The following is a 226,461-nucleotide window of genomic DNA, read 5'->3' as shown; positions in this document are numbered from 1 at the left end:
GAGCAGCCCCTCCTCGAGGACGTCCTTCTCGCGCAGGATCAGGATCGGCAGGCCGAGCTGGTACGCCATCGCTGGCTCGATGTGCGACCAGGGACTTGTCATCCAGGTGTCGTCCAGCCGGTAGCTCTTCAGGCCGGCGAGATTGGTCCGGAAGTTGCCGCTACCCGTCTCGATGTACGTCCGTCTCAGGGCGATGGTGATGAGGCCGTTCGACTCCAACATCAGCCGCCTGATCGCCTTCAGCGGGGCGTCCATGTCGTAGTCGGTGACGCCGAGCGTGCGCGGGGCGAACCCTCGGGAGTCGAGGTAAGCGCACATCCGGTCGATGAACACCGCCTGCTCCCGCATGCACGGCTTGGGATAGCTCAAGAACACGGAGATCTTGAAGCGACCTCGGCTGCCCTTCGTCTCGGCTGCCATCACCCTCCCTGCGGCGGTCGCCCGTGATCAGGGCGGAGATCGACGGAATTGGCCCGGCCGGGGGAATGCGATTCTAGGACTTCGAGCGGAGTAGCGCGGCCCGTGGCCGGGCTTCCGGTGGACGGAGATGTGGGCCGTGCTGTCCGGCCCGGTGCACCTGACTACTTCAGGAGGGAGTTGAAGGTCGACCAGAACGTGTCCGGGTTGTAGCCGCGCTTGCTCAGCGGGCCGTCGAGGAACGATCGCGAATCGGCGACGAAGACCGGCTGGGCGACCAGGTCCTCGTAGAGCTGCACCGTCTTGGCGCGGCCACCGAGCCGCTCGGCCGCGACGAAGAACATGCCGCTGACCTGGTAGTTGAACGACCTCTGGTCGCTGTTGGCGGCGTAGAAGTTGTCGTTGGCCGGCAGCAGCCCGGCGGGCTTGAACTTCGCCCAGTTGCGGCCGACGAAGGCGCTGCGCTCCTTGAGGTTCTTGTTGGAGATGATTTCGACCCACTCCGCGAAGCCCTCGGCCACCCAGGTGGGTGAGTTGAGAATGCCCTGCGGCGACGTCTCGAGGAAGGCGACCCGGGGCATCAGGTGGGGCGCGATGGCATGGGCCATCTCGTGCGCTAGGACCCGTTCGGCCGCCTCGGGCGTCTTCAGCCGGTCCATGTCCAGGATGATCCGCGAGCCAGCCATCGACCGTTCCGGTGGGCCGTCCAGTTTCGGGGGGATGACGACAGGGCTGCCCTTCTCGTCGACGATCTCCGGGTTGTAGACGTAGCCGCTGGCGGTCTGAAGATCGCTGGAGGCGCCGAACCACTGGAGCTTCTGTTCGGTGGTGGCCAGCAGGACCATGAAACCCTTGGGCGCCTTGTGCTGGCCCCAGATGCCGCGGACGAGCGTGTTCGCCCGGGCGGCGATGGCGGTGAAGTTCGCGGGGTCCCACTTGCTGTCCTCGGGCGCGAGGATGGTGACCGACCCGGCGTACGCCGCGCGTAGCGGAAGGTTGTCCCACGGCGCGTTCTTGACCGGATTGCCGTAGGTCGCTGCGGCTGCGTCGACCGGTTTCACCGACGCGATCGAGATCTTTCTGCCGGACTGCAGGAAGACGTAGTCGTAGTCCTGCAGGCTGAACTCAAGATCTGCCTCGTAGCGCACCGCCGCGTGGATTCGGGCCTTGTGCAGGGTGGCGCCCTTGGAGAAGCCGGCCCCGGCGGGTTCGCCCATCTCGCTCACGGAGTTGACGGTCAGCGCGAACTGCTGCGGTCGCATCGCCCGGAGGTTGCGAAATCTCATCCGCTCGGCCGTGACCGACTCGGTCTGCGACGGATCGACCAGCGACAGCCACGCCTGCTCGTCGCCGGCCATCAGCGCTTTGGACCGATCTGCCGCGATTTGCTGTGACTGCTCCTGCCACTCGGCGTACGACAATTCGCTATTGGACGACCGACTGCCGCCGGGTGGCGAATCCTTTGACACACATGCGGTGCAAGCAAGCGCCGCCAGCACCACGATGACCGATTTGCGAACCCACATGTGCGTCTCCCCTGACGTGCGAATCTTCGGCATCCTACGGAAGCGAACGGTTCACAAGGGACCCCGGACGACGGGGAGCATTCTGCGGATTGGAGACCGACTCGGGTTCCTTGAGGTCGGAGTGTCAGGGGCACCCCCGTAACGAGGAACCGGAGCCGGTCAACCACCGCTGCCAGTCGGCGTGCCGCTCGGTGAGCCGGGCCCGCGGCAGGCCGGGTCGGTCAGGAGATGTGGTGCAGGATCACGTTGTGCACGTGGTGGCTCTTCTGCGCGCCACGGAACTCCACCTCGTAGGTGTGCGTGCCGACGTGGATGGCGATGGCGCCGGTGGAGAAGAACGTGCCGCCCCAGGACTTGTTGCTGACCACGCTCACGCTGGTGATCTTCGAGTACGGGATGCTGGTGATCGCATGCCGCTTCCCGACGAACGAGCGGTCCTGGATGATCACGCGTCGGTCGGTCAGCCCGATGAACCCGGTGCCGGTGCCGACGGCGTCGTAGACGGCGATGATCTGCTCACCGTCGAGGAGGCCACTCTCGATCTGCTGGACCTGCTCTTTGCGGTCGTACGCGATGTTCGCCATGCGTTCCAGGCTAGGAAACCGGTGCCAGCCTCAGCTCACCCGGATTCGGTGTGCGCGAGGACGACGAACTCGCCGTGGCCGACGGGCTCGCGGTGCCAGCCGCCGTGGATGTGGTCCACGGTGAAGCCCGCTGCAGTCAGAGAGTCACGCAGCTCGGCCTCGGTGCGGAAACGCAGCGTCGCCGAGCTGAGCAGTTCCTCGCCGTCGGCGAACCGGTAGTGGTGGATGAAGTCGACGACTCCGTCGCGTACCCCGGTGACCCTGGTCCACGCGCGGACCTCGCCGCCGTCCGGCAGGGTGATACGCCGCTGCGAATCCACCGGGTTCCACCGCTCCCAGCGGCGGTCCGCCGGGTCGCGGGCGTCGAACGCCAGCCGGCCGCCGGGTACGAGCGCCCGGCGCAGGTCGACGAGGGTACGCGTCCACTCCGCGTCGTCGACGAAGAACTGCGCCACGTGGCTGGTCAGGACCGCCACGTCGAACGCCCGGCCCGGCAGCAGGGCAGAGGTGCCCTCGATCCAGGTCACGCGCTCGGCGCCCGGCTTGGCGCGGGCGGCGGCGATGGACGCGCCAGCGGGGTCCACGCCGGTGACGGTGTGGCCGTCGGCGGCGAGGGCGATGGTGAGACGGCCGGTGCCGCAGCCCAGGTCGAGGACCCGGGCTGCCGGTGTCTCGTCGACGACCGCGCGGAAGAAGTCGTCGTCCGGCCCCCACGGGCACTCCGCGTCGTAGACCTGGACCAGGCGGCGGTGGCGGAACTCGCCGTGCCTCATCGAGCGTTCGCGTCGGTCGCGGCGCGAACGAACTCGCGTACCCGGGTGGTGGTGTTGCTGGGTAGCCAGACCGGCCCGCGTTCGATCGGTGGCGCGTCGTGGATCGGCACGTACGCGACGTCCGGCCGCGGGTAGTAGCGCCGAGTGTGCTCGCCCACCGGAAGCACGCCCCGGCCCAGCGCCACCAGGGACAGCGTCTCGGAGAAGGTGTTCCCGGCGGGCCCTCTCGGCACCGGTCGGCCGGACGGGGTGCGCTCCGGGGTCCGGTCCCGCTTGAACTCGGCCGAGGTGACCGTCGGGTACTGCACCACCGGGTGATCGGCGAGCACCTCCAGCGACACCGATCCTTCCCGGGTGAGCGGGTGACCCGCGGCCACCGCCAGCGCCCGGCCCTCGGAGAGCAGCGCCCGGCCGGTGGCCATCCCGTCGAAGGGGTACGAGGCGATCAGGACGTCCGTGGAGCCGTCGAGCAGCCCGGACCGGGTGGTGGACAGCTGCGCCTCGTGCACCTCGACCTGGCAGTCGGGGTGCCGCTCGGTGAACAGGGCCACCGCGCGGAGCAGCACCGGCGCGGTCCACTCACCGAGGAACGCTACCCGTAGCGTCCCGGTGACGCCCCGGCCGGCGTCGACCGCGCGGCGGACCGCCTCGTCCATCCCGGCGACCAGTGGGGCCAGGTCGTCGGCGAGGTTCCGGCCGATCGGAGTGAGCTGGACGACCCGGCTGGTCCGGGCGAACAGCGGCGCACCGATCTGGCGCTCCAGCTTCTTGATCACGTGGCTGACCCGGCCGGTGCTGACACCCAACCGCTCGGCGGTCCGGCCGAAGTGCAGCTCCGTGGCGAGGGTCAGGAACGTCTCGACCTCGTACCGCTCCAGCACATGACCCCCACCGTTGACCTGTGGGCAACGATCGTAGCGGCATCAGGTCTTGGTCGGCGTCCTCCGCCCGAGGATCGTGAACGCGGTAGGGAAACACGGACCGAAAGGCTGCGAGATGAGCATCGACGAAAACCGGACCGGCGTGAGCGCGGTGCGGGTGACTGGCTTCGACCACCTGGTGCTGACCGTCGCGGATGTGGAGCGAGCCCTCGACTTCTACTGCGGTCGGCTCGGTCTGGCGCCGGTACGTGTCGACGAGTGGCGCGCGGGCGCTGTCCCGTTCCCGTCGGTGCGGATCAGCCCCGACAGCATCATCGACCTCGTCCTAGGCGAGCGGCAGGGCGCGAACGTCGACCACATCTGTCTGGTGGTGGCACCGCTGGACTGGGCCCCGGTGGTCGACTCCGGCGCCTTCACGGTGCTGACCGGGCCGGTCAGCCGGTTCGGCGCCCGCGGGTCGGCGACCTCGATCTACGTGCAGGACCCGGACGGCAACTCCGTGGAGCTGCGCTGGTACCCACAGGACGTCCCTTCCTGAGGCGTCCACCCAGCTCAGGACTCCGTGACCGCCCGGTACGCGTCCTCGATGCGGGCGGCCAACAGGACCTCGCCCTCGGTCAGTGGCTCGCCGTTGCCGTGCCCGACCCGGATCTGGGTGCTGTCGGACCCGCGACTGATCTCGGGGCGCAGGTGCAGCGCGTCGGCGACGACCTTGACCCGTTCAGTTAGTGCCGCGTGTTGGGTATCGTCGATCACGAGCGTGCGTCGGATCTCCTCCCCTTCCCGCGTCCAACCAGATAGCAAGGTCAAGGCGTCGGATAGGTAGTCGTGCTTGGCCCTGCTGTTGAACAGCACGCGCATCACCGCACCCCCCAAGCGCCGTTGCCGGCTTGTGGCCAAATCGTCGCCATCCCGTGTCTTGTCGGTGCCCTCTAGTCTCTCGCCGCTCGGAAGGGGTGTCCACGCCCACACTTCCGAGTTCTATTGGCCTAGCGGACGGCTACGGTACCCAAACCGCTGATTGATCTGGCACCCTGGACGCCCGTGCGGACCGAACGGGCTAATGGTGGCGGGCAGGCCGAACGACGGGACCTGAAGGTGATCGTCGGCGCGGCGATCATCCGGGACGGGCGGGTGCTCGCCTGTGCGCGTGCCGCCCCGCCCGAGGTGGCGGGGATGTGGGAGTTTCCCGGTGGGAAGGTCGAGCCGGGGGAGGCCGAGACCGACGCGCTCATCCGGGAGTGCGCGGAGGAACTGGCCGTACGCGTCGAGATCGGCGACCGGGTCGGCCGCAACGTGCGGATGGCGCACGGCCGGTCGGTGCTCAAGGTTTACGCCGCCCGCCTGCTCGGCGGTGATCAGCCACAGGCCCTGGAGCACGAGGCGCTCCGCTGGCTCGCCGCGGACGAACTGGACTCGGTCACCTGGCTCCCCGCCGACGCCCCCATCGTGGCGGCCCTCCGCCCCCTGCTAACCACCCCCTAACCCCACCCAGCCCACCCACCCCTGCCCTCGGTGATCATGAAGTTATTGCCACGACACGCCGAGCGGCATGGCAATAACTTCATGATCACCGGGGCCGGGCCGGGCCGGGGCCGGCCGGGGGAAAGGGGACGGGGGCCTACGGCTGTTGCCGCGGCCCCCGTTGTCGTTCAGGTGATCAGTGCTTGTTGTCCTGCTCGGGGTGCGCGAAGTTGAGGTGCTCCGGAGGCAGCGGGAAGGTCACGTCATCGCCGAACGGCGACGGCGCGGCGGCCCGGTCGAAGGTGAGTTCGGTCAGCGGCAGCTTGCCCCGGTCGTCGACCGCCGGAGCGGTCGGGTGGGGCACCTCCCGGTCCCAGTTGACACCGCTCTGCGCCTGCGCCTCGGCCCGCGGGTCGTGGGAGCCACCCGCGTGCGAGTGCAACCCACCCCTGGTCGCGCCCGACGACGTCGCCGAGCCCTGACGGGCGGTGGTCACGCTGGTCTGGGGCGTCTCGCCCCGACGGAAGATCTTGCTACCAAGCCACACAAGGGGATCGTACCTGCGGTCGACGACCCGCTCCTTCATGGGGATGATCCCGTTGTCAGTGATCTTGATGTGCTCCGGGCAGACCTCGGTACAGCACTTGGTGATATTGCAGAAGCCGAGGCCCTGTTCGGCCTGCGCGTACTCCTTGCGGTCGGTCCGGGAGTCCAACGGGTGCATGTCCAGCTCGGCCGCCCGGATGAAGTACCGGGGGCCGGAGAACGCCATCTTGTTCTCCTCGTGATCACGGATCACGTGGCAGACGGTCTGGCACAGGAAGCACTCGATGCACTTGCGGAACTCCTGCGAGCGCTCGACGTCGACCTGCTGCATCCGGTAGTCGCCCGGGGCCACGTCCGCCGGCGGCGCGAACGCCGGGGTCTCCCGGGCCTTCTCGTAGTTGAACGAGACATCGGTGACCAGGTCCCGGATGACCGGGAAGGTACGCAGCGGGGTGACCGTGACGGTCTCGTCGTCGCCGAAGGTCGACATCCGGGTCATGCAGCCCAGCCGCGGCTTGCCGTTGATCTCCATGGAGCAGGAGCCGCACTTGCCGGCCTTGCAGTTCCACCGGCAGGCCAGGTCCGGCGCGTCGGTCGCCTGCAAGCGGTGGATGACGTCGAGGACGACCTCGCCCTCGTTCACCTCGACCATGTAGTCCTGCAGGTCACCGCCGGTCTCGTCACCCCGCCAGATCCGGAACTGACGCTTCGCGCTCATCGGTTGTCCGCCTCTCCAGCGTCGGCGACGAGGGCGTCGTAGTCAGCCAGCTCCTCGTCGGTGAGGTACTTGGCCAGCTCCGCCCGGTCGAAGAGGCCGATCAGCTCCGGCCGCATCTTCGGCAGCGGCTTACGGGTCAGCCGCACGGTGTCGCCGTCCAGCGAGCAGACCAGGTTCACCTGCCGCCACTTCGGTTCCATCGTCGGGTAGTCCTCCCGGGTGTGCCCGCCGCGCGACTCCTGCCGCTCCAGCGCCGCCTTCGCGGTGCACTCCGAGACCACCAGCATGTTGCGCAGGTCCAGAGCCAGGTGCCAGCCCGGGTTGTAGCGCCGGCCGCCGGCCGCGCTCACCTTTGCCACCCGCTCCCGCAGCTCGGCCAGCTTGCCCAGCGCGTCGGCCAACTCGCCCTCCCGGCGGATGATGCCGACCAGATCTCCCATGACCGCCTGGAGGTCCTGCTGCAGGGTGTACGGGCTCTCGCCGGTGCCCCGCTGCAACGGAGCCAGCGCGGTCTCCACCGCGGCCTCGACGGCGTCCACGGCCACCTTCGGCCGGGCACCCAACCCGTCGGCGTAGCTGGCCGCGTGCCCACCCGCCCGCTTGCCGAAGACCAGCAGGTCGGACAGGGAGTTGCCGCCCAGCCGGTTGGAGCCGTGCATGCCCCCGGAGACCTCACCGGCGGCGAACAGCCCGCGTACGTGGCCGAAGGCGGCGCCCGAGTCCGGGTCCACCTCCACGCCACCCATCACGTAGTGGCAGGTCGGCCCGACCTCCATCGGCTCGGCCGTGATGTCGACGTCGGCCAGCTCCTTGAACTGGTGGTACATCGACGGCAGTCGCCGCCGGATCTCGTCGGCCGAGCGCCGGCTCGCGATGTCCAGGAAGACACCACCGGCGGGGGAGCCCCGACCGGCCTTGACCTCACTGTTGATCGCACGGGCCACCTCGTCGCGGGGCAGCAACTCCGGTGGGCGCCGGTTGTTGTCCGGGTCGGTGTACCAGCGGTCCGCCTCCTCCTCGGTCTCCGCGTACTGCTTGCGGAAGACGTCGGGGACGTAGTCGAACATGAACCGCTTGCCCTCGGAGTTCTTCAGGACACCGCCGTCACCACGAACCGATTCGGTGACCAGGATGCCCTTCACTGAGGGCGGCCACACCATGCCGGTCGGGTGGAACTGGAGGAACTCCATGTTGATCAGAGTCGCCCCGGCGCGCAGCGCCAACGCGTGCCCGTCCCCGGTGTACTCCCAGGAGTTCGAGGTGACCTTGTAGGAGCGTCCGACACCACCGGTGGCCAGCACGACGGCCGGCGCCTCGAAGAGAATGAACTCCCCGGACTCGCGGTAGTAACCGAACGCGCCGGCGACCCGGTCACCGTCGAGCAGCAGCTCGGTGATGGTGGTCTCGGAGAACACCTTGATCCGGGCGTCGTACGAGCCGAACTCCCGGTGATCCTCCTGTTGCAGCGAGACGATCTTCTGCTGGAGGGTGCGGATCAGCTCCAGGCCGGTCCGGTCGCCCACGTGGGCCAGGCGCGGGTACTCGTGGCCGCCGAAGTTGCGCTGCGAGATCTTGCCGTCCTTGGTGCGGTCGAAGAGCGCACCGTACGTCTCCAGCTCCCAGATCCGCTGCGGCGACTCCTTCGCGTGCAGCTCGGCCATCCGGAAGTTGTTGAGGAACTTGCCACCGCGCATGGTGTCGCGGAAGTGCACCTGCCAGTTGTCCCGGCTGTTCACGTTGCCCATCGCGGCGGCGGCGCCGCCCTCGGCCATCACCGTGTGCGCCTTGCCGAAGAGCGACTTGGAGATGATCGCGGTCTTCTTGCCGGCGAGTCGGGCCTCGATCGCCGCGCGCAGACCGGCGCCGCCGGCCCCGATGACGACGACGTCGTAGTGGTGTCGTTCGATGCGAGTGGTAGTGGTCATGTCAGGGGCCCTTTAGTTGATGAACCGCAGGTCGGAGAACCAGCCGGCCGCGAGCGCCATGATGTAGAAGTCGGCCAGCGCCAGGGTGCCGAGGGTGATCCAGGCGAGCTGCATGTGCCGGACGTTCAACGCCGAGACGAACGTCCAGGCCCGGTAGCGCACCGGGTGCTTGGAGAAGTGCTTGAGCCGGCCACCGATGATGTGCCGGCAGGAGTGGCAGGAGATGGTGTACGCCCAGAGCATCACCACGTTGAGCAGCAGAATGATGTTGCCGAGCCCGAAGCCGAAACCCTCCGGCGAGTGGAAGGCGAGGATGGCGTCCCACGTGTTGATCAGCGAGATGATCGCGGCGGCGTAGAAGAAGTAGCGGTGCAGGTTCTGACCGAGCAGCGGGAAGCGGGTCTCACCGCCGTACTCCTTGTGACCGTCCGGCACGGCGCAGGCCGGCGGCGACAGCCAGAACGACCGGTAGTAGGCCTTGCGGTAGTAGTAGCAGGTCAACCGGAACAGCAGCAGGAACGGCAGGGTCAGCGCGGCGTCCGGGATGATCCACCAGCCGGGCAGGAACCGGCCGAAGTGCGAGGCTGCCTCGACGCACCGGTCGGTCACACACGGGGAGTAGAACGGGGTCAGGTAGTGGTACTCGTCGACCCAGTAGTTGTCGTGCATGAACACCCGGACCGTCGCGTACGCGACCCAGGCGCTGAGCCCGATCACAGTGATCAGCGGGGCGAACCACCATCGGTCGGTACGCAACGTCTTCGCCGCGATGGCGGCGCGCGCCCGCGCTCCCCGCGGCTTCGTTGCCGATGAAGTCATTCGAGTCGTCTCCTCGACGGGCCCGTACGGGCGGGCTGTTCTTTCTCCGGTCGGCACGCGGACCGGCGAACCCGCACCCGCTGCCACGTCAAGCGCACACCAACGACCACGCCGGATCGCCCGACGCAGCTAAGTGACACACGTTACGCCGATCTTTGCGGGCCGTCCGCGCAAGGGAGTGTCCCGTGTGTCTGGCCTGCGGAAAAGCCCTGGCACGCCGATCGATGGCGCGTTGTTAAGAAGGTCACTGCCCGCCCAATCGGCTCAGCCGGACGCGCCCCCGGTGAAGTGCCAGGACGCCAGCCGCAGCGAGGGCGCCGCCCACCATGCACCGTCCACGCGATCCGGTTGGCGCATCGCCCGCGCGCCCAACCCGAGCACGGCCCCGGGCCCGAGCGCCCGCGGGTACGACTCGGTGAACCGCAGGTCGCGTACCGCCCGCACCACCGTGCCGTCCTCGATCAGCCAGACGCCGTTGCGGGTCAACCCGGTGACGACCAGGCTCTTCGGGTCGAGTACCCGGGTGTACCAGAGGTCGGTGACCAGCAGCCCTCGGCGTACGTCGGCGACCAGCGCGGCGGTGTCCGTGTCGACCACCGCGCCGGCGGCCCCGCCGCTGGTGCTGCGCCCCACCGCGCTGGCCGGGCCGGCCGTCGCGCCGGACAACCGCAGGTTGCGCGCCATCGGGCCCCAGGTGGCACCGCCCGCGATGGCGTGCCCGGTGGACTCCGCACCGGCCTCGGCGGCGGTACGCCGGTCGTGCGCCACCGCCCGGGTGGTGCCCGCCTCGACCAGGGTCAGCGCCCGTCGGCCGGTGCCCTCCGCGTCGAACGGCAGACCCGACGCGCCCAGCGGATCGTCCACCAGGGTCACCGCCCGGTCGAACTGGGCCGCCCCGGGCTCGGCGAACGACTGCCGCTCGGCGTACCGCTTGCCGTTGAAGCCGTACCAGGAGAGGTTCTGCAGCAGGTCCGCCACGGCGGCCGGCTCGAACACCACCTCGTAACGCCCCGGCGGCAGCTCGACCGGGTCGGCCGCCGCCTGCGCCTTCGCGGCGGCGTGTGAGCCCAGCTCGGCACCGTCGAGGTCGGAGAGTCGGTCGGCGCAGCGCCGGGCCACCCCGTCGGCGCCGTCGCGGCGGGCGATGCCGTCCATCGCCGCCTCCGTGGAGCGGCCGTACGCCGTGTGCCCGGCCGAGTTGGCGAACGCCGACGAGCGGTGCGCGGTGCGGCAGTAACCGGCGGTGCTGAGGCCCCCGGCGGCGGCCACGAACGCCCCCACCCGGTCGGCCCGCTGATCCGGCTCGGCGTGCGCGGTGGCCTCGTCGACGGGCGGCGCGACCGGCATGGGCGTGGGCGGCGTGAGCCCTGGCCAGCCCGGGTCGGGCGGGCACAGCCGCGCCGCGGCCAGGGTGCGCTCGACCAGCGCGCGCAGCCCGTCGGCGGTGACCACGCTGCCGCTGCCGGCGGTGGTCCGACCATCGATGTGCAGCCGCAGCCGGACCCCGACGGTCGACTCCGCGACGTTCTGGTGGATGGCAGAGTTGGCGAACCGGGTCAGCGCCAGATCCGACCGCGTCACCACAGCCTCGGCCTCCGCGCCCGGGCCGCCGAGCCGCCGGACCAGCTCGACGACCTGCCCGGCCAGCTCCAACTCGCCAGCCCCGCTCACGCTGATCCACCTTTCGTTCGCGACTGCGGGGCTCGCAAACCCGGCTCACTCCTCGCGCTCACGCTGAGACCCCGACCCGGACGTTGCGGAACCGGGCCGGCGCTGCCGGGTGGCCGGTGTGCCCGGTCTGGCCGGGCTGACCCTTGCCACAGTTGGGCGTGCCCCAGGAGACCGTCTCGCTGGAGAGCATGTCCATCGAGCGCCAGAAGAGCGGGCCGATGCCGGTGTAGGTGGGATTGCGCAGCATCCGCCCCCGCCGACCCTTCTTGATCTCCCAGCCGACCTCGCAGCCGAACTGGAAGTTGAGCCGCTTGTCGTCGATCGACCAGGACCGGTTGAGGTCCATCAGCACGCCGTCGTCGGTGGCCGCGATGATCTCCTCCAGGGTGTGCGGGCCGGGTTCCAGACCGACGTTGGTCATCCGCACCATCGGCAGACGGGCCCACCCGTCGGCCCGTACGCTGCCGCCGTAGTCGAGACTGGCCATGGCGGCGGAGTCCCGACCGGCGAGCACGCCCACCCAGCGCCCGTCGCGGACCGCGTCCCGCTTGACCGCGGGGGAGCCCTCATCGTCGAAGCCGAAGCTGCCCAGCGCGCCCGGGATGGTCGGGTCGATGGTGATGTTCATCAGCTCCGAGCCGTAGCGCAGCGAGCCGAGCTGGGCCAGGTCCAGCCAGGACGTACCGGCGAACGCGGCCTCCCAACCGAGGATCCGGTCCAGCTCGATGGCGTGCCCGACCGACTCGTGGATCTGCAGGGCCAACTGCTCGCCGCCGAGGATCAGATCCGTCTCACCGGCCGGGCAGGGCGGCGCGGTGAGCAGCGCCCGCGACTCCTCGGCGATCTGCGCGGCGTGCGCGGCGAGATCCAGCGACTCGACCAGCTCCCATCCCGTGGTGCCGTACTGGCCTCGGTAGCTGGGCCAGGAGCGGCGCTGCGTCTCGCCGTCACCGATCGAGGTGGCCGAGATGCCGCCACCGCACTCGCGGATCCGCTGGTCGATCCGGTGGCCCTCGCTGGAGACGAACCACTTCGCGGTGTCCCAGATCTGGTACAGGCCCTCGGCCAGGTCCGCGCCGTGCTCGACCATGGTGCGGGTCGCGCCGACCAGCAGGTCGCCCTTGTCCGACAGGGGCACCCCGAGCGGGTCGGTCTGGCAACCGGAGGCCCAGCTCGCGGTGACCGCCTGGACCGGCACCAGGTCGACCGGGGGGCCGGGCACCCGCGCGCTCGCCATGGCGGTCCGCGTCGCGCGCCGGCCGGCGTCGCGGGCGGCGGCGTCCGACAGATCGGGTACGGCGTGGAAGCCCCAGCTCGCCCCGACCAGCGCCCGGACCCCGAGCCCGATGCTCTCGTCCTGGGTCAGCTCCTCCACGTCGCCGTTGCGCGCCGTCATCGACTCGTAGCGGCGGTGCATCACCCGGGCGTCGGCGTACCGGGCGCCCGCGTCGAGGGCTGCCTGGACGGCGGCGGTGGCCGCGTCGAACTCGGTCATGGAAAGACCCTAGGCCAGCCGACCGACACCCGTCAGGCGAGCAGATCCTCCGGCCACATTCGGCAACTGCTCCACTCTGGGCGTCGCGTCGATCTTGCAGTTTCGGCCGTCGGGATGCACGTAATGCTCTTTATGTCGAGACAGTAAGTGCAAGATCGCGTAGGTGAGGGGTGGAACGGGGGCACGTGCGAGCACGGCCATGAATGGCCCTGTGTGGCGAGGTGACGGGGATGCGGGGCCGATGCCGACTCGTTACGCTCGGGCCCGCTGACACGTGCCGACTTTGTAGCTTATTTTCACCCTCGGGACTTTCCTGTAAGTTCTCTTCGTCACTGAGGGAGGTGGCCGTGGACAGCTCGGAACCGTTGCCGTCCGGCGAACCGGACGACCGCCCCGCCGTGCCGGCACAGCGCTCCGACCAGGACGCCTACCTGAGGGTGCGTGACCTGCGGGTCCGGTTCGACACCGAGGACGGCGTGGTGCGCGCGGTCGACGGGGTGTCGTTCGCCGTCGAGCGGGGCCGCACCCTCGGCATCGTGGGTGAGTCCGGCTCCGGCAAGAGCGTCACCTCGCTGGCCATCCTCGGCCTGCACGACCCCAGGCGGACCACCATCACCGGGGAGATCTCCGTCGGCGGCCGGCAGGTGGTCGGCCTCGGAGACGAGGAGGTACGCCGGCTGCGCGGCCGGGACATGGCGATGATCTTCCAGGACCCGCTGTCGGCGCTGCACCCCTACTACACGGTGGGCCGGCAGATCGCCGAGGCGTACCGGGTGCACCACCCGAAGGTCAACCGGCGGGAGGCCCGCCAGCGGGCGGTGGACATGCTGGACCGGGTGGGCATCCCGCAGCCGGCGCGCCGCTTCGACCAGTACCCGCACGAGTTCTCCGGCGGTATGCGGCAACGGGCGATGATCGCGATGGCCCTGGTCAACGACCCGGCACTGCTGATCGCCGACGAGCCGACCACCGCGCTGGACGTCACCGTGCAGGCGCAGATCCTGGACCTGCTCGCCGACCTCCAGGCCGAGTTCCACTCCGCGATCATCCTGATCACCCACGACCTCGGCGTGGTCGGCCAGGTCGCCGACGACGTGCTGGTCATGTACGGCGGGCGTGCCGTCGAGCGGGGCAGCGTCGAGCAGGTGCTCCGCTCGCCGCAGCATCCGTACACCTGGGGGTTGCTCTCCAGCGTGCCGTCGCTGCAGGGCGACGCGGACGCGGACCTGGTGCCCATCCCCGGCAACCCGCCCAGCCTGATCAACCTGCCGTCCGGCTGCGCGTTCCACCCACGCTGCCGCTACGCGGACCGCGCCGGCAGCCGGTCCCGCAGCGAGGTACCCGAGCTACGTGCAGCCGGGGACGACGGCCACCTGGTCGCCTGCCACCTCAGCGCCGAGGAGCGCGCCACGTTCTACGCCGAGGACATCGCATCCGTGGGGGTGGCCCGATGACCGACGAACCATTGCTGCGGGTGCGCGGTCTGACCAAGCACTTCCCGGTACGCCAGGGGCTGCGCGGCACCGGTCTGGTGCGCGCGGTCGAGGGGCTCGACTTCGACGTGCGCCCGGGCGAGACGCTCGGCCTGGTGGGGGAGTCCGGCTGCGGCAAGACCACCACCGGCCGGATGCTGGTGCGGTTGCTGGAGCCGACCAGCGGCAGCATCGAGTTCGCCGGGCGGGACATCACGCACGCCGGCCGCCGGGAGTTGCGTCCGCTGCGCCAGGAACTCCAGATCATCTTCCAGGACCCGTACGCGTCACTGAACCCCCGGCACACGGTCGGACGGATCGTGGCGATGCCGTTGCAGGTCAACGGGATCAAGCCACCGGGTGGGATCAAGGCCCGGGTGCAGGAGCTGCTGGAACTGGTCGGGCTGAACCCTGAGCACTACAACCGGTATCCGCACGAGTTCTCCGGTGGGCAGCGCCAGCGCATCGGCATCGCCCGCGCGCTGGCCCTGCGGCCCAGGCTGATCGTCGCCGACGAGCCGGTCTCCGCGCTGGACGTCTCGATCCAGGCGCAGGTGGTCAACCTGCTGCGCGACCTGCAACGGGAACTCGGCCTGGCGTTCGTGTTCATCGCGCACGACCTGGCCGTGGTCCGGCACTTCTGTCAGCGGGTCGCCGTGATGTACCTGGGCCGGATCGTGGAGATCGGCGACCGGGCGGACATCTACGAGCGCCCGCAGCACCCGTACACCCGGGCGTTGCTCTCGGCGATCCCGGATGTCACCCAGCTCGGCCCGGCCGGCCGGATCCGGTTGACCGGTGACGTGCCGACCCCGCTCGACCCGCCGTCCGGCTGCCGGTTCCGTACCCGCTGCTGGAAGGCGCAGGACATCTGCGCGACCGAGGAGCCCGCGCTGATCCCGCGCGACGGCGGCCGGCAGGCCACCGCGTGTCACTTCCCCGAGGGGGAAGCGGCCAGCACGAGCCCCGAGTCGGCGGAGTCGGCTGCCCAGGTCGTCGAGGAGGTGCAGTCATGAGCCTGTCCCCGGTGGAGGGTGTGGCGCTGGCCGAGATCGAGTCCGGCCCGGACGCGGGCGGGCCCGCGACGAAGGGCGTCGTCGGCCGATCGCCCGGTCAGCTCGCCTGGCTGCGGCTGAGCCGGGACCGGACGGCCGTGGTCAGTGGCGGGCTGCTGATCTTCTTCATGCTGCTGGGGCTGGCGGCCCCGCTGATCGAGATGGCCTACGGCGTCGGTCCGCGGGAGCAGTTCCAGCATCTGCTCGACGGCTCCGGCATGCCACTGGGCTACGCCGGTGGGGTCACCGGGGAGCACTGGTTCGGGCTGGAGCCGGGGCTGGGCCGGGACATCTTCATCCGGCTGATCTACGGGTTGCGCACGTCGCTGTTCATCGCTCTCGCCGCCGCGCTGATCACCGCGACGATCGGTGTTGTGCTCGGCACGCTCGCCGGCTACCTCGGCGGCTGGCTCGACGCGGTGATCAACTGGGTCACGGACCTGACCCTGGCCATGCCCTTCCTGATCATCGCGCTGGCGCTCACCCCCGCCATCACGCTGCGCTTCTACGGCGAGCGGGGGCAGGTGTCGTCCGCCTTCGGGGTGGGCGTGCTGATCGCCGTCTTCGCCCTCTTCGGCTGGACCAGCACGGCCCGACTGGTGCGGGGGCAGGTGATCGCGCTGCGCGAGCGGGAGTTCGTGGAGGCGGCCAGGGCCAGCGGCGCCGGGCTGGGGCACATGCTCTTCCGGCAACTGCTGCCGAACATCTGGGCGCCGATCCTGGTGTCGTTCTCGCTGGCGGTGCCGCAGTTCATCACCAGCGAGGCCGCGCTCTCGTTCATCGGCGTCGGGCTCAGTGACGAGACGCCGAGCTTCGGCCGAATGATCTACGACAGTCTGGACTACCTCCAGACCGACCCGGCCTACGTGTGCTTCCCGGGCATCACGATCTTCGCGCTGGTGTTCGCCTTCAACCTCTTCGGCGACGCGTTGCGGGACGCGCTCGACCCGAAGTCGTCCCGGTAGGGGTGGTCTCCATGGTGAGTGCGAGGAGTGCAGCGAAGCGGAGCCCCGCAGTCGCGAACGAAAGGTGGCACTGGTGTCGCGGTTTCTGATCAAGCGGCTCTTCTCCGCCACGCTGACCCTTTTCGCGGTGAGCGTGCTGACGTTCCTGATGTTCTTCGCCCTGCCACGCGACCCGGTGAGCAGCATCTGCTCGAAGAACTGCAACCCGGAGCGGCTGGAGCGGGTCCGTGACGATCTGGGTCTGAACGACCCGCTGATCAGCCAGTACGCCGGTTACATGAAGGGCATCGTCACCGGTCGGGACCTGGGCAGCGCCCAGGGTGGCCGGTGTGACGCGCCCTGCCTGGGCTGGTCGTACGTCACCAACGAGGCCGTCTCGGACACCATCGCCCGGGTGCTGCCGGTGACGTTGAGCATCGTGATCCCGGCGGCCATCCTCTGGTTGCTGCTCGGCGTGGGGCTCGGCATGGTCTCCGCGTTGCGGCGGGGCACCTGGCTGGACCGCCTGGCGATCGGCTTCTCGCTGACCGGTGCCTCGTTGCAGCTGTACTTCGTGGGCGCGGTGCTGCTGCTGGTGTTCGTCTACAACCTGCGGTGGCTGCCGGTGCCGAGCTACACCTCCCTCTTCGACAATCCGGTGAAGTGGGCCAGTGGGCTGGTGCTGGCCTGGGTGGCGCTGGCCTTCCTCTTCTCGGCCATCTACGCCCGGCTGTCCCGGGCGCAGATGCTGGAGACGCTGTCCGAGGACTTCGTCCGGACCGCGCGGGCCAAGGGCCTGGCCAAACCCAAGGTGTACGGGCGGCACGCGCTGCGCGCGGCGATCACCCCGGTGGTGACCATCGCCGGCCTGGACGTCGGCGGGGCGCTGGGCGGCACGGTGATCACCGAGACGACGTTCGGCATCCAGGGGTTGGGGCGTACGGCGGTGGACGCGGTGCGCTCGGGCGACCTGCCCACGATCATGGCCACCGTGTTGATCGCGGCCGTCTTCGTGGTGCTGGCGAACGTGCTGGTGGACCTGCTCTACGCGGCCATCGACCCCCGGGTCCGGCTGCGCTGACCGGCCGGTGTCCGCCACGCCGACCGATGGCGAAATTTATCGACAACTGTTACACAACTCGTAGGTTTTCTTCCTTACGATCCTCGGGACGTCGGCGGTTCTCGCCCCGACGAAACCGCACGGCACATGGGTGAAGGAGGTACTTCATGCGACCACGCGTGGCGGTTGCCGCAGGCGGCGCGATCGCTCTGGTTGTGGCATTGGGTGCGTGCTCGGAGAACACGGGCGAGGGCACCACGGTGGACAGCAGCCGGCAGCAGACCGGGGTCATCGCGACCGACCCCAAGGACTCGCAGGGCCCGGCGGCCGAGGTGAGTGGCGCCCAGAAGGGCGGCACCTTCACCATCATCCGGGAGTCGCCGATCTCCCACCTGGACCCGCAGCGGACGTACTCGTTCGCGGGCCTGATGACCAACCCGCTCTTCGCCCGCTACCTGACCACCTGGAAGGACGACGGCAAGGGTGGCCTGGTCCTGGTGGGCGACCTGGCCGAGACGCCGGGCACGAACGTCAACAACGACTGCAAGGTCTGGGAATTCAAGATCAAGGACGGGGTGAAGTTCGAGGACGGCCGACCGATCACCTCCAAGGAGATCGCGTACGGCATCGCCCGCTCCTTCGACCCGGACCTCTCCGGCGGCCCGACCTACATCCAGGAGTGGCTGGCCGACACCCCGCAGTTCGACACCAAGTGGGACTTCAAGAAGAACAAGACGTCGCTGCCGCCCGGCCTCTCCACGCCGGACGCCAAGACGCTGCGCTTCGAGTTCGCCAAGCCGCGCTGTGACCTCCCGTTCGCGGTCTCGCTGCCGACCACCGCCCCGCTCCCCGCGGACAAGGACACCGGCGTCGACCTGGACAAGCAGCCGTTCTCGTCCGGCCCGTACAAGGTCGCCAAGAACCAGGTCGGCGTGCAGCTCACCCTGGACCGCAACCCCAACTGGGACCCGAACACCGACCCGGTCCGGCACCAGTACCCGGACCAGTTCGTGTGGAGCTTCGGCCCGACCGCGGACGCCGCCAACAACCGGGTGATCGCCGACAACGGCGCCGACCAGAGCGCGCTCGCCTTCAACGCCGTACCCGCCTCGCTGGTCGCCCGGGTGGCCGGGGACGCGTCGCTCAAGTCGCGCAGCATCCTCTCCCCGACGCCGAGCGCCAACCAGCTCGTGATCAACAACCAGCGGGTCAAGGACCTGAAGATCCGTCAGGCGCTCAACTACGCCATCGACCGGGAGGGGATGGTCAAGGCGCTCGGCGGTCAGACCGTCGCCGCGCCGCTGACCACGCTGATGCCGCCGGCCACCATCGGTTACAAGGCGTACGAGGCGTACCCGGCAGGCCCGAACGGCAACGTCGACAAGGCCAAGGAACTGCTCGGTGGGCAGACGCCCGAGCTGGTCCTCGGTGTCGCCGACAACTCGACGGAGCAGCAGCAGGGCGCCCAGCTCAAGGCCAACCTGGAGCGGGCCGGCTTCAAGATCACGCTGCGGAACATCTCCGACGACGCCAAGCTCGACGAGATCAAGAAGAAGGACAACCCCTGGGACCTGTACCTCGGTAACTGGGCGGCGGACTGGCCGAGCGGCGCCTCGATCCTGCCGGTGCTCTACGACGGCCGCACCATCAAGGCCGAGGGCAACAGCAACCAGTCCTACTTCAACGACCCGACGATCAACGCCGAGATGGACCGCATCCTGGCCCTGGCCCCGGCCGAGCAGGGCCCGGAGTGGGCCAAGCTCGACGAGCGAATCATGAAGGAGCACGCCCCGGTGGTGCCGCTCTTCGTCGACGTGGCCTACAACGTGCACGGGTCCAAGGCCGGCGGGATCTTCATCTCCAGCGTCTTCGGCTATCCGTCGTTCGTGAACGCGTACGTCAAGCCGTAAGTCACACCGCAGACCAGAAGGGTCCCTTCTCGACAACGCCGTCGGGAGGGGACCCTTCTGCTCCTGCTGGGCAGGTCACTGCGCGATCCCGGCAGCAGCCGATCGCGCAATCTGGCGGAGAGCGGCGCGCATTGCTGCAGATCCGGATGGGCGGTGTCGTCAGTTGGGACCGCTGGTGGGCGCGTGGACGCCGGCGCGGGCGGCTGCCGCTGCCGCTTCGGCGGCCCGGTCTGCCGTGGCCTCGTCGATGGGGTCTCCGCTGACGAGCAGGCGGTAGTAGAGCGGCGCCGAGACGGCACGGATGACCTCGGCCGCGTCCGTGCCCGAGGGCAGTTCCCCCCGCCGCACAGCCTGCTCCACGCAGGGGACCCACTCGGCGATCCGGACGGCGTAGAAGCGATGGAGAGCCTCGGCGGCGCGGGAGTCGCAGGTCGCGGCGACGATGACCGCCCGGAACAGTGCACCCTGACGCGAGTCGACCAGGGTGCGCTGCACGAGCCGGGCATTGGCGCGCAGGTCGCCGATCAGCGATCCAGTGTCGGATCGCGGCAGCGACTGCTCTGCCATGTCCGTCAGTAAGTCGGCGACCAGGCCGGCGGCCGTACCCCAGCGGCGGTAGACCGTTGTCTTGCCCACCTCGGCGCGGCGCGCCACGTCCGCGAGGTCGAGACGGTCGAAACCGTGCTCGACGAGTGCGTCACCGGCAGCTCGTAGCACGGCGGCGCGGACCCGGGCGGTCCGCCCTCCGGGTCGGATCACACCGACGGCCATAACGGGTCTCCAGTTCCCTTAAGTGCGGATGGCTGCTATCGTAGCCGACACATTAACGGAACTGTAGTTCCCTTAACGGAAGGTTGTCATCGTGGAGTACCGACGACTTGGGGCATCCGGACTCACCGTGCCCGCCCTCAGCTTCGGCGCCGGCACCTTCGGCGGCTCCGGACCGCTCTTCGGCGCCTGGGGCAACACGGACGCCCGCGAGGCAAGACGCCTCGTGGACATCTGTCTGGACGCCGGGATAAGCATGTTCGACACAGCGGACGTGTACTCCGACGGCGCGTCCGAGGAGGTGCTGGGACAAGCGATCAAAGGCCGACGCGACGCCGTCATGATCTCGACCAAGAGTGGCCTGCCGACCGGCGACGGACCCAACGACGCGGGAACCTCACGCGCGCGGCTCATCCGATCGGTCGAGGCGGCCCTGCGCCGACTCGGCACCGACTACATCGACCTGTTTCAGTTACATGCCTTCGACGCCGCAACACCCGTCGAAGAGGTCGTAGCGACGCTCGACGACCTGGTACGGGACGGGAAGATCCGCTATCTCGGCGTCTCCAACTTCGCCGGCTGGCAACTCATGAAGTCCCTCGCCGCAGCCGACCGGGACCACCGCAGCCGGTACGTGGCGCACCAGGTCTACTACTCCCTCGTCGGCCGGGACTACGAGTGGGAACTGCTGCCCCTGGGCCTCGACCAGGGCGTCGGAGCCGTGGTGTGGAGCCCACTCGGCTGGGGACGACTCACCGGCAAATTCAGCCGCGACACAGCGCCACCCTCCACCAGCCGGCTGCACGCCACCGCCGCATACGGCCCGCCGGTCGACGACGAGCACCTGTTCCGCGTCGTGGACGTCCTCGAAGACCTGTCCCGCGAAACCGGCCGAGCAGTGCCACAGATCGCGGTCAACTGGCTACTACGACGACCCACGGTAGCCACCGTCATCATCGGCGCCCGCAACGAAGCACAACTGCGGCAGAACATCGGCGCTGTCGGCTGGTCACTCACACCCGAACAGACAGCCCGGCTCGACACTGCCAGCACCCGCACCGCGCCGTACCCGTACTTTCCCTACCAACGGCAGGAAGGCTTTGCCAGGCTCAACCCTTCGCCGCTCGCGAACACCGCCTGAACAACGATCACCACGTCCGCCATCGGCATGAGCGTGCACGTCGGCGTGCCGGCGGGCGCTGCCGGCGGGGTGGCAGGCTGGTCGGTGGAGCGGCCTCTGTCGGCGCGAAGCATCCGCGCAGCCGCCCATCGACGAGTTACGAGGCGTACCCGGCGGGCCCCAACGGCTCATTGGGTTCCGGACGACCTGGTCGTGGACTCGTTCCCGCGCCTGCTGCTCGTGGCTGTGGCGATCCAGCGGAGAGCATTAGCCACTCGGCCATCGTGGGTTCTGCACAGCTCATTGCTGCTCGCCCCGGTACTGACCGTGGGCTGGACGGCGGTCGGAGCAGACGAGCCACGAGCATTCAGCAGGCCGACACGGTCGCCACTGTGGACGCTCCCGGTAGGGGTGGCCGCATGGTCAAGGTGGGGGCCAGCGTCAGTGCGTTCCAACGCTGAACAGGAAAAGCTCGAGGTAGTCGCATTCCTGTTGGAGGAACTCATGTCAGGTTCAAGAGGCATCGTCAGTCGACGCGCTGTGCTTCGTGGCGCTGTCGTCGGTGTGGCGGGAGCCGGGCTGGCGTCGGCCCAGGCGGCGTACGCCGGCAACGGGTCGGCTGTTGGCCTGCTGAACGAGGATGCGGTGGACGCCGTGGCCTCCGGGCTGGACCGTGACCTGATCGAGTTGCGTCGTGACATCCACCGGCACCCGGAGATCCCGGGCCAGGAGCAGCGGACCGCAGAGGTGGTGGCCCAGCGACTTCGCGCGGCCGGCCTCGACGTCACTACGGGTGTGGGCGGCCATGGGGTCGTGGGAATCCTCAGTGGTGCCCGTCATGGCCGGACGGTCGCTTACCGGTCGGACATGGACGCGGTACCGCCGAGCGATCAGGTGGGAGGTGGCACCCACGCGGCTCACCTGTGTGGGCACGACATACACACGGCTGTGGGCGTGGGTGTCGCGGAGGTGCTGGCGCGCCTGCGCAACCGGCTCGCGGGCACGGTGGTGTTCGTCTTCCAACCCGCCGAGGAGACGCTCACCGGTGCCGCCGCGATGCTCGACGATGGCGTGTTCGCCCGAGCCCGTCCATCGGAGATCCATGCCATGCACTGCGGTCCTTTCCCGGTCGGCCAGTTCGTTGTCACGCCCGGGTTCGGACTTCCTGGCCAGGACCGCGGCGTCATCACGCTCGTGGGGCATGATGCGACGGCGCGGGCGCGACGGCTCGCCGCCGAGATCGGCGCGCTCAGCACCGTGTCCCGCCCTGCGACCTCCGAGGACCTCGAACGGCTCGTGGCCGACATCCAGGCACCTGACGGGCCGTTGGCCGAGTTCGTCTTCATGCAGGCCCAGGTCTCCGAAGCCGAAGGCCGGGCCGAGGTGCGGTTGTCGTACCGTTGCTGGCCGGAGGACCGGCACATTGCCATCCGCGCGGACATCCGTCGACTCGCAAGCTCCGACGGCCAGGCGTCGGTGGCCTTCCCGAACGACCCGTTTCCCGCCATGGTCTGTTCCGAGCGGGAAGGCCAGGCCGTGAAGCGGTACCTGCAACAGGCAGCAGGGCGCGACCGGGTGCGGACGTTGCAAGCCGCGATCCCGTTCAGCGGTGAGGACTTCGCGCTGTTCCTGGACCGGCTTCCTGGCACGTACACCTTCCTCGGCGTCCGTGCGCCCGGCGCCGCCATCGAAACGAGTTATCCGCATTTCGGTGCCTTCGACCCGGACGAGCGGGCCATCGGCCACGGCGTCCGCGCGATGGCGGGTTGGCTCGCCCGGCGCACCCGCTAGCTAGCCGGCGCACGGCAGCGCGGCCGGCTGCGGGCCATGGGCCGCTTCTACCGCCAGTGCGGTGAGCCCGCCCGCCCCGCCGGGCGGGCTCACCGCACCCCGATCACTGGGCCTCGATCGTGCCCGTCGCCAGCAGCGCGATTAGTAGCAGGCCCAGCGCCACCCGGTAAGCGATGAAGATGCTGTACGAGTGCCGGGCGATGAACCGCAGCAGCCAGGACACCGAGAAGTACGCCACCACGAAGCTGACCGCCGTCGCCAGCAGCGTGTTCGTCCAGCCCACCCCGTCGGCGATATTGCCCGCCTCCTCCACGCCCTGCAGCAGCGACGCGCCCAGCAGCGCCGGAATCGACAGGAAGAACGACAACTTCGTCACCGTCACCCGGTCCAGGCCACGCAGCAGGCCCGCCGACATCGTCGCCCCCGACCGCGACACCCCCGGGATCAGCGCCAGACACTGCACCGTCCCGATGATCAGCGAGTCCTTCCAGGTCACGTCATTCTCGTGCCGCCGCTGCGTGGCTGCGTGATCGGCGAACGCCATCGCCCCGCTCCACACGATCAGCGCCCCGGCCACGACCCACAGGCTCCGCAACGTCGTCTCGATCGTGTCCTTGAACAGCAGCGCCACGATCACGATCGGCAGTGACCCCAGGATCACCGCCCAACCGAACCGGTAGCCCGGATCAGCCCGCGCTGCCGCCGAGAACAGCCCTCGGAACCAGGCCGGCACGATCCGCGCGATGTCCTTACGCAGGAACAGAATCGTAGCCAGAACCGCACCCGACTGGATGATCACCGTGAACGCCGTGATGTCAGGATCGTCCAGCTCGTACCCGAGCAGCTTCTCCAGAATGGTCAGGTGGCCCGTGCTCGATACAGGCAGGAACTCGGTGAAACCCTCCACCGCGCCGAGTAGCACCGCTTCGAAGATGTTCAAACCTGACCGCCTTTGATCCCGCTCTGATCGGGCTTGAGCATAAAAGCAATGATCATGACCTGCCGCGCCGGGTCGGACCGGCGCCACCGAGAGTTGGGCCCGGATGGATACGACGACCCGGGCGCACATGCGCACGCCGGGTCACGGTCCGAACTGTCAGACTCCCACGCCTGCCGAAGCCGCCAATCGAAGCCACCAACGATGCCAGTGCAGCCAGACGTTTGCTCATCGGCTGCCATGAGCGTCCGCATCGGCGTCGCAGCAGGCGCTGCCGGCGTGTAGCAGGTTGGTCGGTGGAGCGGCCTCGGATGACGCGAAGCATCCGCGCATCCGCCGCCGGACGAGTTGGCGAAGCGTCCTATTCGGGCGACGTGTTGTAGTGGTCGAGCGTCGCCTTGGACGTGGAAGCATCCCGGAAGGTCAGCTCCCAGGGGCCGGTGTTGACGTCCATGTCCTTGCCGAACCCGACCCATTTGCCGGCCATCCGTCGGCCGGTCGGCTCCACCAGTAGTTGAATTGCGCCGTGGTACCGGGCTCCCCGGTAGTAGCCGGCGTGATCGGTCTGCTCCACCCAGGTGCCGGTGACCACGGCACCGTCCACAGTCAGATCCAGCGACAGCGACGATGCCGCCGAACCGGGCAGGCTGTGCACGGTCAGTCGGTCGCCGTGCTGGAGCACGACCACGAAGTGCTGGCCGGCGAATGATTCTCCCCGGCCGCTGGAATGGAATTGGTAGCGGCTGAGCCGGACGCCCTCGTACGACCCGTGGACCGCGAGTGGCTTGGCCGTTGGCGTGGCCGCGTAGACGGGCCGCGGGGCGGCGATCGCGCCAGACTCCGAGCGCTGGACCAGTCTCTTGTTGGCGTCGTTGGGCTCGCCGACGCGGCGGCCGGCGGCTTGGAGCGCGCAGGCGAAGTTGTCCTGGCTCATGCGCGTCCCCGTGCGGACCGCGCGGGCGGTGTTCGGGGCGTTCATGCCCGCCACCATAGCGACGTGTGACTCTAATGTCACCGTGAGTATGATCGAGATGTCGCACCTGTGCTGTCGCGCCAGGCGACATTTCGGCGTCATGGTGGACAGCACGCAACGGCTGAGCTTGCCGACGCGTTCCCGCCAACGGCGGTAATGGCGAGGAGCCATGACGACTGCCCTTGCGACGGCGGCAGCGAGAGTATCCAATCAGCATGGCACCGTGTTTGTTCGATGTACTGTCCGTAGCAATGGTCCGTCCGGTCTGGTCTGTGCTGGCCGCTACCTGGGAGCGTCGTCGTGTCGCATGTCGATCCGCGCTTCGGTGCCCAACTGCGTGCGCTTCGGGTCGAATGGGGGCTGTCGCTGCGGGCGCTCGGTCAGCTCGCACATCGGGGCAAGAGCCACCTGCACGATCTGGAGACCGGGGCGAAGGCCCCCACCCCTGAAACGGCTAGGCACCTCGACGAAGTGCTGCGAGCCGGCGGGACACTGGTCCGTCTGGTGGACGAGCCCGTCGACCACGACACCGAGGCCGGGGAGTTGCTGGCTCGGGTGCGGGTCAGCGATGTCAGCGCCGAGACGCTCGCTCGGATCGAGGCGGGTGTGGACGACCTGGCGAGCGCATACGCGCTCGTGCGGCCGGTTGATCTGTTGCCGCTGGTGCGGCGCCAGTTGGCCTTCGTGGGGCGGCTGCTCGACGGTCGTGGGACGTTGACGCAGCGGCGGCGGCTCGTCGTTGCTGGTGGTTGGCTGACGGTGCTGCGGGCGACGGTGCACATTGATCTGCTGCAACAGCCCGCGGCAGGCGCTCATCTGCGCACGGCCATGGCTCTTGCCGAGCATGCTGAGCATTCGGAGATCCAGGCGTGGTGTCTGGAGACGCAGGCGTGGGACTGGCTTACTCAGGGCGATTGCCGGCGGGCGATGGATCTCTCGCGGCAGGCGCAGCGGGTGGCACCCCGGGGTAGTTCGGCGTACATCCAGGCGACCGCCCAGGAGGCGCGGGTGTGGGCGCGGTTGGCTGACGTGCGGCGAACGCGTGATGCGCTGGATCGTCTGGAGCGGTTGACAGCGAACTTGCCGGTGCCGGAGCGGGCCGAGCACCACTATCGGTACGACCCGACGAAGGCGTTGGCGTACACGGCGACCACGCTGTCGTGGGCGGGTGACCCGGCCGCAGAGCAGATGGCCCGGACTGCCTTGGCGGAATTGGACCCGCGCGGCGACGGTGGGGAGCGGCCACGGCGCTCTGCTTCCGCCCGTCTGGATCTCGCCATGGCACTGTTGGCCGCCGACCAGCCCGACGAAGCCAGCGTCGTCGCCGCCGACGCGGTCCGGTCGGGGCGAGTGGTGTCCTCGAACTGGTGGCGGGCGCGGGAAGTGCTCCGCAAGGTAGAGCACACCGGGACGGCGGAAGTGGCAGCATTCCGCGAGGTGTATGAGGCGTACCGGCCCGTGACTCGATAGCGGACGGCACGCGCGACCAGCGGACACCCACTAGCTTTCTGTCACCGCCGGTTCACCGGATGCTGTGAGTGAGGGCGGGATCAGTACGAACAGGTCGCCAAGGCGAGACCACACCTGCCCGTAGCTGGGTGCGGCGGCAATGGCCGTCGCGCCACTGCCAGCGGAGGTAGGAATGAGCGGCATGGACGACACCGGTACCCCCAACATGGGCGAGCAGATCGACGCCAACGAACGGGAAGAAGCCAAACGCCGGTTGCTCGCGCAGGCCGAGTCGGAGCGGATACCCGTGCAGGAGACGACTCGGGCGGTGCCGGATCGGCGGTGGCGTGATGAGCGGTGATCCGGTTCCGATCGGTCGGCGGGTGGCGTACCTGCGGGTGCGGCGGAGGTTGTCGCAGCAGTCATTCGCGGATCGGTTGGGGAAGTCGAAGAGCTGGGTGGACAAGGTCGAACGCGGGGTCCGCTCCCTGGAGCGGGTGTCGACCATCCGGGAGATCGCGGCGGTGCTGAGAGTCGATCCCGCAACCCTGCTCGGTCGTGATGTCCAGCCCGCCGGGGTGGCCGAGCGTCGCGAGGGTGTCGCGCGAATTCGGGCGGCGCTGTCGACGTACGACATGGCTTTTGGTCGCCCGACGGGCCGGGAGGTGATGTCGCCGGATCGGTTGGCTCGGGAGGTGCGGCATGCGTGGATGACCTTCCAGCACGCCCGGTATCCGCGTCTGGTCGAGTTGCTGCCCACGTTGGTGACCGAGGTTCACCGCGCACACGCGCAGGACCCGCAGGTTGGGCGGGCAGCGGTGGTGGAGGCGTATCGGGTGACGGCGGCGCTCCTGGTGAAGCTGGACGAGGGGAGCCTCGCCTGGTTGGCCGCTGACCGGGCGATGTCCGCCGCCGCCGGTGACCGGGTGTTGCTGGGCTGCGCGGCGGTGCAGCTTGGTCAGGTGCTGCGGGCATCGGCGCGGGCAGGGCCGGTGATGCTCATCGCCGCCGCTTCCCAGATCGCCCCTGGCGCGCCGGAAGAGATGTCGCTGCGGGGATCGCTGCTCGTGCAGGCCGCCCTGATCGCGGCCAGGGCGGGTGATGACCGGGTGGTCGGTAACCTGCTGGACGAGGCCGCGGGGCTGGCCGCTCGGGTGGGCGACGGACACGACCATTACCGGACGGCGTTCGGGCCGACGGCGTCGAGCTGGCGCGGGTGGCCGCAGCCGTGGAGCTGGGCGACGGACGGCAGGCGGTCGCCCAGCACAAGGAGGCGATCGGGCAGGACGGATGGCGGTGGCTGCCGGTCGAGCACCGCGCCGCGCACCTGATCGACGCGGCGCGCGCCTACCTCCAGACGAACGACCACGCCGACGCGGCTCGGGTCCTGTTGCGGGCCGAACGCATCGCACCCGCCGAGATCCGCCACCGGCCAGCCGCACGGGACGTGGTCGCCCAGGTCGCCCGCGACCCGGACGCCCCACCGACGATCACCCAACTCGCCATCGGCCTCGGGGTGCTCTGACCTAGGGGCCGTGACCGCACGAAGCAGGCTCAGCGACGGCACATCGGCGCCGAAGCCATCGAGCGGGCACACTGGTGGGGTGCGAGGGCGTCAAGGGGGCTTCGATGCGCTGTGACAAGTGGAACGGTGCCGCCCTGGGCACGGTGGCGGTCCTGGCCGCGATGCTGTTCACCGGCTGCGACGCGGGCGAGCCGGAGCGGGTCGACAGGTCGACGAAAACCGACAGCTCGATGAAAGAGGTGCTCAAGGAGTACCAGCCCCGCTTTGACCAACGGCGCGCGGCGCTCGCCGCCGCGGTGGCAAAGGTGCCGGAGAAGGGCGCCGGCAAGGCATCGTGCGCCCGGACGCTGGACCCGCGGCCGGAGTTCATCTGGTTCGACCACACCAGCCGAGCCTCAGACAGCTACAACAGCCCGGGCAAGGGCGGAAACGTCGACATCGCGGCGACAACCGAGGCCGGAACGCCGGAGCGGATAGTGGACGATCCCGGGTCGACCCTCAACACGTTCGCCGTGCCGCCGGGCTGGCTCGTCCGCGGCCTGTGGATCACCGGCCCGCAGGGACCACTCGGCACCAACGAATTCACGGTGACCAGCCAGTACGGCTACGAGCCATACCTCGGGGCCGAGAAGGACCCGGTCCAGAGGCTCCGGAAGATCCTCGACCTCGGGCTGCACAAGCGCTACATGCTGCTGTACCGCGTGACGACCTTCGCCTTCCCGGACGCCGAGGGCCAGGACAATGTGCGGGCCGACGTGTTCCTCGCCGACCTGGAAAAGGGCGACCTGCCCTGCCAGTTGGTCGCGGATGGCCACAGCTACGACGTGAGGGGTGGACTGGTGGAATCTGTCTCACTCACCCCGTACGAAGACATGCAGACCACTTTCCAGATCGACATCAGCGACAAGTTGAGGTCCCTGACCCGCCCTTGACTCCCGATCATTCGGACAAGGCCCCGCGACGGCAATCACCGTAGGTGGGTGCGGAGGAAGTCCAGTTCCAGGGGGAGCAGGCGTTCGGAGGTGCCGTTCGCGGCCATGTGCGTGGCACCCGTCAGCGGCAGCACCGCGTGCGGCCGACCGGTGCTCAGCAGGGCCGCCGAGAGCCGGAGCGTGTGCGCGGCCACCACGTTGTCGTCGGCCATGCCGTGCACCAGCAGCAACGGGCGGGCCTGGTCCGGTCCGGTGACCGGCTCGGCGGCCAACTCGACCAGCGAGTGGTGCGCGTAGAGGTCCATGCCGTCCTCCGGCAACCCGAGATAACGCTCGGTGTACGCGGTGTCGTACAGCGCCCAGTCGGTCACCGGGGCGCCCGCGATCCCGCACCGGAACAGCTCCGGGTGGCGCAGCACCGCCAACCCGGCCAGCCACCCCCCGAACGACCAGCCGCGCACACCCACCCGACCCAGATCCAGGTCGGGGTGCTTGCCGGCGAGCGCGGTCAGCGCGTCGATCTGGTCGGTCAGGATCACGTCGGCCACCCGTCGGTGGATCGCCTTCTCGAACGACGGGGCCACTCCCGGCGTACCCCGGTTGTCGATGGTGACCACCGCGAACCCGGCGTCGGCCCACCACTGTCGCTCCAACCACGCGGCCCGGGCCGCCACGACCTCCTGGTGCCCCGGCCCGCCGTAGATGTCCAGCAGCACCGGCAGCCGCCGGCCCGTCACGTGGTTGTCCGGATAGAGCACCGCCGCCGGCAGCCGCCGGTCGGTCACCCGTTCCAGCAGCGGCAACGGAGAATACGGCGGGTTGGCCGCGAACGACCGCAGCTCGGCGAGCTCCTGATCGCCGCGACGCACCGTCCAGCGCACCCCGGCGTGGTCCAGTGACGCGACACCGACCGCCAGCACGTCCCCGCCCACGGCCGCCGTGTACCAGCCGGAGTCGGTGGTGAGTCGGCGTGCGTCCACCCCACCGCCGATGGTGGTACGCACCCGGAACAGGTGCCGCTCGCTCGGCTCGCCATCGCTCGCCTCCACGAGCAGGTCGGCCGGGCCGGTGGCGGCCGGCACCCGACCCACCACCCGCCGTACGTACAGCGACGGCGGGGTGAGCAGGGTGCCGTCGGCGAACAGGCACCGCGCGTCGTACCCGTCGTGTGCCAACTCCCCGCCGACCAGCACCCGGCCGTCCGGCAGGTGCGCCGGGGTGCCGGCGATCGGCTCGACCCAGCGCGGATCGGCCAGCTCGGCGTGCACCTGCGTCTCACCCGTACGGGGATCCACCGCCAGCACCAGCCCGTGCTGCTGGGAGCGGCGCAGCACGGTGATCAGTGGGCTGCCCTCGCCCCAGCTGACCGCGGTCAGGTACGGGTAGGTTTCCCGGTCCCAGTGCACGTCGACCCAGCCGTCGTCCAGGTCCAGCAGGTGCAGGCTGACCTCCGCGTTCGGCCCACCAGCCCGGGGGTACGCGACGGCCGTCGGCAGGCTGGCCGGCTCGGCCGGGTCGTGCAGGTGCCAGCGGTCCAGGCGGGACTCGTCGACCCGGGCGGCGAGCACCGAACGGCCGTCCGGCGCCCACCAGTAGCCCCGGAACCGGCCGAACTCCTCCGCCGCGATGTGCTCGGCCAACCCCCAGCTCACCCCGGCGTCCTCGCCGGCCAGCAGGCTGTCGGTGCCGTCGGCGTCGACCACCCGCAGCTCGCCCCGGCGCACACCCTCGGCCGCGTCGGTCACGTACGCCAGCCGCTGCCCGGTCGGGTCCGGCCGCGGGTCCAGCACCGGGCCGACGGCGACCACCTCCACCACGTCGCCGTGCACCAGGTCGGCCCGGAACAACCGCCCGGCCAGCGCGAACACCGCCACGCGGCCGGCGGCGTCCAGCGCGTACGAGCCGATGCCGTTGGCACTGAGTCGCAGTCGCTCGCGCAGCGCGCGCTCGCCGGGGGACAGGGACCGCGGGTCACCGCCCTCGCCCAGCAGAGTTGCCGGATCGGCGACCAGCCGCTCCTCGGCGGTGGCCACGTCCAGCAGCCAGAGCGCGTCCGCCGGGTCCTCCGGGCCGGCGGAGCGCAGGAAGATCACCCGGGAGCCGTCCTCAGCCACGGAGACCGCGCGTGGCGCGCCGTGGCTGAACCGGCGGGTGCGGGCGGCCAGCTCCGGAAAGTCCACACGCCAAATCGTAGAGCGGTACCGGGGGTGATGTGGCCGACCTGGGCGGACGCGTCAGCCTCGGCTGAGCGCAACCGCCAGTTAGAGTGACCGTCGTGACGATGCTGCCCGACCGCCGCCTACTGCTGGTCCACGCGCACCCCGACGACGAGTCGATCGGCACCGGCTCGACGATGGCCCACTACGCCGCCGAAGGCGCGCACGTCACGCTGGTGACCTGCACCCTCGGCGAGGAGGGCGAGATCCACGTGCCCGCGCTGGCGCAGCTCGCCGCCGCCGAGGCCGACCAGCTCGGTGGGTACCGGATCGCCGAGCTGGCCGCCGCGTGCGCCGCGCTCGGCGTCACCGACCACCGCTTCCTCGGCGGCGCCGGTCGCTACCGCGACTCGGGGATGATGGGGCTCGCGACCAACGCGCACCCCCGCGCCTTCTGGCAGGCCGACCTCGACGAGGCCGCCGGGCACCTGGTGGAGATCATGCGGGAGGTACGCCCGCAGGTGCTTGTCACGTACGACCCGAACGGCTTCTACGGCCACCCCGATCACATCCAGGCACACCGGGTGGCGATGCGCGCCGTCGAGCTGGCCGCCGCCGAGGGCTGCGCCCCGCTCAAGGTCTACTGGACGGCCATGCCGTCCAGCGTGCTGGAGGCCGGCATGAGCCATTTCGCGGAGTCCGCCGACAACCCGTTCGGCGGCATCGAGGACATTGCCGACCTGCCCTTCGGCACCCCGGACGCCCAGATCGCCGCCCGGATCGACGGCACGGACCAGCACACGGCCAAGGAGGCCGCGATGCGGGCGCACGCCACCCAGATCCCGGCCAACTCCTGGCTCTACTCGATCGCCGGCAACTTCGGGGGCGAGTTCATGGGCGTGGAGTTCTTCACCCTGGCGGTCGGCGAGAAGGGCCCGGGCGCCGGCCCGTACGGCTGGGAGGACGACCTCTTCGCCGGGCTGCCCGAGGAGACCGCCCCGGACCGGTCCCCGGTCGCGGCGGCCGGTCTCCGGTGACCCTGCCCGCCGCACCGATGACGGTCGTGGACGTCCAGGACGCGCCGCCCCCGGCGGGGCCACCGCCGCGACTGCTGGACCTGGGCGTGCGGCTGGCCGGCGGGATCGTCGTGGTGGTCGCCGGGGTGCTGACCGGGGTGCTGGAGCTGCTGCTCGCCACCGTCCGCGTCGGCGGGCAGCTGATCGGCGTGTCGGCGCTGCTCGCCATCGGCGCCAACATCGCGCTGAGCTGGTTCGCCCACGAGGTGGTCGGCCGCCGGTGGGCGGTGGCGCTGCCGGCGGTGCCGTGGTTCGCGCTGATGGCGGTGGCCGCCATTCGAACCAACGAGGGCGACCTGTTGCTGGCCGGCGACAACTGGGTCGGCCTGGCCATGATCGTGGCCGGCGCGATGACCTTCGCGGTGATGGGCTTCCGGCAGATCCTTTCCCCGCCGCCCACGCTCGGTGGCTGATGACGTCACCCAGGTAAGGGTGGTAGATATTCCTGCCAGGGATGCGGCCCCGGAACGGGGCGTACGGCAGGAGGTCCGGTAATGGACAAGCGGTGGCGTGACGTCGCTGTGCTCGTGGCAGCACTGTTCGCGGTCAACGTGGTCGCCAGGCTGGTCATCCGGTTCGGCTTCGACGGTGACGACACCGCCGCCGACCGGGTGTCGCTGGCGATGTTCGCGGTGATCGGGCTGATTCTGGCCGTGGTCGCCTTCCGCTGGGGTGGTCGCCGGCCGCTGGCCGACTGGGCGGCCGACATGGCCCTCGTGGTGGCGGTGGCGATGGCGCTGACCGTGTTGGTCGGGCCGCTGCTGATCGGTCACAACCCGTTCGCTGGCGGTGCGGCGACCTTCTTCGCCCAGATCTGGCTCTACCTGCTGGCCACCGGCGCCGGGGTGCTGATCGGTTACCTGGTGCTCACCGCGCTCGGGCGTGACTACCGCTCTCTGCAGCTCAAGCGGTACGCCGAGGTCAAGGCCGCCAAGCCCCGCCGCGTCGTCCGTCGCTGACCCCGCGGCGTACCGCGTCCGGCGCCGGCGGTGATCGACTCGACTTTCAGGAAGGCGGGGTGTCCGGCCGAGGCGGACGGCCCGACTTCCTGAAACCCGAGTTGACCACGGCGCGGGCGCCAGCTCAGTGCGGAGCGACCCGGGTCAGGTAGGTGTGATGGGTCGTGAAGCCGAGCCGCCGGTAGAGCGCGACCGCAGCGGTGTTGCGCTGCTCCACCTGGAGGAAGGCGTGCGTCGCGCCGGCTGAGACGCCCCAGCCGGCCAGCGCCGCGATCACCGCCCGCGCCAGCCCCTGACGGCGCGCCTCCGGCAGCACCTCGATCAGGCTCAGCCCGAGCCAGCGGCCCTGCCCGGTCACCGTGCCCCGGCCGATCGCCACCAGCGTGCCGTCCGCGTACACGTGGGCGAAGCGGACCTGGTCCACGGCGGTGAGCACGTGCCGGGCGGCGTCTGGAAGGCCACCCTTGCGCCCGGCGGCAATCGCCAGCCACGCCGCGGACGGTGCGGCCACCAGCTCGACGCTCGCTCCGGGGGCGGCCGCGCCTACCTCCGCGACCGGCTCGACGGTGGCCTCGGTGGCCACCGATCCAGCTCCGGGCACCGCCGCGCCGGCCCCGGGATCAACCAGCGGGAGCGGTGCGGTCTGCACCAGCACCGGCGGCCGGCTGCCCCAGCCCCGCGCGTCCAGCTCGGCGCCGACCGGCGCGGCGAGCGGCAACGGTGTATTGATCATTGCTGGCTGGCCCTGCTCGGCGTACCAGCGCTCGACCGCGTCCACCGCGGCGAGCAGCGGTCGGTCCGGGTCGCCGATCGGCAGCGCCGAGTTGGCACGCCCGGTCCAGCCGTCGGCGGCCCGCAGCAGCCAGTCACCGAGCCGGCCCCGCGTCGGTGCGGGCCAGGCCTCGTCGGCGGCCCGCTCCAGCGTCACCACGGCAGCCGCGGTCGGCCGACGGGTCGGCGGCACCCGCTTGGCGCGGTGGACCTGCGCCACGGGGACCCGCAGCTGGCCCTGCGCGGTGGCCAGCGTGAGATGAGTCTCGCTCAGCTCGACCAACTCGCCGAGGGCGTCGGTGAAGAGCGGGCGGCCTTCGCGAATCCCCACAATACGGCGGACCACGATTCGGTGTCCCACATCCTGCTGTCGGAGCACGATCGACCCCCTCCCCGGCGAGATACTAGGCTCTTACCGTCGCGGGAGATCGCGGCGTGTCTTGCGGAGGAGAAGACCGGTGACCTACATCATCGCCGAGCCGTGCGTGGATGTGCTCGACAAGGCATGCATCGAGGAGTGCCCGGTCGACTGCATTTACGAGGGCAACCGGATGCTCTACATCCACCCCGACGAGTGCGTCGACTGTGGTGCCTGTGAGCCAGTCTGCCCCGTGGAGGCGATCTTCTACGAGGACGACGTCCCGGAGCAGTGGAAGGACTACACCGGCGCCAACTACGAGTTCTTCGAGGACCTGGGCTCGCCCGGTGGTGCCTCGAAGATCGGCAAGGTGGAGAAGGACGCCACCTTCGTCGCCGCGCAGCCGCCGCGCGGCGAGGGCCACTGAACCGGCCCGCGCCGGTCTCGTCACGGCTGCCCGAGTTCACCTGGGACACCCTGGACGCCGCGGCCACCCTGGCCGCGGCGCATCCGGAGGGCCTGATCAACCTCTCCATGGGCACGCCGGTCGACCCGGTGCCCGAGGTGATCCGCCGGGCGTTGGCTGACGCGTCCGACGCTCCCGGTTACCCGTTGACCGCCGGCACCCCGGCGTTGCGGGCCGCGATCGCGGCGTGGGTGTCCCGGGCCTGTGGCGCAGGGGTCGACGGTCTCGGCGTGTTGCCGACGGTCGGTTCGAAGGAGCTGGTCGCCTGGCTGCCCACCCTGCTCGGCATCGGCCCGGGGGACGTGGTGGTGGTGCCGTCGATCGCGTACCCCACCTACGAGGACGGGGCCCGGCTGGCCGGCGCCACCGTCGTCCGTACCGACTCGCTCACCTCGGTCGGGCCGACCTCGCGGGTCCGGTTGGTCTGGGTCAACTCGCCCAGCAACCCGACCGGCCGGGTGCTGCCCGCGGCGCACCTCCGAAAGGTGGTCGACTGGGCCCGGGAACGCGGCGCCGTGGTCGCCAGCGACGAGTGCTATCTGACGCTCGGCTGGTCGGCCGAGCCGGTCTCGGTGCTGTCCCCGCAGGTCAGCGGCGGCAGCTATGCCGGGCTGCTCGCTGTGCACTCGCTGTCCAAGCGGTCCAACCTCGCCGGCTACCGGGCCGGCTTCGTCGCCGGTGACCCGGCGCTCGTCGCCGAGCTGCTGAAGGTCCGCAAACACGCGGGCATGATCGTGCCCGCGCCGGTGCAGGCGGCGATGGTGGCCGCACTGCACGACGAGCGACACGCCGAGGAGCAGCGGGAGCGCTACCGCGCCCGGCGGGAGGTGCTGACCGCCGCCTTCACCGGTGCCGGGTTCACGGTCGAGCACTCCGAGGCGGGTCTCTACCTCTGGCTCACCCGAGGCGAGGACTGCTGGCAGACGGTCGACTGGTTGGCTCGGCGGGGCATCCTGGTCGCCGCCGGCGTCTTCTACGGCCCCTCCGCCGGGCAGCACGTCCGGGTTGCGCTGACCGAGTCCGACGAGCACGTCGCGGCGGTCGCCGGCCGGCTGCGGGCCTGACCCCGGGCGGCCCGGCGATGACCGACGGTGTGACCGGGCGGTACGCCGGGCTGCGGGCGGCCGTGATCGGCACCGGCCTGATCGGCGGGTCGGTGCTGCTGCGCCTGGCCGAAGCCGGCCTGGACGTGGCCGGATGGGATCCGGACCCGGCGACCCGCGAGCGGGCCCGGGGCCGGGGAGTGGTTGCCCCGGCCACGATGGAGCAGGTCGTGGCCGGCCGGGACGTGGTGTTCCTCTGCGGCCCGTTGCCCACTCTCCCGCACACCCTGGCCCGGGTGGCCGAGCTGACCGCGCCCGGCTGCGTGCTCACCGATGTCGGCAGCACCAAGGTCGAGGTGGCCGAGGCGGCCGATCGACTCGGGCTCGCCGACCGGTTCGTCCCCGGGCACCCGATGGCGGGCGCGGAGTCCGCTGGCCTGACCGCCGCCTCGTCGACACTGCTGGCCGGTGCCGCCTGGGTGCTCTGCCCGGCACCGGGCGCCGCGACGGACGCCTTCCGCTGGCTGACCGGGCTGCTGGTGGAGCTGTTCGGTGCCCGGGTGGTGCCGATGTCGGCGCCGGCACACGACTCGGTGGCCGCGCTCGCCTCGCACGTGCCGCATCTGCTGGCCGGTGCGCTTGCCGGTGCGGCGCAGCGGGCGCCGCTGCGCGACGCGGTCCTGGCGTTGGCGGCGGGCAGCTTCTCCGACGGCACCCGGGTCGCCGGCACCCCGGCGGAGCGGACCGCGAACATGCTGCTCGGCAACCGCGACCGGGTGCTGCACGAGTTGGGTGAGGTCCGCGCGTTTCTGGACGGGTTGGCCGCCGCGCTGCGGGCCGACGACGCACCGGCGCTCATCGCCCGGTACGCGGAGGCCAGGGCGGCCCGCTCGGCGCTGCTGGAGCGGCGGTTCGTCGGTCAGGCCCGGGAGTTCCCAGCGGGCGGCGACCATGACGCGGAGGTGTCCTGGCTGCGCGGGCTGGGCGACGCCGGTGGGCACCTGACGGGGTGTCAGGTCGGCCCGGAGGCGGTCTCCTACACCGCGAGGCTCCCGCTGGCTGACTAGGCTGGGAGGCATGGCGGTGGACAGTCCGGTGGTGCAGGTGCGCGGCGAGGCGTACCGGGAGGTGCCGCCCGAGCTGGCCCGGTTCGCGGTCACCGCGACAGCGCGTGATCGGGACCGGGAGGTCACCCTGACCCGGCTGGCCGAGCGTGCCGCCGCCGTCCGGGTGCTGCTGGACGGCTCCGGGCCGGCGGTGGCGCGTCGGGAGACCGGCGACCTGCGGGTGCGACCGGAGACCCGGCGCTCGGGCGAGCGGGTGGTCGCCTGGCACGGCAGCGTGACCACCACGGTCACGGTCACCGACTTCACCGCCCTCGGCGAGTTGATGCTCCGACTGGCCGACCAGGATCAGGTCGAGGTGGCCGGGCCCTGGTGGGAGCTTCGCCCGGACAGCCCCGCGCACCGCGAGGCGCGACACGCCGCGATCAGCGACGCGCTGCTGCGGGCCCGGGAGTACGCCGAGGCGCTCGGTGCCCAGGTCACCGCTCTGATCGAGTTGGCCGACGCCGGCCCGGCCGACCGGCCGATGTTCGCCCGTGCGGCGTTCGCCGGGGGCGGTGGCGCGGGTGACGGCCCGGCAGAGCTGGAACTGGACCCGCAGCCGCAGGCCGTCCAAGCGGCCGTGCGGGCGCGGTTCACGATCAGCGCTCCGGTCCTCGGCTGATGCCACCGGCCCGGGTGCTGTCCGTCGACGAGCTGGTGCGGCGGGCCCTGGCGCTGGCCGAGGCCGGTCCGCGACAACTGTTGGGCATCGCCGGCGCGCCGGGTGCCGGGAAGTCCACCCTGGCCGAACAGATCGTGGCCGCCGTCGGGCCGACCGCCCGGCTGGTGCCGATGGACGGCTTCCACCTGGCGCAGTCGCAGTTGGTCCGGTTGGGTCGTGCCGAGCGTAAGGGCGCGGTGGACACGTTCGACGCCAACGGCTATGTCTCGCTGCTGCGTCGGGTGCGCCGGCTGGAGCCGACCTCGGTCTATGCGCCGGAGTTCCGGCGGGCCCTGGAGGAGGCGGTGGCCGGGGCGATCGAGGTGCCGCCGTCGGTCCGGCTGGTGGTGACCGAGGGCAACTACCTGTTGTTGCCGGATTTCCCGTGGCAGGAGATTCGGTCGCTGCTGCACGAGGCGTGGTTCCTCGACCTGGACGCCGAGCTGCGTCAACGCCGGCTGACCGCCCGGCACGAGGCCTTCGGGCGGTCGCCGGAGCAGGCACGCGAGTGGGCGCTGGGCAGTGACGAGGCGAACGCGGCCCTCATCACCCCCACCGCCGACCGTGCCGACCTGGTGGTCCGTCTACCCGAGCCGCCGGCGGTCTGAGCGAGACCGCCGGGGCAGCCGGGAACGCGTCACTCCGTGACGCCGCGGTCCTCGCGGGTCATGTCCCCGGTGGTCGGCGTCCCGGCAGCGAGGCCGTACCGTAGGAGCACGGCGCCTTTGCCCGTCGTGACGGGCGGCTCGAGGAGGGTCAGGTTGGCCGGTACCGCGCCGCCGTCGAACACCTTCTTGCCGACACCGAGCACGATGGGGAAGATCCAGAGGTTGAGCCGGTCGAAGAGGCGCTCCCGCAGGAGGGTCTGCACCAGGTTCAGGCTGCCGATCACGTGGACTTTCTCGTGCTTGTCCCGCAGCTCACGCACGGAGCGCACCAGGTCGGGCCCCAGGTGCGTCGAGCCCGCCCAGTCCAGGTCCGGGTTGCCGCGCGAAGCCACGTACTTCGGAATGTTGTTGAACAGGGTGGCGATCCCGCCGTCGACACCGTCGGCCTGCTTCGGCCAGTACGCGGCGAAGATGTCGTAGGTCCGGCGGCCCAGGAGCAGGGCGTCCATGCCCCGCATGCCGTCCATGACCTGTCGACCGCCCGTCTCGTCGAACAGGGGCGCCTGCCATCCCCCGTACGGGAAACCCTCGGGGTCCTCCTCTGGTCCGCCTGGTGCCTGACCGACCAGATCGAGCGTGGCGAACAGGTCGATGTGGATCGTGCCCATGTTGTCCTCCATGTGCGACGGTGCGAACAGGTTCCTCCGGACGCAGGCTAGTCGAGTTCACGGACCGGCCGGGCCGGGTTGCCGACCGCGACGATGTTGGGGGGCAGGTCCCGGGTCACCACCGCGCCCGCGCCGACGACGGTGTTCGCGCCGATCGTCACGCCCGCCAGCACGATCGCGCCACCGCCGAGCCAGGCGTTGTCGCCAATGGTGATCGGCTTGGCCGCCTCCCACTTGTCGCGGCGTGGGTCGGGTTGCACCGGATGCGTCGGGGTGAGCAGTTGGACGTTCGGTCCGATCTGGACGTCCGCGCCGAGGGTGATCGGTGCGACGTCGAGGAAGACCGCGTTGTAGTTGACGAAACTGCGCGGGCCGATCCGGATCTGCCAGCCGTAGTCACAGTAGAACGGCGGTCGGATCCAGGTGTCCTCGCCGAGTTCGCCGAGGAGGTCGCGGAGTGCCGCGAGGCGTGCCTGCGGGTCGGCTGCGGGGCTGGTGTTGAAGCGTTCCATCAGTCGGGCGGCCCGGTCCAGGTCGGCGATGATCTCGGGATCGTCAGCGAGGTACGGCTCGCCGGCGAGCATCCGGTCCTTCATGGAGGTCACCAGGTCGATGATGCCTGCCAATCCGGTGTGGGGTTGGCAGGTCCGTCATATTTTCGACGCCTTCTCTGCATACCCGGTATGCAATACTGACGGCGGTCAATGCACCTCTCACAGGTGTCAACGCTCCACCGAGGAGGATCCGTTGCATAGACGCCGCAGAATGGTCACCGCCGTCACCGCCGCAGCAGCCCTCGTACTGGGCGCTCCGGCAATCGCCGTGGCCAGCCCACCCACCAGCACCGCCCCCGACGTCGCCCCGCGTACCGCGACCGGCGCCGTCACCACGAAGACGGTCACCCTGCTCACCGGTGACCGGGTCACCGTCACCGCGTCCGGGGCCGCCGCCGTCCGTCCCGGCCCCGGCCGCACCCATCTGCGCTTCCTCACCACCCGCGACCGCGGCCAGCTCACCGTGCTGCCGCAGGACGCCCTGCCGCTGGTCCGGTCCGGCCGGGTCGACCGGCGACTGTTCGACGTGACCGGGCTGATCGCCGCCGGTTACGACGACGCCCGACGGGGCCACCTGCCGGTGCTCGTCACCGGCGACGTGGGCGCTCGGCACCGCGCCGCCGTGCCCGGTGGGCTGACCGTCACCGCGCAGTTGCCGGCGATCCGCGGGGTGGCCGCCACGGCCGACAAGCGGCGGGCCACGGCGGTCTGGGCGGCGCTCACCGGCGCCGGAGCCCGGGTCGGCGCGGCGGGGGATGCCGACCGGATCTGGCTCGACGGCCGCAGGCAGCTCACCCTGGACCACAGCGTGCCGCAGATCGGCGCGCCAGCCGCGCACCAGGCGGGTTTCACCGGCCAGGGCGTCCGCGTCGCGGTGCTGGACACCGGCATCGACGTCAACCATCCCGACCTGACCGGCCGGGTCGCCGAGTCGCACAACTTCACCGAAGCCTCCGGGGCCGGTGACACGGTGGGCCACGGCACCCACGTCGCCTCGATCATCGCCGGCAGCGGCGCGGCCTCCGGCGGTAGGTACCGGGGCGTCGCGCCGGACGCCACCCTGCTCAACGGCAAGGTCTGCGAGGAGGGGGGCTGCCCGGAGTCGGCGATCCTGGCCGGTATGCAGTGGGCCGCCGTCGATCAGCACGCCGACGTGATCAATATGAGCCTGGGCGGCGGGGACACGTCCGACGTCGACCCGTTGGAGGCTGCCGTCGAGTCGCTGACCGCGCAGACCGGCGCGCTCTTCGTGATCTCCGCCGGCAACGACGGCACGGACGGCTCGGTCGGCTCACCGGGCAGCGCCGACGCCGCCCTGACCGTGGGCGCCGTGGGCCGCGACGACGCCCTGGCCGACTTCTCCAGCCGTGGCCCCCGCGTGGGCGACGGTGGGCTGAAGCCGGACCTGACCGCGCCCGGGGTGGAGATCGTCGCCGCCCGCGCCGACGGCACGGCGATCGGTACGCCGGTGGGGGAGGGATACGTCGCGCTCTCCGGCACCTCGATGGCCGCACCGCACGTCACCGGCGCGGTGGCGCTGCTCGCCCAGCAGCACACCGGCTGGGCCGCGGCCCAGCTCAAGGCCACCCTGATGGCCTCGGCGAAACCGCACCCGGCGCAGACCGCCTTCCAGCAGGGCGCCGGCCGCGTCGACATGGCCCGGGCGATCACCCAGCAGGTGGTCAGCGACCCGGTCAGCGTCGCCCTCGGGCAGCCGGCCTGGCCGCACGACGACGACACCCCGATCAGCCGGGAGGTCGGTTGGCGCAATGACGGCCCGGCTCCGCTCACCCTGGATCTGACCCTCGAGGTGACCGGCCCGGACGGCCAGCCGGCGCCGGCCGGCATGTTCGCCCTCGGCGCGAGCCAGGTGACCGTGCCCGCAGGGGGCACCGCCGGGACCACCGTCACCGCCGACACCCGGCTCGGAACGGACGGCTACTGGACCGGACGGATCGTGGCCCGTTCCGGGTCGGCGGTGGCGGTCACCCCGGTGGCGGTGAACCGGGAGGTGGAGAGCTACCAGCTCACGGTGCGGCACCTGGATGCCACCGGTGCGGCGGCCGCCGACCACCTCACCGTGCTGATCGACCTGGACACCTTCGCCACCCACGACCTGTACGACCCGGACGGCACCGTCGACACCCGGCTGCCCAAGGCCCGCTACGGACTCGTCAGCCTCCTCTTCGCGGAGGACGGGATCGCCCAACTGGCCCAGCCGGAGCTGGTCCTCGACGGTGACACCACGGTCACCGTCGACGGCCGGAAGGCGCGGCCGGTGCGTACCGCCGTCCCCGAGCCATCGGCCGTGCCGGCGCTGGTGGACATCGGGGCCAACTGGGTTACCGACGAGGGCAACGCCTACGGGTTCGGCGTGCTCGCCCTCGACCTCACCGGGCTGGCCACCGGGCAGATCGGCCGGGCGGTCTCCGGTGAACGGTTCTTCGCCACGATCAGCAGCCAGTGGGCGCAGCCTGAGGTCGCCAACAGCCCCTACCTGTACGCGCTTTCCGAAAAGTTCCCCGGCAGCATGCCGGCGGGCTTCGACAAGACCTACCGCAGCCGAGACCTGGCCAGCGTCACGCACCGGTTCCGGGGCGGCTATCCGGGCCTGGTCGCGGATCGGGTGGTTTTCCCGCACCTCGACCCCGACCTGGGCGGCTGGGCGGTGAATCTGCCCACGGCGGTGCCCGGGCAGCGGGTCGAGCACTACAACACCCGGGGGGTGCGCTGGTCCTCGGAGCTGCTGTTCGGGGTGCCCACCGAGGAAGGGTGGCTCGACGGAAAGGCGGTGCTGATCGCCGAACCGCGGGCGTACCGGGCCGGCCGGCACATCCGGGAGAACTGGAACAGCGCGCCGTACGGGCCGTCGTTCCCGGCGCCGCGCTGGCCCGGCCAGGGGGTCACCCGACTCGGTGACGAGATCCAGGTGGACGTTCCCCTGCACAGCGACGCCGAGGGGCACGCCGGTGGGTCGGTTCCCGATGCCGCCCGGACCGCCCTCTACCGCAACGGCAAGCTGGTCGACGAGTTGCCGGACCCGGGTTACGGGCAGTTCACGGTGCCGCCCGGCAATGCCACCTACCGGCTGGAGGTGTCCTCGACGCGGAGCTTCACCGACCTCAGTACCGAGGTCAGCACGGCATGGACCTTCCGCTCCCGGCACGTCGCCGGGGACGACTACCGCCCGCTGCCGGTGTCGGCCATCCGGTTCGCACCGCCGCTGAGCGCGGACAACGCGGCTGCCGCCGGCCGGAGTCTGGTCATCCCCGTTCAGGTGCAGCGGCAGCCCGGCGCCGCCGGGTCGCGGCTGACGAAGCTGAGCGTGGACATCTCCTACGACGGCGGGCGTAGCTGGCAACCCGCCCGGGTCCGGCACGGCGGGCACGGCTGGACGGCCACCGTCCAGCATCCCGCCGGGCCCGGTTACGCGTCCCTGCGGGCCACCGCCCGGGACGCCGCCGGCAACACGGTGACCGAGCGGATCATCCAGGCGTACCGGTTGCGCTGAGGCGTACCCCGCCGGGTCCGCGGCCGAGCGCCGCGGACCCGGTGGGGCCGTCAGTCGTTGGCGTGCAGGGCGGCGTTCAGCTCGATGCCCCGGCCGGTGCGCGGCCGAGCCTCCAGCGCGCCGGTCACCGAGTTGCGCCAGAACAGCAGCCCGTCGACGCCGGAGAGCTCCCGGGCCTTGACCACCCGGCCGTCCGGCAGGGTGATCTTCGAGGCGGCCGTGATGTAGCAGCCGGCCTCGACCACGCAGTCGTCGCCGAGGGAGATGCCGACACCGGCGTTCGCGCCGATCAGGCTCCGCTCGCCGATGCTCACCTTCTCGGTGCCGCCACCGGAGAGCGTGCCCATGATCGAGGCGCCACCACCGACGTCGGAGCCGTCGCCGACCAGCACGCCCTGCACGATCCGGCCCTCCACCATCGAGGTGCCCACGGTGCCGGCGTTGAAGTTGACGAAGCCCTCGTGCATCACGGTGGTGCCGGCGGCGAGGTGAGCGCCGAGGCGGACCCGATCGGCGTCGGCGATCCGCACACCGGAGGGGACCACGTAGTCGGTCATGCGGGGGAACTTGTCCACCCCGTACACCGCCAGGTGCCGGCCGGCGGCCCGCTCGATCACCCGCAGCTCGTCGACCCGCTCCGGGGGGCACGGCCCGGCGGACGTCCAGGCCACGTTGGCCAGCTTGCCGAAGATGCCGTCGAGGTTGAGCTGGTTGGGCCGGACCAGGCGGTGCGAGAGCAGGTGCAACCGGAGGTACGCGTCGGAGGCGTCCTTGATCGGGTCGTCCAGCGAGCCGATCACGGTGACCACCTGGACGGTACGCAGACCGGGCAGCGACCGGTCACCGAGCGCGGCCGGCGGCAGGTCGAGCACGTCCGCCTTGTCCTCACCGGCGACCAGCGGCAGCTCGCCCAGGCCCAGCTTGCCGGTCGGGTACCAGGTGTCGAGCACCTGCTCGTCTGCGGTGACGGTGGCCAGGCCGATACCCCAGGCGGAATCTGCGGACGTCACTGTTGCACCTCTCGGTCGCGGCCGGGCCGGCCTCGGCTCGCTCCTCACGCTGACAGACCTGAAGGTACCGTGCGAACCATGGAGAACCCGCTGACCCCCGAGGTCCTCGCCGATCCGGTGCAGCTGACCCGCGCTCTGGTCGACATAGAGTCCGTGTCCCTGAACGAGAAGGCGATCGCCGACTGCGTCGAAGAGGTCCTGCGGGGCGTACCGCACCTGACCACCCACCGGCACGGCAACACGGTGATGGCGCGCACCGACCTCGGTCGGTCGCAGCGCGTCGTGTTGGCCGGGCACCTGGACACGGTGCCGCTGAACAACAACTTCCCGTCGACCATGCGCGGCGACCTGATGTACGGCTGTGGCACCTCCGACATGAAGTCCGGTGTCGCGTACGCGCTGCACCTGGCGGTCACGCTGCCCGACCCGCGTTACGACGTGACGTACTTCTTCTACGAGGCCGAGGAGATCGAGTCGCGGTACAACGGGCTCAACCTGGTCGCCCAGGCGTTCCCGGAGTGGCTGGAGGCGGACTTCGCGGTGCTGCTGGAGCCGACGTACGGCATCGTCGAGGCGGGTTGCCAGGGCACCATGCGGGCCATCGTGACGACGACGGGGGAGCGGGCGCACGCCGCACGCTCCTGGCACGGGGTGAACGCGATCCACGCGGCCGGTGAGGTGCTGCGGCGCCTCCAGACGTACGAGGCCCGCCGGGTCACCATCGAGGGGTGCGACTACCGCGAGGGCATGAACGCGGTGCGGATCAACGGTGGCGTCGCCGGCAACGTGATCCCCGATCAGTGCGAGATCGAGGTCAACTACCGGTACGCGCCGGATCGTGACCCGGCGGCGGCGGAGCAGCATCTGCGAGAGGTCTTCGCCGGCTTCGAGGTGGCCGTGACCGACGCGGCTGCCGGTGCACCCCCGGGGCTGGAGGCGGCTCCGGCGAAGGAGTTCGTGGCGGCGGTGGGCGCGGCGCCGATCGGCAAGCTGGGCTGGACGGACGTGGCCCGGTTCGCGGCCATGGGAATCCCGGCGCTGAACTTCGGCCCGGGCGACCCCAACCTCGCCCACCACAGGGACGAGCACGTCGAGATCAGCAAGATCCGCGATGGCGCGGCAACCCTGCACCGCTGGCTGGCCCCAGCCTGACCCACCCACCCACCCACCCACCCAGGCCCGGCCAGGCCCGGGCCTGCTCCCGGTGATCAAGAGGTTTGCGTCAGCCGGGCCCGTTATCGGCGACGCAAACCTCTTGATCAGCTCCGGGTGCGGCGGGGGAGGCGGGTGCGACGGGGGCCAGGGGAACTGGGTCCTGCTGGCGGGTGCGGCGGCGTTCGGCCACCACGTCTCGGATGCGTCGCTGCATCTGGCGACGGATCCGCATCATCTCGTTGTTGCTGATCACGCTGTCTCCTCCCCCGAAGGCGCGCGCCGGGGCATACCCGGTATGTGAATAGTAAGACGTACGGGGGAGCCGGATAGTTGCCCATGATCCCGAACTATTTCTCGGCGTCCGCGCCCCGCCCCAGCAACTGCCGCGTGGAGCACTACGGTTGGCCCATGAGCCAGAGCAACGGGCGGGAGGCCGGTCGCGGTCCGGGACAGGAGCGCCACCGGGGCGCGGTCACGCTGCGCAGAGGGGCGATCCCGAGCAGCACGGCCGACCAGCGCTTGCTGGATTCGCGTGGGCGGGGCGACTGGAAGACGAAGGACGCCTGGCGCGCGTTGCGCATCCTCTCCGAGTTCGTCGAAGGCTTCGACACCCTCGCCGACCTGCCGCCGGCGGTCAGCGTCTTCGGGTCCGCACGCAGCGGGCCGGACAGCGCCGAGTGCCGGCTGGCCGAGCAGGTGGGCGGCGCGCTGGCCCGGGCCGGTTACGCGGTGATCACCGGGGGTGGGCCGGGGGTGATGGAGGCCGCCAACCGCGGCGCCAGCGAGGCCGGCGGGCTCTCCGTCGGGCTCGGCATCGAGCTTCCGTTCGAACAGGGCATCAACGAGTGGGTCGACCTGGCCATCGACTTCCGCTACTTCTTCGCCCGCAAGACCATGTTCGTCAAGTACGCCCAGGCGTTCGTCGTGCTGCCCGGTGGGTTCGGCACCATGGACGAGCTGTTCGAGGCGCTCACTCTGGTGCAGACCGGCAAGGTCACCCGGTTCCCGGTGGTGCTCATGGGTGTCGCCTACTGGCAGGGCCTGCTCGACTGGCTGCGCGACACGATGGCCGCCGACGGCAAGATCGGTCCGGTCGACCTGGAGCTGATCTGTCTCACCGACGACGTCAACGCCGCGGTTCGGCACATCGTCGAGGCGGAGGCCGCACTCTCCGCGGAGCAGGAAGCGGTCCGCGACGAGGCCGTGGCCCGCACCGCGGCCGACCAGCAGTCCGCCGCCGCGCAGGCCGCTGACCAGCCGCGGGAGGATTGATGGCGGCGATCTGCGTCTTCTGCGCCTCCTCCCGTACCCTCGATCAGCGCTGGTTGGAGCTGGCCGCCGAGACCGGTGCGGAGCTGGCCCGGCGCGGGCACACGCTGGTCAGCGGTGGTGGCTGCGTCGGCATGATGGGCGCGCTGGCGGACGGCGCCCGGTCCGCCGGTGGGCGCACCCTGGGGGTGATTCCGCAGGCGTTGGTCGATCTGGAGGTCGCCGACCTGGCCTCGGACGAGCTGCTGGTGACCGACTCGATGGCCAGCCGCAAGACCCTGATGATCGAGAAGTCGGACGCGTTCCTCACCCTGCCCGGCGGGCTGGGCACCCTGGACGAGCTGTTCGAGGTCTGGACCACGGCCACCCTCGCCCTGCACTCCAAGCCGATGGTGCTGATCGACACCGACGGTTTCTACCGTCCTCTGCTGGCTTGGCTCGACGGGCTGGCCGACCAGAACTTCCTCAAGACCGCCGGTCGCGACCTCCTGACGGTGGCCACCTCCGTCCCCGCAGCCCTGGACGCCCTGGAGTCCCACCTAACCTGATCCCCGACCCTCCACCCCATTCGCTCTGTTGATCATGAAGTTGGCGGCGCCACTGTCGGCGTGTCGCGCCGCTAACGTCATGATCGACGCGGGTGAATGGGGTGGATCGGGATGCGGGACTGGTGTCATATGGGCGTGATGGGATGAGCTGATGCAGGCGTACCGGTTGGTGCGGCGGTCCGGGGGGACGGCGCCGGGGGGCGGGGGCACGCCGGCCGGCGGCACCGTGCCCTCCGGCGGCACCGTGCCCTCCGGCGGCACCGTGCCCTCCGGCGGCACCGTGCCCTCCGGCGGCACCGTGCCCTCCGGCGGCACCGTGCCCTCCGGCGGCACCGTGTCCGCCGGCGGCGGGGCGTCCGTGGGTGCTGCCAGACCCGGCGAGGGGACGGGCCCGCGGGTCGATCCGGTGCAGGCCGAGGTGGTCGGGCACACCGACGGGCCGATGCTCGTGCTCGGCGGCCCGGGCACCGGCAAGACCAGCACGCTGGTCGAGGCGGTCGCCGCCCGCGTGGCGGAGGGGGTCGACCCCGAACAGATCCTGGTGCTGACCTTTGGTCGTCGAGGTGCCACCGCGCTGCGCCAGCGCATCGAGGCCCGGGTCGCGCAGGACGGCCACCGGGTGCTGCGCGAGCCGCTGGTACGAACCTTCCCGGCGTACGCGTTCGGGCTGCTCCGCCGTGCCGCCGCCGAACGGGGCGAGCCGTCGCCCCGGCTGCTCACCGGCCCCGAGCAGGATCTGATCATCCGCGAGCTGCTGGACGTGGTGGGCGAGGAGCCCGAGGACGACCCGGTCGGCTGGCCGACGGACCTGCGCCCCGCCCTGCGGACCCGGGCCTTCGCCGGCCAGTTGCGTGACCTGCTCATGCGTGCCGCCGAGCGCGGTGTGGGCCCGGCCGACCTGGCCCGGCTGGGCGAGAAGCTCGGCCGCGCCGACTGGCCGGCCGCCGCTCGTTTCCTGCGGGAGTACGTCGCCGTGCTCGCGCTGCGCGACGTCAGCAACCGGGGCTCCATCGCGTACGACCCGGCCGAGCTGGTCCGGGCCGCCACCGGGCTGCTGCGCGACGACGAGGAGTTGCTCTCCGCCGAGCGCCGCCGGATCGCCCACGTGTACGTCGACGAGCTGGCCGACACCGACCCCGCCCAGTTGGAACTGCTCTCGGTGATCGCTGGCGGAGGGAAGTCGCTTGTCGCGTTCGCCGACCCGGATTCCTCCACGTACGCCTTCCGGGGCGCCGACCCGGCCGGGGTGACCACCTTCCCGCACCGCTTCCGGACCGCCTCCGGAGCGCCGGCCGCACAGGTGCTGCTCACCACGTCGTACCGGGCCGGGCCGGTCGTGCTCGGCGCGATCGCCCGGCTGGGCCGTCGGCTGCGTGGCCCGGCGCTGCACCGCCGGCTGCACCCGCTGCCGGACGCGCCCCCCGGGGTGGTCGAGGTGCACACGTTCCGCTCGGCGACCAGCGAGGCCGCCTGGCTGGCCCACGCGCTGCGCTCGGCGCACCTGCTCGACGGTGTGCCCTGGTCGCGGATGGCGGTGCTGGTGCGGTCCACCGCGTTGCAGTTGCCCACCCTGCGGCGGGCGCTGCACGCGGCCGGCGTACCGACCGTGGTGCACGGCGAGGACCTGCCGCTGCACCTGCAACCGGCGGTCGCGCCGCTGCTGCTCCTGCTGCGCTGCGCACTGGAGCCGGAGCGACTCGACGAGGAGGCGGCCGTCGCGCTGCTGCACTCGCCGCTGGGCGGGGCCGACCCACTGGCCGAGCGGCGGCTACGGCAGGGCCTGCGTGCGATCGCGCTGGCCGGCGGTGACCGACGCCCTTCCGGGGAGCTGATCGTCGAGGCGTTGCGCGATCCGGCGGAGCTGGCCGGCATCGACCGGCGCTGGGCGGAGCCGGCGCAGGCGGTGGCCGGTCTGCTGGCCACCGCACGGGATGCCGCCGCACGGCCGGGTTCGACCGCCGAGGACGTGCTCTGGGCCGTGTGGCACGCCAGCGGCCTGGCCGAGCGCTGGGCGGGCGCGATCAACGAGGGGCGGCCGGCGGCCGGCGAGGGGGACCTGGCCCGGCGGCGGCGGGCCGAGGCGGCCGACCGCGACCTGGACGCCGTGTTGGTGCTCTTCGACGCGGCGGCCCGGTTCACCGACCGGCTGCCCGGTGCCCGCACCGAGGTCTTCCTCGATCACGTGCTCGCCCAGGACCTGCCGGCCGACACCATCGCCCCGACCGCCGACCGGGGCGCGGCCGTGCGCCTGCTCACCGCGCACGCGGCGAAAGGCCTGGAGTGGGACCTGGTCGCGGTGGCCGGCGTGCAGGAGGGCATCTGGCCGGACCTGCGACTGCGCGGCAGCCTGCTCGGCTCGGAGCGACTCGTCGACGTGTTGGCGGGTCGGTCCGTCGGCGGCGCGACAGCGGCGAACGTGGTGGGTCAGACCTCGGCGTTGCTGGACGAGGAACGCCGGCTCTTCCATGTCGCCATCAGCCGGTCCCGGCACCGGCTGCTGGTCAGCGCCGTGGCATCGGCCGCCGTCGGCGGTGACGACCACGAGGAGCAGCCCAGCCGGTTCCTGCACGAGCTGGGCCCGAGCACCCCACCACCGAGCACGCCACTCACCCCGCCCACCCCACCGACACTGCCCGGGCCGCCGCCCGGTCCACGCACCGAACCGTCCTCCGACGGCGGCACCGGGGGCGCTGCCGGGGGCGAGACCGGCGACGAGGAGCCGGACCGTCCCGGGGCGCTGCCGGTGACCCGCCCACCCCGGGCGCTGACCCTGCCGGCGTTGGTCGCGGAACTGCGTACCGCCATCACCGACCCGGCCGCCCCGGCGGCCCGGCGGCGCGCCGCGGCGGCCGAACTGGCCCGGCTCGCCGCCGCCGGGGTGCCCGGTGCGCACCCCGACGACTGGTGGGGGCTGCGCGCGCTCTCCGACGACCGTCCACTGGTCGACGACGGTGAGCCGGTGCGGGTCACCCCGTCGGCGATGGAGAGCGCCCTGCGGTGCAGCCTGCGGTGGCTGCTGGAACGGCACGGCGGCAGCGGCCCGACGAGCACGGCGCAGGGGGTCGGCAACCTGGTGCACGCGGCGGCGATGCTCGCCGAGGACGCCAGCGCCGACCGGGGTGCTCTGCTCGACTACGTGGCCGCCCGGTTCGACGCGATCGAGCTGGCGGCCCGGTGGATGGCCGGGCCGGAGCGGGAGCGCGCCGAGGCGATGGTCGACAAGCTGCTGCGCTGGCTGGCCACCAACCCCCGTCGGCTACTCGCCATCGAGCACGAGTTCGCGGTCCGCCTGGACGACCCGCAGCGGCCAATCGAGCTGGCGGGTCGGGTCGACCGGCTGGAGGTCGACGAGGCCGGGCGGCTCGTGGTGATCGACCTGAAGACCGGCAAGTCCACCGCGGTCACCGGCACCGAGCTGGCCGAGCACCCGCAGCTCGGCGCCTATCAGGCCGCGGTCGAGGCGGGGGCGTTCGCCGAGTTCGGTGACGAGTCCGGAGGTGCCGCGCTGGTGCAGCTCGGCACCTCCGCCAAGGACGCCCGGGAGCAGAATCAGCCGGCGGCCAGCGAGGGTCCGGCGGCCGGTTGGGCGACCGCGCTGGTCCGGCGGACCGCCGATACGATGGCAGCCGCCACGTTCGCCGCGGTGGCCAACTCGAAGTGCCGGGTCTGCCCGGTGCGCACCAGCTGTCCGGTCTCCGGGCAGGGGCGCCAGGTCGTCGAACCGCCGACTGTCCGACGCACCCGTGAGGGCGAGGAGTGAGCTTGCGAGCCCCACAGTCGCGACCTGAGACGACACCGTGAGTCAGCCCACCCTCTTCGGCTCGGGCGGCCCCGCACCGGCGCCCCGGCTGGCCGACTCCGGCCCCCGGTACACGCCGATGGAGCTGGCCAAGCTGCTGCGGTTGCCGGCGCCCACCCGGGAGCAGGCCGCGATCATCGCCGCCCCGGTGGAGCCGCTGCTGGTGGTCGCGGGAGCCGGGTCGGGCAAGACCGAGACGATGGCCGCGCGGGTGGTCTGGCTGGTGGCCAACTCGTACGTGCGCCCCGAGCAGATCCTCGGGCTGACCTTCACCCGTAAGGCGGCCGGCGAGCTGGCCCACCGCGTACGGACCCGGCTCGACCAACTCATCCGCCGCCTCGGCCGGCAGGGACGCGACCCGCTGGACGATCCGCTCGCCGGTGAGCCCACCGTCTCCACCTACCACTCGTACGCGGGGCGGATCGTCACCGAGCACGGGCTGCGGGCCGGCTACGAACCGTCCACCCGGCTGCTCACCGAGGCGTCCCGCTGGCAGTTGGTCGACCTGCTGGTGCGCAACTACGACGGCGACATGTCCGAGGTGGACCGGATGCCCAGCACCATCACCGACGCGGTGCTGGCGCTCGCCGGGGAGCTGGACGAGCACCTCGTCGCACCGGACCAGCTCGCGGCCTGGACGGGGCGGTTCTTCGCCGAGGTGCAGTCCCGGCCGGGTCGGGTGTACGCCGACGTGCGCAAGGCGCTCACCCTGCAGCAGACCCGGCTGCGTCTGCTGCCGCTGGTGCGGGCGTACGCCCGGCGCAAGGAGGACTTCGAGGCGATGGACTTCGCCGACCAGCTCGCCCGGGCGGCCCGGGTGGCCCGGGATCACCCGGGGGTCGGCGAGATCGAGCGGGACCGCTTCCGGGCGGTGCTGCTCGACGAATACCAGGACACCAGCCACGCGCAGGTGGTGCTGCTCAACGCGCTGTTCGGGGGCGGGCACCCGGTGACCGCGGTGGGTGACCCGTGCCAGTCGATCTACGGCTGGCGGGGGGCCAGCGCCGGCACTCTGGACCGGTTCCCCAGCGAGTTCGCCCGCCGCGCCGGCCAGCCGGCCCAGATGCTGGGGCTCACCACGAGCTGGCGCAACCGCCCGGAGATCCTCCGGGTGGCGAACGCCCTGTCGACTCCGCTGCGCGCCGCGGGTGCCCAGGTGCCGGAGTTGCGCTCCGCGCTGACCGTCCGGGACCCGATCCCGCACCGCAGTCCCGGTGGGACGGCCGGCGGCACGGTGCACTGCGCGTTGCTGCCCACGTACGCCGACGAGGCGGACTGGATCGCTGACAGTGTGCTCGCCGCCTGGCGCGGCGCGGCCCGGATGCCCGGCGCTGCCCCCGAACACATCCCGGTGGCGCAGCGCCCGACCACGGCCGTGCTGGTCCGGGTGCGCAGCCAGATTCCGGCGATCGAGTCGGCGCTGCGCGAGCGCGGCCTCCCGGTGGAGGTGGTCGGGCTTGGTGGCCTGCTGGACACCCCCGAGGTACGCGACGTGGTCTGCACGCTGCGGGTGTTGGCCGACCCGACCGACGGTGCGGCGCTGCTGCGGCTGCTCACCGGCGCCCGCTGGCGGATCGGCCCGCGTGACCTGGTGGCGTTGCACCGGCGGGCCCGGGCCATTGCCAACGCCCGGCGACAGGTGGCCGCCGACGACACGTCGGAGATCACGCCCGACCTGCTCGACGAGGCGACCCTGGTGGAGGCGCTGGCCGATCTCGGGCCGGCGCAGGCGTACTCGGCGGAGGGCTTCGCGCGGCTGCGCGCGTACGGCCGGGAGTTGGCGCTGCTGCGCTACCGGCTGGACCAGGCTCTGCCGGACCTGATCGCGGACATCGAGCGGACCATCGGCCTGGACGTGGAGGTCGCGGTGCGGGCCGGCCGGGACGGCGCCGGTGACGCCGGCCTGGCCCGGGGTCACCTGGACGCCCTGGGTGACGTGGCGGCCCGGTTCAGCGGGGAGACCCCCGGCGCGACGCTCTCCGGTTTCCTGTCCTACCTGGCCGCGGCCGAGGACGAGGAGCGCGGTCTGGCACCTGGCGAGGTCGAGGTGGTGGAGGGCGCCGTGCAGGTGGTCACCGCGCACGCAGCCAAGGGCCTGGAGTGGGACGTGGTGGCGGTGGCCGGGCTGAGTCGTGGGCTGTGGCCGGGGCCGGTACGCAACTCCGATCACTGGTTGGGCGGGCTGGGTGTGCTGCCGTTCCCATTGCGCGGCGACGCCGACGGGTTGCCCGAGTTGGCGCTCGACGAGGCGGCGGATCAGCGGGCGGTGGCTCGGGCGGTGACCGACTTCACCGACGCGTGGCGCGCCCACGACGAGCGGGAGGAACGCCGGCTGACGTACGTGGCGGTCACCCGGCCGCGCCGGCTGCTGCTCTGCTCCGGCTACTGGTGGGGGGAGGGCACGAAGCGACCGCGAGGTCCGTCGGTCTTCCTGCGCGAGGTGTACGACGCCTGCCTCGACGGCGGGCCGGGGCATCTGATCGACGCGTGGGCGCCGGAGCCGACCCCGGATGCGACGAACCCGACGGCCGAGGTGGTGCTCCGCGCGGAGTGGCCGGCCGACCCGCTGGGTGGCCGCCGGCCGGCGCTGGCTGAGGCGGCCGGGCTGGTGCGCCGCCTGATGGCGGACGGCCCGGTGGAGGTGGCCATCGCCGGTGGGCCGGAGGTGGACCCGGAGGTGGCGCGCTGGCAGCGCGAGGCGGACCTGCTGCTGGCCGAGCGGGCCGAGCTGACCCGGCTCTCCGGTGCGGTGGAGGTGGCCCTGCCCGGGCAGCTGAGCGTCACCCAGCTGGTCGCGTTGCGGCGCGACCCGGCGGCGTTGGCCCGTGCGCTGCGCCGCCCGGTGCCGACCGAGCCCAACCCGTACGCCCGCCGAGGCACCGCCTTCCACGCCTGGTTGGAGCAGCGCTTCGGAGCTGACCGTCTGCTGGATCTGGACGAGTTGCCCGGTGCGGCCGACGCGGATGCCGCGCCGGACGAGGCGCTGGTCGAGCTGCAGGAGCGTTTCCTGGCCAGCGAGTGGGCCGACCGGTCGCCGGTCGAGGTGGAGGTGCCGTTCGCCACGGTGATCGCCGGAGTCGTGGTGCGGGGGCGGATGGACGCGGTCTTCGCCCGGCCCGGCGGGCGGTTCGACGTGGTCGACTGGAAGACCGGCGCGCAGCCCGGCGGGCCGGCGGCGGAGGTGGCTGCCGTGCAGTTGGCGGTGTACCGGTTGGCCTGGGCGGAGCTGGCCGGCGTGCCGGTCGACCGGGTGGGTGCGGCATTCCACTACGTGCGGCACGGGGTGACGGTCCGGCCCGCCGACCTGCTGGATGTGACGGGGCTCACGGCCATGATCGGTCAGTTGCCCGAGGATTCCGCCCAACATTGACCGCTGCGGGAAAATCCGTGGTAGGTTGACCGGGTTGCAGTTTTGGTTACCAGAGACTCTGTGTGCGCCTGGCGGGATTGTGGCCCCAGGCGCTCTTTGTTGTGTCCGGAGTTCTCCGGGCGGGGCGACCAGAAGCGACAGGCGATTCGCGCATGCCCGCGCGGAGCGCTCCTCTTCGGGCACGCAACAAGTGCGGGTCCGACGTTCCGTCAAGGAGACGAAACACATGGCTATTGGCACCGTGAAGTGGTTCAACGCTGACAAGGGCTTCGGCTTCATCACCCCGGACGGCGGCGGCGCTGACGTCTTCGCCCACTTCTCGGCGATCCAGTCCTCCGGCTACCGGAGCCTGGACGAGAACCAGCGGGTCGAGTTCGAGGTGACCCAGGGCCAGAAGGGCCCGCAGGCGGAGAACATCCGCCCGCTCTGATCTTCGGATCGGTCAGCATTACCTGTCTCACCCTCCGGGTGTGACGGTGACGGGACCGGCCCGCCCCGCCGCCGCCTGCAGTACGCGGGCGGCGGCCCGGCGGCGGGCCGGCCTGTACTCCCTTCGGTTCGTGCTTGTGAGTCCTGGCGGTCTTTTCCGCCGGTGACAGCGCCGACTTCGGCGCCCTCCCTCGACACGTGCCGCGTCGAGGAAGGCTTCCGCATGACCACAGTTATTCCTTCTTTCGCTCATTCCGGTCTGGCGCCGGCGCTGCTCACCGCGCTGACCGCGCAGGGCATCACCGAGCCGTTCCCGATCCAGTCGGCGACGCTGCCCGACTCGCTCGCCGGCCGGGACGTGCTGGGCCGGGGTCGTACCGGCTCCGGCAAGACCCTCGCCTTCGGGCTTCCGCTGCTGTCCCGCACCGCCGGCCGCAAGGCCCGGCCGGGTCGCCCGCTGGCCCTGGTGCTGGTGCCGACCCGCGAGCTGGCCCAGCAGGTCACCACCGCGCTGGCCCCGTACGCCCGCGCCGTCGGGCTGCGCTGCACCACCGTCGTCGGCGGGTTGTCGTTGCAGCGGCAGGCGGACGCCCTGCGCGCGGGCGCCGAGGTTGTCGTCGCCACCCCCGGCCGGCTGCACGACCTGATCAACCGCGGCGACGCCCGGCTCGACCAGGTTGAGATCACCGTGCTGGACGAGGCCGACCAGATGGCCGACATGGGCTTCCTGCCGCAGGTCACCAAGCTGCTGGAGCAGGTCGCGCCGCAGGGGCAGCGGATGCTCTTCTCCGCCACCCTGGACGGCGGCGTGGACCGGCTGGTCCGCCGCTTCCTGAGCAACCCGGTCACCCACTCGGTGGACCCGGGCACCGCCACGGTCACCGCGATGACCCACCACGTGCTGCACGTCGAAGCGGCGGACAAGCCCGACGCGCTGACCCGGATCGCGGCCCGCGAGGGCCGCACCATCCTGTTCATGGGCACCAAGCACCGCGCCGACCGGCTCGCCCGCCAGTTGCTCTCCAAGGGGGTACGCGCGGCCGCGCTGCACGGCGGCAAGTCCCAGCCGCAGCGCACCCGCATCCTGGAGCAGTTCCGCAACGGCCAGGTGACCGCGCTGGTCGCCACCGACGTGGCGGCCCGGGGCATCCACGTGGACGGCCTGGACATGGTGGTCAACGTGGACCCGCCGACCGAGGCGAAGGACTACCTGCACCGGGGTGGTCGGACCGCCCGGGCCGGCGAGTCCGGCAGCGTGGTCACCCTGGTCCTGCCGGAGCAGCGCCGGGACGTCTCCCGACTGATGGCGACTGCCGGCATCCGGCCGGAGTCGGTCCAGGTGCGCTCCGACGGCGAGGCGCTGGCCCGGGTGACCGGTGCCCGCGAGCCGTCCGGTGTGCCGGTGACCATCGTCGCGCCGCCGGCCCCCGCTTCTCGGGGTCGTGCAGCAGGCGGCGCGACCACTGACGGTGGCGCCCGGCCGGCGCACCGCGCGTCGGGTCGGTCCCGCCGCCCGCGTCGCCCCCGTACCGTCTGATCTTCTGCGCCTCGACCGACCCGTTCCGCTTCGGCGGGGCGGGTCGGTTTCGTTTGCGGAAATGGCGCGGTGGGGGCAGTTGACCTCTCGTGACTGCAGGCGGGGTGCCGGTTCCGGCCCTGGCCCCGGTCCGTCGCCACGAGCCACGGCTCGGGCGTGCGGAGACGATGCTGTGGCCGGTCGGTCGCGCTGCCCGACTACTTGTCTGAGTCGGTAATCAGCCTCGCCTTGGTCGGCTGGCCGACTGTGTCCCGGCCGGCCGTGGTCGAGGCTGACCGACGGGGGGAAAGTCGGGCGGGGGCCCGGCACGGGAGGGGTGACCATGGCGGGCGAAGCCGGCTCGGGTGCGCTGCGCGAACTGGTCCTGGTGCTCGCGGTCGCGCTCGCCGGGTTGTTGCTCGCCATGGTCGCGGCCTTCGCACCCTGGCACGCCACCCCGGTGGGCAACGCTCCCGCCGGCCTGGTGGAGCTGCACAGCCCTGGCGACCCGGGCTCCGGCCCGGCGGTCGCACACGTGGGCTGAGCAGCGACCGGCCGACCGGCGCCGGCGGAGGGGCAGGCCCGGTCAGGACCGGTACGCGATGTGGTCGGGTCGGCGGGGCACCGACCCGACCACATCGCCTGCGCCGCTCATGAGGTGGGGGCGTGGTCGCTCGATTCGCGGGTGAGCAGGTTGGCCAGGGTGGTGCTGTCGACCACCGTGGCGATCGCCCCGTGCACCGCCAGCCAGACGTCGGTCAACCCCGCGGCCACGCCGTGATAGCCGGCGCGCTCGGCCGGCAGGCCGCGCACCGTGGTGAGCGAGCCGCCGACCGCGCGCAGCACGTCCCCGACGGTGATCTCGTCGGGTTGCCGGGCCAGCGCGTACCCGCCGTCAGCGCCCCGATGGCTGTGCAGCAGACCAGCTCGGCGCAGATCGAGCAGGATGCCCTGGAGGAAGCTGAGCGGGATGTCCTGCACCTCGGCCAGGCTGGCCGCCTTCACCAACTCGCCGCCACCGTCCCCGCCGCCACCGGCGGAGGCGGCGACGGCGAGCATCGCCCGGAGCGCGTAGTCGCTGCGCGCGGAGACGTACACGTCACTGACCAGCCTGGTCCAGCACGCCCCAGCGGCGCCGGATCGCCTTGTCGGCCGCGCCGAAGGCGGCGTCCACGCCGAGGCCGAGCACCAGGATGACGATCATGGTGGAGAGCAGCCAGGGTGCGTCGGACAGCTCGCGGGAGTAGGTCAGCTGGGCGCCGAGCGAGGTCTGCGAGATGCCGACCACGATCAGCTCGCCGGCCATCAGGCTGCGCCAGGAGAACGCCCAGCCCTGCTTGAGCCCGGCCACGATGGCCGGCAGGGCGGCCGGTGCGATGACGTACCGGTAGAGGTTGAGCCCCCGGGCACCCAGGTTGCGACCGGCGCGCAGCAGCAGTGGCGGCACGTAGTCCACACCGGAGATCACCCCGTTGGCGATGGACGGCGCCGCGCCGAGCACCACCACGAAGAAGATCGCCTTCTCGCTCAGCTCGAACAGCAGGATGGCCAGCGGGAACCAGGCGATCGACGGCATGGTCTGCAACGCCGTGATCATCGAGCCGATGGCGGCCCGGAGCACCTTGGACCGGGCCACCGCCAGGCCCAGCAGCAGGCCGACGGCGACCGAGAAGACGTACCCGACGGCGGCCCGCCGCAACGTGGTGGCCAGCCCCTCCCAGAGCTGCGGGCCCTCGGCCTGGGCGATCAGCTCGCGGCCGACCTCCAGCGGCCCGGGCAGCGAGTACGGCGGCTTCCAGCCCGACCAGACCACCAACTGCCAGGCCGCGATGGCGATGGCCAGCGCCGCCAGTTTGGGCCAGGTGGCCGCCCAGATCCGGGTGCCCCGGGAGACCTCCTTGTCCCGGCCGGCGATTTCCAGCGCGTCCAGGCCGGAGATCTCCGCGTCGGTACGCGCCGAGCTGGTGAGGGTGTCACTGGCCATGACGGCCCACCTCCGTACGGAGCCGCTCGGTGACGTCGGCGGCGATGGCGGCGACCTCGGGGGAGTCGATCCGTCGAGGGCGCGGGATGTTCACCTCGGTGGAGTAGATGATCCGGCCGGGTCGGCTGGAGAGCAGGATGATCCGGTCGGCCAGCCGGGCGGCCTCGCGGACGTTGTGCGTCACGAAGAGCACCGAGAGCTGGCGCTCGGACCAGATCCGTTCCAGTTCGTCGTGCAGGATGTCCCGGGTCATCGCGTCCAGCGCGCCGAACGGCTCGTCCATCAGCAGCACCGGGGTGTCCAGGGCCAGCGTGCGGGCCAGCGCGACCCGCTGCCGCATTCCGCCGGAGAGCTCGTGCGGGCGCTTGCGGCCGAAGTCGGCCAGGTGCACCGTGCGCAGCAGCTCGGCCACCCGCTCGCGGCGCTCGGCCCGGGGCAGCCGGCGCAGCTTCAGCGGCACCTCGACGTTGCCCTCGACGGTCAGCCAGGGAAACAGCGCCGGCTCCTGGAACATCAGGCCAGGGTTGGCGTCGCCGGCCAGCCCGATCTGCCCGCCGCTGGGCCGGTCCAGGCCGGCGACCAGGTTGAGCAGGGTGCTCTTGCCGCAGCCGGACGCGCCGACCAGGCAGACGAACTCGCCGGGCGCGACGTCCAGCGACACACCGTCCAGGGCCAGGACGGCGTTCGCCCCGCGTCCGTACACCTTGGTCACGCCGGAGAGCGCGACCGCGGTGGTCGCGCTCAGCGGCGCCGTCGTGGTCGACGTCATGGCTGGACGACCTCGGGCTTGCCCTGCGCCTTGAGCGCGTTGTTGAGGTACGTCAGGTCGTACAGGCCCTTGAGGTCGACCGGTTCGGTCAGCTTCACGTCGACGGCGTGGTCGAGCCCGGCCTTGAGGGAGGAGGAGATCGGGTCGTTGGTGAACTCCAGCGTCGGCCACGCCTGCTTGATCAGCTTCAGGTCCAGTGGCTTGCCGGTGATCTTGCCGATCGCGTCGGAGATGGCCTGCTGGGCCTCGTCGGGCTTGCTGTTGACGAACTCGTTGGCGGCCACCTGGCCGTCGACCAGCTTCTGCACCACGTCCGGGTGTGCCTTGAGAAACTTCGTGCTGATCAGCAGGTTGGTGATGACGAACTTCTTGTCCGGCCACAGGTCGCGCTCGTCGACCAGCACCTTGCCGCCCGCGTTGATCAGGCGGGAGACGAACGGCTCGGGCACCCAGGCGCCGTCGATCGCGCCGCTGTTGAACGTCTCGACCGTCTGGGCGTTCTCCTGCGGCACGATCTTGACGTCGCCACCACCCTCCTTGGTGGTGGTCAGGCCCTGCTGCTTGAGCCAGTAACGGATCGCCACGTCCTGGGTGTTGCCCAGCTGCGGGGTGGCGATCTTCTTGCCCTTCAGGTCCTGTGCGCCCGTGATGCCGGGCTTGACCACCAGCGCCACGCCGCCGGAGGCCGCGCCGGAGACGACCCGGACCGCCTCGCCCTTGGACTTGGAGAAGGCGTTCACGGTGGGGTTCGGACCGATGTAGGTGGCGTCCAGTGCGCCGGAGAAGATCGCCTCGATGGCCGCCGGGCCGGCGTTGAAGGTCTTCGGGTCCAGTTTGACGTCGGCACCGAGCTTCTCGGCGAAGATGCCCTTCTCCACGCCGACGACCGCCGGCGCGTGGGTGATGTTGGGGAAGTAGCCGAGTCGCAGCGTCACCGGGCCCGAGCTGCCGCCCGCGCCCTCGCTGTCGTCGCCGCACGCGGCGGTGCTGCCCAGGGTCGCCGCGCCGACCACGGCGAGGGTGGCCAGGGTGACCAACCGGCGCAGGGGGAGCCGTCTCATCGTCCATCCAATCCGCAGTATTCCTACTTAGTTGGTAGGAAGAGTGGGCCAGGCCGAGGCCAGCGTCAAGACCCATCCACATGGCGGGATGCCGCGTCTCAGATATGTCGGTATTTCCTACCGTCTTGGTAGGGCACCGCGCTGGTCGGCAGCGCCGAGGTGCTGCCCGTGGTCACCGCCCCGGTCGCGGCGGCTCCGGGGAGGTCGCGGGTAGCGGGGGTGCCAACGCGCTAGGGTCTTTTCCGTGGCGGCGCGGAGATCCAGAATTCCAGCGACGAAGTATCCGGTCGAGCGGTTCACCCTCGACAACGGCCTGCGGGTGGTGCTCACCCCCGATCGCAGCGCCCCGGTGATCGGGGTGGCGGTGGTCTACGACGTCGGCATCCGCTCCGAGCCGGAGGGGCGTACCGGCTTCGCGCACCTCTTCGAGCACCTGATGTTCCAGGGCTCGGAAAACCTGGAGAAGCTGGCCCACTTCCGGCACGTGCAGGGCGCCGGTGGCACGTTCAACGGCTCCACCCACCTGGACTACACCGACTACTTCGAGACGCTGCCGAGCAACGCGCTGGAACGTGCGCTGTTCCTGGAGGCGGACCGGATGCGCGGCCCCCGGCTGACCGAGGAGAACCTGCGTAACCAGGTCGACGTGGTCAAGGAGGAGATCCGGGTCAACGTCCTCAACCGGCCGTACGGCGGCTTTCCCTGGCTGACCCTGCCGCCGGTCATGTTCGACACCTTCCCGAACGCCCACGACGGCTACGGCTCCTTCGACGATCTGGAGTCGGCGACCGTCGCCGACGCCGCGGACTTCTTCCGCCGCTACTACGCCAGCGGCAACGCGGTACTGGCGGTCAGCGGCGACATCGACGTGGCCGAGGCGACCGAGCTGGTCACCCGGCACTTCGGCGACGTGCCGGCCCGGCCGGCACCGAAACGGCCCGACTTCACCGAGCCCGACCTGAGCGCCGAGCGGCGCACCTCGTACACCGACAAGCTGGCGCCGCTGCCGGCGGTGGCGGGCGCGTGGCGTGTGCCCGACCCGGTCACCGACTTCGCCGGCTACCTGCCGTACGTGGTACTGGCCGAGGTTCTGACCGACGGCGACGCGTCGCGGCTGGTCGAGCGGCTGGTGCAGCGTGACCGTACGGTGACCAGCCTCGGCGGATACCTCGGTTTCATGGGCGACCCGTTCGACGTACGCGACCCCACCGCACTGCTGTTGCAGGCGCACCTGCCGCCCGGAGGCGACGTGGACAAGGTGCTGCGCACCGTCGACGAGGAACTGGACCGGCTGGCCACCGACGGGCTGACCGACGGTGAGCTGGCCCGCACCCAGGCCCGGATGGCGACCCACCTGTTGCGGGACACCGACGCGGTGCTCGGCAGGGCGCTGCGAATGGCCGTGCTGGAGCAGCAACGCGGCGAACCGGGCCTGCTCAACGAGCTGCCCCGGCTGGTCGGCGAGGTCACCGAGGAGCAGGTCCAGGCTGCCGCGGCCACCCTGCGCCCGGAGCGGCGCGCCGCGATCGAGGTCATCGCAGGAGGTGCCCGATGACCGGTACCACCACCACCGCTCCCGCCGGGCCGCGTACGCTGCCGCCGCTCGGCCCCACCCGCAAGCTCAAGGTGCCCAAGCAGGCTGAGCGCACGCTGCGCAACGGCCTCACCGTGATCGCCGTTCGCCGGCCCGCCGTACCCCTGGTCGAGCTGCGGCTCTGGATCCCGTTCGGTCGGGTTCACCTGGCCCGTGGCGCGATGCTCTCGCAGACCATGCTCTCCGGCACCGAGTCGATGACCAGCGTGCAGATCGCCGCCGAGTTGCAGAAGGTCGGCGGCGGGCTCTCCGCGGGTGTCGACCCGGACCGGCTGATGCTCTCCGGCGCCGGCCTGGTCACGGGTCTGGACCGGATGTTGGAGTTGCTGGCCGAGGTGCTGACCAGCGCCAGCTACCCCAGCGACGAGGTGGCCACCGAACGGGACCGACTGGTCGACCGGATCCAGGTGGCGCAGAGCCAGCCGGCGCACCTGGCCCGGGAGGCGCTGCTGAAGCGGATCTACGGCCGGCACCCGTACGCCACGCAGACCCCGGAGCCCGGTCAGATCCGTGCCGTCCGACCGGCGGCGCTGCGCACCCTGCACGGGGAGCGGGTTCATCCGGCCGGCGCGCAGTTGGTGCTGGTCGGCGACGTGCAGCCGGAGCGGGCCCTGGACGCGGCCGAGCGGGCGCTCGGCGGCTGGGCCGGCGCCGGGCGCACCGCCGATCTGCCGGCCACCCCGCCGCTGGAACCGGGGCCGCTGCTGCTGGTCGACCGGCCCGGCTCGGTGCAGTCCTCGCTGCGGATCGCGCTGCCGGCCGTGTCCCGCACCGATCCCGACCACGCCCCGCTGCAACTGGCCAACCTGATCTTCGGGGGTTACTTCTCGTCACGTTGGGTGGAGAACATCCGCGAGGACAAGGGCTACACGTACGGCCCGCACTCGGGGATCGAGCACTCCGTCGCCGGGTCGGTGCTGGTCGCGGCCGCCGAGGTGGCCACCGAGGTGACCGGTCCGGCGCTGCTCGAGACGACGTACGAGCTGGGTCGGTTGGCGTCGCTGCCACCGAAGCCCGAGGAGTTGGAGCAGGCCCGCCAGTACGCCCTGGGCACCCTCCAGCTCGGTATGTCCACCCAGGCCGGGTTGGCGGCGCTGACCAGCGCGTACGCGGGCAACGGGCTGCGCCTGGACTTCCTTGCCGAGTATGCGGCGAGGCTGGCGAAGGCGAGCGTCGACGATGTCGCGCAGGCGGCGGCCCGGTACCTGGCGCCGGCCCGTGCGGCGGTCGTGGTGCTCGGCGACGCGGAGCGGATCACCCCCGGGCTGGCGGCGCTGACCACGGTCCGCACCGAGCCTGTGCAGTGAGCGGGCGAGCCATGAGGCACAGCAGCGTGGTGTCCCGTACCGGCGCGGAGCATTGCGGAGCGCGGGCGTGAGCGGGGAGGCTGCTCCGCCGTTGGCCCGGTCCACGCTGGACCGGGCGGCACACCGACGGGGTGACGCGCAGTGGCTCACCGAGGCGTGGCTGCGGGCCCGGGTGCTGCTGCTCGACTCGACCGACGAGGGGCGGACGCTGACCCGTACCGGCACGTCGCCTCCGGCGTTGGTGTTGTTCGGTGCGGCCGACGTGCCCGCCGGGTCCGAGTCGACGGCGATGTTCCTCGGTGTCGAGCCGGACGGGGTGCCGGTCTTCGCGGTCGACGCGCCGCTGCCGGTGCTGCCGGGGACCCGGGCGGTCAACCTGCGCGAGGTGGGCCACCTGCTCGCCGACCGGGAGGCTGGCATCTTCACCACCGCGCTGGCGCTGCTCAACTGGCACACGCGACACGGCTACTCGACGAGCACCGGGGCGCCGACCGCGATGGACGAGGCCGGTTGGTCCCGGGTGGACCGCAACGGTGGGCGGATCTGGCCGCGTACCGACCCGGCGATGATCGTGCTGGTGCACGACGGCGTGGACGGCCCGGACGGACGCTGCCTGCTCGGCAACAACGCTGGCTGGCCGGGCACCCCGGGCGGCCGGCGCTACTCCTGCCTGGCCGGCTACGTCGAGCCGGGCGAGTCGGCCGAGGCCGCGGTGCTGCGCGAGGTCCGCGAGGAGGTGGGCGTCGGGGTCGAGCGCATCACGTACGTGGGCAGCCAGGCGTGGCCGTTCCCCGGCTCCCTGATGCTGGGCTTCCTGGCCTTCGCGAATCCGACCGATCCGGTGCGGGTCGACCCGTCCGAGATCGCGTATGCCCGGTGGTTCTCCCGCCGGGAGATCGGGGCGGCGCTGGCCGGGCAGTCGGTGGACGTGGGCGATGGAGCCCAACTGATCCTGCCGCCACCGTCGTCGATCGCGCTGTTCCTCATTCACCGTTGGCTGGACGGCTGGATGCACGCCGACCGCTGAGCACGGTCCCGGCCCGTGGCCGCCGTTGCCGCGGCGGTCACAGGCCGGGAACACGGGCCGTCGTGGTCGGTGGGTGCGAGAAACGCGGCGGGGGAGCCGGTCCGACCACGACGGACGTCTGGTGGTTCAGGTGCCGGTGTGGCCCGGTCTGTGTCGGAAGGCGGGCCGGGGCTCGTTCAGCGGCAGGACCTTGACCCGTTGCTTGCCGGCGCGGACCGCGCCGACGGTGGCCAGGGCCCGGGCCAGCAGCAGCGCGGCGTCCCGGTCCTCGGCGTGCACGATCTGCCGCCGCGGCTCGGGCGTGGTCGTCTCGTCACGGAGTCGGTGGCCGTCCGCCCAGGCGGCGGCGATGTCTCCGTCGGCGACGGCGCGGATGTCGGTGCGAACGATCAGGAACCGCATGAGGGTCTCCGGATGAACCGCGACTGATGAGCCAGTGTGGAAGTTCCACGTATCCGAGGGCCATGTTACGCCCGGTGCTCGTCCCAGCAACTGAAACGCGCCTATCGGTTCCGAGCCTCGTCCGATCGGCGGATGCCTGCTCAACGGGGTCGGCGGCGCCTGACGCGACGGGGCCGCCGGCAGTTCGCCGACGGCCCCGTACCAGTCACCGGATCAGTTCAGATCGAACTGGCCCTTCTTGGTCCCGGTGATGAAACCGAGCCACCCCGCGCGGTTGAACAGCAGCACCGGGCCGCCACGGTCCTTGCTGTCGCGCAGTGCGACCGCTGACGGGCCGGTGCCGAGGGGGGCGACCTCGACGCAGTTGGAGGTCTGGCTGCGCGTGCTGGTACGCCACGGGGCATCCGCCAACGAGTGGGCGGAGACGGACGGCGTGTTGCGGATGTCATTCATGGTTCTGCTCCTGGTGTGAACCGATCCGATGGGACGAGTGGTGCCGCACGCCCCGACGGAGGGTCCCCCGTGGATCACCGTTCCGTCAGCCGCCCCGAGTCCCGGCGGCGTTGGGTCGGCGCCGTTGACGGCCCGAACGCCACTGTGGAAGGGGGCGCCGCCTCGGTCAGCCGTCCCGTCGCCTCGATCAGCCAGGAGAGGGTGTCCGAGGCGTTAAGTGCCGCCGTGCATAGCCACTCGAACACCACTTTATAGCGATTTAGCGTGATTGCCTCGGTCGACATGACGTCGGTGAAGCCACCTTCGATGGCCAACGTCTCCGGGTCGAGGGGATCCGCGAACCGGTAAACGGAGAACGCGGTCGGCGGAAGGTACCAATTGCCGATCTGGGTATCCCGGAGCAGCACGTGCAGCGTCACGTTGGGCAGCAGGGCCAGCTCACAAAGCTGGAGTAACTGCTCGTGCAGCACCTCGGGCGGCCCGGCCCGGCGGCCGAGGGCCGCCTCCTCCAGCACAGCGGTGTAGCGGGGCGCGTCCGGCTCCCGGGTCAGCAGCGACTGGCGGGCCAGCCGCGCCTGCACCTCGGTCTCCGGCTCGTCGCCGGGCTCCGGCTCGCCCGCGCCCTCGCCCACCTGGCGGGCCGAGACGATCCGGACCTGGGCGTACCCGGGGGTCTGCAACAGACCAGGCACCAGCACCGGGTTGTACTCGGAGATCTCCGCACAGCCCGCCTCCAACTCGGCCCAGCCGCGCTGCTGCTGCGTCATCACCGGGAAGTTCTTCAACCAGCCGCGCATGTCGCCGGCCTCGCTGGTGATGCCGAGCAACTCGTCGTGCAGTGCCTTGTCGGCACCATAGAGGTCGAGCAGATCGCCGACGTCCTGCGGGTCCGGTCGGCTGCGGCCATTCTCCAAGCGGGACAGTTTGGACGCGGAGGCCCAACCGATACGCTCGATGACCTGGTCGCCCGTGAGGCCAGCGGCCTCACGAAGACGGCGCAGCTCGATGCCCAACCGGCGACGACGCAGGATCGGGCTGGGTGCGGCAGGAGGCACGGTGTCCTCTTTCCCGTCGACCGCCGCAGACGCGACGGTAACTGTATGAAATTCGCCCCCCACGGTCAGTATGGACGGCGCGACCGGTGTCGGTGGTTCCGGCGGGGGCGTGTCTTACGAAAAATGGACCACGGGTGCGCCGGACGATGACGGACCCACGGTCGCGGCCCCGTCGATCACGCCCACCCGGGCACGCCATCCCGCCGGAGGGACCCCATGCGCACCGTCCTGCGCCGACCCGACTTCCGCCTGCTCTTCGGCGGCCTGCTGGCCAGCATGATCGCCGAGTCGATCCTGCTGCTCGCGCTCGCCATCTGGGTCAAGGATCTGACCGGCTCGGACGGGTTGGCGGGTGCCACGATCTTCGCCGTCGTCGCGCCGATGACGCTCGCCCCGCTGGTCGGCTGGTTCGTCGACCGGTACCCGCGCCGGCCGTTCTTCGTGGCCGCGAACGCGGTCACCGCGGCCCTGCTCGCCCCGTTGTTCGCCGTCCGGGAGGCGGGCGACGTCTGGATCGTGTACCTGGTGGCCGCCCTGTACGGACTCTCGTCCATCACGCTCGGTGCGGCACTCAGTGGGCTCATCCGGGAGTTGGTGCCGGTCGAGCTGCTGGCCGAGGCGAACGGCGTGCTGCAGACCGTACGCCAGGGGATGCGACTGATCGGCCCGCTGGCCGGCGCTGCGCTCTACGCGGCGCTCGGCGGATGGGCGCTGGCCGGGATCGGCATGGTCGGATTTCTGACTGCGGCGGCGGTGGTGACCGCGCTGCCCACCCCGCACCAGGTGCCGCCGACCGTACGCCTGCGCTTTCCGGCCGAGCTGGGCGCCGGTCTGCGGCACCTGGCCGGTGAGCCGGCCCTGCGTCGGGCCCTGCTCGGCTACGGGCTCGGGTCGCTGGTGATGGGCTTCAGCGAGTCGCTCATCTTCGCGTACGTCGACCAGGGGCTGAACCGCGACGCCGCGTTCGTGGGTGTGCTGGTCACCGTGCAGGGCGTGGGCGGACTGCTCGGCGGGCTCTGCTCACCGGCGTTGGTCCGCCGGCTCGGGGAGGTCGGCACGCTGGCCGCCGGGGTCGCCTTCTTCGGGCCGGCCGCGCTCGCGCTCGCGTACCCCGATCTCCGGCTCGGGTTCGCGGCGGTGCTGCTGGCCGGTGTCTCGCTACCGCTGACGATGGTGGGGCTGCACACGCTGATCCAGCGCCGGACCCCGCCCGCGCTGGTCGGTCGGGTCGCCGCCGCCACCCAGGCGGTGGTCAGCGGGCCGCAGGCGTTGTCCATCGGGGCGGGCGCCCTGCTGGTCGGGTTCCTGGACTACCGGGTGCTGTTCGCGCTGGTCGGGGTGGCCACTCTGGCCGCCGGCAGCTACCTGTGGCGGGGCCGGCACCTGAGCGCGCCGTCCGCCACCCGCCCGCCCACCCCGCCGACCCGCCCGACGCTTCCGGCGCCCCGGCGACCGGCCGAGGACGCCGACCGACCCGTGGCCACCGGCGTCCAGCGGCCACCGCCACGGTGACCGGCAGCGGACACGACGAGCGGCCGCCCCGACCGGGGCGGCCGCTCGTCGACGGTGACTCGGCCGGTCAGGCGGTGAGGGTCTCCAGGTGCTGCTTGACCTGGGTGATCGAGGGATTCGTCAGGGCGCTGCCGTCGGCGAAGCGCAGCGTCGGCACCGTCTGGTTGCCGCCGTTGACGCTCATCACGAACTCCGCGGCCTTCGGGTCCTGCTCGATGTCGACCACCTCGTACCCGATGCCCTCCCGGTCGAGCTGCGACTTCAGCCTGTGGCAGTAGCCGCACCAGGGGGTGGAATACATCGTCAACATGGTCGGATCCTCCAACTCCTCCGGCCGCCGGCTTGCGGATCAAGCCGAGGCTGTTTGCTGCAACGCTGCGAGGAGCTGAGATGATTCCTGGTTGTGGTGGTTCACTCAGCGTCGGAACAGGTGCTCGCCGGGCTGGACCCGGAGCAGCGTTCCGCCGTGACCGCACCTGCCGGCCCGGTCTGCATCCTGGCCGGCGCCGGCACCGGCAAGACCCGGGCGATCACGTCCCGGATCGCCCACCGGGCGCTCTCCGGTGAGATCTCCCCCCGGCACGTGCTCGCGGTCACCTTCACCGCTCGTGCCGCCGCCGAGATGCGACACCGAATCGCCCTGCTCGGGGTGAAGGGCGTTCAGGCGCGCACGTTCCACGCGGCGGCGTTGCGTCAGGTGCGCTACTTCGCGCCCCGGCTGCTGGCCGGCCGGGCCATGCCCGAGCTGCTGGACAGCAAGGTGCGGCTCGTCACCCTCGCCGCCGCCCGGGTCGGCCTGCGCACCGACCGGGCCGCCGCCCGCGACCTGGCCGGCGAGATCGAGTGGGCCAAGTCGTCGCTGGTCGAGCCGACCGACTACGTGGTGTCCGCGGCCCGGGCGCTGCGCGAGACACCGCACGAGCCGGCGAAGGTGGCCGAGGTGTTCACCGCGTACGAGCAGCTCAAGCGCTCGAACGGCGTGATCGACTTCGAGGACATGCTGCGTGCCGCGGTGTGGGGCATCGAGGAGCACCCGGACGTCGCCGAACAGGTCCGCGGCCAGTACCGGCACTTCGTGGTCGACGAGTACCAGGACGTCAACCCGCTCCAGCAGCGGCTGCTGGACGCCTGGCTCGGTGGCCGCAACGACCTCACCGTGGTCGGCGACGCCAGCCAGACGATCTACTCGTTCACCGGGGCGACCTCGGCGTACCTGGTCGACTTCCCCCGACGGCACCGGGGCGCCACCGTGGTCCGGCTGGTCCGCGACTACCGCTCCACCCCGCAGGTGGTCGGGCTGGCCAACGCGGTGATCTCCCAGGCCCGGGGCACCGAGGCGCGGCTGCGGCTGGAGTTGAGCGGGCAGCGCCCAGCCGGCCCCGAACCGGACCTGCGGATCTTCACCGACGAGCCGGCCGAGGCGAACGCGGTCGCGGCTCGCTGCCGCTCGCTGATCGACGCGGGCACGCCGGCGAAGGAGATCGCCGTGCTGTTCCGGATCAACGCCCAGTCCGAGGCGTACGAGAAGGCGCTCACCGAGGCCGAGGTGCCGTACGTCGTGCAGGGCGCGGAGCGGTTCTTCGAGCGGGCCGAGGTGCGCCAGGCGATGGTCGCGTTGCGCGCCGCCACCCGATCGATCCCCGGGGAGACTCCGCTGCCGACCGCCGTCGTCGAGGCGCTCACCGCGGTCGGCTGGGCCCCGGACGCGCCCCCGGCCGGTGGCGCCGCCCGCGAGCGCTGGGAGGCGCTGTCCGCGTTGGTCCAGCTCGCCGAGGAGTACGCGGCCACCCCCGAGGTGGTGCCGATCGGCGAGGCGGCGTCGGTGGAGCGCCCGGTCACCCTCTCCGACTTCACCGAGGAGTTGGCCCGCCGGGCCGCCCAGCAGCACGTACCGACGGTGGACGGGGTGACCCTCGCCTCGCTGCACTCGGCCAAGGGGTTGGAGTGGGACGCGGTCTTCCTGGTCGGCCTGGCCGAGGGCACCCTGCCCACCACGTACGCCAAGACCGTCGAGCAGGTCGAGGAGGAGCGCCGGCTGCTCTACGTCGGGATCACTCGCGCGCGGCAGTGGCTCTGGTTGTCGTACGCCGCAGCGCGCTCGCCGGGCGGACGAGCCCGGCGTCCCTCGCGGTTCCTGCCCCAGCTGGACCGCTCCGGCGGCACCGAGCGCGCGTCCGGCGGCGCCGGTCCGGCCCGCCGCCCCGAGCGGCGTCGAACCCAGATCGTCTCCTGCCGGATCTGTGGCGCCACGCTGCTCGCCGGCCCGGACCGCAAGCTGGGCCGCTGCCCCACCTGTCCGTCGGACATCGATGATGAGCTGCACGAACGGCTGCGCGAGTGGCGGCAGCGGGTGGCCGGGGCGCAGAAGGTCCCCGCGTACGTGGTCTTCACCGACGCGACGCTGATCGCGCTGGCCGAGCGGCGACCCGGCCGGTCGGAGGAGTTGATTGCCATTGCCGGTATCGGCCCCCGCAAGTTGGGCCTCTACGGGGAGTCGGTGCTGGCGCTGGTGGGGGGCGCGGGGGTGGACGACGTCTGCCCGGAGAAAACTTTCGAAATCTCGTCGTAAATTCGTTTGCCCTCGCCCCGGCGCGAGGAATAGCCTCAGGACACACCACGCGAGCGGCGCCATTCCGGCTGCTCACGGGGTTGGTCCAGTCGATTCGAGGAACGTGAGGGAGGTGGCACCCGTGAAGATCTTCACCTATGAGCGTCTGGCGGCGATGCCGTCTGTCCACGCTCCGCTGTCGACTGTCCGGGTGGCCCTTGCGGCCGCACGACCGTCGGTTCCGCAGGTGCACCAGGTTCAGGCCGAGCTGATCCTGACCGTCGCGCCAGCCGGAGTCGAGGGGACCAGTGGCTTCACGGGCAATGGCATTCAGGTCGCCAAGAAGCGCATGGATGTCCGCGGCGTTCCACCTCGAGGTAGACCGGTCTGACCCTCAGACACCGGCTCACCTCGAGGCCGCGGAACCCGCTTACCGGGATCCGCGGCCTCAGTTTTTTGCCCCGCCGTAAGTACGTCGGAATGCGATCCACGAGATCGAAGTGAGAGAGAGGTGACCGGGAGATGAGTCTGGCGTTGGCCCCAATCGACGTGAGCGTCGAGATGGAGGCGAACCTGCCCTGCCGGAAGTTCGACCCCGACCTGTGGTTCTCCGACTCGCCTGCCGAGCTCGAGCTGGCCAAGTCGCTCTGCGGGGACTGCCCGCTGCGCGTCGAATGCCTGGCCGGGGCGGTGGAGCGAGCGGAGCCGTGGGGCGTCTGGGGCGGCGAGATCTTCGAGCGTGGCGCGGTTGTCCCGCGTAAGCGGCCCCGTGGCCGTCCGCGCAAGGAGGACGTCGCTCGTGACGCCGAGCTTCGGGTCGAGGCCGAGGCGCGCCTGGCAGCCAGTGGGCTGTCCGAGGTGCGTGGCGCGGTCCGGCTGGCAGCCTGACATGTTCCCGACCCGTACCAACGACGCCGGTGCCACACCGGCAGTTAGTGAGACGACCATGCTGAACGTTCCGAGTGGAGCCTTCGAGATGCAACTACTCCACGAAGCGTTGTCCCGGGCTCGAATGCGCCGGCCTCAGGCCGGTCGTACCACCACGAGCACTGAGGCAGCCCGATCCGCCCGTACCGTCGCCATGAACAGCCGCAACCAGGCGGCCCGCGACCTGGGCGTTCTCTAGTATCACCCCGCGAAGAAGGGCGGGTGCCGGTCGGCACCCGCCCTTCGTGACGTCTTCAGGCGACCGGGGCGAAGCCGGGCAGCCAGCGCTCCAGGATGCTGCGGTACGGGGCCTTCGCCTCCAACTGGCAGAGCACCCCGATCGAGCCGAGCGTCACCCGATGGATCAGCAGGTACGACGGCGGCAGGTTGAGCTGCCTGCTCAACTGGTACGTGGGGGAGCGGGGGCTGGCCAGTCGGCCCGCCTCGCCCCGCAGCCAGGCCCGGGTGAAGCGGAACCCGTCGGCCGCGATGGGCTCCAGCATCGGACGGATGAAGTCGAGCACCCCCTCGGCGTCGATCTCCTCGGTGGAGCCGATGAAGCCCTCTGACCGCAGCCCCGCCACCACCTCGTCGGCGTCGCCGCTCAGGGCCAGCGCGGCGATGCGACCGATCGGCTCCGGCGTGCCCTCCGGCATCCTGGCCACCGCGCCGAAGTCGATGACCCCGAGCCGGCCGTCGGGCAGCAGCCGGAAGTTTCCCGGGTGCGGGTCGGCGTGCAGCAGCCCAGCCCGCTGCGGAGCGGAAAGGTGCAGGGTGGCCATCAACCGGCCCGCCTCGTCCCGCTCCTCCTCGGTGCCCTCGCGGATGATGTCGGCCAGCGGGGTGCCCGTCACCCATTCGGTGACCAGGACCCGGGGCGCCGCGTTGACCACCGCCGGGATGTAGATCTCCGGGTCGTCCGCGTACGCGGCCGCGAAGGTGCGCTGCGACTCGGCCTCCAGCTCGTAGTCCAGCTCCTCGGTGATCCGTTCACGCAGCTCGACCAGGAGCGGCTTGACGTCCAGACCGGGCTGGATGGCCCGGAACATCCCACCCAGGCGGGAGAGCTGCTTGAGATCGGCGAGCAGCGCGTCGCCGGCGCCCGGATACTGGATCTTGACAGCCACGTCGCGGCTGTTCGGCGCGCCCGTTGCGTCGAACCCGGGCTCCCGCCACCGTGCCCGGTGCACCTGGCCGATGCTGGCGGCGGCGGCCGGGGTGTCGTTGAACTCGACGAACCGATCCCGCCAGTCAGGGCCGAGCTGCTCGGCCAGCACCTTGTGCACGCTGGCGACCGGTAGCGGGGGTGCCGCCTCCTGGAGCTTCGTGAGCGCCTGGCGGTAGGGCGCGGCGATCTCCTCCGGCAACGCCGCCTCGAAGACCGACAGCGCCTGGCCGAACTTCATCGCCCCGCCCTTGAGCTGGCCCAGCACGCTGAACAGTTGCTCGGCGGTGCGCTGCTGGATCTCTGCGGAGATCACGTCGGAGGCGAGCCCGGTGACGCGCTTTCCCATGCCGAGAACGGTTCGGCCGGCGAAGCCGAGCGGTAGGGCGGCGAGCTTGGCGGTGCGGGACACGGCGCGGCGCGGGATGTCGGTCACCCGGTCATTGTTACCGACCGGAGGGCCCCGCTGCTGCTGTGCGGCTGGGCTGGTGCAGACACTCGGCCCCGCGAGCACCCGCAGGCCGGGTGTGGCGGCCATCCCCGGCGCCGGAAACGACCGGCACTGGTGATCTCCACGGCCCCGCCCAGCGTCTCCGGCTGACCGCCGTCGAGCTGCGTCAGCGCCTCGGTCAGCGCGTACCCGACGGCTGCGAGCAACGTGCCGGTCGCACCGACGGCCGCCGTCTCGGCGGCGGCGAGCTGGGCGGCGAGTCGCGGCCAGTCCGGGTCGCGGTCGGTCCGGTGCAGCTCGACGCAGTGCAGGCAGGGCCCGGCGGGTGGGCGGACCAGCGGCCCGACGACCGGTGCGCCCGCGCGCAGGGTGACCAGCAGGTGCGGTTGCCGGCGCTGGGCGAAACCAGCGGCGAGCAGCGCGGGCGGTCGGTCCGTGCCGAGCTGGATCACCAGGTCCACCCGGCCGGCCCGGCTCGGACGGGTGCCGGTGCCCGGCGCGACGCGGTCGACCGCGGCCCGCACCGCCGGTGCCAGCGGGTGGCCCAACTCGGTGGCGGGGATGCCCGACCCGACCAGGTCGACCGGGCGTACCGGGCCGGTGAACTGTGGGACCACCTGCCCGACGCCGGACTGGGCCAACGCCACCGTCAGCGGCCCACCGAGCCCTCCGCCGCCGGTGAGCAGGACTCGGGCGGCACGACGCCGACGCAGGACCTGTGCGGGGGTGCCCGGCAGGCGAGCCGCGGCGAGGGCCAGCGCGCCGGCCTCCGCTGCGAGCCGGGCCCGGACCGGGTCGGCCAGCTCCCGGGGGAGCAGGCTGTGCGCGGGCACCAGCAGGCCGGCCGTACGCAGGGCGTCGAGCAGCGTCCGCGCGTCGTCGGTGGTGACCCGGGCGGTGGCCGCCTGGGTCAGCACGGTGCGTTCGCTGCGGGTGCCGTCGAGCAGGTCGAGTAGGTGAGCGGCGCGAGGGTTGGCCAGCTCCAGCAGCACGGCGGGCCCGGGGTCGACGCCCAACTGGAGGGTGTGCCGGTCCCGCCAGAGCCGGTGGAGGCCGGGCAGCAGGGTGGGGCGGGGCAGTACGGTGTGGCTCATGGTCACGAATCGTGACCGCACCTTTGCTTTCGGTCGATCGTTATCCACAGGTGGCCAGGCCCCTGTCCAGCGCTGTCCACAGGATTTCGCGGGTTTTCCACAGGCTGTCGACAGGGGTGTCGGTCACCCGACAGACCGTCAATGCCCGTGACGTCGATGGCCCGTGGCGGGGCGGTCTCCCGGAGCGGCGACGGGGCGGGCTGGCCACCGGCCAACCCGCCCCCGCCACCCGTACGGGTCAGACCTTGGCCTTGCCCAGGATGCGGTTCACTGTTGTTCCGCACACCGGACACTTGCCCTTGGCCATGTTCATCCCGGTCTTCGAGACCTCGATGTGCCCCTCGAAGTCCCGCTTCTCCTTGCACTTCACGCAGTAACCGTTGTAGGTCGTCTGGGCCTGGTCGGCCACGGTGCCCTCCTCGTCTCGTCCGCCGGTCAATGCCGTCCCGGCGGGGTGCCCGGCGGCGGGCCACACGGGGCGCCGGCGCTGGGTCTCACTCCATGGCCACCTTCGTGACCGCTGGTCCGCGGACCCTACCCAGGTCTGGGCAGTTCCATGTCAGCTGTGCATCGACACTGTGAGCAAGTCGACGTCGAGAGTGTGCATGGCGAAATAGGTCGGATAAGTCAGTTTGGCGGGGACACGCCGACCAAACCCTCACAGCCACCCGTGCGAGTGCCCCCGCGGGAGCATTCGGAACGGTGATCACCTACGGTGGAGAGGTGCCGCGTACCGGCGCCATCGGTGTTCACGAAGGGTGACGAGATGGCGCGATGGCATCCCGGCCAAGAAATTTTCGGGACGCCTGGCGACCAATCACCATTTTCTGGGCGCGTGTCGCGCGGTTGACTCTTGCGGACCCCTGGTCAGTACGCATTAGCTTTCCTTCGTGACACGTAGCCGAGGCTGCGCGGGCCAGTGATGGCGGGGACGCGTAAGCCGGTCGTCGAGGTGCGGCGCAGCCAGCGTCGGCGACGCACGGTGTCTGCGTACCGTGACGGTGAGCGGGTCGTCGTCCTCATCCCGGACCAGTTCTCCCGTGCCGAGGAGAGCGAGTGGGTCGACCGGATGCTCGCCCGGCTCGCCGCCCGGGAAGGACGCCTGGCTCGCTCCGACGCCGAACTGCTGGCCCGCGCCACCCGGCTGATCGACCTCTATCTCGGCGGGCACGGCACGAAGGCGGTGCCTGCCAGCGTCCGATGGGTCACCAACCAGAACGGCCGATGGGGCTCCTGCACACCTGCCGACCGCAGCATCCGGATCTCGCACCGGGTCCAGGAGATGCCCGAGTGGGTGATCGACTACGTCCTGCTGCACGAGCTGGCCCACCTCATCGTGCCCAGCCACAACGCCCGGTTCTGGGCGTTGGTCGGCCGCTACCCCAAGGCGGAACGCGCCCGCGGCTACCTTGAAGGTGTCGCCGCCGCCTCCTGCGCCCCCCTTTCCACCTGACCTGACCTCGCCCGCAGCCCGTGTAGCCCAACGTCCGCGCTGAGATCCTCGTGGCCGCCCTCCTGGCCCGAGGTGGCCTGGCCCGAGGTGGCCTGGCCCGCCTGGTCGCGCCGCCCGCCTGGTCGCGCCGCCCGCCTGGTCGCGCCGCCCGCCTGGTCGCGCCGCCCAGGCGGTTTTGCGCCGAAGCCTCCTTGATCAACTCCGTTTCATTGAAGTCGGGGTGTCCGCAGCGCTCGGATGCCCCGACTTCAGGGAACGCGAGTGGATCACGCCTTGGCCGCAGGTGAGGCAGGCCAAGCCCGGCCAGCTAGGGTCCGGCGAGCCTGGTCAAAAGGGGCGAAACGGATCAGGTCAGCTGGACCGGGGAAAGGTCTGGCAGTCGGCGACGGGTCGGGCCGGACCGTGACGGGTCAGGCCGGGCGGAATCACGGTCGGGTCAGGCCGGGCGAATCACGGGTCGGGTCGGTCGGGCCACGCAGGGCGGGGTCACGGTCGGGTTGGGTTGGGTCGGTCAGGCGGGGCGGGGTGACGGTCGGGTTGGGTCGGTCAGGCGGGGCGGGGTCACGGTCGGGTTGGGTTGGGTCGGTCAGGCGGGGCGGGGTGACGGTCGGGTTGGGTCGGTCAGGCGGGGCGGGGTCACGGTCGGGTTGGGTTGGGTCGGTCAGGCGGGGCGGGGTGACGGTCGGGTTGGGTCGGTCAGGCGGGGCGGGGTCACGGTCGGGTTGGGTTGGGTCGGTCAGGCGGGGCGGGGTCACAGTCGGGTTGGGCTGGGCCGGTTCGCCGGGGCGGCGTCACGGACCGGACCGAAGTGGGTCGGGTCGAAACGCGGGTCGCCGGGGCCGAGGGCGGGCCGGGCGGGGTCAGGGCGACGGTAGGCGGGGCGCTAGGGTCGGGGTGTGGCACGACGGGTGGTGGTGGCGTTGCTCGGGCCGGTCCACTGGTCGCCGCCGGGGATCGACCGGGCGGAGTGGCGAGCGGCGCTCGCGGAAGACGTCATCGACCTGCTCGCCACGCTCAACGAGGTGGAGGTCGCGGTCGCGGTGACCCCGGCCGATCGGGCCCTGGCCGACTCGTTGGTGTGGCCCGGCACGGCCGTGTACGAGGTGGCCGCTCCGACGCCGAATGCCGTGTTCGCCGCGCTGGAGGGCTACGACCAGGCGGCGGTGCTCGCCGGCGACGTGCCCGACCTGCCGGCACTGACCGTCGGCAAACTGCTGCGCCCGCTCACCACCCGGCCGGTCGCGGTGGCTCCGGTCGAAGGCGGTGGCCCGGGTCTGCTCGGGGTGGCTGTGCGACTGCCCGTGCCGGGCTGGCTACCCCCGCTGGACCTGGACACGGCGACGCCGGGTGACGCCCGTTCCGGTGCCCCTCGACCGGGGGACGTGGCGGTCACCGCCGGCTGGCGACGGCTGCGCGGCCCGGCTGACCTGGCCACGCTGGACCCGGCCTTCGAGGGCTGGGAAACGACCCGCGCCCTTCTCTCGGCCTCCGGCCGCCCCGCCTGACCAGCCAGACAGCCCGCCAACCAGGGTCACGTCCGGTCCCGGTGCCAGCAAGGCCCCGAAGCAGGACCGGAGCAACCTGCTGCCCAGGCCAGGTCGAAACCACGACGGACCCAGGGCACACGACGGACCCAGGGCACACGACGGACCCAGGGCACACGACGGACCCAGGGCAGAAGGCACCTGTACGCCGGGTGCCCGCCGTCGATCAGTGCGGGCACCCGCGCTCAGGCGTCAGGGCTTGGCGTCGCCCTCGCCGTCGGTCTCGTCGGGCTGGCCGGGGGCCTTCTCCTCCGCCCCACCGGGAGCGCTGAAGTCGAAGTTGTCCAGCTCGCTGAGGTCCATGTCGTTCATCGCGAAGGCGACCGGGTCAGCGAAGTCGTCGTCCGACGGGAGCAGGTCCGGGTGACCCCAGACGGCGTCGCGGCCCTCGATCCCCCGGTGCTGGGTGAGCGCCGCCCAGAGCGCCGCGGCCTCACGCAGTCGGCGCGGGCGTAGCTCGAGGCCGACCAGCGCGGCGAAGGTCTGCTCGGCGGGACCGCCAGCGGCCCGGCGACGGCGGAATGCCTCGCCCAGCCGGACGACGTTAGGCAGCCGGTCGCTGGCGGCGTTGTCCACGACGTGGCACACCCACCCCTCGACCAGGGCGAGTGCGGTCTCCAGTCGGGCCAGTGAGGCCTTCTGCGCCGGGCTGTCCTCGGGGGTGAAAATGCCCTCCAGGGCGATCGCCTGCATCGACTCCGGGTCGGTCGGGTCGACCCGGCCCATCGCCTCCTCGATCGCCTCCCGGTTGACCCGGATGCCCGAGGCGTACATCTCGACGGCGCTGAGCACATGCCCGCGCAGCCACGGGACGTGCTGGAACAGCCGCTGGTGGGCTGCCTCGCGCAGCGCCACGTAGAGGCGGACCTCGTCCTCCGGCAGCTCCAGGCCCTCGCCGTACGCCCGGATGTTGGCCGGGATCAGCGCGGCCGTGCCGGCCGGGCCGAGCGGAAGCCCGATGTCGCCGGCGGAGAGCACCTCCGCGGCGAGCGAGCCGAGGGCCTGGCCCAGTTGGCCGCCGAAGAGCGCGCCACCGAGGGAGGCCACCATCGACTGCATCGGGCCGAGCTGGGCGCGCGCCTCCGGCGGCACCAGGTCGCCCATCGCGCCGACCATCCGGCTGGCGACCGGGTCGCAGAGCTTGCGCCACACGTCCAGCGTCTTGAAGATCCACTCATTGCGGTTCCAGGCCACCGGGGACTGGATGCCCGACGGCCACGCCGAGGCCGGCTCCAGCCACAGGTCTGCCAGGCGCAACGCCTCCTCGACCGCGTTGCGCTCGTACGGTGACACCGCCGGGTCGCCGGCGGCTGCGAGCTGGCTGGCCGCTACCTGCCGGGCCAGGTCCCAGTTGACCGGCCCGCTGCCCGGCGCGGAGAGCAGGTGCTGCAACTGCGACATGAACTGCTGCATCTGCGCGGGATCGTTGGGGTCTGGTGGCTGCCCACCCGGGAGCGCGAAACCGAACGGAATATCAGGCACGACGTCTACGGTACGCGGGCCGCGCCCCAGGTCGCCGCCGCTGGCGTTGCGCTGAGGGCGAAGTTGCGCGGCGCATCCGGCAGGAGGCCCCCGGCCGGTCGGTACGCTCTCCGGCATGAGACGTCGTGGCCTGACGGTCCTGCTCGGTGCCCTGTTCACCGCCCTGCTGAGCATCGGGGTGCTCCGGGTGCCGATCCCGTACGTGGTGCTCGGTCCGGGCCCGACGGTCAACACCCTCGGTACGGCTGATGGTAAGGAGGTCATCCAGGTCACCGGCCGGGAGACCTCGACCTCGGCCGGCCAGTTGCGGCTGACCACGGTGGGGGTGCAGCCCACGGTGCGGCTGCGTGGGGCGATCGCGGGTTGGTTCTCCGACGACGAGGCCGTGGTGCCCCGCGAGCTCGTCTACCCGCCGGGGGAGTCGACGGAGCAGGTCGAGCAGCGCAACGCCGAGGACTTCAAGGCGTCGCAGACCAGCGCGGAGACCGCCGCACTGCGGGAGCTGGGCTTTCCGGTGCAGGTGGTGATCAAGACGGTGGCCGCGGACGGCCCGGCCGCCGGGGCGCTGAAGGCCGGCGACGTTGTCACCTCGGTCGACGGTCAGCCGGTGCCGCTGGCCTCGAAGGTCACCGAGCTGATCCGGGCCAAGCCGGTCGGCACGGCGTTGACCATCGGCTACACCCGTGACGGTGTGCCAGCCACCGCGACGGTGAAAAGTCGGGAGCAGGACGGCCGGCCGCGGATCGGCGTCGAGATCGACCAGCAGCAGCCGCACCCGTTCACGCTTGGCATCGACCTGGGAGACATCGGCGGGCCGAGCGCCGGTCTGATGTTCGCCCTGGGCATCGTGGACAAGCTGACCCCGGCCGACCTCACCGGCGGCCAGATCATCGCCGGCACCGGCACCATCGACGACGAGGGCACCGTCGGCCCGATCGGTGGGATCGCGCAGAAGCTGGTCGGTGCGAAGCGCGCCGGGGCCAAGGTCTTCCTGGTGCCGGCGGACAACTGCGCCGAGGCGGTCCGCAATCCGCAGCCCGATCTGCCGCTGTTGCGGGTGGGTTCGTTGGACGAGGCGATGACCGCTCTGGAGACGTTGCGCGCGGGTGGTCAGCCGACGCGTTGCTGACCGATGTGACCGTGCCCCGACACGCTCAGGAACACCCCGTACTCTGGGTGCCTGGTCGGAGCCGATCACATCGAGCGTGCGGAGCCAACAGTGGTCATGCGTAGCAGCAGCCCCCTTCCGAGGATGAGCCGGCGCGGACGCGTCACCATCGCTGTCCTGGTCGGGGTGTTCGTGCTCTTTACCCTGCTCGGCTGGGGTGTCCAGGCGTGGACCGACTGGCTCTGGTTCGACGAGGTCCGCTACACCGAGGTCTTCACCGGTGTCCTGCTCACCCGGCTGGTGCTCTTCCTCGCCGTCGGCCTCGGCATGGCGGTGATCGTCGGTGGCAACCTGTGGCTGGCCCACCGGTTGCGCCCGCAGTTGCGTCCGCACTCGGTGGAGCAGGCGACCCTGGAGCGCTACCGGATGGCGCTCAGCCCGCGACTCGGCACCTGGATCGCGCTGACCGCCGCGGTGGTCGGGCTCTTCGCCGGCCTCTCCGCCCAGAACCGGTGGAGTCAGTGGCTTCTCTTCCGCAACGGCGGTGACTTCGGGATCAAGGACCCGGAGTTCGGGGTCGACGTCGGCTTCTACGTCTTCCAACTGCCGTTCTGGCGTTACCTGCTCGGGGTCGCCTTCACCGCGGTGGTGCTGGCGGTGATCGGCGCGCTGGCGGTGCACTACCTCTTCGGCGGGGTCCGTCTGCAGGGCATCGGGGACCGGATGAGCAACGCGGCCCGCGCGCACCTGAGCAGCCTGGTCGCGGTCTTCGTGCTGCTCAAGGCCATCGCGTACGTGCTGGACCGGCGGGCGATGCTGCTGGAGTACAACGAGGGCGCCAAGTTGTACGGCGCCGGCTACGCCGACGTCAACGCGCTGCTGCCGGCGAAGGAGATCCTGGCCTACATCTCGATCGTGGTGGCGATCGCGATCATCGTGTTCTCCAACGCCTGGATGCGGAACCTGGTCTGGCCGGGGATCTCGCTGGCTCTGCTCGGCGTGTCCGCAGTGGCCATCGGCGGCATCTACCCCTGGGCGGTGCAGACCTTCGAGGTCAAGCCGAGCGCCAAGGACAAGGAGGCGCCGTACATCCAGCGCAGCATCGACGCGACGCGGGCGGCGTTCGGGTTGGGGACCACCGAGACGACCCCGTACGCGGCGAGCAACCTCACCCCACCAGCGAACCTGGCCACCGACACCTCGGTCGTGTCGAACGTGCGGCTGCTCGACCCGCAGCTGGTCAGCGAGACGTACACCCAGCTCCAGCAGGTCCGTGGCTTCTACGACTTCGGCCCGAAGCTGGACATCGACCGCTACGGGGTGAACGGGAAGGTCTCCGACTACGTGGTCGGCGTCCGGGAGATCAACTACGGCGAGCTGACCGACCAGCAGAACACCTGGATCAACCGGCACACCGTCTACACCCACGGGTACGGGCTGGTGGCCGCTCCGGCCAACCAGGTGGTCTGCGGCGGGCAGCCGTTCTTCGTCTCCGGCTTCCTCGGCGAGAAGACCCAGGAGGCCTGCTCCTCGCAGACCGAGCAGATCCCGGCCAAGCAGCCGCGCATCTACTACGGCGAGCGGATGGCGGCCGACGACTACGCGATCGTCGGGCAGTCCGACCCGAACAAGAAGGCCGAGTTCGACCGGCCGGTCGGTGAGGGTGGCGGCGAGTCCTACACCTACACCGGTGAGGGCGGCGTGGAGATCGGCTCCTTCACCCGGCGGCTGCTGTACGCCATCAAGGAGCAGGAGTCGAACTTCCTGCTCTCCGAGGCGGTCAACGAGGACTCCAAGCTGCTCTACGTGCGTAACCCGCGGGACCGGGTGGAGAAGGTCGCGCCGTTCCTCACGCTGGACGGCGACCCGTACCCGGCAGTGGTCGACGGTCGGGTGCAGTGGATCGTCGACGGCTACACCACGGCGGCCACCTACCCGTACGCGGAGCGGGTCAACCTGCAGACCGAGACCACCGACGAGTTGACCAACCGGGGCACCTTCCAGCTGGCCCGGGAGAACGTCAACTACATGCGTAACTCGGTGAAGGCCACCGTCGACGCGTACGACGGCACGGTGAGGCTCTACGAGTACGACGACACCGACCCGGTGCTCAAGGCGTGGAACAAGGCGTTCGGCGGTGATCTGGTGCTGCCGAAGGCGGACATCCCGGTCGAGCTGACCGAGCACCTGCGCTACCCGGCGGACATGTTCAAGGTGCAGCGCAACCTGCTCACCAAGTTCCACGTGACCAACCCGGGTGACTTCTACTCCGCACAGGACTTCTGGCAGGTGCCCAACGTGCCGGACGCTCCGGACAGCGGCCAGAAGCAGCCCCCGTACTACCTGTTCACCCAGTTCCCGGGACAGGAGAGCCCTCGGTTCCAGCTCACCTCCGCGGTCACCCCGAACGGTCGGCAGAACCTCGCCGCGCTGATCTCCGGGTCGTACGTCGAGGGGAAGCCCCGGCTGGAGGTGCTGGAGTTGCCGGACCAGACCCGGATCTCCGGCCCGGTGCAGGTGCACCAGCAGATGACCAACAACGCCAACATCCGCCAGCAGCTGAACCTGCTCTCCAGCAACCAGGCGCAGGTGCAGTACGGCAACCTGCTCTCGTTGCCCTTCGCCGACGGGATGCTCTACGTCGAGCCGGTCTATGTGAAGAGCAACCAGCAGGACGCGTACCCGCTGCTGCAGAAGGTGCTGCTCTCCTACGGCGACGGCGGCTCCTTCGTGGCGCTGGCCGACAACATCAACGACGGCATCAAGCAGCTGGTCGACCAGGGTAAGCGGGCCGGGCAGGGCGCTCCGCCGCCGCCGACCACCGGGGGCAACCCGACCACCCCGACGCCGACCGGGACGCCGACGGCGACGCCGACGCCGAGCGGCACGGGCACCCCGCCGCCGAGCGTCGACCTGGCCACCGCCGCCGACCGGGTGCAGACCGCGATCACGGAGGTCCGGGCCGCGCAGACGTCCGGCGACTTCGAGCGGTACGGTCGCGCGCTCAAGGCGCTGGATGAGGCGCTCACCGCCTTCCAGCAGGCGCAGCAGGCCGGCAATCCGGCCGGTGCGCCCAGCGGCGGCCCGTCGCCGAGTGTCAGCCCGAGTGCCGGCGGCTGACCCGGTACCGCCGAAGTTCCTCTCGGAGCCCTCGTCGTCGGACCACACCGGTCCTGACGGCGGGGGCTCCGTCGTGTCCGGGCGCGTGCCCGCGTGTCACCTCTCAGACAAGTTCGGCCGGCCCGCAACCTGCGACACTCGTCCGCCGTCCTCATTGCAACGGGGTGGGAACGAGGGGGAACAGTCGTGAGGGACGCGCAAAGCTTCGATGACTTCTACCGCGGCACCGCGCGGCGGATGGCGCGGTACGGCTATGCCGTCACCGGCGATCACAGCGAGGCGCAGGACCTGGTGCAGGAGGCGTACGCCCGGGCCTGGCGACAGTGGGGGCGGCTGGCGGCGCATCCGGCGCCGGAGGCGTGGCTGCGGCTGGTCGTGTCCCGGTTGGCGACCGATCGCTGGCGGCGGCTGGGCGGCTTGCGCGGCGCGCTGCGGTTGGCCGGGCCCCCACCGGCGGTCCCTCCGCCCAACGAGGACAGCGTGCTGCTGGTCCATGCCCTGCGCCAGGTGCCAGCGACCCACCGGCAGGCGTTGGCGCTGCACTACCTGTTCGACATGTCGGTAGAGGAGATCGGCCGTGAGCTCGGCGTGCCCGTCGGCACCGTGAAGTCCTGGCTCTCCCGGGGCCGGGCCCGACTCGCCGCGTTGCTGCCCGATCTCGCCATGGTGGAACTGGAGGCCAACGATGTCGCGTGAACTGTCCGAGATGTATCGGTCGCTCGCCGCCGACGCCGACGCTCGCGACCTGGGCGTCCCCGACGTCGTGCGACGCTGGGCGGACCGTAGGGCCCGGCTCCGCACGGCCGGGAGCACCCTCGCTGTGGCGCTGGTGGTGGGCGGTGTGGTGATCGGCACCCAGGTGGTCGCCACGCCGCGGCCGACCGTACCCGCGCCGGCCGGCACACCGACGCTCCCGCCGCCGCCCGCGTCGCCGACGCCGAGCGTGACCGCCGGTTCCGCGCCGCCGTCCACCGCGCCGACCACGCCTGGCCAACCCCCGGGTACGACCGCCAAGCCCCCGCGCACCGGCGCGCCGCCGCCCCGGACCCCTACCAGCATCCCGGATCGGGCATTCTTCGCTCTCGCCTCGGCCAACCAGATCGGCATCCCGCCGGAATTCCGGGACCTGGAGGTGCTGCCGGGCCTGTGCGGTGCTCGCTACCCGAGCGAGGCGGCGGTCGTGCAGCGTCGGACCCGCAACGTGGTCTACAAGCTGCCGCAGAACCCCGGTGAGGGGTACGTCCCGGACGGCAGCTACACGCACGCCATCACCATCTATCGGGCCGGGCGCGCCGACGACGCGCTGGATGAGCTGCGGCAGGCGGTGCGCGGCTGCCCGGAGCAGGAACGGCCGGGCAACGCCGCACCGGTGCTGAGCAGGCAGCGGCTACTTGCCGACACCGGGTACGGCGACGAGTCGGTGCTGTTCGAGATGCGGAGCCCCGGTCAGGACGTCAACGGTGACCCGAGCGGTCCGGAGGTCGTCCGGCTGGTTCGGGCGATCCGGGTCGGTGACGTGGTGACCGTGCTCTGGGAACAGGGCTGGGAGGGCACCTCCAGCCAGCGGGGACAGGTCGACGGGGACAGTCGGCGCGCGGTCGCCGCCATCAGGACGTGGCTCGGCTGACCGCAACGAGCCGGAACGCGATCCGGCGGATTCCAATGTCGTTTTGCGGGGCCCGGGGGTGGTGCGCTACGGTTAGCGAGCCGACGCGGGGTGGAGCAGCTCGGTAGCTCGCTGGGCTCATAACCCAGAGGTCGCAGGTTCAAATCCTGTCCCCGCTACAAAGAAAGAAGCCCGCCTCCTGTTTCGGGAGGCGGGCTTCTTTGTCATCTGGTGGGCAACGAGTGGCCATACGAAGCGTCACGATGCGGCATTTCGTGGGAGCGCCACCCGTCGCGATGGCGAACGGACGGCAGGCGGCCCGAACATTGCCGGGGGCCGCGCGATCGCGGCCCGCTTCCAGGGCACCCGATGTAACTCCGAGATGTCCCGACCAGACTTGACCTTGCCCCTGCGTCAAGGCTCGAGCATTCGTGGCAGGAACGCGCGGGAACATGGCGCGAGCCGGTGCGGGGACACCGCGACGAGCTCGGCGCCGGGCGCGAAGAGGGGCGGAAAGGGAACACGAATGGCACACGACACGCTCTCCGATTTCGTCGCGGCGACCGCCACGAAGTTCGGCATTCCGGGCGTTGCTGTCGGGGTATGGGTGGAGGGCCGGGAGGTCTACGCGTGTCACGGCGTGACGAGCGTCGAGAACCCGGTCCCGGTCGACCGGGACACGCTGTTCGCGCTGGCCTCGGTCACCAAGACCTACACGGCGAGCGTTCTGATGTGCCTCGTCGCGCAGGGGAGGGTCGACCTGCACGCGCCGGTGCGGCGGTACGTCCCCGAGCTGGCGCTCGCCGACGAGCGGGTGGCGGCGGAGATCACCGTGTTGCAGCTGCTCAACCACACGTCGGGACTGGACTGGTCGGTCATCGTCGAGACCGGTGAGGGGGACGACGCGCTGGCCGGCTACGTGGCGCGGCTGGCCGATCTGAAGCTGATCACTCCGCCCGGCACCCGCGCCTCGTACAGCCAGGCCGGCTACAACCTGGCCGGGCGGATCGTGGAGAAGGTTACGGGCCTGACGTACGAGCGGGCCGTCGCCTCGCTGCTCGCCGAGCCGTTGGGGCTGTCGCACAGCCTCTTCGCGCCCCTCGACGTGATGACCAGGCGGTTCGCCGTGGGGCACAACCGCGGCGAGGACGGCGCGCTCTCCGTCGCGCGGCCATGGCGGCCGGGTGGACGCGGCAACAACCCCGGCGCCGGGCTGGCGTCCTCGGTGCGTGACCAGCTGCGCTGGGCCCGGTTCCACCTGGGTGACGGACGCGCCGAAGGCGGCGAGCGGGTCATCCCCGTGGAACTGTTGCGGAGCATGACTGAGCCGACGGTCGAGCTGCGGGGCAGCAGCGCCGGCGACGCGCTCGGCATCGCTTGGTTCCTGCGCGGAGTGGATGGCGTCCGTACCGTCGGGCATGCCGGGTCGTCGGACGGCCAGTTCGCCGAACTGCTCACCGTACCGGGGCGTGACTTCGCGGTCGTCTCGCTCGCGAACCTCGGCCCGGATGGCATTCCGTTCAACCAGGCCGTGCTGCGTTGGGCACTCGAGCACTATCTGGGGGTGGTCGACCGGGACCCGGAGCCGGCCCCGTACGACGAGGCGCGCGCCGCCGAGGTCGCGGGAAGCTACGAGAACGACGCGATGACGCTGCTCGTCGCCACCGACGGGGCGGGGATGACGCTGGAGGTCGGGATCAAGCCGGAGATCCGCGCGGCGCTGGAGACCGAAGCACCCCCGGACTACCCGCCGGCTGCGATGGGCCTGCTCCCGGGCGACGGCGACGAGTACATCATCACCGAGGGTGGGCTGACCGGGCAGCGCGGCTTCTTCACCCGCGACGCAACCGGCGGGGTCGTCGGGGTGGACCTCGCCGGCCGTCTCTTCACTCGGGTCCGGGCAGCATAGATGATCACCATCGGTCAACTCGCCGGGTACGCGGGCGTGACGATCAAGGCGGTCCGCCACTACCACCATCGCGGTCTGCTCGAGGAACCACCGCGCGACTCGTCGGGCTACCGGAGCTACGGCGCCGAGCACGCCATCGACCTGGTCAAGATCAAGACGCTGGCCGAGGCTGGGGTGCCGCTCGCCCGGGTCCGCGAGCTGCTCGCGGCCGACCCGGACCGGTTCGCCGCGGCGATCGCCGAGATCGACCGCGACCTACGGGAACGGGCCGAGGAGTTGATCCGTACCCGTGAACGGATTGCCCGGCTCGGCGGCGGTGACCGGCTGTTCGTCTCGCCCGAGGTGGCCGACTTTCTCGACCGGCTGCGGGCATTCGGCGTGGGCGAGCGACTGGTACGGATGGAGCGGGACATCTGGATCCTGTTGTACTCGGTCTCGCCGAAGGAGGCGGCTTTGCTCTTCGCCGGCAAGCACGACTCGATCGACGATCCGGAGTTCGTCGGCATCTACCTGGAGTACGACGCGGCGTTCGACTGGGCCCCCGAGGATCCGCGCCTGCCCGTGCTGGCCGAACGAATGTGGCGCTGGATGGTCAACCGTGACGGCGGCACCAAGGACGAACAGCTCCCGGACGCGACCGCCGCCCGACTGGTCGGGACCTCGGCCAGCACGACGTCGCCAGCCTGGGACCGGCTCGCCGAACTCGTGCGGGAGAGCGGCGCGCCCGGCTGACCCCCGCTCGGTCTCAGCGCGACGTCGGGCGCTGTCGGGTTCAGGCTTCCGACGCGACGTGGGGTGGAGCGTTTGCCGACGTCGACGCCCGGGTGCAGTCCCTGTAGGTGATCGCCGCGGGCTCCCTGACCCGGTAGTGACCCCGCTGATCATCGCCGGAACGGATGGGTTAAGGTTAACCAGTCGACGCGGGGTGGAGCAGCTCGGTAGCTCGCTGGGCTCATAACCCAGAGGTCGCAGGTTCAAATCCTGTCCCCGCTACAACTGGAAGTGACAAGCCCGGCCCCCACGATGTGGGGGCCGGGCTTGTGTGATGCCCCGGCCAGGCGAGAGACCACGAAGGGGCCGGTGCCGGGCAGGCACCGGCCCCTCGCGGGTCTTACCTGAGGCCGAAGGCCCGGGTGACGGTCTGGGTGACGCCGCCGCCGTTGCGCTGCTTGGCGGTGACCCGGATGGACACGAAGTCGGCCCGGTTCGGCGCGTTGAGCGACGCCTGCCAGGTGCCCTTCTTCTCCTTCAGGTCCTGCCGCTGCCAGGTCGCCCCGTCGTCGTACGAGACTTCGAGCGTGAGCGAGGACACCCCGTCCCGAGCGGCGCTGCTACCCACCACCACGGGCGTGATGGAGAGGTCGGTCCTGCGCTTCGCCTGACCTGCGGCGTCCACGTCCGTCCCGTAGTCCAGCTGGACCAGCGGGATGGCCTGCACCTCCGTGGCGCCACCGGAGATGAAGCTCCACTCGGTGTGCGTGGCGGTCGAGTACGGGCTGAAGTCGGGATTGCCCTTGGTCTCGACGACCAGCCGGTACGGCAGCTTCTCCGGTGCCAGCTCACCGGCGCCGACCTCCGGCCAGCCGTCGAACTGCGTCAGTTGCTTGTCACCCTGGTAGAACGTGACGATCTGCGACATGCTGGCCCCGCCGCTGTGCGCGGCTCCCGCATCGCCGAAGCCCTGGATGTAGGCGCTCATCGAGGTCTCACCGCGGAACGGGATCTCGGTGCTGAGCAGGCGTGGCCGGGTGATGGGCCCGAACCAGCGGTCCTTCTGGACGCTGCCCGGCCGGTAGGCGATCGCCTCCGTGTGGGATTGCGCCCAGTTGGCGACGTCGGCGTACTGCATCCACTTGATGCCGTCGCCTGCGGAGACCCAGTCGGTACGCGGCCCGGGTGCCACCGGCTCCAACGGGAACGCGCGTGCTGCCGCGTACTCGTACGGCGGAAAGTCCAGCCGCGTTTCGGTGGACTGCTTCCCCGGCGGCGGGGAGAAGGTGAGATCGATCCGGGCGAGGTTACGGGGGTCCGTCTTGGCGGACGGGTCGCTGGGTACCCCTCCCCGGTGGTAGTCGACCAGGTCGTACAGGTACGTCGGCGCGGGGTGGGCCACCACGGCCAGCCGCACCGGGTTGCGACCCGCAGCGGTGATCTTCTGGATCAACGCCTCGCCCTCGTCCATGGTCACCGAGGCGACCGGGATCGGCCCGGTCGTCACGGCGTCGGGGTTGCCGTACCAGTCGCTCTTGCGACCGTCACGATCGTTGACCACGAGGAGCATCGCCGCACCGGCGGTGTGCGCCGCCGCTGCCTGATCTGTGGGGTTCACCGAGTCGTTGCTGCGGACGACCACGGTCCTGCCCCGGGCGGACAGGCCGGCGTAGTCGGCCGTCGCGCCGTTGCCGGCGAAGACGGCGTCCAGGCGCGAGGTGCCGTCGGGCAGCGGCCGTGAACCGGGCTGCACGAGGGGGTCGCTGAGGCGGCGGCCGCTGTAGGTGATCTCCAGCGGCGTCTGCTCGGCGCGAATCCTGGTGGTGAAGACGAAACTGCCCTTCTTCACCGTGTCCTTGGTGGGGAGGGCCCACAGGCTGTCGTAGGCCAGGCCGGGCCAGACGGTCTCTTTCAGGGCACTCCAGTCGGTGGGCGTCGGCTCGCTGGAGGTGAAGGACCGGTAGACGTCGATCCTGCTGTTGACGACGGCGGTCGGCTGGGGTGTCGCCACCTTCACCTGGCGTGCTCGTGAGGCATCGAGCTCCACGACCCGGTTGGTCGTCAGGTCGACCTCGGGAGCGGTCAGCATCGCGAGCCCGAGCGAGCGGGGCCCGTTCAGACCTTCCACGTCAGCGGCGGTGACGATGGTGTAGGAGCCGGGAGCCCAGCGGCTGGTGAGCTTTCCGTCCGGGACCCACATGAAGGTGGAGCCCGCGTCGGCGCTGACGATCTCGACCTCGCCGCTCATGGGCCGGCCGGAGCGGTCCTTCAGCTGGATGGTGAGGTCGTACTTCTTGGATTCGACGGCGACCCCGACGGCGGTGTGCACCGCACCGGTCGCAAAGTGGGCCGTGACCTGGGCGGAGTACCGGCCCGCCGGGAGGCCCTTCGGGTCCACCACGACGTCGACCGTCGAGGTTCCGCGCGCCGGCACCGTGACGCGGTCGGCGGTTGCCGCGAACGTCTGCGCGGGGGCGGTGCCAGAGTCCACGGAGAGGTCCAACGTGATCGGGTCGGCCGTGGTGTTGGTGTAGGTGATCGTCCGCTTGATCGGCTGCTGTTGGCCGCCGGACGACGACCCGACGAGCCCGGCGTCCACCGACCCGGTCGCGATGACCTGGTCCTGATGGTAGGCGGCGGCCACGTTCAGCCGACCGCTGCCGGCCTGGTAGGCGTTGTAGTCGGGGGTGGGCACGCTGGTGCTCATCAGCGCGTCCTTGATCTGCTGTCCACTCCACGTCGGGTGCTTCTGTGCCAGCAGGGCGGCGGCCCCGGCGACGTGGGGGGCCGCCATGGAGGTGCCACTGTCCACGTAGTAGTAACCCTCGCCCCAGGGGATGTGCTGCGAACGTGCCGCCAGCACGTCCACACCGGGGGCGGTCATGTCGGGCTTGAGCCCTTCGTCGATCATGCGCGGCCCGACGCTGGAGAAGTCGGCCAGGTGGTCGGAGCTGTCCACCGCGCCGATGGTGAGCGCGGCGTCCGCGGTGCCCGGCGCGCCGAGCGTGTACGGACCGGGTCCGTCGTTGCCGGAGGCGACGACGAAGAGTGCGCCGGTTTCGGCGGTCAGCTGGTTGACGGCCTGGCTCAGCGGGTCGTCCTGGGTGTGCCACACACTGACACCCAGGCTCATGTTGATCACCTTGGCGCGCTCGGTCCGCGCCGCCCACTCCATGCCCGCGATGATCCCCGAGATCGACCCGCTTCCCTTCTGGTCGAGGACCTTGCCCACCACCAGGTCGGCCTCGGGAGCGACGCCTCGTTCCTTACCGCCGGACGCGGCGCCTGTCCCGGCGACGGTGGAGGCGGTGTGGGTGCCGTGCCCGTTCCGGTCGATGACGTCATCGCCGGGAATGAAACTCCGGGACGCCACCACCCGGTCGACGAGGTCCGGGTGGGTGGTGTCCACCCCGCTGTCCAGGACGGCGACCCGGACACCGCTGCCGGTGCCCCCCGCGGCCCAGGCCGCAGGAGCGCCGACCTGCGCAGTGGTGTCGGCGAGGGCCGCCTTCGCCTTGCCGTCGAGCCACACCTTGTCGACGCCGGACGTGAAGGCGGGCGTCGACGTGGCACCACTCCGACCCGTGGACGACTGACCGGCGCGCTGCCCGCCACCGGTGAGGGCCGACCAGAAGTCGGCGGCGTGCGACCGGCGGGCTCGGATTGCCTCACCCCGGACGGAGGGAAGGTCCATCGTTGTCTGCGCGCCCGGAAGCGTGGTGCCGGTCCTGAGCTTCGCCGAGCCCGTCGTACGGGTGACGATCAGCGGGAGTTCCGAGGCCCGCACGTCGTCGTAGCCCTGCGCGATCAGCTGGGTGACGTCGAAGAGCTGCTTGTCGAGTCGACCGGTCGCGAGGTAGGGCATCGCCTCGTCGGGGTACACATAGGTGTCTCCGTCCTCGGTGGCGATGCGCACGGAGCCCGTGGCGCCGGGCGCGCGCTTGACGTCCACAGAGGGGGTCGCACCGTTGACGCCCTGGGTCACCGTCACCTTGTCGCCGGTGATCAGTGTGACCGTGACCGGTGGGCGGTGCGCGTTGTCGGTCGTGGCCGGTGTGGCCGGAGGCGGTGGGGCGCCGTGAGCCGCCGTGGGGGTGATGAGGGCGGCCACGAGGGTGACGCCGACCGCCGCTGCCGCAGATCTTCGGGTGCGAGAAAGCGGCACCATGCCTTGAAAGTTGACCATGGGCCGAATCCGATCACCTTTGAAGATTCATGTAAAGATCATCATCTTTGCGCGGGTGTTGCGAGAAGGTTGCGCGTCGTCCCGCGTACTCGGTGACGATCTCGATCCCATGATTCGGCGTGGACCGACGTGCCCAGGTTGCACCCTTCGGCGAGGATGGGTGCATGTCTTCATTCGGTAGGTGGTGGGGCCGTCTGAGCGCGGTCCTCGGTGCGGTCGTGCTGGCGGTCTTCGTGCCTGTCGCGGCTTGGGCGTCCACGGGTACCGGCGAGTTGGTGGTGGAGGCCGCCCGGCGGCGAGGCCGCAGCGGCTTCGGAGTCCTCCCGCTGCTCTGCTGTCTGGTGGTGGTCGCGATCGTCGTGTTCCTGGTGCTGCGTCTGATGCGCAACCGCCGGGGCGGCCCGCCGCGCTGACCGGGCCGAAGGCGACGACAGTCGCCGGCGGCCGGCCCGGGGCCGGCCGCCGGGGTGCTCACACCGCGAGGGCCGCGATGGCTTGTGACATGAAGCGTGCGGTCGCCTCTCGGGTGCCGTCACGCTTGACGCGGATGCGCTCGGCGGCGGTGACCAACAGGGTGCGCACCTTGGCGTGTCCCGCGGGCGGTGGCGCCGGTGCCGGCCCGAGCAGGTCGGCGATGCTGGCACCGAACGCGGCGGCACGTTTCTGGGCCGGGTCGGTGATGCTGCCCTCGGCGTAGCGGCGGACGGCGAGACTGGCGCTCAGCCCCCGCTCGTGGCCGAGGAGGGTGCCGGCCTCACCGTTGGTGGTCAAGAAGTTGATCACGTCGGCGACGGTGTCCGGATGGCGGGTGCCCCGGAACGCCGCCCAGTACATCGACGCCCGCGCCCACTGAGCACCCGGCGGGCCGGGGAAGCCGACGATGCCCAACTCGGATTTGGTGAGTCGTTGCAGCTCCGGCAACTGGTGGGACCAGGCGAAGGACGCGGCGGTCAACCCGGTGACGACCAGTTGCCGGGCCGGCTCCCCGTTGTCGGCCTGCTCGACCAGCGCCGCGCCCGGTGTGGCCCGCCCACTGCGGGCCCGCTGCCACAGCTCGAACCACGCGATCAGCTCGTCCGCGCCGAAACCGAGCTGGTTGCCCCGGTAGAACTCGCCGCCCTGCGACCGCAGCCAGAGCCAGAGTGCCCGGTAGTCACCGGACGCGTCCATGGTGCCGGCCACCTGGCCGTCACTGGCCTCGGTGACCTGTTCCGCCCAGGAGATGTACTCGGCCCAGGTCATTCCACCGCGTGGCTCCGGCACCCGCAGCTCCCGCAGCAGGTCCCGGTTGAAGACCACGCCCGCGTGGGTCTGCCCGCTGGCCACCGCCATCGTCCGCCCCTCCACCGTGCCGTAGCGGATCAGGCCCTCCGGCAGGCCCCGCAGATCCAGGCGGTGGTCGGCGACCCGGTCGGAGAGGTCGAGGATGATCTGGCGTTGGGAGTACTCGGTCAGCATGGCGTCGTCGATCTGGACCAGGTCCGGTACGTTCCCACCCGCCGCCTGGGTGGCCAGCCGGTCGTAGTAGCCGTCGGCACCCTGCCAGGTGACCCGGAAGGTCACCCGGGGGTTGCGCTCCGAGTAGAGCCGCAGTGCCTTCTCGGTGAGCTCGGCCCGCTTGGTGTTGCCCCACCAGAAGACCGACAGCTCCACCGGCCCGTCCTGGGTCGACGTGGCGGCACCGTCGCTGCATCCGGCCAGCCCACCGGACGCGAGCAGGGGTGCACCGAGCAGCGCGGTGAGCAGTCGGCGTCGGCCCGGGTCGGCGCCGAGGCGGTCGATCGGGGGTCGAACAACGGGCACGGGGGTCTCCTGGACCTGCGGGGGCGGCGGTCGGACCATTCACGCAGGCAGCGCGGGAAGGTGTCAACGTCCGTCCGGTCACCCCGGCCTGGGTGGTCGAATCAGGCCATCCGATGCCGCGTGGTGTACTAGGGCGCGTGGAACTTCTGCACTCGGGCAAGGCTCGGGATATCTACGCCGACGGCGAGGACCTGATCCTGGTCGCCTCGGACCGCATCTCGATCTATGACGTTGCGCTGCCGACGCCGATCCCGGACAAGGGTCGCCTGCTCACCGCACTCTCGCTGTGGTGGTTCGAGCAGCTCGCCGACCTGGTGCCAAACCACGTCATCTCCGCCACCGACGTGCCCGCCGAGTTCGCCGGGCGGGCCATCCGGTGCCAGCGGCTGGACATGCTCCCGGTCGAGTGCGTCGCTCGCGGCTACCTCACCGGCGGCGGCCTGCGGGAGTACGAGCGGACCGGCGCCGTCTCCGGCGTACCACTGCCGCGAGGGCTGGGCGAGGCGTCGATCCTGCCCGAGCCGATCTTCACACCGTCGACCAAGGCGCCGATGGGCGAGCACGACGAACCCATCACGTACGACGACGTGGTGGACAAGGTGGGCCAGGCGACCGCCGAGCGACTGCGGCAGATCACCATCGACGTCTACCGGCGCGGCGCGGAGCTGGCCGCCGACCGGGGCATCCTGGTCGCCGACACCAAGATCGAGCTGGGCTGGGCGCCGGACGGCACGCTGGTCCTCGCCGACGAACTACTCACGTCCGACTCGTCGCGGTTCTGGCCAGCGGAGTCGTACCAGCCGGGCCGTGTGCAGTTCTCCTACGACAAGCAGTACGTGCGGGACTGGGCCACCGGCAGCGGTTGGGACAAGCAGGGCCCGGCCCCGGACCTGCCGGCCGAGGTCGTCGAGGCGACCCGCGCCCGCTACGTCGAGGTGTACGAGAAGCTGACCGGCAACCGCTGGAGCTGAGCCGGGCGAGGCGCCCCACCACCGGTCTCGCTGGGCCGCCCAGCCAGGGATTGGTCACCGGCACGGCTCACTCCACCCAGTCGAGGGTGCGCCGCACGGCCTTGCGCCACTGGCCCAGCTCCCGGTCGCGCAGCTCCGGGTCCATCGCCGGCTCCCACTGTGCGTCGGAGCGCCACTGCGCCCGCAGGGTGGCCAGGTCCGGCCAGAAGCCGACCGCCAGACCGGCCGCGTACGCGGCACCCAGGCAGGTGGTCTCGGTGATCCGGGAGCGGACCACCGGCACGTCGAGCACGTCGGCGAGGAACTGCATGAGCAGCCCGTTGGCGGTCATCCCGCCGTCCACCCGGAGTCGGCGCAGCGCCACGTCGGAGTCGGCGTTCATCGCGTCGACCACCTCGCGGGTCTGCCACGCCGACGCCTCCAGCACCGCCCGCGCCAGGTGCCCCTTGGTGATGTAGCCGGTCAGGCCGGCGATCACACCGCGCGCGTCGCTGCGCCAGTGCGGGGCGAAGAGCCCGGAGAAGGCCGGCACCACGTAGCAGCCGCCGTTGTCGTCCACCGTGCGGGCCAGCTCCTCCACCTCGGAGGCGGTGGAGATCAACCCGAGGTTGTCCCGCAGCCACTGCACCAGCGAGCCGGTGACCGCGATCGCGCCCTCCAGGGCGTACGCCGGCGGCTGGCCCTTGATCCGGTAGGCGACCGTGGTGAGCAGGCCGTGCGTCGACGGGACCGGGCTGGCGCCCGTGTTGAGCAGCAGGAAGCTGCCGGTGCCGTAGGTGCACTTCGCCTCGCCCGGTTGGAAGCAGGTCTGCCCGAACAGGGCGGCCTGCTGGTCGCCGAGCGCGCTGGCCACCGGCACCCTGGCGAGGACGCCGGTGGTGGCCCTTCCGTACACCTCGGCGGAGCAGCGGATCTCCGGCAGCATCGCCGCCGGGACGCCCATCGCGTCCAGTAGGTCCGGGGCCCAGTCCAGGGTGGTGAGGTCCATCAGCATCGTCCGGCTGGCGTTGGTCACGTCGGTGACGTGCTCGCCGGTCAGCTTCCAGATCAGCCAGCTGTCCATGGTGCCGAAGAGCACCTCACCACGTTCGGCGCGCTCGCGCAGGCCGTCGACCTCGTCCAGCAGCCAGCGCAGCTTCGGCCCGGCGAAGTAGGTGGCCAGCGGTAGGCCGGTGCGGGTACGGAACCGCTCCTCGCCGTACGTCGAAGCCAGCTCGCGCAGCAGCGGCCCGGTCCGGGTGTCCTGCCAGACGATGGCGTTGGCCACCGGGCGGCCGGTGGCCCGGTCCCAGACGACGGTGGTCTCCCGCTGGTTGGTGATGCCGACGGCGGCCAGTCCGGCCGCGTCGGTGCCGGCGGTCCGCAGCGCCTCCTCGACCACCTGCTGGACGTTGTCCCAGATCTCCTCGGCGTCGTGCTCCACCCAGCCTGGGCGGGGGAAGATCTGCCGGTGCTCGCGCTGGGCCACGGCGACGATCTCCCCGGCCCGATCGAAGACGATGCACCGCGAGGAGGTGGTGCCCTGGTCGATGGCGGCGACGTACTGGGGGGTCACCGCAGCACCGTACCCGGACCGGCGGTACGGTGCGACCTCCGTCACGGCCGGATGCGGCCCGCCGCCGTCCGTCGCCGGCCGCTTCGCCTACGATGTGCGAACGTGCGCGACATCGCCGTTTTCAGTGGAACTGCCCATCCCGACCTGGCCGCCGAGATCTGCGCCCACCTGGGGGTGCCGCTGCATCCGGTGCGGGTGTCCCGGTTCGCCAACGACTGCCTGGAAGTGCAGTTGCAGGCCAACTGCCGCGAGCGGGACGTCTTCCTGATCCAGCCGCTGGTGCCGCCGGTGCAGGAGCACCTGGTCGAGCTGCTGCTGATGATCGACGCCGCCCGGGGTGCGTCCGCCGGTCGGATCACGGTGGTCCTTCCGCACTACGCGTACGCCCGATCGGACAAGAAGGACGCGCCGCGGATCTCGATCGGCGCCCGGCTCGTCGCGGATCTGCTCACCTCGGCCGGGGCGGACCGGGTGCTCGCGATGACCCTGCACTCGCCGCAGGTGCACGGCTTCTTCAGCGTCCCCGTGGATCACCTGCACGCGCTGCGCGAGCTGGCCAGCCACTTTCGGCGCTACGACCTCAGCAACGCCGTGGTGGTCTCGCCGGACCTGGGCAATGCCAAGGAGGCGGCGGCCTTCGCCCGGCTGCTCGGGACGCCGGTCGCGGCCGGAGCGAAGCAGCGGTTCAGCGACGACCTGGTCAAGATCAGCGCGGTGATCGGTGACGTGACCGACAAGGACGTCATCGTGCTGGACGACGAGATCGCCAAGGGCAGCACGGTGGTCGAGCTGATGGAGCATCTGCGCGGCCTGAAGGTCCGCTCGATCCGGCTCGCCTGCACGCACGGCCTCTTCTCCGGTGACGCGTTGCGGCGGCTCAGCGACCAGGACGGCGTGCTGGAGATCGTCTGCACCAACACGGTGCCCATTCCGGCCGCCAAGCGGGTTCCCGCATTGCAGGTCCTGTCGGTGGCCCCCGCCCTGGCCGAAGCCATGCGCCGGATCCACAACGGGGAGTCCGTCTCGGCGCTGTTCGCCTGACCCGACCCCCGCACCCTCTCCCCGCGATCTTGCAGTTTCTGTTCCCGTAATGACCGGTTCTGGGCAGTTCGTCGGGACAGTTAGTGCAAGATCGCCGGGGCGGGGAAGGGCAGGGCACCGACGCGGGGATCAGTGCGGGGTGTGGTCGTGGCTGCCGAGGCGGGTGGTGACGCGGACGGTGGTGCCGGCGGTTCCGGTGACGACCTCCATGGCGTCGGTCAGTTCGCGGGCCAGCCAGAGGCCCCAGCCGCCAGCGGTGTCCGGGGCTGGCCGAGTGCGGTCGCCCAGTCGCTGCGGGCTGATCCCGTGCCCGTGGTCGGCGACCTCGCAGACCAGCAGGCCCCGCTCGTGCCAGAGCCGCAACCAACCGTGCCCGCCGCCGTGCCGCACCGCGTTGGTGATCAGCTCGTTGATGGCGAGCACGAAGTCGTCCAGCCGTTGGCCGGTGAGCCCGGAGGCGTGCGCGCAGGAGGTGACCGAGTGTCGAATGTCGGTCACCTGGGCCTGGTCGAAGGCCTCGGCGATCAGGAGGGCAGGTTCGATGGGCACAACCGTACGCGGTGCGTGCGGATCTGCGTTGGTCATGGGCCCGTCCCGGCGGCGGATCTCGGAGTATTTCGCGGCTTTTCCACCGTACGTCAGGGTTTCCTGAACCGCACTCGCAGCTCGCCGTGCGGCTGGCCCGGCTGTGGCATCCTGACCGCCATGCCGTCGCCGTCGGGTGGTTTCGAGGTGCCGCTGTGGCGTGCGCTCGCGGTCTTTCGGCTGGCGTCCCTGGCGTACGTCTGCGTACTCGCGGTGCGCGACGCCGACCGGTACGCGCACCCGTACGCGGTCGGTGCCCTGATCCTGGTGATGATCGTCTGGACCGGGGCGACCGCGATCGGGTACGCCCGGCCGGCCTGGCGGCGCTGGCCGCTGCTGCTGGCCGACCTCGGGGTGGTGCTGGCCGTCGTGCTGGCCACCCCGTGGGTGGTCGGCCGGGCAGCGCTCGCCACCGGCGTACCCACCATGGGGGTGGCCTGGATGGCCGGCCCGGTGCTGGCCTGGGCCGTCTCCGGCGGCCGGCGGCGGGGCACCGTCGCCGCGCTGCTGATCGCCGGCGCGGACCTGGCCACCCGGGAGCGGGTCAGCCAGTCCTCGTTCACCGGGGTGATCCTGATGCTGCTCGCCGGATTGGTGGTCGGGCACGTGGCCCGGCTCGCGGCGACCGCCGAGGAACGGCTGCAACGCGCGGTGGAGTTGGAAGCCGCCACCCGGGAGCGGGAGCGGCTGGCCCGGGGCATTCACGACTCCGTGCTCCAGGTGCTGGCGCTGGTGCAGCGGCGCGGCGCGGACCTGCCCGGCGAGGCCGGCGAGCTGGCCCGGCTGGCCGGCGAACAGGAGGCCGCGTTGCGGGCGCTGATCGCCGGCGCAGGCCCGGCCGCCGCCGTGGCCCCGGACGGCCCCGACGTCGCCGTGGTGGACCTGCGGACCCTGCTCGGCCGGTACGCCTCGTCGGCGGTGTCCCTCTCCGCCCCGGCCACCCCGGTGCCGCTGCCCCGCCGGGTGGCCGGAGAGTTGGCCGCCGCGACCGGCGCGGCCCTGGACAACGTGGGGCGGCACGCTGGCGGGCGGGCCTGGGTGCTGATCGAGGACGAGGGGGCGACGGTGACCGTGTCGATCCGTGACGAGGGGCCGGGCATCCCGGACGGCCGGTTGGCCGAGGCGGCCGTGCAGGGCCGCCTCGGCATCACCCAGTCGATCCGTGGCCGGGTGACCGACCTGGGCGGAACGGTTCGGATCGTGTCGGCCCCCGAGGCGGGCACCGAGATCGAGCTGACCGTGCCGAGGGGAGAGCGGTGAACCCGACACGGGTGATGGTGGTCGACGACCATCCGATGTGGCGGGAGGGCGTCGCCCGCGACCTGACCGAGGCCGGCTTCCTGGTGGTGGCGACCAGCGGCGAGGGGCGGCAGGCCATCCGGGTGGCCGCCGCCGCCCGGCCCGACGTGGTCGTCCTCGACCTGCAACTGCCGGACATCTCCGGCGTCGACGTGATCCTGGGGCTGCGCGCGGCGCTGCCCGACGTGCGGGTGTTGATGCTCAGCGCGAGCGGCGAGCAGCAGAGCGTCCTGGACGCGGTCAAGGCGGGGGCCACCGGTTACCTGGTGAAGTCGACCGCGCCCGCCGAGTTCCTCGACGCGGTCCGCCGTACCGCGGCCGGCGACGCGGTCTTCACCCCCGGCCTGGCCGGGCTCGTCCTCGGTGAGTACCGCCGGCTGGCCGCCGGGCCCGGGCAGGGGACCGACCCGGAGGGCAGCGCGGAGCCCGGGACGCCTCGGCTCACCGACCGGGAGACGGAGGTGCTGCGGCTGGTGGCGAAGGGGCTGTCGTACAAGCAGATCGCGCAGCGGCTCGGGCTGTCGCACCGCACGGTGCAGAACCACGTGCAGAACACCCTGGGCAAGCTGCAACTGCACAACCGGGTCGAGCTGACCCGGTACGCCATCGAACGCGGTCTGGACGACTGACTCCGGTCAGACCGAGCGCGGCGGCTCCGTCTCGTGGATGGCCAGCTCCTCGGCGGTCGCACCGCCGCCGGCTGACCCGGCGTCGTACGCCACCGAGTCGGTCTCCTGGTCGGTGTGCGACCCCTCGTCCGGCTCCACCAGCCGGCCCACCGTCGCGTCGGCCACCGTGCCGAGCTGACCGTGGTCGTACAGGGAGACCGGCGAGTTCGGGTCCGAGGTTGGCCCGGGATCCATCACGTCGGCGTCCAGCTGGGCCTCCGCGGCGGCCTCCAGGTTGTCCGCCTCGAAGGCGATCTTCGGGTCGATCGTGCCGGCCAGCGGGTCGTCCGCCGGGCGCTCGTAGACCTCGCGTTCGAGCTTGTAGTCCAACGACTCACCGTCGAGTTGCTCCTCGGCGGTCGTCCCGAACCGGTCCACCGCCACCGGCGTCCGGTCGCCGGGCAGTTGGGCCGGGTCCGGGCCGTCCGCCTCGCGCCCGGTGAGCACGTCGTCGTTGGCGGTCGAGTCGTCATCGGCGGTGTCGGGCAGCCCTTGCGCCTCGGTGTCGGACAAGGGGGTCGGGTACTCGTTGTCGCGCATGTCTGAGCACTACCCGCTGCCCTCCCGCCGTAACCGGTGCACCGCCGGCCATGCGGTGGCGAAACCGGCACCGGGGCGAAAACCCTCGTCAGCCGGAGGGTGCGGCCTCGTCGTCCGGGTGCAGTACGCACCAGACGACCTTGCCGTCCGGTACGGCACTGCTGCCCCAGCGACGGGCCATCGTGTCGATCAGCAGCAGGCCCCGGCCGCCGGCCCGGGTCGGCGGGGACAACCCGGCGAAGGTCGGCCGACGGGGGGAGTGGTCGCGAACCGCCAGGTGCAGGGTGCTGTCCTGAGGAGCCAGCCGGACCGTCATCGGGGTCCGGGCGTGCGCCACCGCGTTGTTGACCATCTCGGTGATCGCGATGGACGCCGAGTCGGCGAGCGTCGGCATGCCCCAGCGTAGGCAACCGGTGTTGGTCATCTGACGGGCGTGCCGCGCGGCTCCCACGGTCGGGGCCAGTTCGGCGGTGAGTACCGCTGCCAGCGGCGCCGCCGCGACGGCGGCCAGCGCACCGTCCAGGGTCGGCCAGGCGGGCACGCCGGCCAACCCGGCGTCCACCTGGGCGGACCCGCCGGCCGCCGGGTCACACAGCAGCAGATCCGCCGCGGGCCAGTCGGCCACCTCCCGGCGAACCGCGGCGAAGACATCCCAACCAGCCGGGTCAGTGACCTGGAGCCCGCTCACGTCGACCACCACCGGGCCGGGTCGGTCGCAGAGTCGGGCGAGCAGCGCGGCGCGTACCGCTGCGGCCCCGTCGGCGTTCAGGACCCCGGTGAGCCGGACCACCGCGGACGATTCGTCTATCTCCACGAGACAGCTCGACATGATCGCCCCATTGTGCGCGTTGGTGGCAGGTCGTGCATTCGGGCGCTCGATGCCGGTCATCCGCGGTCCGAGCGGGACCTGCGGTTGATCGCCGCCATCGTGCCGACCGCGGTGCCGGCGGCGGCGAGGCCGAACGCGGCGGTCATCCGCACCAACTGGCGCCGTCGGCCGTGCCAGCCGCCCTCCCGGCGGGCCTGGGCGTCGGCGTGGAACACGTTGCCACTGCTGTCCACCCGGGCGCCCGGACCGAACTGGGTGCGGTGGGCGTACCAGCCGAGGGTGCGCTCCACCAGCGCGGGTGCCAGCCGCCACTGCAGGCCCAGCAGCCGGGCGGCGCCGCCGGCGTACGCCTCGCGGCGGGGCCGGCGCAGCAGCCGGACGATGGTCTCGGCGACCACCTCCGGCGGGTAGATCGGCGGCGGTGGCACCAGTTCCCGACCGCTGTAGTTGGCCGCGTGCCGAAAGAACGGGGTGTCGATGGTGGCCGGCAGCACGGTGCAGACGGAGATCTGACCCCGACCGGTGACCCGCAGCTCCTGGCGGACCGTGTCGGCCAGCCCGCGGATGCCGTGCTTGGCGGCGTTGTACGCCGACTGGTACGGCATCGCCACCTCGGCCAGCACCGAGGCGTTGTTGACCAGCACGCCGCCACCGGCCGCGCCCAGGTACGGCAGTGCTGCCTTGATGCCGTGCACCGCCCCGAGCAGGTTGACCTCCAGCACCCGGCGGAACTCGGCGACCGGGATCTCGTCGAACAGACCCACGGCGCCCACCGCGGCGTTGTTCACCCAGCCGTCGATCCGGTCGAACTCGGCAGCCGCCCGATCGGCCAGCCGCTGCACCGACTCCAGATCGGTGACATCGGTGGGCACGACCAGCGCTCGGCCGCCCAACTCGCGGCAGCGCTGCGCGACCTGCCGTAGGGCCTGCTCGCTGCGGGCGGCCAGCACGACGGCCGCACCCCGGCGGGCCAGCGCGTACGCGGTCGCCGTGCCGATCCCGCTGGACGCGCCGGTGATCACCACGGTCGAATCGTCGAGGCTGCGGGTCAGCGGCATTCCTGAGCGGTACCCCCGCCCAGGCATGGTCATACCAGCGGGGACCTGTCGATCATCGCAATATCGTCGCGAGGTGTGGCCACGACCGTGCTTTGTGGTTGCCGTGGCGCAAGTGTCGGCGGCACCTGCGGGGACTCTTCCCGATCTGCCAGGTTTCGACTCCGGGTCCCGAGGTTAATGGGACGCTCTGACCGGGAGGACCACCGCCGAGGAAAGATCGCAGGGAGGTGACCCATGCGCGTCGGCCTCGTCTGCGCGCACGCCAGTTCCTACCGCCACGCCGACGGCCCACCTGTCGGCACCCGACAGCACATCGCACGGGTCGCCGCCGAACTGGCCGAACGAGGCCACGACGTCCGGCTCTACGACCGCCGGGACGACCCCGGGTTGCCGGCGACGGTCGACGTCGACGGCTACCAGGTGCACCGGGTGCCCGCCGGCCCACCCAACCCACTACCCACCGCCGAGCTGATCCCGTACGTGACGGAGTTCGGCCGCTGGTTGGCCGACGAGTGGGCCGGTGCCTGGCGGCCCGAGGTGGTGCACGGGCACTACTGGGTCGGTGGCCTGGCCGCCGCGCACGCCGTTCGGGAGACCGACATCCCGGTGGTGCAGACGTTCCACTCGCTCGGCGTCGAGCAGCTGCGGCACCTGGGCGGCCGCTACGACGGGCCCGGGGAGCGGATCACGCTGGAACGCGCGCTGACCCGGGCGGTGGACATCGCCGTGGCCCAGTCGAACGACGAGGTCGACGAGCTGACCCGGATGGGTCTGCAACGCAGCTCGGTCGCCCTGGTGCCGGCCGGGGTGGACATCGAGCAGTTCCACCCCGACGGCGAGGCGGCACCGCGCGAGCAGCGCCCCCGCATCCTCTCCGTGGGCTCGCTCTCCGCCGGCCACGGCCAGGAGGACCTGATCCGGGCGATGCGGCTGGTCGGTGACGCCGAGCTGGTGATCGCCGGTGGGCCGCCGGCCGAACAACTGGCCAACCACGCGGAGGCGCGACGGCTGCGCGAGCTGGCCGAGCAGGCCGGCGTCGTCGACCAGGTGCGGCTCGTCGGGGCGGTGCCGCATGACCAGATGGCCACCTGGTACCGGTCGGCGGACGTCGTCGCCTGCACGCCGCACTACTCCTCGGCGGGGCGGGTCTCGCTGGAGGCGATGGCCTGCGGAGTGCCGGTGATCGGCTACGCGATGGGCGGCCTGGCGGACGCCGTCGTCGACGAGGTCACCGGTCGGCTGGTACCCCCCGGCGACGTGCGGGCACTCGGCGTCTCGCTGCGCCGACTGCTCGCCGACAACGCCGGCCGGTTCGCGTACGGGCACGCCGCGGTGGACCGGGTTCGCAGCAGCTACACGTGGGAGCGCACCGCCGGCGCCTTGGAGCGCCTCTACGAGCGGGTGGTGAGCCGCCGCAAGCCGGTCGAGGCCTGAGCGGGTTGTGACGCGGCCGCGGACTGTGCGGTGCCGGAGGGCCGGCCGGCCCCGATCATGGCCGGGTCCCGGCGGCGCGCCACCGAGCGGTGCTGCTGCGGCTCGGCGTACCGGGTCAGCCCGATCACCGCGGCCAGGGTGACCAGGAAGCCGGCCGCGGCCAGCCACTCCCGGCCCGGCCAGATCTTGTCGTTGAGCAGCAGCAGGCCGACGATCGCGGCCGGCACCGCACCGGCGGCGTCCATCGCGGCGACCGCGGCGGTCGTCGAACCGCGCTGCATGGCCAGGCCGAGCAGGAGCTGACCGACGACCGAATGGGCGATCAGCAGGTAGAACAGCGGGTCGGCGAGGAACGCCTCGGCGGACGGGGCGGACGCCAGCGGCCGGGCGGCGACCGCGGCCGAGCTGAATGCCAGCCCGGCCAGTGAGCCGAGAGCCACCGAACCAGGTGCCCCGTGCAGGCGGACGGCGAAGACACCGAGCACCGCGATGACGCCGAGCGCCACCAGCAGGGCGATCGAGCCAGCGGTGCCGAGCTGCCGCGACGGCGCCGGCCGGGCCGACAGCACCAGCGCGGTGATCCCGGCGAAGAGCAGGGCCAGCAGGACCACCTCCGCCGCCGGTAGCCGCCACTTCAGCACCAGCACGCCGAGGATGGCGGTCACCCCGAGCCCGGCGGCCACGCTGGCCTGCACGAGGAACAGCGGCAGGTCCCGCCGGGCCAGGAACGCGAGCACGAAGCCACCGATCTGGCATCCCAGGCCGACCAGGTACGTCCGGTGCCCGGCGAGGCGCAGCAGCAGGCCCGGATCGAAGGTGTGGTGGACCGTGGTGCGGGCCGCCGCCACCGACTGGAGAAGGTTGGCGAAGCCGTACGCGACGATCATCGCCGCGAGGAAGCACCAGCCGGAGGAGACCACCTGGCGAGGATAGAGGTTGCCGGGGGTCAGCGCTCGGTTGGTCGATGGAGCCGGGCGAGGATGTCGGCGTGCAGCACACCGTTGGTGGCCACCACGCTGCTGTCGGTGCCCGGGGTGCCGTCCGGGGCCGGTCGACCGGACAGATCCGTGACCGTGCCACCCGCCTCCGTGATGATCGGCACGAGCGCCGCCACGTCCCACAGGGACAACTCCGGCTCGGCCATCACGTCCAGTGCCCCCTCGGCCAACAGCATGTATCCGTAGAAGTCGCCGTACGCGCGGCTGCGCCAACTGGCGCGCATCACGTCGAGCATCGCGTCGAGCCGCGCGGCGCGCTCCCACCCGTTGAGGGACGAGTAGCAGAAGCTCGCGTCCTCGATCCGGCGCACCGCGGACACGCCGATGCGCTCGCCGTCGGCGGGGCCCGTCCCGGCGTACGCGCCCGCGCCCGCGCTCGCCCACCAGCGCCGCCCCAGCGCCGGCGCGGACACCACGCCGACCGCCGGCCGGTCGCCGTCGTAGAGCGCGATCAGGGTGGCCCAGACCGGCACGCCGCGGACGAAGTTCTTGGTGCCGTCGATCGGGTCGATGATCCACCGGCGGCCGTCCGGGTCGGTGGACGGCTCCGCGCCGTACTCCTCACCGAGCAGCCCGTCGGCCGGACGGTGTTCGGCCAGCAGGGCGCGGATCTCCCGCTCCACCGCGGTGTCCGCGTCGGAGACCGGGGTCAGGTCGGGCTTCGCCTCGACCCGCAGATCGAGGGCGCGGAACCGGGCTGTGGCGATGGCGTCGGCCCGGTCGGCGAGCAGGTGGGCGAGGGCGAGGTCGTCGGCGTACCCGGTCATGCCCGCAACCTAGCCGACGCCCGTCGGCTCACTCGTCGGGCCCGCGCCGGTCACCTTCGCCGGGCCCGCGCTGATCGCTCTCACCGCGCGAGTCACCCTCACCGGCCCGGGAGGCGAGCAACCGGCGGTACGAGGCCAGCCGGCGTGGGTCGGCCTTGCCGGCGGCCACCCAGGCGTCCAGCCCGCAGTCGGCCTCGTCGGCCGTGTGCTGGCAGTTGGGTGGGCAGTCGACGGTGCCCTCGACCAGGTCCGGAAAGCCGTGCAGGAGGCTGTCGGCCGAGACGTGCGCCAGCCCGAAACTGCGGATCCCGGGAGTGTCGATGATCCAGCCGGGGTCGGTGTCGACGCCGGGCACCGGCGGCAACCGCAGCGCCACCGCGCTGGTTGAGGTGTGCCGGCCACGGCCGATCGCGCTGACCACGCCGACCGCGCGGGCGGCGTCCGGGACGAGGCGGTTGACCAGCGTCGACTTACCCACCCCGGAGTGCCCGACCAGCACCGAGACCCGGCCGCTGAGCAGCGCGCGCAGCGCGGCCAGGTCGGAGTCGGGGCGGTTGAGCACGTACGGCAGCTCCAGCTCGGTGTAGTACCCCAGCACCTCCTCCGGCCCGGCCAGGTCGGCCTTGGTGAGGCAGAGCAGCGGCTCGACGTCGGCGTCGTACGCGGCCACCAGGCAGCGGTCGATGAACCCGGTACGCGGCGGCGGGTCGGCCAGCGCGCTGACGATCACCAACTGGTCGGCGTTGGCGACCACCACCCGTTCCAGCCGGCCCTCGGCGGTGGTCTCGTCGTCGTCGGCGGTGCGGCGCAGCACCGAGCGGCGCTCGGCGATCCGGACGATCCGGGCGAGGGCGCCCTCCGCGCCGGACGTGTCCCCGACCAGGCTGACCCGGTCACCGACCACCACCGACTTGCGGCCGAGCTCGCGGGCCCGCATCGCGGTGACCGTGGGCAGCTCGGCCCCGACCACGCCGCGCTCGGCACCGGACAGCACGCAGGTGTAGCGCCCCCGGTCGACGGCGATGACGAAGCCGTCCACGGCGTCGGCGTGCTGCGGCCGGGTGCGCGTACGCGGGCGCGACGACTTCCCGGGCCGAACCCGTACGTCGTCCTCGTCGTACTCCCGCCGTCTGGTCGCCAGGACCTGTCCTCTTCTCGCGTCAGCTCTTGCCGGTCACCATCGCTGACCATAGTGCCGGGAATTCCGGCATGGTCTTGGAGGTACACCCCACGTCGTCCACCTCGATGCCCGGAACGGCGAGCCCGGCCACCGCGGCGGCGTGCGCCATCCGGTGGTCGTGGTAGGTGCGGAACACACCTCCGCGCAGCGGCCGGGGTCGGATCTCCAGCCCGTCCGGCGCCTCGGTGATGTCCGCGCCGAGCGCGGCGAACTCCCGCGCGAGCGCGGTCAGCCGGTCGGTCTCGTGGCCACGGATGTGCCCGATGCCGGTGAAGACCGACGGCGAGTCGGCCAGCATGGCGAGCGCGGTCAGCGCCGGGGTCAGCTCGCTGACGTCGGAGAGGTCGGCGGTCAGGCCGTGCACCACGCCGGTGCCCCGGACGGTCAGCCCGCTGGTGGAGAGGGTGACCTCGCCGCCCATCCGGTGCAGCAGCGAGCGGAGTTGCTCGACCGGTTGCGCGCTGCTGTGTGGCCAGCCCTGGAGGGTCACCTCACCACCGGTGACCAGGGCGGCGGCGAAGAACGGCACCGCACCGGAAAGGTCCGGTTCGATCTCCCAGCCGCGCCCGGTGAGCGGGCCTGGCTCGACGGTCCACACGTCGGGGGTGGTGTCGTCGACGGCAGCGCCGGCGGCCCGCAGCATCTGCACCGTCATCCGAAGGTGCGGCGCGGACGGCACCGGCGGGCCGACGTGCCGCACCACGACGCCCCGGTCGAAGCGCGGGGCCGCCAGCAGCAACCCGGAGACGAGCTGGCTGGACGCGGAGGCGTCGATCACCACCTCGCCCCCGCTGACCCGCCCGGTGCCGAGCACGGTCAGCGGCAGGCTGCCCGCGCCGGTGACGTCGATCCGGACGCCCAGCGAGCGCAGCGCACCGATCAGCGGCCCGAGCGGCCGGATGCGGGCCTGGGGGTCGCCGTCGAAGGTGACCTGCCCGTCGGCCAGCCCGGCCACCGGCGGCACGAACCGCATCACGGTGCCGGCCAGTCCCACGTCCACGTGCGCGGGGCCGACCAGCGGGTGCGGCCGGACCAGCCAGCGCTCGTCGTCGCTGATCGACACGTGCGCGCCCATCGCCCGAAGGCCGGCGGCCATCAACTCGGTGTCGCGTGCGCGCAGCGGCCCGGCCAGCGTCGACGGGCCGGCGGCCAGCGCGCTGAGCACCAGGGCGCGGGCGGTCATCGATTTGGAGCCGGGCAGGCGCAGCGTCGCCGCCACCGGGTCGGACGCGGTTGGTGCGGTCCACGGCTGCGGCGGCCGGGTCGCTGTCAGGTTCCCCACGGTTACATTCTGCCGTGTCGGCCGGTGGGCGGCGGGAACCGGCGCTCCTACTCCCGGTTGGCGGGACAGCCGACCGGGCCTCCCACGCGTTAGCGTGTGCCCCATGTGCGGCAGGTACGCGACGACCCGGAGCTCCGGCGAGCTGAGCGTGCTGTTCGAGTCGTCCGACGACACCGACGGCGTGCTCCGACCGGATCACAACGTCGCGCCGACCGACACGGTGCCGCTGGTCCGGGTCAGTTCGGAGGGGCACCGCAGCCTCTGCGCCGGTCGCTGGGGTCTGCTGCCGCACTGGTCACGGTCCGCCGCCGGAGCGGCCCGCATGATCAACGCGCGGGCGGAGACGGTGGCCACCAGCCGGGCGTACGCCCCGTCGTTCTCCCGGCGCCGCTGCCTGGTCCCGGCCGACGGCTGGTACGAGTGGGTCCGCCTGCCCGACGGCGGGCGGCAGGCGTATTACATGACCCCGAGCGACGGTTCGGTGCTCGCCCTGGCCGGCATCTGGTCGGTCTGGGAGTCCGGGGCCGACACCCGGCTCACCTTCAGCGTGCTGACCACCGCGGCGCTCGGCGACCTGGCCGAGGTGCACGACCGGATGCCGGTGCTGCTGCCGCCCGAGCGTTGGTCGGCGTGGCTGGCACCGACCGACGAGCCGGAGCGGCTGCTCATTCCGGCGTCTCCGGAGCGGCTGGCCGGGTTGGAGATCCGCCCGGTGGGGGCGGCGGTGGGCGACGTGCGCAACGACGGGCCGCAGTTGACCGTTCGGGTGTCGGTGGCGCCGGCGACGACGCCGCAGGAGTTGACCCTGTTCTGAGGCCGATGTGCATCGTCGAGCGCCGATTTGCCAGGGTTGCGCGCGATTCGTCTCCTGGCTGTTCAGTCATGTTCCCGGCAGACCCTTGTCCCGGTGTCGCTAAGTGCGATAGAACACAGCGCCGGTAGTGGGTGTCGATTCGCACGGGGCGGACGACATCTACCGATCTTGCCGGTCCCACGGGGGAGGTGGGTGGATGACACGGGCGCGTATGCCCCGCCCGCACGAGGTGGCTGCGGCGCGGCGAGATCCGCGACTGCTGCGGGCCGTGCGGGAACGGCGACAGGACGATGCGTGGCGCACCAGAGGCACATGTCAGAGCGTCGATCCGGAGACATTCTTTCCGGCACCGAACGAACCGGCGGACGCCGCCGTCGCGCTGTGCCGCAGTTGTGACGTGCAGGGGTCCTGCCTGGCCTGGGCTCTCGACGTCGGTGACTGCCACGGGGTGTGGGGCGCCACCACACCCCGCGAGCGGCGGGCGATGCTTGTCGCGTGGCGGGGCGAGGTCGAACCCGACCCGGACGCCATCGACGACGCCGGCCCGCCGGTGCGGGATCGCCTGCTCACCCTGGTCCCGCTGAGCTGATCAGCGGCCCGGTCCGCACCCGTCGCCCGCCAGGCGGCGCAGAATGGGTCGGTGCTGCCCAGCGACGAGATCGACACCCCGCGCGGTTCGGCGCGGATCGACACCGACCTGCCGGCCCGCCCGGCCACCGCTCTGCTCGTGCTCGGGCACGGTGCGGGCGGCAGCGTCGACGCCCCCGACCTGCTCGCGGTACGGGACGCGTCGGTCGCGGCCGGTCTGGCGGTGGTCCGGGTGACCCAGCCCTACCGGGTCGCCGGCCGGCGTGCGCCGGCGCCGGCCGGTCACCTCGACGAGGCCTGGACGGCGGTGCTCGCCGTGCTGCGGGACCGGCACGCCGACGTGCCGACGGTGCTGGTCGGTGGTCGTTCCAGCGGTGCTCGGGTGGCCTGCCGGACGGCCCGCGCCGTGGGCGCCGTCGGCGTGGTCGCGCTGGCCTTTCCGCTGCACCCGCCCGGGCGGCCGGAACGCTCCCGGGCCGCCGAACTGGACACCGGCCTCCCGACGCTCGTCGTCAACGGTGACCGGGACCCGTTCGGGACGCCGGAGCCGGGGCCGGCCGTGCGGGTGGTGACCCGTCCGGGGGAGACGCACGATCTGCGGCGGGACCCGGCCGGCACCGCGGCCGCGGTCCGGGACTGGCTGCGCGCTCAGGGCTGGGCGGCCGACTGACCCGGCTCGCCCGGCCGACCGTTTCCGGTGCCGGCCGCGGGTCGTTGCATCCGATGGTGCCGCCGACCCGATTCGGACAGGCGATACCAGTCCTCCCAGGCCCTTCCTGGTCCCAGCGCCGGCCGCCGTCGGGGCCGGGACCAGGAACGGGAGGGTCGGCCGGAATGCCCCAGTGGTCATCTTGCGTTACTACCGCCGGACGACTTTTCTGCGAGGGGGGTGACCGGTGCCGACCGAGACACGGAGCCTGGAACGGGATGAGCGGGACGCCCGGCAGCTGAAGCGGCTGCTGGATGGCCCGGAGTGGCCGGCGACGGCGGGACCGGGTGGGGTGGGTGCGGTGAGCGCGGGCACACCAGCCCGAAGTGAATCTGCGGGCAGTTCCGTGCGCGTATCCTCGGCGGGAAAGCATCCGACGCGAGGGGATGTGCGGTTGACCACCGAGAAGACGGACGAGCGCAGGGCCCGATTCGAGCGGGACGCGATGCCATTCGTCGATCAGCTCTACGCTGCTGGGCTGCGGATGACGCGCAACCCGGCGGATGCCGAGGACCTGGTCCAGGAGACCTACCTGAAGGCGTACGCGGCCTTCCACCAGTTCGAGCAGGGCACGAACCTGAAGGCCTGGCTCTACCGGATCCTGACCAACACCTACATCAACTCCTACCGCAAGCGGCAGCGCCAGCCGATCCAGGCGCCCACCGAGGAGATCACCGACTGGCAGCTCGCCGAGGCCGAGTCGCACACCTCCAGTGGGCTGCGTTCCGCTGAGACCGAGGCACTGGACCGGCTGCCGGACAGCGACGTCAAGGAGGCCCTCCAGCAGTTGCCGGAGGAGTTCCGCCTGGCCGTCTACCTCACCGATGTCGAGGGCTTCTCGTACAAGGAGGTCGCGGACATCATGGGCACGCCGATCGGCACCGTGATGTCGCGCCTGCACCGGGGCCGTCGTAATCTGCGCAAGCTGCTCGAGCGCTACGCCGGGGAGCGGGGCTTCAGTGCGGCCCGCTCATCGAAGGGCTCGACTGCCGCCGCTGCCGGTCGGGAGGTGTGACGTGAGCTGTGGGGAGCCGCACGAGACGGATTGCCGCGAGGTGCTCGCGGAGGTCTACCTCTACCTGGATCTGGAGTGCGCCGACGAGCGGCGCTCGCTGATCCGGCACCACCTGGACGAGTGCGGGCCCTGCCTGCGCGAGTACGGGCTCGAGCAGGAGGTGCGGGCGCTGGTGGCTCGTTGCTGCGGCAACGAGACCGCGCCGGACGAGCTGCGCGAGCGGCTGCGGGTCAAGCTCACCGAGCTGGTGGTCTTCGAGACCAGCGATTCCCGCGAGCTGGCCGACTGAACGTCGGCGCATCTGACGGACCAACACCGGTGGCCCGGGTCGACATCGACCCGGGCCACCGGTTTGTCCGGCGTCGGCCGGGTCGAGCTGATCGGTGACGGGCCGCCGGCCCGTCGACCCGTTCAGGAGTTGGGACGCTTGCCGTGGTTGGCGGCGCTCTTCTTGCGGGCCTTCTTCTTCCGGGACTTCTTCGCCATGCTGACCTCCTCGTGATGGGTCGGATCCGTCCTGCGCACGACCTCGGCGCCGGTGCACCCACCGGCCGCCCGGCGTCGGGTCCGACCCGCTGATGGTAGTGCGGTCGACACCCGCCGCCTTCCCCAGGGCGGGCCCGCCATCCCAGCCGCGCCGCTGCGCGCCCACGGCCGGCCGCCGCATGATTGGATACGTCGGCAGGCACATCGCGAAAAGGGAGGGCCTGACCATGGCCGAGGAGATCCGCGCCGAGATGGTGGCGAACGTCTGGAAGGTCGTCGCCACGGCAGGTGACACCGTGTCCGAGGGTGACACCCTGGTGATCCTCGAGTCGATGAAGATGGAGATCCCGGTCATCGCCGAGTCCGATGGTGTGATCAAGCAGCTCGCCGTCCACGAGGGCGACGTCGTGCAGGACGGCGACCTGATCGCGGTGATCGATTGAGCGGGGTGCTGGTCCGTCGTGCCGAGCCGGCGGACTTCCCGGCGGTGGCCCGACTGACCGTGGCCGCGTACGAGGCGGACGGCCAGCTCAAGGGCGAACACGGGTACGGCGCGGTGCTGGCCGACGTGTCGACCCGGGCCGCCAGCGGCGAGGTGCTGGTCGCGGTGGACGAGGTGACCGACGCGGTCCTCGGCTCGGTGACCTTCGTGTTGCCGGGCACCCCGTTCGCCGAACTGTCCGGGCCGGGCGAGGCGGAGTTCCGGATGCTCGCGGTGGACCCGGGCGCTCAGGGGCGGGGCGTCGGTGCCGCGCTGGCCGGGGCGTGCGTCGCCCGCGCCGACGAGTTGGGCTGCGCGGCGGTGGTGATCTGCGTCCGGGCCGGGATGGCCGATTCGGCGCACCGGCTCTATCAGCGGCTCGGGTTCGTCCGATCGCCGGAGAAGGACTGGTCGCCGGTGGCGGGGGTCGACCTGCTCGGTCTGCGGCTGGAGCTGACGCGCGGCTGACCCGCCGACCGGTCAGCCCACCTCGGCCGTGGCCACGCCCCTGTCGGGCTCCGTGCCGATGGAGGCCAGCAACTCGTCGGCCACCTCCAAGGCGATCTTGCGGCGTTCGTCGTCGGTGATGTGCGGGGCGCGGACCGCGAACCAGCTGCTGTGCACCGCGAACAGGGACAGCGCGGCGCGCAGCTGGGCGGCGGGGGAGTCATCGCCCCGGCAGAGCGCGTTGGCCAGCTCCATCATCCGGCCGCGCATCTGTTGGCCGGCGGCGAGGCTCTTGAGCGCGGTCTGGTTCTGCTCGAAGAAGCGCATCACCGACGGCTGTGCGCCGGCGAACATCGTGTCGGCGTACCGGGAGATCAGCTCGCGCCGGGTGGCCAGGGTCGCCGGCTGGGTCTCGGCCCAGGCGGTCAGCGCGTCCATCCGCTCCAGTCGGTCCTCGACGAAGCTGGCGACGATGTCGTCCTTGCTCTTGAAGTGGTAGTAGAGCGCGGCCTTGGTGACGTTGAGGCGCTCGGCGATCTCCCGGAGCGAGGTCTTCTCGTACCCCTGCTCGGTGAAGAGCTCGAGCGCGACGGCCTTGATCCGCTCCCGCGTGCCGCCTGTGCCCTCCCTCACTCACGCCCCCCATTTCGCTTGACCGTTGCTCGTTACCCAACTTACCGTGCGGCTAGTAAGGTGACTAGCCGGGCGGCAAGTAAGTATGGCAATCCTCGGGGGGAGCTTACCCATGACTCAGGCAACCCAGGCCGGCGTGCGACCCAACAACATACGGGTCGTGCTCTTCGGTCTGATGATCGCGATGATGCTCGCGATGCTCGACAACATGATCGTCAGCACCGCGCTACCGCGGATCGTCGGCGAGTTCGGCGGCCTCAACCACTTCACCTGGGTGGTCACCGCGTACGTCCTCGGCACCACCGTCTCCACCCCGATCTGGGGCAAGCTCGGTGACCTCTACGGCCGCAAGTCCGTCTTCCTGACCTCGGTCGTCATCTTCCTCGTCGGCTCCGCCCTCTGCGGCATGGCCGGCTCGGGGATGCTCGGCGGCGCGCAGGACGGCATGGTCCAGCTCATCGCCTTCCGTGCCGTGCAGGGCCTCGGCGCCGGCGGCCTCATGGTCGGCGTGATGGCGATCATCGGTGACCTGGTTCCGCCCCGCGAGCGCGGGCGCTACCAGGGCATGATCGCCGGCATCATGGCCATCGCCATGGTCGCCGGCCCGCTGGTCGGTGGCTTCATCACCGATCACCTCTCCTGGCGCTGGGCGTTCTACGTGAACCTGCCGTTGGGCGGAGTCGCGCTGCTCGTACTGATCACCACCATGCACCTGCCGAAGTACCGCACCGAGCACCGGATCGACTGGCTCGGCGCCGGGCTGCTCTCGGTCGGCATCACCGCGATCGTGCTCATCACCACCTGGGGTGGCAACGAGTACGACTGGGCGTCGGCGCAGATCCTCGGCCTCGCCGTGCTGGCCGTGCTCGCGTTGGTGGCGTTCGGCCTGGTGGAGCGTCGGGTCCAGGAGCCGATCCTTCCGCTGGCGCTCTTCGCCAACCGAAACTTCGCGCTGATCTCGGTGGTCGGCTTCCTGCTCGGCTTCGCGATGTTCGGCGCGATGAACTTCCTGCCGCTCTACCAGCAGACCGTGCAGGGTGCGTCGGCGACCAACAGCGGTCTGCTGCTGCTGCCTCTGATGTTCGGGATGCTGGTCGTCTCGCTGGTCATCGGCCGGGCGATCACCAAGAACGGCAGGTACCGGGCCTACCCGATCATCGGCGGCGTGGTGATGACCGTCGGCATGGTGCTGCTGTCCCTGCTCGACACCGAGACCAGCAAGCTGATGTCCTCGCTGTACATGATCGTGCTCGGCGTCGGCATGGGCTTCCTCATGCAGACGTCGATGCTGATCGCGCAGAACAGCGTGGAGCAGAAGGACCTCGGTGCGGCCAGCGGCGCGGCGACCTTCTTCCGGTCGATCGGCGGCTCGTTCGGTATCTCGCTGTTCGGCGCGATCTTCGCCAACCGGCTGGCCAACTCCGCGGGCGGCGCTGCCTTCGGCGGCGAGGCCGGCGCCGGGATGGACCTGGAGAAGCTCAAGGAAATGCCGGCCCAGGCGCGCGAACTGGTGCTCAATGGTCTCTCCGACGCGATCTCGCACGTGTTCCTCTGGGCGGTGCTGTTCACCGTCGTGATCCCGGTGCTCGCCTGGTTCATCAAGGAGATCCCACTGCGTACCGCGAACGAGGCGCCGCCGCAGGCCACCCCCGAGGAAGAAGCCGAGGTCGCTCTCGGCAAAGCCCCGGTCGCCTGAGCCACAACCCTCCCCCCGCGATCTTGCAATCGCTGTCCCGGCATAAGCCCTGTTCCCGACAAACCGGCGACAGCAAGTGCAAGATCGCGAGGGTGGGGGTGGGGTGGGGGTTAGGGGCGGCGGGTCAGGCGTTGCCAGAGGCGGCGTAGCGGGTTTCGGGGCCGGGGGAGTTCGGGGGCGCGGGTGCCGAGTAGTTCGGTGGCCAGGGCCGCGGTGGCCGGGTCCAGCTCCGGGGCGGCCAGCGCCAGGTGGGCCAGCGAGGCGGCGATCGGAACCGGTCGGGCCCGCGCCACGGCGGCCGCGTCCGCGAGCCGCTCCGCCACCACCCGGGCCACGTCCGGCCGGACCGAGGGATCCACCCAGGCGGCGGTGACCAGGGCGAACAGCGCTGCCTCGGTGACCCAGTCCTCGACGCCCCAGATCAGGTCGAGCAGCACGCCGCGCCGGGTCGAACCCTCCCACGGCTCGTCGGTGCGATGGTGCAGCAGCCCCAGGCAGGCCCACACCTGCACGCCACGGACCCAGACCGACGGATCGTGGGCGGCCAGCAGTCGACCCACCGCGTTGGCCGGCGCAGCCGGCGGGTGCACCAGCAGGCCGAGCAGGTCGGCCACGTCGAGGCCGGCCAGGCCCACCGCCGCGTCGTACGCCGCCGGCGGGTGCGGCCACGCCGGGTGTGCGACCTGCCCGATCCGTTCGACCGCTGTCGCCGAGGGTGCCGGCAGTGCCGGCGTGGGGATGGTGTCCGCGTAGTGCCACAAGCGCTGGGCGGACGCGCGCCGGGGCTCGCGCGGGTCCGGCTCCGGCGTGCCGGCGACGTCGATCCGCAGCCCGGGGGCGGTGGATGTCGCCGTCCGGACGGCGCTCGGCGGGGCGGCGGCAGGGAGCCGTACGGCGCTGCCGAGACCGTTGTCGTCCTTGGCCACCGCCTCGCGCATCGCGTCGACCAGTGGGCCGCCGGCCGGGGTCAGTTGGCCGAGCCAGGGCCGGCCTCGGCAGCACTGGGCCAGGTCACCGTGCTCGTGGCTGTCGTCGGGGTGGTCACGGACGAAGTCGGCGAGCGCGACCAGGTGGGCCAGATCGCCGTCGCGCAGGTGCCGCAGGCGGTGGGCGGTGTGCACCGCGCAATCGAACGACGGGTCACGGGCCAACGCCCGCTCGGTCCATTCCAGCGCCTCGTCCAGCCGGCCGATCTCGGCCAGGGTGCCGGCGATGTCCGCGTAGATCGCCAGGTCGTCGGGGTCCAGCTCGACGGCCCGACCGAGGGCCGCGAGGCCCTCCCGGGTCCGGCCCGCGCTGCGGTACGCGTACCCGAGCCAGACCTCGCCCATCTTCGAGCGTTGTGCGCGTACCCCTCGGGTGGCCCAGCGGATCGCCAGCGCGACCTCGCCGAGACGCCGGGCCAGCGCGGACGACGCGCCGAGCAGCAGACCGTGCTCGGGGTGGACGGTGACCGCGTTGCGGGCCAGGGTGAGGTACGGCGTCAGCGCGCCCCGGCCGATCCGCGGCACGGGGTCGGGCAGCGCGGCGCAGACCTGCATGAGGACGCGGGCGATGCGATCCGGGTCCAGCCGTTCGGCCAACTCGGGGGCGGTGACCCACGGAACGCCGGCCCACTGGGTGCCGGGCGCGTACGCGGTCGCCGCGGCCAGCAGCTCCAGCCCTTCGGCGGGGCGGCCGGCGGTGGCGAGCAGGTGGGCGCGGGCGACGACCGCGCCCACGAAGGTGTGGTGGTTGATCGGGAAGAGGTCGAGGCCACCGCCGCTCACCGCGGCCAGTCGGGCCAGCGTCTCGTGCACCTCGGGGAGGGTGGGTGCCCGCGCCAACGCGCCGGCGAGGTGGCCGGCGGCGTGGTGCAGGTCACCCTCGTCCAGTGCCAGCCGGGCCAGCGCCAGCTCCTCCGTTGCGGAGAGCGTGGGGTCGTCCGTTCCCTCGGGCACGTCGTCCTCTCGTCACGGGCTAGGCCGGGTGTAGCAGGCCCAAGCGTAGTTGATATTGAGATCATTCGGTGATCATCTGCGCACTCCTGCTCGTTCGATTGCTCGGATACGTTGAATAGTGCAAGACTGAGCAGGAATCGCGCGGTAACCGCGCAAGGGGAGGGGTGTCCGTGACACGTGCAGGGGTCGGGATGGCCGCCGACATCGACGAGCAGCCGGCCGGCTACGCGCGCCTGCTGTCGGCCGCCAACGCCGCTGAGATCGCCCGGGTGGCGGCGGTCATCGCCGAACGCCGCCCACGGCACGTGGTCTTCACCGCCCGGGGCACCTCCGACCACGCGGCCCTCTACGGGGCGTACCTGACCGAGATCCGGCTCGGCCTGCCCGCCGGGCTCGCCTCACCCAGCGCGGTCACCCTGTTCGGCGCCCGCCCCGACCTGTCCGACGCGCTCGTCGTCGGGGTCAGCCAGAGCGGCGGCTCGCCCGACCTGGCCGAGGTGCTGCGCGCCGCCCGAGCCTCCGGGGCGCTGACCCTCGCGGTGACCAACGCGCCAGGGTCGCCGCTGGTCGAGGTGGCCGAGCTGAGCGTCGACATCGCCGCCGGGCACGAGCGGGCGGTGGCCGCCACCAAGACGTACACCGCCGAGCTGCTCGCCCTGCTGATGCTGGTGGAGGGGATCCGGGCCGGCGACGGCGTGCTCCCGGCCGCCGAGCGGGAGGCGCTCGCCGAGCTGCCCGAGCTGGCCGCCCGCACCCTGGCCGACGGCACCCCCGCCCAGCTCGCACCGCGCTACCGGTTCGCCCGCCAACTGGTCACGACCGGCCGTGGGTACGCCTACCCCACCGCCCGGGAGGCCGCGCTGAAGCTGATGGAGACCTCGTACCTGCCGGCGCTCGCCTTCTCCGGCGCCGACCTGCTGCACGGCCCGCTCGCGATGACCGACCCGGAGGTCCCGGTGCTCGCGGTGGTCGGGTCCGGCCCCGGGGGACGGTCGATGGGCGAGGTGCTGCCCCGCCTCGGCGAACGCCGCGCCGACGTCGTGGTGGTCGGCTCCGCCGACGTGCCGGGGGCCACCCGGCTCGCCGTCCCCGAGGTCGACGAGCGGTACGCCCCGCTGCTGGACATCCTGCCGTTGCAGCGGTTGGCGCTGGCCCTGGCGCTCACCCGAGGTGAGGACCCGGACGCGCCGCGCGGGCTGAAGAAGGTCACCGCGACGATGTGAGGCGCGGCGTGGCACCCTGGTCACCGTGTCCACGCTGCGCGACCTCGCCGAGGAGCACACCCATCTCCGTCCGGCCGACATCGACCACCTGCACCGGATCGCGGGCGACTGGCAACTGCTCTCCGATCTGTCCTTCGCCGACCTGCTGCTCTGGGTGCCGGTCGACGCCGACGGCACCTTCCTCTGCGTCGCCCAGGTCCGCCCGACCACCGCGCCCACCGCGTACCAGGACGACCAGGTGGGGCGGATCGTCGGCGGGCCGGAGGTGGCTCACCTGGGGGTGGCGTACTCCCAGGGCCGGATCTGGCGGGAGGGCGACCCGGTCTGGTACGGCGACGTGCCCGCCCGGCACGAGGCGATCCCGGTCCGTCTGCGTACCGCCGAGGGGGAGGCCGGTGAGGTGATCGCGGTGGTGGGACGGGACACCAATCTCTCCACCGCGCGGACGCCCAGCCAGTTGGAGCTCAACTACCTGACCACGGCGGACGACCTGGCCCAGATGATCGCGGACGGCACCTTCCCGCCGCCGCGGCACCCGGGCGAGACCACCTCCGCTCCTCGGGTCGGCGACGGCCTGGTCCGGCTCGACGCCGGAGGCAAGGTCACCTACGCCAGCCCGAACGCGCAGTCCGCGTACCGCCGACTGGGCTACGCCTCCCACCTCGTGGGCGAGGACCTGGCCGCGCTGCACCGCCGGCTGGCCGGCGACCCGCTGGACGGCACCGAGGCGGCGAACGGCATCCTGGCCGCGCTGCGCGGCGAGGCGCCACCCCGGCGGGAGATCGACGCGCGCGGTGCCACGATGCTCACCCGGGCACTGCCGCTGATGCCCGCCGGCGTGCCGATCGGCGCGCTGGTGCTGGTCCGGGACATCACCGAGGTACGTCGCCGGGACCGAGCGCTGATCACGAAGGACGCCACCATCCGGGAGATCCACCACCGGGTGAAGAACAACCTCCAGACGGTCGCCGCGCTGCTGCGGTTGCAGGCCCGGCGGGTGGCCATGCCGGAGGCGCGGGTCGCTCTGGAGGAATCGGTCCGCCGGGTCGCCTCGATCGCTCTGGTGCACGAGACGCTCTCCATGTCCAGTGACGAGGCGGTCGAGTTCGACGGCATCGTCGACCGGGTGGCCAGCGCGGCGACCGAGGTCGCCGCGACCGAGGTGAGCGTCGGCATGCGCCGGCGGGGCAGCTTCGGTGTGCTGCCGGCGGAGATCGCCACCTCACTGGTGATGGTCCTCAACGAGTTGCTGCTCAACGCCGTCGAGCACGGTTTCCCGCCGGCCGACGAGCCGGACCTCGACGCCGTGCCCGCCGTGCCCGCGATCGTTCCGGAGGCCGGCCCGTCGGGACGGCCGGAGGTGGTGGTCTCGGCGCACCGGTTCCGCAAGATGCTGCACGTCTCGGTGACGGACAACGGGCGTGGGCTGCCGCCGGACTTCGACGCCGAACGCGGCAGCCGGCTCGGCCTCCAGATCGTCCGAGCCCTGGTCACCGGGGAGCTGCGGGGCACCATCGAGCTGCGTGCCGGCGCCAACGGCGGCACCGAGGCGATGCTGGTCGTCCCGCTGGCTCGCAGTGCCCCGGACGGCCGCTCCCAAGCCTGACGGCTCGCCCGTGCGGGGTGGGCGGTCAGGCCGCGCGGCTGGTCAGCAGGGCGACGGTCAGTCCGGGGCGCTGCCACACCTGGGCGACGGTGAAGTCCGCGCGTAGCGCGTCACCCTTGGCACCGGTCACGCCGGTCAGCGGCTCGCCGTGCCGGCCGGCGACGACAAGCCACACCCGGGACGTGCCGACCAGGCACTGCGCCGGTTGGGGGCACTCGGCGGCCCACAGGTCGCCGAGGCGGACCTCGTCCTCGGTGCGCAGCACGTCCCGTGGCGGGTCGGCGAGGTGGTACTCGATGCCGAGATCGAGGAATAGCCAGCTGTGCCGGGGCGAGTAGACCACCGCGTCGCCCGGCCGCTGACCGTCGGCGATCACCCGCGCCGCGCCCGCGTAGTCCACCGGCGCACTGCGCGGCCACTCGTGGGTCCGCCGCAGCGCGGCCTGGTCGGGCAGGCCGAGCAGCCCGGCCAGGACCACCACGACGAGCGCGGCCGGCGCGGCTACCGAGGCCAGCGCCGCGCCCGCCAGCAGGCACGCGAAGGGCACCACGAAGACCAGGTACCGGGGCACCCACAGCGGTACGACCGTGCCGGCGGCGAAGAGCAGCAGCACGGGCAGCAGCACCGCGCTCACCGGCAGCAGGGCGCGCCGCCCGAGCCGGGCCGCGCCCAGCGCGGCGACCCCGAGCAGCAGGCCGCCCACCACGCTGCTCTGTGCCACCCCGCCCGGCAGGGCGGTCAGGTCGTCCAGCCCAGCCAGGTGGACCCAGTTCAACTGCCGGGACCGTTGTGTGCGGGCCTTGAGCAGCAGCGGGCCGGCCAGCAGCACGACCGGCACCACGGCGACCACCCACCGCCACACCCGCCGGTCCCGGTCAGCGGTGCGGTGTGACCCGGTGGCGACGCCGGCCGCGGCCGGGCCTCGCCACCAGGCGAGCAGGACGACCAGCGCGTGCGCGGCGAGCAGGGTGAGTGCGATCAGGTGGATGAGTCCGAGAGCGGCGACGGCGACGGCGTAACCGGCCCAACGGGCCCAGGTCGGTCGGCGCAACGCGGTCACCAGCAGCAGGGTGGCGAGCACGGCGAGCATGGTGGCCACGGCGTACGGGCGGGCCTCCTGCCCGTAGCGGGAGGTGCCGGGCAGCACCGCGAACAGCAGCCCGGCGAAGAGGCCGCAGCGCCGGTCGACGAGCCGCGCGCCGAGCACGGCGAGCAACCCGGCGGCCACGGTCATCGCCAGTACGGCCGGTGCGCGCAGGGCGATCGTGGAGTCGCCGACGACCGCGAGCCAGCCGTGCATCAGCAGGTAGTACGGGCCGGTGGCGGCGTCGATCGTGCCGGCCAACCGGGCCAGGTCGCCGGGCGACCGGGTGGCCGCGCTCCAGGTCGCCAGCTCGTCGCGCCAGAGCTGGGCGGAGCCCAGGCCGGTCAGGGTCACCGCCAGGGTCAGCAGCGCCGGAGCGAGCCAGACCGGCACGCGGCGCAGGTGGTCCCACGCCGCGCCGATCGGCTTCTCGGACGCTATGCCCACGGTCCGAGCCTGCCACGGCCATCCCGGTCGTGGGCCTCAGCCGGCGGGAGGCGGTGGACGCCAGGCGGGCATCACGTCGTTCGGTCGGGCGGTCTTCGCCGGATCACGCTCAACGAGTTCGCCGAGCGTGGCGTCGATCCGTGCCATCAGCTCGTCGTCCAGCCGTACCGTGGTGGCCCCGGCCGTCTCGGCGAGCTGCTCCGGTCGCGACGCGCCGACGATCGCGCTGGCCACCGTCGGTCGGTGCAACACCCAGGCGACCGCCAACTGGGCCATCGTGCAGCCGGTGGCCTCGGCGATCGACCGGAGCTGGCTGACCCGGGAGAGCAGCAGATCGGAGGAGTAGCGGGCGATGAACGACCCGCCGAAGCCGTCGGTGGCCCGGGAGCCGGCGGGTGGACGGTGGCCGGGCTGGTACTTGCCGGTCAGCACTCCCATCGCAAGCGGCGACCAGGCGAGCTGACCCAGGCCGAGTTCCGCGCTGGCGGGCACCACCTCGGCCTCCACCACCCGCCACAGCATCGAGTACTGCGGCTGGTTGGCGATGAACGGAACGTGCAGTTCGGCGGCGAGTCGCAGGCCCGCGCGCAACTGCGGGGCGGTCCACTCGGAGGCGCCGACGTAGAGCACCTTGCCCTGGCGTACCAGATCGGCGAAGGCGGTCATCGTCTCCTCCAGCGGCACGCTGTCGTCGTACCGGTGCGCCTGGTAGAGATCGATGTAGTCGGTGCCCAGCCGGCCCAGTGAGGCGTGGCAGCCCTCGATGATGTGCTTGCGGGACAGCCCGGCGTCGTTGGCTCCCGGCCCGACCGGCAGGCACACCTTGGTGCACAGCTCGATCGAGCTGCGCCGTACGCCGCTCAGCGCCTTGCCCAGCGCCTCCTCGGCCCGCCCCTGGGCGTACCGGTCGGCGGTGTCGAAGGTGGTGATACCCGCGTCCAGGGCGGCGGCGACGCACGTGGCCGCCACGTCGTCGTCGAGCTGGTTGCCGTGGGTCACCCAGTTGCCGTACGCGACCGCGCTCACGCGCAGGCCCGACCGGCCCAGTTGCCTGTACTCCATGTGAGGATCCTCAATCGGTCGGGCGCTGTCGCCGAACCGTTCGACCGTGGTCGAATCCGTCTGTGATCGAGGTTCAGTTCACTCCTGACGACCTGAGCCGGGTCCGTTTCGTGCATTCGCCGCTGGCGGAGCTGGTGGCCAGTACCTGGGCGCTGCGCAAGCCGGAGAAGTACTGGGTGCACCGTCCGTGGCGGGAGCGTGCCGAGCGGCTGCTGCCGGGCGCCGGCCTGGAGCCGCTGTTGGCGGTGCTCAGGTCGTCCAACGGCTACGTGCCGGACTTCCTCACCCCGATCGGGGTGGCACCGAACCTGGCGGCCGAGTTGCGGGCGGTCGCCGGCACCGACCCGTCCCGGGTGCGGCGGCAACTGGAGCGGGCCGGCGCGCCCCGGCTGGCCCCGGACGAGCTGGTCGCGCAGCTCCACCGGTACTTCACCCTGCTGATCGCACCGGACTGGCCCCGGCTGCGGGCGCTCGCGCTGGCCGACATCCGGCGCCGGACACTGCTCGCTGCCGAGCAGGGCGGACGCACCCTGCTCCGCGAGCTGCACCCGTTGATCCGGTGGGACGGCGCGGCGCTGCGGGTCGCCGTCGGCACGACCCGGCCGGCCGGCCTGGACGGGCGCCCGTGGACGCTGCTGCCCACCTCGTTCTCCGGACCGACGGTGCACGCGATCATGGAGGGCGATGCCGGGCCCGCCCTGTGCTATCCGCCCACCGGGCTGGGCGGGCTGTGGGATTCGCCGCCGCCCAGCGCGGCGCTGGGCGCCCTGCTCGGCGGTACCCGGGCGGCGGCGCTCTCCCTGCTCGACTCGCCGCTGAGCACCGGCGAGTTGGCCGCGATGCTGGGTCTCGCGCCGGCGACCGCGTCGCACCACCTCACCACGCTGCGGGACAACGGCCTGGTCGTCGGCGTACGGCAGGGGCGAGTGGTGCGTTATGCCCGAACTGTCCTTGGTGACCAGCTGGTCGGCTGACCCTCGGCCCGTGATGTGGGATCCAGCACGCGGACATTGGCCGGCCCCCATGGGATGTGGCAGCATAGGCCGCATGACCGCCGCTGTCGTCCGCCGCTTCGTGGCTCGTCGCCACGTCGATTACGGCCGCGTGCGCAGCGCGATCTGTCCGGCCAACTGACGACGCCCGACCAATCTGTCTCGGGCGCGCTCCGCGCCGGCTGTCTCAGACACCGTTGTCCCGCCCGCTCTCGCCGGGCCGGCCGTCGCGCCCCCTGCCCGAGGCACAGCAGACAACGGAGGACGCCGCGATGGCGGTCAGCAGCATCCCGGCCCGTTCCGAGGACCCGACGGCCCGCCCGGCCCGGGCGCCGCGCCGGCCACGGGGTGAGGGCCAGTGGGCGCTCGGCCACCGCGAGCCGCTCAACCCCAACGAGCGGATCAAGAAGGACGACGACCCGCTCAACGTCCGGGCTCGCATCGAGAACATCTACGCGCACCGTGGCTTCGCCTCCATCGACCCGCAGGACCTGCGCGGCCGGTTCCGCTGGTGGGGTCTCTACACCCAGCGCAAGGCGGGCATCGACGGCGGACGCACCGCCGTGCTGGAACCGCACGAGCTGGAGGACGAGTTCTTCATGCTCCGGGTCCGCATCGACGGCGGCCAGCTCAGCCTGGCCCAGCTGCGGGTGATCGCGGACATCTCCCGGGAGTTCGCGCGGGACACCGCCGACATCACCGACCGGCAGAACATCCAGTACCACTGGATCCGGGTCGAGGACATGCCGGAGATCTGGCGTCGGTTGGAGTCGGTCGGCCTGCAGACCACCGAGGCGTGCGGCGACTGCCCGCGGATCGTGCTGGGCAGCCCGGTCGCCGGGGTGGCCCGCGACGAGATGCTCGACCCGACGCCGGCGATCGACGAGATCGTCGCCCGGTACGTCGGTGACAAGCAGTTCTCCAACCTGCCCCGCAAGTTCAAGACGTCGATCTCCTGGCTGGTGGACACCCCGTACGAGTCGAACGACATCGCCTTCCTCGGTGTCGACCACCCCGAGCACGGCCCGGGCTTCGACGTCTGGGTCGGCGGCGGTCTCTCCACCAACCCGATGCTCGCCCAGCGGCTCGGCGTCTGGGTGCCGCTGGCCGAGGTGCCGGACGTGTGGGCCGGGGTCGTGGGGATCTTCCGCGACTACGGTTACCGCCGGCTGCGTAACCGCGCCCGGCTGAAGTTCCTGGTGGCCGACTGGGGCGTGGAGCGCTTCCGCGAGGTCCTGGAGAAGGACTACCTCGGCCGCACGTTGCTCGACGGCCCCGCGCCGGTGCTGCCGTCGAAGCCGGTGGACCACGTGGGCGTGCACGAGCAGGCCGACGGGCGGCACTACGTGGGCGCCGCCCCGGTGGTCGGGCGGGTGTCCGGCGCGCAGCTCAGCCAACTGGCCGACGTGGTCGAGGCGCACGGCAGTGACCGGGTGCGGCTCACCCCGTACCAGAAGCTGCTGGTGCTCGACGTGCCGTCGGAGCGGACGGAGTCGCTGGTCGACGCGCTGCGCGGGATCGGCCTGGAGGCCCGGCCGTCGGCCTGGCGGCGCGGCACCATGGCGTGCACCGGCATCGAGTACTGCAAGCTCGCCATCGTCGAGACGAAGGCTCGTGGCGAGGAGCTGGTGGCCCGGCTGGAGCAGCGGCTGCGCGACTTCGACGCGGACATCTCGATCCACATCAACGGCTGCCCGAACGCGTGCGCGCGCACCCAGGTGGCCGACATCGGGCTCAAGGGCCAGCTGGTCCTCGGCCCCGACGGCCGGCAGGTGGAGGGCTTCCAGGTGCACCTCGGCGGCGGGCTGGGCATGGCGCAGGGGCAGACCGCCGGGTTCGGCCGCAAGCTGCGTGGCCTGAAGACCACCGCCGAGGAGCTCCCGGAGTACGTGGAACGGCTGGCCCGTCGCTACCTGGCCGGTCGCAGCGAGGGCGAGACGTTCGCCAACTGGGTGATCAGAGTCGACGAGGAGGAACTGCGATGAGCAGCGAGAACCGAGCGGCACCTCTGTACTGCCCGTACTGCGGCGAGGAGGACCTGCGGCCGCACGAGGCGGGGCACGGCGCCTGGGAGTGCCACGCCTGCACCCGGGTCTTCTCGGTGAAGTTCACCGGGTTGCTCTCGCGGGCGGTTACCCGATGAGCCTCGTCTCCGCCGCCGGCCTGGGCCTGGTCGGCCCGGGTGGTCCCGCCCCGGCCGATCCGGCCCGACGTCCGCCGGACGAGCTGCGGGCTCTGGCCGAGCAGGCGGCTCGGGACCTGGAGGGCGCCCCCGCACTGGAGATCGCCCGCTGGGCGGCGCAGACCTTCGGCGACCGGTTCTGCGTCACCAGCTCGATGGCCGACGCCGTGCTGGCCCACCTGGTGTCCCGGGTGGCCCCCGGGGTGGACGTGGTCTTCCTCGACACCGGCCTGCATTTTCCCGAGACGCTACGGGTGCGCGACGAGGTCGCCCGGACGCTCCCGGTGAACGTCCGGTCGATCCGCCCCCGGCTCACCGTCGGTCAGCAGGACGGCCAGTACGGCCCCCGGCTGTTCAACAAGTCGCCGGACGACTGCTGCCAGCTGCGCAAGGTGGAGCCGTTGGAGCGGGCGCTGGCCGGGTACGACGCCTGGGCCGCGGGCCTGCGCCGGGACGAGTCGCCGACGCGGGCGAACACGCCGGTGGTGACCTTCGACGCGCGGCGCGGCAAGGTCAAGATCAACCCGATCGCGGCGTGGTCCCAGGGGGACGTGGACGCCTACATCGCCCGGTTCAACGTGCCGGTCAACGAGCTGTTCAAGCAGGGGTACGGCTCGATCGGCTGCTGGCCGTGCACCCGCCGGACCAGGGCCGGCGAGGACGCGCGGGCCGGCCGGTGGGCCATGTTCGAGAAGACCGAGTGCGGGCTGCACGTCTGACCTCCCCGGCGACGACCCCGACCAGCCCTGGTGCGGCCGGCGGGGCGGTTCCGGTGGTGCTGGTCGCGCACGGCAGCCGTGATCCACGGGCGGCCGATGCCACCAGAGCGCTGGCCCGGGCGGTGTCGGCGGCCCGGTCGGGCACGCCGGTTCGGGCGAGTTGGCTGGACCACACCGAGCCGGGGCCGACCGAGGTGCTCCGCGATCTGGCCGTGGCCGGCCACCGTCGGGCGGTACTGGTGCCGCTGCTGCTGACCGCCGCGTACCACCATCGGGTGGACATCCCGGCGGCGGTCGCCGCGGCGGCGCAGGCCGGGCCACCGCTGGCGGTACGGGTGACCGATGTGCTCGGCCCGGCGGACGGGGCGGTCGACCCAGGGCTGCTGGCCGGGCTGTGCCGTCGGCTCGGTGAGGCGCATCCGGGTCGCTTCGACGCGCTGGTGCTGGCCGCGGCGGGCACCCGGGACGCGCGGGCGCGCCGGTCGGTGGGCCGGGTGGCGGACGCGCTCGGTGTGGAGTTCGGGGTGCCCTGCCGGGTGGCGTACGCCTCGGCGGCTCCACCGGCTGCCGGCGTGGCGGTGTCCCGGCTGCGGGCAGCCGGCGCACGCCGGGTCGCGGTGTCCGCGTACTTCCTGGCGCCGGGTCTGTTTCACGACGCGGTGGCCGAGGCGGCCCGGGCGGCCGGCGCGACGGCGGTCGCCGCCCCGTTGACCGATGCGCCGGAGTTGGTCGAGTTGGTGCTGCGCCGCGTCGACGACCGGTCCGGCCGGCCCGTGGTGACGGCGGCGCGGTAATCCCGCGCCGAAAACAGCGGAACGCCCCGGCGGGCGAACCCACCGGGGCGTACAGCTGTGTCGTTGGGGATCAGGCGGAGTGAGCGCGCAGCACCCGGAGACCGCCGCGCCGCTTGACAGCGCGCCGCTCCTCCTCGCTCATTCCGCCCCAGACGCCGGCGTCCTGACCAGACTCGAGTGCCCACTGCAGGCACTGGTCGGTCACGGAGCAGCGCCTGCAGACGGCCTTGGCCTGCTCGACCTGCAGGAGAGCCGGTCCGGACGTCCCGATGGGGAAGAACAGCTCCGGGTCCTCGTCGCGGCAGACAGCATGGTGACGCCAGTCCATGGCGGCAACACTCCTCATTCTGGATGGGTGGCAATTATTGCTTGTCGTGCTTTTCCTATTGCATCAGCAGTGCCGATGGTGACAGTTAGCGTCCGTCCATTCGGCAGTGCGTGAGCAGGCAGTTAGTGCCGGGGACCTGCTGGAACAGCTCAACCTGACGAGCATATCCAGGCAATGTCCCGGTAACTCAAGTTCGCTTGTGAATACTTTCACGAACGCTCGTGATGTCAAGGGTGACGCTCGGAAAAACTCCGGGCGGTGAGCAAGCCCACAACCCATTTGCCCGAGTTCCAGTGCTTTCCTGGTTACCCGCCGTGCCACAGCCGAGGATCAATATAGTACAGTCCGCGTGACATTGCTGACATTTCCGGCACCTGCCCCTCGGTGTGGCGGCGACCGGCCGAAGCGGTTGCGGCCACCGTGTCGACCTAGGGCAGTACCCGAGACCTAGCAGATTACTCTCAGTGCGGCGGGAACGGAGGTGAATCTGACTTTCTCCCGCTCGCCGAGATAGTCGCCGTCCAGCTGGAACGCCTGCGGGCGGCTGGAGAGCAGCGTGAACTCCGCCGTGTCATGGAGTCGTAACACCTGCCGACCACGCGGATCCGGTTGCCGGGAGAAGAACTGCGTCACTGTCCGTGTTGTGCTAGCCACCCGGAGCTGACGCAACGCCAGCACATCCAGCCCGAGATCGAACGACGCGGCGGGGTTCGGGTTGATCTCCCGATCGCCCAGGTACGTCCATGGCGCCGTGTTCTGGATGATGACGGTGGCAAGCTCGGCCTCCGCCGGCTCGCCCGGACGCTCCAGGCTGATCGCCGGGTGCCGCCGGTCCGAGGCGAGGAAGTACTGGTTCATGATCGAGCGCAGGTAGAGCGCCGGCGTGGAGACCCGGCCCTTACGCCTGGCCTGCTCCACCCGGTGGATCACTGCGGCGTCCAGGCCGAACCCGGCGCAGAAGGTGAAGTAGCGGTCGTCCGCGCGGCCCAGCCCGACCGTCCTGCTCCGGCCCAGCCGCAGCCCTTCGAGGATCATGCTGGTCGCCTCCGGCCACTCCCGTGGCAGGCCCAGCGCGCGGGCGAACACGTTGGTCGAGCCACCCGGGACCGTCGCCAGCGCGGGCAGCCGCTCGGCCAGCGGGGCGTCGTCGGCGCGAGTCGGCGGTTCGGCCGTCATCAGGCCGTTCACCACCTCGTTCACGGTGCCGTCACCACCCAGGGTGACGACCAGGTCGACCCCCTCCGCGGCGGCCTCCCGGGCCAACGCCACGGCGTGCCCGCGCCGCCGGGTGTAGCGCACACTGAGATCGACTTCGCTGCGCAGCGCCCGGACAAGCACGTCCCGGCTGCGTTCGCTGGTGGTGGTGGCCTTTGGATTGACCACCAGGACGGCCCGCATGGGCGGCACTGTACCTCTCGGTAGCCCGGGTATCGTGGCGCGCGTGACCATCGACTCGGCCCCGTTTCCCGTCACGCTCCGCTGGGCGGTCCGGCTGCTGTGGGCGGAGGCGGCTGTCGTCGGGCTGATCGCCGTCTGGCTGGTCTGGGCAGACCTCACGGCCACCACCACCGATCTTCTGTCGGCGTTGCTGGTGACCGTCTTCGCCATCGGGGCGGCGGTCGTGCTCTGGGCGCTGGGCCGTGCGCTGCTGCGCCGTCAGGCGGGCGCACGCGCCCCCGCGATCGTGCTCCAGCTGATGCTGCTGCCGATCGGGTGGTTCATGATCCAGGCCGGGCTCGCCTGGTTGGGCGTGCCGCTGATGGCACTCGGCCTGGGTGTGGGTTGGCTGCTGGTCAGCCCTCCGACGACCCGGGCCCTCGGCTTCGAGTGACCGTGCCGGCGGTCAGTAGCCGCCGGAGCGGCGGGTGAGCAGCGCGATGGTGGCCCGACCCTCAGTGGCCGTGGCGGACGCCGAGGTGGTCAGCGCGGTGAGCACCTTCCAGGCGAAGGACGACTCGGCGGGCAGCGTGGCACCGCGCACGGTCGGCACGGTCACCTCGACGGTCAGCGCGTCCTCGGTGACCGCGAAGCGGCACTCCAGCTCGGCGTCACGGGTGGCGATGGCGAGCAACATGGCGCACGCCTCGTCGACCGCGATCCGCAGATCCTCGATCTCGTCGAGCGCGAACTGCAACCGGGCCGCGAGACCGGCGGTGGCGGTACGGAGCACGCCGAGGTAACCGCCGTCGGCAGGCACCGTGAGGTGCACCACGTCGTCGTCGGTCGTTGTCTGGCCGGTCAGTTGAGTCACGCCTCATCCCCCCGGTCGGGGACTCTACCCGGTCAGTCGTCCGTACGCGTGCCGGCGGCCGTCGCCTGAGTTGCCAGGTCACGCAGCGCGTCGCCACTGAGCCGGTACGGGACCCACTCGCTCATCTGCTCCGCGCCGATCGAGGCGTAGAACCCGGCGGCCGGGTTCCAGTCGATCATCCACCACTCCAGCCGCCGGTAACCGCGTCGTACGCAGATGTCGGCCAGGGTGGCGAGCAGCAGTCGGCCGGCCCCGGTGCCCCGGGCGGCCGGCCGGACGTAGAGATCCTCCAGGTAGATGCCGTGCACACCGGCCCAGGTGGAGAAGTTGAGGAACCACAGCGCGAAGCCGACCGGCTCGTCGCGCTCGTCCACCGCGACGTGACCGAAGAGCGCCGGAGCAGCCGTGCTCGGCGCGTCTGACGCCACGCCGCGACCTGGAGCGGTCGGGAACAGGGCCGACGTCAGCTGCTCGGTGGTGAGGTGGCACTGGTCGGGGGCACGTTCGTACTCCGCCAGCTCGTGCACCATGGCGACGACGGCCGGCACGTCCTCGGGACGTGCCGGCCGGATCGTCGGGATGACCGGTGGGGTCACGCCTTCTTGGTCTCCCAGAAGATCTTCGAGATCTCGTCGATCTTCGCGAGCAGCTTGTCGGCGGTGGCCGGGTCGAGGCTGCCCTTGACGCCACCGGCGCCGGCGAGCTTGGTGGCCTCGTTGAACAGGGTGTGCAGGTTCGGGTACTTCTCGAAGTGGGGCGCCTTGAAGTAGTCGGTCCAGAGCACCCACAGGTGGTGCTTGACCAGCTCGGCGCGCTGCTCCTTGATGATGACGGCGCGGGTGCGGAACTCCGGGTCGGTGTTCGCCTGGTACTTCTCGCAGATCATTTTGACCGACTCGGCCTCGATCCGGGCCTGGGCCGGGTCGTAGACGCCGCACGGCAGGTCGCAGTGAGCGCTCGCGGTGACGCGGGGCGCAAGGATGCGTGGAAGTCGCATCGGGATCCTCCATGGGAAGTTTGCGATGATCAAAGGCGACATTACTCCTGGGGATGCTCCCCGAACCGGGTGGAGGTGAAACCAGTGTCCACCGATCACCCGGCTGAGGCGCCCCGGTTGCGGGGTCTGTTGACCGCGGTTCTGGTGACCGGTCCGTCGATGGCCCCGGCGCTGCGGCACGGCGACGCGGTTCTGGTCCGCCCCGGCGGCCGCCCGATCCGACCGGGTGACGTGGTGGTCGCGGTCTTCCGGACCCGACCCGAGCTGCTGGTGGTGAAGCGGGCGGTCCGACCGCAGGACGGCGGCTGGTGGCTGCGCGGGGACAACGAGTTGATCACCGATGACTCTCGGGCGTACGGGGTGGCCGACGTGCGGGGGAGGGTGGTGGCCCGTTACTGGCCGCGCCCCGGTCGGGTTCCTCGCCCCCGGTTATGACCCCGCTCACATCCGGGCGGCAGTGCCGACACTATGCTCGGAAAGTGCCCGGGTGACCCCCCGCACCGCGTGCCACCGCTCGCCGCCCACCTCGCGGCCGGGCCGGCCGCCCCGTCTGCTCGACAGATCCTGGAGTCACCACCATGTCTTCGTCCACCGTGGACCCCGCTGATCCCGTCTTCCTGCTGCACCGCGGCGGAAAGATGGCCGTCGCCTCGACCGTGCCGCTCACCAGCCGGGAAGACCTCTCCCTGGCGTACACCCCGGGGGTGGCCCGGGTGTGTGAGGCGATCGCCGCCGATCCCGGCCTGGTGGACGAGTACACCTGGGTGTCGCACACGGTCGCGGTGGTCACCGACGGCTCGGCGGTGCTCGGGCTCGGCAACATCGGCCCACGCGCCGCGCTGCCGGTGATGGAGGGCAAGGCGGTGCTGTTCAAGCAGTTCGCCGGGGTGGACGCGGTGCCGGTCTGTCTGGACACGCAGGACGTGGACGAGATCGTCGCCGTGGTGCGGGCGCTGGCCCCCTCGTTCGGCGGGATCAACCTGGAGGACATCAGCGCGCCGCGCTGCTTCGAGGTGGAGCGGCGGCTCGACGAGGCGCTGGACATCCCGGTCTTCCACGACGACCAGCACGGCACCGCGATCGTGGTGCTCGCCGCGCTGCGCAACGCCGCGTCCCTGCTCAACCGCAAGCTGGGTGACCTGCGGGTGGCGGTGAGCGGTGCGGGCGCGGCCGGGGTGGCCGTGACGAAGATGCTGGTCGCCGGGGGCGTCAACCCCGACCAGGTGGTGGTCTGCGACTCCAAGGGGATCATCGGCCGGCACCGCACCGAGCTGACCGGCACCAAGGCCGAGTTGGCGGCGAGTACCAACGCGGACGGCCGCCAGGGCGACATCACCGAGGCGCTGCGCGGCGCGGACGTGCTGATCGGGGTCTCCGGCGGGCAGATCCCGGAGGCCGCGGTGGCCGGTATGGCACCCGGCGGGATCGTGTTCGCGCTGGCCAACCCGACCCCGGAGGTGCACCCCGAGGTGGCCGCCCGGCACGTCGCGGTGGTCGCCACCGGGCGCAGTGACTACCCCAACCAGATCAACAACGTGCTGGCGTTCCCGGGGGTGTTCCGTGGTGCGCTGGATGCCGGCGCCACCCGGATCACCGAGGGGATGAAGGTCGCCGCGGCGGACGCCATCGCCGGTGTGGTGGCCGAGTCGCTGACCGCCGACGCCATCGTCCCGTCTCCGCTCGACCCGCGCGTCGCGCCGGCCGTCGCCGAGGCGGTCGCCGAAGCCGCCCGCCGCGACGGCGTCGCCCGTCGGTAGGACGCATGGGCCGGGGGCGCTCCGGCGCGGCATGCGCCGCCGGCCTGTGCGCGGGGCACCTTCTTAACGGGCGCTCAGCTTGTTACCGTGCTGATCATGCGTGCAGCCTTCGCCTCCCGCTTCGACGACGCCGATCCGCTGGCCGCGCTCACCGTCGGTGAGCGACCCGAGCCGACCCACCCGGCCGACGACTGGGTGACCGTGCAGTTGCGGGCCACCTCGCTCAACCACCACGACCTGTGGTCATTGCGCGGGGTGGGGCTCACGGAGGCCCAGCTGCCGATGGTCCTCGGCTGCGACGCGGTCGGCCTGGACCCGGAGGGGCATCCCGTGGTCGTGTACCCGGTGGTGGTCACCCGGGGTGACCCCCGCGGGGTCTCCATCCTGTCCGAGTTCTTCCCCGGGACCCTCGCCGAGCGGGTCGCCGTACCCCGATCGAACCTGATCCCGCTGCCCGACGGCATGGCGGCGACCGACGCGGCGTGCCTGCCCACGGCCTGGCTGACCGCGTGGCGGATGCTGACCACCAAGGGCCGTGTCGCGGACGCGGACAGCGTGTTGGTGCAGGGCGCGGGCGGCGGCGTCGCCACCGCCGCCGTCGCGCTCGCCGTCGCGATGGGCAAGCGGGTGTACGCGACCAGCCGCGACGCCGCCAAGCGGGAGCGGATCTCCGCCCTCGGCGCCACCGCCGTGGAACCCGGTGCCCGGCTGCCGGAACGGGTCGACGTGGTGATCGAGACGGTCGGCGCGGCCACCTTCGACCACTCGCTGAAGTCGGCCGCGCCGATGGCCCGGATCGTGGTCTCCGGTGCGACCGCCGGGCACGAGCCGTCGGTCAACCTGCGCCGGGTCTTCGCGATGCAGCTGGAGATCCTCGGCACCTCGATGGGCACCCCCGGCGAGCTGTACGAGCTGCTGGCGTTCTGTTCCGACAACGAGGTGCGCCCGGTGGTGGACAGCGTCATTCCGTTCAGCCGGGTCGAGGACGCCTTCGCCCGTCTGCACTCCGGCGACGCCTTCGGCAAGATCGTCATCGACCACACCGCCTGACCAGGCGTTGCCTTCATGATCCGCGCAACATCAGGGAAACTGCCGCCTCCGGAGCGCTGAGGCAGCGGCATTCCTGATGTTGCGGGGCCATTGAGACGCCTCGGTGGTCAGAGGTGATCGTCGAAGGTGGCGATGTCGCCGCGGGTCGCGTCGGTGGGGATTCGCTTCCTGGCCGCCGCGTCGCCGTACAGCGACCAGCGGAGGAACTCGACGGACGTGTCCGAGACCACCCGCAGCGTGGCGCCGTCACTGAGCAGCGCCCGCCCGTGGTCGCCCTTCGGCAGGCTCAGCATCGCCTTCGGCCAGGGCACCTTGTCGTACACGGCCTTGCCCGCCGCGTACTCGACCACCTCGTCCAGCTCCCCGTGTACGAACAGCTGCGGCGCGGCCGCACCGGCGAACGCGGTGCCCACGCCGAGCGCCGTGCCGGCGAACACCACACCCGCGTCCAGCCGCTCGTCCCGGCTGGCGGTGAAGAGACCGATGGTGGTCACCCCGCCCGCCGAGTGCCCGGCCGCGGCCACCCGGTCGGCGTCCAGCCGGCCACGCAACGAGTCGCCGGCCTTGCCGTCCAACGCCAGCACCTGGTCCAGCGCGTACGACACGTCCGCCGGTTGGTTGAGCACGTCGAGGACGTTGCCGTCGGCACCCCGGGAGGTGTGCGGGAAGGTCGGCGCGGCCACCACGAAACCTGCCGCCGCCCACCGGGTCAGCAGGGTGGCGTAGTCGTCCGGCCGCCCGCCCAGGCCGTGGCTGAACATCACCACCGGAAACCGTCCGCTCGCCGCCGGTGCCGACCGCTTGGCCGCACCGCCGGTCTCCCCGGCCGCCGGGTACCAGAGCGTCACCGGCAGCGCACGGCCGTCCCGGTCCAGCCTGAGTTGGCGTACGCCGACCGCGAAGGCGTGCTGCGGGGCGGTCCCGGCTGGGACCCGCGGCGTTGGCGTGGTGGCGGGCCTCGGCTCGGCCGGCGCCTGCGGGCTCCCGCTCGGCCGGGTGTCCGCTGAGCAGCCGACCAGACCGGCCATGAGCACGGCGCTGGCCATCAGTGCGGGGGTGACGCGACGCGACATGGATCCGATTGTGCCTCGTCCCGCCGACTTGCCAGGTGGGCTTTGGCGCGCTGTGCCCACCCGCTCACCCGACGCGGCGCAGCCAGCAGCAGGCTCACTCAGGCCGCAGCACGGTCGGCGAGGGGGCGCCGCCGTCGTCCCGTGTCGGTCAGTGAGCGGGGCGGGAAGGCGGCGTTGGGGTTGTACCGGTTCGTCCCGGGCGGCACGATCTCGTCGATCCGGTCGAGGGTCGCATCGTCCAGGGTGAGCGTGGCGCCCTTGAGGAGATCCTCCAGTTGCTGCATGGTGCGCGGTCCGATGATCGCCGAGGTGACGGCCGGATGGGCCACGGTGAACGCGATGGCGAGCTGCGGAAGCGTGCAGCCGATGCTTGCCGCGAGGTCGACGAGCTGCTCGACGATGTCGAGCTTGGCGGCGTTCTCGGCGATCGCGGGATCGAACTGTGCCGGCCGGAGTACGGCGCGCCCCGTCGACAGGTCGATGGGCTGGTCCCTGCGGTACCTGCCGCTGAGGAACCCGAAGGCGAGCGGGCTCCAGACCAGCACTCCCATGCCGTAGCGCTGGCAGACCGGGAGGGTCGAGGCCTCGACCCCGCGGGCCAGGATCGAGTACGGCGGCTGCTCGGTGCGCAGGCGCCCGAGGCCGCGGCGCTCGGACACCTGGTGCGCCTCGACGATCTCCTCCGCCGGGAACGTCGAGCAGCCGAAGGTGCGGATCTTCCCCTCGCGTACGAGGTCGGTGAGCACCGAGAGCGTCTCCTCGATGTCGGTGGAGGGGTCGGGACGGTGGATCTGGTAGAGGTCGATCCAGTCGGTGTTCAACCGCCGGAGGCTCCCCTCGACCGCCTTGAGGATCCAACGCCGCGAGTTGCCACCCTGGTTGGGGCCCTCGCCCATCGGAAAGTGCACCTTCGTGGCCAGCACGACGTCGTCTCGGCGCCCCCGCAGCGCCTTCCCCACGATCTCTTCGGACTCACCCCGGCCGTACATGTCGGCGGTGTCGATGACGTTGATGCCCTGGTCGAGAGCGGTGTGGATGATGCGGGCACAGTCGTCGTGGTCGGGGTTGCCGACGGCACCGAACATCATGGTCCCGAGGCAGTGGGTGCTCACCTCGATGCCGGTGCCGCCGAGGGTGCGATAGCGCACGTCGATGCTCCCTTACTGGTCAGCGGTGATCGCAGCGAGCGATCACCTGGCACCCTAGGAGCTAGAGTCGGCTCTAGGTCAACCCCGCTACCCTGCTCGGCATGGCTGAGGTCACCGCGAATCTGAGCATCGGACAGGTCGCCGAACGCACCGGCTTGAGCGTGCACGCGCTCCGCTTCTACGAGCAGGAGGGCGTCTTCGTCAGCCCCGTGCGCCGCGGGCCCGGCGGGCGTCGTATCTACAGCCAGGACGACGTGGACTGGCTGACCGTCTGCATCATCCTTCGCGCCTCGGGCATGCCGCTGCCCGCACTCCGCCGGTACGCCGACCTCGTCCGCGAGGGCGCTGGCAACGAGGAGGAACGTCTCGCGCTTCTCCGCGAGCACCACGGGCACGTCACCACCCAGATCGGCAGACTCACCGAGTGCCTGGACCTGATCACGTTCAAGGTCGGCGTGTACGAGGATCTGCTCGACCAGGACCGGCACCCGCCGTCGGTCGACCGGCACCACCCCGACCCAGGTACGCGGAACTGACCCCCACCGTCGGCGGCGAACAGGTCGAGCCGCAGTGTCGGCCGGCAGCCGGGTCAGCGGGCCGGGCGGGACTCGTAGGTGGTCAGGTCGGCGGCGCGGGCGTCGGCGGGGAGACGCGCACCGGCCGCCTGGTCGCCGTAGAGGGTCCAGCGGAGAAAGTCGGTGGTCGCGGCGAGGACCGGGGCGAAACCCGGGTGACCTGGCGTGAGGTACGCGCCATGGTCCTGCCCGAGCAGACTGAGGAACACGGCCGGGCCGGGGGTACGCCCGTACGCGGCCCGGCCGACCGTCACCGGCACCACCGGGTCGGCCGTGCCGTGCACGAAGAGCACCGGCGCGGCCGGCCCGGCGAAGCTGCCCGGCAGGCCACCGCCAGCGATCACGATCCCGGAGCGCAACCGGGCCGGATGCCCCTCGCTGAACATGCCGGAGGTGGTGAAGCCGCCCGCCGAGTGCCCGGCGGCGGCGATCGCCGTCAGGTCCAGGTGGCCGGCGAGCGGATCCGCAGGGTCCCGGTCGAGACGGCCCAGGTGCCGGATCAGCCGCCAGCAGTCGGCCGGCTGGTTACGGACGTCCGCCCGGGTGAAGTGGGCCGCGCCCTGTCGGGTGTGCGGGAACGCGGGGGCGGCCACCACGAAACCCGCCGCCGCCCAGCGGGTGGTCAGACCGGCGTGCAGGGCGGGACGGCTGCCCAGCCCGTGGCTGTAGATCACCACCGGGAACCGCCCGGCCGCCACCCCGTCGGTCGCCGCCGGATACCAGATTGTCACCGGCAGGGGGCGCGTCGAGCGCGGATCGAGGGTGAGCGTACGCACGCCGACGGCGTACGACCCCTCGGGCGCCCGACGCGCCGACGGCGGGCCGCTGGACCCGCCCGCCACGGCCGTGGCGGGCGCACAGCCGGCCAGCAGCGCCGTCACCAGTACGGCGATCAGCCGTCCCGCCCCCATCGTTCCACGGTAGGCGCCCGGATGTGGGTAGCGACCCCGCCGTCCGGTCTGGCTGCATTCGCCACCCGGTCGGGCCAGCTCCGCCGGCCGGGTCGGTCCTGGGACGGCGTGGGCCGGGGGCGGTGCCCGAACTCCTGCTTCGCTAGGGTCACCGACATGCCTGAGAACTACACCGACCCCAGCGGCAACACCGAGGCGTTCCGTGCGTTCACCGAGACGCCGGAGGCCGTGGCACCGACGGAGGCCCCCTCCCGCATCCCTCTGATCGTGGGTGTGGTAGCGGTCGTCGTCGTGCTGGTGGCCCTCGTCGTCTGGCTCACCTAAACCCCGCCGCGCTGAGCGTGCCGGGCCGGGTTGACGTGCCGACCAACCCACCAGAGGGGGACGACACCGCTGCCATCCCCCCACCGTCCATCCTCGCCCGCCTGCGACGCGCCCGTCGATCTCCGGTTCTGCTCGGCGTCGCGGTGCTGCTCGCCGGCCTGACGTACGCGACCAGCATCGCCAGCTACAAGTGGCACCTGCACACGAAGGCCGAACGGCTGCGGGCCGAGGGTGTGCAGGTCCAGGCCGACGTGAGCGCTCGCCGCGACAACAGCGGCCGTGGTGGGGGCACCGACACCATCCGAGTCGGGTACGACTACGAGGGCGTTCGGTATTCCGAGCGGATTCTCTGTGGTTCCGCCGGCGGCTGCACGGAGGAGCCGCCAACGGTGATGCGGGTGTGGGTCGACCCGGAGCACCCGGAGGAGTTCCTCGCCGAGAACGGCAACACCGACGACTCGGTCTTCGTCCTCAACGCCTGGGGCGGCATCCCGTTCGGCCTGGTCTTCGCCGTGGTCGGCGGCGGCCTGGTGTGGGTGGCCACCCTGCCGGACCGGACGCCGACGCGTGCGCCCGTCCAACGCGGGCCTGGCCGGGACCGGGTCCGGCGTACCGTCAGTGCCCGGCGTCGCCGTCGCCGTAACCCCCGTAGTTGAGCCGGCCGGCCGTCAGTTGCCCTCGACCACGTCCCGGGTCTGCCGGGCGATCTCCCGTTCCTCATCGGTGCGGATGACGCAGACGCTCACCTCGGCGCCGTCGGGCGAGATCACCCGGTCGCCGTCGCCGTCGTTGCGGGCGGAGTCCACGGCGATGCCGAGCCGCTCCAGGCCGGCCAGCGCGGCGGCCCGGACGGGCGCGGCGTGCTCGCCCACCCCGGCGGTGAAGGCGATGGCGTCGACCCGGCCGAGCAGCGCGTAGTACGCCCCGACGTACCCGGTGATCCGCCGGCAGTACACGTCGAAGGCCAGTTCCGCCGCCCGGTCGCCGGTCGACCGGCGCTGGAGCACCTCGCGCATGTCGTTGACACCGGTCAGCCCGAGCAGGCCACTGCGGTGGTTGAGCAGATCGTCGATGTCGTCCACCGACATCCCACCCTCCCGGCGCAGGTGGAAGACGACGGTGGGGTCCAGGTCGCCGCTGCGGGTGCCCATCACCAACCCTTCCAACGGGGACATACCCATCGAGGTGGCGACGCTGCGACCGTCCGCCACCGCGCAGGCGCTGGCCCCGTTGCCCAGGTGCAGGGTGATCGTGTTGAGCTGCTCGTACGGGCGGCCCAGCAGCTCGGCGGTGCGGCGGGACACGTACGCGTGCGAGGTGCCGTGGAAGCCGTACCGGCGGATGCCGTACCGCTCGGCGGTGTCCCGGTCGATCGCGTACGTCGCGGCGGCCTCCGGCAGGGTGTGGTGGAACGCGGTGTCGAAGACGGCGACCTGCGGGACTTCCGGCAGCGCCGCGCGGGCCACCTCGATGCCGGCCAGGTTGGCCGGATTGTGCAGCGGGGCGAGCGGGACCAGATCCTTGATCGCGGCCAGCACCGCGTCGTCGAGCAGCACCGGTGCGGTGAACCTGCGGCCGCCGTGCACCACCCGGTGCCCCACCGCCGCCAGCCCGGTCAGGTCCAGCCCGTCCAGGATCTGCCGGACCGCGCTGGCGTGGTCCGCCGGGCCGCCGCCGGGCTCACCAACCCGCTCGACGGTGCCGTGGTCGAGCACGCGGTCGCCGTCGTAGCGGCGCCACTTCACCGACGACGACCCGCAGTTGAGCACCAGCACCCGACTCATGAGGCCTCCTCGGCGGCCGCCTGGATGGCGGTGATCGCCACCGTGTTGACGATGTCCGGCACGGTGGCGCCGCGGGACAGGTCGTTCACCGGTCGGCGCAGGCCCTGCATGACCGGGCCGACGGCGACCGCCCCGGCGGAGCGCTGCACCGCCTTGTACGTGTTGTTGCCGGTGTTCAGGTCCGGAAAGATGAAGACCGTGGCCCGACCGGCGACCGGGCTGCCTGGCAGCTTCGTCGCCGCCACCGCCGGGTCGATCGCCGCGTCGTACTGGATCGGCCCCTCGACCAGCAGGTCGGGCCGGCGTTCCCGGACCAGCGCGGTTGCCGCGGCGACCTTCTCCACGTCCGCGCCGGCGCCGGAACTGCCGGTGGAGTACGACAGCATGGCCACCCGGGGCTCGATCCCGAACCGGGCGGCGGTGTCGGCCGACGAGATCGCGATGTCGGCGAGCTGGGCGGCGTCCGGGTCGCGGTTGACCGCGCAGTCGCCGTAGACCAGCACCCGGTCGGCGAGCAGCATGAAGAAGACGCTGGAGGCCACCGAGACGTCCGGCACGGTACGGATGATCTCGAAAGCCGGTCGGATGGTCGCGGCGGTGGTGTGCGTGGCGCCGGAGACCATGCCGTCGGCTCGTCCGGTGGCCACCATCAGGGTGCCGAAGTAGTTGGGCTGGGCCACGATGTCGTGCGCCAACTCGGCGGTGACGCCCCGGTGGGCGCGCAGCCTGGCGTACTCGACCGCGAAGTCGTCCCGCCATTCACTCGTGACCGGGTCGACCACGTGTGCGCCGCTGACGTCGATGCCCAGTTCGCGGGCCCGCCGGGCGATGTCGTCCGGCCGGCCGAGCAGGGTCAGCTCGGCCACTCCACGACGGAGCAGCACCTCGGCCGCGCGCAGGATCCGCTCCTCGGTGCCCTCCGGCAGCACCAGGTGCCGGGGCTGCGAGCGGGCCCGGTCGATCAGCTCGTTCTCGAACATCAGCGGGGTGACCCGCGCCGACCGGCTCACCCGCAGCCGGCGGGCCAGGTCGTCGGTGTCCACACAACGCTCGAACGCGCCGAGCGCGGCCTCCACCTTGCGGGGGTTGGCCGCGCTGGGCCGCCCCTCGATGCGACTGGACGCGGCCACCGTGTCGTAGCTGTCGCTGCGCACGGAGAGCACCGCCAGCCCCGTGTTCAACCCCTCCACCAGCCGCATGACTCTGGGGTCGGGCTGCTCGCCGAGGGTGAGCACCAGCCCGGCCACCGACACCTGCCCGGCCACGTGAGCGGCACTCGCGGCGACGAGCAGGTCGGCCCGGTCCCCGGGGGTGATCACCAGGGCGCCCTCGGTGAGGTGGCCCAGCAGGGTGGGCACGTGCGCCGCACCGACCACGAAGTCCAGCACGTCCCGGCCGAGCGCGGCGTCGTCCCCGGCCAGCAGGGTGGCGCCGAGCGCCGCCGCCACCTCGGCCACCGTCGGCGCCGACACGGTCGGGACCTCCGGGATGGCGTACGCGGGGACCGGCAGGTCGGGCAGCGTCATCGGCCCGAGCACCCGGTTGGCGATCACCGCGAGCACGGTCGCGCCCAGGTCGGCCAGATCGTGGTACGCCCCCCGCACGGCAGCCGCGACAGCCGCCGGCTCCTGCCCGAAACCGTCCACCACCGGCACCACCACGCTGCCGAACTCGGTGGCCAGCCGGGCGTTGAAGGCCAGCTCCCGGGGATGGGCGGGGTCGCCAGGGTCGTCGAAGTCGCTGCCCACCACGACCACCGCCGGGCACTGCCGCTCGACCGCCCGGTAGCGCTCCACGACGGCGGAGATCAGCTCCTCGCGCCGGCCGTCGGCGACCAGCGCGGCCGCCTCGGCGTAGCTCGCCCCGGCCAGCTCAGCCAGCGGCAACTCGACCCGGTAGCGCTCGCTCAGTAGGGCGAGGATCGGGTCGGGACCGTTGTCGGCCACCAGCGGCCGGAACACGCCGATCCGCCCGACCTGGCGGGACAGCAACTCCGCCAGCCCGAGTGCGATGGTCGACTTGCCCCCGCCCGAACCCACGCTCGTCAGATACACACTCCGGGCCACGTCCCCACCCTAGAAGATCGCGCACCCGCCGGCCCGGGCCCTCCGACCCCACCCCGGGCTCTTGCCGTCGATCATGAAGTTGTTGCCGCGACCCGCCGACGACACGCGCAACAACTTCATGATCGACGGGGGAGGGGAGAGGGGGGTGAGGGGGTGGGGGTTAGGCGTCGTCGTCGGGGTCGTCTAGGCGGGCCAGGTAGGTGGCCAGGCGTTCGATGGGGGTTTCGAAGTCGGGGTTGAGGTCGACGAAGTCGCGCAGACGTTCGCCGATCCACTCCAGGGTCACCTGCTCGTCGCCCCGGCGCTCGACCAACTCCTCGATGCCACGGTCGGTGAAGTACATGGGTACGTCCTCTTGCTGGGGCCGGCGCGGGCCGGGCGGGTGGGCGGGTGGACCGACGGAGCCGGGGCAGGACCGTGGTGAACGGCCCTGCCCCGGCTCTCGTGTGCGGTCAGGTCACGGGCGGGGGAGAGCCGCCTCGATCAGCGCGGTCTGCTCGACCTCGTGGGTCTTGGCAGAGCCGACCGCCGGGGCGGCCGCGGCCGGGCGGGAGATCCGCCGCAGCCGGACGTCCGTGAGGTGCTCCAGCAGGTTGAGCGCGACGAACGACCAGGCACCCTGGTTGGCCGGCTCCTCCTGCACCCAGGCGAAGTCCTCCGCGTTCGGGTACTGGGCAAGGGCGGCCCGGATCTCCTCCACCGGCAGCGGGTACAGCTGCTCGATCCGGAGGATCGCGGTGTCGGTGACGCCGCGCTCCTGACGGGCCTGGAACAGGTCGTAGTAGACCTTGCCGGAGCACAGCAGCACCCGCTTCACCGCCTCCGGTGCCGGGGCGGCCGTGTCGCGCAGCACCGGCTGGAAGGTGCCGGTGGTGAAGTCCTCCACCGACGAGACGCAGAGCTTGTGCCGCAGCAGCGACTTCGGCGTGAACACCACCAGCGGCTTGCGCTTGGGCGACAGGGCCTGGCGGCGCAGCAGGTGGAAGTAGTTCGCCGGGGTGGTCGGGATGGACACCCGCATGTTGTCCTCGGCGCACATCTGCAGGAACCGCTCCGGCCGGCCGGAGGTGTGGTCCGGGCCCTGGCCCTCGTGGCCGTGCGGCAGCAGCAGGGTGACGGCCGAGCGCTGGCCCCACTTCACCTCGCCGGACGAGATGAACTCGTCGATCACCGACTGGGCGCCGTTGACGAAGTCGCCGAACTGGGCCTCCCAGGCCACCAGCGCGTTGATGTTCTCCACCGAGTAGCCGTACTCGAAGCCCATCGCCGCGTACTCGCTGAGCAGCGAGTCGTGCACGAAGAACCGGGAGCGCTCGCCGTCGCCGGTGAGCGACTTCAGCGGCAGGTAGTCGTCCCCGGTGCGGGAGTCGACCACCGAGGCGTGCCGCTGAACGAAGGTGCCACGGCGGGAGTCCTGTCCGGCCAGCCGGACGGTGACCCCGTCGTGCAGCAGCGCCCCGAGCGCGATGATCTCGCCGAAGCCCCAGTCGATGTTGCCCTCGACGGACATCTTGGCCCGCCGGTCGAGCAGCTGCTGGATCCGCTTGTGCGGGGTGAAGCCCTCCGGCAGGTTGATGTGCGCCTCGCCGATCGCCTTCACCACGGCCGCGTCGGTGGCGGTGTCGACCTGCGGCTCCGGCTCCTCCTCGCGGCGCGGCCGGTTGAGCTGGCGTGGTGCCGATGCGGCGTCGCGGGTGGCCTTGAAGACCTTCTCCAGCTGCGCCTGGTAGTCGCGCAGCAGCTCCTCCGCGTCCTCCACGGTGATGTCGCCGCGACCGATCAGCTCCTCGGTGTAGAGCTTGCGGACCGAGCGCTTCGAGTCAATGATCTTGTACATCTGAGGGTTGGACATCGACGGGTCGTCGCCCTCGTTGTGCCCCCGCCGGCGGTAGCAGACCATGTCGATCACGACGTCCTTGTTGAACGTCTGCCGGTACTCGAAGGCCAGCCGGGCCACCCGGACCACGGCCTCCGGGTCGTCGCCGTTGACGTGGAAGATCGGCGCCTGGATCATCCGGGCCACATCGGTGCTGTAGAGGCTGGACCGGCTGTACTCCGGGGCGGTGGTGAAGCCGACCTGGTTGTTGACGACCACGTGGACGGTGCCGCCGGTGCGGTAGCCGCGCAGCTGCGACAGGTTGAGCGTCTCGGCGACGACACCCTGCCCGGCGAACGCGGCGTCACCGTGCACCGCGAGCGGCAGCACGGTGTAGCCCTCCAGCTTGAGGTCGATCCGGTCCTGCTTGGCCCGGACGATGCCCTCCAGCACGGGGTCGACGGCCTCCAGGTGCGACGGGTTGGCCACCACCGACACCTTGACGGCGTGCTCGCCGTCGGGGGTGGTGAACTTGCCGTTCTGGCCCAGGTGGTACTTCACGTCGCCGGAGCCCTGCGTCGAGCGCGGGTCCAGGTGGCCCTCGAACTCCGAGAAGATCTTCTCGTACGGCTTGCCGACGATGTTGGCCAGCACGTTGAGGCGACCCCGGTGGGCCATGCCGATGACGACCTCGTCCAGCCCGCCCTCGGCGGACGACTCCAGCACCTCACCGAGCAGGGGGATCAGCGACTCGCCGCCCTCCAGCGAGAAGCGCTTCTGGCCGACGTACTTGGTCTGCAGGAAGGTCTCGAACGCCTCGGCGGCGTTGAGCCGGTTGAGGACGTGCTTCTGCTCGTCGGCGGACGGCTTCTCGTACTTGCGCTCGATCCGCTCCTGGATCCAGCGCCGCTCCTCCGGATCCTGGATGTGCATGTACTCGATGCCGACCCGGCGGCAGTACGAGTCGCGCAGCACGCCGAGGATCTCGCGCAGCTTCATCCGCTGCCGGCCGGCGAAGCCGTTGACCGGGAACTCGCGGTCCAGGTCCCACAGGGTCAGCCCGTGCTGGAGGACGTCCAGGTCGGGGTGCTTGCGGATCTTGAATTCCAGTGGGTCGGTGTCGGCCATCAGGTGACCGCGCACCCGGTACGCGTGGATCAGCTCGTGCACCCGGGCGGTCTTGTTGATCTGACCCTCGGAGTTGACCGCCACGTCGCGCATCCACCGCACCGGCTCGTACGGGATGCGCAGCGAGGTGAAGATCTCGTCGTAGAAGCTGTGCTCACCCAGGATCAGCTCGTGCATCACCTTGAGGAACTCGCCGGACTGCGCGCCCTGGATGATCCGGTGATCGTAGGTGCTGGTCAGCGTGATGATCTTGCTGACGGCCAGCTCGGCCAGGGTGGCCTCGGACATGCCCTGGTAGGGGGCCGGGTACTCCATCGCGCCGACGCCGATGATCGCGCTCTGCCCCTGCATCAGCCGCGGCATCGAGTGCACGGTGCCGATGCCACCCGGGTTGGTCAGCGAGATGGTGGTGCCGGAGTAGTCCTCCATGGTCAGCTCATTGCGCCGCGCCCGCCGGACCACGTCCTCGTACGCCTGCCAGAACTGCCGGAAGTCCATCTGCTCGCAGCCCTTGATGGAGGGGACCACCAGGTTGCGGGTGCCGTCCGGCTTGGCCAGGTCGATCGCGATGCCGAGGTTGACGTGCGGCGGGCGGACCACCGCGGGCTTGCCGTTGGCCTCGGCGAAGGAGTTGTTCATCTCGGGGTGCTGGACCAGCGCCCGGACCATCGCGTAGCCGACCAGGTGGGTGAAGCTGACCTTGCCACCCCGCCCACGGGCGAGGTGGTTGTTGATCACGATGCGGTTGTCGACCAGCAGCTTGGCCGGGACCGCGCGCACGCTGGTCGCGGTGGGCACGCTCAGCGAGGCGTCCATGTTCTGGACGATCTTCGCCGCGACACCCCGCAAGGGCGTGGTCTGCGGGCCGTCGGCGGTCGGCGCGGCGGGCTTCGCAGCCGGCTTGGCCGGGGCGGCCTTCTCCGGGGCGGCCTTGGCCGGTGCCGGCGCGGCAGCGGTGGGCTTGGTCGGTGCCGGCTGGGCGGCGGACGGCTTGCTCGCGGTCGCCGGCTGGGGCGTGGCGCTCGGCTGGCTGACCGTGGCGGCCGCCTCGGGCTGGCCGTCCGGCTCCGGGGCGGCGGTCGGCTTTTCCGACGGCTCGGTCCCGCGCGGTGTGCCCGCGCCCGGCGCCGGCCGGTAGTCGGCGAAGAAGTCGTGCCAGGCCGAATCGACGCTCGTTGGGTCGGCGAGGTACCGCTGGTACATCTCCTCGACGATCCACTCATTCGGGCCGAAACCCGCCAGTGGGTTCTCCTGCGAAGTCTGCTGGGTCGACACGGCCGGTAATCGCCTCTTTCACGCGGGTTTGTATGGCACGCGGTTTGTCCCTCGCGCTCGATGAAAAGCGCGGACTGGACGGCTCCCAGGCTACGCCGTACCGATCCCGCAGGCATTTCCGCCTCGGTCCCGTGGCCGGTTTCACAGAAGATGCCAGAAGTTCAGCAAGTCCTGCGGGTCTTTCCGATGACTGGTAGGGCCGGCGCCGCAAGGTCGCGGGGCCCGACGGCCGAAGCGGCCCGGGGCGCCGGCCGTGCCGCCGCCACCCCGGGCCGCCCGGTCAGGAAATGTCGCGTCGGCGCATCAGCAGGGTGCCGACCAGGCCGGTCACCACCGCGTACCCGATCAGCACGACGGCGCCCGCCCAGCGCGGCGGGTTGCCGGGGATGTCCGCCCCGGTGACCATCAGCGACGAGGCGAGCGACGGCACCAGCAGTTGCAGGTTGTTGATCCAGTCACCCCAGCGGGCGGCCAGAATGCTGATCACCACGATGGCGCCGATCGAACCACCCAGGTAGAGCAGGATGCCGGTCACGGTGGCACCGATCTGACTGCGGATCAGCACGCCGATGCCGACGCCGAAAACGGCCCAGAGCAGGTACGCGAGCAGGTTCAACCCGATCGCCCGCCAGGCCGCGTCGTTGCCCAGTTGCGAGCCCACACCGACCGCGTTCAGCACCGCCGCGCCGGCGACCAGGTTGAGCGCGGTGGTGACCAGCCAGAACAGCAGCGCCAGCACGCTCGCGGCGGCCAGTTTGGCGCTCATCACCGCGGTGCGGTGCGGCGTGGTGAGGAACGTGGTGGTCACCGTCTGGTGGAAGAACTCGCTCGTCACCACGATGATGCCGAGCAGCATCACGATCAGCAGGCCGAAGAACTGCCCGGTGGTGAACAGGTTCGCCGAGAGCGCGTCCGGGTGGGCCGCCGCCTCGAACTGGGCGGCCTGCTCGCTCGACAGCTCACCCATGTTGTTGCTGGTGAGAGCGTCGGACTGCAACCAGTTGATGAGCAGGGTGAGCGCCCAGAGCGGCAGGCTGATGAGCGCGAAGATCCACCACGTGTTGGTGGTACGGATCTTGAGCAGTTCGGCTCGGACGAGGTTCATCGGATGCCCGCCTTTCCGGCCGTCAGCTCCAGGAAGACCCGTTCCAGGTCGGGCCGTTCGGTGGTCAGTTCGTGCAGCTCCACGCCGGCCGCGAGGGCGGCCCGGCCGATCGTCGGGGCGTCCACCCCGCTGACCAGCAGGACGCCCTGCTCGCCGGTGTCGACGGTGGCCGACTGCGCCTTCAGCGCGGTGGTCAGCGCCTCGGCCTGCGGGGTGCGGACCCGGACCTGGGCGCCCTGCGCCATCGACCCGAGAACCTGGTCGACCGGCCCCTGCCGGATCAACTGCCCGGCCGCGATGATCACCACGTCGTCGGCGAGCAGTTGCATCTCCGACAGCAGGTGGCTGGAGACCAGCACGGTACGGCCCTCGTGGGCGAGGTTCTTGAGGAACCCACGCATCCACCGGATGCCCTCCGGGTCGAGCCCGTTGGCCGGCTCGTCCAGGATCAGCACCCGGGGGTCGCCGAGCATCGCGGCGGCGATGCCGAGCCGCTGCTTCATGCCCAGCGAGTAGCCCTTGAACTTGCGCTTCGCCGCCGGGGTCAGACCGACCAGGGCCAGCGCCTCGTCGGCCCGCTGCTTGGGCAGCCCGGCCGCCGCGCAGATCACCCGCAGGTGGTTGATGCCGGTACGGCCCTTGTGCGCGCTGGACGCCTCCAGGATCGCGCCGACGTGCCGCAGCGGATCGGTGAGGTCGGCGTACCGGTGGCCGCTGATGGTGGCCGTGCCGGCGGTGGGCGTGACCAGGTTCAGCAGCATGCGCAGCGTGGTGGTCTTGCCGGCGCCGTTCGGGCCGAGGAAGCCGGTCACCCGCCCCGGCGCCACGGTGAAGGACAGGTTGTTCACCGCCCGGACGTTCTTGTACTGCTTCGTCAGACCGGACACCACGATCTGACCGTCGCTGGTGGGGCTTCGCTGCCCGTCAGTCATCGTTCTCCTCCCGCGTATGGCGTCGAGGTACGCCGTGGCACAGCGTGGCGGCCCGTGGCAACAAGGTCAATCAGGCGCGGTCCGTATGTTCTGGTCCGTCTCAGGGCGGAGGCGGCTCCTCCCTGTGGACGACGGCCGACGGTCAGCGCGCGATCCAGGTTGCTCGGGCCGAGCCGAGCAGCGCCCCGTCCGGGCCGTACAGGCTGGTGTGCACGAGCGCCTTGCGCCCGTCGACGCGGAGCAGCGCCCCGGTCACCACGCACTCGTCGCCCGGCCTGGGCAGCGCCGCGACCACGGCGGCGATCCGGCCCAGCAGGTACGGGCGGCCCGGCGCGAGCACCGTCCAACCGCCGGGGCAGTCCAGTGCCGCCCAGACCGTGGCTGCGCTGACCTGCTCGGGCGCCCGGAACGGCGCGGCGGTCCGCCCGTCCGGCAGCCGGCCGGGGAAGATCCGCAGCCCGTCCGCCCGCTGCGGTCCACAGACGTAACAGCCGGGGAACGGATGCTCGACCAGGCCGGGGTAGTGGGCCGCCGCAGCCACCGCGGTGTCCAGGTCGACCGGGGGTACGACGGCATCCACCACCTCGGCCGGGCGTACCTCGGCCACCAGCTCGCCGGCCGGGTCACGGACCTCGCCGTCGGCCAGACTCAGCTCGGTCTCCAACGGTGGTGGCCGGCGTAACGTCACCTCGACCGGGCCGGTGCCGCCCGCCGCGGCGGCGAACACCCCCGCGCTCCAGCCGCCGTTGCCGGAGCCGGCGGGCCCGTTGTAGCGGGACTCGATGCGCATCGTCGACCTCCGGTGGGGCGTGCCGGCGCCTTCGCCGGCCCGCCCCGGGCAGCCTCGCACGGTCACCGGCCGGTGTCGCTAGCGGTCTCGCCTGCCGGCGTTCATCCGGTTGACACCGGTGGTCCCCGTGAATGGCAACCCGGGCACCTACACAGATCCCATGGCCGTTCTGCATGCCGCTGGCGCACCCCTGACGACCAGCGGATACACCCTGCTGATCGCCGACGACCCCACCCAGGTCGCGGCCGCGCAACGCCTGCGCCACGAGGTGTTCGCCACTGAACTCGGCGCCACCCTCCTCCCCGGCGAGGCCGGGTTGGACGTGGACCCCTTCGACGCGTACTGCGACCACCTGATCGTCCGCGAGGACAGCACTGGCGAGGTGGTCGGCACGTACCGGCTGCTGCCGCCCGGCCGCACCAGGCGGCGGTACGCCGAGGACGAGTTCGACCTCGGCGCGCTCGACCCGCTCCGCGACGACCTGGTCGAGACGGGCCGGTCCTGTGTGCACCCGGACCACCGCTCCGGCGCGGTGATCAACCTGATGTGGGCTGGGCTCACCCGCTACCTGCACCTGCGCGGCTCCCGCTGGCTCGGCGGCTGCGCCTCCGTGCCGGTGGCCGACGGTGGGCGGACGGTCGCCGAGGTGTGGGCCCAGGCCCAGGCCCGGCACCTGTCGCCCCCGCCGTTGCGGGTCCGCCCGCTGCGGCCCTGGTTCGCCGAGCCGGCTGCCACTATCGCCCCGGCAGCTGCCCTGGTCGCCCCCGCCGAACCGGCCGGGCGGGTCGCGGTGCCGCCGCTGCTGCGTGGCTACCTCCGGCTCGGCGCGTGGATCTGCGGCGAGCCGTCGTACGACCCTGACTTCGGGTGCGCGGACTTCTACGTGCTCTTCTCGCTGGACCGGATGAACCCGCGTTACCTGCGCCACTTCCTGGGCGGAGAGCAGCGGTGACCGCCGCCCCGCACGACCTGTGGCGGCCCTCTTCGGGCTGCGACGAGGAGTGCCTGCCGGTGGCCGGAGAGGTGCCGACCGTGCCGATGGCCCGCCGGGTGCTCCGGCTGGTCGCCGCGCTCGGCATGCTGCTGGCCGGGATCGGAGTGGTGGTGCTGCTGCCCGTGCTCCCCACCCGGGAACGGCAGGCGCTGGTCAGCGGCTGGGCCCGCGCCACCGCGCGCGCCTTCGGCCTCCGCCTCGTGGTCCGGGGTCGGCTGCCCCGGCGGCGTGCGCTGCTGGTCGCCAACCATGTCTCCTGGCTGGACATCCTCGCGGTGCTGGCCGTCGCGCCGACCCGGATGGTGGCGAAGCGGGAGATCCGCTCCTGGCCGGTGCTCGGTCTGCTGGCCGCGGCGGCCGGCACGGTCTTTGTGGACCGTTCCCGGCCGCGGGCGCTGCCGGCCACGGTCGGCCGGGTCGCCGCCACGCTGCGCGCCGGCCGGTCGGTGGCGGTCTTTCCGGAGGGTACGACCTGGTGCGCTGGTGAGGGCGCAGCCGACTGTCGCCCTGGCGGCGGTTTCCGGCCGGCGACGTTCCAGGCGGCCATCGACACGGGCAGCCCGGTGGTGCCGCTGCGGCTCGCCTACCGCTGCGAGGCCACCGGGACGACCACCACGGCAGCCGCCTTCCTCGGTGCGGACACCCTGCTGCGGTCGGTGGCCCGAGTGGTCGCGGCGCGGGAGCTGGTGGTCTCGGTGACGATCGCCGCCGCGCTGCACCCGGCCCGTGATGCCGACCGGCGGTTGCTGGCCCGGGCCGCCGAGTCGGCCGTACACCTGCTGCCCAGGGCGGGTGTCGTAGCGCCGGCCCGGCTGCGACCGGTGCCGACGGTGACCCCGGACGTTTCCGTGCCGACGACGGTCACCGGTCGTGAGCTGGGCCTGGCGGCCTGACGGGGGACAGCGCCAGGCACGATGACGACCAACTCGCGACCTATCTTGTGCTGTCGCGATGTATCGCGTTACTGTGCTCCCTGTCAGGCGCGTGTCCGCGCGTCGTCGAGAGGGGGACGCCATGGCCGGATGGACGGTCGAGAGCCCGCAGCGGCTCACTCTGGACGATCGGGTCACCCGGCTGGACGTCCGCCTGGTGAGCGGACGACTCAACGTCGTCGCCACCGACGGCCCGAGTCGCATCGACATCACCCAGGTCGGCCGTCGGCCGGTCCTGATCGATCACACGGACGGCCTGCTCCGCATCCGCCAGGAGCGCGGCCGAGGCTGGGCGGGCGCCCTGCGGTGGTTCCGGTCGATCCACCGCTATCCGCGGGTGGACGTCTCCGTCGCCGTGCCCGCCGACGTCCTCGCCGACCTGGGCCTGGTCGCCGGCTCGCTGGTCGTCTCCGGCCTGCGCCGGCAGACAACGGTCCACGTCACCGCCGGCCAGATCACCCTGATGGGCCTGCGTGGCAGCACCTCCGCGAAGATCACCTCTGGGCCGGTGGAGGCGCTCGGCGTCCGCGGCGACCTCACCCTGGAGACCGTCTCCGGGGAGGTGATCCTCGCCGACAGCGCCGCCGACCGGGTACGCGCGCAGACCGTCTCCGGCGCCATCACCTGCGATCTGGACAATCCGCGGCACAGTGAGATCCGGCTGACCAGCATCTCGGGCAGCATCACCGTCCGGGTCCGCGAGGACAGCGACCTCGCCGTCCGGCTGCACACCGCCTCGGGCCGGATCACCAGCGGCTTCCCGCAGGTGCGCACCTCGACGTTCCCACTGCCCAGCAGTGAGGGAGTGCTCGGTGACGGCGACGGTAAGCTCTGGGCTTCCGCGACCTCGGGGAGCATCTCCCTGCTCGCCCGAGCGGTCGACCACGATGGGGAGGAGCTGCCGTGACCGCCGTGTTCAGCCACGGGCGGCTCCGGCTCTACCTGCTCAAGCTCCTCGACGACGGCCCGAAGCACGGGTACGAGCTGATCCGCCTGCTGGAGGACCGGTTCCTCGGGCTCTACGCGCCCAGCGCCGGCACCATCTACCCCCGCCTGCAACGGCTGGAGGCCGAGGGCCTCGTCAGCCACACCGCCGCCGGTGGCCGGAAGACGTACGACATCACCGACGCCGGCCGTGCCGAGCTGCGCCAGCGGACCGACGAGCTGACCGCGCTGGAGGCCGACATCGCGGCCTCGGTAGCGGACCTCTCCACCCTGGCCGGCGAGATCCGCAGCGAGGTGCGCGGCTCCGTGCGCGACCTCAAACGGGAGCTGAGCGAGGCCACCCGGCAGACCCGCCGTTCCCGGTGGGAGGCGCCCGCGTCGGCGCCGCCGTCCCCGCCGGCACCGGCCGCGGGGCCGCACGCCGCGCTGCTCGACGAGTTCGACCAGCGGCTGACCGCGTTCACGGCCGAGGTGGGCCGGCTGGTACGCGCCCGGCAGTTCAGTGACACTCAGCTGCGCACCGCGATCCGGCTGATCGATGGTGCCCTGGACGGGCTGCGCCGCCTGCTGCGCTGACCGACGTCGTCGGAAGAGGGCGGCCGGTACTCACAGGTTTTTTGCAGGAAGCGTCCAGCGCCGACGCAGTGACGTCACCGATGATGGGCGCATGCCCGCTACCCAGACCGAGGCGCGACTGCTCGTCGTCGAGGACGACCCCAACATCCTCGAACTGCTCTCCGCGAGCCTGCGGTTCGCGGGCTTCGACGTGGCCACCGCGACCAGTGGGAGCGCCGCGCTGAACGCCGCCAAGGACCACCGGCCCGACCTGGTGGTGCTCGACGTGATGCTGCCGGACCTGGACGGCTTCGAGGTCATCCGGATGCTCCGCGAGGGCGGCACGCGTACGCCGGTGGTCTTCCTGACCGCTCGGGACGCCACCGACGACAAGATCCGTGGGCTGACCCTGGGCGGCGACGACTACGTCACCAAGCCGTTCAGCCTGGAGGAGCTGACCGCCCGGATCCGCGCCGTGCTGCGCCGCACCACGACCGGCGAGCAGGCCCCGTCCCGGCTCACCTTCGCCGACCTGGAGCTGGACGAGGAGACCCACGAGGTGCACCGGGCCGGCCAGCGCGTGCAGCTCTCGCCGACCGAGTTCAAGCTGCTGCGCTACCTGATGCTCAACGCCAACCGGGTGCTGTCCAAGGCGCAGATCCTCGACCACGTCTGGAACTACGACTTCCGTGGTGACGACAACATCGTCGAGTCCTACATCTCGTACCTGCGGCGCAAGGTCGATACCACCCAACCCCGGCTGATCCACACTCTCCGCGGCGTCGGGTACGTGCTGCGCAAGCCGGCGGCGTGAACGCGGTCGAGCAGGCGAAGGGACGGCTGCGGGGCGTACCACTGCGGATCAAGCTGGTCGCCGCGGTGCTGGCGCTGGTCTCCGGCGCCCTCGTGGTGATCAGCGTTTCGACCGCGTACTTCCTGCACAGCTACCTGGTCGACCAGATCGACCTCGAGCTGCACGAGTCGGCTGACCGGATCCAGTCCATCATGCCGTCGTCGAACCGTGTCTCGCTGCCCAGCGACTACGTGGTCGTGCTGACCAGCCCGACCACTGGGAAGGTCCAGGACTTCGCGTACGACAAGTCCCGCTTCACGGAGAGCGATCTGCCGCCGTGGCCCAGCGACGCGGCCGGGTTCGAAGCGCAGGAGAAGGCCCAGGAGGGCAGCCCGTTCACCGTCCGCGCCCGGGACGGCTCGGTGCGCTGGCGGATGCTCTACACCGAGCTGCCCAGCGGGCAGATGGCGGCGATCGGCGAGCACCTGACCGATGTCGATCTTGCCGTCAAGCGACTGGCCTGGATCGACCTGCTGGTCGGCGGGGCGGTGCTGATCCTGCTCGCCTCGGTCGGCGCGGCGATCGTCCGGACCAGTCTCAAACCGTTGGTGGAGATCGAACGCACCGCCGCCGCGATCGCCGGCGGTGACCTGACTCGGCGCGTGCCCGACCCGGAGCAGGGGCAGGAGCATCCCACCTCTGAGCTGGGCCGGCTCTCCCGTGCGCTGAACGCGATGCTCACCCAGATCGAGGCGGCGTTCACCGCCCGAGCCGCCTCGGAGACCTCGGCGCGCTGGGCGGAGAGCGCCGCCCGGGATGCGGCGGCCGCCGCTCAGGCGTCCGAGGCGCGGGCCATCCGCTCCGAGGAGCGGATGCGGCAGTTCGTCGCCGACGCCTCCCACGAGCTGCGGACTCCGCTGACCACCATTCGTGGCTTCGCCGAGCTGTACCGGCAGGGTGCGGCCCGTGCGCCGGAGCAGACCGCCGGTCTGCTGCGCCGGATCGAGGACGAGGCGGCCCGGATGGGGCTGCTGGTGGAGGACCTGCTGCTGCTCGCCCGGTTGGACCGGGAACGGCCGCTCTCGCTGACCCCGGTGGAACTGCCGGTGCTCGCCTCCGACGCGGTGCAGGCGGCGCGGGCGATAGCCCCGGACCGGCGGATCGAGCTGGACATCGAGCCCGGGTCGGGCCCGCTCGTCGTCTCCGCCGACGACGCGCGACTGCGTCAGGTGATCGGCAACCTGGTCACCAACGCGCTCACCCACACCCCACCAGAGGCCGAGATCCGGGTACGGCTGCGTGCCGAACCGGGTGGCTTCGCCGTCGTGGAGGTGGCCGACACCGGCCCCGGCCTCTCGGCGGAGCAGGCCGAACGGGTCTTCGAGCGGTTCTACCGGGCCGACGCGGCGCGTACCCGGCGGGCCGACGGCAACACCGGCACCGGTCTCGGTCTGGCCATCGTGGCGGCGCTGGTCGCTGCCCACCACGGCTCGGTCGAGGTGGCCGAGACACCCGGCGGTGGGGCCACCTTCCGGGTCCGGCTGCCGCTGCTGCCACAGGTCGACGGAGCGGGCGAGTGACTTTCAGCCAACTTCCAGGACGGTTCCAGGTTGATTGCAGTGCCGGGGGAGAAGGTAGTGCCATGACCGAGTTCGAGTCCGACCCGCAGCGCCAGCCGGCCCCCACCGACGCCGAGCCGTCGCACCCCACCGCCGAGCTGCCGCGCGACGAGCGCGTGCAGTCCGACTCCCCGACCACCCCCGTCCCGGTCGTTTCGACCACGGACGACACGCAGACCACTCAGCTCACGGCAGCCGCGCAGGCCGGCCCGCCGGCCAGCGCGCCGCCCGCCGCCCAGCCGACCGGGTACGAGCCGCCGACCGCCACTCCTTCCGCGCCGCCGTACCCGGTCTCCGGCTACCCGGCGCCCGGCCAGGGCGGCTACCCGCAGCCGAACGCCGGCCAGTACCCCGGCACCTCCTGGTACGCGGGCCAGCAGTCCGGCTGGGCCGGCGGGGGCCAGCCGGGCGTGGCGTACCCACCGCACCAGCAGCACGCCCAGCACCCGGGGCAGCACGCCCAGCACCCGGGGCAGCCGGTCCCTCCGTGGGGCCCGCAGGTCGCGCCACCCGGCAGCGGCCCTCGGCCGGGCCGGATCGCCAAGTTCGCCGGTGCCGGTGTCGCCGTGTTCGCCCTGATGCTCGGATCCGGCGTGGCCGGCGGCGCGCTGGCGCTCGCCCTCGACGGGGACGGTGGCGGCATCACCCGCACCTACTCGGCGGCCCCGGTGCTCAACAGCGCCGACCTGCCGAAGATCGCCGCGTCCGTGCAGGACAGCGTCGTCTCGATCACCACCGACAGCGGCGAGGGCTCCGGGGTGGTGCTCAGCGCCGACGGGTACGTGCTGACCAACAACCATGTGGTCGCCTCCGCCGCTGGTGACACCGTGCGGGTGGTCTTCGCTGATGGCAAGACCGCCGACGCGAAGATCATCGGTACCGATCCGAAGACCGACCTGGCCGTGGTCAAGGCCAGCGGGGTGAGCAACCTCAAGCCGGCCACCTTCGGCGACAGCGACGCCATGCAGGTCGGCGACCAGGTGCTCGCCCTGGGCAGCCCGCTCGGCCTGCAGGGTTCGGTGACCTCCGGCATCCTCAGCGCCCGGGACCGCACCATCCGGGCCGGCGAGGGCCAGCCGCAGGACCCGAGCCAGCAGAGCCAGGCCGTCAGCTCGATCTCCGGGCTGCTCCAGACCGACGCCCCGATCAACCCCGGCAACTCCGGTGGAGCGTTGGTCAACACCCGGGGCGAGGTGATCGGTGTCAACACCGCCATCGCGACCTCCGGGCAGAGCACCGGCAACATCGGCGTGGGCTTCGCCATCCCCAGCAACAAGGCCAAGGACGTCGCGGGCAAGCTCCAGCGCGGCGAGAAGGTCAGCCACCCGTCGCTCGGGGTGGGCGTCAACCAGGCCGAGGGTGGCGGTGCGCTCGTCGCGTCGGTCACCCCGGGCAGCCCGGCCGAGAAGGCCGGCCTCCAGCGCGGCGACGTCGTCACCCGGTTCGGCGACAAGCCGGTCAACGACTCGGACGACCTGGTCGGCGCGGTGCAGGCCGGCAAGGTCGGCGACCGGGTCGAGGTGCAGTTCAAGCGGAACGGCGTCGAGAAGTCGGTGACCGTGACGCTCGCCGAGACGTCCTGACAGACATCTGAACCTGCTTCCTCCCTCCGGCGGCGGGTGGCGGGGCCAAGGGGGTTGGCTCCGTCACCCGCCGCTCTTTTCCGCCCGACGGCGGTTCACCCAGATCGGGTGAACCGCCGTCACCCGTATCGCCGGCAGATTCATCGGGCGAGTCTCGGCAACCGAAACCGGGGGTGGGTGCCATGACCGAGGTGGTGGATGTCCGTGACGACCAGCGGATCCAACGCGACGTCCTGGCGGAGTTGGCCTGGGACGCCCGGCTGCAACCGAACGAGATCGGCGTGACCGTCGACGAGGGAGTGGTCACCCTGACCGGATTCGTGGACGGCGCCGCACGCAGCTGGGCCGCGACCCGTTGCGTCCAGCGGGTTCGTGGCGTACGGGCGGTGACCGACGAGATCGAGGTGCGGCTGCCGGGAACGCCGGGGCGTACCGACTCCGAGGTAGCCATCGCCGCCTCCCGCGCACTGGAGTGGGACAGCTTCGTACCCGCCGAGCGGCTGGACGTGACCGTGGCCAAGGGCTGGGTGATGCTCCGCGGCGAGGTCGAGTTCGGGTGGCAGCGGCGCGCCGCGGAGGGGGAACTGCGCCGGCTCGACGGCGTACGCGGGATCACCAACCTGATCGAGGTGCGACCTCCGGCGCCGCCGGCCACTGATCGGCTGCGCCGGGACGTGCAGCGGGCGCTGCTGCGCACGCTCGGGGCCGAGCGGGTGACCGTCGAGGTGGACGGCGACACGTTGGTCCTCGCCGGGGTGGTCCGTTCGTGGTGGGAACGCGACCAGGTCGAGCGGGTGGCCTGGTCCGCGCCGGGGGTGCGGGTGGTCCACGACCAACTCCTGGTGGGCGGGTGAGCGTCCGCGTTGTCCGGTTTACCCCGGCCGTCACAGGGAAACCGCCCCCGACCATGCCGACCGGCGGTGACGCCGCATCGGGGACCAACGGGGAGGACTCGTGGCCGTGAACCACTCGCCTGCGGGCCGCCCGACAGAGCGGTCATTGCGCATCGCGATGGTGGTTCCACCCTGGTTGTCCGTTCCACCGCCCGGTTACGGCGGTCTCGAGCAGGTCGTCGCGGCCCTGGTGGACGCGCTGACGATGCAGGGGCACGCGCTGACCCTGTTCGGTGCCGGTGGCCACCACGGCACCGCCGCCGACGGCTTCGTCTCCACTGTCCCCGAGGTCCAGTACGAACGACTCGGCGAGTCGCTGCCCGAACTGGCCCACCTGGCCCGAGTGAACCGGCTGATCACGGCGGCCGACTTCGACGTGATCCACGACCACACCACGATCGGCCCGCTGGTTGCCGGCCGCCGGGCCGTGCCCACGGTCGCGACCGTCCACGGCAACCCGGTGGGGGAGTACGGGGACGTGCTCGGGGACATCGACGCCGGAGTTGCCCTGGTGGCGATCTCGCACGCCCAGCGCCGGCTGAATCCCGGCCTGCCCTGGGCCGGCACGGTGCACAACGCGCTGGACATCCGCGGCTTTCCGCGCAAGACCGAGCCCGGCCCGGGGCCGGTGCTGTGGCTGGCCCGGTTCAGCCCGGACAAGGGCCCGGACATCGCCATCCGGGCGTGCCGGGCCGCCGGGTTGCCGCTGCTGCTCGCCGGCAAGTGCAACGAGCCGGCCGAGCGTCGCTACTACGAGCAGGTCGTCGCGCCACTGATCGACGACGACGTGACCGTCGTGCTCAACGCCGACCGCGCGGAGACACTGCGGATGCTGGTCGACGCCCGCTGCCTGATCATGCCGATCCAGTGGGATGAGCCGTTCGGCATGGTGATGCTGGAGGCGATGGCGACCGGCACGCCGGTGGTGGCGCTCAACCGGGGGGCGGTGCCGGAGCTGGTCCGTCCCGGGGTGACCGGGTTGGTCTGTGAGCGGTCGGAGGAGCTACCCGGAGCGTTGCTGGCGGCAGCACAGCTCGACCCGGAGGACTGCGTGGCGCACGTCGCGGAGAACTTCTCAGTCGAGCGGATGGCGTACGGCTACGCGGAGGTCTACCGGCGCTTCGCGGCCGGCCGGCACGACATCCGCGAATCGGCCCGGGTGTCGGCCCGCTGACCTGGCCCGCGCTGGTTCACACGCGGTCAGACCCGGGCCGCACCCAACTCGGCGATGGCGGCGTCCAGGCGCTGTGCGTACGCCGGGCTGATACCACCCTCGCCGAGGCGGACCGCGACCTTCTCGCGCAGCCGGGCCACCGGCGCCGCCAGCTCGTCGCGGCCGGCGCTGACCGCGACGGTCAGGTTGCGCAGCTCGTTGCGCAGGTCGAGGCCGATGTCGGCACGGATCTCCCCGGCGCTCAACCCGGCGTCGATCAGCGCGTCGACCCGGTTGGCGGCCTCGACCAGGGTGCCCGGATCGGAGGTCGGTGAGCCGGTGCTCGGCTTCGCCGACGGTGACGCGGTCGGCCCGGACGGTGTGGAGGCCGGCGGGTCGCTCGGTGGGCTCGTCACCGGGCCGGCCGAGGGCTGCATCCGGTGGGCCGGCTGCTGATCGGGCAGGAGGGCCACGCCGGTCAGCATCGCCCCGACCGTCAGGACCGCCGTGACCAGCAGCAGCGCCAGCCTCTGTCGCGGCCGGGTCGCCTCGGCCGCGGTCTCGCCCGGCACGGCCGCCGTCTCTCCGTCTGCCGTCGGGACGCTGACCGGCCGCGGCGGCAGGTGCCGGTCGGGCGCCGGAACGGTCACAGCCGGCGCATCCGCCGGCAGCAACTGGTCGCGTAGCGCGGTGGCGACCTGCCGGGCGGTCGGTCGATCAGCCGGGTTCCGGGCGAGGCTGCGCAGGCAGATCCGGGCCACCGGTGGGGGCAGTTCCGGCAGCTCGGCCAACGTCGGCGGCGGGCCGCTGGCCAGGGCGGCACTGAGCTGCTCCCAGGTGTCCGCCGGGTACGGGACCCGGCCGGTGAGCGCCTCGTGCAGCAGGACGCCGAGTGAGTACACGTCGGTGGACGGCTGGGCCGGAGCGCCGTCGAGTCGTTCCGGGGCGACGTACGCCGGGGTGCCGAAGGTCTCGCCGTCCTCGTCCTCGTCGGGTGCGCCGATCCGGGTGGCGATGCCGAAGTCGAGCACCTTGACACCCGTCCCGGTCAGCATCACGTTGGCCGGGGTGATGTCCCGATGCACGATGCCGAGCCGGTGCGCGGCGGCCAGCGCGTCCGCGACCTGCGCGCCCACCTGTACCGCCTCGGCCCACGGCAACGGCCCCTCGGTGAGGCGCAGCTTCAACTCCTCGCCGCTGAGCAGCTCCATCACCACGAACGAGGTGATCGAACCGTCCTCGGCGACCGTCTCGCCGTAGTCGTGCACCGAGGTCACGTGTGGGTGCACCAACTGGGCGGCGGCCCGCGCCTCCTCGCGCACCATGCCCCGGAACCGCGCGTCGGCGGCCAGCGACGGGGCGAGCACCTTGAGCGCGACGACCCGGTCCAGCACCTCGTCCCTGGCACGCCAGATCACCGACATGCCGCCGGCGCCGATCTGGTCGAGAAGTCGGTATCTGCGAGCCAGCAGGCGGCCCGCGTGCAGTGCTGCCGTCACGGATCGCACCTGCCTCGGGGGTGGGAGCGGTATCAGGTTGCGCGAATGTCTCCTGCCTGTCAACGCCGCCGCCGTCCCCGTCGACGGGTGGCGCCTGGCGTGCGCCGACCGCCCGGCGACGGTGGCCGGCCGGTCTGCTGCGGGCGCGTGCCAGGATGAGGGGCATGGCGGGGGGACCGGTGGCGTTCGTGCTCGGCGGCGGGGGAGTGCTCGGCGCGGTCGAGGTGGGCATGCTGCGAGCGCTGTTCCGCGCCGGCATCCAACCCGACATGGTGCTCGGCACGTCGATCGGCGCGGTGAACGGAGCACTGGTCGCCGCCGACCCGTCGGAGGCGGTGACCGACCGGCTCGTCCGGCTCTGGGCCTCGCCGGAGGCGAGCGAGGTGTACGGCGACTCGGTCGCCCGGCAGTTGCGCCGCTTCGCCGCCCGCACCCACCTGCACTCACCCCGGCCGCTGCGCCGCCTGCTCGAGACCGAGCTGGGGGTGGACACCACCTTCGCCGAGCTGCGGGTGCCGTTCCGCTGCTGCGCCGCGCACATCGAACGGGCCGCCGAGCACTGGTTCGACAGCGGCCCGGTGGTGCCGGCGGTGCTGGCGTCGGCCTCGGTGCCGGGCCTGCTCCCACCCATGGAGATCGACGGCGCGCACTACATCGACGGCGGCATCGTCAACTCCATCCCGATCGGCGAGGCGGTGGCCGTCGGCGCTCGCCAGGTCTTCGTTCTCCAGGTGGGCCGGATCGAACGCGAGTTGACGCCGCCCCGACGGCCCTGGGAGATCGCGCAGGTCGCGTTCGAGATCTCCCGCCGGCACCGCTTCTTCCGGGAGATGGCGGCGCTGCCCGAGGGGGTGGAGGTGCACGTCCTGCCGACCGGAGGGCTGAACCCCCGCGACGACACCCCGTGGGCGTACCGGGACATGGCGGCGGTGGGACGGCGGATCAGCCGGGCGTACACCGCCTCGCGGCGCTACCTCGCCACCCACGTGGAGCGGTGATGCCGCTGCCTCCCAGGTGGCTGCGTCGCGTGCTGATCGCCCCCGCCGTGGTGGTGCTGGCGTTCGTCGTGGTCACCACGTTGCCGGTCTGGGCGCTGCTCGCCGCGGCCGCCTCCCCGCTGGTCCCGGGCCGGTTGCGCCCGCTGCGGCTGCTCTGGATCGGCTGCGTCTACCTGGTCTGGGATGCCGCCGCGCTCCTCGCGCTCTTCCTGCTCTGGGTCGCCTCCGGCTTCGGCTGGCGGACCCGGTCCCCGTCCTTCCAGCGCGCGCACTACGTGCTGGCCGGCTGGTTCCTGCGGGTGCTGTTCTGGCAGGCCCACTGGACACTGCGGTTGCGCATCGACGTGGTGGGCACCGACCCGGACACCGCGCTGCCCGGGCGGCCTGAGCTGGTGCTCTGTCGGCACGCCGGGCCCGGTGACTCGTTCATCCTGATCCATGGGCTGGTCAACTGGTTCAACCGGGAGCCACGGATCGTCCTCAAGGACAGCCTCCAGTGGGACCCGGCGATCGACGTGCTGCTCAACCGGCTGCCCAACCGGTTCATCGCACCGACGCCGGAGCGCGGCGAGGAGACGGTACGCCAGGTCGGGCACCTGGCCAGCGGCCTGGACGACAACGACGCGTTCGTGATCTTCCCCGAGGGCGGCAACTTCACCCCCAAACGGCGGCTGCGCGCCATCGCCCGGCTGCGTTCCCTCGGCCTGGAACGGATGGCCCTGCGCGCCGAACGGATGCGCCACGTGCTCGCCCCACAGCCCGGCGGGATGCTCGCCGCGCTGGACGCCGCCCCGGACGCCGGGGTCATCTTCGTCGCCCACACCGGGCTCGACCGGATGCTCACCGTCGCCGACGTGTGGCGGGAGCTGCCGATGGACAAGCGGATCGTGATGCGGTTCTGGTCGGTTCCTCCGGAGGACGTACCGGTCGGACGCCAGCAACGCATCGACTGGCTCTTCGACTGGTGGGCGCAGATCGACGCCTGGATCGCGGCCAATCGGGATGGCGCCGCGTAGGGTGCGGTCGTGGACCAGATCTGCGTGGTGACGACGGTGGTGGACGCGCGTTCGGTCGCCGACGTGCTGGCGGCGGCGGCCGTCGCTGGCCGGCTCGCCGCCTGTGCCCAGGTGGGTGGTCAGGTGGACAGCACCTACTGGTGGCGGTCCGGAGTGGAGACCAGCACCGAGTGGTCGGTGCAGTTCAAGACCTCGCCGGACCGGCTCTCCGCGCTGGTGGACCAGATCCGGGTCAGCCACCCGTACGAGGTGCCGGAGATTCTGGTGTCCAGGGTGGAGAGCGGCGATCCCGCCTACGCCACCTGGGTGCACGAGCACACCAGACCCTGAGTACGCGCACTCTGGGCCACGCCCTGGTCGGCTCCCGATGATGACCGGGTGGATGACACCCGCTATCCCTGCCCCGCCTGCGGCGCTCCGGCCGACCTGAGCACCGGCTGCACCGGCTGTCTCCGGGCGCCCGACCCGATCGCCGCTGAGGTGGTCCGGCTGGGCCGGGAGATCGCCCAGCTCGAGCCGGAGGTGGAGCGGGCTCGCCGCACGTACGCCGAGCTGGCCGGACGCCTGTCGGTCACCTCGCGGCGGCGGGCCGAGCTGGCGGCGGCGGTGCGCGCCGGGTTGGCTGCTTCCGTCGTGGCGCGCCCAGCACCTCTCGTCGGGCCGGTGCCGCCCGTCGGCCCGCTTCCGGCTGCCACGGCGGATTCGGCGCCGGGTGCGGCGGAGACCTCGACCCGGACCGTCCAGGGTCTGCTCTTCGTCCTCGGTGGACTCCTGCTGGGCACGGCGGCGGTGGTGTTCACCGCGGTGGCCTGGGCGGCGGTGGGGGTCGGCGGGCGGGCGTTGATCCTGGCCGTGTTCACCGCGCTCGCTCTGGCCGTACCGCTGCTCGCGGTCCGCCGAGGGCTGCGCGGCACGGCGGAGACGTTCGCCGCGGTCGGGTTGCTGCTGGTGGTGTTGGACGGTTACGCGGCCTGGTCGGTGGACCTGGCCGGCGTGGCCGGCTGGCCGGGCAGCCAGTACGCCGCGCTGGTCGGGGGGGCCAGCGCGGCGGTCGCCCTGGCGTATGGCCGGTGGAGCGGGTTGACCGGGCCCTGGTTCGCCGCCCTGCTGGCCGTCCAGCCGGTGGTTCCGCTGCTCGCCGCCGAGGCGGAACCGGGCGCGGCCGGTTGGGCGCTGGTCCTGCTCGGGGTGGCGCTGCTGAACCTGGCTGTACTGGCCGGGCTGCGCGGCCGGGACGGGGCTGCTCAGCTCGTCGGCCGGGTGCTGGCCGGGATCGGTCATGTCGGCGCTCTCGTCGCTGCCGCTGGTTGCGCCCTGGTGCCGCTGCTCGGCGGGCGGGCGGCGGGCTCGCCACTGCTGGCCGGGCTGCCGCTGTTGCTGGCCGCGCTGACCGGGCTCGGTGCGGCCTGGCTGGTCGGGGGGCGGGCGCTGCGGGCGGTGGCCGCCGGGCTGCTGGTGCCGGTGCTCGCCGCCGCCGTGCTGCGGCCGGTGGCCGAGCTGCGGCCGTCGCTGTTGCTGCTCGCGGCGGCGACGGTGGCCCTCGGGCTGGCCGTCGCGGTGCGGCTGCTGGCGGGCACGATCCGAGCGGAGGTGCCCGGTGCCGGTGGTTGGCGGAGCGGTCCGCGCGTTGGCGCTCTGCTGGTCGCGGCGGGCACCGCACAGGTGGCCGTGTTGGTCGCCGCCGCGCTCGCGGTTGCCGCCGTCGGCCGGTCGATGCCGCCGTGGGGCGGGGCCGGGACAGGGCCGGATCTGGACTGGGGCTGGCAGCTGGCTCCCGCGGTGGCGCTGGCGATCGGCGCGACGATGCTCCTGCTGCCCTCTGGTGCGCGGGCGGTGCTCGCCACAGCCGGCGCGGTGGCGGTGCTGCTCGCGCTGCCCGCCGGCTGGACCGCTGCCTGGCCGGCGGTGCTGGCCGTCGACCTGGCCGGCGGGGTCACACTGCTGCTCGTCGTACTGGCCCGCCCGGCGACCCGCGCGGCCCTCCTGCTCACCCGCGCGCTCGGCGGTGCCGTCCTGCTCGGGCACGGGCTGCTGATCGCCCTGGCCACCCCGGCCGGTGTCCTGGTGGCGCTCGGCGTCATCGCCGTGGTCGGGCTGGCACTGGCCGTGCGACGGGGCGTGGGGCCGTACCGGCGGGTCGCCGGTGCGGGTCTGCTGGTCGCGCAGCTCGCGCTGCCCGGGATCGCGCTGGCGGCGTTGTTCGCCGCGGGCGCGCCACCCTGGTGGCAGGCCCGGCTCGCGTTGGCCGCCGCCGGGCTGCCGCTGCTCGTGGTGCTCGCGGCACGTCGTCACCGGGTGGAGCTGACCGGGTACGCGGTGACCGGTGCCGTGGTCGCGGTGACCGTGCCCGGACTCGCGCCGCTGGTCGGGGCGGGGAACGAATCACTCGCGCTGTACGCCGCGCTGGCGGCGCTGGGGGTCGCGCTCGTCGTCCGGTGGGACCGACCGGAGGCCGTGGCCCACCAGCCGGCCCGGTCGGGGCTGGTGGTGGCGTCGGGCGTCGCGCTGGCGTCGGTCGCTGTCCTGGCGGCCCTGCCGACGGTGCTGACCGCGCTCGTGTCGCCGTACGGCAGCCGGGGGTCGGTCTGGTCGGGGGTGCCCGGGGTCGTTTCCGACCCGGCGGCGCTCCCCGTCGGGACGGCGCTGGCCGTGTTGGCGGTTGCCGCCGTCCTGGCCGGTCGGTGGGTCCGCCCATCGGCGCTGTCCGCGTTGCCGTTCGTCGGGGCCGCGTTGCCGGTGCTGCTCGTCGCGTTCGGCGCACCGTGGCCGGTGCTGCCCGCTGCCGTCCTGCTCTCCGGGGTGGCCGCACTGCTGTTTACCGCACTGTCCGCGCCCCGCCCGGCGCTCGCACCGATCGCCGTACCGGTCGGGGTGGTGCTGGTGGCGTCCGGCGTGGTGGGCCTGCTGGCCACGCGGGCCGGCACGCTCGCTGCCGAGGGGGTGCTGTTGGTGGCGGCGGTGGTCGTCGCCGTCGGGGCGCGCGCGGTCGAGGTGCGTCTCGCCGGTTGCCTCGCCGGTGTGGGTGCGGCGTCCGCGCTGGCGGTGACCGCCCCGCTCGCCGGCGGGCTGCCGTTGCGGGCGGCGGCGTACCCGCTGCTGGCGGTGGCCGCGCTGGTGCTGGCTGTCGCCGCCGTGACAAGCCCGGTGCGCGCGGCTGCCACGGCCCTGCCGCCCGCCCGGGTCGGGCGGGTGCTGGACGCTGCCGCGCAGGCGGTGGCGCTGGTGGCGGCGGTGCTCACCGTCGAGGTGGCACGGCATCTCGCCACCGTCTGTGTGCTCTGGGGTGCCGCCGTCGCGCTGCGGCTGCTGCGCCGAGGTGAGCCGGCCAGCCGGCGGTGGGCGTTCGCCGGCATCGCCGCCGGCAGCGAGTTGCTCGGGGCGTGGGTGCTGCTGGCAGCCGGCGGGGTGACAGTGCTGGAGGCGTACACCCTGCCGGCCGCGGCGCTCGCCCTCGGCGCGGGTCTGCTGGCGCTGCGTACCCGGCCCGGGTTGACGAGCTGGCCGGCCCTCGGCCCGGGGCTGGTCGCGGCGCTGCTGCCGAGCCTGGTGTCGGTGCTGGCCGGTGCGGACCCGCAGCCGTGGCGGCGACTGTTGCTCGGCGCGGCGGCGCTGGGCGTCGTGCTGGCCGGCGCGACCCGTCGTTGGCAGGCACCGGTGCTGCTTGGTGGCGGGGTGCTGGCGCTGTTGGCGCTGCACGAGCTGGCCCGAGGCTGGGATCTGCTGCCCCGGTGGATCTATTTGGGCGTCGGCGGGCTGGCGCTGGTCGGGCTGGCCGCCACCTACGAGCGGCGGCGGCGTGACCTGGCACGGTTGCGCGCCGTGGTGGGCCGGTTGGGCTGAGCCGAACGGCCGGGGGTAGGGCTCGCCCTACCCCCCATTCGGGGGCTGTCAGGGTTACTCACCGCTACTGCTCTCGGCAGACTTGACAATAGCCCCGAACCACACCGGTACGGGCGCAAGCGGAACGGGAGCAGCGATGGCGCTCGGAGCGGTGGCGGAACCGCCGGTACAACGGCGAGGTAGTGACTACGCACAGTTGTCCCGACGGATCAGCCAGGCGGGCCTGCTGGAGCGACGCCCCGGCTCGTACGTCACCCGTATCGTGCTCACCCTCGGGGCCTTCGTGGCCGGCTGGGTGGCGGTGTTCCTGCTCGGCGACTCCTGGTGGCAGCTGCCGCTCGCGGCCCTGATGGCGGTGGCCACCACCCAGGTCGCGTTCCTCGGCCACGACGCCGGGCACCGCCAGATGTTCCGTCGGCGCGGCCCCAGCGAGTTGGTGGGGCTGGTGGCCGGCAACATGGCGGTGGGGATCAGCTACGGCTGGTGGGTCGACAAGCACAACCGGCACCACGCCAACCCGAACCACGAGGACGAGGACCCGGACGTCGGCGCGGGCGCGCTGGTGTGGACGCCCGAGCAGGCGCTGGAGACCCGTGGGTTTGGCCGTTGGATGGCTCAGCGGCAGGCGTACTTCTTCTTCCCCATGCTGCTGCTGGAGGGGCTGAGCCTGCACGTGGCGAGCATCCGGGCGATCATCGGCCGGGAACCGGACGGCCGGTACACCACTCCGATGCGGCACCGGGCGGTCGAGGCGGTGCTGCTCGTCGCGCACACCGCCGGCTATGTGGCGCTGCTGCTGGCGGTCATGTCGCCGGTCAAGGCGTTGCTCTTCGCCGTCGTGCACCAGGCGCTGTGGGGCCTGTACATGGGCTGCGCGTTCGCGCCGAACCACAAGGGCATGCCGATGCCGACCGCCGAGGACGAGCTGGACTTCCTCCGTAAGCAGGTGCTCACCTCCCGCAACGTCCGCGGCAGCCGGCTGGTGGACACCGCGTTGGGCGGGCTCAACTACCAGATCGAGCACCACCTGTTCCCGAACATGCCCCGCGCCAACCTGCGCCGGGCCCAGCCGATCGTCCGCGCCTACTGCGTCGAGCAGGGCATCCCGTACGCCGAGACCGGGCTGGTCGAGTCGTACCGGCAGGCGCTCGGTCACCTGCACGAGGTGGGTCGGCCGCTGCGCGGCTGAACGAAACGGCCGCTGCGCGGCTGAACACGCACGGAGGGTGGGGGCGGTGCCGGGGTGGCACCGCCCCCACTTCGGCGTGTGGTGCCCGCATCGAACACCCTGCTACCGCTGGTCGATGCCGTCCGCGGCCCCCGGTAGGGTCGGCGCATGGCAGACCTGCTCACCGCGGGAGCGGTGCGAGACGAGCTGGGCGGGCTGATGGGCTGGTCCCCGACCCGGCGGATCGACGAGATCATCTGGAGCGCCCGATGAGATTCGAGATCAGCAAGGTGCTGGACGCCATCGAGGGCCGGGTCTGCACCGACCCGTCGCTGGCCCGCGCGGTGCTCGACCTGGCCGAGGTCATCCGCTACCAGGACATCGACGGTGGCCGGCCGGCCAGCCTGCTGCGGCTCGGCATGGTCATCGACGCGCTCTCCCGCGAGCTGGAGGAGGACAGCGTCCAGGTCTACGCGGTGGTGCACCGGGCGCTGCTCTCCGACGCCGACCTCACCTCCAACGAGCGGATGGTGGTCCGGCGCTGGGCCGACGACGGGCTCGTCGAGGTGCTCGACAACCCGGGCGACCGGATGTTGGAGGTCGCCGACCTGCTCGGGCTGCCGGTGCTCAGCCGGGTCCGCTTCGATGGGCTGCGTGGTCGGTTCCCGTGGCTGGTCGAGCAGCCCGGTCGGGTGCTCGCCCCGGTGCCGGGCGCCGGCGGGCCGGTGTTCATCGCGCACGTCGGTGGCGGCCACGCCCCGGTGGCGGGAAAGCGTTCGTCGACCGGGGCCAAGTTGCTGGCCCGCCAGTGGCGCTGCCCGGAGTCGGGCTGCGCGCTGTTCGGCAGCGGTGGTGGGGGCGGCGCTTTCGCCGATCTGGCCCGGGTGGTCGAACGCAGCTCCGCCGGGCAGCCGCCGCCCGCGCTGCGCAATGGCGTAGCGACCTGCCCCCGGCACGGCGTACGGCTCGGTGACGCCGGCCCTCGGCCGCGTACGGAGGTGCTCGCGGTGCGCGTCGGCGGCCTGGTCCGGCGGCGGTTCGTGCTGAGCGAGGAGCAGCCCGTGGTGGCCGGCCGCGCCCCCGAGCAGGACGGCGGGATCATGCTGGGGCAGTGGCTCAACGATGAGGCCCGGCGGTGGATCAGCCGTGGCCACGTCCGCTTCGAGCTGCGGGTCGGCGAGGTCATCGTGACCGACGTCAGCACCAACGGCTCCGGCATCCGCCCGGCCGGCTCGATGTCCGAGTCGGACCGGGTCCCCCTGGCTCCGCAGCAGTCCCGGGTGTTGGGCGAGGGCGACATGGTGGAGCTCTACCCCGGGGTGCAGATCGGTCGGGCCGAGGAACTGCCGGCCGGCGCTTCGTTCAGCCCCACCTCGGTGATGGCCGAGGCCCCGACGATGGCCATGCGCCTACCCCGTCCCTGACGCGAGAGGCGGGCGTCGGTTCCGACGCCCGCCTCTCGACACGTCCCGGGTTCAGCCGGCCAGCACCTCGGCGAGCTGGGCCACCGCCAGGTCGATCTCCTCCTCGGTGATCACCAGCGGCGGGGCGAGCCGGATGGTGGAGCCGTGTGTGTCCTTGGCGAGCACACCCCGCTCGGCGAGCCGCTCACACGCCTCTCGCCCGCTCATCAGCGCGGGGTCGATGTCCAGACCGGCCCACAGACCGCGGACGCGCACCGCCACCAGGCCCTTGCCGACCAGCCCCTCCAGGCCGGCCCGCAGCCGCTCACCCAGCTCGGCCGAGCGGCGCTGGAACTCGCCGGTGGCCAGCAGCCGGACCACCTCGATCGCGACCGCGCACGCCAGTGGGTTGCCGCCGAAGGTGGAGCCGTGCTGGCCGGGCTTGAGCACGCCGAGCACGTCAGCGTTCGCGGCGACCGCGGAGACCGGCACGATGCCGCCGCCGAGCGCCTTACCGAGCAGGTACATGTCCGGCACGACACCCTCGTGGTCGCAGGCGAAGGTCGCGCCGGTCCGCCCCAGACCGGACTGGATCTCGTCGGCGATGAACAGGACGTTGCGCTCGGTGCAGACCTGGCGTACGCCCGGCAGGTAGCCCTCCGGTGGCACCACCACGCCCTGCTCGCCCTGGATCGGTTCGAGCAGTACGGCCACGGTGTTCTCGTCGATCGCGGCGGTCAGCGCGTCCAGGTCGCCGTACGGGACCACGGTGAAGCCCGGGGTGTACGGCCCGAAGTCGGCGCGGGCGTCCTCGTCGGTGGAGAAGCTCACGATGGTGGTGGTCCGCCCGTGGAAGTTGCCCTCGGCGACCACGATGTTGGCCTGACCCGCGGGTACGCCCTTGACCTGGTAGCCCCACTTGCGGGCCACCTTGATCCCGGTTTCCACCGCCTCGGCGCCGGTGTTCATCGGCAGCACCAGGTCCTTGCCGCACAGCTCGGCCAACTCCCGACAGAAGTCGGCGAACTGGTCGTGGATGAACGCCCGGCTGGTCAGCGTCAGCCGGTCCAGTTGGGCGTGCGCGGCGGCGATCAGCTGCGGGTGCCGGTGGCCGAAGTTCAGCGCCGAGTAGCCGGCGAGGCAGTCCAGGTAACGGCGACCGTCCACGTCGGTGAGCCAGGCACCCTCCGCGGACGAGATCACCACCGGTAGCGGGTGGTAGTTGTGCGCCGTCCAGCGCTCGGCGTCCCGGACCGCTCCCGGCGTCCGCAGGATGTCATCCACGATCACTTGCTTGCCTTTCCCTGACGGAGTCGTAGCGTGCAGCACTTCGGTCCGCCGCCGGCCTTTCGCAGCTCGGACAGGTCGACACCGATGGTCTCGTAGCCCCGGTCGCGCAGCTTGGCGGCCAGGTCGGTGGCCTGCGCGGGCAGCACCACGTGCCGTCCGTCGCTGACCGCGTTCAGCCCCAGCACCTCGGCGTCGGCCATGGTGGCGTGCACCGCGTCGGGGAAGAGCCGGCGCAGCACGGCCTGACTGCCGGGGGAGAACGCCTCGGGCAGGTACGCCACGGTCCGCTCGTCGAGCACGGTCAGCGCGGTGTCCAGGTGGTAGAAGCGTGGGTCGACCAGCTGCATGGTGATCACCGGGTAGCCGAAGACCTCCTGCAACTGGGCGTGCGAGGCGTGCGCGGTGCGGAAGCCGGTGCCAGCCAGCAGGTGGTCACCGGCCAGCAGGACGTCGCCCTCGCCCTCGTTGACGTGCTTCGGGTCGTACATCTCGAAGCCGGCGGCCTCGAACCAGGCCCGGTAGGCCGGCGCCTCGTCGGCGCGCTGCGGGTCGCGGAACTGCACGGCCATCGCCTTGCCGTCGATCACCGTGCCGCCGTTGGCGGCGAAGACCATGTCGGGCAGGCCGGGCACCGGAGTGATCTCCTCGACGGTGTGGCCCAGGTCGCGGTACGTCTGGCGCAGTTGCTCCCACTGCCGGACGGCCAGCGCGGTGTCGACCGGCGCGCTCGGGTCCATCCAGGGGTTGATCGCGTAGTCGACGGCGAAGTACGTCGGCCGGCACATCAAGAGGCGCTGGCTGGTGGCGTCCATCGTCATTGTCCTGCTCCCAGGGGTCGGGCGCGCCCGGCCACCGTGGCCCACGGGCTGGCGCCGTTGCTCAACGTTATGCGGCGTCAGCGGCAGGATCCACCACCAAGAGTTGCGCAGGCCGAACATTCGTTGCGTCTAGGTGGCAGGCGGAGGCGATTCGTTGCGTGGACACCCGGGCGATGTGTCGGGGCCCGGCGAACCGAGCCCGGAAACACTTCAGGGGCGGCGAACCGCCGCCCCTGAAAGGGTGTCGCCCGGCCGGTGAACCACCGGGTGTTCCGGGCTGCCGGCGAACCGCCGGCTTTCGCCGGTGCATCACCGGCGAGCGGATCAGTGCCCGCTAGAAACGATCGACAAACTGTGAGTCAAGCCACTCCCGGAAGCGCTGAACCCAGTCGCCGTCGGTGGTCGGCCAGTCGAACTGCCCGGTCATCGCCAGCACCCCGAGCACCACCGCGGCCAACCCGATCAGCACGCCGAACAGCGCGTCGGTCTTGCCGGCGACGTGCCGGCGGCGGGTGGCGATCAGGCCGAGCACCGAGAGCACCGCGCCAAGGGCGCCGAGCCCGATGCCGTACCCGGCCAGGGTGCCGGTCAGCACGAAGAGCGCAGCGGCGACGGAGACGATCAGGCCCAGGGTGGCGAGCAGGCTGGCCCGCGGCTTCGGGTCGCGCGTCACCGGCGGCTCGGGCGCGGTCGGGTGGGCCGGGCGGTCGGTCGCGCTCCGGTCCGTGGTGTCGGGTCGCCGGGTGGTGCTGTCCAGGTCGCCGTCCCGGTCGGCGGTGCGCGCCTCGGTCGGCGCGGTGGCGGGCCGAGGCTCGGTGTCCACCGGCCGGGCGGTCCGGGCCTCGTTCTCCACCGGCCGGGAGGCGCGGGACTCGGTGTCCACCGGACGCGCGGTGGCGGCTCGGGCCACCGCCGCCCGCTCGTTGGCCCGCCGCTCGGCCTCGCTGACCTGGCCGCCGGTCCCGCCGGCGCTGCGGTACGTCGTCTGGTCGGCGTCCCGATCGGTGACCACCGGGCGGCCGAGGCTGTCTTCCGACCGGCCCGTCTCGGTGACCGCCGAGCTCTCCCGGTCGCTGACCGGGGTGTCGCGGCCGTCTACGCGGCCGTCGAGGTTCTCGTCCCGCGTCGGTGCCGGCTCGGACCGGCGGGACAGCGAAGGAATCCTGACCACTACACACCTCCTGATGAATGCGTGGTGGCCGACGAAAAGGGTGGCGCCCACGCGGTACCGCCCTCGAATACCCACCTGGGCGTTTCCTGACACCAATCCTGGGTACGACCGCCGAGTCTGGCCTTGACCGACTCGGTTTCCTGGAAGTCGCGGTGTCCCGATCGGCCGGACAGCCCAGCTTCCTTGAACCCGAGTCGATCAGCGAGCACTGCTGACTATCCTTGGCACCCGTGCCAGAGGGACACACGATCCATCGCCTTGCGGCCCGGCACGCCGAGCTGTTCGCCGGGGACAAGCTGCACGCCGCGAGCCCGCAGGGCCGCTTCGCCGAGGGTGCCGCCCGGCTCTCCGGCACCCTGCTGGAGGGCACCGAGGCGTACGGCAAGCACCTGCTGCACCACTACGCCGACGAGCTGACGCTGCACGTGCACCTCGGGCTGTACGGGAAGTTCACCGACGGGTCGGGGGAGCCGCCGGAGCCGGTCGGCCAGGTGCGGCTGCGGCTGACCAGCGACCGGCACTGGCTCGACCTGCGTGGGCCGACCGCCTGCGAGGTGCTCACCCCGCCCGAGGCGGCCGTGCTGCGGGCCCGCCTCGGGCCGGATCCGCTGCGCCCCGACGCCGACCCGGAGCGGGCGTACGCCCGGATCTCGCGCAGCCCGACGCCGCTGGCCGCGCTGCTGCTGGACCAGTCGGTGGTGGCCGGCACCGGGCTGATCTTCGTGACCGAGGCGCTGTTCCGGGCTGGGCTGCCGCCGACGATGCCCGGTCGAGGGCTGACCCGTGCCGGCTGGGACGCGCTCTGGGCCGACCTGGTCGGGTTGATGCGGCTCGCGGTCGAACACGGCCGGATCGACACCGTGCGCGACGCGCACCTGCCGGAGGCGATGGGCCGGCCGGCCCGGGTGGACCGGCACGGTGGTGAGGTGTATGTCTACCGCCGCCCCGGCGCTCCCTGCCACGTCTGCGGCACCGAGGTCAGCCGCGGCGAGCTGGCTGGACGCAACCTCTACTGGTGTCGTACCTGCCAGGTCGGCTGACCCCGGGTGCGGGACGTCAGCCCCCGTCGAGCAGCCAGCGGACCAGCTCGATCTGGTGCGGAAAGACGACGTCGTCGGCGACACTCCAGGCCAGCGTGTGCCCGATCGTCCAACCCCGGACCCGCTCCCGGTCCAGCCCGAGTTCGGTGCTGAGCCGGTCCAGCCGGTGCCGGACGGCGGCCGGCGAGTGGCCGAGTTCCCGTCCGCGCACCATCGGCACGACCGAGAACTCGCGCTCGCCGGTCAGCGGTTTCGGGTCGATGGCCAGCCACGGTTCCCGATCGGCGGCGAGCACGTTGCCGGCGTGCAGGTCCTGGTTGACCAGCACCTGCTCGCCCTGGCTCGATGCCAGACCGGTGAGCAGGGCGAGCGCCGCGTCCAGCAGCCGGCGCTCGTGTGGTCGGCCGGCCCGTTCCCACTTGCGGGGCATCCGGTCGATCCAGCCCGCGGCCTCCTCGGCCAACGGGGTGAACGGCGCGCCGGCCGGCCGCCAGAGTCGGGGCATCAGCCTGGTCACCGCGTCCAGCGCCCGGTCCGTGGGCAGCTCGTGCAGCGGAGTGCCGGGTCGGCAGCGTTCCACCAGCAGGGCGCGGCGTTCCGGGTCGTGTGCCAGCAGCCGGACCGCCCCGTCGCCGCCCCAGTGGGCCAACGCGTCGGCCTCGTGCCGGCTGTCCTCGTCGGGATACTGGAGCTTCAGCACCGCCGCCGTGCCGTCGGGCAGGTCCGCCGGGAGCGCCAGGGAGGCGTAGGCGTACCGGAAGGGCGGCCCGAGTCGCAGCGACCACCGCTCGGCGCACTCGGCCAGCCACGTCGGGAGTGTGGCGAGCCAGGCCCGGCCCGCCGCTGACGCACGTACCCAGTCAATTCCCTCGGGTAGATCCATCCAGCCATCCTGAGGCGTCCACCGCGCTGGGTCTGCACGGCAGCGACCAGCGAAGGCGGGGATCATGGTGTTCACACGGCGGGTCACGCTGGCTAGCCTGGGATCCGTGCACATTGGAGTGAACGTACCGAACTTCGCCCCGGGCACCGATCCGGAGATGCTGCGACAGTGGGCGCAGACGGTCGAGGGCCTCGGTTACGACCTGCTGATGGTCTCCGACCACATCGTGGTGACCCCGGACGTGGCCGAGCAGTATCCGGCGCCGTTCTACGAGCCGTTCACCACGCTGTCCTGGCTGGCCGGGGTGACCCGCCGGGTCCGGCTGGGCACCACCGTGCTCATCGTCCCCTACCGGCATCCGCTGCTCACCGCCCGGATGGCGGCGAACCTCAACCGGCTCAGCGGCGGGCGGCTCGTCCTCGGCGTCGGCGTCGGCTGGGCCCGGCAGGAGTTCGAGGCGCTCGGCGTGCCGTACCACCGGCGTGGCGCGCTGACCGACGACTACCTGCGCACCATGCGCGACGCCTGGCAGAATGCCGACGACTACGACACGGGTGCGATCCCGATCTGGGTCGGCGGCAACAGCGACGCCGGCATGCGTCGTGCCGTTCGACTCGGAGACGCGTGGCACCCGCTGCGTCTCACGCCCGGCAAACTCACGGAAGCGGCCGGACGGCTCACCACGATCGCCGACGAACTGGGCCTCCCCGAGCCCGCGCTGATGCCGCGCATCGCACTCCAGGAAACCCGCGAACCGGTCACCGCTCCGGACCGGCTCGCCGGTGTCGGCACCATCGAGCAGATCATCGCCGACCTCGACCAGATCCGTCTGCTCGGTGCGGAGACGGTGGTGCTCGACCCGTTCAACGGCGACCTGACCGAGATCCGCCAACCCGAACGCGCCTGGCAGACCCTCGCGGCCGTGGCCGCGTACGCCAAGACCCAGGAGGACCGATGACCCCCGACGACGAGAGCTTCCTCCGCCGTGCCGTGGACATTGCCAGCGAGGCCGGAGCATCCGGCGAACGGCCGTTCGGCTCGTTGCTCGTCGCCGCGGACGGCACCGTCCTGATCGAGGACCACAACACCGTGATCTCCAACTCGGACATCACCGCCCATCCGGAACTGAAGCTGGCCCGCTGGGCCGCTCGGGAACTCGCCCCCGACGTGGCCGCCGGCACCACCATGTTCACCAGTTGCCAACCCTGCCCGATGTGCGCGACCGCGATCGACCGCTCCGGCCTCGGACGGGTGGTGTACGCCCTGTCCAGCGAGCAGTTCGAGGAGGTCAAGCCGGCCACCCCGCCGCTGCCCCCGGTCCGGTACGAGGGGCCGGCGCTGTTCGACGAGGCGCGCCAGCCGATCGACAACTATTACTGACCAGAGCCTCAACGGGTTGGGGGACCGTGGCTTGACAGCGGGTGCGCCGCTGCTGGTCAGGGTGTCTTGCCGACGCGTGCGCGCCACAGGTCGTCCTGGGTGCCTGTCTTGTGCCAGAGGTGAGCGACGCCGTCCGGGCCGAGGTCGTCGAGTGGTACGAGGAAGTGCGTGGACAGCGTTCTGGCGAATTCGCCGACGTCGGCGACCGTTCGGGAGGTGCTGGCCTCGGCGCCCAGCCGGCGAGGAGCCGGACGCGTGGCGTGCGCTGTCACGCTTCGTCCGCCGGGCGTCCGCCGAGTTGCGGCTGGCCACCTGGCTGTCGATCTGGTTCACCAGTACCTGGGAACAGCTGCACGCCGAGCCCGAGGAGCAGCGGCTGCGTCAAACCCTGCTGAAGATCCTCGACCGGCTCGTCCGCCGAGCCCAAGCCGACGGCGACCTGCGTCACGACGTGGACGCCGGAGACCTGACCCTCATGATGGCGCTGCTGCTGCGGCCATTGCCCGGCCTGCGCGCCGAACTCACCCAACGCAGCGTGGACCGCTACCTGATCCTCATGCTGGAGGGCCTGCGTGCTGGCCCGGACATCCAAGGCCTTCCCCCCGCCGAGATCGGCCTGGCCGACCTCGGGGGCGCCTGATGAACGTTGGGAAACCAGCGCCAACCCAGACAGTCGAACTGGTGACCGGGCCTACTCCTGCGACGCGGCCAATCGGAATAGCGCAGACCAGGGCGTCCACCAAACGAGGTTCAGCGCGCCGGGTGCCGGAACCGCGACGGCGGGGCGGTTGCCCCGGTGCGGTGTGACGCAACCGGAATTGACAGTCGACCGGCTGCCGGAGCAGGGTTGACAAGTGACAACGATGTCAACGGGCAAAGGGGAGGAACCGTACGCATGATCTTCTTTGCGCCGCACCCGGCGAGGCCAGCCGGTTTACGGTGTTCCGTTGACGTTTTCCCGGCGCGGACCCGGTCCGCCCGCCGATCCTGGCCGTATGTCCCTTACCTACCCGACGGTGACCAGCTGAGATGACCGACGTGCCCCGACCCGACGCCGAAACGACCCCCGCTCCGGCAGGGTCACCCGACCTGCCTGACCTGGACGACTTCCTCGCCGACCAGACCCACACGCTGCTCGACACGGCCCGCCGCGCCCTTCGGCCCGAGGGCGGCTTCTGGTGGCTGACCGACGACCGCACCCCGGACCGGGGCGAGCCGGTGCACACCTGGATCACCTGCCGGATGACCCATGTGGCCGCCCTCGCCCACCGCAACGGCGACCCGGACGCCGCCGCTCTGGTCGACCATGGGGTCGCCGCGCTCAGCACACTGCTGCGCGACGACCGGTACGGCGGCTGGTTCAGCGCGGTGGACCAGCAGGGAACGCCCGTCAACGATCGCAAGGCCGGCTACGACCACGCGTTCGTACTGCTCGCCGCGTCCGGCGCGGCGCGCGCCGGTCGACCCGGCGCGGACCGGCTGCTCGCCGACGTGCAGGCCGTGGTGCGGGACCGGTTCTGGGACGCCGAAGTCGGCGCGGTCCGCGAGTCGTGGAACCGGGACTGGACGGTCACCGAGGACTACCGCGGCGCGAACAGCAGCATGCACATGGTCGAGGCGTTCCTCGCCGCTGCCGCGGCGACCGGCGACGCGAGCTGGACCGACCGGGCCCTGCAGATCGGCACACACCTGGTGCACGGGGAAGCCGCCCGGCACGACTGGCGGCTGCCCGAGCACTTCACCGCCAACTGGACGCCACTGCTCGACTACAACCGGGACCGCCCCGCCGACCCCTTCCGGCCGTACGGCTCCACGATGGGCCACTGGCTGGAGTGGGCCCGGCTGCTGCTGGAGCTGGAGGCAGTCCTGCCGCAGCCACCCCGCTGGCTGCTCGCCGACGCTCGTACCCTGTTCGCCGCCGCCGTGCGGCGCGGCTGGGCGGTCGACGGCGCCGACGGCTTCGTCTACACGATCGACTGGGACGACCGGCCGGTGGTGCGCTCCCGGATGCACTGGGTGCTCGCCGAGGCCATCGGTGCGGCGGTCACCCTGCACCGCCGCACCGGGGACGCCGTCTACGCCGACTGGTACCGGGTCTTCTGGGCGTACGCCCGCCGTTACCTGATCGACGGCACCGGATGGCGGCACGAGCTGGACGCGCAGAATTTGCCCGCCGACACGGTCTGGCACGGCCGGCCGGACGTCTACCACGCGTACCAGGCGGTGCTGCTGTCCCGTTCGGCCGACGGGCTGGGTGGCCCCGGCCCGCTCGCACCGGGTGAGGTGACCGCGTGATCGTGGTCGCGGGTGAGGCGCTGATCGACCTGGTGGTCACTCCCGAGGGGCAGCGGGCCGTGCCCGGTGGCTCACCGGCGAACGTGGCGGTCACCCTCGCCCGGCTCGATGAGCCGGTACGGCTGCTGGCCCGGCTCGGCACCGACGAGTACGGTCGGCAGGTCGCCGAGCACCTGAGCGCCAACCGGGTGGACCTGGGATGGGCGGTCCGGGCCGAGGAGCCCACCTCGGTGGCGGTGGCCACGCTGAACGCCGCCGGGCAGGCAAGCTACGAGTTCCGGCTGGCCGGCGCGGCGGACTGGCAGTGGACGCCGCAGGAGCTGCCCGAGCTGGTCGGGTCACCGGCGACCGCGCTGCACACCGGGTCGCTCGCGCTCGCGCTGGCACCCGGCGCCCAGGTGCTGGAGGATCTGCTGGCCCGCGAACGCGACCGGGACGGGCTCACCATCTCGATCGATCTCAACCTGCGGCCGAGCATCGTCACGGACCGGGCCGCGGAGCAGGAGAGGGTACGCCGGCAGGTGCGCCTCGCGCACCTGGTCAAGGCCAGCGACGAGGATCTGGCCTGGCTCTACCCGGACCGGTCGGTGGGCGACGTGATGGCCGAATGGCGCGAGGCCGGGGTGTCCTGCGCGGTGGTGACCCGGGGCGGGGACGGCGCCTGGTTGCTCGCGCCGAACGGGTCGCTGCACGAGGAACCAGCGGTGCGCACGGTCGTGGTCGACACCGTCGGTGCCGGCGACTCGTTCACCGGCGGCCTGCTGGCCGCGCTGGCCGACCTCGACGCGCTCGGCGACCGGCCGGCCGACCGGCTCGCCGCGGTGACCGAGCCGCAGTGGGGTGCGGTGCTCCGGCAGGCCGCGACGGTGGCCGCGCTGACCTGTGGCCGCCGGGGTGCGGACCCGCCCCGCCGGGCCGAGGTGGAGGCACTGCTCACCACCGCAACCTGACCCCCACCCGACCCACCCCACCCCACCCCACCCCACCCCACCCCACCCACCCCCGCGATCTTGCACTTCCTGCCCCGACAAAAGGGGCTATCTGCCACTAACTGGCAACCGAAACTGCAAGATCGCGGGGGTGAGGGTGAGGGTGAGGGGTGAGGGGTGAGGGGTGGGGTGTGGGGTTAGGGGAGGCCTCGGGGTAGGAGGCGGGTGGGGAGCACTGTTGTCGCGGGCGGAGAGTCGTCGCCGGCGATTCGCTGGAACAGCCGCTCGGTGGCGACCCGGGCCAGCTCCCGGGTGTCGTACCCGACGACGGTCAGCGGCCGGGGCATCAGGTGGGCCAGTTCGAAGTCGTCGAAGCCGACCAGCGCCGCGGCACTGCCCCTCCGGTGCAGCTCCTGGAGGGCGCCGACGGTGAGCCGGTTGTTGGCGCAGAAGAAGGCGGTGGGCGGGTCCGGCAGGTCGAGCAGCGCGGCGACAGCCCGCCCGGCCTCCTCGGGAGCGATGAGCCTCTCGCGGACCAGCGACTCGTCCGGCTCGACCCCGGCCGCGGTCAGTGCCGCCCGCGCCCCGGCCAGCCGCTCGCGCATGGTGGGCACACTCGGCGCGCCGAGCAGGAGCCCCACTCGTCGGTGCCCCTCGTCGAGCAACGCGCCGACCCCGGAGTGGCTGCCGCCCCGGTTGTCCAACAGCACGGCGTCGGCCTGCAGCCCCTGCGGCGGCCGGTCCAGGAACACCACCGGCATCCCCAGCTCGACCTCGCGACGCAGGAACGAGTGGTCGGGGCCCGCCGGCACCACCAGCAGCCCGTCGACCCGGCGCTGGGTGAAATCCTGCAGCAGGGCGCGTTCCCGCTCCGGGTCCTCCTCGGAGGAGGCGGTGATCAGCATGGTGCCGTGAGCGGCGGCGATCTCGGCGGCGACACTGGCGATCGTCGCGTAGAACGGGTTGGCGATCTCCTCGATGAGCAGCCCGACCGTGGCGTTGAGCTGCCGGGAGCGCAGGTTACGGGCGATGTCGTTGCGCCGGAAGCCCAGCTCGGCGATGGCGGCCAGCACCCGGCTGACCAGTTCCTGCCCCACCGGCTCGTCGTTGACCACCCGCGAGACCGTCTTCAGGCTGACCCCGGCGTGTCGGGCCACGTCGACCATCGTCGGGCGCCGACGCGCGGTCGGTCGGGTCGGGGTCTGCGTCACGGGGTGGTCCTCCACGGCGGGCGCGGGTCAGCGGTCGAGCGCGGCGAGGGCGTCGACCGCTTTTCGGGCGGCGATGAGCACCGGATCCCACACCGGCGCGTACGGCGGAGCGTAGCCCAGGTCCAGCGCCGTCATATCGTCCACCGTCATGCCGTTCCAGAGCGCCACGGCCAGCGTGTCGATCCGTTTGGCCGCCTCGGACCAACCGACGATCTGCGCGCCGAGCAACCGGCCGCTGGGTCGCTCGGCGATCAGCTTCACGGTCATCGGCCGCGCACCCGGGTAGTAGCCGGCCCGGTTGGTCGACTCGGCGATCACCGAGATGAACTCGAAGCCGGCCGCCGTGGCCTCCCGCTCGCGCAGGCCGGTCCGGCCCACCTCCAGGTCACAGACCTTGGTCACCGCCGTGCCGATCACGCCGGTGAACGTGGCGTACCCGCCGCCGATGTTGATCCCCGCCACCCGTCCCTGCTTGTTGGCGTGCGTGCCCAGGGGCATGTGCACCGGCAACCCGCTGACCCGGTGCAGCGTCTCCACGCAGTCACCGGCCGCCCAGACGCCGGACATGCCGGCCACCCGCATCCGACGGTCCACCCGGATTCCGCCGGTCGGTCCGATCGGCAGCCCGGCAGCCTCGGCGAGCGCCGCGTTCGGGCGTACGCCGAGGCCCAGGACCACGACGTCGGTCGGAATCGGGCCCTCGGCCGTGACCACCGCGGACACCCGGCCGTCCCGCTGCTCCAGGCCGGTCACCGGCAGGCCGGTGCGGATCGTGATGCCGAGGCCGCGCATCGCCTCGGCGACCAGCTCGCCCATGTCGCCGTCCACCGTCGACATGGGCTGGTCGCCCGCCTCGACCAGGGTGACGGAGAGGCCACGTTGGATCAGGGCCTCGGCGATCTCGACGCCGATGTACCCGCCGCCGACCACCACCGCCCGGCGTGGCCTCGGCTCGGCGTCCAGCCAGTCGCGCAGCGCCGCCCCGTCGTCGAGGGTCTGCATGCCGAACACACCGCCCGCGTCGGTGACCGCCCACGGCGGCTGCACCGGCACCGCGCCCGTGGCGTACATCAGGTCGTCGAAGCGCTCGCGGACCTCGCCGCCACCGGTCAGGTCCCGGGCGACCACCTCGCGGCGTTCCAGGTCGATGGCCGTGACCTCGTGGCGCATCCGTACGTCCATGGCGTACGTCGTGCGGAACACCTCCGGACCTCGGGCGATCAACGCCTCCGGGTCGGGCACCAGCCCGCTGATCCAGTACGGGATGCCACACGCCGAGTAGGAGGTGAAGTGGCCCCGCTCGAAGACCACGATCTCCAGGTCGCCACGGGCGCGTCGGCGTCGGGCCTGGGACGCCGCCGACATTCCGGCGGCGTCCCCGCCGATGACGATCAGCCGTTGCGCCACGGGTTCATCCTGTCACGCGCTGATCAGCCGCGGGTCTGCCGCGCGACGTCCCGCACCACGTCGGTGAGTCGCCCGGTGCGCGCGTACACCGCGCGCTGCCGTGCCGCGCCGCTGCCGTGCCGGCGCAACCCACCCAGCAGATCGGTCACCTCGGCCCAGTCGCCGTGCTGCTCCAGCGCCGGCCGCATCCGCTCCACGAACCGGTCCAACAGCTCCCAGGCCGGACGCAGCTCGCCGGTGGTGACGTCGACCGCGTCGCCTTCCAGGCCATCGTGAGCGGCTCGCCAGTGCGCGCCGACCAACAGGTGGTGGTCGGTCCGCAACGCCGGCCGGTCGGCCTCGACATCCGCCCGGGCGGTGGCCACCAGTGCCCGGACCAGCGCGGCGACCAGCACCGCGTCGTCCACCGACGGGCAGACGTCGCCGATCCGCAGTTCCACGGTCGGGTACTTCGCCGACAGGCGGGCGTACCAGTAGAGCATCCCCTCGTCGAGCATCAACCCGCTGGCGATCAACTGGCGGATCAGCCGTTGGTAGTGCTCGTGCGACTCCAGCCACGGCGTCGGCGCCACCGACGGCCAGCGTTCCCACTCGACCGAGCGCCAGCTGGCGTAGCCCGTGTCCTCGCCACGGGCGAACGGGGAGTTGGTGGTCACCGCGTGCAGCATCGGCAGCCACGGCCGCACGTGGTTGAGCACCTGCACGCCGGTCTCCGGGTCGGGCACGCCCACGTGCACGTGCATGCCGTTGTTGCCGGGGCCGGGGACGAGCAGCTGGAACCGTTCGATCATCCGGTCGAAGCGGGGCTTGTCCACGACCGGCGGCACCGGGCCGTCCACCGGGCCGGTGCCGATGGCGAGCAGCCGTACGCCGGCCCGCTCGGCGGCGTCGGCGAGTTCCCGGCGCAGGACGCCGAGGGAGTGCCGGATCGACGAGAGCTCCAGGCCGGGCGGGCTGCCGATCTCGATCTGACTGGTTTGGAACTCCCGCTCCACCTGCCCGCGCAGTTCCGCCGGCACCTGCTCCATGACCAGGTCGACGGCGGGGACCGCGGCCCCGGTGTGTGGGTCGACGAGCAGGAACTCCTCTTCGACACCCACGGTGAGCAATCCGGTCGCCGTAGCCGTCTCGCTCGGCGCCTCCGCCACCTGGCCGGTCATCGCCACCACCGTCCGTTCCTGCCGGTCGCGGTCCGTCCGCGTCGGATGGCGGTGTGGTTACCCAACGTGGCGATGGCGGGAAACGTGGCGTCGGCGCGTCGTGGCCGGCGTGCCGAGCAGGTGGGGTCGCGATTCGGTCGGGTGGCGTGACACCGGGTCCTATGCTGAGCCCGTGCCGGTGCCGTTGGGGTTCCTCGGGGTCGCGTGGATGTACGCGTTCGCCCAGCTCACCCTGTTCGCGGGTCGCCCGACCGGCCTGCTCGCGGGTGCCGCGCTGACCGCCCTGGTGCTGCTCGCCGTGGTGCTGGCGGCTCGGGTGCTCGGCCGCTCGGGTGCGCCCGGCGCCGGGCCGCGTTGGGTCGGGCTGCGGGCCCGCTCCCGTGGTCGCCGAGTGCCCCGGCAGATCGACCCGGACGCCGCCGGTCGCCCCCGTCCCCGCGCACCCGGGCTCCCCTCGGCCGCGTAGCGCCACGCCGCCGCGCGGCCGATTCCATCGCCACCGGTCCCCCCTGCTGAGCGGACGCCGCCCGGGGAGGGCCCCACCGGAATCGGACCGAGGGGTTTCCCATGCTTGCCTTCGCACCACTGCACGGCGCTGTCGGCGCTGCCGGCACCGCACTGTCCTGGCTCACCGACCTGCTCGAACCATTGGCCGGCGGCATGGCGACCGCGGTCGCCATCGTGCTCCTCACCATCGCCGTCCGACTGTTGATCTCGCCGCTCACCGTCGCGCAGGTCCGCGGCGAGCGACGCCGCGCGGCGCTCGCCCCACAGGTGCGTGACCTTCAGCGGCGGTACGCCGACGACCCGGCGAAGCTTCAGCGCGAGGTATTCGCGCTGTACCGGGAGGCCGGGGCCAACCCGGTCGCCGGCTGCCTGCCGTTGCTGCTCCAGGCGCCGTTCCTGCTGGTCCTGTACCGGCTGTTCACCACGAGCGAGGGCGGCACCGGGCTGCTGGACGAGCGGCTTGCCGGGGTCCCGCTGGGCCACCATGTCAGCGACGGGCTTGCCGGGGCGGCCGGCCCACTCTTCGCCGTGCTGTTGGCCGTGCTGGTGGCGGTGGCCTGGTGGTCGTCCCGACGCGCCCGCCGGGCATCGGCGGCGGTCGGCACGGTGGCCGGTACGCCCACCGAAGGCCCGGGCGCGGCCGTGCTCGGGCGGCTGTTGCCCCTGGTGCCGTTCACGACGGTGCTGGTGGCGCTGGTGCTGCCGCTCGCCGCGGTGATCTACCTGGTGACCACGAGCGCGTGGTCGGCGCTCGAACAGGCGGTGCTCCGGCGACCGCAGGCGGTTCCGTCGCGATCTCTGGACAGAAACAGTTGATTGTCTTCCCCGCTGGCGTCCGGAGCGCCAGCGGATGACCGGTAGCGCGGATCAGCGACCGGCGGTCACCGACCGCCGGTCGTCGCGTTCCCGGCGTCGACGGATCTTACGGATCACCCAGGTGGCCGCCATGACGACGAAGACCGCGACGATCGCGTAGTTGAACCAGTCGCTGTAGCGTTCGACCTCCTGCCAACGGCTTCCCAGCGCGTAGCCGGCCCCGACGATGAGGCCGTTCCACACCCCGCTGCCGATGGTGGTGAACAGGATGAACTCGCCCAGCGGCATCCGGTTGGCCCCCGCCGGGACGGAGACCAGGCTGCGGACCACCGGCACCACCCGACCGACCAGCACCGCCCATCGGCCGTGCCGCTCGAACCAGCGGTCGGCCTTCTCCAGGTCGTCGCGGTCCACCAACGGGATGCGGTCCAGCCAGCGCTTGAGCCGCTCCTCGCCGAGCGCCGCGCCGAGCCAGTAGAGCACCAACGCGCCGACCAGCGAGCCGGCCGTCGCGGCCAGCACCACGACCACGACGTTGAACTGACCCTCATGGGCCAGGTACCCGGCGAGCGCCAGCACGATCTCGCTGGGGATCGGCGGGACGATGCTCTCCAACGCCACCAGCAGCGCCACCCCGACCGGACCCATCACCTCGATCACGGAGGCCACCCAACCGGTCAACCCGGTGAACTCGGACGGGTCGCCGGTCTGGGCGTACGCCATGGTCGTCCTTCCGCGTCGGCTGTCGGGGATCGGAGGGTCATACCCAGTGATCCCTCGTCCACACCTGCGCTCAGTGCTCCGGGTGCAGCGCGGTGTCCGCCGGCCCCTGCCGCCAGCCGGTGAACACGACGCTCAGGCCGGCGCGGACCGGCGCGCAACAGAACGGCCCGGCCAGGGCCTCGGCCGCCGGGTCCAGCGGGGCGAGCCGGACCAGCCGCCACGGTTCGTCGTCCACCCGAGCCCGGACGGTCAGCGCGTCGCCGGTCCGGCTGACCCGCACGGTCACCTCCCGGCCCGCCCACTCCGGCACCGGCGCGACCGACCAGTCGGAGAACTCCCGGGTCACCACCGCGCCGAGCTGTAGCTCGCCGTCGCTCACCTCGACGCCGGCCTTGACCCAGTTGCGCTCGTCCACCCGGACCAGTGCACCGGCCTGGTCGAACTGCCCGGTGAGGTCGAGCCGGAACCTCACCTCCATGGCGCTGCCGGCCGGCAGCGGGGCCAGCAGAGCTGGGCCGTTGTCGTGCACGAACCCGTAACTGGTCCGCCGCCAGAAGTCGCTCTCCGCCGCCGGTTCGACGAGCAGCTCACCGGCCGGGCCCTCCTCGACGCGTACCGGCGGGTGCAGCCACCTGCCCTGGGACCAGTCCAACGGTTCGCTCGGCGGTACGAGGTCGATCTCCATGATCGGCACAGTAACCCACCTCGGTCCGTGGCCCGCCGAGCTGGTTTGCCGCGGTGATCAACTGGAGAGGTTCCTCCGACATGGGTGACCGTTGGTATTCCGAAGCCGTCGTCTACTGCCTCGACATCGACACGTACGCCGACTCCGACTCCGACGGGGTCGGTGACATCCGTGGCCTGATCGGCCGGCTGGACTACCTGGCCCGGCTGGGGGTGACCTGTCTGTGGCTGCACCCGATCCACCCGTCGCCCAACCGCGACGACGGCTACGACGCCACCGACTTCTACAACGTGGACCCGCGCTTCGGCACCCTCGGCGACTTCGCGGAGCTGCTGCACCAAGCGCAGAACCGGGGCATCCGCGTGATCATCGATCTGGTGGTCAACCACACCTCCGACGAGCACCCCTGGTTCCAGTCCGCCCGCTCCTCGCCGGACTCGCCGTACCGCGACTGGTTCGTCTGGTCCGACACCGAGCCGGACGACCGATACCAGGGCATGGTCTTCCCGGGCGAGCAGAACGAGACCTGGAGCTACGACCGCACCGCCAAGGCGTGGTTCTACCACCGGTTCTACCCGTTCCAGCCGGACCTCAACTTCGCCAACCCGCAGGTCCGGGCGGAGATCAAGAAGATCATGTCGTTCTGGCTCCAGCTCGGCGTCTCCGGGTTCCGGATGGACGCGGTGCCGTTCATCATCGAGTTGACCGAGCCGGGCAACCCGAACTCACCGAAGGACTTCGAGTTCCTCACCGAGCTGCGCCAGCACGTGCAGTGGCGGCGCGGCGACGCCGTCCTGCTGGCCGAGGCGAACGTCGAGCCGGACCAGCTGCCCACGTTCTTCGGCGACGCCGGCGGCTCGGGCAACCGCATCCACATGCTATTCGACTTCATGCTCAACGGGCGACTTATGCTGGCCCTGGCACGGCAGGACCCGGAGTCGTTGATCGAGGCGCTGCGTGACACCCCGACGCTGCCCGTCGGCGGCCAGTGGGCCACCTTCCTGCGCAACCACGACGAGATCGACCTGTCCCGGCTCACCACCGAACAGCGCAACCAGGTGTACGCGCAGTTCGGCCCGGACGAGAACATGCGCATCTACGACCGGGGCATCCGTCGCCGGCTCGCCCCGATGCTCGGCAACGACCGGCGTCGCATCGAGCTGGCGTACGCCCTCCAGTTCTCGTTGCGCGGCACGCCGGTGCTGCGCTACGGCGAGGAGATCGGGATGGGCGAGGACCTGTCGCTGCCCGGTCGGGAGGCGATCCGTACCCCGATGCAGTGGTCGTACCAGCCGAACGCCGGCTTCTCCACGGCGGACCCGGAGAAACTGGTCCGCCCGGTCATCGACAAGGGTGAGTTCGGCTACCAGAAGGTCAACGTGACGGCCCAGCGCGGTGACTCCAAGTCGCTGCTCGCCTGGTTCGAACGCATGATCCGGACGCTGCGGGAGGCGCCGGAGGTCGGCTCCGGCTCGACCACCCACATCGACGTGGCGGCGCCGGCCGGCGTGCTGGCGCACCGGGCGGACGGGCCGACGGGGACCATGGTGTTCCTGCACAACCTGGGCACCGACGACGTCGAAGTGGACCTGAGCAGCCTGGAGGCCGAGGCCGACCTGCCGAACGACGTGCTCGCCGACCGTGGCTACGGCGAGCTGGGCAAGCTCGGCGCGGTCAAGCTCGCCGGCTACGGCTACCGGTGGATCCGGCTCTGTCGGGGCTCGGCCCGCTGACGTCACGCGCCGGGGCCGCCATCCCCGGTCATGCGTGACGCCCGGCCGGTCAGCGCCGGCCGGGCGTCACACAGGGCGAACGGTCAGCGCACGCCGAAGGCGCGGACGACCGTCTGGCTCACCGAGTTGCCCGAGGTGTCCGTGGCGCCGGCGCGCAGCGACACGTACCCCGCGCCCTTCGGCGCCCGCAGCTTCGCCGTCCAGGAGCCGTCCTTCGAGCGGTCCAGCGACTGCTTCTGCCAGTGCGCGCCGTCGTCGTACGAGATCTCCAGGGTGACGGGCCGGATGCTGCCGCAACCGGTGACGCCGGGCAGGTGCGCGGCGGACACGGTCAGGTCGGTCCGGCTCGCCGCGGTACCGGCGGCGTCGGTGTCGACGGAGTAGTCGAGCTGAAGCAGCGGCAGCACGCTCGACTCCACCCCGGCCGCGGGTGCCTTCGACCGGAACGTCCACTGGGTCTCGGTGCTGGTCGAGTACCGGCCGGCGCTCGGATCCTGGTTGGTTCGTACCACGAGCCGGTACGGCAGGTCACCCGCGCCCGGCGCGGTGCCACTGACCCACGTGCTGCTGCTCTGGCCCAACAGCGTCGCGCCCTGGTAGAGCTGGTTGGTCTGCTCGGCGGCGCTCATCGCCATGCCGACGTGGTCGGCCCCGCCCCAACCGGGCACGTCCAGGTTGAGAGCGTCCCCGGAGCGGGTGGGCAACTTGAAGTTGTTGTTCAGATGCGGCCGTTCGATCGGCTCGAAGAACTGCTCCTCGCCGCTGCTACCGGCCCGGTAGCTCGTCCGCGTGTCGATCTGGTACGTGTCGGAGTCGACGTACGCCTCCTGACCCCACTGGTACAGGCTGCCCGTGGAGACCCAGTCGGTGCGGACCGGGGCGAGCGGCCGGTTGTTGGTCAGGCCGATGCCCCAGTCCGAGTACGACGGCCAGTCGAACCGGAACTCGCCGCCCCGCGCCTGCGGGGTCGGGAAGGTGAAACCGACGTCGATCCGAGCCAGCGTCTTCTTCGTCTCGGTCCGGGTCAGCTCGCGCGGGATCCGGTTGTGGTACGCCTGGACCAGGTCGTACACGTAGTCCGCGACGGGCTGCGAGACGACCTCGACCTTCGTCGACCCGCGCTGGATCTGTTGGATCAGCGCCTCGCCCTCGTCGGTGCTGAGCAGCGCCACCTCGATCGGTGTGGGGGTGAACCAGTCGGCCGAGTAGTCGCGCACCTCGCGCCACGGTTGGTCGTTGACCACCAGCATCAGCTTCGCCCCGGCGGCGGTCGCGGCGGCGGCCTGGTCGGCGTCGCTCACGTCCCAGTTGTGCCGGACCACGACCGCCTTGCCCCGGGCGTCCAGCTTGGCGTAGTCGGACGCCGCTCCGTTGCCGGCGAAGACCACCGGCAGTGTCCACCGGCCCTTCGGTAGCTGGGTGGTGCCCTGCTGGCGGACCACGTCGTCGAAGTCGACAGTCCCGGTGCCGACGCTGAGCACCGGTTGCTCCTTACGCCAGCGGGCGCCGAGGTAGAAGTCGCCGTGCCGCACGTCCTGGCTGGTCGGCTGTGCCCAGAAGCTGTCGTAGAAGACGCCGCCGGCGATGAACGAACGCCACCGGCCCGGCCCCTCGGACCGGTAGTAGTCCAGCCGGGTGAAGGTGTCGGCCGTCTGCTGCGGTATCGAGGACTCGACCCGGCGGGCGGCCTTGCCGTCCAGCCGGATGGTGGTGTCCTCGCGCAGGTCGATGTCGGGGTTGCCGAGCAGCGCCAGGCCCAGCGAGTTCGGCCCGTGGCTGCCGGTCACGTTCAGGAAGCTCATCGCCGAGTAGACGCCCTCGGGCAGGTAGAACTGGGCCGTACCGTCCGGGTCGGTCTGGACGAAGGCCGGCTCGTAGCCGCCCACCTGGCCCAGCTCGATCATGCCGCTGGCCGGCTTTCCGGCCCGGTCGGTCAGCTCCAGACGGAGCTGGTGGTACGGGGTGAAGGTGCCGACGGCGATCGCGGTGCGGGTCAGCGCCGCCCGGTCCGGCCCGGAGGCGACGATCTGACCGGTGTACCGGCTGCCGGCGCTGGCCCGGGAGGTGTCCGTGGTCAGGACGACCGTGGCGGTGGCGTGCGCAGGAACGGTCAGCTGCGTCGCGGAGAGGCTGAACAGGCCGGCCGGCGCGGTCGCGGCGTCCACCGCCAGGCCCAGCGTGATCGGCTGGCCGGTGGTGTTGGCGTACGTCACCGGGTGCGTGCTGCCGCCCGCCTTCACGGTGTCGTGCCGAACGCTGGTGGAGATGGTGCCGGTGGCGACGACCGGGGCGCGGACCGCTGCGGCGACGTCGAGCCGCCCGGTGCCGGCCTGGAAGGCGTCGTACTGTGACGTGGCCCGGGTCGTGCTGACCAGGGCGTCCTTGAGCTGCTGGCCGGTCCAGTCCGGGTGCTTCGCGGCGAGCAGTGCGGCGGCGCCCGCCACGTGTGGAGCGGCCATCGAGGTGCCGTCCATGGTCTGGTAAGCCCCCTCGCCGGGCGCGTACTGCGACCGGGCCGCGAGCACCGCGACACCGGGAGCGGTCAGCTCCGGCTTGATGGCCTCGTCGCTGATCCGGGGTCCCTGACTGGAGAAGTAGGCGAGCTGGTCGTCGGCGTCGACCGCACCCACCGTCAGCGCGGCGTCCGCCGCGCCGGGCGCGGCCACGGTGCCCGGGGCGCCGGCGTTGCCGGCGGAGACCACGAACAGGGCACCGGTCTCGGCGCTGAGTCTGTTGACCGCCTGGCTGATCGGGTCGGTCCCGTCGCTGGGCTGGTTGGAGCCCAGGCTCATGTTGATGACGCTGGCGTCGGCCTCCCGGGCCGCCCACTCCATGCCGGCGAGGATCCAGGAGTCCTGCCCGAAGCCGCTGTCGCTGAGCACCTTGCCGATGGCCAGCCGGGCGTCGGGTGCGACACCCTTCTCCCGGCCGCCGGAGGCGGCGCCGGTGCCGGCGATGGTGGAGGCGACGTGGGTACCGTGCCCGATCCGGTCGGTGATCTCCTCACCGGGCACGAACACGGCGGACTCGCTGATCCGGTCGCTCAGGTCGGGGTGGGTCGCGTCGACGCCGGTGTCCAGCACGGCGACCCGCACGCCCGTGCCGGTGTCGCCGGCGGCCCACACCTCGGGAGCACCGATCTGCGCGGTGGTGTCGGCGAGGTCGGCGCGTACCCGACCGTCCAGCCAGATCTTGGCGATCCCACCGGCGAAGTGTCCCTTGCCGTCGGCGGTGGGTGTCGACCTGAGGGTGGGGGCGCCGCCCGTGACCGAGGCCCAGAACTCGTCGGCCTGGTCGCGGTTCTCGCTCAGCGCGGCACCCGAGATGCTGCTCAGGGTGCGGGTGCGGGTCGCCCCGGCGGGCGCGGCACCGGCGCGCAGGCCGGCGGCGTCGGTGTACGACACGATCAGCGGTAGGTGGTCCACCGTCGCGTCGTCGTACCCGTCGGCGATCAGCTGCGTGACGTTGAACAGCCGTTTGTCCAACGTGTCCGCTGCCATGTAGGGCAGCACGGACTGCGGGTAGACGTACAGGTCGTCCCCGGCCTCCACCACCCGTACCGGTGCCGGGGTGCCGTCTGGACGCCGTACGTCGAGGGTGCCGCCGTTGGCGCTCCGGCGGGTGGTGACCGTGTCGCCGGTGATCAGGGTGACCGAGTGGGTGCCGGGCGGGGTGGGCAGGTCGGTCGCGGGTGCGGGGGTCGAGCCGGGATCGGCCGGCACGCCGGGAGGCGCGGCCACGGCGGGTGAGCCGCCGGTCGCCGCGAGGGCCGCGGAGACCACGGCGGCGAGCCATGCCCCACGGGTACGCGAGAACTTCACGTGATGTCGTTCCTTGTCTCGTCGTCTGTTCTGGTTTCTGGCCGGGGTGACAGCGAACAGGACGGTACGCCGGAAAGATCCACTCGTATAGGCAGCTGCTGGTGAGCGATGGTCATCGCCGATGGCTGCCGGTGTGGGAGTTAAGCTCCTTCGATCGACCCCAAGTTACCGGGAGGTAATCATGTCGGAGGAGCCCCGCGTCGCCATCGTCACCGGAGCCGCGCGCGGTATCGGGGCGGCCACCGCCCGCCGGCTGGCCGCCGACGGCATGGCCGTCGCCGTCGTCGACATCGAGGAGGCGGCCACCAAGGAGACGGTGGACGCCATCACCGGCGCGGGCGGCCGGGTGCTCGGCGTGGGCGCCGACGTGTCCGACCGGGACCAGGTCGAGGCCGCCGTGGAGCGGATCGCCGCCGAGTTGGGCGCGCCCACCGTGCTGGTCAACAACGCCGGTGTGCTCCGCGACAACCTGCTGTTCAAGATGACCAACGCCGACTGGGACACGGTCATGGGGGTGCACCTGCGGGGGGCGTTCCTGTTCAGCCAGGCCGCCCAGAAGCACATGGTGGACCGCAAGTGGGGGCGGATCGTCAACCTCTCCAGCACCTCGGCTCTGGGCAACCGGGGCCAGGCGAACTACTCAGCCGCCAAGGCGGGCCTTCAGGGCTTCACCAAGACGCTCGCCATCGAGCTGGGGCCGTTCGGGGTGACCGTCAACGCGGTCGCGCCCGGCTTCATCGTCACCGACATGACCGCCGCCACCGCCGCCCGGATGAAGGTCGACTTCGAGGACTTCCAGAAGCACGCCGCCGCCGAGATCCCGGTGCGTCGCCCGGGCCGGCCGGAGGACGTCGCGCACACCATTTCGTTCCTGACCAGCGAGGGGGCGGGTTTCGTCTCCGGCCAGGTCATCTACGTGGCCGGCGGCCCGCGAGCCTGACCCGTGCTTCCGGCGAGGGCGCTCCGTGCGACTGGGCGCCCTCTCCGGGTGTGCGGGGGTCGGTCAGGCGGGATCGGGTCAGGCGGGGTCGCGGCGGGTGCGCCAGAGCCAGAACAGGCCGAGCACCGGCAGGATCAGCGGGATGTAGCCGTACCCGCTGCCAAACTGCGACCAGACGGTCTCGTCCGGGAAGAGCTCCTCGTCGGCCAGGCTCAGGATGCCGACGGCGAGCACCCCGACCAGCTCCACCGAGCAGCAGGCCAACGCGACCCGTCGGCCGGTGTGCCCGGCGCGGGCCAACCCCACCGCTGCCACGATGTAGATGAGCGCGGCCACCCCGGAGAGCAGGTACGCCACCGGTGCCTCGTCGAACTTGGTGGCGATCTGCAGGCCGGCCCGGCTGGTCGCCGCGATGGCGAAGAGCAGGTAGACCGCGATCAGCAGCCGGCCGGGACCGGCGTTCGTGGCGCGCCGGACCGGTCGGTTCTCAACCACCGAGGACCTCCCAGGTCTGCTGCAACCGGACCACCACCACCGGGGCCACCAGGCAGACCGCGCAGACGATCGCCGAACCCCAACGGGTCGGTTCCATCCGGGCCAGCACCCAGGCCAGTGGGGGCAGGCACACCAGCGTGACCAGGTAGCCGAAGAAGGCACCGGGCTCGCCGGGCCGGTCCCCGCCGCCGATCGCGGCCAGGGCCAGCACGCTCAACGCGAGCAGCGCCAGTTCGAGGACGCCCAGGCCGATGAACTGCACCCGGTCTGGTGGTCGGTGGCGCACCGTGCCCACCAGCGCCCACGCCGCGACGAGCAGCGAGAGCACGATCGATGCCGTCGCCAGGATCCCGTCCACCGGCGAGTTCGCCGCCGCCGCGCTGGTCATCGGTCCCACCCGGTCGTTGCCTCAGTCACCGGCACAGCCTACTAACCGTCGTAGTAATCGGGTTACCTGCCTCACCGCCGTCCGGCGCGACACCCGTCGAGGTGTCCACAGGTGCTGTCGAGCTGCCCCACGAATGGGGCAATGCGCGCCGGCGGGGACGCTGGGGCCGGGGCTGGGGCCGGGGCCGGGGCCGGGGCGAGCGGCGAGGTGCCGGTGCCGGGTGGTGCCGTGCCGGGTCGCCGTGCCAGGCGTTGCCCCATTTCTGGGGCAGCTCGACAGGCTCTGATCGGTCCTACCTCGGCCGCCTCCATCCTGCCCCCACTCGGGCGGGCACGCCGACCGGGCGGCCCCCGAAACGAAGGCCGAGCGGCTCCGGTTGGCGACCCGCCGCCGGTACGGCCGGTGGGGCGACTAGCGTGGATCACGTCCGTGGCGTTGCCACGGCGGGGGGAAAAGCGGAGGTACACGTGCTGCGGTTCGGCTTGTTCGGCACCGGTCACTGGGCGATTGAGACGCACGGGAAGGCGCTGCACGCACATCCGGACGCGGAGTTGGTTGGGGTGTGGGGCCGCAACCCGGAGCGGGCCGCCGCGTTGGCCGAGGTGTACGAGGTGCCCGCCTTCGCCGACATCGACAGACTGATCGAGGAGTGCGACGCGATCGCCGTCGCGTTGCCGCCGAACATTCAGGCCGACATCGCGGTCCGGGCTGCCGCCGCCGGCCGGCACCTGTTGCTGGACAAGCCGCTGGCGCTCAGCGTGGCCGACGCGGACCGGGTCGTGGCCGCCGCCGAGGAGTCCGGGGTCGCCTCGGTCGTCTTCTTCACCCAGCGGTTCCAGCCGAACGTGACCGCGTTCCTCGCCGCGACCGCTGCCGCCGGAGGTTGGCAGCATGGCCGGACCACCGCGTTCGCCTCGATCTTCCAGGAGGGCAGCCCGTACGGCGGTTCGCTGTGGCGCCGGGAGCACGGCGCGCTCTGGGACATCGCCCCGCACGCGCTCTCCATTCTCCTGCCGGTGCTGGGCCGAGTGACCCAGGTGGCGGCGATGGACGGGCCGAGCGGGATGGTGCACCTGCTGCTCACCCACGAGGGCGGTGCCACCAGCAGCGCCTCGCTCTCCCTCGACGCCCCGACCGAGTCGATGACGCGGGAGTTCGTGTTCTACGGCGAGAACGGCATCGAGACTGTCCCGTTCGGCGAGAACGACGCCGCAACGGCGTTCGGCGTCGCGATCGACCAACTCGTCGAGCAGGTGCGGGCCGGTACCCGGGACCACCGCTGCGACGTCCGTTTCGGCCGTGAGGTCGTCAGCATCATCGCCGCCGCCGAAACCGCCCGCACCGAATCCCGCACCGTCATCGTCCCTGCCTGACGGCACCAGGAGGGGCCCCTTTGACGAAGGGCCCCTCCTGGCACTCAGACGAGGTCGACGCCGCGTACCCGGCCGTTCTGGTCGGCGGCCACCAGTTGACCGCCGGCCAGCACCGGCGTGGAGAAGCTGTAGCCGGTGCCGAGCTTCACCAGCCGGTCCAGTCGGCCGGTGTTCAGGTCCAGTGCGCCGACCTGGCTGTTGACACCGAGTACCCACGCGGTGTCGCCGTCGACGACCGCACCGGAGTTGAAGACCGGGAAGCCCAGCTGGGTCTGCCAGCGGGTCGCCCCGCTCATCGGGTCAACGAGCAGCGTCGCGCCGCGCTCCTGGATCAGCAGCAGCGTGGTCGACCCGCCGACCGTCGCCAGTCGCGGGCCGGCGTACATCGACGAGCCGGCGACCGACCAGAGTGCGGTACCGGTCGCCCGGTCCAGACCCCACGTCGCGGAGACCGAGGAGACCACCACGGGACCGTTCGGCACCAGTACGGTCCGGTCGTCCCACGGGCCGTAGAGCAGGGCCGCGTTCGGGTCTGTCGTCGCGCGGGTGGTGAAGGTCCAGAGCGGGGTACCGGTCCGGGCGTCGAACGCGTGGGCGCGGGCGTCACCCGCACCGACGTACACCCGCTCTCCGTCGCAGGCGGGGCGGCCGGCGGCGAACCCGCCGAGCGCGGCGCGCCAGTGCTCGCGGCCAGTGGTCGGATCGAGCGCGAGCAGCGTCGTACCGGCCGCCGCCAGGAGGACACCGATGCCGTCAATCCGGGCCAGCGACGGTGTGGAGAGGACCGGCTCGGCGGTACGCACCTGCCAACGGCGCCGGCCCGTCCCGGCGTCCAACGCGGTCACCGTGTGGTCGGCACCGGGGACGAAGACCGTCGAGTCGGCGAGCACCGGCTCCCGGTAGACCGGGCCGGTCCGGACCGTCCACCGCTGCTTCGCCCGGCCGTGTCGCATCGACCAGGCGGTGACGACGCCCCCGGTCGAGCCCGCCACCACCAGGTCGCCTGCCGTACCGAGCGCGCCCTGCACCGCGCCGTCCAGGGCGGTCTCCCAGACCACCCGGGGGCCGGCGCCGGCCAGCCGTACCGTGCGGACGGAGTCCCACCAGCTCCCATCGGCGGCGACCGCGCGGAGCCGTACCTGGTGAGTACCCGGCGGCAGGACCGTAGCGTCCAGCGCGGTCTGCCAGTGCGCCCCGGTGCGGGTCAGCTCGGTGAAGGGCGTGTTGATGGTGCCGCTGAAGCCGGTCTCGGGCAACACCTGGGCGCGTACGGCCACCGGGGCGGTCCGACCGAAGGTGGCCCGGACGGCGAATGCCGCCCCGGCGTCGGAGACCTCGAAGGCGGCCGGCTCGACGTCGGCGCCCGGCCCCGCGCCGGTCAGCGGGACAGTCGCCACCGTCGTGGTGGTGGTGCCGCCGGTGGCGAGTAGGTCGACCCGGGTCACCACCAGCTGCGGCTTTCCGCGTCCGTCGAGTGTGCGCTCGGTCCAGTAGTAGTGCGGGCTGTCCTTCACCGCCTTGAGGGTGATCTCGACCAGGCCATTCATCGGCCGTACCGCCTCGGCGTGCACATGCCCGGCGAAGACCACCCGTACGTCGTACCGCTCGACCAGTTCCAGGAAGCGGTCCTGGTCGTCGGCGTAGTACCAGGCGTCCCCAACCGGGTGGTGCTGGAAGATCACGATGTGGGTGTTCTTTCGGACCCGGCGGAGGTCCTTCTCCAGCCAGTCCAGCAGGGCCCCGCCGAAGTGGCCCGGCTCCTGCAGGAGCATCGTCGGGTCGAGCGCGACCACGTGCACGCCACAGACGTCGAACGACTGCTGGCTGGCGCCGAAGGCCCGGTGGTACTCCTCCTTGGCCGAAACGTCCCACCGCACTTCGTGGTTGCCGGGGGTGTAGTGGATGCGGTCGGCGAGTTCCGACGGAACAGTCGACTGGTAGAGGGCGATTTGTGCGGGCGACCCGGAATCGGTGATGTCTCCGCAGTGCAGCACCGCAGCCGGGTCGCGTTCGGCGATGGCCTGGAACACAGCCCGCATGGTGTCGGTACGGGCCGGCGCAGTGGGGTTGAGGTGGGTGTCGGAGACCAGGGCGAACCCCTGCGGGGTCTCAGGGTGGGGCTTGCCCGAGGTCGCGGCGGTCGCGGTGGTCGCGAGTAGGCCGGGCGCGGCCAGGGTGCCGAGCGTGGCGCCGGCCGCGCCGAGAAGTAGGCGCCGGCTGACAGCCTGATCGTTGCTGTGCGGAGTGGGCATTGTGTTCCTTACCTGGGTCACCGACATCCCTTCGGAGGATGGGGATGTTGATCATGAAAATTAGCGACCCAGGGCGAACTCGCGTTGACCTGCACGCGACCGCGCCGTGTAAACCCGTCAGATGTTCAGCAACGAGCCGTTTTCCGAACTGCCTGGCCGTGGAGGAATTCAGTGGTGGACCGAACGGCCGCGGATTAGCGTGCGGTCATGTTCACGCATGCCCTGATCGAGGTGGCTGGCACGCCGGCCGCCCGGGGCCCCCTGCTGGTGTCCCGTCCGCGGTTCCGGCGTCTGGCCCTGGCCGGTCGGCACGCGACCCGCGACTGATCGCGGGCGCACTCCCGCGCCACAACCAGGGCCGTCCGAGTCCCGATCCACTCGGACAGGCCCGGAATCCGGCTGCCTGTCCAGCCCGTCGCCGAACGGCGACAGACAGGACGACGACCCATGGCGCCCCGCAACTCTCGATCAACCGAACGCGACCGGTCCCGTCGCGTACTCAGTCAGAACTTCCTCGTCGACCGGGCGGCCGTGGCACGGCTGGTCCGCGCCGCTGCCCCGGATCCGGCCGGGCTTCTGCTGGAGGTCGGCGCCGGCCGCGGCCAGCTGACCCGACCACTGGCCGCCCGTTGTGCGCGACTGACGGCGTACGAGGTGGATCCGGTCGCCGGCCGGGAACTGGCCGCCGTCTGCGCGGCCCTGCCCACCGTCGAGCACCGGCAGGCCGACTTCCTGGCAGCCGAGCCACCACCGGAGCCGTTCGCGGTGGTCGGCAACATCCCGTGGTCGCTGACGTCCGCCGTGGTGCGCTGGTGCCTGGCCGCGCCACGGTTGCGCTCGGCGACCCTGCTCACCCAACTGGAGTACGCCCGTCGGCGCAGCGGCGACTATGGCCGGTGGACGCGGCTCACCGTCGAGACCTGGCCGGAGGTCGGCTGGCGGCTGGCGGGGCGGGTGCCGCGTACCGCGTTCCGGCCGGTTCCGGCGGTGGACGCCGGGATCCTGCGGATCGAGCGGCGGGCGGAACCACTGCTGCCGCCAGCGGCGCTGCCGGCGTACCGACGGCTGGTGGCGGTGGGTTTCGAGGGCGTCGGCGGCTCGCTCGCCGCGACCCTGCGCCGGCACCACCCGCCGGCCCGGGTGGCGGCGGCGCTGCGAGCCACGCGGCTCGCGGCGGACACCCCGGTCGGGTACGTATGGCCCGAGCAGTGGTTGGTGCTGTTCCGGCTTCTGCACGCCCACTGACCGGACCGCTCAGGAGGCCGGACAGCTCAGGAGAGGGTGGTCAGCGCGCCGTTCAACTCGTCCGGTGAATCGAACTGCTCCGCCGGCAACGCCCGCAACATCTGCAACATCTCCGTGCTGGCCCCGTTCTCCTGTCCCCAGCGGATCAGATCCTCCCGGGAGACCGGATAGTCGAGCCCGGCCAGGTACTCCTGGAACTGAACCCCGGTGACGGTCATGCCGGCCGGCTACCCGCTCGCGGTGCGCGTACACCGTCCTGGGCGGCACGTACGGCGGCCCGGCTGCCGGCGTGTCGGTCGGCGGCGCGCCCACGGTTTGCCGCAGCGGCGGCCGGGTAGCCGCTGGCATGCTGGTTCAGCGGCTCGGCGCGCCGAGCGATTTCGACCCGTTGCTGGAGCGCGTTCGGGACGCCCGGGTGGTGATGATCGGCGAGTCCACCCACGGCAGTCACGACTACTACCGGCTACGTGAGCAGCTCACCCGCCGGTTGATCGCGGAGTGCGGCTTCTCCTTCGTGGCCGTGGAGGGTGACTGGCCGGACTGTGACCGGGTGCACCGTTCGGTGACCGGCGCGCCGGGTGGGGCACTCGAACCGCAGCGCGCGCTGGAACGGTTCGAGCGGTGGCCGACCTGGATGTGGGCCAACGCCGAGGTCGCCCGGTTCGCCAACTGGCTGCGGGCCTGGAACCTGGAGCGGCCGGAGAGTCAGCGCGCCGGGTTCCACGGGCTCGACGTGTACAGCCTCTGGGAGTCGATGCAGGCGATCTTCGACTACCTGGGCGAGGAGGATCCGACGTCGCTGGAGGCGGCGCAGGACGCGTACCGGTGCTTCGAGCCGTACGGCAAGAGGGTCGAGGAGTACGGCGCGGCCAGCCGGTTCGTCTCCGCCCGTTGCGAGGAGGAGGTGGTCCGGCTGCTGGCCCGGACGCGCGAGCAGGCTCTCTCCGACGGCCCGGACGGCTTCTCGGCCTGGCAGAACGCGGAGGTGGTGGCCGGCGCGGAGCGCTACTACCGGGCGATGGTGGCCGGCGGGCCGGACTCGTGGAACATCCGCGACACCCACATGCAGGACACTCTGGACCGGCTGCTGGAGCGGTACGGCCCGGATGCGCGGGGGATCGTGTGGGCGCACAACACGCACGTCGGGGATGCCCGGGCGACCGACATGGCCGCGGACGGGATGATCAACATTGGTCAGTTGGCTCGGGAGCGGCTCGGCGACGACGCGGTGGCCCTGATCGGCTTCGGCAGCTACCGGGGCACGGTGATCGCCGCTCCCCGGTGGGGGTCGCCGTCCGAGCCGATGGTGGTGCCTCCGGCTCGGGAGGGGTCGGTCGAGCGACGGCTGCACGAGCTGATGCCGGAGCGGGCGGTGCTGATCTTCGGTGGCGACGACCAGCCGGGCTGGGTCACCGGCACCGCCGACCACCGGGCGATCGGGGTCGTCTACGACCCGTCCTTCGAGTCCTGGGGCAACTACGTGCCCACCCGCCTGGCGGAACGCTACGACGCCTTCATCTGGTGCGACGAAACCACTGCCCTGCACCCGCTACCGGTCCCGGCCCTTCCCGGCGAGATGGAAACCTACCCGGCCGGCGTCTAGCCGGGGATGGTCGCGCCGATCATGGAGTTGTGGTGCCGGACGAAGGCCGCCGAACACGGCACAGCGGGCACCACAACTCCATGATCGACCGGGTCGGGCTGGGTCAGACGTGGGTTGGGGTGCGGTCTTCCAGGTGGGTGCGGAGGCCTTCGCCTTCGATGTCGACGTTGGGGAGAGCGCGGTTGAGCCAGCTCGGCAGCCACCAGGCGCGGTCGCCGAGCAGGGACATCACCGCGGGGACGATGGTCATCCGGACCACGAACGCGTCGATGGCGACGCCGATGGCGAGCGCGAAGCCCATCGACTTGATCACCGGATCCTCGAGGAAGACGAAGCCCCCGAAGACCGAGATCATGATCAGCGCGGCGGCGGTGACCACCCGAGCGCCGTGCCCCATGCCGCTGATCGTGGCCTGCCGCGCGGACTCACCGTGGACGAAGTCCTCCCGCATCCGGGACACCAGGAACACCTCGTAGTCCATGGCGAGCCCGAACAGGATGCCGATGAGCAGGATCGGCAGGAAGCTGATCAGCGGGGCCGGCGTGTCCAGACCGACCAGGTCGGCGAGGTGCCCCTGCTGGAAGACCGCCACGGTGATGCCGAACGTGGCGGCGACGGTCAGCAGGAAGCCCAGCGCGGCCTTGACCGGCACCAGCAGCGAGCGGAACACCAGCATCAGCAGCAGCACCGAGAGCCCGACCACCAGCAGCAGGTAGACCGGCAGCGCGTCGGAGAGCTTCTCCGAAACGTCGATGCCGATCGCCGTGACACCGGTGAGCAGTACGTCGGCGTCGCGGATCCCGCTCACCGAGCCGCGGATGTCGTGTACCAGGGTCTCGGTGGCCTCGTCGGTCGGGCCGGTCTTCGGCACCACACCGAGCAGCGCGGTCCGGCCGTCCGGGCTGAGCTGGGCCGGCGCCACCGCGAGGACGTTCTCGGTGCGCTGCAGCAGCGCGGTCACCTGCGGAACGGCGGCCGAGGTGGCCTGTGGGGTGTCACCGGCGACCACCACCGCGAGCCGGCCGGTGAAGCCCGCCCCGAAGCCCTCGGTGATCAGGTCGTTCGACACCCGGGCGGGGGAGCCGACGGCCGCCGTGGAGGCGTCCGGCAGGGCCAGCCGCATGTCGGGCGCGGGCACCGCGAGCAGGCCCAGGCCGAGCAGGCCGACCAGGATCACCGGTACGCGGAACCGGGTGACCAGCCGCGCCCAACGGAAGCCGAACCGGGACCGGTCATCGATCGTGGCGGTGGCGGCAACCGGCCGGTCGGCGACGTCCGCATCCGTGGCCGGCGTGCCGTCGGTGGCGACCGAGCGCAGCCGGCGGGGGAGTACCCGACGGCCGGCGAAGCCGAGCAGTGCCGGTTGGAGGGTGATCGCGACGAGGACCGCGACGGTGACCGTGCCGGCCGCGGCGAGACCCATCACGGTGAGGAACGGGATGTCCACCACGGCGAGCCCGGCCAGCGCGATGACCACGGTGGCGCCGGCGAAGACCACCGCGGAGCCGGCGGTGCCCACGGCCCGGCCGACCGCCTCCTCCGGGGACAGGCCGTCGAGCAGGTTCTGCCGGTGCCGGGACGTGATGAACAGCGAGTAGTCGATGCCGACCGCCAGCCCGAGCATCAGCGCCAGAATCGGTGCGGTGCTGGTGAGCTGGACGGCGCCGCTCAGCGCGAACAGCCCGGCCATCCCGGCGCCCACACCGATCAGTGCGTTCAGCATGGTCATTCCGGCGGCCACCAGTGAACCGAACGTGATGATCAGGACGATCGCGGCGACCAGGACGCCGAGCGCCTCGGTGGATCCGATCTCCGGCTCGCCGCCCAGCACCTCACCACCCGGGGCGATCTGCCAACCCGGTGCCTCGGCCGTTGCGCCAACCTGCTCGTACGCGGTGCGCTGCGCGTCGGTCACCTCGTCCCCGCCGGTCGCGAACTGGACCTGGACCAGCGCGTACCGGCCGTTGGGCGTGACGGCACCGACCTGGAACGGGTCGACGGCGCCGACCACGCCGGGCAGTGTCGACGCCTGCTGGACGAGTTCCCGTACCACGGCCTGGCCCTGCGGGGTGGTCAGTTGGCCGTCGGCCGGCGCCTTGACCGCGATGGTGCCGGTGGCGCCGCTGGCCGCGGGGAACTGCTCGGCCAGCAGGTCGAGGGCCCGCTGGCTCTCGGTGCCGGGCATGGTGAAGTTGCTCGCCGTCGGGCCGCGCAGCGTCGCCGCTGCCAGGCCGGCGACGACGAGTACGACGAGCCAGAGGGCGACGACGAGCCGGCGCCGGCGCAACGCGCCCCGGCCGAGCCGGTAGAGCAGGGTGGCCATCAGGAGTCCTTGTCCTCGGTCGTGGGTGGTTGGGGCAGGGGCGCGTCGACGGGTTCGACGGCCCGCCGGACGAGGGTGAGCAGGGCGGGGCGGAGTTCGTCGTCGGGGATGTCGACGAACTCGGCGCATGCCTCGGAGATGCCGGCGAGCAGCACCAGCGCGGCGATCCGGGCGCCCGGCCGGTCGGAGTGCCCGGCCAACGCGTCGCGCAGCCGCTCGGAGATCTGCTGGATGTGTGCGAAGGCCGGCTGGCACAGCAGCTCCGGGAATTCGCCGCGCAGTACCGCGATCTCCCGCCGGAACCGGACCGCGAGGTCGACGAAGCCGCTGGCGGCGACCTCCTGGGCGGCCGCTCCGGTCAGGCCGGTGAGCTGGTCGTCGAGGTCCCGCAGCACCGCGATCGCCGGGGCCATCAGCTCGGCGAGCAGGGCTTCCTTGTTGGCGAAGTGGTAGAGCACGGTGGCCTTGGAGCAGCCGACCTCGCGGGCGATGTCCTGCAGGGAGGTGCCCCGGTAACCGGTCGCCGCGAACCGTCGCGCCGCCGCGGCGAGAATGTCGCCGTGCGTCTCGGACACCGCTCTGACCATGGCCGGTCCACCTCCTGCGGACCAGCATGCCTGACCGATCGGTCAGACCCTGACCGATCGGTCAGAGAAGCCTGGTGGCGTTCACCACACCCCGGGTCGGTTCAGCGGGCGTGCTCGGCGTCGTACCTGGTCCGGGCCTCGGCGATGGCCCGGCGGTGCCGCTCGGCCCAGCTGGTCAGTGCCACCAGCGACTCGTAGAGCTCCAGCGCCATCGGGGTGGCGGTGTACTCCACCTTGGGTGGGACGGTCGGATAGACGGTGCGGTGCAACAGGCCGTCGCGCTCCAGGTTGCGCAGGGTCAGCGTGAGCATCCGGCGGCTGATGCCCTCGATGTGCCGCTCCAGCTCGGTGAAGCGCACCGGGCCGTTCGAGGCGGCCACCAGGATGCCGATGCTCCATTTCCCGCCGACCCGGTCGAGCACCTGGCGGACGGTGCACGCCCGGGCCTGCCCGGGGGTGAACGGCACGTTCTCGGCCGTGCAGGTCAGCTCGGCCTCTACCAGGGCGGACACATCGCTGTTCCTCTGGGACATCACAGTGCCTCCTTCCGCTGCGGTTCATGGTCACAGACGATGACCTCGGTAACAAACCATGCACCAAGGAGGCGTTCGATGGATCGTGTCGTCCCGTCCCGCTGGCCGGCGCTGCTGGTGCTCTGCGCCGGCAGCCTGATGATCATTCTGGATGGCAGTGTCGTGTCGGTGGCGCTGCCGGCCGTCCAGCACGACCTGGGTTTCACCGCCGCCGGCCTCGCCTGGGTGGTCAACGCCTACCTGATCGCGTTCGGCGGGCTGCTGCTGCTCGCCGGCCGCCTCGGTGACCTGCTCGGCCGGCGGCGCGTCTTCCTGGCCGGCGTCGCGCTGTTCACCCTGGCCTCGCTGGCCTGCGCGGTGGCCACCGGACCCGCCCTGCTGGTCGGCGCGCGTTTCGGTCAGGGCGTCGGCGGTGCGCTGGCCATGGCCGTCAGTCTCGGCATGATCGTTCGGCTCTATCCCGAGCCGGCCGAGCGCGCCCGCGCGATCGCCGTGTTCAGCTTCACCGGTGCCGCTGGCGCATCGGTCGGCACGGTCGCCGGTGGCGTACTCACCGACCTGACCGGCTGGCGGTCGATCTTCCTGGTCAACCTGCCGATCGGGGCGGCCATCCTGCTCGCCGCCGTTCGCGTGCTCCCCGAGGAGCGGGGGATCGGGCTGCGCGCCGGCCTGGACCTGCCCGGCGCGCTGTTCGCCACCATGGGTCTGATGGCCGCCGTGCTGGGCATCGTGGGAACCGGTGAGCACGGCTGGACCAGCCCGCGAACCCTCGGTGCGGCGGCTGTCGCGGCGCTGCTGCTCGGCGGGTTCGCCGCGCGCCAACGGGTGGCGGCCACCCCGCTGCTGCCGACCCGGGTGCTGCGCGTCCCTGGCCTGGTGGCCGCGAACGCCGCGCAGTTCCTCATGGTCGCCGCGTTCTTCGGCTTCCAGTTCCTGCTCGCCGTGGAGCTGCAACTGGTGCTCGGGCTGGGCGCGGCGGCGACCGGCTGGGCCTTCCTGCCCACCCCGGTGGTGATCGCGGTGGTGTCGCTCGGCCTGGCCGGTCGACTGATCGCCCGGTGGGGTGCCCGGAACGTACTGCTGGGAGGGCTCGGCCTGGCGACCGTCGGCTTCCTGCTGCTCGCTCGGCTGCCCGCCGACGGCGGCTACCTCGCCGACGTACTCCCCGCGATGTTGATCTTCGGGGTGGCCGGCGGTCTGACCCTGCCGGCGGTCACCACGCTGGCCATGGCCGGCGCGACCGACGCGGACGCCGGGCTCGCGTCCGGTCTGGCCAACACCACCCAGCAGGTCGGCGGTGCCATCGGGTTGGCCGTGCTGGCCACCCTGGCCGCCGCGCGCAGCGACGGCCTGCGGGCCGCCGGCTGGGCCGAGACGGCCGCTCTGGCCGGCGGCTACCGGACCGCGTTCGCCGTGGCCGCCGCCCTGGTGGTCGCCGCACTGCTGGTGGCGCTGACCGCGCTGCCCGGCACCCGGCGCGCCGAACCCGATCGGCACGTCCAGTTGACCGACGGCACCGGTGCCGGGAGGGTGAGCGGGTGAGTGAGGCTGAGGAGACCCGGGACGGCGTGGCCCTGACCAACCTGGACCAGCCGCTGTCCGACCGCGACGACGCGACCAAACGTGACCTGGTCGACTACCTCGACGCGGTCGGGGACCAGATCCTCCGGCAGTTACGGGGCCGGCCGCTGTCGGTGATCCGGGTCCGCCCCGGCCAGCCGCCGTTCATGCAGAAGAACCTGCCCCGCTACACGCCGGACTGGGTCCGCCGGGTGCCGGTCTGGGCGGAGGCGTCGCACCGGGAGATCTCGTACGCCCTCTGCGACGACCGCCGCACCCTGCTCTGGTTCGCCAACCAACGAGCGGTGGAGTACCACCCGACCCTGGCCACCGTCGAGGATCCGCACCGCCCGACCCACCTGGTGCTCGACCTCGACCCGCCGGAGGGCGACGGGTTCCGCGCCGCGGTCTCCGCCGCCCTGCTGGTCCGCCAGGCGCTCGCCGAGGCCGGCCTGTCCGGTGCGGTCAAGACCAGCGGCGCCAAGGGCGTGCACGTGTTCGTCCCGGTGGCCGACGAACCCACGGCGGAGGAGTTGGCCGCCGCCACCCGGGCGCTCGCCGTCCGCGCCGAGCGGCTCGACCCCGCGCTGGCCACCACGGCGTACATCAGGGAGGACCGGGGTGGTCGGGTCTTCGTGGACGCCACCCGCTCCGGCGGGGCGACCGTGGCAGCCGCGTACAGCCCTCGGCTGCGCCCCGGGATGCCGGTCTCCTTCCCGGTCGACTGGGCCGACCTGACCGAGGTGACTCCCGCCGATTTCACCATCCGGAGCGCGCCGTCGCTGGTCGCCGACGGTGACCCGTGGGCCGCGCTGATGCCGGCCCCCCAGCGACTCCCCGCCGACCTGGTGGCCGAGGGTCGGGCCATCCCGGTGGCCCGGGTGCAGGCCATGCACGAGGGAAAGCGCCGGGCCCGCGCTCGGCGGCAGGCCGAATGACGGGGGGTGTGGCACGATTTGCCAGGTGACCAGCAAACCCGACGCGTCCCAGCGACTGGGTGACCTCGCGCGGCTGCGCCGGGTCCGCGACCGGATCGACCGGGAGTACGCGCAGCCGCTCGACGTCGAGGCGTTCGCCCGTGGCGCGCACATGTCGGCCGGGCATCTCAGCCGAGAGTTCCGGCTCGCCTATGGCGAGTCGCCGTACAGCTACCTCATGACGAGGCGTATCGAGCGGGCGATGGCGCTGCTGCGTCGTGGCGACCTGAGCGTCACCGAGGTCTGTTTCGCGGTCGGCTGTTCCTCGCTGGGCACCTTCAGCACTCGCTTCGCCGAGCTGGTCGGGGTGCCCCCGAGCGTCTACCGGCGGCAGGCGGCGCAGGCGACGGCGGGGATGCCGTCGTGCGTGGCCAAGCAGGTGACCAGACCGGTCAGGAATCGAGAAGCGCGGGTCACGGAGCCGCAACTAGCGTGACGGCCATGGACATCACCATTCACTCGAGCTTCCTTCCGCACACCGATCCCGAAGCCTCCCTGGCCTTCTACCGCGACACCCTCGGTTTCGAGGTCCGCAACGACGTCGGGTACGAGGGGATGCGCTGGATCACCGTCGGGCCGGTCGGCCAGCCCGGGACGTCCATCGTCCTGCACCCGCCGGCCGCCAACCCCGGCATCACCGACGACGAGCGGCAGACCATCCTCGAACTGATGGCCAAGGGCAGCTACTTCGGCGTCAACCTGGCCACCTCCGACCTCGACAACACCTTCGCCGCGTTGGAGGCGAGCAACGCCGAGGTCGTCCAGGAGCCGACCGAGCAGCCGTACGGCGTACGCGACTGCGCCTTCCGGGACCCCGCGGGCAATATGATCCGCATCCAGGAAGTGCGCTGACCCGTCCGGCCCGACAGATGGAGAGACGATGAGCACGGCCCCCCAGTCGTCCGCGCCGCACGTTGCTGACAGTCACGATCTGATCCGCGTGCAGGGCGCTCGGGTGAACAACCTCAAGGACGTCAGCGTCGAGATCCCGAAGCGCCGGCTGACCGTGTTCACGGGTGTCTCCGGTTCCGGCAAGAGCTCGCTGGTGTTCGGCACCATCGCCGCCGAGTCGCAGCGGATGATCAACGAGACCTACAGCGCCTTCGTGCAGGGCTTCATGCCGACGCTGGCGCGGCCCGAGGTCGACCTGCTCGATGGCCTGACCACGGCGATCATCGTGGACCAGGAGCGAATGGGGGCGAACTCCCGATCCACCGTCGGCACCGCCACCGACGCCAACGCGATGCTGCGCATTCTGTTCAGCCGGCTCGGGCAGCCGCACATCGGCTCGCCCAACGCGTACTCGTTCAATGTCCCCTCGGTGAAGGCCACCGGTGCGATCACCGTCGAGCGCGGCGCCGGCCGGACGAAGACCGAGAAGGCGACCTTCACCCGTCTCGGCGGCATGTGTCCCCGCTGCGAGGGCATGGGCGCGGTCACCGACATCGACCTGGCGGCGCTGTACGACGACAGCCTGTCGCTCAACGAGGGCGCGATCACGATCCCGGGCTACAGCATGGAGGGCTGGTACGGCCGGATCTTCCGCGGCTGCGGCTACTTCGACCCGGACAAGCCGATTGCCACGTACACCAAGCGGGAGCTGGACGACCTGCTCCACCGGGAACCAACCAAGATCAAAATCGACGGGATCAACCTGACGTACGCGGGTCTGATCCCGTCGATCCAGAAGTCCTTCCTCTCCAAGGACGTCGACGCGCTGCAGCCGCACATCCGCGCCTTCGTGGAGCGGGCGGTGACCTTCACGACCTGTCCCGACTGTGACGGCACCCGGCTCAGCAAGGAGGCCCGGTCGTCGAAGATCAAGGGGAAGAACATCGCCGACGTCTGCGCCATGCAGATCAGCGACCTGGCCGCCTGGTTGCGGGGGATCGAGGAGCCGTCGGTGACCCCGCTGCTGGCGGGCCTGCAACACCTCCTCGACTCGTTCGAGGAGATCGGGCTGGGATACCTGTCGCTCGACCGGCCGTCGGGCACCCTCTCCGGCGGCGAGGCGCAGCGCACCAAGATGATCCGCCACCTCGGCTCGTCGCTCACCGATGTCACCTACGTCTTCGACGAGCCGACGATCGGGCTGCACCCGCACGACATCCAGCGGATGAACGAGCTGCTGCTGCAGCTGCGCGACAAGGGCAACACGGTGCTGGTCGTGGAGCACAAGCCGGAGGCCATCGCCATCGCCGACCATGTCGTCGATCTCGGTCCCGGTGCCGGCACGGAGGGCGGCGCCGTCTGCTACGAGGGCACCGTGGAGGGACTGCGGGCCAGCGGCACCATCACCGGCCGCCACCTCGACGACCGGGCGGCCCTCAAGGAGACGGTGCGTACGCCCACCGGCAAGCTGGAGATCCGTGGCGCGACGGCCAACAACCTGCGTGACGTGGACGTCGACATACCGCTCGGGGTGCTCGTCGTCGTGACCGGTGTCGCCGGCTCCGGCAAGAGTTCCCTGGTGCACGGGTCGATTCCCGCCGGAGCGGGTGTGGTGTCGATCGACCAGGGCGGGATTCGCGGCTCGCGACGGAGCAACCCGGCTACGTACACGGGGCTGCTCGACCCGATCCGCAAGGCGTTCGCGAAGGCCAACGGTGTGAAGCCGGCGCTGTTCAGCGCCAACTCCGAGGGCGCCTGCCCGACCTGCAACGGCGCCGGCGTCATCTACACCGACCTGGGGATGATGGCCGGTGTCGCCGCCCCCTGCGAGGACTGCGAGGGGAAGCGGTTCCAGGCATCGGTGCTGGAATACCACCTCGGCGGTCGCGACATCAGTGAGGTGCTCGCGATGTCGGTGACGGAGGCCGAGAAGTTCTTCGGCGCCGGCGAGGCGCGCACGCCGGCCGCACACGCCATCCTCGACCGGCTCGCCGACGTCGGGCTCGGCTACCTCAGCCTGGGCCAGCCGCTCACGACCCTGTCCGGCGGCGAGCGGCAGCGGCTCAAGCTGGCCACCCACATGGCCGAGAAGGGCGGCGTCTACGTCCTGGACGAGCCGACCACCGGCCTGCACCTCGCCGACGTCGCGCACCTGCTCGGCCTGCTCGACCGCCTCGTCGACGCGGGCAAGTCGGTGATCGTCATCGAGCACCACCAGGCGGTCATGGCGCACGCCGACTGGATCATCGATCTCGGTCCCGGCGCCGGGCACGACGGTGGCCGGGTCGTCTTCGAGGGCACACCCGCCGACCTCGTCGCCACCCGCTCCACCCTCACCGGTGAGCACCTGGCGGCCTACGTCGGCACCTGAGCAGTGGGCGTCACCGCCGGTCGGACGCCTACGCGGCCGGCGGTCGTGCGCGTTGTGCCGTCGTGGCGGCGAGGACTCCGCAGGTGGCGGTGATCAGCCCGAGGACGGATGTGGCCTGGTTGACGTACCCGGGCACGGATGAGGTGACGTACGTGCTGCCACCGCTGAGGTGGCACTCGAAGCGGAGCGGTAGGTAGCTGACTCCGTACCCGTCGACCTGGCTTGCCAGCTGCGACCCGCCCTCCCGGCAGGGTTCGATCGGGAAGGAGCCCGCCCCGCCGTCCTCCGCCCGCATCACCGCGTAGCCGAGGTGGAGCAGGCCCCACGCGTACATGGCGGCGGCGCCCGCACCGGCGAGAAGCGCCGCCGCCCGCAACCAACCCGGCCGGGAGCGCTCGCCTTTCCTGAGCACCGCGCCGAGCCCACGTACGGTGAGGATCGCCGCGGTGGCGGCCCCGCCCAGCGCGGCGAGGAGCAACCCGAGAAACAGCATGACGACATTATCGATCTTGTGCGTTCGCGGGCTTTCGGCCGGGCGTCCGGGCGGTGCGGCGGGCCGGAAGCCGGAGCTGGCTGGTGGGGTGCTTCCCCTGGTCAGGGAGTGGCCTGTTCAGGGCTTCCGCGAGTGGAAACGCAAAAACCGGGCGCGGGGAGCCAACATGCTCCTGCGCCCGGCGACGGTCGGGTGGAAACTGTTTCTTGGTGCCCCCGGCAGGATTCGAACCTGCGCCCCCGCCTCCGGAGGGCGGTGCCTCTGCGGGCCCGATCATGCCACTGAGCTGGGCGAGCGCTGGCAGACGCGCGGCAGCGCGGGCAACTTTGGCACGTATGTGGCATGGGAATGATGACGACAAGGGCACTGAAGGCGGCTTTACAGGGCGCCATGATCGCCTCCCTGACCAGCACGCAGCGGGATCAACAGAGGTACGGCAACACGGATTCTCGCGACCTTGCACGATGGCCTACGGTCGATTGCGTCGGCGGCGTTCAAGCAGCCAGGCCACCACACTGCCTGCCGCCACTACCGTGCATCCGGCGAAGGTCAGGGGCACCCACCATGGCCCGTCCGGATCAAGCACCGTGGCGATGGTCAGCCAGAGACATAGGACAGCCACCACCGACCAGCCCACCGGCAGCCAGGACAGCACCCGTCGAGTTGCCAAGTCCACTCCTTGATCCAGTCCCCTACCGCCGGCCGATCAGGTCACGAACGTAACGGGGTAGCGAAGCCGATGGAAGAGCTTGGGGGCGAAGGCGTTGCCGGTCGGACTGTCCGCGTGTTGACCAATCGGTGGATGCCAGACAGGGAGCGCAACGAGAGGATGGCGAGACGCACAGTCACATCGAGGGCACGCACCTAAGCAGGGGATGCCTGGGAAGGACGGCTGCATGTTGGGTCCGAATGGCTTCCTGCCGCCGGGTCGACACATCGTCACAATCGACGAGTTTCGTTCGTCATTTGTTGAATCCTTCCCTGGATCAAGATCGAGGCGATCCTTATTCGAACGATGGCTGCAACACCGCGATGCCATATCCGGGATTGCGCCGATCCAGTACCAATGGATCGATGGCAGCTTTGCCACCCATAAGGAGAACCCGCGCGACGTCGACGTAGTTACTTTTCTTATGGCGGACGATGTGGATCGCCTTTCGCCAGGAAAAAAGATGCTGCTTGATGGTCTCTTTAACGGTCACGAGACGCGAGATCGATGGGGGATCGACTCCTTCCTTTCGCCCGTGGTGGCCCCCGGCGACCCACGAAGTTCAGTCGCCCGTAAAATGGCGGGAAAGTGGCTAAAGTTCTTCACTGGGGTGCGCGAGGATGATACGCTCGTTAAAGGAATTTTGGAGGTGAAGGATGGCCAGTGACCCTACGCCTCTTACTCCGGCCGAGTTGGACGAGCCACTAGCCGAAGCATCCGCCTTCGGTGATTCCTTCAGCTTCTCGCTCGGTGCCCGGGGATTAGCGCAGATGCAGGCGGATTTACGGGAGCCCGCTCGCTCGGTTCTGGAACTGCGCCTAGAGGGGAACCCGGTAACGCGTCACGAAGTGCGGGTGGACGCGCTCTCTCGACTCCTTTCCTCCCTCCAAGAGTCAGTCTCGTCCATTGCGCAAGCTATCGTCGGGAAGATTACGACGCGAGCGGCAATACCAGGGCCGCTGCGCGAAGCCACGGCGCTCCGCCTCGCCGCTACCTTTCCTGGCTCATTCGGAGCAGTATTGAAGGGCCCCGAGCAACACGGGACCCAGCGAGAGATTCCTGGGATAGGCGATTCGGTTGACATCTTGGATGAATCTGTTACCCGCGTTCTCGATGTAATCGGCCTAGTGAATAACGGGGGTCTCGATGAGGAACCCATCGTAGATGCTGTCCTGCCGTTGGGTGCCCGAGCATTTAAACACCTATCAGATCTATCACGTGTTGTCGCCGACACCGGCATGAGCGCTGCTATTTCATGGCAGAAGCCAGGTGCAGACGCACGGGATGCAGTTTTCAGCAAACCGATTGCGCAACGACTCGGCGATGTCCTAGATAGAAATCATCTAACCGAAGAGCAGGCAGTCATTGAAGGTCGCCTAGGAACCGTGAGCGATATCCGGAATCGGATTGAGCTGCAAATGGACGACGGCAAGGTCATAACCGCCTCCGTCATCGATGAATTAGTCCCGGAGCTGGGCCAGTTTTTCACGCAGAGGGTCCAGGGCACGTTTGAGGTAACGACTGCTCGCTCAATCGTCACCGGCACTGAGAGAAGGAGCTATCGCCTCGTCGTTCTAGCACATGCCATTGGTGTGCCCACATCTGAATGATCGTGGGGCCCCGCGCTGCGAGCGGCAGGAGCTAGGTACGCGGCCATGCCTCCCAAGCGTCCGCAAGGATCTCACTCAACTTGGACCTCGCTGGGGTCCAGCCGAGGACGGTGTGGGCGCGACTGACGTCGGCGATCAGCTCCGGCGGTTCAGGTTTAGGCGGTTGACGGCGGACGGCCACCGGGTGGCCGGTGACCTGTTCGGCGGTGGCTACGACGCTGGCCATGCTTGTTCCGATGCCTGAGCCAAGGTTGATGGTCTGGCTGGTGCCTGGTGTGCAGACGGTTAGCGCGAGCCGCACTGCGGTGGCGACATCGACCACATGCACGAAGTCTCGCACTGCCGCACCGTCTCCGTTGAGGTTTACGTGGTCGCGTTCTCCGGTGATCGCGCGGAAGACGTTCGGGATGATCCGTGCGCGGTCGGTGTCGGTAACGCCGTCGACGGCCCCAGCGATGTTGAAGGGTCGGAGGGTGACCGCCCCGATTGCTCCGGTCGCCGCATACGCCGCGACCATCTGCTCAGCCGCAACCTTCGACGCCGCGTACGGGCTCTCGGGGTGCGGGTCGAGGTCTTCAGACAGAGCGCCGTGTCGCTGCGACCCGTAGACGATATTGGTCGAAGCGAAGACCAGGGAAGCTGGCGCGGTGGTCGTCCGCGCGGCGTCTAGGGCCATGAGTAGGTTCAGGGTGCCGGTCGCGTTGACGTCGAAGTAACCCAGCGGGTCAGCGAACGAGTCTCGCCCACTGGTCAACGCCGCAAGGTGTACGACTCGGTCGTACCCGCCCTCCTGAACGATCTCGGCGACCCGCGCACGGTCCCGGATGTCCCCCGTCACCAGCTCGACGCCGGACGGTGCGGTTCGGTAACCGCGACCTCGACTCATAGCCGTGACCCGGTGTCCTGCGGCAAGCAGGTCACGGGCGACGGCACGGCCGAGAAATCCCAGGCCACCGGTTACCAGTACGTGCACGTCAACTTCTCCCCAGGATTGTGCGGCGGTGTTCCCACGCGAGTTCAAGGCATCCGGCCGCCGCCGGTGCCAGCCGCCCGCTGGCGGTCAGTTCGTCGATGGTGTGCCTGGTGAACGGCAACGCCGAGGTTGGCCGTACCCGCCCAGTCATGACCACGGTTCCCTCATCGTTGGAGCTGACCATGTTGGCGAACAGGTGATCGTAGGTGGGGCCGTCGTACACGGCGACGGTCAGAATCTCACCCCACAGGGTGAGCGCGTCGAGCGCGACTCCGAGGCAGAAGACCCGCACCCCACCGGACGCGTACGCGCGGTCGAAGGCTGCCAGCGGCTCCGCGCCGTAGTCCGCCGGCTCACCGTCGCCACCATGCTCAGCACTGCCGAGGAACTCCTCGCTGTACTCCCGCATCATGTTGCGCCACAGGTCGAAGTCGGCCGCTTGGGCGGCAGGCAGGATGCTCGACGGCTGGAACACTCCCGCCGGCATGATGTGCAGCATGCCCCCGGCTACGGCTACGTTGCCGGCGGCACGGTTGTGCAGCACGAAGGACGCTCCGTCGTCGTCTACCCGCAGGGTGAGTGTGTCGGTTGACGGCGCTGTCGGTCGACGGCTCGGCGTGAACGGGTCACCCACGAGCCGCCGGAAGCCCAGGTTTCGCCAGGACGCCGGCAGGATGCCACTTCCATCGCCAGCGACGTGGTACATGGCCATTTCGTGCGCGAGCGCTTCCGAGACATCGACACCACCGAAGTACGTGCCGGTAGTGAACGTGAGCGCACGGTCGGACTGGCTCCAGTCGACTCCCGCGAGGTGCCACGCGAGCCGGTTCTCAAAGAGCCGGGGCTGTTCAACCTCCCTCAGGGCGAGGCTGTAGCGCTGGTGCCGCCGCCCGTCCGACGCCAGCGGCCGTACGCCGGCCGCAGCATCCTCCGTCCCGGTGACGAGGGGTGCGGTTCCTTCCGGGGCGAGTCCGATTCCGAACTGCGCCAGCTCAATCGGGGTCGACGGCAACCACTGCGGCGCCGCAATCAGGCCACTGTCACCTACTCGGTGCTCCACGTCATAGAGGCGCGCTGCCTCGCGCGCGAGCTGCACACGGTGAACGTTCAGCTTCCGCCGGACCGCACGCCACTCTGCCTGGCTTTCCTCGGCCTGCGGGTGAGACACGGGATCCTGGTAGATCGCGAAACCTCCGGAATCGTTCTCGGGACTTTCGCGCTGCTGGGGGGTGACGCGCTGCCTGGTGAGTCCAAGATCTTGCACAGAGACGCCGAAGTGCTCGGCAAGGAGTTGACGGTAGAGCGCTGACGGGAACGTGATCCCCCGCTCCCACCTGCTCACCTGATTGGCGGTCACGGCCAACCGTTTTCCGCGCGCCACCCCGAGGCGGTTCAACCCGTCCGCCACATCCTGCTGAGTTTCGCCCGCCGCATCGCGGAGGTTGTAGAGCGCGAGATTCGGGCTGGCATCGCTGGCGCGAGCAGGCACGACGGGGCCTCCTTTGCAGGCGTAGGCACCGGCCGACGCAAACCACGCCTAGTCGATGCCTAGTGGACGGCGTTTACCCGGCTGGTGAACGGCGTTCGGATGCGCGTCCAGAACTGGTGTCCTTATCGCCATGACCGACATCGACCGCGATTCGTTCCACGGCATCCGCGAGCCGCCGCACCTCGGCGTGAAGCTGATCCAGCCGCGCGAGCACCAGCGACGAACTGTCCGCCCCTCCTGCTTCCCCGCCGCTGTTCGGCGGTGTGGCCCCGGTCAGCACGGCACGAAGGTAGTTATCCGGCCAGCCGAGAGCCTGAGAGATCGCGGCGAGCGTGCGTACCGACCGCTTGCGGGTCGCCGTCGCTTTTTGCAGCTCACGCAGGGTGGCAACCGACACCTTGGACCGCTCGGCCAACTCCTGCTGCGACAGCGGCAAATCGGCCATCCGGCCGTTGATTGCGCTGGCCACAGCCTGCCAATCCTCCACCCGACGCCTCCCTGTCTGACTACTTGATCCGCTGATCCTAGTCCTCCCACCTCGTTGACACCGCACAACTTCAGCGCTAATTTTAGCGCTGAAATCAGCTACGCCGACCGGATGGCCCGGGGAACGGCGGCACGTAGTTGCCGTACGCCCATGGATCGCCGGATCAGGTCGTTACTTCTTAACTCCACAGCGACAGGAATGAGTGCGCGTAGCGCCGCTGAGCAGCATCTCTGCCTTGAGCCACATGGTGGTCGACCCCGGTAGGTCCCGGCGAGCGGAGCGAGTGAAGCGGGTTGCGCGCACTGCATGACTTCCCGCTCCAACGACTTCCCGGAGGTTTCCCGTGCGGAACCGACTTGCCCTCATCACCGCCGAGCCGACCGCTGCTGACCTGGCCGCGATCGACGCGGAGTGGCCGCTGATCGCGGCCGAGCTGGACCTGTTGGACGCCGAGATCACGCTGCTCTACGCCGAGGACCACGGCGGCCCGACCGAGCTGGACTGGCGTCGGGTGCGCCGGGCCGAGGCCCGCGTCACCCGCGCCGCCACCGAGACGACCGCCCGTAACGACCCGCACCGCGCGGCCTGATGGCCCGCATCCGCGCCGCCTTTCAGGATCCGGACGGGGCGCGGTACGGCATCCCTACCTTCTGGTGGAGGGGTGCCCCGCCCGGCTACGCCACCCGCCGTCAACTGACCGCCGCTGGCCTGCGGCCCGGTGGTCAACCCGTCGCCGCTCAGGTGCTCTGGCAAGGGGTCGGCGGTACCCGCACCGCCTACCTGTACCGGGTCGACCTGGCCGCGCCGAAGCGCACCGCGACCCCCGCGCAGCGCGCCGCGATCGGTAAGGCACTGACCGCCCGCCGGACCTGCCGCGTCTGCCGCCAGGTTCGGCCGTACTTCATTCCGCGCTCGTTGGGCGAATGCCTCGCGTGCGCCTTCCCCCAGGAGGACGCAGCATGACCGCCCCCGCCATCAACGGCACCCGCTATCCGCAACCGATCGAGGACCTGTTGCCTGCCGCCCGGAAGCTGGACCTGCCGGACGGGGAGGTGTTCCCGTCGCGGAACCGGCTCATGCGGGAGTTCCGCATCGGCGCGCCGAAGGCCGGCGAACTGCTCGCCCTGCTCAAGGCCGAGCCCGCCGCGCCGCCGGTCGACACCACCGAGCCGGCCACGCCGGACCCGGCACCCGCACTGGCCGCACCCGAGGCCGCGCCGCTGGTCGTACCGGACCCGTTGCCCGCGCCGGAGATCACGCCGCCCGAGCCGCCCGAGCCGGTCGAGCAGGTCGCGCCGGTCAGTCGCCCGGACACGCCCGCCCCGCCCACGCTGGACCGCCGGCTGAGCCGGGGTGAGCGTCGGGCCGAGCGGATGCAGGCAGCGCGGGACGCGCTAATGCAGGGTCGGACCCGGCGGGTTCAGGAGTGGACCGCGAAAGCTGCGGAGGCTCGGCAGTTGCGGCGACTGCTGATGGACCCGGATGTCCAGGCGGTCCGGTTGATGCGCCAGCGCGCACGCTGGACGGCAATGGCGTGGTCGGCGCTGCTGTTCGCGCTCGCGTTCACGATGGTCAACGTTCAGCGGTTCGCCGCCGGGCACGCCGAGCCGTGGTCGCCGACGTGGCTGGTCGCCTGGCTGGTCGACCCGGCGTTTTCCATCCTGCTGGTCGGCTTACTCATCGCCCGAGGGCAGCTCTCCGCAGTCGGCCGCAGCGTCCACGAGCGCACCGTCCGCAAAGTCGAGTATGGGCTGCTGGCCAGCACTGCCGCGATGAACGTCATGCCGTCGCTGACCGAGGCGTACCCGGGCGGCTTGCCTGAGCAGGGCATGCAGGTGCTGCTTCACCTGCTGATTCCCGGCCTGGCGTTCGCGTCTGCCCTGGTGATCACTCTGGTTCAGGACCACTTCTCCGCTGCCATCGCAGACCTGACCGACACCGAGTAGCCCCGCCCGGCGGCACGGCCCCTGGCCTGGAAACCGATGCCGTGCCGCCGGCCTCACCCCATCCGTCTTGCAGACATCCGGGAGAGAACACCCATGATCCCCCGCCGCGCGGCTGCCGCGCACTCCCGAACCGTCCTTCTGCCCTGCGGCCGGCACTACGTCACGTTGTGGGGCAACGCCAAACCGCCCACGACCTGCGACGACTGCCCGCCCCGCAAGCGCTGACCGATCCGCTAGCCCACCTCATATGGGAGGACCACCGACCGATGAGCAACCACACCCCCGAACCGGCCGACCTACCGATCGGCACCGTCATTACCCACGAGGGCAGGAGCGCGCGGAAGACCGGGCCGTCTGACCGCGATCCGTGGCCGTGGACCTGCGACGGCGTCGCGTACTCCGACGAGTGGGCCGCTGCCGCCCTCGACGACGGTGCCCGCGTCACCCCGCCGGCCACCCGCCCCACCGGCTGGATCTGGCACGTGTTCAACGCGCTGGCCCTGGCCAACCTCGTGCTCATGTTCACCGCCGACGACACCGCCAGCCGCGTGCTGCACGCGGTCGCCGTGGTCGCGTTCGCGGTGACCGCCATCGCGACCCGCCCGCCGCGTTCCTGACCCCGCCCGGCGGCGCGGCCACCTGGCTACCAACCCGCGCCGCGCCGCCGGCCCCCTACCGATCTCCCGACCGTTGGAGGAACCCCCATCATGACTGCCCCTGATGAGAACCGTTTCGACTGGCAGGCCGCCGAGAACGACCTGACCGACCCCACCACCACCGCCGGCCCGGATGCCGAGGTGGTCGACCTGGACGACGCCCGCGCCCGCCGGGTGCCGCGCCCCCGCCCACCGGCCGACGCCGACGACGACACCGTCGCCGACGACAGCGGCGAGGACGCCGAGACGATCGACGACGGCCCGGAGCGCCTCGGCGGCCTGGTCGACGCGGCCGAGGACATCCCGCCGGAGGTGCTCGCCCGGCAGCGGGAGCGCCGGCCGATCCTGGCCGAGTGGGCGCGCTCGTGGCGCGGCCTGCGCGCTGCGGCGCGGCACCAATCGAAGGATGCCGGCTACGTAACCGCCTACCACGCGGTGCGCCTGCCGAAGTACGCGGCGAAAACCGCTGTGTGGGCACCGGTTGGCCTGTTCCGCGGGCTCGGCCGGGCGCTGCACTGGGCCAGCGCCGAAGAGGGCAACTGGCACCTACGGCAGGCCGCCGCGACCCGTGGTGAGGCGGACGTGTGGCTCAAGCTCGACGCCCGCCGGCAGCGCCAAAGCGTGTGGCGGTGGTGGGTGCTCGCCGCCGGTGCCGGCGCGACCGTCGCCGGGGCGATCGTCCTCACCCTCGGCCCGCCGTGGTGGCGCTACCTGGCGTTGGCGGCGGTGGTGCCGCTGCTGGCCACCCTCGGCCGACCGGCGGACAAGCCCCTCACCGACCGGGTTACCGAGGGCACCCGCTACCGCAAGCTCACCGCCGAGCTGGTGCGCCGGGCGCTGACGTCGCTGCAACTGTCGGGGATCAACTCGGCGGTTGCCAAGGACCCGAAGGCGATCAGCTTCCCGGTCGACATTCACCGCGACGGCCCCGGCCACCTGGCCGTGGTCGACCTCCCGTACGGGGTGGAGGCCGCCGAGGTCGTCGCCCGCCGGGGCCGGCTCGCCTCGGCGATGCGGCTGCCGCTTGACCAGGTGTGGCCCGAACCGGCACCCGGTCACACGGGCCGGCTGGCGTTGTGGGTCGGCTACGAACCGGCATCGCAGATGAAGCAACCCGCGTGGCCGCTGCTGTCCGAGTCGGCCAAGGTCGACGTGTTCAAGGCGTTCCCGTTCGCCACCACGCCCCGGCTGGACACCGTTGCGGTTGACCTGATGTTCCGCAACTACCTCTTCGGCGGCCAGCCCGGCAGCGGCAAGACGTTCGCGCTGCGGGATCTGATCCTGGCCGCCGCCCTCGACGCCCGTACCGAGATCCGGGGCTACGAGTTGAAGGGTGTTGGTGACTTCGCCGTGCTTGAGCCGGTCATGGCCGAGTACGGCAACGGCTTTGATGACGACACCCTCGCCCGCTGCTTCGGCTTTGTGGAGTGGCTGTACGAGGAGTGCCGCCGCCGGTCGAAGCGCATCGAGCACTACGCCCGGTTGGGTAAGGCCCCTGAGAACAAGGTCACCCCGGAACTGGCGTCGCTCAAGGGCTCCGGGCTTCACCCCCTCGTCGCCTGGTTCGACGAGCTGCAAGAGCTGATGACCAGCAAGTACGGCAAGGAAGCCGGGGACATCCTGGAAAAGGTCATCAAGCTCGGCCGCGCGCTCGGCGTGATCATCCTGATCGGCACGCAGATCCCCGACAAGGACAGCTTGCCGACCGGCATCACCCGCAACGTCAACTCCCGGTTCTGCCTCTCCGTGGCCGACCAGACCGCCAACGACATGATCCTCGGGACGTCGGCGTACAAGAACGGCTACCGGGCGACCGTCTTCCAGCCGGTGGCCGAGGCCGGGTGGGGCATCCTGCGCGGCTTCGGCGCGAAGGCGTCAGCGGTCCGGTCGTTCTACGTCGACACCACCGCCGCCGCCCGCATCGTCGCCCGCGCCGTCGCGCTGCGCACCACGGCCGGGACGCTGCCGAAGCTGGACGAGCAGACCCGCGACGTCGCCCCGGTCGCGGATGTCCTCGGCGACCTGGCGCGGGTGTGGCCGGGCGACGAGAAGGCCGTGTGGAACGAGACGCTGTGCGCGCTGCTGGCCGAGCTGCGGCCCGACGTTTACGGCGGGTGGGAGGCGGCGCAGCTCACCACCGCGCTCAAGCCGCACCCCCTCGTGAAGGTCGGCGACGTGGGGCGGCGCATCGACGGCAAGGCCACCACCCGACGCGGTATCAAGCACCCCGACGTGCTCGCCGCGATCGCGGAGCGTGACCGGAAGCGGTCCGCCGGCTAACCCGCCGCGAGGGTGCTAGCGCTAGCGGCCCGTCCTGCTAGCGCTAGCACCCTCGCTAGCACCCGATCCGAATCATGAGCTGCGATCTAGCAGATAGCAGCTCACGGCCGTTCGCACCCAAAAACCGGCCCAGGAGGCACCCGTGAACCCCCACCTGACCGCCGCTATCACCCTCGCCGCGATCCCCGCCCTGATCACGCTCGGTTACGCCGGGCTGTGCTGGGTCAAGCCCGTCAAGACCTGCCAGCGGTGCGCCGGAACCGGCCACATCACCACCCGCGTGCTACGCCGCCCGCGTCCCTGCCGCCGCTGCGACCGAGGCCACCGGCTGCGCACCGGCCGCCGCGTCTACAACCACTTCCACCGGCTACGGGCCGAGGCGAACCGGTGAGCCGGCGCGCCGCCGGCCACACCGAGTGGTGCGGGATGGACCACCGCTGCGGCCTCGGCGAGCACCGATCGGAAGAGATCGTGGTCGACGTCGCCGGCCGCTCCCGCGCCGTCCTCGTGCGGGTGCGCACCGCCGCCGGCCGCGAACACGCCGAGGTGCGCGTCAGGGTCGCGCTCGCCCCGTCCGAGCTGGCCGCCCGCCGGCAGTTGGTCGGGCTGCTCGGCGACCTGCGGGAGGCCGTCACCCGCGCTGCGATCACCGCCCGGCCGCGACCGAGGCGGGCCGGCTGATGGAGGCGTGGCTCAGCGGCACCCGCGCCGAGCTGGACGCCGCCATTGCCGCCCTCGCCGACCTCGGGCACGTCATCCAACACGGCCAGCGGTGGCCGATGGGCGGTGTCGACGCCGGCCGCTACCGCCTTTACCTGCGGCTCGCCGTCACCACCCGTCACCACGCGGCCCCCGGCACCGGCGTCGGGGGCGCGCTGATCGACCTCACCGCCGCCCGCGCTCTCCGTCGCCCCGCCTGAACAGGAGCACTCATGTCTGATCTGCTCACCGCCGCGCTCGCGCACGCCCGGCGCGGCTGGCACGTCTTCCCGCTACGCCCCGACGACAAGCGACCCGCCTTCCCCGACCACCCCGCCGACGACTGCACCGGCCGCGACCCGCGCTGTCGCGCCGCCGGTCACCACCTCGGGTGGGAGGCCCGCGCCACCACCGAGGCGGCCCGCATCCACCGGGCATGGTCGGCCCGCCCGTACGGGATCGGGGTGGCCTGCGGCCCGTCACGGCTGGTGGTGGTCGACCTCGACACCTCGAAGGATGGCACCACCGGGCCGACCGGGCTGGACACCCTCGCCGAGCTGGCCGACGCACACGCCGCCGTCATCGAACCGACGTACACCGTGACCACCGGGGGAGGCGGCACCCACCTCTACTACCGGCACCCCGACGACGGACCCCCGCTGCGCAACACTGCCGGCACCCTCGGCCCGCTGGTCGACACCCGCGCCCACGGCGGCTACGTCGTCGCGGCCGGCAGCACCGTGGCCCGACGGCCCTACCGGGTCGACCTGGATACCGAACCCGCCCCGCTGCCCGGCTGGCTGGCCGGGCTACTCGCTCCGGCGCCGCTACCGCCGCAGCGCCCGGTGGTGGTCGATCTGCCCACCGACCGCAGCGGCGCGTACGTGCGGGCCGCGATCAGCCGGGAAGCCGGCCGGGTGACCACCGCGCCGGCCGGGGAGCGCAACCGGGCGCTCTACATCGCTGCCGTAGCGCTCGGGCAACTTGCGGCCGGTGGGTCGCTCACCGAGACAGACGCCTCGGGAGTGCTGGAACAGGCCGCAGCGGCTGCCGGGTTGGGCAGCGTCGAGACGGCCCGCACCATCCGATCCGGGCTGGCTGCCGGCAGCAAGCGGCCCCGGCAGGTTGCCGCATGAGCGCCGCACGTCTGCACCTGGTCACCGACCACCCGGACGCCACCGGCGAGCCGGCCAAGGGCGGGCCGCTGTGGGATGTTCCAGTGCCCTTGACCGGGCCGACCACCGCGCCGCCGCCGTTCCCGGTCGACGTGTTCCCCGCCTGGTTGGGCGACATGGTGACCGGCGTCGCCCGCTTCACCCAGACCGACCCCGCGATGGCCGGCACCCTCGCCGTAGCCGTGCTCTCCGCTTGTGCGGGCGGTCGGTTGGAGGTGGAGCCGGTCGGCGGGTGGCGGGAGCCCGTGAACGTGTTCGCCGCCGTCATCGCCGGCCCCGGCGAGCGGAAGTCACCCGTGCACCGGGCGATGACCGCACCGCTGTTCGCCGCACAGTCGACCCTCGGAGAGGCGATGCGACCTCGGATCGCCGAGGCCGCTGCGCTGCGGGACATCGCCGACCGGCACGCCGAACAAGCCAAAACCCAAGCCGCGAAAGCCAGCGACCCGAGCAAGCGAGACGAGGCCGCCGCCGAGGCCGTTGCCGCCGCCATCGCGGCCGAGGCGATCACCGTTCCCGGCCTGCCCCGCCTGATCGTGGACGACGCCACCCCGGAAGCCCTCATCGGCCTGATGGCCGCCAACGGCGGACGCATGGCGATCATCAGCGATGAAGGCGGGATCTTCGACACGCTCGCCGGTCGGTACTCCGGTGCCCCCAACCTTGACCCCTACCTGAAAGGCCACGCGGGGCAGCCGATGAGCAACGAACGACAGACCCGCGAGGGAGCCTCGGTCGACAAACCCGCGCTGACCGTGTGCGTCATGGCGCAACCGACCGTGCTGCGCAAGTTCGGCGGGAACGCCGACCTCGCCGGCCGAGGACTGCCGGCACGGTTCCTGTTCGCCCTGCCCAGATCCCTCGCCGGCTACCGCCTTGTCGACACCGAGCCGGTGCCCGAGGCGGTGACCGCCGGCTACCGGCACCGGGTGCACGACCTGGCCGCCACCCTCGCCGAGTGGGAAGACACCGCCGCCGTAACCCTCACCCCCGAGGCCGGGCGGGTGCGGCTGGCCGCAGCCCAGGAGGTGGAGGCGCAGCTACGGCCCGGAGGGACGCTGCACGACATGCGGGAGTGGGGCAACAAGCTCTCCGGCGCAACACTGCGGCTGGCCGGGCTGCTGCACGTCGCTCACCACCCCGCCGACGCGTGGCGACGCCCGATCGACGCCGACCGGATGACCGACGCCGTGAGGCTGGCCGAGTTCTTCGCCGCGCACTACCGCGCCGCGCTGACCACCATCGGCAGCGACACCGCGATAGAGAACACCCGGTACGTGCTCGGCGTGCTCACCACCAAGGGCATGACCACCTTCACCCGCCGGGAGCTACACCGCCGCGTCTCCCGGCGGCTGCCCAAGTCCGATGAGGTGTCGGCGGTGCTCGCCGAGCTGGCCGCCCTCGGGTGGGTCCGCAACGGGCCGGACGGCCGCTACGAACTGCACCCCCGCGCCGTGGCCGAGGTGCCCGAAGGCGTTGACACGTTGACAACCGCCCCCGACGCCGATGTTTCCGCAGCTCAGAGCACCCGCGAGGGTGTCAACGGGCCGCGTTGACAGCCGTTGACAGGCGTTGACAATCCGCCGCCGGTCGACCCGGTGTCAACGGGTGTCAACGCTTGTCAACGGGGGGCGTTGACACCCCGACACCCGCCCTCACCTGCGAAAACGTGGCCGCGCGCGCCGATTGTCAACGTGTCAACGCTTCCCGGCCCCCTCCCGACCCGCATACGCCCCGCCGCCGGGCCGTCGGCACCAGGAAACGGCCCGCTGAGAGCCACACAGACGAAACCGTCCTATGCCTTACCCCAACCCTGCCCGGATCTTGCCCCTGCGGCGCTCTCAGCGGGCCGTCCTACGCGCTCCTGCCGCAACGCCACCCCGACCCTCCACAAGTGACCTGCGCCGCCCGGACGGCACCCAGGACGCGGATCAGGCCGCAGAGCACCCCGGCTGAAACAGCCGGGACGCGCAACCGCCCTACTCCGCACCTGCTGTTCCAGCGCATCTACCTCCACGCCACCCCGAGGGAGGGCATCCGCCCATGACCACCCCGAATCGCCCCGCGCGGGGGACACCTCGCATCGCCCGTCACCTCACCATTGCCGACGTTTGCGACGACCTCGGAATCAGCCGGTCGACCTTCTATGACTGGCGAGCAAAGCGGAAGGGGCCACCGGCCCGCAAGCTGCCGAACGGAGAGATTCGAATCGAGCGGCGCGACTACGAATCCTGGCTTGAATCGCTCTATGAGGAGGCCGCTTGAACACCACCTACGACGTACGAATCTGGTCAATCGAAACCTACGAAGGGAAAAAGAGTCGCACCTACCGTGTTCGTTGGCGGGCTGCCGGTCAGTCACGCAAAGAGGTATTCAAGACAAAAGCTCTCGCGGAAGGATTTCGGTCCGAGCTAGTAACTGCTTCCCGAAAGGGTGAGGCATTCGACGTCGAATCGGGGCTTCCGATCACGATGCGACGCGAAACGATCACCATGTCGTGGTACGAGCTAGCTTGTTCATTCGCCGACATGAAGTGGCCGCATGTGGCCGCCACGACTAGGCGCACCCACGCCGAAGCGCTGACGGCGCTTACCGTGCTCATGTTGACCAATGCAAGAGGGCGACCGGACGGCAAGCTGCTTCGCCACGCGTTAGGCCGCTGGGCCTTCAACACCACACGCCGCAACGCCGAGGGCGTTCCCGACGAGGTGGCGAAGACGCTCAGTTGGGTGAAGCGGAACACGCGTGATGTGGCAAGCCTCAGTCGTCCGGAGGTGCTGCGGCCGGTGCTGGACGGCCTCACGGTGCGACTCAACGGAGCGCCGGCCGCGCCAAGCGTCATCAGCCGCCGACGGAAGATATTCAACACAGCAATCGAATACGCGGTGGAAAGGCGGATGCTGCCGGCAAATCCGCTCCCGCAATTGAAATGGAAGCCACCGAAGACCGTTACGACGATCGACAGGCGATCGGTGGCTAACCCGGTGCAGGTGCGGACGCTGCTGAACGGGGTGCGGGAGCAGGGGCGTATCGGGCCGCGCATGGTCGCTTTTTACGCCTGCCTGTACTACGCGGCGATGCGGCCAGAAGAAGCCGTTCGCCTTGCAAAGCCGAACTTGCATCTACCCGAGAAAGGGTGGGGAGAGTTCACGCTTGACGGAGCAGACCCGCACGCGGGCCGAGAATGGACCGACAGCGGCAAGAACCGAGATAGCCGCCAACTCAAGCAACGCGCCCGAGGTGAGACGCGCACTGTTCCATGCCCACCGGAACTGACCGCGATCATCAATGCCCACGTAGAACTGTTCGGCTATAGCCCGGACGGCCGGCTGTTCGTGGGGGAACGCAACAAGGAGGAACTGCCGAAGGGGACGATCAACCGCGTATGGCGGTGGGCACGCGCCGCCGTATTTACGCCCGAGGTCTACGCCTCCCCGCTGGCACGCACCCCGTACGACCTGCGGCACGCCGCCGTGTCGACACAGCTCAACGGGGGAGTGCCGCCGACCCAGGTAGCCGACTGGGCTGGGCAGTCGGTGGAGGTGCTGCTCAGGATCTACGCCAAGTGCCTAGACGGCGGAGAGGCTGCTCTCCGGCAACGCGTCGAGCGAGCGTTTGGCCACGACTGACCGGCGTCCGAACTTTGGCACGGATATGGCACAGACGCTCGCCATGGGCCGCTGACGGCCGGACACAGCCGGACACACGAGTAAGGCCCCCTGACCGGGTTTTCCCTGGTCGGGGGGCCTTTTCGTACTGGTCAAAGCTTTCTTAGCAAGTGTGCCCCCGGCAGGATTCGAACCTGCGCCCCCGCCTCCGGAGGGCGGTGCTCTATCCCCTGAGCTACGGGGGCTCAGCGACTGGAGAAGACTAGCAAACCTCCTCCGCGTACGCCGAATCGGTATCGGGTGAGCCGATCGTGTCGGTAACCGGCCCACCCGGTGCTCAGGCCGCGATCGCCCGCCCGCAGCTGGGCAGCGGGTGCAGGACGATTCGTCGGGGGAGCCGGCGCGGCCACTCGTTGCGCGGCCAGGAGCCGTCCACGATCAGGTGCACGGTGCGCTGTTCCTCGCCGCTGAGCCGCAGCACGAAGTCGCGGGGGAGCGGTGGGTCGACCGTCGGCGTGGTGATCATGAAGCGTACCCGGCCGCGGGACGAGACCGCGGAGATCACGTCGGCCGCCGGCATGGTGCCGCGCAGCCGGACCCGGCCGATCCAGTAGACCTCCGCGAGGTGCTCCTGGGCGGCCCGGGTGATCGCCGGGTACTCGCTGCGGACCCAGCGCTCGACCGCGCTGACGCAGAGCCCGCAGGCGCGCTCGCGCGGCTCCCGCGGACCCAACCCCCAGGCCCGCAGGTACGCCCCGACCGCGCCGGAGTCCAGCGGCAGGTCGAATCGTCGCTGGATGAGCGTGGTGAGGCTCTGCCGCGTCCACAGCTCTTCGTCCAGGCCGAACTCGTCGGGGTGGACGCCCCGCAGTGTGTCGATCAGTTCGAGTTCCTGTTCGCGGCTGAGCATTCCCGGCTCGCCCTGCCGCTGTCCGCGACGGACGGCTGCCACCGCCCCGTCACCGCCGATGGTGTGGCGTCGGCACCAACTGGTGACCGAACGCCGTGCGTCTCTGAGTGCAACCCCCACGTCTTGGGCAACGAGCCCGAATCGCAACTGGTCACGATATGTGGGGAGAAAACTCTCTAAGCAACGTAATCGCCTCTCCCTCGCAAAACGCCCACAAGGGGCGTCGGTGCCGTCGTGCAGTGCACGGGCCTGCGGAGACACGCCTTGATCGACTCGGGTTCCTGGACATCGGGGTGTCCTGGTCGCGTCGACAGCCCGGTTTCCTTGAGGCCGAGTCGATCATGGCCCGAACCCGGGTGGGCCGGGGCGCCGGCCGGCACCCGCGCCGACGTGGCGCACCCGCCTCGAGATGAGGCGGGCCGTGCGCCGACATTCCGCACGCCCCGCGCTGACGTGGTGCACGCCCCGCGCTGACGTGGCGCGGGCCGTAAGCCGACGTGACGCGGGCCCGCGCCCTGCCGGTATGCGGCGGTGACGCGGGCCCGGTGTGCCCGTCCGGTGGATCAGCCCTTGGCCTGCGCCTGGAGCTGCCGGAGGTTGTTCAGTTCGGTCTGCTGGGTGGCCTTCATCGTCCGTGCCACCCGCAGCACCTCGGCGTTGTCGGTCTCGCCGAGCGCCGCGTCGATCATGTGGATGCCGCCCAGGTGGTGGTTGTACATCAGGGCCAGGAACTGCCGGTCGACCTCGATGCCCTGCGCGTCACGTAGAGCCGCCATCTGCTGCGGCGTGGCCATGCCCGGCATCAGCCCGTCCTTGACGGTGACCCCGTCGGCCATCCACGACATCGGTGGCTGGGACCCGGTCGGGCTCAGTTCCCATTCGCGCAGCCAGGTCTGCATGGCGCCGATCTCGCCCTGTTGCCCGGTGGCGATGTCGACGGCGATCTGCCGCACCTCGGGAAGGGTCGCCGACCGGTACGCGATCAGGCTCATCTCCACCGCCTGTGCGTGGTGGGTCGTCATGTCCCGTGCGAAGCCCGCCTCGACCGAGGCGTCACCGGGTCGGGTGAGCCGCGGGGTGAGCAGGCCGCCCGCGTACCCGAGAAGGAGCCCCACCACCAGCATGATGGCGAGCGCCAGCAGGCCGTAGCGCGACGCCGGTGCCCGGCCGCCCTTGTCCGGGGCGGCCGGGATCTCGTCGTGCTCGCTGTCGGTGGTGGCGGGGGCGGTCATTGCCGTCCTTACTGGGTGGGCTGCTGCTGCGGGAGCTCACGCGGCGTGGTGCCGGTGGCGGTGATGCCGGTGTTGCAGAGCGCCGTCGGGCCCTCGGCGGAGGCGTTCACCCGCAGGTCCTTGATGAACTCGTCGATCCGCGAGTCGTCGGCGTTGTCGAGCTTGAGCTGGTAGCCCCACGCCTGCAGCGAGATCGGCTTGTCCAGGCCCTCGTACGGGCTCATCATCATCTTCTCGACGCCGCGCACCTTGCCGGCGAGCTTGTCGACCTGGTCCTTCGGCAGGTCCGGCCGGTAGGTGATCCACACGGCGCCGTGCTCCAGGCTGTGCACCGCGTGCTCGCTGGCGATCGGGGCGTCGTACACGTCGCCCATGCAGTTCTGCCAGGCGGCGTTGTGCACGCCACCCACCGGCGGCGAGTATTTCCAGGTCAGCGGGCCCGACTGGTGTGACTCGTACTTCAGGCTGTCCGGGTCGGACTTGCGGATGTTGACGATGCCGTCGATGGCGTTGGCCCGCTTGTCCCACGGCTTGGAGCCCTGGAACGACGCCCAGGCGCCGTACCCGATGATGCCGGCCGCGAGCACGCCCACCGCGACGAAGAGCGCGATCGGGCCCCAGGCGCGGCCCTGGCTCACCTTGACCGGGGCGATCGGCTTGCGTGGGCCCTTGCCACCTGCCCGGGGGGAGCCCGCCGGCTTGCCCGTCGGCTTGCCGGAACCGGCCTTGGCGCCGGACGCCGGCCGGCCCGCGGCCGGCTTCTTGCCGGTGCTGACCACGGTCGGGCGGCGCTCAGGGCCACCCGGGGTGCTGATGCTCATCGTGCCTCGTCAAGTCGGTCGGTCAGGGGAGTGGCGGGCCGGATGACGCGCAGGGTAGCCGCCGAGTGCCCGAGTCTACCCCCGATAACATGGTTGGGTGACTCCTGCAGAACTCGCCTCGGTCGTCCTTGCCGCCGCCCACGCCGTCTTCGAGCAGCGTGGGCTCGACCGCGCCGCGCTGCCGGAGCGCACGGTGGTGGAGCGACCGCGCAACCCCGAGCACGGCGACTACGCCTCGACGCTCGCCCTGCAGTTGAGCAAGAAGGTGGGCGTCCCGCCCCGGGAGCTGGCCGCCGCCCTGGCCGACGAGCTGGGTCGGGCAGCCGGCGTCAAATCGGTGGAAATCGCCGGGCCCGGCTTCCTGAACATCCGGCTCGACGCGGCGGCCGCCGGTCAGCTCGCGCGGGTGATCGTCGAGGCCGGCGCGGAGTACGGCCGCAGCGAGCGGCTGGCCGGCGAGAAGATCAACCTCGAGTTCGTCTCGGCCAACCCGACCGGGCCGGTGCACATCGGCGGGGTCCGCTGGGCGGCCGTCGGTGACGCGTTGAGCCGGCTGCTGCGGGCCACCGGCGCCGACGTCGGCACGGAGTACTACTTCAACGACGCGGGTTCGCAGATCGACCGGTTCGCCAAGTCGCTGCTCGCCGCCGCCAGGGGTGAGCCCGCGCCGGAGGACGGCTACGGCGGCGCGTACATCGCCGAGATCGCCGCCGAGGTGCAGGCCCGCCGCCCGGAGGTGCTGACCCTGGACGACGCCGCCGCCCAGGAGGTGTTCCGGGCCGAGGGTGTCGCGCTGATGTTCGACGAGATCCGTTCCTCGCTGCGGGACTTCGGGGTGGAGTTCGACACCTACTTCAACGAGAAGGACCTGCACGACCGGGGCGAACTGGACCTCGCCCTGGCCCGGTTGCGCCAGCAGGGGCACCTCTACGAGTCCGAGGGCGCGACCTGGCTGCGCACCACCGACTTCGGCGACGACAAGGACCGGGTGCTGCGCAAGTCCAACGGCGAATGGACGTACTTCGCCGCGGACTGCGCCTACTACCTGGACAAGCGGGAGCGCGGCTTCGAGCGGGTCGTGATCATGCTGGGCGCCGACCACCACGGCTACATCGGCCGGATGAAGGCGATGGCCGCCTGCTTCGGTGACGACCCGGAGCGCAACCTGGAGATCCTCATCGGGCAGCTGGTCAACCTGCTGCGCGACGGTGCCCCGATGCGGATGAGCAAGCGGGCGGGCACCGTGATCACGCTGGAGGACCTGGTCGACGCGATCGGTGTGGACGCCTCCCGGTACGCGCTGGCCCGCTACTCCAGTGACTCCCCGATCGACATCGACATCGAGCTGTGGACGCGGGCGACCCGCGACAACCCGGTCTACTACGTCCAGTACGTCGCCGCGCGAACGGCGGGCGTGGCCCGCAACGCCGCCGAGGTGGGGCTGGTTCCCGGCGACGGCGACGCGTTCCGCCCCGAACTGCTCGACCACGAGAAGGAGAACGAACTGCTCAAGGCGCTCGCGGAGTTTCCGGCGGTGGTGGCGACCGCCGCCGAGCTGCGTGAGCCGCACCGGGTGGCGCGCTACCTGGAGGAGAGCGTCGCGGCTTCCTTCCACCGGTTCTACGACAACTGCCGGGTGCTGCCGTTGGGCGACGAGGAGGTCACCGACCTGCACCGCGCGCGGCTCTGGCTCAACAACGCCACCCGCACGGTGATCGCCAACGGGCTGCACCTGCTGGGCGTCTCCGCCCCCGAGAGGATGTGACGCCATGCGCGCTCACGAGGCCGGTGCGCTGCACGCGGACATCAGCAACCGGGGGCCGGCCTGGCTGCGTACCCCGGAGGACGTCAACGCCCTGATGCCGGCGCTGTGGCCGCGCAGCGTGACGCGTGGTGCCGACGGCGCGCTCGCCGTCGCGGGCCTGAGTGTCCGGGACATCGCGGCCGAGTTCGGCACCCCGGTGTACGTCCTGGACGAGGCCGACCTGCGCTCGCGCTGCCGCGACTTCCGGACGGCCTTCCCGACCGAGGACGTCTACTACGCCGGCAAGGCGTTCCTCTGCCGGGCGGTGGTTCGGATG

The 226,461-nt window shown here is 71.6% G+C and carries 213 protein-coding genes and 4 tRNA genes (2 of these 217 running past the window's edge); 125 read left to right on the top strand and 92 right to left on the bottom strand.

The annotated features are described in order from the left end of the window. The 5 genes from ACQEUX_RS23020 to ACQEUX_RS23000 all read right to left on the bottom strand — a co-directional run. Positions 1-420, bottom strand: the 5' portion of a protein-coding gene (locus ACQEUX_RS23020; RefSeq protein WP_433051973.1) for a hypothetical protein. The gene continues 159 nt to the left of window position 1, outside the view; the window shows 420 of its 579 coding nt (coding positions 1-420); it begins with the start codon at positions 418-420; the stop codon falls past the left edge of the window. Positions 421-581: 161 nt separating this feature from the next. Beyond that, on the bottom strand, positions 582-1,775 hold the full coding sequence (locus tag ACQEUX_RS23015) for a hypothetical protein (RefSeq protein WP_433051970.1): 1,194 nt from the start codon (positions 1,773-1,775) through the stop codon (positions 582-584). Between the two features lie 389 nt (positions 1,776-2,164). Continuing rightward, the gene (locus tag ACQEUX_RS23010) at positions 2,165-2,527 is read right to left on the bottom strand and encodes a PH domain-containing protein (RefSeq protein ID WP_007464929.1); all 363 of its coding nucleotides are present in this window, start codon (positions 2,525-2,527) and stop codon (positions 2,165-2,167) included. Positions 2,528-2,562: 35 nt separating this feature from the next. Continuing rightward, positions 2,563-3,300 carry a class I SAM-dependent methyltransferase gene (locus ACQEUX_RS23005; RefSeq protein WP_433051966.1) on the bottom strand — a complete coding sequence of 246 codons (738 nt, stop codon included), beginning with the start codon at positions 3,298-3,300 and terminating at the stop codon, positions 2,563-2,565. Then, on the bottom strand, positions 3,297-4,181 hold the full coding sequence (locus ACQEUX_RS23000; RefSeq protein WP_433051963.1) for a LysR family transcriptional regulator: 885 nt from the start codon (positions 4,179-4,181) through the stop codon (positions 3,297-3,299). The genes ACQEUX_RS23005 and ACQEUX_RS23000 overlap by 4 nt, the downstream gene beginning before the upstream one ends. Before the next feature lie 115 nt (positions 4,182-4,296). On the opposite strand from ACQEUX_RS23000, the gene ACQEUX_RS22995 reads away from it, so the two are divergent. Further along, on the top strand, positions 4,297-4,719 hold the full coding sequence (locus tag ACQEUX_RS22995) for a VOC family protein (RefSeq protein WP_433051960.1): 423 nt from the start codon (positions 4,297-4,299) through the stop codon (positions 4,717-4,719). A gap of 14 nt (positions 4,720-4,733) precedes the next feature. Here the strand turns inward: ACQEUX_RS22995 and ACQEUX_RS22990 are convergent, their stop codons facing one another. Next, on the bottom strand, positions 4,734-5,042 hold the full coding sequence (locus ACQEUX_RS22990; protein WP_433051957.1) for a 4a-hydroxytetrahydrobiopterin dehydratase: 309 nt from the start codon (positions 5,040-5,042) through the stop codon (positions 4,734-4,736). A 183-nt stretch (positions 5,043-5,225) separates the two neighbouring features. On the opposite strand from ACQEUX_RS22990, the gene ACQEUX_RS22985 reads away from it, so the two are divergent. Beyond that, the gene (locus ACQEUX_RS22985) at positions 5,226-5,666 is read left to right on the top strand and encodes a (deoxy)nucleoside triphosphate pyrophosphohydrolase (RefSeq protein ID WP_433051954.1); all 441 of its coding nucleotides are present in this window, start codon (positions 5,226-5,228) and stop codon (positions 5,664-5,666) included. Positions 5,667-5,841: 175 nt separating this feature from the next. Here ACQEUX_RS22985 and ACQEUX_RS22980 read toward each other — a convergent pair whose 3' ends face one another. From ACQEUX_RS22980 to ACQEUX_RS22960, 5 genes are all read right to left on the bottom strand, one after another. Beyond that, positions 5,842-6,909 (bottom strand): succinate dehydrogenase/fumarate reductase iron-sulfur subunit, encoded by a 1,068-nt coding sequence (locus tag ACQEUX_RS22980; protein ID WP_433051951.1) that lies wholly within the window; start codon positions 6,907-6,909, stop codon positions 5,842-5,844. Next, complete coding sequence (locus ACQEUX_RS22975) at positions 6,906-8,834, bottom strand: fumarate reductase/succinate dehydrogenase flavoprotein subunit (protein WP_433051948.1); 1,929 nt, start codon at positions 8,832-8,834, stop codon at positions 6,906-6,908. The genes ACQEUX_RS22980 and ACQEUX_RS22975 overlap by 4 nt, the downstream gene beginning before the upstream one ends. 12 nt (positions 8,835-8,846) lie before the next feature. Continuing rightward, positions 8,847-9,653: a hypothetical protein gene (locus ACQEUX_RS22970; RefSeq protein WP_433051945.1), complete on the bottom strand. Its 807-nt coding sequence runs from the start codon at positions 9,651-9,653 to the stop codon at positions 8,847-8,849. A gap of 264 nt (positions 9,654-9,917) precedes the next feature. Then, a complete protein-coding gene (locus ACQEUX_RS22965; RefSeq protein ID WP_433051942.1) occupies positions 9,918-11,324 on the bottom strand; it encodes a TldD/PmbA family protein in 1,407 nt (468 codons plus the stop codon). A 58-nt stretch (positions 11,325-11,382) separates the two neighbouring features. Then, positions 11,383-12,819, bottom strand: coding sequence for a TldD/PmbA family protein (locus ACQEUX_RS22960; protein WP_433051939.1), 1,437 nt, complete (start codon positions 12,817-12,819; stop codon positions 11,383-11,385). A gap of 398 nt (positions 12,820-13,217) precedes the next feature. Between ACQEUX_RS22960 and ACQEUX_RS22955 the strand changes: the two genes are divergently transcribed. The 5 genes from ACQEUX_RS22955 to ACQEUX_RS22935 all read left to right on the top strand — a co-directional run bounded on the left by ACQEUX_RS22955 (position 13,218) and on the right by ACQEUX_RS22935 (position 19,260). After that, positions 13,218-14,273, top strand: coding sequence for an ABC transporter ATP-binding protein (locus ACQEUX_RS22955; protein WP_433057081.1), 1,056 nt, complete (start codon positions 13,218-13,220; stop codon positions 14,271-14,273). Next, positions 14,270-15,307 (top strand): ABC transporter ATP-binding protein, encoded by a 1,038-nt coding sequence (locus tag ACQEUX_RS22950; protein ID WP_433051936.1) that lies wholly within the window; start codon positions 14,270-14,272, stop codon positions 15,305-15,307. Before ACQEUX_RS22955 ends, ACQEUX_RS22950 begins: the two co-directional genes overlap by 4 nt. Beyond that, positions 15,304-16,311, top strand: coding sequence for an ABC transporter permease (locus ACQEUX_RS22945; RefSeq protein ID WP_433051933.1), 1,008 nt, complete (start codon positions 15,304-15,306; stop codon positions 16,309-16,311). The genes ACQEUX_RS22950 and ACQEUX_RS22945 overlap by 4 nt, the downstream gene beginning before the upstream one ends. Positions 16,312-16,384: 73 nt before the next feature. Continuing rightward, entirely contained in the window at positions 16,385-17,371 is a 987-nt protein-coding gene (locus ACQEUX_RS22940) for an ABC transporter permease (protein WP_433051930.1), read from the top strand. A gap of 146 nt (positions 17,372-17,517) precedes the next feature. Next, positions 17,518-19,260: an ABC transporter substrate-binding protein gene (locus tag ACQEUX_RS22935; RefSeq protein WP_433051927.1), complete on the top strand. Its 1,743-nt coding sequence runs from the start codon at positions 17,518-17,520 to the stop codon at positions 19,258-19,260. Between the two features lie 159 nt (positions 19,261-19,419). On the opposite strand, the gene ACQEUX_RS22930 is transcribed toward ACQEUX_RS22935, so the two are convergent. Continuing rightward, positions 19,420-20,031, bottom strand: coding sequence for a TetR/AcrR family transcriptional regulator (locus ACQEUX_RS22930; RefSeq protein WP_433051924.1), 612 nt, complete (start codon positions 20,029-20,031; stop codon positions 19,420-19,422). A gap of 91 nt (positions 20,032-20,122) precedes the next feature. On the opposite strand from ACQEUX_RS22930, the gene ACQEUX_RS22925 reads away from it, so the two are divergent. Continuing rightward, the gene (locus ACQEUX_RS22925) at positions 20,123-21,169 is read left to right on the top strand and encodes an aldo/keto reductase (protein WP_433051921.1); all 1,047 of its coding nucleotides are present in this window, start codon (positions 20,123-20,125) and stop codon (positions 21,167-21,169) included. Between the two features lie 483 nt (positions 21,170-21,652). Then, complete coding sequence (locus ACQEUX_RS22920) at positions 21,653-22,939, top strand: M20 metallopeptidase family protein (RefSeq protein WP_433051918.1); 1,287 nt, start codon at positions 21,653-21,655, stop codon at positions 22,937-22,939. A 103-nt stretch (positions 22,940-23,042) separates the two neighbouring features. Here the strand turns inward: ACQEUX_RS22920 and ACQEUX_RS22915 are convergent, their stop codons facing one another. After that, entirely contained in the window at positions 23,043-23,879 is an 837-nt protein-coding gene (locus tag ACQEUX_RS22915; RefSeq protein WP_433051915.1) for an undecaprenyl-diphosphate phosphatase, read from the bottom strand. 358 nt (positions 23,880-24,237) lie between these two features. After that, on the bottom strand, positions 24,238-24,867 hold the full coding sequence (locus ACQEUX_RS22910; RefSeq protein ID WP_433057079.1) for an XRE family transcriptional regulator: 630 nt from the start codon (positions 24,865-24,867) through the stop codon (positions 24,238-24,240). 252 nt (positions 24,868-25,119) lie between these two features. Here ACQEUX_RS22910 and ACQEUX_RS22905 point away from each other — a divergent pair, with 252 nt between their 5' ends. The 5 genes from ACQEUX_RS22905 to ACQEUX_RS22885 all read left to right on the top strand — a co-directional run bounded on the left by ACQEUX_RS22905 (position 25,120) and on the right by ACQEUX_RS22885 (position 28,755). Further along, positions 25,120-26,319, top strand: coding sequence for a helix-turn-helix domain-containing protein (locus ACQEUX_RS22905; protein WP_433057077.1), 1,200 nt, complete (start codon positions 25,120-25,122; stop codon positions 26,317-26,319). A 172-nt stretch (positions 26,320-26,491) separates the two neighbouring features. Continuing rightward, positions 26,492-26,659: a hypothetical protein gene (locus ACQEUX_RS22900; protein WP_433051913.1), complete on the top strand. Its 168-nt coding sequence runs from the start codon at positions 26,492-26,494 to the stop codon at positions 26,657-26,659. Next, complete coding sequence (locus tag ACQEUX_RS22895) at positions 26,649-27,629, top strand: helix-turn-helix domain-containing protein (protein WP_433051910.1); 981 nt, start codon at positions 26,649-26,651, stop codon at positions 27,627-27,629. Before ACQEUX_RS22900 ends, ACQEUX_RS22895 begins: the two co-directional genes overlap by 11 nt. Further along, positions 27,515-27,823 carry a hypothetical protein gene (locus ACQEUX_RS22890; RefSeq protein ID WP_433051907.1) on the top strand — a complete coding sequence of 103 codons (309 nt, stop codon included), beginning with the start codon at positions 27,515-27,517 and terminating at the stop codon, positions 27,821-27,823. The genes ACQEUX_RS22895 and ACQEUX_RS22890 overlap by 115 nt, the downstream gene beginning before the upstream one ends. Before the next feature lie 143 nt (positions 27,824-27,966). Next, a complete protein-coding gene (locus tag ACQEUX_RS22885; protein WP_433051904.1) occupies positions 27,967-28,755 on the top strand; it encodes a hypothetical protein in 789 nt (262 codons plus the stop codon). 35 nt (positions 28,756-28,790) lie between these two features. Here the strand turns inward: ACQEUX_RS22885 and ACQEUX_RS22880 are convergent, their stop codons facing one another. Beyond that, complete coding sequence (locus ACQEUX_RS22880; RefSeq protein ID WP_433051901.1) at positions 28,791-30,935, bottom strand: prolyl oligopeptidase family serine peptidase; 2,145 nt, start codon at positions 30,933-30,935, stop codon at positions 28,791-28,793. Between the two features lie 86 nt (positions 30,936-31,021). Between ACQEUX_RS22880 and mshB the strand changes: the two genes are divergently transcribed. The 3 genes from mshB to ACQEUX_RS22865 all read left to right on the top strand — a co-directional run bounded on the left by mshB (position 31,022) and on the right by ACQEUX_RS22865 (position 32,946). After that, positions 31,022-31,948 (top strand): N-acetyl-1-D-myo-inositol-2-amino-2-deoxy-alpha-D-glucopyranoside deacetylase, encoded by a 927-nt coding sequence (gene mshB / locus ACQEUX_RS22875; RefSeq protein WP_433051898.1) that lies wholly within the window; start codon positions 31,022-31,024, stop codon positions 31,946-31,948. Positions 31,949-31,965: 17 nt separating this feature from the next. After that, positions 31,966-32,400 carry a hypothetical protein gene (locus tag ACQEUX_RS22870; RefSeq protein ID WP_433051895.1) on the top strand — a complete coding sequence of 145 codons (435 nt, stop codon included), beginning with the start codon at positions 31,966-31,968 and terminating at the stop codon, positions 32,398-32,400. Positions 32,401-32,481: 81 nt separating this feature from the next. Further along, positions 32,482-32,946: a hypothetical protein gene (locus ACQEUX_RS22865; RefSeq protein ID WP_433051892.1), complete on the top strand. Its 465-nt coding sequence runs from the start codon at positions 32,482-32,484 to the stop codon at positions 32,944-32,946. Between the two features lie 124 nt (positions 32,947-33,070). Here the strand turns inward: ACQEUX_RS22865 and ACQEUX_RS22860 are convergent, their stop codons facing one another. Further along, positions 33,071-34,096, bottom strand: a complete 1,026-nt coding sequence (locus tag ACQEUX_RS22860) for a GNAT family N-acetyltransferase (RefSeq protein ID WP_433051890.1) — start codon at positions 34,094-34,096, stop codon at positions 33,071-33,073. A 79-nt stretch (positions 34,097-34,175) separates the two neighbouring features. Between ACQEUX_RS22860 and fdxA the strand changes: the two genes are divergently transcribed. From fdxA to ACQEUX_RS22835, 5 genes are read left to right on the top strand one after another with little or no spacing between them, the layout of a single operon-like run. Beyond that, complete coding sequence (fdxA, locus tag ACQEUX_RS22855; RefSeq protein WP_007464872.1) at positions 34,176-34,502, top strand: ferredoxin; 327 nt, start codon at positions 34,176-34,178, stop codon at positions 34,500-34,502. Continuing rightward, positions 34,499-35,605 (top strand): succinyldiaminopimelate transaminase, encoded by a 1,107-nt coding sequence (dapC, locus tag ACQEUX_RS22850; protein ID WP_433057075.1) that lies wholly within the window; start codon positions 34,499-34,501, stop codon positions 35,603-35,605. The genes fdxA and dapC overlap by 4 nt, the downstream gene beginning before the upstream one ends. A gap of 17 nt (positions 35,606-35,622) precedes the next feature. Beyond that, on the top strand, positions 35,623-36,651 hold the full coding sequence (locus ACQEUX_RS22845; RefSeq protein WP_433051886.1) for a prephenate dehydrogenase: 1,029 nt from the start codon (positions 35,623-35,625) through the stop codon (positions 36,649-36,651). Between the two features lie 10 nt (positions 36,652-36,661). Next, complete coding sequence (locus ACQEUX_RS22840; RefSeq protein WP_433051883.1) at positions 36,662-37,312, top strand: SIMPL domain-containing protein; 651 nt, start codon at positions 36,662-36,664, stop codon at positions 37,310-37,312. Next, a complete protein-coding gene (locus tag ACQEUX_RS22835; protein WP_433051880.1) occupies positions 37,312-37,959 on the top strand; it encodes a nucleoside/nucleotide kinase family protein in 648 nt (215 codons plus the stop codon). The genes ACQEUX_RS22840 and ACQEUX_RS22835 overlap by 1 nt, the downstream gene beginning before the upstream one ends. A gap of 29 nt (positions 37,960-37,988) precedes the next feature. Here the strand turns inward: ACQEUX_RS22835 and ACQEUX_RS22830 are convergent, their stop codons facing one another. Together ACQEUX_RS22830 and ACQEUX_RS22825 are read right to left on the bottom strand one after the other, a co-directional pair. Then, the gene (locus ACQEUX_RS22830; protein WP_433051877.1) at positions 37,989-38,627 is read right to left on the bottom strand and encodes a dihydrofolate reductase family protein; all 639 of its coding nucleotides are present in this window, start codon (positions 38,625-38,627) and stop codon (positions 37,989-37,991) included. 47 nt (positions 38,628-38,674) lie between these two features. After that, on the bottom strand, positions 38,675-39,232 hold the full coding sequence (locus ACQEUX_RS22825; RefSeq protein ID WP_433051874.1) for a sugar O-acetyltransferase: 558 nt from the start codon (positions 39,230-39,232) through the stop codon (positions 38,675-38,677). Positions 39,233-39,392: 160 nt separating this feature from the next. On the opposite strand from ACQEUX_RS22825, the gene ACQEUX_RS22820 reads away from it, so the two are divergent. Then, positions 39,393-42,692: a S8 family serine peptidase gene (locus ACQEUX_RS22820; RefSeq protein WP_433051871.1), complete on the top strand. Its 3,300-nt coding sequence runs from the start codon at positions 39,393-39,395 to the stop codon at positions 42,690-42,692. Positions 42,693-42,742: 50 nt separating this feature from the next. Here the strand turns inward: ACQEUX_RS22820 and dapD are convergent, their stop codons facing one another. Continuing rightward, positions 42,743-43,702, bottom strand: coding sequence for a 2,3,4,5-tetrahydropyridine-2,6-dicarboxylate N-succinyltransferase (gene dapD, locus ACQEUX_RS22815; RefSeq protein ID WP_433051868.1), 960 nt, complete (start codon positions 43,700-43,702; stop codon positions 42,743-42,745). Positions 43,703-43,780: 78 nt separating this feature from the next. Between dapD and dapE the strand changes: the two genes are divergently transcribed. Beyond that, on the top strand, positions 43,781-44,854 hold the full coding sequence (dapE, locus tag ACQEUX_RS22810) for a succinyl-diaminopimelate desuccinylase (protein WP_433051865.1): 1,074 nt from the start codon (positions 43,781-43,783) through the stop codon (positions 44,852-44,854). Positions 44,855-44,924: 70 nt separating this feature from the next. Here dapE and ACQEUX_RS22805 read toward each other — a convergent pair whose 3' ends face one another. Beyond that, the gene (locus tag ACQEUX_RS22805) at positions 44,925-45,110 is read right to left on the bottom strand and encodes a hypothetical protein (protein ID WP_433051862.1); all 186 of its coding nucleotides are present in this window, start codon (positions 45,108-45,110) and stop codon (positions 44,925-44,927) included. Positions 45,111-45,265: 155 nt separating this feature from the next. Here ACQEUX_RS22805 and ACQEUX_RS22800 point away from each other — a divergent pair, with 155 nt between their 5' ends. The 7 genes from ACQEUX_RS22800 to ACQEUX_RS22770 all read left to right on the top strand — a co-directional run bounded on the left by ACQEUX_RS22800 (position 45,266) and on the right by ACQEUX_RS22770 (position 56,332). After that, positions 45,266-46,129 carry a TIGR00730 family Rossman fold protein gene (locus ACQEUX_RS22800; protein ID WP_433051859.1) on the top strand — a complete coding sequence of 288 codons (864 nt, stop codon included), beginning with the start codon at positions 45,266-45,268 and terminating at the stop codon, positions 46,127-46,129. Further along, positions 46,129-46,674: a TIGR00730 family Rossman fold protein gene (locus tag ACQEUX_RS22795; RefSeq protein WP_433051856.1), complete on the top strand. Its 546-nt coding sequence runs from the start codon at positions 46,129-46,131 to the stop codon at positions 46,672-46,674. The genes ACQEUX_RS22800 and ACQEUX_RS22795 overlap by 1 nt, the downstream gene beginning before the upstream one ends. Positions 46,675-46,825: 151 nt before the next feature. Beyond that, the gene (locus ACQEUX_RS22790) at positions 46,826-50,434 is read left to right on the top strand and encodes an ATP-dependent helicase (RefSeq protein ID WP_433051853.1); all 3,609 of its coding nucleotides are present in this window, start codon (positions 46,826-46,828) and stop codon (positions 50,432-50,434) included. Between the two features lie 37 nt (positions 50,435-50,471). Further along, positions 50,472-53,843 (top strand): ATP-dependent helicase, encoded by a 3,372-nt coding sequence (locus tag ACQEUX_RS22785; RefSeq protein ID WP_433051850.1) that lies wholly within the window; start codon positions 50,472-50,474, stop codon positions 53,841-53,843. 226 nt (positions 53,844-54,069) lie between these two features. Then, on the top strand, positions 54,070-54,273 hold the full coding sequence (gene cspE / locus ACQEUX_RS22780; RefSeq protein WP_007464836.1) for a transcription antiterminator/RNA stability regulator CspE: 204 nt from the start codon (positions 54,070-54,072) through the stop codon (positions 54,271-54,273). Between the two features lie 222 nt (positions 54,274-54,495). Continuing rightward, positions 54,496-55,809 carry a DEAD/DEAH box helicase gene (locus ACQEUX_RS22775; protein ID WP_433051847.1) on the top strand — a complete coding sequence of 438 codons (1,314 nt, stop codon included), beginning with the start codon at positions 54,496-54,498 and terminating at the stop codon, positions 55,807-55,809. A gap of 322 nt (positions 55,810-56,131) precedes the next feature. After that, a complete protein-coding gene (locus ACQEUX_RS22770; RefSeq protein WP_433051844.1) occupies positions 56,132-56,332 on the top strand; it encodes a hypothetical protein in 201 nt (66 codons plus the stop codon). 107 nt (positions 56,333-56,439) lie between these two features. Here the strand turns inward: ACQEUX_RS22770 and ACQEUX_RS22765 are convergent, their stop codons facing one another. Genes ACQEUX_RS22765 through ACQEUX_RS22750 form a run of 4 tightly spaced genes read right to left on the bottom strand, consistent with a single transcriptional unit; the run spans position 56,440 to position 59,602 of the window. Continuing rightward, on the bottom strand, positions 56,440-56,886 hold the full coding sequence (locus ACQEUX_RS22765) for an RrF2 family transcriptional regulator (protein ID WP_433051841.1): 447 nt from the start codon (positions 56,884-56,886) through the stop codon (positions 56,440-56,442). Position 56,887: 1 nt separating this feature from the next. Continuing rightward, positions 56,888-57,772, bottom strand: coding sequence for an ABC transporter permease (locus ACQEUX_RS22760; RefSeq protein ID WP_433051838.1), 885 nt, complete (start codon positions 57,770-57,772; stop codon positions 56,888-56,890). Then, entirely contained in the window at positions 57,762-58,541 is a 780-nt protein-coding gene (locus tag ACQEUX_RS22755; RefSeq protein ID WP_433051835.1) for an ABC transporter ATP-binding protein, read from the bottom strand. Before ACQEUX_RS22755 ends, ACQEUX_RS22760 begins: the two co-directional genes overlap by 11 nt. Continuing rightward, a complete protein-coding gene (locus tag ACQEUX_RS22750) occupies positions 58,538-59,602 on the bottom strand; it encodes an ABC transporter substrate-binding protein (RefSeq protein WP_433051832.1) in 1,065 nt (354 codons plus the stop codon). The genes ACQEUX_RS22755 and ACQEUX_RS22750 overlap by 4 nt, the downstream gene beginning before the upstream one ends. Positions 59,603-59,846: 244 nt before the next feature. On the opposite strand from ACQEUX_RS22750, the gene ACQEUX_RS22745 reads away from it, so the two are divergent. The 3 genes from ACQEUX_RS22745 to nudC all read left to right on the top strand — a co-directional run bounded on the left by ACQEUX_RS22745 (position 59,847) and on the right by nudC (position 63,530). Beyond that, a complete protein-coding gene (locus ACQEUX_RS22745) occupies positions 59,847-61,157 on the top strand; it encodes a M16 family metallopeptidase (protein ID WP_433051829.1) in 1,311 nt (436 codons plus the stop codon). Next, positions 61,154-62,503 (top strand): M16 family metallopeptidase, encoded by a 1,350-nt coding sequence (locus ACQEUX_RS22740; RefSeq protein WP_433051826.1) that lies wholly within the window; start codon positions 61,154-61,156, stop codon positions 62,501-62,503. Before ACQEUX_RS22745 ends, ACQEUX_RS22740 begins: the two co-directional genes overlap by 4 nt. 67 nt (positions 62,504-62,570) lie before the next feature. Beyond that, positions 62,571-63,530, top strand: coding sequence for an NAD(+) diphosphatase (nudC, locus tag ACQEUX_RS22735; RefSeq protein ID WP_433051822.1), 960 nt, complete (start codon positions 62,571-62,573; stop codon positions 63,528-63,530). A 126-nt stretch (positions 63,531-63,656) separates the two neighbouring features. Here nudC and ACQEUX_RS22730 read toward each other — a convergent pair whose 3' ends face one another. The 3 genes from ACQEUX_RS22730 to ACQEUX_RS22720 all read right to left on the bottom strand — a co-directional run bounded on the left by ACQEUX_RS22730 (position 63,657) and on the right by ACQEUX_RS22720 (position 65,440). Beyond that, positions 63,657-63,932, bottom strand: coding sequence for a hypothetical protein (locus tag ACQEUX_RS22730; RefSeq protein WP_433051819.1), 276 nt, complete (start codon positions 63,930-63,932; stop codon positions 63,657-63,659). 213 nt (positions 63,933-64,145) lie between these two features. After that, a complete protein-coding gene (locus ACQEUX_RS22725) occupies positions 64,146-64,385 on the bottom strand; it encodes a DUF397 domain-containing protein (protein ID WP_433051817.1) in 240 nt (79 codons plus the stop codon). A 74-nt stretch (positions 64,386-64,459) separates the two neighbouring features. Continuing rightward, positions 64,460-65,440 (bottom strand): helix-turn-helix domain-containing protein, encoded by a 981-nt coding sequence (locus tag ACQEUX_RS22720; RefSeq protein WP_433051813.1) that lies wholly within the window; start codon positions 65,438-65,440, stop codon positions 64,460-64,462. A 216-nt stretch (positions 65,441-65,656) separates the two neighbouring features. Here ACQEUX_RS22720 and ACQEUX_RS22715 point away from each other — a divergent pair, with 216 nt between their 5' ends. Next, positions 65,657-66,952, top strand: a complete 1,296-nt coding sequence (locus ACQEUX_RS22715) for an MFS transporter (RefSeq protein WP_433051810.1) — start codon at positions 65,657-65,659, stop codon at positions 66,950-66,952. A 67-nt stretch (positions 66,953-67,019) separates the two neighbouring features. On the opposite strand, the gene ACQEUX_RS22710 is transcribed toward ACQEUX_RS22715, so the two are convergent. Then, positions 67,020-67,262, bottom strand: coding sequence for a mycoredoxin (locus ACQEUX_RS22710; protein WP_139582276.1), 243 nt, complete (start codon positions 67,260-67,262; stop codon positions 67,020-67,022). 93 nt (positions 67,263-67,355) lie between these two features. Between ACQEUX_RS22710 and ACQEUX_RS22705 the strand changes: the two genes are divergently transcribed. The 3 genes from ACQEUX_RS22705 (at position 67,356) to ACQEUX_RS22695 (ending at position 70,388) form a co-directional block, all read left to right on the top strand. Then, the gene (locus tag ACQEUX_RS22705) at positions 67,356-69,521 is read left to right on the top strand and encodes an ATP-dependent DNA helicase UvrD2 (protein ID WP_433051807.1); all 2,166 of its coding nucleotides are present in this window, start codon (positions 67,356-67,358) and stop codon (positions 69,519-69,521) included. A gap of 154 nt (positions 69,522-69,675) precedes the next feature. Continuing rightward, positions 69,676-69,891 (top strand): hypothetical protein, encoded by a 216-nt coding sequence (locus tag ACQEUX_RS22700; protein ID WP_433057073.1) that lies wholly within the window; start codon positions 69,676-69,678, stop codon positions 69,889-69,891. A 131-nt stretch (positions 69,892-70,022) separates the two neighbouring features. Further along, positions 70,023-70,388 (top strand): WhiB family transcriptional regulator, encoded by a 366-nt coding sequence (locus tag ACQEUX_RS22695; RefSeq protein ID WP_433051804.1) that lies wholly within the window; start codon positions 70,023-70,025, stop codon positions 70,386-70,388. A 293-nt stretch (positions 70,389-70,681) separates the two neighbouring features. Here the strand turns inward: ACQEUX_RS22695 and ACQEUX_RS22690 are convergent, their stop codons facing one another. The 3 genes from ACQEUX_RS22690 to ACQEUX_RS22680 all read right to left on the bottom strand — a co-directional run bounded on the left by ACQEUX_RS22690 (position 70,682) and on the right by ACQEUX_RS22680 (position 73,546). Then, positions 70,682-72,028, bottom strand: a complete 1,347-nt coding sequence (locus ACQEUX_RS22690; protein ID WP_433051801.1) for an ABC1 kinase family protein — start codon at positions 72,026-72,028, stop codon at positions 70,682-70,684. After that, the gene (locus ACQEUX_RS22685; protein ID WP_433051798.1) at positions 72,025-73,137 is read right to left on the bottom strand and encodes a TOMM precursor leader peptide-binding protein; all 1,113 of its coding nucleotides are present in this window, start codon (positions 73,135-73,137) and stop codon (positions 72,025-72,027) included. Before ACQEUX_RS22685 ends, ACQEUX_RS22690 begins: the two co-directional genes overlap by 4 nt. Positions 73,138-73,375: 238 nt before the next feature. Continuing rightward, the gene (locus tag ACQEUX_RS22680; RefSeq protein ID WP_208869694.1) at positions 73,376-73,546 is read right to left on the bottom strand and encodes a DUF5679 domain-containing protein; all 171 of its coding nucleotides are present in this window, start codon (positions 73,544-73,546) and stop codon (positions 73,376-73,378) included. Between the two features lie 513 nt (positions 73,547-74,059). Between ACQEUX_RS22680 and ACQEUX_RS22675 the strand changes: the two genes are divergently transcribed. Both ACQEUX_RS22675 and ACQEUX_RS22670 read left to right on the top strand, forming a co-directional pair. Continuing rightward, positions 74,060-74,590, top strand: a complete 531-nt coding sequence (locus ACQEUX_RS22675) for a M48 metallopeptidase family protein (RefSeq protein ID WP_433051796.1) — start codon at positions 74,060-74,062, stop codon at positions 74,588-74,590. Positions 74,591-75,486: 896 nt separating this feature from the next. After that, positions 75,487-76,095, top strand: a complete 609-nt coding sequence (locus ACQEUX_RS22670; RefSeq protein WP_433051793.1) for a hypothetical protein — start codon at positions 75,487-75,489, stop codon at positions 76,093-76,095. Positions 76,096-76,326: 231 nt separating this feature from the next. Here the strand turns inward: ACQEUX_RS22670 and ACQEUX_RS22665 are convergent, their stop codons facing one another. Then, the gene (locus ACQEUX_RS22665; RefSeq protein ID WP_433057071.1) at positions 76,327-77,547 is read right to left on the bottom strand and encodes a zinc-dependent metalloprotease; all 1,221 of its coding nucleotides are present in this window, start codon (positions 77,545-77,547) and stop codon (positions 76,327-76,329) included. A gap of 184 nt (positions 77,548-77,731) precedes the next feature. Between ACQEUX_RS22665 and ACQEUX_RS22660 the strand changes: the two genes are divergently transcribed. The 8 genes from ACQEUX_RS22660 to ACQEUX_RS22625 all read left to right on the top strand — a co-directional run bounded on the left by ACQEUX_RS22660 (position 77,732) and on the right by ACQEUX_RS22625 (position 86,352). Beyond that, positions 77,732-78,745, top strand: coding sequence for a YlbL family protein (locus tag ACQEUX_RS22660; RefSeq protein WP_433051790.1), 1,014 nt, complete (start codon positions 77,732-77,734; stop codon positions 78,743-78,745). Positions 78,746-78,841: 96 nt separating this feature from the next. Next, positions 78,842-81,844 carry a UPF0182 family membrane protein gene (locus ACQEUX_RS22655; RefSeq protein ID WP_433051787.1) on the top strand — a complete coding sequence of 1,001 codons (3,003 nt, stop codon included), beginning with the start codon at positions 78,842-78,844 and terminating at the stop codon, positions 81,842-81,844. A 186-nt stretch (positions 81,845-82,030) separates the two neighbouring features. Continuing rightward, positions 82,031-82,540 (top strand): SigE family RNA polymerase sigma factor, encoded by a 510-nt coding sequence (locus ACQEUX_RS22650; RefSeq protein WP_433051785.1) that lies wholly within the window; start codon positions 82,031-82,033, stop codon positions 82,538-82,540. Then, entirely contained in the window at positions 82,530-83,471 is a 942-nt protein-coding gene (locus tag ACQEUX_RS22645) for a hypothetical protein (protein ID WP_433051782.1), read from the top strand. Before ACQEUX_RS22650 ends, ACQEUX_RS22645 begins: the two co-directional genes overlap by 11 nt. Before the next feature lie 84 nt (positions 83,472-83,555). After that, positions 83,556-83,629, top strand: a tRNA-Met gene (locus ACQEUX_RS22640). A gap of 347 nt (positions 83,630-83,976) precedes the next feature. Then, entirely contained in the window at positions 83,977-85,359 is a 1,383-nt protein-coding gene (locus ACQEUX_RS22635) for a serine hydrolase domain-containing protein (protein WP_433051779.1), read from the top strand. Beyond that, positions 85,360-86,091, top strand: a complete 732-nt coding sequence (locus tag ACQEUX_RS22630; RefSeq protein ID WP_433051776.1) for a MerR family transcriptional regulator — start codon at positions 85,360-85,362, stop codon at positions 86,089-86,091. 187 nt (positions 86,092-86,278) lie between these two features. Next, positions 86,279-86,352: transfer RNA gene (locus ACQEUX_RS22625), tRNA-Met, on the top strand. A gap of 118 nt (positions 86,353-86,470) precedes the next feature. On the opposite strand, the gene ACQEUX_RS22620 is transcribed toward ACQEUX_RS22625, so the two are convergent. Beyond that, a complete protein-coding gene (locus ACQEUX_RS22620) occupies positions 86,471-90,256 on the bottom strand; it encodes a S8 family serine peptidase (protein WP_433051773.1) in 3,786 nt (1,261 codons plus the stop codon). 164 nt (positions 90,257-90,420) lie between these two features. Here ACQEUX_RS22620 and ACQEUX_RS22615 point away from each other — a divergent pair, with 164 nt between their 5' ends. After that, complete coding sequence (locus tag ACQEUX_RS22615; RefSeq protein WP_433051770.1) at positions 90,421-90,669, top strand: hypothetical protein; 249 nt, start codon at positions 90,421-90,423, stop codon at positions 90,667-90,669. Between the two features lie 58 nt (positions 90,670-90,727). Here the strand turns inward: ACQEUX_RS22615 and ACQEUX_RS22610 are convergent, their stop codons facing one another. Then, positions 90,728-92,059, bottom strand: a complete 1,332-nt coding sequence (locus ACQEUX_RS22610; RefSeq protein ID WP_433051767.1) for an ABC transporter substrate-binding protein — start codon at positions 92,057-92,059, stop codon at positions 90,728-90,730. A 137-nt stretch (positions 92,060-92,196) separates the two neighbouring features. Between ACQEUX_RS22610 and ACQEUX_RS22605 the strand changes: the two genes are divergently transcribed. Continuing rightward, entirely contained in the window at positions 92,197-93,030 is an 834-nt protein-coding gene (locus tag ACQEUX_RS22605) for a phosphoribosylaminoimidazolesuccinocarboxamide synthase (protein ID WP_433051764.1), read from the top strand. Positions 93,031-93,097: 67 nt separating this feature from the next. Here ACQEUX_RS22605 and glpK read toward each other — a convergent pair whose 3' ends face one another. Further along, positions 93,098-94,585 carry a glycerol kinase GlpK gene (gene glpK, locus ACQEUX_RS22600; protein ID WP_433051761.1) on the bottom strand — a complete coding sequence of 496 codons (1,488 nt, stop codon included), beginning with the start codon at positions 94,583-94,585 and terminating at the stop codon, positions 93,098-93,100. 102 nt (positions 94,586-94,687) lie between these two features. On the opposite strand from glpK, the gene ACQEUX_RS22595 reads away from it, so the two are divergent. Then, complete coding sequence (locus ACQEUX_RS22595) at positions 94,688-95,626, top strand: ribose-phosphate diphosphokinase (RefSeq protein ID WP_433051758.1); 939 nt, start codon at positions 94,688-94,690, stop codon at positions 95,624-95,626. Positions 95,627-95,755: 129 nt separating this feature from the next. Here ACQEUX_RS22595 and ACQEUX_RS22590 read toward each other — a convergent pair whose 3' ends face one another. Continuing rightward, positions 95,756-96,211 (bottom strand): ATP-binding protein, encoded by a 456-nt coding sequence (locus ACQEUX_RS22590; protein WP_433051755.1) that lies wholly within the window; start codon positions 96,209-96,211, stop codon positions 95,756-95,758. A gap of 120 nt (positions 96,212-96,331) precedes the next feature. On the opposite strand from ACQEUX_RS22590, the gene macS reads away from it, so the two are divergent. Further along, on the top strand, positions 96,332-97,471 hold the full coding sequence (gene macS, locus ACQEUX_RS22585) for a MacS family sensor histidine kinase (protein WP_433051752.1): 1,140 nt from the start codon (positions 96,332-96,334) through the stop codon (positions 97,469-97,471). 14 nt (positions 97,472-97,485) lie between these two features. Beyond that, positions 97,486-98,139 (top strand): response regulator, encoded by a 654-nt coding sequence (locus ACQEUX_RS22580; RefSeq protein WP_433057069.1) that lies wholly within the window; start codon positions 97,486-97,488, stop codon positions 98,137-98,139. A 6-nt stretch (positions 98,140-98,145) separates the two neighbouring features. On the opposite strand, the gene ACQEUX_RS22575 is transcribed toward ACQEUX_RS22580, so the two are convergent. The 3 genes from ACQEUX_RS22575 to ACQEUX_RS22565 all read right to left on the bottom strand — a co-directional run bounded on the left by ACQEUX_RS22575 (position 98,146) and on the right by ACQEUX_RS22565 (position 100,605). Further along, positions 98,146-98,718, bottom strand: a complete 573-nt coding sequence (locus ACQEUX_RS22575; protein ID WP_433051749.1) for a DUF5709 domain-containing protein — start codon at positions 98,716-98,718, stop codon at positions 98,146-98,148. An 88-nt stretch (positions 98,719-98,806) separates the two neighbouring features. Next, the gene (locus ACQEUX_RS22570) at positions 98,807-99,547 is read right to left on the bottom strand and encodes an ATP-binding protein (protein WP_433051746.1); all 741 of its coding nucleotides are present in this window, start codon (positions 99,545-99,547) and stop codon (positions 98,807-98,809) included. Between the two features lie 56 nt (positions 99,548-99,603). Further along, the gene (locus tag ACQEUX_RS22565) at positions 99,604-100,605 is read right to left on the bottom strand and encodes an SDR family oxidoreductase (RefSeq protein ID WP_433051743.1); all 1,002 of its coding nucleotides are present in this window, start codon (positions 100,603-100,605) and stop codon (positions 99,604-99,606) included. Positions 100,606-100,839: 234 nt separating this feature from the next. Between ACQEUX_RS22565 and ACQEUX_RS22560 the strand changes: the two genes are divergently transcribed. Then, on the top strand, positions 100,840-102,039 hold the full coding sequence (locus ACQEUX_RS22560) for a glycosyltransferase (RefSeq protein WP_433051740.1): 1,200 nt from the start codon (positions 100,840-100,842) through the stop codon (positions 102,037-102,039). On the opposite strand, the gene ACQEUX_RS22555 is transcribed toward ACQEUX_RS22560, so the two are convergent. From ACQEUX_RS22555 to aroA, 4 genes are all read right to left on the bottom strand, one after another. Then, positions 101,997-102,926 (bottom strand): hypothetical protein, encoded by a 930-nt coding sequence (locus ACQEUX_RS22555; RefSeq protein ID WP_433057067.1) that lies wholly within the window; start codon positions 102,924-102,926, stop codon positions 101,997-101,999. The genes ACQEUX_RS22560 and ACQEUX_RS22555 overlap by 43 nt on opposite strands. 59 nt (positions 102,927-102,985) lie before the next feature. Then, positions 102,986-103,804: a histidinol-phosphatase gene (gene hisN, locus ACQEUX_RS22550; protein WP_433051737.1), complete on the bottom strand. Its 819-nt coding sequence runs from the start codon at positions 103,802-103,804 to the stop codon at positions 102,986-102,988. Positions 103,805-103,832: 28 nt separating this feature from the next. Continuing rightward, on the bottom strand, positions 103,833-104,843 hold the full coding sequence (gene rsgA / locus ACQEUX_RS22545; RefSeq protein WP_433051734.1) for a ribosome small subunit-dependent GTPase A: 1,011 nt from the start codon (positions 104,841-104,843) through the stop codon (positions 103,833-103,835). Positions 104,844-104,964: 121 nt separating this feature from the next. Beyond that, positions 104,965-106,266 carry a 3-phosphoshikimate 1-carboxyvinyltransferase gene (aroA, locus tag ACQEUX_RS22540; RefSeq protein ID WP_433051731.1) on the bottom strand — a complete coding sequence of 434 codons (1,302 nt, stop codon included), beginning with the start codon at positions 106,264-106,266 and terminating at the stop codon, positions 104,965-104,967. Between the two features lie 103 nt (positions 106,267-106,369). Here aroA and ACQEUX_RS22535 point away from each other — a divergent pair, with 103 nt between their 5' ends. The 5 genes from ACQEUX_RS22535 (at position 106,370) to rsrA (ending at position 109,681) form a co-directional block, all read left to right on the top strand. Continuing rightward, entirely contained in the window at positions 106,370-107,080 is a 711-nt protein-coding gene (locus ACQEUX_RS22535) for an SOS response-associated peptidase (RefSeq protein ID WP_433051728.1), read from the top strand. 196 nt (positions 107,081-107,276) lie between these two features. Beyond that, the gene (locus ACQEUX_RS22530; protein WP_433051725.1) at positions 107,277-107,669 is read left to right on the top strand and encodes a WhiB family transcriptional regulator; all 393 of its coding nucleotides are present in this window, start codon (positions 107,277-107,279) and stop codon (positions 107,667-107,669) included. 51 nt (positions 107,670-107,720) lie between these two features. Beyond that, the gene (locus tag ACQEUX_RS22525) at positions 107,721-108,338 is read left to right on the top strand and encodes an alpha/beta hydrolase family protein (protein ID WP_433051722.1); all 618 of its coding nucleotides are present in this window, start codon (positions 107,721-107,723) and stop codon (positions 108,336-108,338) included. 226 nt (positions 108,339-108,564) lie between these two features. Next, positions 108,565-109,392, top strand: coding sequence for a sigma-70 family RNA polymerase sigma factor (locus ACQEUX_RS22520; protein WP_433051719.1), 828 nt, complete (start codon positions 108,565-108,567; stop codon positions 109,390-109,392). A gap of 1 nt (position 109,393) precedes the next feature. Further along, the gene (gene rsrA / locus ACQEUX_RS22515; RefSeq protein WP_030336658.1) at positions 109,394-109,681 is read left to right on the top strand and encodes a mycothiol system anti-sigma-R factor; all 288 of its coding nucleotides are present in this window, start codon (positions 109,394-109,396) and stop codon (positions 109,679-109,681) included. A 122-nt stretch (positions 109,682-109,803) separates the two neighbouring features. Here rsrA and ACQEUX_RS22510 read toward each other — a convergent pair whose 3' ends face one another. Beyond that, complete coding sequence (locus ACQEUX_RS22510) at positions 109,804-109,878, bottom strand: 50S ribosomal protein bL37 (RefSeq protein WP_369814844.1); 75 nt, start codon at positions 109,876-109,878, stop codon at positions 109,804-109,806. A gap of 221 nt (positions 109,879-110,099) precedes the next feature. Here ACQEUX_RS22510 and ACQEUX_RS22505 point away from each other — a divergent pair, with 221 nt between their 5' ends. Next, positions 110,100-110,321, top strand: coding sequence for a biotin/lipoyl-binding carrier protein (locus tag ACQEUX_RS22505; protein ID WP_433057065.1), 222 nt, complete (start codon positions 110,100-110,102; stop codon positions 110,319-110,321). Continuing rightward, a complete protein-coding gene (locus tag ACQEUX_RS22500; RefSeq protein WP_433051716.1) occupies positions 110,318-110,827 on the top strand; it encodes a GNAT family N-acetyltransferase in 510 nt (169 codons plus the stop codon). The genes ACQEUX_RS22505 and ACQEUX_RS22500 overlap by 4 nt, the downstream gene beginning before the upstream one ends. A 12-nt stretch (positions 110,828-110,839) precedes the next feature. Here the strand turns inward: ACQEUX_RS22500 and ACQEUX_RS22495 are convergent, their stop codons facing one another. After that, the gene (locus ACQEUX_RS22495; RefSeq protein WP_433051713.1) at positions 110,840-111,439 is read right to left on the bottom strand and encodes a TetR/AcrR family transcriptional regulator; all 600 of its coding nucleotides are present in this window, start codon (positions 111,437-111,439) and stop codon (positions 110,840-110,842) included. Positions 111,440-111,551: 112 nt separating this feature from the next. On the opposite strand from ACQEUX_RS22495, the gene ACQEUX_RS22490 reads away from it, so the two are divergent. Further along, positions 111,552-113,135, top strand: coding sequence for an MDR family MFS transporter (locus ACQEUX_RS22490; protein WP_433051710.1), 1,584 nt, complete (start codon positions 111,552-111,554; stop codon positions 113,133-113,135). A 110-nt stretch (positions 113,136-113,245) separates the two neighbouring features. Here ACQEUX_RS22490 and ACQEUX_RS22485 read toward each other — a convergent pair whose 3' ends face one another. Further along, on the bottom strand, positions 113,246-115,075 hold the full coding sequence (locus ACQEUX_RS22485) for a tetratricopeptide repeat protein (RefSeq protein WP_433051707.1): 1,830 nt from the start codon (positions 115,073-115,075) through the stop codon (positions 113,246-113,248). Between the two features lie 191 nt (positions 115,076-115,266). On the opposite strand from ACQEUX_RS22485, the gene ACQEUX_RS22480 reads away from it, so the two are divergent. Both ACQEUX_RS22480 and ACQEUX_RS22475 read left to right on the top strand, forming a co-directional pair. After that, the gene (locus ACQEUX_RS22480) at positions 115,267-116,298 is read left to right on the top strand and encodes an SIS domain-containing protein (protein WP_433057063.1); all 1,032 of its coding nucleotides are present in this window, start codon (positions 115,267-115,269) and stop codon (positions 116,296-116,298) included. Positions 116,299-116,323: 25 nt separating this feature from the next. Next, positions 116,324-117,904, top strand: coding sequence for a histidine kinase N-terminal domain-containing protein (locus tag ACQEUX_RS22475; RefSeq protein WP_433051704.1), 1,581 nt, complete (start codon positions 116,324-116,326; stop codon positions 117,902-117,904). A 25-nt stretch (positions 117,905-117,929) separates the two neighbouring features. On the opposite strand, the gene ACQEUX_RS22470 is transcribed toward ACQEUX_RS22475, so the two are convergent. Together ACQEUX_RS22470 and ACQEUX_RS22465 are read right to left on the bottom strand one after the other, a co-directional pair. Next, the gene (locus ACQEUX_RS22470; protein ID WP_433051701.1) at positions 117,930-119,435 is read right to left on the bottom strand and encodes a glycosyltransferase family 39 protein; all 1,506 of its coding nucleotides are present in this window, start codon (positions 119,433-119,435) and stop codon (positions 117,930-117,932) included. Positions 119,436-119,471: 36 nt separating this feature from the next. Next, entirely contained in the window at positions 119,472-120,497 is a 1,026-nt protein-coding gene (locus ACQEUX_RS22465; RefSeq protein ID WP_433051698.1) for an aldo/keto reductase family protein, read from the bottom strand. Positions 120,498-120,559: 62 nt separating this feature from the next. Here ACQEUX_RS22465 and ACQEUX_RS22460 point away from each other — a divergent pair, with 62 nt between their 5' ends. The 5 genes from ACQEUX_RS22460 (at position 120,560) to ACQEUX_RS22440 (ending at position 125,184) form a co-directional block, all read left to right on the top strand. Beyond that, positions 120,560-121,471: an ArsR family transcriptional regulator gene (locus ACQEUX_RS22460; RefSeq protein ID WP_433051695.1), complete on the top strand. Its 912-nt coding sequence runs from the start codon at positions 120,560-120,562 to the stop codon at positions 121,469-121,471. A gap of 290 nt (positions 121,472-121,761) precedes the next feature. Next, positions 121,762-123,474, top strand: a complete 1,713-nt coding sequence (locus tag ACQEUX_RS22455; protein WP_433051692.1) for a nitrite/sulfite reductase — start codon at positions 121,762-121,764, stop codon at positions 123,472-123,474. After that, complete coding sequence (locus tag ACQEUX_RS22450; RefSeq protein WP_167393614.1) at positions 123,471-123,632, top strand: hypothetical protein; 162 nt, start codon at positions 123,471-123,473, stop codon at positions 123,630-123,632. Before ACQEUX_RS22455 ends, ACQEUX_RS22450 begins: the two co-directional genes overlap by 4 nt. Continuing rightward, positions 123,629-124,390 carry a phosphoadenylyl-sulfate reductase gene (locus tag ACQEUX_RS22445; protein ID WP_433051689.1) on the top strand — a complete coding sequence of 254 codons (762 nt, stop codon included), beginning with the start codon at positions 123,629-123,631 and terminating at the stop codon, positions 124,388-124,390. The genes ACQEUX_RS22450 and ACQEUX_RS22445 overlap by 4 nt, the downstream gene beginning before the upstream one ends. Beyond that, positions 124,372-125,184, top strand: coding sequence for a sirohydrochlorin chelatase (locus ACQEUX_RS22440; RefSeq protein WP_433051686.1), 813 nt, complete (start codon positions 124,372-124,374; stop codon positions 125,182-125,184). Before ACQEUX_RS22445 ends, ACQEUX_RS22440 begins: the two co-directional genes overlap by 19 nt. A gap of 70 nt (positions 125,185-125,254) precedes the next feature. Here the strand turns inward: ACQEUX_RS22440 and ACQEUX_RS22435 are convergent, their stop codons facing one another. Together ACQEUX_RS22435 and ACQEUX_RS22430 are read right to left on the bottom strand one after the other, a co-directional pair. Next, positions 125,255-125,512, bottom strand: coding sequence for a WhiB family transcriptional regulator (locus ACQEUX_RS22435; protein WP_007072794.1), 258 nt, complete (start codon positions 125,510-125,512; stop codon positions 125,255-125,257). Between the two features lie 447 nt (positions 125,513-125,959). Further along, on the bottom strand, positions 125,960-126,910 hold the full coding sequence (locus tag ACQEUX_RS22430) for a diacylglycerol/lipid kinase family protein (RefSeq protein WP_433051682.1): 951 nt from the start codon (positions 126,908-126,910) through the stop codon (positions 125,960-125,962). 43 nt (positions 126,911-126,953) lie between these two features. Here ACQEUX_RS22430 and ACQEUX_RS22425 point away from each other — a divergent pair, with 43 nt between their 5' ends. Next, positions 126,954-127,343, top strand: a complete 390-nt coding sequence (locus tag ACQEUX_RS22425) for a hypothetical protein (protein WP_433051679.1) — start codon at positions 126,954-126,956, stop codon at positions 127,341-127,343. Between the two features lie 12 nt (positions 127,344-127,355). On the opposite strand, the gene ACQEUX_RS22420 is transcribed toward ACQEUX_RS22425, so the two are convergent. From ACQEUX_RS22420 to sodN, 3 genes are read right to left on the bottom strand one after another with little or no spacing between them, the layout of a single operon-like run. After that, complete coding sequence (locus tag ACQEUX_RS22420; protein WP_433051676.1) at positions 127,356-127,763, bottom strand: ATP-binding protein; 408 nt, start codon at positions 127,761-127,763, stop codon at positions 127,356-127,358. A 32-nt stretch (positions 127,764-127,795) separates the two neighbouring features. Further along, positions 127,796-128,359, bottom strand: coding sequence for an N-acetyltransferase family protein (locus tag ACQEUX_RS22415; RefSeq protein WP_433051673.1), 564 nt, complete (start codon positions 128,357-128,359; stop codon positions 127,796-127,798). Continuing rightward, a complete protein-coding gene (gene sodN, locus ACQEUX_RS22410; RefSeq protein WP_354963765.1) occupies positions 128,356-128,760 on the bottom strand; it encodes a superoxide dismutase, Ni in 405 nt (134 codons plus the stop codon). The genes ACQEUX_RS22415 and sodN overlap by 4 nt, the downstream gene beginning before the upstream one ends. Before the next feature lie 84 nt (positions 128,761-128,844). On the opposite strand from sodN, the gene ACQEUX_RS22405 reads away from it, so the two are divergent. From ACQEUX_RS22405 to ACQEUX_RS22395, 3 genes are all read left to right on the top strand, one after another. Further along, entirely contained in the window at positions 128,845-129,195 is a 351-nt protein-coding gene (locus tag ACQEUX_RS22405) for a S24/S26 family peptidase (RefSeq protein ID WP_433051669.1), read from the top strand. Positions 129,196-129,338: 143 nt separating this feature from the next. Next, positions 129,339-130,517 (top strand): NAD(P)-dependent malic enzyme, encoded by a 1,179-nt coding sequence (locus ACQEUX_RS22400; protein ID WP_433051666.1) that lies wholly within the window; start codon positions 129,339-129,341, stop codon positions 130,515-130,517. A gap of 87 nt (positions 130,518-130,604) precedes the next feature. After that, on the top strand, positions 130,605-131,567 hold the full coding sequence (locus ACQEUX_RS22395; RefSeq protein WP_433051663.1) for a zinc-binding dehydrogenase: 963 nt from the start codon (positions 130,605-130,607) through the stop codon (positions 131,565-131,567). Positions 131,568-131,674: 107 nt separating this feature from the next. Here the strand turns inward: ACQEUX_RS22395 and ACQEUX_RS22390 are convergent, their stop codons facing one another. Both ACQEUX_RS22390 and ACQEUX_RS22385 read right to left on the bottom strand, forming a co-directional pair. Continuing rightward, positions 131,675-132,640, bottom strand: a complete 966-nt coding sequence (locus ACQEUX_RS22390) for an alpha/beta hydrolase family protein (protein WP_433051660.1) — start codon at positions 132,638-132,640, stop codon at positions 131,675-131,677. A 98-nt stretch (positions 132,641-132,738) separates the two neighbouring features. Beyond that, on the bottom strand, positions 132,739-133,788 hold the full coding sequence (locus tag ACQEUX_RS22385) for an aldo/keto reductase (RefSeq protein WP_433051657.1): 1,050 nt from the start codon (positions 133,786-133,788) through the stop codon (positions 132,739-132,741). A 101-nt stretch (positions 133,789-133,889) separates the two neighbouring features. Between ACQEUX_RS22385 and ACQEUX_RS22380 the strand changes: the two genes are divergently transcribed. After that, positions 133,890-134,324, top strand: a complete 435-nt coding sequence (locus ACQEUX_RS22380) for a MerR family transcriptional regulator (protein WP_433051654.1) — start codon at positions 133,890-133,892, stop codon at positions 134,322-134,324. A gap of 53 nt (positions 134,325-134,377) precedes the next feature. Here the strand turns inward: ACQEUX_RS22380 and ACQEUX_RS22375 are convergent, their stop codons facing one another. After that, positions 134,378-135,274 carry an alpha/beta hydrolase family protein gene (locus ACQEUX_RS22375; RefSeq protein WP_433051651.1) on the bottom strand — a complete coding sequence of 299 codons (897 nt, stop codon included), beginning with the start codon at positions 135,272-135,274 and terminating at the stop codon, positions 134,378-134,380. Positions 135,275-135,430: 156 nt separating this feature from the next. Between ACQEUX_RS22375 and ACQEUX_RS22370 the strand changes: the two genes are divergently transcribed. Then, a complete protein-coding gene (locus ACQEUX_RS22370; RefSeq protein WP_433051648.1) occupies positions 135,431-135,598 on the top strand; it encodes a hypothetical protein in 168 nt (55 codons plus the stop codon). Between the two features lie 17 nt (positions 135,599-135,615). Then, complete coding sequence (locus tag ACQEUX_RS22365) at positions 135,616-136,254, top strand: hypothetical protein (protein ID WP_433051645.1); 639 nt, start codon at positions 135,616-135,618, stop codon at positions 136,252-136,254. Positions 136,255-136,266: 12 nt separating this feature from the next. Here ACQEUX_RS22365 and ACQEUX_RS22360 read toward each other — a convergent pair whose 3' ends face one another. The 7 genes from ACQEUX_RS22360 to ACQEUX_RS22330 all read right to left on the bottom strand — a co-directional run bounded on the left by ACQEUX_RS22360 (position 136,267) and on the right by ACQEUX_RS22330 (position 146,494). After that, positions 136,267-137,382, bottom strand: coding sequence for an acetate/propionate family kinase (locus ACQEUX_RS22360; protein WP_433051642.1), 1,116 nt, complete (start codon positions 137,380-137,382; stop codon positions 136,267-136,269). Next, positions 137,379-139,448, bottom strand: coding sequence for a phosphate acetyltransferase (gene pta, locus ACQEUX_RS22355; RefSeq protein ID WP_433051639.1), 2,070 nt, complete (start codon positions 139,446-139,448; stop codon positions 137,379-137,381). Before pta ends, ACQEUX_RS22360 begins: the two co-directional genes overlap by 4 nt. Positions 139,449-139,608: 160 nt before the next feature. Then, positions 139,609-139,791: a DUF6104 family protein gene (locus ACQEUX_RS22350; RefSeq protein ID WP_433051636.1), complete on the bottom strand. Its 183-nt coding sequence runs from the start codon at positions 139,789-139,791 to the stop codon at positions 139,609-139,611. A 114-nt stretch (positions 139,792-139,905) separates the two neighbouring features. After that, complete coding sequence (locus ACQEUX_RS22345) at positions 139,906-143,667, bottom strand: multifunctional oxoglutarate decarboxylase/oxoglutarate dehydrogenase thiamine pyrophosphate-binding subunit/dihydrolipoyllysine-residue succinyltransferase subunit (protein ID WP_433051633.1); 3,762 nt, start codon at positions 143,665-143,667, stop codon at positions 139,906-139,908. A gap of 280 nt (positions 143,668-143,947) precedes the next feature. Next, positions 143,948-144,772 (bottom strand): ABC transporter permease, encoded by an 825-nt coding sequence (locus tag ACQEUX_RS22340; RefSeq protein ID WP_433051630.1) that lies wholly within the window; start codon positions 144,770-144,772, stop codon positions 143,948-143,950. Then, positions 144,769-145,704, bottom strand: a complete 936-nt coding sequence (locus tag ACQEUX_RS22335; protein ID WP_433051627.1) for an ABC transporter ATP-binding protein — start codon at positions 145,702-145,704, stop codon at positions 144,769-144,771. Before ACQEUX_RS22335 ends, ACQEUX_RS22340 begins: the two co-directional genes overlap by 4 nt. 142 nt (positions 145,705-145,846) lie before the next feature. Further along, positions 145,847-146,494, bottom strand: coding sequence for a hypothetical protein (locus tag ACQEUX_RS22330; RefSeq protein WP_433051624.1), 648 nt, complete (start codon positions 146,492-146,494; stop codon positions 145,847-145,849). Positions 146,495-146,654: 160 nt separating this feature from the next. On the opposite strand from ACQEUX_RS22330, the gene ACQEUX_RS22325 reads away from it, so the two are divergent. The 9 genes from ACQEUX_RS22325 (at position 146,655) to ACQEUX_RS22285 (ending at position 155,982) form a co-directional block, all read left to right on the top strand. Continuing rightward, positions 146,655-147,446, top strand: coding sequence for a GNAT family N-acetyltransferase (locus ACQEUX_RS22325; RefSeq protein WP_433051621.1), 792 nt, complete (start codon positions 146,655-146,657; stop codon positions 147,444-147,446). Then, entirely contained in the window at positions 147,443-148,381 is a 939-nt protein-coding gene (locus ACQEUX_RS22320) for a lysophospholipid acyltransferase family protein (protein WP_433051618.1), read from the top strand. Before ACQEUX_RS22325 ends, ACQEUX_RS22320 begins: the two co-directional genes overlap by 4 nt. Before the next feature lie 121 nt (positions 148,382-148,502). Continuing rightward, positions 148,503-149,327, top strand: a complete 825-nt coding sequence (locus tag ACQEUX_RS22315) for a DUF4097 family beta strand repeat-containing protein (protein ID WP_433051615.1) — start codon at positions 148,503-148,505, stop codon at positions 149,325-149,327. Next, positions 149,324-149,941, top strand: coding sequence for a PadR family transcriptional regulator (locus tag ACQEUX_RS22310; protein ID WP_433051612.1), 618 nt, complete (start codon positions 149,324-149,326; stop codon positions 149,939-149,941). The genes ACQEUX_RS22315 and ACQEUX_RS22310 overlap by 4 nt, the downstream gene beginning before the upstream one ends. A 91-nt stretch (positions 149,942-150,032) precedes the next feature. Then, complete coding sequence (locus ACQEUX_RS22305; protein ID WP_030336721.1) at positions 150,033-150,734, top strand: response regulator transcription factor; 702 nt, start codon at positions 150,033-150,035, stop codon at positions 150,732-150,734. Then, positions 150,731-152,293: a sensor histidine kinase gene (locus tag ACQEUX_RS22300; protein ID WP_433051607.1), complete on the top strand. Its 1,563-nt coding sequence runs from the start codon at positions 150,731-150,733 to the stop codon at positions 152,291-152,293. Before ACQEUX_RS22305 ends, ACQEUX_RS22300 begins: the two co-directional genes overlap by 4 nt. 62 nt (positions 152,294-152,355) lie before the next feature. Then, a complete protein-coding gene (locus tag ACQEUX_RS22295) occupies positions 152,356-153,915 on the top strand; it encodes a trypsin-like peptidase domain-containing protein (protein ID WP_433051604.1) in 1,560 nt (519 codons plus the stop codon). A gap of 182 nt (positions 153,916-154,097) precedes the next feature. Continuing rightward, a complete protein-coding gene (locus ACQEUX_RS22290) occupies positions 154,098-154,769 on the top strand; it encodes a BON domain-containing protein (protein ID WP_433051601.1) in 672 nt (223 codons plus the stop codon). 157 nt (positions 154,770-154,926) lie between these two features. Next, complete coding sequence (locus ACQEUX_RS22285; protein WP_433051598.1) at positions 154,927-155,982, top strand: glycosyltransferase family 4 protein; 1,056 nt, start codon at positions 154,927-154,929, stop codon at positions 155,980-155,982. 26 nt (positions 155,983-156,008) lie between these two features. Here the strand turns inward: ACQEUX_RS22285 and ACQEUX_RS22280 are convergent, their stop codons facing one another. Then, the gene (locus ACQEUX_RS22280; RefSeq protein ID WP_433051595.1) at positions 156,009-157,460 is read right to left on the bottom strand and encodes a protein kinase domain-containing protein; all 1,452 of its coding nucleotides are present in this window, start codon (positions 157,458-157,460) and stop codon (positions 156,009-156,011) included. Between the two features lie 164 nt (positions 157,461-157,624). Here ACQEUX_RS22280 and ACQEUX_RS22275 point away from each other — a divergent pair, with 164 nt between their 5' ends. From ACQEUX_RS22275 to ACQEUX_RS22250, 6 genes are all read left to right on the top strand, one after another. Next, a complete protein-coding gene (locus ACQEUX_RS22275) occupies positions 157,625-158,458 on the top strand; it encodes a patatin-like phospholipase family protein (protein ID WP_433051592.1) in 834 nt (277 codons plus the stop codon). Continuing rightward, a complete protein-coding gene (locus ACQEUX_RS22270) occupies positions 158,458-159,474 on the top strand; it encodes a 1-acyl-sn-glycerol-3-phosphate acyltransferase (RefSeq protein WP_433051589.1) in 1,017 nt (338 codons plus the stop codon). The genes ACQEUX_RS22275 and ACQEUX_RS22270 overlap by 1 nt, the downstream gene beginning before the upstream one ends. 9 nt (positions 159,475-159,483) lie before the next feature. Continuing rightward, positions 159,484-159,804 (top strand): divalent-cation tolerance protein CutA, encoded by a 321-nt coding sequence (gene cutA, locus ACQEUX_RS22265; protein ID WP_433051586.1) that lies wholly within the window; start codon positions 159,484-159,486, stop codon positions 159,802-159,804. A 48-nt stretch (positions 159,805-159,852) separates the two neighbouring features. Next, positions 159,853-163,314: an SCO7613 C-terminal domain-containing membrane protein gene (locus tag ACQEUX_RS22260; RefSeq protein WP_433051583.1), complete on the top strand. Its 3,462-nt coding sequence runs from the start codon at positions 159,853-159,855 to the stop codon at positions 163,312-163,314. 136 nt (positions 163,315-163,450) lie between these two features. Next, positions 163,451-164,503, top strand: coding sequence for a fatty acid desaturase family protein (locus ACQEUX_RS22255; RefSeq protein WP_433051580.1), 1,053 nt, complete (start codon positions 163,451-163,453; stop codon positions 164,501-164,503). A 248-nt stretch (positions 164,504-164,751) separates the two neighbouring features. Then, entirely contained in the window at positions 164,752-165,906 is a 1,155-nt protein-coding gene (locus ACQEUX_RS22250) for an FHA domain-containing protein (RefSeq protein ID WP_433051578.1), read from the top strand. Between the two features lie 51 nt (positions 165,907-165,957). Here the strand turns inward: ACQEUX_RS22250 and rocD are convergent, their stop codons facing one another. The 3 genes from rocD to ACQEUX_RS22235 all read right to left on the bottom strand — a co-directional run bounded on the left by rocD (position 165,958) and on the right by ACQEUX_RS22235 (position 169,164). Beyond that, on the bottom strand, positions 165,958-167,172 hold the full coding sequence (gene rocD / locus ACQEUX_RS22245; RefSeq protein WP_433057061.1) for an ornithine--oxo-acid transaminase: 1,215 nt from the start codon (positions 167,170-167,172) through the stop codon (positions 165,958-165,960). Further along, the gene (ddaH, locus tag ACQEUX_RS22240; protein WP_433057059.1) at positions 167,172-167,987 is read right to left on the bottom strand and encodes a dimethylargininase; all 816 of its coding nucleotides are present in this window, start codon (positions 167,985-167,987) and stop codon (positions 167,172-167,174) included. Before ddaH ends, rocD begins: the two co-directional genes overlap by 1 nt. A gap of 340 nt (positions 167,988-168,327) precedes the next feature. Continuing rightward, positions 168,328-169,164: a thrombospondin gene (locus ACQEUX_RS22235; protein ID WP_433051575.1), complete on the bottom strand. Its 837-nt coding sequence runs from the start codon at positions 169,162-169,164 to the stop codon at positions 168,328-168,330. Between the two features lie 230 nt (positions 169,165-169,394). Here ACQEUX_RS22235 and ACQEUX_RS22230 point away from each other — a divergent pair, with 230 nt between their 5' ends. Next, positions 169,395-170,204 (top strand): Fpg/Nei family DNA glycosylase, encoded by an 810-nt coding sequence (locus tag ACQEUX_RS22230; protein WP_433051572.1) that lies wholly within the window; start codon positions 169,395-169,397, stop codon positions 170,202-170,204. Positions 170,205-170,220: 16 nt separating this feature from the next. Here ACQEUX_RS22230 and ACQEUX_RS22225 read toward each other — a convergent pair whose 3' ends face one another. After that, entirely contained in the window at positions 170,221-171,087 is an 867-nt protein-coding gene (locus ACQEUX_RS22225; RefSeq protein WP_433051569.1) for an aminoglycoside phosphotransferase family protein, read from the bottom strand. A gap of 106 nt (positions 171,088-171,193) precedes the next feature. Here ACQEUX_RS22225 and ACQEUX_RS22220 point away from each other — a divergent pair, with 106 nt between their 5' ends. Together ACQEUX_RS22220 and ACQEUX_RS22215 are read left to right on the top strand one after the other, a co-directional pair. Next, positions 171,194-172,045, top strand: coding sequence for a TIGR03619 family F420-dependent LLM class oxidoreductase (locus ACQEUX_RS22220; protein ID WP_433051566.1), 852 nt, complete (start codon positions 171,194-171,196; stop codon positions 172,043-172,045). Next, on the top strand, positions 172,042-172,467 hold the full coding sequence (locus tag ACQEUX_RS22215) for a nucleoside deaminase (RefSeq protein ID WP_433051563.1): 426 nt from the start codon (positions 172,042-172,044) through the stop codon (positions 172,465-172,467). The genes ACQEUX_RS22220 and ACQEUX_RS22215 overlap by 4 nt, the downstream gene beginning before the upstream one ends. Before the next feature lie 56 nt (positions 172,468-172,523). On the opposite strand, the gene ACQEUX_RS22210 is transcribed toward ACQEUX_RS22215, so the two are convergent. Continuing rightward, positions 172,524-172,739: a hypothetical protein gene (locus ACQEUX_RS22210; RefSeq protein ID WP_433051560.1), complete on the bottom strand. Its 216-nt coding sequence runs from the start codon at positions 172,737-172,739 to the stop codon at positions 172,524-172,526. 26 nt (positions 172,740-172,765) lie between these two features. On the opposite strand from ACQEUX_RS22210, the gene ACQEUX_RS22205 reads away from it, so the two are divergent. From ACQEUX_RS22205 to ACQEUX_RS22195, 3 genes are all read left to right on the top strand, one after another. Beyond that, positions 172,766-173,107, top strand: a complete 342-nt coding sequence (locus ACQEUX_RS22205; RefSeq protein ID WP_433051557.1) for a hypothetical protein — start codon at positions 172,766-172,768, stop codon at positions 173,105-173,107. A 389-nt stretch (positions 173,108-173,496) separates the two neighbouring features. After that, positions 173,497-174,762, top strand: a complete 1,266-nt coding sequence (locus ACQEUX_RS22200) for an AGE family epimerase/isomerase (RefSeq protein WP_433051554.1) — start codon at positions 173,497-173,499, stop codon at positions 174,760-174,762. After that, positions 174,759-175,712, top strand: a complete 954-nt coding sequence (locus ACQEUX_RS22195; RefSeq protein WP_433051551.1) for a carbohydrate kinase family protein — start codon at positions 174,759-174,761, stop codon at positions 175,710-175,712. The genes ACQEUX_RS22200 and ACQEUX_RS22195 overlap by 4 nt, the downstream gene beginning before the upstream one ends. A gap of 176 nt (positions 175,713-175,888) precedes the next feature. Here ACQEUX_RS22195 and ACQEUX_RS22190 read toward each other — a convergent pair whose 3' ends face one another. From ACQEUX_RS22190 to ACQEUX_RS22180, 3 genes are read right to left on the bottom strand one after another with little or no spacing between them, the layout of a single operon-like run. Next, positions 175,889-176,902 (bottom strand): LacI family DNA-binding transcriptional regulator, encoded by a 1,014-nt coding sequence (locus ACQEUX_RS22190; RefSeq protein ID WP_433051548.1) that lies wholly within the window; start codon positions 176,900-176,902, stop codon positions 175,889-175,891. Between the two features lie 27 nt (positions 176,903-176,929). After that, positions 176,930-178,309: an FAD-dependent oxidoreductase gene (locus tag ACQEUX_RS22185; RefSeq protein WP_433051545.1), complete on the bottom strand. Its 1,380-nt coding sequence runs from the start codon at positions 178,307-178,309 to the stop codon at positions 176,930-176,932. 23 nt (positions 178,310-178,332) lie between these two features. Then, positions 178,333-179,469 carry a carboxylate-amine ligase gene (locus ACQEUX_RS22180; protein WP_433051542.1) on the bottom strand — a complete coding sequence of 379 codons (1,137 nt, stop codon included), beginning with the start codon at positions 179,467-179,469 and terminating at the stop codon, positions 178,333-178,335. Positions 179,470-179,641: 172 nt separating this feature from the next. On the opposite strand from ACQEUX_RS22180, the gene ACQEUX_RS22175 reads away from it, so the two are divergent. Both ACQEUX_RS22175 and ACQEUX_RS22170 read left to right on the top strand, forming a co-directional pair. After that, positions 179,642-179,935 (top strand): DUF6412 domain-containing protein, encoded by a 294-nt coding sequence (locus tag ACQEUX_RS22175; RefSeq protein WP_433051539.1) that lies wholly within the window; start codon positions 179,642-179,644, stop codon positions 179,933-179,935. Between the two features lie 101 nt (positions 179,936-180,036). Next, entirely contained in the window at positions 180,037-180,792 is a 756-nt protein-coding gene (locus ACQEUX_RS22170) for a YidC/Oxa1 family membrane protein insertase (RefSeq protein WP_433051536.1), read from the top strand. A gap of 51 nt (positions 180,793-180,843) precedes the next feature. Here ACQEUX_RS22170 and ACQEUX_RS22165 read toward each other — a convergent pair whose 3' ends face one another. Both ACQEUX_RS22165 and ACQEUX_RS22160 read right to left on the bottom strand, forming a co-directional pair. Beyond that, positions 180,844-181,515: a DedA family protein gene (locus ACQEUX_RS22165; RefSeq protein WP_433051533.1), complete on the bottom strand. Its 672-nt coding sequence runs from the start codon at positions 181,513-181,515 to the stop codon at positions 180,844-180,846. Between the two features lie 70 nt (positions 181,516-181,585). Then, entirely contained in the window at positions 181,586-182,200 is a 615-nt protein-coding gene (locus ACQEUX_RS22160; protein ID WP_433051530.1) for a DUF1349 domain-containing protein, read from the bottom strand. A gap of 80 nt (positions 182,201-182,280) precedes the next feature. Here ACQEUX_RS22160 and ACQEUX_RS22155 point away from each other — a divergent pair, with 80 nt between their 5' ends. Further along, positions 182,281-183,933, top strand: a complete 1,653-nt coding sequence (locus ACQEUX_RS22155; RefSeq protein WP_433051527.1) for an alpha-amylase family protein — start codon at positions 182,281-182,283, stop codon at positions 183,931-183,933. Positions 183,934-184,016: 83 nt separating this feature from the next. On the opposite strand, the gene ACQEUX_RS22150 is transcribed toward ACQEUX_RS22155, so the two are convergent. Then, a complete protein-coding gene (locus ACQEUX_RS22150; RefSeq protein ID WP_433051524.1) occupies positions 184,017-187,754 on the bottom strand; it encodes a S8 family serine peptidase in 3,738 nt (1,245 codons plus the stop codon). Between the two features lie 181 nt (positions 187,755-187,935). Here ACQEUX_RS22150 and fabG point away from each other — a divergent pair, with 181 nt between their 5' ends. Then, complete coding sequence (gene fabG, locus ACQEUX_RS22145; RefSeq protein ID WP_433051521.1) at positions 187,936-188,694, top strand: 3-oxoacyl-ACP reductase FabG; 759 nt, start codon at positions 187,936-187,938, stop codon at positions 188,692-188,694. Between the two features lie 78 nt (positions 188,695-188,772). Here the strand turns inward: fabG and ACQEUX_RS22140 are convergent, their stop codons facing one another. After that, entirely contained in the window at positions 188,773-189,189 is a 417-nt protein-coding gene (locus tag ACQEUX_RS22140) for a hypothetical protein (protein WP_433051518.1), read from the bottom strand. Beyond that, positions 189,182-189,577, bottom strand: coding sequence for a hypothetical protein (locus tag ACQEUX_RS22135; protein WP_433051515.1), 396 nt, complete (start codon positions 189,575-189,577; stop codon positions 189,182-189,184). Before ACQEUX_RS22135 ends, ACQEUX_RS22140 begins: the two co-directional genes overlap by 8 nt. A 470-nt stretch (positions 189,578-190,047) precedes the next feature. Between ACQEUX_RS22135 and ACQEUX_RS22130 the strand changes: the two genes are divergently transcribed. Further along, positions 190,048-190,950: a Gfo/Idh/MocA family protein gene (locus ACQEUX_RS22130; protein WP_433057057.1), complete on the top strand. Its 903-nt coding sequence runs from the start codon at positions 190,048-190,050 to the stop codon at positions 190,948-190,950. 44 nt (positions 190,951-190,994) lie between these two features. Here the strand turns inward: ACQEUX_RS22130 and ACQEUX_RS22125 are convergent, their stop codons facing one another. Then, entirely contained in the window at positions 190,995-193,202 is a 2,208-nt protein-coding gene (locus tag ACQEUX_RS22125) for a PQQ-binding-like beta-propeller repeat protein (RefSeq protein ID WP_433051512.1), read from the bottom strand. Between the two features lie 447 nt (positions 193,203-193,649). Between ACQEUX_RS22125 and erm the strand changes: the two genes are divergently transcribed. Beyond that, the gene (erm, locus tag ACQEUX_RS22120; protein ID WP_433051509.1) at positions 193,650-194,447 is read left to right on the top strand and encodes an ErmE/ErmH/ErmO/ErmR family 23S rRNA (adenine(2058)-N(6))-methyltransferase; all 798 of its coding nucleotides are present in this window, start codon (positions 193,650-193,652) and stop codon (positions 194,445-194,447) included. 26 nt (positions 194,448-194,473) lie between these two features. On the opposite strand, the gene ACQEUX_RS22115 is transcribed toward erm, so the two are convergent. After that, a complete protein-coding gene (locus tag ACQEUX_RS22115; RefSeq protein ID WP_433051506.1) occupies positions 194,474-194,665 on the bottom strand; it encodes a DUF2795 domain-containing protein in 192 nt (63 codons plus the stop codon). Between the two features lie 128 nt (positions 194,666-194,793). Here ACQEUX_RS22115 and ACQEUX_RS22110 point away from each other — a divergent pair, with 128 nt between their 5' ends. Next, positions 194,794-196,050 carry an erythromycin esterase family protein gene (locus ACQEUX_RS22110; protein ID WP_433051503.1) on the top strand — a complete coding sequence of 419 codons (1,257 nt, stop codon included), beginning with the start codon at positions 194,794-194,796 and terminating at the stop codon, positions 196,048-196,050. A 103-nt stretch (positions 196,051-196,153) separates the two neighbouring features. Here ACQEUX_RS22110 and ACQEUX_RS22105 read toward each other — a convergent pair whose 3' ends face one another. From ACQEUX_RS22105 to ACQEUX_RS22095, 3 genes are all read right to left on the bottom strand, one after another. Next, a complete protein-coding gene (locus tag ACQEUX_RS22105; protein WP_433051500.1) occupies positions 196,154-198,373 on the bottom strand; it encodes an MMPL family transporter in 2,220 nt (739 codons plus the stop codon). Next, entirely contained in the window at positions 198,373-198,960 is a 588-nt protein-coding gene (locus tag ACQEUX_RS22100; protein WP_433051497.1) for a TetR/AcrR family transcriptional regulator, read from the bottom strand. The genes ACQEUX_RS22105 and ACQEUX_RS22100 overlap by 1 nt, the downstream gene beginning before the upstream one ends. 101 nt (positions 198,961-199,061) lie before the next feature. After that, positions 199,062-199,493, bottom strand: a complete 432-nt coding sequence (locus ACQEUX_RS22095) for a winged helix-turn-helix transcriptional regulator (protein ID WP_433051494.1) — start codon at positions 199,491-199,493, stop codon at positions 199,062-199,064. A 78-nt stretch (positions 199,494-199,571) separates the two neighbouring features. Between ACQEUX_RS22095 and ACQEUX_RS22090 the strand changes: the two genes are divergently transcribed. The 5 genes from ACQEUX_RS22090 to ACQEUX_RS22070 are packed head-to-tail and all read left to right on the top strand — an operon-like array spanning position 199,572 to position 205,292. Beyond that, the gene (locus ACQEUX_RS22090; RefSeq protein WP_433051491.1) at positions 199,572-201,035 is read left to right on the top strand and encodes an MFS transporter; all 1,464 of its coding nucleotides are present in this window, start codon (positions 199,572-199,574) and stop codon (positions 201,033-201,035) included. Continuing rightward, entirely contained in the window at positions 201,032-201,991 is a 960-nt protein-coding gene (locus ACQEUX_RS22085; protein ID WP_433051488.1) for a DNA polymerase domain-containing protein, read from the top strand. The genes ACQEUX_RS22090 and ACQEUX_RS22085 overlap by 4 nt, the downstream gene beginning before the upstream one ends. A 25-nt stretch (positions 201,992-202,016) precedes the next feature. Then, entirely contained in the window at positions 202,017-202,466 is a 450-nt protein-coding gene (locus ACQEUX_RS22080; protein WP_433051485.1) for a helix-turn-helix transcriptional regulator, read from the top strand. A 5-nt stretch (positions 202,467-202,471) separates the two neighbouring features. Continuing rightward, complete coding sequence (locus tag ACQEUX_RS22075) at positions 202,472-202,882, top strand: VOC family protein (protein WP_433051482.1); 411 nt, start codon at positions 202,472-202,474, stop codon at positions 202,880-202,882. A 28-nt stretch (positions 202,883-202,910) separates the two neighbouring features. Next, the gene (locus ACQEUX_RS22070) at positions 202,911-205,292 is read left to right on the top strand and encodes an ATP-binding cassette domain-containing protein (RefSeq protein ID WP_433051479.1); all 2,382 of its coding nucleotides are present in this window, start codon (positions 202,911-202,913) and stop codon (positions 205,290-205,292) included. Positions 205,293-205,320: 28 nt separating this feature from the next. Here the strand turns inward: ACQEUX_RS22070 and ACQEUX_RS22065 are convergent, their stop codons facing one another. The 3 genes from ACQEUX_RS22065 to ACQEUX_RS22055 all read right to left on the bottom strand — a co-directional run bounded on the left by ACQEUX_RS22065 (position 205,321) and on the right by ACQEUX_RS22055 (position 206,455). Next, the gene (locus ACQEUX_RS22065) at positions 205,321-205,785 is read right to left on the bottom strand and encodes a hypothetical protein (RefSeq protein WP_433051476.1); all 465 of its coding nucleotides are present in this window, start codon (positions 205,783-205,785) and stop codon (positions 205,321-205,323) included. A 207-nt stretch (positions 205,786-205,992) separates the two neighbouring features. Continuing rightward, a tRNA-Arg gene (locus ACQEUX_RS22060) sits at positions 205,993-206,077 on the bottom strand. 177 nt (positions 206,078-206,254) lie between these two features. After that, positions 206,255-206,455: a hypothetical protein gene (locus tag ACQEUX_RS22055; protein ID WP_433051473.1), complete on the bottom strand. Its 201-nt coding sequence runs from the start codon at positions 206,453-206,455 to the stop codon at positions 206,255-206,257. A 226-nt stretch (positions 206,456-206,681) separates the two neighbouring features. Between ACQEUX_RS22055 and ACQEUX_RS22050 the strand changes: the two genes are divergently transcribed. Beyond that, positions 206,682-207,161, top strand: a complete 480-nt coding sequence (locus ACQEUX_RS22050) for a DUF6932 family protein (RefSeq protein WP_433051470.1) — start codon at positions 206,682-206,684, stop codon at positions 207,159-207,161. A gap of 25 nt (positions 207,162-207,186) precedes the next feature. Next, positions 207,187-208,104, top strand: a complete 918-nt coding sequence (locus ACQEUX_RS22045) for a hypothetical protein (RefSeq protein WP_433051467.1) — start codon at positions 207,187-207,189, stop codon at positions 208,102-208,104. A gap of 31 nt (positions 208,105-208,135) precedes the next feature. Here the strand turns inward: ACQEUX_RS22045 and ACQEUX_RS22040 are convergent, their stop codons facing one another. From ACQEUX_RS22040 to ACQEUX_RS22030, 3 genes are all read right to left on the bottom strand, one after another. After that, positions 208,136-209,077, bottom strand: a complete 942-nt coding sequence (locus ACQEUX_RS22040) for an NAD-dependent epimerase/dehydratase family protein (RefSeq protein ID WP_433051464.1) — start codon at positions 209,075-209,077, stop codon at positions 208,136-208,138. A 1-nt stretch (position 209,078) separates the two neighbouring features. Next, positions 209,079-210,566 (bottom strand): helix-turn-helix transcriptional regulator, encoded by a 1,488-nt coding sequence (locus ACQEUX_RS22035; RefSeq protein WP_433051461.1) that lies wholly within the window; start codon positions 210,564-210,566, stop codon positions 209,079-209,081. Positions 210,567-210,639: 73 nt separating this feature from the next. Beyond that, entirely contained in the window at positions 210,640-211,053 is a 414-nt protein-coding gene (locus ACQEUX_RS22030) for a hypothetical protein (protein WP_433051458.1), read from the bottom strand. 343 nt (positions 211,054-211,396) lie between these two features. Here ACQEUX_RS22030 and ACQEUX_RS22025 point away from each other — a divergent pair, with 343 nt between their 5' ends. The 12 genes from ACQEUX_RS22025 (at position 211,397) to ACQEUX_RS21970 (ending at position 221,438) form a co-directional block, all read left to right on the top strand. Next, positions 211,397-211,642, top strand: coding sequence for a DUF6284 family protein (locus ACQEUX_RS22025; RefSeq protein ID WP_433051455.1), 246 nt, complete (start codon positions 211,397-211,399; stop codon positions 211,640-211,642). Next, positions 211,642-212,016 (top strand): RRQRL motif-containing zinc-binding protein, encoded by a 375-nt coding sequence (locus ACQEUX_RS22020; RefSeq protein WP_433051452.1) that lies wholly within the window; start codon positions 211,642-211,644, stop codon positions 212,014-212,016. Before ACQEUX_RS22025 ends, ACQEUX_RS22020 begins: the two co-directional genes overlap by 1 nt. Then, entirely contained in the window at positions 212,013-212,999 is a 987-nt protein-coding gene (locus ACQEUX_RS22015) for a hypothetical protein (protein WP_433051449.1), read from the top strand. Before ACQEUX_RS22020 ends, ACQEUX_RS22015 begins: the two co-directional genes overlap by 4 nt. Positions 213,000-213,265: 266 nt before the next feature. Then, positions 213,266-213,616, top strand: coding sequence for a hypothetical protein (locus ACQEUX_RS22010; protein WP_433051446.1), 351 nt, complete (start codon positions 213,266-213,268; stop codon positions 213,614-213,616). A 90-nt stretch (positions 213,617-213,706) separates the two neighbouring features. Beyond that, a complete protein-coding gene (locus ACQEUX_RS22005) occupies positions 213,707-215,935 on the top strand; it encodes a cell division protein FtsK (protein WP_433051443.1) in 2,229 nt (742 codons plus the stop codon). A gap of 142 nt (positions 215,936-216,077) precedes the next feature. After that, positions 216,078-216,326: a hypothetical protein gene (locus tag ACQEUX_RS22000; RefSeq protein ID WP_433051440.1), complete on the top strand. Its 249-nt coding sequence runs from the start codon at positions 216,078-216,080 to the stop codon at positions 216,324-216,326. A gap of 35 nt (positions 216,327-216,361) precedes the next feature. Then, entirely contained in the window at positions 216,362-216,616 is a 255-nt protein-coding gene (locus tag ACQEUX_RS21995) for a hypothetical protein (RefSeq protein WP_433057055.1), read from the top strand. Further along, positions 216,616-216,855 carry a hypothetical protein gene (locus ACQEUX_RS21990; RefSeq protein WP_433051437.1) on the top strand — a complete coding sequence of 80 codons (240 nt, stop codon included), beginning with the start codon at positions 216,616-216,618 and terminating at the stop codon, positions 216,853-216,855. Before ACQEUX_RS21995 ends, ACQEUX_RS21990 begins: the two co-directional genes overlap by 1 nt. A 12-nt stretch (positions 216,856-216,867) precedes the next feature. Next, positions 216,868-217,770: a bifunctional DNA primase/polymerase gene (locus ACQEUX_RS21985; RefSeq protein WP_433051434.1), complete on the top strand. Its 903-nt coding sequence runs from the start codon at positions 216,868-216,870 to the stop codon at positions 217,768-217,770. Next, positions 217,767-219,365 carry a YfjI family protein gene (locus ACQEUX_RS21980; RefSeq protein ID WP_433051431.1) on the top strand — a complete coding sequence of 533 codons (1,599 nt, stop codon included), beginning with the start codon at positions 217,767-217,769 and terminating at the stop codon, positions 219,363-219,365. The genes ACQEUX_RS21985 and ACQEUX_RS21980 overlap by 4 nt, the downstream gene beginning before the upstream one ends. A gap of 487 nt (positions 219,366-219,852) precedes the next feature. After that, positions 219,853-220,074 carry a helix-turn-helix transcriptional regulator gene (locus tag ACQEUX_RS21975; protein WP_433051428.1) on the top strand — a complete coding sequence of 74 codons (222 nt, stop codon included), beginning with the start codon at positions 219,853-219,855 and terminating at the stop codon, positions 220,072-220,074. Then, positions 220,071-221,438 carry a tyrosine-type recombinase/integrase gene (locus tag ACQEUX_RS21970; protein WP_433051425.1) on the top strand — a complete coding sequence of 456 codons (1,368 nt, stop codon included), beginning with the start codon at positions 220,071-220,073 and terminating at the stop codon, positions 221,436-221,438. Before ACQEUX_RS21975 ends, ACQEUX_RS21970 begins: the two co-directional genes overlap by 4 nt. Before the next feature lie 152 nt (positions 221,439-221,590). Here ACQEUX_RS21970 and ACQEUX_RS21965 read toward each other — a convergent pair. From ACQEUX_RS21965 to ACQEUX_RS21950, 4 genes are all read right to left on the bottom strand, one after another. Then, positions 221,591-221,662, bottom strand: a tRNA-Arg gene (locus ACQEUX_RS21965). Between the two features lie 92 nt (positions 221,663-221,754). Beyond that, a complete protein-coding gene (locus ACQEUX_RS21960) occupies positions 221,755-222,447 on the bottom strand; it encodes a winged helix-turn-helix domain-containing protein (RefSeq protein WP_433057053.1) in 693 nt (230 codons plus the stop codon). A gap of 443 nt (positions 222,448-222,890) precedes the next feature. Next, positions 222,891-223,559 (bottom strand): DUF305 domain-containing protein, encoded by a 669-nt coding sequence (locus ACQEUX_RS21955; protein ID WP_433051423.1) that lies wholly within the window; start codon positions 223,557-223,559, stop codon positions 222,891-222,893. 8 nt (positions 223,560-223,567) lie between these two features. Beyond that, the gene (locus ACQEUX_RS21950; RefSeq protein WP_433051420.1) at positions 223,568-224,380 is read right to left on the bottom strand and encodes a DUF3105 domain-containing protein; all 813 of its coding nucleotides are present in this window, start codon (positions 224,378-224,380) and stop codon (positions 223,568-223,570) included. Positions 224,381-224,477: 97 nt separating this feature from the next. On the opposite strand from ACQEUX_RS21950, the gene argS reads away from it, so the two are divergent. Continuing rightward, on the top strand, positions 224,478-226,145 hold the full coding sequence (gene argS, locus ACQEUX_RS21945; protein WP_433051417.1) for an arginine--tRNA ligase: 1,668 nt from the start codon (positions 224,478-224,480) through the stop codon (positions 226,143-226,145). A gap of 4 nt (positions 226,146-226,149) precedes the next feature. Then, positions 226,150-226,461, top strand: the beginning of a protein-coding gene (gene lysA, locus ACQEUX_RS21940) for a diaminopimelate decarboxylase (RefSeq protein WP_433051414.1). It continues 1,074 nt past the right edge of the window; only the first 312 of its 1,386 coding nucleotides appear in the window; its start codon is at positions 226,150-226,152; the stop codon falls past the right edge of the window.

Origin of the sequence: Micromonospora sp. CA-259024 (genome assembly GCF_050936255.1) — a bacterium.
Taxonomy (GTDB): Bacteria; Actinomycetota; Actinomycetes; order Mycobacteriales; family Micromonosporaceae; genus Micromonospora.
This window is presented reverse-complemented; position numbering and strand designations above follow the sequence as displayed.

Coding starts and splice junctions, on each gene's coding strand:
- ACQEUX_RS23015 (WP_433051970.1), bottom strand. CDS start 1,775: ATGGCCGGCGACGAGCAGGCGTGGCTGTCGCTGGTCGATCCGTCGCAG.
- ACQEUX_RS23010 (WP_007464929.1), bottom strand. CDS start 2,527: ATGGCGAACATCGCGTACGACCGCAAAGAGCAGGTCCAGCAGATCGAG.
- ACQEUX_RS23005 (WP_433051966.1), bottom strand. CDS start 3,300: ATGAGGCACGGCGAGTTCCGCCACCGCCGCCTGGTCCAGGTCTACGAC.
- ACQEUX_RS22995 (WP_433051960.1), top strand. CDS start 4,297: ATGAGCATCGACGAAAACCGGACCGGCGTGAGCGCGGTGCGGGTGACT.
- ACQEUX_RS22990 (WP_433051957.1), bottom strand. CDS start 5,042: ATGCGCGTGCTGTTCAACAGCAGGGCCAAGCACGACTACCTATCCGAC.
- ACQEUX_RS22980 (WP_433051951.1), bottom strand. CDS start 6,909: ATGAGCGCGAAGCGTCAGTTCCGGATCTGGCGGGGTGACGAGACCGGC.
- ACQEUX_RS22975 (WP_433051948.1), bottom strand. CDS start 8,834: ATGACCACTACCACTCGCATCGAACGACACCACTACGACGTCGTCGTC.
- ACQEUX_RS22970 (WP_433051945.1), bottom strand. CDS start 9,653: ATGACTTCATCGGCAACGAAGCCGCGGGGAGCGCGGGCGCGCGCCGCC.
- ACQEUX_RS22960 (WP_433051939.1), bottom strand. CDS start 12,819: ATGACCGAGTTCGACGCGGCCACCGCCGCCGTCCAGGCAGCCCTCGAC.
- ACQEUX_RS22950 (WP_433051936.1), top strand. CDS start 14,270: ATGACCGACGAACCATTGCTGCGGGTGCGCGGTCTGACCAAGCACTTC.
- ACQEUX_RS22945 (WP_433051933.1), top strand. CDS start 15,304: ATGAGCCTGTCCCCGGTGGAGGGTGTGGCGCTGGCCGAGATCGAGTCC.
- ACQEUX_RS22935 (WP_433051927.1), top strand. CDS start 17,518: ATGCGACCACGCGTGGCGGTTGCCGCAGGCGGCGCGATCGCTCTGGTT.
- ACQEUX_RS22930 (WP_433051924.1), bottom strand. CDS start 20,031: ATGGCCGTCGGTGTGATCCGACCCGGAGGGCGGACCGCCCGGGTCCGC.
- ACQEUX_RS22920 (WP_433051918.1), top strand. CDS start 21,653: ATGTCAGGTTCAAGAGGCATCGTCAGTCGACGCGCTGTGCTTCGTGGC.
- ACQEUX_RS22910 (WP_433057079.1), bottom strand. CDS start 24,867: ATGGTGGCGGGCATGAACGCCCCGAACACCGCCCGCGCGGTCCGCACG.
- ACQEUX_RS22900 (WP_433051913.1), top strand. CDS start 26,492: ATGAGCGGCATGGACGACACCGGTACCCCCAACATGGGCGAGCAGATC.
- ACQEUX_RS22895 (WP_433051910.1), top strand. CDS start 26,649: ATGAGCGGTGATCCGGTTCCGATCGGTCGGCGGGTGGCGTACCTGCGG.
- ACQEUX_RS22870 (WP_433051895.1), top strand. CDS start 31,966: ATGACGGTCGTGGACGTCCAGGACGCGCCGCCCCCGGCGGGGCCACCG.
- ACQEUX_RS22865 (WP_433051892.1), top strand. CDS start 32,482: ATGGACAAGCGGTGGCGTGACGTCGCTGTGCTCGTGGCAGCACTGTTC.
- ACQEUX_RS22845 (WP_433051886.1), top strand. CDS start 35,623: ATGACCGACGGTGTGACCGGGCGGTACGCCGGGCTGCGGGCGGCCGTG.
- ACQEUX_RS22840 (WP_433051883.1), top strand. CDS start 36,662: ATGGCGGTGGACAGTCCGGTGGTGCAGGTGCGCGGCGAGGCGTACCGG.
- ACQEUX_RS22835 (WP_433051880.1), top strand. CDS start 37,312: ATGCCACCGGCCCGGGTGCTGTCCGTCGACGAGCTGGTGCGGCGGGCC.
- ACQEUX_RS22830 (WP_433051877.1), bottom strand. CDS start 38,627: ATGGGCACGATCCACATCGACCTGTTCGCCACGCTCGATCTGGTCGGT.
- ACQEUX_RS22820 (WP_433051871.1), top strand. CDS start 39,393: ATGGTCACCGCCGTCACCGCCGCAGCAGCCCTCGTACTGGGCGCTCCG.
- dapE (WP_433051865.1), top strand. CDS start 43,781: ATGGAGAACCCGCTGACCCCCGAGGTCCTCGCCGATCCGGTGCAGCTG.
- ACQEUX_RS22800 (WP_433051859.1), top strand. CDS start 45,266: ATGAGCCAGAGCAACGGGCGGGAGGCCGGTCGCGGTCCGGGACAGGAG.
- ACQEUX_RS22795 (WP_433051856.1), top strand. CDS start 46,129: ATGGCGGCGATCTGCGTCTTCTGCGCCTCCTCCCGTACCCTCGATCAG.
- ACQEUX_RS22790 (WP_433051853.1), top strand. CDS start 46,826: ATGCAGGCGTACCGGTTGGTGCGGCGGTCCGGGGGGACGGCGCCGGGG.
- cspE (WP_007464836.1), top strand. CDS start 54,070: ATGGCTATTGGCACCGTGAAGTGGTTCAACGCTGACAAGGGCTTCGGC.
- ACQEUX_RS22775 (WP_433051847.1), top strand. CDS start 54,496: ATGACCACAGTTATTCCTTCTTTCGCTCATTCCGGTCTGGCGCCGGCG.
- ACQEUX_RS22770 (WP_433051844.1), top strand. CDS start 56,132: ATGGCGGGCGAAGCCGGCTCGGGTGCGCTGCGCGAACTGGTCCTGGTG.
- ACQEUX_RS22760 (WP_433051838.1), bottom strand. CDS start 57,772: ATGGCCAGTGACACCCTCACCAGCTCGGCGCGTACCGACGCGGAGATC.
- ACQEUX_RS22755 (WP_433051835.1), bottom strand. CDS start 58,541: ATGACGTCGACCACGACGGCGCCGCTGAGCGCGACCACCGCGGTCGCG.
- ACQEUX_RS22750 (WP_433051832.1), bottom strand. CDS start 59,602: ATGAGACGGCTCCCCCTGCGCCGGTTGGTCACCCTGGCCACCCTCGCC.
- ACQEUX_RS22740 (WP_433051826.1), top strand. CDS start 61,154: ATGACCGGTACCACCACCACCGCTCCCGCCGGGCCGCGTACGCTGCCG.
- ACQEUX_RS22730 (WP_433051819.1), bottom strand. CDS start 63,932: ATGCGGTTCCTGATCGTTCGCACCGACATCCGCGCCGTCGCCGACGGA.
- ACQEUX_RS22725 (WP_433051817.1), bottom strand. CDS start 64,385: ATGAATGACATCCGCAACACGCCGTCCGTCTCCGCCCACTCGTTGGCG.
- ACQEUX_RS22715 (WP_433051810.1), top strand. CDS start 65,657: ATGCGCACCGTCCTGCGCCGACCCGACTTCCGCCTGCTCTTCGGCGGC.
- ACQEUX_RS22710 (WP_139582276.1), bottom strand. CDS start 67,262: ATGTTGACGATGTATTCCACCCCCTGGTGCGGCTACTGCCACAGGCTG.
- ACQEUX_RS22700 (WP_433057073.1), top strand. CDS start 69,676: ATGCCGTCTGTCCACGCTCCGCTGTCGACTGTCCGGGTGGCCCTTGCG.
- ACQEUX_RS22695 (WP_433051804.1), top strand. CDS start 70,023: ATGAGTCTGGCGTTGGCCCCAATCGACGTGAGCGTCGAGATGGAGGCG.
- ACQEUX_RS22685 (WP_433051798.1), bottom strand. CDS start 73,137: ATGAGCCACACCGTACTGCCCCGCCCCACCCTGCTGCCCGGCCTCCAC.
- ACQEUX_RS22675 (WP_433051796.1), top strand. CDS start 74,060: ATGGCGGGGACGCGTAAGCCGGTCGTCGAGGTGCGGCGCAGCCAGCGT.
- ACQEUX_RS22665 (WP_433057071.1), bottom strand. CDS start 77,547: ATGCAGCAGTTCATGTCGCAGTTGCAGCACCTGCTCTCCGCGCCGGGC.
- ACQEUX_RS22660 (WP_433051790.1), top strand. CDS start 77,732: ATGAGACGTCGTGGCCTGACGGTCCTGCTCGGTGCCCTGTTCACCGCC.
- ACQEUX_RS22655 (WP_433051787.1), top strand. CDS start 78,842: ATGCGTAGCAGCAGCCCCCTTCCGAGGATGAGCCGGCGCGGACGCGTC.
- ACQEUX_RS22645 (WP_433051782.1), top strand. CDS start 82,530: ATGTCGCGTGAACTGTCCGAGATGTATCGGTCGCTCGCCGCCGACGCC.
- ACQEUX_RS22635 (WP_433051779.1), top strand. CDS start 83,977: ATGGCACACGACACGCTCTCCGATTTCGTCGCGGCGACCGCCACGAAG.
- ACQEUX_RS22630 (WP_433051776.1), top strand. CDS start 85,360: ATGATCACCATCGGTCAACTCGCCGGGTACGCGGGCGTGACGATCAAG.
- ACQEUX_RS22620 (WP_433051773.1), bottom strand. CDS start 90,256: ATGGTCAACTTTCAAGGCATGGTGCCGCTTTCTCGCACCCGAAGATCT.
- ACQEUX_RS22615 (WP_433051770.1), top strand. CDS start 90,421: ATGTCTTCATTCGGTAGGTGGTGGGGCCGTCTGAGCGCGGTCCTCGGT.
- ACQEUX_RS22590 (WP_433051755.1), bottom strand. CDS start 96,211: ATGACCAACGCAGATCCGCACGCACCGCGTACGGTTGTGCCCATCGAA.
- macS (WP_433051752.1), top strand. CDS start 96,332: ATGCCGTCGCCGTCGGGTGGTTTCGAGGTGCCGCTGTGGCGTGCGCTC.
- ACQEUX_RS22580 (WP_433057069.1), top strand. CDS start 97,486: ATGGTGGTCGACGACCATCCGATGTGGCGGGAGGGCGTCGCCCGCGAC.
- ACQEUX_RS22575 (WP_433051749.1), bottom strand. CDS start 98,718: ATGCGCGACAACGAGTACCCGACCCCCTTGTCCGACACCGAGGCGCAA.
- ACQEUX_RS22570 (WP_433051746.1), bottom strand. CDS start 99,547: ATGTCGAGCTGTCTCGTGGAGATAGACGAATCGTCCGCGGTGGTCCGG.
- ACQEUX_RS22565 (WP_433051743.1), bottom strand. CDS start 100,605: ATGCCGCTGACCCGCAGCCTCGACGATTCGACCGTGGTGATCACCGGC.
- ACQEUX_RS22560 (WP_433051740.1), top strand. CDS start 100,840: ATGCGCGTCGGCCTCGTCTGCGCGCACGCCAGTTCCTACCGCCACGCC.
- ACQEUX_RS22555 (WP_433057067.1), bottom strand. CDS start 102,926: ATGATCGTCGCGTACGGCTTCGCCAACCTTCTCCAGTCGGTGGCGGCG.
- hisN (WP_433051737.1), bottom strand. CDS start 103,804: ATGACCGGGTACGCCGACGACCTCGCCCTCGCCCACCTGCTCGCCGAC.
- ACQEUX_RS22535 (WP_433051728.1), top strand. CDS start 106,370: ATGTGCGGCAGGTACGCGACGACCCGGAGCTCCGGCGAGCTGAGCGTG.
- ACQEUX_RS22530 (WP_433051725.1), top strand. CDS start 107,277: ATGACACGGGCGCGTATGCCCCGCCCGCACGAGGTGGCTGCGGCGCGG.
- ACQEUX_RS22490 (WP_433051710.1), top strand. CDS start 111,552: ATGACTCAGGCAACCCAGGCCGGCGTGCGACCCAACAACATACGGGTC.
- ACQEUX_RS22480 (WP_433057063.1), top strand. CDS start 115,267: ATGGCCGCCGACATCGACGAGCAGCCGGCCGGCTACGCGCGCCTGCTG.
- ACQEUX_RS22465 (WP_433051698.1), bottom strand. CDS start 120,497: ATGGAGTACAGGCAACTGGGCCGGTCGGGCCTGCGCGTGAGCGCGGTC.
- ACQEUX_RS22455 (WP_433051692.1), top strand. CDS start 121,762: ATGGCGGTCAGCAGCATCCCGGCCCGTTCCGAGGACCCGACGGCCCGC.
- ACQEUX_RS22450 (WP_167393614.1), top strand. CDS start 123,471: ATGAGCAGCGAGAACCGAGCGGCACCTCTGTACTGCCCGTACTGCGGC.
- ACQEUX_RS22445 (WP_433051689.1), top strand. CDS start 123,629: ATGAGCCTCGTCTCCGCCGCCGGCCTGGGCCTGGTCGGCCCGGGTGGT.
- ACQEUX_RS22435 (WP_007072794.1), bottom strand. CDS start 125,512: ATGGACTGGCGTCACCATGCTGTCTGCCGCGACGAGGACCCGGAGCTG.
- ACQEUX_RS22430 (WP_433051682.1), bottom strand. CDS start 126,910: ATGCGGGCCGTCCTGGTGGTCAATCCAAAGGCCACCACCACCAGCGAA.
- sodN (WP_354963765.1), bottom strand. CDS start 128,760: ATGCGACTTCCACGCATCCTTGCGCCCCGCGTCACCGCGAGCGCTCAC.
- ACQEUX_RS22400 (WP_433051666.1), top strand. CDS start 129,339: ATGTCTTCGTCCACCGTGGACCCCGCTGATCCCGTCTTCCTGCTGCAC.
- ACQEUX_RS22390 (WP_433051660.1), bottom strand. CDS start 132,640: ATGTCGCGTCGCGTCACCCCCGCACTGATGGCCAGCGCCGTGCTCATG.
- ACQEUX_RS22380 (WP_433051654.1), top strand. CDS start 133,890: ATGGCTGAGGTCACCGCGAATCTGAGCATCGGACAGGTCGCCGAACGC.
- ACQEUX_RS22375 (WP_433051651.1), bottom strand. CDS start 135,274: ATGGGGGCGGGACGGCTGATCGCCGTACTGGTGACGGCGCTGCTGGCC.
- ACQEUX_RS22370 (WP_433051648.1), top strand. CDS start 135,431: ATGCCTGAGAACTACACCGACCCCAGCGGCAACACCGAGGCGTTCCGT.
- ACQEUX_RS22360 (WP_433051642.1), bottom strand. CDS start 137,382: ATGAGTCGGGTGCTGGTGCTCAACTGCGGGTCGTCGTCGGTGAAGTGG.
- ACQEUX_RS22350 (WP_433051636.1), bottom strand. CDS start 139,791: ATGTACTTCACCGACCGTGGCATCGAGGAGTTGGTCGAGCGCCGGGGC.
- ACQEUX_RS22340 (WP_433051630.1), bottom strand. CDS start 144,772: ATGAACCTCGTCCGAGCCGAACTGCTCAAGATCCGTACCACCAACACG.
- ACQEUX_RS22335 (WP_433051627.1), bottom strand. CDS start 145,704: ATGACTGACGGGCAGCGAAGCCCCACCAGCGACGGTCAGATCGTGGTG.
- ACQEUX_RS22330 (WP_433051624.1), bottom strand. CDS start 146,494: ATGCGCATCGAGTCCCGCTACAACGGGCCCGCCGGCTCCGGCAACGGC.
- ACQEUX_RS22325 (WP_433051621.1), top strand. CDS start 146,655: ATGGCCGTTCTGCATGCCGCTGGCGCACCCCTGACGACCAGCGGATAC.
- ACQEUX_RS22315 (WP_433051615.1), top strand. CDS start 148,503: ATGGCCGGATGGACGGTCGAGAGCCCGCAGCGGCTCACTCTGGACGAT.
- ACQEUX_RS22305 (WP_030336721.1), top strand. CDS start 150,033: ATGCCCGCTACCCAGACCGAGGCGCGACTGCTCGTCGTCGAGGACGAC.
- ACQEUX_RS22295 (WP_433051604.1), top strand. CDS start 152,356: ATGACCGAGTTCGAGTCCGACCCGCAGCGCCAGCCGGCCCCCACCGAC.
- ACQEUX_RS22290 (WP_433051601.1), top strand. CDS start 154,098: ATGACCGAGGTGGTGGATGTCCGTGACGACCAGCGGATCCAACGCGAC.
- ACQEUX_RS22285 (WP_433051598.1), top strand. CDS start 154,927: ATGGTGGTTCCACCCTGGTTGTCCGTTCCACCGCCCGGTTACGGCGGT.
- ACQEUX_RS22275 (WP_433051592.1), top strand. CDS start 157,625: ATGGCGGGGGGACCGGTGGCGTTCGTGCTCGGCGGCGGGGGAGTGCTC.
- ACQEUX_RS22270 (WP_433051589.1), top strand. CDS start 158,458: ATGCCGCTGCCTCCCAGGTGGCTGCGTCGCGTGCTGATCGCCCCCGCC.
- ACQEUX_RS22255 (WP_433051580.1), top strand. CDS start 163,451: ATGGCGCTCGGAGCGGTGGCGGAACCGCCGGTACAACGGCGAGGTAGT.
- ACQEUX_RS22250 (WP_433051578.1), top strand. CDS start 164,752: ATGAGATTCGAGATCAGCAAGGTGCTGGACGCCATCGAGGGCCGGGTC.
- ddaH (WP_433057059.1), bottom strand. CDS start 167,987: ATGGACGCCACCAGCCAGCGCCTCTTGATGTGCCGGCCGACGTACTTC.
- ACQEUX_RS22225 (WP_433051569.1), bottom strand. CDS start 171,087: ATGGATCTACCCGAGGGAATTGACTGGGTACGTGCGTCAGCGGCGGGC.
- ACQEUX_RS22215 (WP_433051563.1), top strand. CDS start 172,042: ATGACCCCCGACGACGAGAGCTTCCTCCGCCGTGCCGTGGACATTGCC.
- ACQEUX_RS22200 (WP_433051554.1), top strand. CDS start 173,497: ATGACCGACGTGCCCCGACCCGACGCCGAAACGACCCCCGCTCCGGCA.
- ACQEUX_RS22180 (WP_433051542.1), bottom strand. CDS start 179,469: ATGACCGGCCAGGTGGCGGAGGCGCCGAGCGAGACGGCTACGGCGACC.
- ACQEUX_RS22170 (WP_433051536.1), top strand. CDS start 180,037: ATGCTTGCCTTCGCACCACTGCACGGCGCTGTCGGCGCTGCCGGCACC.
- ACQEUX_RS22165 (WP_433051533.1), bottom strand. CDS start 181,515: ATGGCGTACGCCCAGACCGGCGACCCGTCCGAGTTCACCGGGTTGACC.
- ACQEUX_RS22160 (WP_433051530.1), bottom strand. CDS start 182,200: ATGGAGATCGACCTCGTACCGCCGAGCGAACCGTTGGACTGGTCCCAG.
- ACQEUX_RS22155 (WP_433051527.1), top strand. CDS start 182,281: ATGGGTGACCGTTGGTATTCCGAAGCCGTCGTCTACTGCCTCGACATC.
- fabG (WP_433051521.1), top strand. CDS start 187,936: ATGTCGGAGGAGCCCCGCGTCGCCATCGTCACCGGAGCCGCGCGCGGT.
- ACQEUX_RS22135 (WP_433051515.1), bottom strand. CDS start 189,577: ATGACCAGCGCGGCGGCGGCGAACTCGCCGGTGGACGGGATCCTGGCG.
- ACQEUX_RS22125 (WP_433051512.1), bottom strand. CDS start 193,202: ATGCCCACTCCGCACAGCAACGATCAGGCTGTCAGCCGGCGCCTACTT.
- erm (WP_433051509.1), top strand. CDS start 193,650: ATGGCGCCCCGCAACTCTCGATCAACCGAACGCGACCGGTCCCGTCGC.
- ACQEUX_RS22115 (WP_433051506.1), bottom strand. CDS start 194,665: ATGACCGTCACCGGGGTTCAGTTCCAGGAGTACCTGGCCGGGCTCGAC.
- ACQEUX_RS22110 (WP_433051503.1), top strand. CDS start 194,794: ATGCTGGTTCAGCGGCTCGGCGCGCCGAGCGATTTCGACCCGTTGCTG.
- ACQEUX_RS22105 (WP_433051500.1), bottom strand. CDS start 198,373: ATGGCCACCCTGCTCTACCGGCTCGGCCGGGGCGCGTTGCGCCGGCGC.
- ACQEUX_RS22100 (WP_433051497.1), bottom strand. CDS start 198,960: ATGGTCAGAGCGGTGTCCGAGACGCACGGCGACATTCTCGCCGCGGCG.
- ACQEUX_RS22095 (WP_433051494.1), bottom strand. CDS start 199,493: ATGTCCCAGAGGAACAGCGATGTGTCCGCCCTGGTAGAGGCCGAGCTG.
- ACQEUX_RS22090 (WP_433051491.1), top strand. CDS start 199,572: ATGGATCGTGTCGTCCCGTCCCGCTGGCCGGCGCTGCTGGTGCTCTGC.
- ACQEUX_RS22075 (WP_433051482.1), top strand. CDS start 202,472: ATGGACATCACCATTCACTCGAGCTTCCTTCCGCACACCGATCCCGAA.
- ACQEUX_RS22070 (WP_433051479.1), top strand. CDS start 202,911: ATGAGCACGGCCCCCCAGTCGTCCGCGCCGCACGTTGCTGACAGTCAC.
- ACQEUX_RS22065 (WP_433051476.1), bottom strand. CDS start 205,785: ATGCTGTTTCTCGGGTTGCTCCTCGCCGCGCTGGGCGGGGCCGCCACC.
- ACQEUX_RS22050 (WP_433051470.1), top strand. CDS start 206,682: ATGTTGGGTCCGAATGGCTTCCTGCCGCCGGGTCGACACATCGTCACA.
- ACQEUX_RS22020 (WP_433051452.1), top strand. CDS start 211,642: ATGGCCCGCATCCGCGCCGCCTTTCAGGATCCGGACGGGGCGCGGTAC.
- ACQEUX_RS22015 (WP_433051449.1), top strand. CDS start 212,013: ATGACCGCCCCCGCCATCAACGGCACCCGCTATCCGCAACCGATCGAG.
- ACQEUX_RS22010 (WP_433051446.1), top strand. CDS start 213,266: ATGAGCAACCACACCCCCGAACCGGCCGACCTACCGATCGGCACCGTC.
- ACQEUX_RS22005 (WP_433051443.1), top strand. CDS start 213,707: ATGACTGCCCCTGATGAGAACCGTTTCGACTGGCAGGCCGCCGAGAAC.
- ACQEUX_RS21995 (WP_433057055.1), top strand. CDS start 216,362: ATGGACCACCGCTGCGGCCTCGGCGAGCACCGATCGGAAGAGATCGTG.
- ACQEUX_RS21990 (WP_433051437.1), top strand. CDS start 216,616: ATGGAGGCGTGGCTCAGCGGCACCCGCGCCGAGCTGGACGCCGCCATT.
- ACQEUX_RS21985 (WP_433051434.1), top strand. CDS start 216,868: ATGTCTGATCTGCTCACCGCCGCGCTCGCGCACGCCCGGCGCGGCTGG.
- ACQEUX_RS21980 (WP_433051431.1), top strand. CDS start 217,767: ATGAGCGCCGCACGTCTGCACCTGGTCACCGACCACCCGGACGCCACC.
- ACQEUX_RS21975 (WP_433051428.1), top strand. CDS start 219,853: ATGACCACCCCGAATCGCCCCGCGCGGGGGACACCTCGCATCGCCCGT.
- ACQEUX_RS21955 (WP_433051423.1), bottom strand. CDS start 223,559: ATGACCGCCCCCGCCACCACCGACAGCGAGCACGACGAGATCCCGGCC.
- ACQEUX_RS21950 (WP_433051420.1), bottom strand. CDS start 224,380: ATGAGCATCAGCACCCCGGGTGGCCCTGAGCGCCGCCCGACCGTGGTC.